Consider the following 228,008-nt stretch of genomic DNA (forward strand, 5'->3'; position numbering starts at 1 on the left):
CACCAGCTGCCGCAGACCGGCGGAGATCGTCCGACGGGAGTCGATCCGGCCCGCGCCGATGGTGGCCGCGTCCGCCAGGTGCTCCAGCGCCTCGCTCCACCGGCGCTGCTCCAGCCGGAGCACCCCCAGGTCGTGCCGCGCCTCGGCCAGCTGCGGGTCGAGCCGCAACGCCTCCCGGTACGCCCGCTCGGCCAGGTCGAACAGGTCCAGCCGGGCGGCCACCAGGCCGAGCACCAGGTGCGCCTGCGGCTCCTCCGGCGCCAACTCCACCCCGCGCCAGGCCGCGTTCAGCGCCGGCTGGCCGTTGCGCGCGCCGGCCAGGATCGCCGCGGCGCTGCGCTGGGCGTACGCGTCGGTCGGGCCGAGCGCCAGGATCTCGTCGGCGCAGCCCGCGGCGGCCCGGTACTGCTCCAGGTCGGTCAGGGCGAGGCCGCGGGCCACCAGCGGCGGCACGACACCCGGGGCGGCGGCCACGGCCGCGTCGGCGGCGGTGAGCGCCTCGGCGGGCCGGCCGGCGGCCAGGTGCACCCGGGCCAGCACGGTCAGCACCTCGGCGTTCGCCGGCTCCAGCGCCACGGCGTAGCCCAGCTCGGCGGCGGCCTCGTCGTACCGGCCCAGCTCGGCGAGGAGCTGGGCGCGCTGGAGGTAGCCGTCCGCGGCGGAGCGGTCGGGGGTGGTGTCGCTGGACATCGGGCGAGCCTAGGCGGCCGGCGCCTCGTACACCAGGGCCACCGCGACCCCGGTCAGGCCCTCCCCGCGCCCGGTGAAGCCGAGGCCGTCGGTGGTGGCGGCGGAGAGCGTCACCGGCGCCCCCACCGCCTCGGAGAGCACCCGCTCGGCCTCGGTACGCCGTGGGCCGATCTTGGGCCGGTTGCCGACGACCTGCACCGAGACGTTGCCGATCCGGAAGCCGGCCGCCCGGACCCGCCGCGCGCTCTCGGTGAGCAGCGCCACCCCGGGCGCCCCGGCCCACTCCGGCTGGTCGACGCCGAAGTTGGCGCCCAGGTCACCCAGGCCGGCGGCGGAGAGCAGGGCGTTGCAGGCGGCGTGGGCGGCCACGTCCGCGTCCGAGTGCCCGGCCAGCCCGTCCTGTCCCGGCCAGTGCAGCCCGGCCACCCAGCACGGCCGGCCGGGTTCGAAGGCGTGCACGTCGGTGCCGATGGCCACCCGAGGAACGATCATCAGCCGAGGGTAGCGGTCAGGCGCCGGTGGTCAGCAGGTACTCGGCGAGCGCCAGGTCGAACGGTCGAGTGATCTTGAGGGCGTGTTCCGAGCCCGGCACGCAGACGACCGGGACGCCCTGCTTCTCGACCAGACCCGCATCGTCGGTCAACGGGTCGCCGGCGGCGGCGTGCGCCGCGGCCAGCACCGCCCGGCGGAAGCCCTGCGGGGTCTGCACGGCCCGCAGCGCCGACCGGTCGACCGTGCCGAGCACCCGCTCGCCGGCGTCGACCTCCTTGATCGTGTCGACGACCGGGAGGACGGGGATCACCGCGTCGTGGCCGGAGCGGACGGCGGCGGCCACCGACTCCACCAGGCCGGGCGGGGTCAACGCCCGGGCCGCGTCGTGCACCAGGACGATCTCCGGACCGGCCGGGACGGCGGCCAGCGCGGCGGCCACCGAGGCCTGCCGCTCCGCGCCGCCGGGCACCACGGTCACCGGGGCGACCGGCGCCAACAGGGCGCGCACCGCGTCGACGTCGGCCGCCGGGGCGGCCACCACGACGGTGTGCACCGACGGGGCCGCCGCGATCCGGCGGACCGCGTGCACCAGGAGCGGCTCACCGCCGAGCAGTCGCAACGCCTTGGGAGCGCCCGGTCCGAGGCGTACCCCGGCACCGGCGGCAGGAACAAGGACCGCGACGTCACCGCGCGGATTGAGCTGCGCGGTCACGTCGCGGTCCTCGGATTTCTTTGCTGCGGGGTGGGTACGACGATGCCGTGGGAATCAGGCTTCGGTCAGCACCTTGTCGAGCAGCGTCTCCGCCTCGTCCTTGGTGCTCTTCTCGGCCAGCGCGACCTCGCCGACCAGAATGTCGCGGGCCTTGGCGAGCATGCGCTTCTCACCCGCGGACAGGCCCCGCTCCCGCTCCCGGCGCCACAGGTCGCGGACGACCTCGGCGACCTTCAGCGGGTTGCCGGAGGCCAGCTTCTCCAGATTCGCCTTGTAACGCCGCGACCAGTTGGTCGGCTCCTCGGTGTGCGGTGCACGGAGCACGTCGAAGACCTTGCCGAGGCCCTCTTCGCCGACCACCTCACGCACGCCCACGATCTCGGCGTTCTCAGCGGGCACCCGGACCGTCAGGTCACCCTGCGCGACCCTCAGGACGAGGTACTGCTTAGGCTCGCCCTTGATGACCCGAGTCTCGATTGCCTCGATGAGTGCGGCCCCGTGGTGGGGGTAAACAACGGTCTCGCCGACACTGAAAACCATAGGTTCGAAACCCCTTTCGCTGTGTCTAGGGTAACACGCTCAGGCACCGATGTCCCACCGCTGTCCTGACCGTTGGCGCAGCTCAGGGGCCCTGTGAGAGGTACTTCTTCGGCTTGACAGGCGGTCAAACCAATGGTTCGAACACGCTCCGTGACCGAGGCATGACAACCCGGTACGGGTGAGCGGAGCGTGGATTTCTCGGGCGATGCGCTCCCACCATGGTATCCCGCCGCCGCCCGTCCCGTCCGGGTGTAGCGGTACGCGGGCTCGTGCGGGACGCTTGAGGTCCGCTCACCGAGACGGTTTCAGGGGGTCCGATGGGCATGCGTGACGCCGAGGGACACGGCCCACCCGACGGGCTGCCCGACCTGCCACCCGAGTGGGGCCGGGTGGTGGTGCCGGACGACGCCTCCGCGCTGGCCGCCGAGGCCGCCCAGCTCCGCCGCGAGCTGCGCCGACGGGCAACAACCCGGCGTCGGCGCCGGCTGCTCGGCCTCGGGCCCGGCCCCGACGGCCGGCTGCCGCTGCGGCTGCCCCTGCTGGCCCTGCTGGTGGCGGTGCTCACCACCGTGGCCGGCCTGGTCGCGGTCACCTGGCCCCGCTCACCGCGCGGCGGCGCCCGCCCGACCGTGCTCCCCCAGGCCACCGCCGCCGACCTGGTCGGCCGGCCACTTCCCGCGCTCGACCTCGTCGGCCCCGATCAACGGCCGGTGCCGCTGCGCGGGCTGCTGCCCGCCGTGATCCTCCTCGTCGACGGCTGCGCCTGCCCCGAGCGGGCCACCGAGGCGGCCCTGGCCGCGCCAGCCGGAGTGACCGTCGTCACCGTCACCGGCAGGCACGCGGCCAGCACCACCCCCACGGCCACCGGCCCACCCGTCCTCGCGCTGGCCGATCCGGCCGGCGGCCTGCGCGCCTTCCTGCGCCTGCCCGTGCCCACCGGCAGGGCCACCGCACTGCTGGTGGACCGCTACGGCACCCTCACCGAGGTGGTTCCGCAGGTCGGCACCGTCGAGGACTACCGGGCCGAGCTGGAACGGCTCGCCGGCTGAGCCGGCGACCGGAGCAGCGCAGCCACCGGGCGGAGCAGCGCGGCCACCGGAGCGGCGCAGCCACGCCCCGCGGTCAGCCGCCCGCCGGCGGACCGAGCCGACGCTCCGGACCGACCGTCAGGACGCCACCATCAGCTGGGCGTCCACCTCGACCGGCGCCATGTCCACCGTCGACAACATGATCCGGGCGGGCACGCCCGCCCCGATCAGCTCCGCCGACCGGATCCGGCCGTCGCAGGCGGTCGGCGGCTGCTGCTCCCCCAACAACGCGCCGGAGACCGCCACGACCAGCTTCCCCGGACCCGTGCACCGCCACCGCAACTGGTAGCGGACGCCCTCGGTCGGCTGGACCTCCGCGTCCAGTCCGGCCTCCGGGCCGATCCCCTCGCTCGCCACCGCCCAGAGCGCCCCGGGCGACGGGAAGTCGGCGGGCCGGTCCACTGTCGGGCCGACCTCGACCGAGCCGACCGCCCTCTCGCCTTCGAGGGTCACCCGCAGGCTGCTCCGGTAGGCCGCCGAATCCGACCCGGACGGCGAGGTCGGCTCCACCCCCACCATCAGCCCGGCCGGGTCCGGCCCGGCGACCGGACCGGTCTGCGGGGCGGCGGCCCGCCACCACAGTCCCCCCGCGACCAGCGCCGCCACGGTCAACCCGGCCAGCACCCCGGCCCGCAGCCGGTCCTCCCCGTCGGCGTCCACGCGCCGAGCGTATCGGGCCGGCGCATCCGGCACCGCCCGCCGCGTCGCGGGCCGGTTCTCCCGGCGCAGCCGTCAGTCGGTCCGCTCCAGCAGGGCCGCGTACAGGGTCAGGCCCGGCCCGAAGGCCAGCATCACGATCCGCCGGGGCGGGTCGGCGGCCCGGCGCAGCCGGTCCACGATCAGCAGCACCGTCGGCGACGAACAGTTGCCGTGCTCGGCCAGCACCGCCCGGGACGCCGCCATCCCCTCCGGCGGCAGCGCGAGCTCCCGCTCCACCACGTTCAGGATCCGCGGGCCGCCCGGGTGCACCGCCCAGCCGTCCACCTCGGACGACGAACTCCCGTGCCGGGCCAGCAGGTCGTCGACCAGGCCCCGTACGTGCGCGGAGAGCACCTGCGGCACCTTCGGCGACAGGCCCATCCGGAAGCCGGTGTCGGTCACGTCCCAGGTCATGTGGTCCGCGGTCGAGGTGTCGGTGACCGAGGTGACCTCGCGGACCGCGTACCCGCCCGGCCGGTCACCGGGCACGATCACCGCGGCCACCGCCGCGTCGGAGAAGAGCGCGTGCGAGACGATCTGCTGGGTGTCCACCCGGGCCGACGAGGGCTGGATGTGCAGGCTGGTCAGCTCTGCGCAGAGCAGCAGCGCCGGACGACCCCGGGCGGTCACGAAGTCGCTCGCCGCCCCCAGCCCCGGCAGGGCCGCGTAGCAGCCCATGTGCCCGACGAACATCCGCTGCGTCTGCGGGGCCATGCCCAGGTCGCGGGCCAGCAGGATGTCCAGCCCCGGCGTGGCGTACCCGGTGCACGAGCAGACCACGAAGAGGCCGACGTCCCCGGCGTCCAGGCCGGCGGCGGTCAGCGCCCGGCTCACCGCCTCCTTGCCCAGGGGCAGCGCCTCCACCTGGTAGCGCCGCATCCGACGCTCGGTCGGCCAGTCCGACACGTCCTCCAGCAGCGGGTTCACCGCCGCCTGCCGCCGGGACACCCCGGAGTTGGCGAAGATCCGCTGGGCCAGCGCCCGCGTGGTGCCCGAGAAGTGCTTCGAGAAGAACCCGTCCCAGAGCTCGTCCTGGTCGGCGCCCGGCGGCTGCGCCGTACCGAGCCCCGCGATCACCGGCACCGCCATGTCCCCAACCTCCCGATCGGCACTGCACCCTCGACCGCCCACCCGGGCCGGCCGGCCCGGCCCGTCCCGGAACCGGACGGACCCGTACTCACCAACGCGGTGCCGAACCGTCGCGGTCCGGGTCACCGCCGACAGCGGCGATGCCCGACCGGTCGGCGCAGACGTCCGAGGTGGCCGGATGCGGCGAGCCGCACCGGGTGTCCCGGTGAAGCCGCTCCAGCGCGTGCACCGTCATCCTGCCCCCTTGTCGGCGTCTCTCTACCCTGCCAACCGACCGCTACCCCTGCCGGCGACCACGACCCTGGTAGAGCACGGCGGTGGACCAGGTCGGCACGATCCGCGGAGCGGCACCGGTGGCCGGGCCCGCGTCGCGCCGGGCCCGCCGCGCCAGCCAGGCCAGCGTCCCGCGCACCTGCGGTCGTACGCCCCGCACGCGCAGGTCGACGTCGTGCCGGGCGCACTCGGCGACCAGTTCGCCGGCGTCCACGAAGAGCCGTGGGTCGTGGATGCCCCGGGGCACCGTCGGCAGCCGCTCACCGATGTGGACCGCCACCACCCGGCTGATCAGCGTGTCGTTGAGGGTGTCCAGCACCAGCAGGCCGCCCGGGCGCAGCAACCGGGCCGCCTCGGCGACCACCAGTCGCCAGTCCGGCACGTGTTCCAGCAGCTCACCGGCGGCCACCACGTCGGCGCAGCCGTCGGCCAGCGGGACCGCCGTGGCGTCGCCGTTGACCACCCGTACGCCGTGCGCGGCGGCCTGGGCCAGCGCCGACCGGGTCAGGTCCACCCCGACGTGCCGGTAGCCCCTGCCGGCCAGGTGCGGGGCGAGCAGGCCGGCGCCGCAGCCCAGGTCGACCAGGAGGGCGCCGGGGCGGGTCGCCGGCGGGACCAGGTCGGCGCGGGCCCGCGCCAGCCAGTGCAGCATGGCGAACGCGCCGTCCGGCCGCCACCACTCGTCGGCGAGGTCGTCGTACTGCCGGGGGTCGTTGGGGGGCAGCACCCGGGGCGGGGTGGACACCGGGGCCGCGTCTCGCATGGACCGAGCGTGGCACGACTCCTCGGTAACGACCAGACTTCCCTTATGTCGTCTTCGGTGTTAGGGCTGGTCAGGGCGAGCCATCCGGAACCGACGGCCGCGGTCACCGCGGTCGCCGGGCTGCTCGCCTGGGGGGTCGGGCACCGGCCGGGCGGCGTGGCCGCCGTCGCGCTCACCGTGCTGGCCAGCCAGCTCGCGGTGGGTTGGAGCAACGACGCGCTCGACGCCGACCGGGACGCCGCGGTGGGGCGTACCGACAAGCCGGTCGCCGCCGGTGCGGTCCGGCGGCGGACCGTGGCCCTGGGCGCGGTCGCGGCCGCCCTGGCCACCCCGGTGCTGGCGCTGGCGACGAACCCGGTGGCGGCGCTCTGGGCCACCGTGGGACTGGTCGCCGCGCTGCTCTACGACTGGCCGCTGAAGTCGACCCCGCTGTCGGTGCTGCCGTACGCGGTCTCGTTCGGCTCGTTGCCGGCCTTCGTGGTGCTCGCGTTGCCCGGCACGCCGGCGCCCCCCGGCTGGCTGGTCGCGGCGGCGGCGCTCCTGGGCGCCGGCGCGCACTTCGCGAACGTGCTGCCCGACCTGGCCGACGACGCCCGGACCGGAGTGCGCGGACTGCCGCACCGGATCGGGGCGGCGGGCAGCCGGCTGGCCGCCGCCGGGCTGCTGCTGGCGGCGACCGCCACCCTGGTCCTGGGGCCGGCCGGGCCGCCGTCGTGGGCCGGCCTGTCGGCCGTCGCGGCGGCCGTCGTCGTCCCGCTCCTCGGTTGGTACGCCGGCCGCGCGGCGGCCCGCACCGGCGGGCGGCAGGTTGCGGCGTTCCGGGCCGTGATGCTGGTGGCCCTGATCGACGTGGCTCTGCTGCTGGCGGCCGGTCGGCTGGTCTGAGCGGCACCCGGGCAGGTGGCATTGCCGGGTCGCCGTGCGGGGCTCGATCAGCGGCAACTACCCTGGAGCGCGGTCTGCGCGGGTATGGCCACCGCGCCCGGCGAGGCACCGGGTGGGGATCGTGACGAGGAGGACCGACGTGACGCGCTCGATCTGGGGTTCCGGGCGGGCGGCCCTGCTGCTGGCCGGTACGGCGGCGGCGGCGAGCCTGCTGCTGTCCGGGTGCGGGGCCGGCCAGGTGGCCGAGACCGCCAACAAGATCCCCTCGGTGCAGGGCATCAACGTCCAGACCTCCGACAACCTGTACAAGGTGCGCGGCCTCTTCATCCCGTACCCGGGCACCGAGGGCTACAAGTCCGGCGGGAACGCCCCGCTGAACGTCATCCTCTACAACGACAGCGAGCAGCCGTTGACGGTCACCGTCACCACGGACGGCGCACGGCAGGTGGTGCTCACGGGTTCCGCGCCGAGCGGCGCGCAGGCCAGCCCGAGCGAGTCGCCGACCGAGCCGATGTCGGCCTCGCCCAGCCCGAGCGACCCGAGCGCCTCGCCGAGCCAGTCGGTCGGCCCGACGGAGTCCGCGTCGGCCAGCCCGTCCGCCTCCGCCTCCGCTTCGGCCTCGGCGTCCGCGAGCCCGTCGGCCTCGGCGAGCGCCGCGGCCCCGGCCGGCGAGCCGGCCCGGATCGAGATCCCGGCCCTCGGGTACGCGCAGTTCGTCCCGTCCAGCGGCGGCCGCCAGCTGGAGCTGGTCGGGCTGAACGAGGACCTGCTCTCCGGCCAGGCGATCAACCTGACCTTCGACTTCGGCAACGGCAGGACCGTCTCCACCGGCGCCCCGGTCGGCGTCCCGCTCACCCCGAACCCCAAGGTCTCCCCGATCATCAGCCGCGAGGGTGGGGCCGAGGCCGGCGGCGAGGGTGGCGAGGGCCACGGCGGCTGAGCACCGCCCGAATCGTTCTCCGGCACCGCCGGCGTGGTGAGAACCACGTCGGCGGTGTCGCCGTTTCGGGGTGGGAACCTGTCGTACCGGCCGGATAGCGTCCTGGGGTGACCACGTCCCGATCCACGCCCGCCCGCGCCGGCTCCGGCCGGGGCCGGGCCACCGCCCGCGAGCCAAGGCCGGCCTACGAGTGCGACGCCTGCGGCCACCAGCCGCCCAAGTGGGTCGGGCGCTGCCCGGAGTGCGGCGAGTGGGGCTCCGTCGTCGAGTGCACCGTCACCGGCCCGCTGGTCTCCGGCAAGGTGGTCAGCTCCCGGATGCCGGCCGAGCCGGCGAGACCGATCGCCACCATCAGCGCGGCCCCGGCCCGGGCCCGACCCACCGGGGTCAGCGAGCTCGACCGGGTGCTCGGCGGCGGCCTGGTGCCGGGCGCGGTGGTGCTGCTCGCCGGTGAGCCCGGGGTCGGCAAGTCGACGCTCCTGCTCGACGTGGCCCAGCAGTGGGCGGCGGGCGCCGGCAGCCCGTCGCTGGTGGTCAGCGGCGAGGAGTCGGTCAGCCAGGTGCGGCTGCGCGCCGAGCGGATGGGCGCCCTGCACGACCAGCTCTACCTCGCCGCCGAGAGCGACCTGAGCGCCGTCCTCGGCCATCTCGACGCGGTCAAGCCGGGGCTGCTGGTGCTCGACTCGGTGCAGACCATCTCGACCACCGGGACCGAGGGGGTGCCGGGCGGGGTGACCCAGGTCCGTGCGGTCACCGCCGCCCTGGTCTCGGTGGCCAAGGAGCGCGGCATCGCCACGGTCCTGGTCGGTCACGTCACTAAGGACGGCCAGGTCGCCGGTCCCCGGGTGTTGGAGCACCTGGTCGACGTGGTGCTGCACTTCGAGGGTGACAAGCACTCGTCGCTGCGGATGGTCCGAGGGGTCAAGAACCGGTTCGGCGCCGCCGACGAGGTCGGCTGCTTCGAGATGCACGAGGGCGGCATCAGCAGCCTGGCCGACCCGTCCGGCCTCTTCCTCACCCGCTACTCGGAGCCGGTGCCGGGCACCTGCGTCACGGTGGCGATGGAGGGGCGCCGGGCGCTGGTGACCGAGGTTCAGGCGCTGATCGGGGCGACCGTCGCCGGTTCGCCCCGGCGGACGGTGTCCGGCCTCGACGGGGCGCGGCTGGCCATGGTGCTGGCCGTGCTCCAGCGGCGCACCGAGCGGCTGACCCTGCACGACCGCGAGGTCTTCGCCGCGACCGTGGGCGGTATCCGGGTGGTCGAGCCGGCCGCCGATCTCGCGGTCGCCCTGGCGGTCGCCTCGGGCGGGCTCAACCTGGCCATCGCCCCGCAGCTGGTGGCGATCGGCGAGGTCGGCCTGACCGGCGAGGTCCGCCGGGTCGGCGCGGTGCCCCGGCGGCTGGCCGAGGCGGCGCGGCTCGGTTTCCGGCTGGCGCTGGTGCCGACGGGCTGCGCCCCGGAGACCACCGGGATCGCCCCGGCCAACATGCGGGTGATCGAGGTCACGGACGTCCGGTCGGCGCTCCAGGCTGCCGCCCGCGCATCGGCGGAGTGACCCACGGTGACGATTCGGCCGGATCGGCCGGGCGATAACGGACAGCGGCGCCCCGCGTCCGGGCCGGCTGGAGAGGACATCGTGACACATCACAGTAACCACGACAGCACCCACCGCAGGGCAGTCCGTAGACTGTGCCAGTGCCGATCGACCGCGATGCCACCAAGCCTGCCGGCGCGACGCCGCACGCCCGCACCGCTGCCGTGGGTTCGCCCGCCCGTCCGATCAGCGTCAGCGTGACCGGCAGCGTCGGCGGCTCCGGCGGCGATCCCCTGCGGGCCAACCTGGCGCTGATGGCGCCGGGCACCGCCCTCCGTGACGGTCTCGAGCGGATCCTGCGCGGACGCACCGGCGCGCTGATCGTCCTCGGCTACGACAAGGTGGTCGAGCAGATCTGCACCGGCGGCTTCCCGCTCGACGTGGAGTTCTCCGCCACCCGGGTCCGTGAGCTGTGCAAGATGGACGGCGCGGTCGTCCTCTCCAGCGACGGAACCCGGATCGTGCGGGCGGCGGTGCACCTGATGCCCGACCCGTCCATCCCCACCGAGGAGTCCGGCACCCGGCACCGCACCGCCGAGCGGGTGGCCCGGCAGACCGGCTACCCGGTGATCTCGGTGAGCCAGTCGATGCGGATCATCAGCCTCTACGTCAACGGGCAGCGACACGTGCTCGACGACTCCGCGGCGATCCTCTCCCGGGCCAACCAGGCGCTGGCCACCCTGGAGCGTTACAAGCTCCGGCTGGACGAGGTCTCCGGCACTCTCTCCGCGCTGGAGATCGAGGACCTGGTCACCGTTCGGGACGCGGTGGCCGTGGTGCAGCGGCTGGAGATGGTCCGCCGGATCGCCGACGAGATCGCCGGTTACGTCGTCGAGCTGGGCACCGACGGCCGGCTGCTCGCCCTGCAACTCGACGAGCTGATGGCCGGCGTGGACGCCGACCGTACCCTGGTCATCCGGGACTACCTCCCCGCCGGCCGCAAGCCCCGCACGCTGGACGAGGCGCTCGTCGAGCTGGACCTGCTCGGCGCCACCGAGCTGATCGACCTGGTCGCCGTCGCCAAGGCGATCGGCTACCCGTCGGCCTCCGACGCGCTGGACGCCGCGGTCAGCCCGCGCGGCTTCCGCCTGCTGGCCAAGGTGCCCCGGCTGCCCGCGGCGGTGGTCGACCGGCTGGTCGTGCACTTCGGCAGCCTGCAGCGGTTGCTCGGGGCGACCGTCGAGGACCTCCAGGCCGTCGAGGGCGTCGGCGACGCCCGGGCCCGGGGCGTCCGCGAGGGGCTGTCCCGGCTGGCCGAGGCGTCCATCCTGGAGCGGTACGTCTGAGCTGCGGGCCGCCGGTGCCGCGCCACGTTGGCGCGTACCGGTCGGTCAGCTGGCCGTGACCGTCAGCTTCGCCGGGTCGCTGAGCTTCGTGCCGACCCGGGCGAAGACCTGGTACGTCCCGGCCGGCGCGGACGGGCCGGCCGCCACGCCGTTCGCGCAGCGCGTGGTGTCCCGTCCGTTCCAGCCGATCGTGTAGGACCGCTCGAAGTTCGGGATGAACGACTGCACGTCCGAACCCTTGCCGGTGCCGCAGGTGTCGGAGGACCAGATCTTCTCCGCACCGGACTTCACGAAGAGTTCCTGCAGGTCGGCGCCGACGTCCCGGCTGCACGTACGCTGGGAGACATTCTTGATCTTGAGGGTGAGGTCCGACCGGCCGCCCTGCGCCATCTCCGTCGGCACCGCCACCGCGGTCACCAGGATCTCGGCGTCCGTGCAGGTCCCGTCGTCGACGACCGGGGCGGCGCCGGAGCCCGGACCGACCTGCCCGCCGTTCGTCCCCGACCCGTTCGTCCCCGAGCCGTTCGTCCCCGAGCCGTTCGTTCCCGACCCGTTCGTTCCCGACCCGGAGGTGCCGGTGCCGTCGCCCGTGCCGCCGTTGTTGCCGTTGGCCCCGGAGTTGCCACCGCCCGGGCCCGCCGGATTGCCGGAGTCACCCGAGCCACCGGAGTTGCCCGAGCCACCCGGCGCGCCACTCTGCGGCGTCAACACCGAACCACTCGGATCGGGAACCGGCGAGGCCGTGCCGGCGGGCCCCGCGGTCGGTGTCGACCGGCCCTCCGGCGTCCCGCCACGGTCGGAACCCTGGCAGGAGTTCAGCAGGACAATCAGGAACAGAATCCCCGCTCCGAATACGACGGCTCGACGCCGCCAGTAAACGGCGGGTGGCAGGGGGCCGACCGTCATCCGCATGATGCCCCCACCGTAGCGGCGTACCGGCCACAGACCGGGCGCGACGCGCCGGACCGTCCCCGGGTCACCGGCGCGACTCTCCAATCACGACAGCCGACCCCCACCGACCGTGACGCTGGGTGAGCGTCGCTCGGCTCACAGGTAGACCTTGCGTTGGTAGACCGCGTGCGCGCCCGCCACCCGGTCCAGGAAGAGCAGACCCGCGCAGTGGTCGATCTCGTGCTGCAACGCCCGGGCCTCGAAGCCGTCCGTCACCAGTCGTACCGGCCGGCCGCTGCCCGGCAGCGCACCCTCCACCACCAGGCGACCGGCCCGCTTCACGTCACCGGTCAGGTCCGGCACCGACATGCAGCCCTCCCGGCCGGCCTTCCACCGGCTCGCCTCCACCACCCGGGCGTTGCAGAGCACGAAGACACCGTGCACCGTCAACGCCTTCGGATGGCCGGTGACGTCGACCGCGAAGACCTGCGCGGAGACCCCCACCTGGGGCGCGGCCAGGCCCACACAGCCCGGCGACACCCGCATCGTGGCGACCAGGTCGGCGGCGAGGCGTACCACCTCGTCCGAGGTGGGGTCGACCTCCGGCCCGGGCCGGCTCAGCACCCCGTCCGGGGCGGTCACCACCGGCCGCACCTCGCCGGGAACGGCAAGCTCCGCCGGGGTCCAGCCGCCGAGGCCTACGTACTCCGGGTCGCTCACAGCAGATCCGAGTCGGCCGGGCGCAGCGAGACCCCGACGCCCAGCTCCGCGGCGGCCCGGGTCAGCCGGCCGGCCAACTCGTCCGCGCTGCCCGGCGGCAGTTCCACCTCGGCGACCACCACGTACAGCGAGCCGGTCAGCCGGGTGCTCAGGTCGGTGACGTTGCCACCCGCGTCGGCCAGCACCCGGGTCATCGCCGCGACGATCCCCATCCGGTCCGCGCCGTGCACCGACACGACGTACGGCTCGCCGCTCGGCGCCGCCGCACCGTCCGGCGTGACGGCGCGTACGGTCGCCAGGAGCTGGCCGTCGGCGGCGAGCGGGGCCAGCGCGGCCTCGACATCGGCGGCGGCCGGGCCGACGCAGATCAGCGTCATGGCGAAGTGTCCCCGCAGCCGGGTCATCGTCGAGTCGGTGAGGTTCGCCCCGAGCCGGGCGAGCACCTCCGCGACGTCGGCCACGATGCCCGGCCGGTCCCGGCCGATGACGGTGATCGCGAGCTCGTTCATCCGGACATTCTGCCCCGCGCCCGCGGACGGACGACGCCGGGCCGCCCGGCCCGCCCATCCTGCGGGACGGCCGCCCGTGACATCATCGTCGGCGCGATGACTGAGCCCACTTTCGCCACCCAGGTCAGCCGGTGGTACGAGCAGAACGCCCGCGACCTGCCCTGGCGGGAGCCGGGCGTCGGCGCCTGGGCGATCCTGGTCAGCGAGGTCATGCTCCAGCAGACCCCCGTCGTCCGGGTGCTGCCCGCCTGGCACGCCTGGCTGACCCGCTGGCCCACCCCCGCCGCGCTGGCCGCCGACACCCCCGCCGAGGCGATCCGGATGTGGGGCCGGCTCGGCTACCCCCGTCGGGCGGTACGCCTGCGCGACTGCGCGGTGGCGATCGTCGAACGGCACGGCGGTGAGGTGCCCGACCGCCTCGACCACCTGCTCGCCCTGCCCGGCGTCGGGACGTACACCGCGCGGGCGGTGGCGGCGTTCGCGTACGGGCAACGGCACCCGGTGGTCGACACGAACGTCCGCCGGGTGGTCTGCCGCGCCATCGCCGGGGAGCCGGACGCCGGCCCGACCACCCGCCCCGCCGACCTGGTCGCCTGCGAGGAGCTGCTCCCCGCGGAACCCGCCGCCGCCGCGCTGGCCAGCGCCGCCTTCATGGAACTCGGCGCGATCGTCTGCACCGCCCGCTCCCCCCGCTGTCCGGAGTGCCCGGTCGAGTCGACCTGCGCGTGGCGGGCCTCCGGCAAGGAGGCGCCCGCCGGCCCGACCCGCCGGCCCCAGCGGTACGCCGGCACCGACCGCCAGGTACGCGGACTGCTGCTGGCGGTGCTCCGGGAGGCCACCGGCCCGGTGCCGCACCAACGCCTCGACCAGGTGTGGTCGGACGACGTGCAACGGGCCCGGGCACTGGCCGGGCTGGTCACCGACGGGCTCGTCGAGCCGGTCGGCGAGGACGCGTTCCGCCTCCTCGGCGACGGCCCACCGGCCCCGCTTCCCGCCCGCTGATCCCGCTCCCGCCCGCTGATCCCGTCCCCGGTCCGCGCCCGGCCGGGACCCTGATCCGCGCCCGGCCGGGGCCGAGACAGGAAAAGGCGACGGCCCCGGTGGCTTTCGCCTACCGGGGCCGTCGCCCTGTCACATCAGTCCGGCGTTACGCCGCCGCGTCGTCCGCACCCGTGGCGGCGGTGCCGCCCAGGTCGGCCGGGACGGCGTCCGGCACGTCGACCGGCTTCTCCGCGCCCCGGAAGACGAGCTTGGACTTGTCGATGTCCTCCGGGTCGCCCTCGCAGTCCACCACCACGATCTGACCCGGGGTCAGCTCGTTGAAGAGGATCCGCTCCGAGAGGTTGTCCTCGATGTCGCGCTGGATCGTGCGACGCAGCGGACGGGCGCCCAGCACCGGGTCGAAGCCCTTCTTCGCCAGGTACTTCTTGGCGTTGTCGGTCAGCTCCAGGCCCATGTCCTTGTTGCGCAGCTGGGTCTCGATCCGCTGGATCATGATGTCCACGATCGAGAGGATCTCGCTCTGCCGCAGCTGGTGGAAGACGATGGTGTCGTCGATCCGGTTCAGGAACTCGGGCCGGAAGTGCTGCTTCAGCTCGTCGTTGACCTTCTGCTTCATCCGGTCGTAGTTGGACTCGGAGTCCTCCGACGCCTGGAAGCCCAGCGACACGGCCTTGGCCACGTCACGGGTACCGAGGTTGGTGGTCAGGATGATGACCGTGTTCTTGAAGTCCACGATCCGGCCCTGGCCGTCGGTGAGCCGCCCGTCCTCCAGGATCTGGAGGAGCGTGTTGAACACGTCCGGGTGGGCCTTCTCGATCTCGTCGAACAGGACCACCGAGAACGGCCGACGCCGCACCTTCTCGGTCAGCTGCCCACCCTCGTCGTAGCCGACGTAGCCGGGAGGGGCACCGACGAGCCGGGACACCGTGTACCGGTCGTGGAACTCGGACATGTCCAGCTGGATGAGGGCGTCCTCGCTGCCGAAGAGGAACTCGGCGAGCGCCTTGGAGAGCTCGGTCTTACCGACACCGGACGGGCCGGCGAAGATGAACGAGCCGGACGGGCGCTTCGGGTCCTTCAGGCCGGCCCGGGTACGCCGGATCGCCTTCGAGACCGCCTTGACCGCGTCCTCCTGGCCGATGACGCGCTTGTGCAGCTCGTCCTCCATGCGCAGCAGGCGCGAGGTCTCCTCCTCGGTCAGCTTGTAGACCGGGATGCCGGTCCAGTTGCCGAGCACCTCGGCGATCTGCTCGTCGTCGACCTCGCTGACGACGTCCAGGTCACCGGCCTTCCACTCCTTCTCCCGCTGGGCCTTCTGGCCGAGCAGCTGCTTCTCCTTGTCGCGGAGCTGGGCAGCGCGCTCGAAGTCCTGCGCGTCGATCGCGGACTCCTTGTCCTTGCGCACCTGGGCGATGCGCTCGTCGAAGTCACGCAGGTCTGGCGGCGCGGTCATCCGGCGGATGCGCATCCGCGCGCCGGCCTCGTCGATCAGGTCGATCGCCTTGTCCGGCAGGAACCGGTCGGAGATGTACCTGTCGGCCAGGGTCGCCGCGGCGACGAGGGCGGCGTCGGTGATGCTGACGCGGTGGTGCGCCTCGTAGCGGTCGCGCAGGCCCTTGAGGATCTCGATGGTGTGGGCCAGCGACGGCTCACCCACCTGGATCGGCTGGAAGCGGCGCTCGAGAGCGGCGTCCTTCTCCAGGTGCTTGCGGTATTCGTCCAGGGTGGTGGCGCCGATGGTCTGCAGCTCACCGCGGGCCAGCATCGGCTTGAGGATGCTGGCGGCGTCGATCGCGCCCTCGGCGGCACCCGCACCCACCAGGGTGTGGATCTCGTCGATGAACAGGATGATGTCGCCGCGGGTGCGGATCTCCTTGAGCACCTTCTTGAGGCGCTCCTCGAAGTCACCGCGGTAGCGGGAACCGGCGACCAGCGCACCGAGGTCGAGCGTGTAGAGCTGCTTGTCCTTGAGGGTCTCGGGCACCTCGCCCTTGATGATCTTCTGGGACAGCCCCTCCACCACGGCGGTCTTGCCGACGCCGGGCTCACCGATCAGGACCGGGTTGTTCTTGGTACGGCGGGAGAGCACCTGCATGACCCGCTCGATTTCCTTCTCGCGCCCGATGACCGGGTCGAGCTTGCCCTCGCGGGCGGCCTGGGTCAGGTTCCGGCCGAACTGGTCCAGCACGAGGCTGGTCGACGGCGCGGCCTCACCCGGGGCGGCGCCGGCGGCGGCCGGCTCCTTGCCCTGGTAGCCGGAGAGCAGCTGGATCACCTGCTGGCGGACCCGGTTGAGGTCGGCGCCGAGCTTGACCAGCACCTGGGCGGCGACGCCCTCGCCCTCGCGGATCAGGCCGAGCAGGATGTGCTCGGTGCCGATGTAGTTGTGGCCGAGCTGAAGCGCCTCACGCAGCGACAGCTCCAGCACCTTCTTGGCCCGCGGCGTGAACGGGATGTGCCCGCTCGGCGCCTGCTGGCCCTGGCCGATGATCTCCTCGACCTGCTGGCGGACGCCCTCGAGGGAGATGCCGAGGCTCTCCAGGGCCTTTGCCGCGACGCCTTCACCCTCGTGGATGAGGCCCAGCAGGATGTGCTCCGTACCGATGTAGTTGTGGTTGAGCATCCGGGCCTCTTCTTGGGCCAGGACGACAACCCGTCGCGCTCGGTCGGTGAACCGCTCGAACATGCCCTCGTGCTCCTCACGTGCCGTGCGCCTTGATGGTCAAGATCTTGGCGGGGCCGGTGCGCGGACGTCCGGGACGGGCGTCCGTGCCTCATTACTCTATCGCCGCGGACCGACTCCGCTGAGGTCGTGTGTCCCCGCCAAAAGCCGTGTACGCGTCGTTTTGACCAACCATCCGCGCTCAGGAGGTGTTCCTGGACCCCACCTGTACGCGCAGAGCGAAATTCGAACCACCGGTGAAGAGGGCCGCAGGGCGGCGTACGGCCGGCTCCGGCGCCGGTTCGTCGGTCATCCACAGGGTGTGGACGGACTCTCCACCGCCTGTGGACAACGCCCGGCCGGACCGGATTCTTCCCGCCGAGCGGGCCGATACCGACAGACGGGACAGGCCACCCGTAAGGGACTAGACCGGATACGGCGACGCCGGCCCGGAGAGGTGCTCCGGCCCGGCGTCGATGTCGCCCCGTGCGGGGATCCGCTCAGTGACCCGCCTTGGAGTGGTACTCGTCGACGATCTCCTGCGGGATGCGACCCCGGTCGGAGATGTCCCGGCCGGACTTCTTGGCCCACTCCCGGATCGCCCTGTTCTGCTCGCGGTCGGCGGTGGCGCCGCCACGGCCCCGCGCCGCACGACCGCCGACCACCACGCCGCCCCGCCCGACCTTGGTGCCGTGCGCGATGTACTGGGCGAATACCTCACGCAATTTCTCGGCGTTCTTGGCCGACAGGTCGATCTCGTACTGAACGCCGTCGAGCGCGAACTTGACGGTCTCGTCCGCGTCCCCGCCGTCCAGGTCATCGACCAGCTTGTGAATGATCTGCTTGGCCACGTCCCACATTCCTTTCGAGCAGGGAGTCCTGCAATAGGAGCACGATAGCGTGCCCGATGCTTGCTCCGTCAATAGGATGCGGTGACGAGCCGGAGACGACTGACGCCGGGCTACTCCGGGCGGACCATGGGGAAGAGGATCGTTTCCCGAATTCCGAGGCCGGTCAGCGCCATCAGCAAGCGGTCGATTCCCATTCCCATACCGCCGGCCGGCGGCATTCCGTACTCCATGGCGCGGAGAAAGTCCTCGTCCAGCGGCATGGCCTCGTCGTCACCGCGGGCGGCCAGCTGCGCCTGCTTCACCAACCGCTCCCGCTGCACCACCGGGTCGACCAGCTCGGAGTACGCGGTGCCCAGCTCGAAGCCGCGGACGTACAGGTCCCACTTCTCGGTCAACCCCGGCTCGCTGCGGTGCGCGCGGGTCAAGGGGCTGGTCTCCTCGGGGTAGTCCCGCACGAAGGTGGGCGCCTGCAGGGACGGCACCACCAGCTCCTCGAAGAGCTCCTCGGCCAGCTTGCCGGGCCCCCACTTCGGGTCGACGGAGAGCCCGACCTTGTCGGCGTACTCGACGAGCCGGGTGCGTTCGGTGCGGACCGTGACCTCCTCGCCGAGCGCCTCGGAAAGGACGCCGAACAGGGTCACCGAACGCCACTCGCCACCCAGATCGAACTCGGTGCCGTCGGCGTGCGTCACCACCGTCGAGCCACCGACCGCGATCGCCGCCTGCTGCACCAGATTGCGGGTCAGCTCGGCCATCGTGTCGTAGTCGCCGTACGCCTGGTACGCCTCCAGCATCGCGAACTCCGCAGAGTGCGTCGAGTCGATGCCCTCATTACGGAAGTTGCGGTTGATCTCGAAGACCCGCTCGACGCCGCCGACCACGGTGCGCTTCAGGAAAAGCTCCGGCGCGATTCGCAGATACAGATCAGTGTCGAGCGCATTGCTGTGGGTCACGAATGGGCGGGCCGCCGCGCCACCGTGCAGCAACTGCAACATCGGGGTCTCGACCTCGATGAATCCCGCGCCGTGCAACGAGTCCCGCAGGCTGCGTACCGCGGCGGCCCGGGTCCGGACCATCTGCCGGGCCTGCGGGCGCACGATCAGGTCGACGTACCGCTGCCGGACCCGGGCCTCCTCGCTCAGCGGCTTGTGCGCCACCGGCAGCGGACGCAGCGCCTTCGCGGTGACCGCCCACTCCCGCGCCAGCACGGAGAGCTCGCCCCGGCGGCTGGTGATCACCTCGCCGGTGACGCCGACCAGGTCACCCAGGTCGACCAGGCGCTTCCAGTCGTCGAGCCGTTCGGCGCCCACCCGGTCCAGGGAGAGCATGGCCTGCAACTCGGTGCCGTCGCCGTCGCGCAGGGTGGCGAAGCAGAGCTTGCCGGTGTTCCGTACGAAGATCACCCGCCCGGTGACCGAGACCTCGTCGCCGGTCGCGGTGTCCGTGGGCAGCTCGGCGTAGCGCTCGCGGATCTCGGCCAGGGCGCTGGTCCGGGCGAAGCCGACCGGGTACGGCTCGACGCCGTCGGCGAGCATCCGGTCCCGCTTCTCCCGGCGGACCTTCATCTGCTCGGGAAGGTCGTCGGCGGGGTCCACTGGCACGGCGTTCTGCTCGGTCACGGCAGCTTCCTCAGGCTTGGCAACATCGGGAGGGTCAGCCCATGAGCGTACTCAAGCGCCCAGCCGGGCGTTACGGGATAACCTCCCCGCCATGACGGACCCCACTCACGCGCTGTCCTTCGGCGCCGCCGCCGCCGAGTACGACCGGTTCCGCCCCCGCTATCCCGAGGCCGCGCTGCGCTGGGCACTGGACGGCCTGGCCGCTCCCGCCCGGGTGGTGGACCTGGGTGCGGGCACCGGCATCCTCAGCCGGGGCGTGCGGGAACTGGGCCATGAGGTCGTACCCGTGGAACCGGATCCGGGGATGCGGGCGCAACTGGGGGCCGCCACGCCCGGTACGACGGCGCTGGCCGGCAGCGCCGAGGACGTGCCCGTGCCGGACGGATCGGCGGACGCCGTGCTGGCCGGTCAGGCCTACCACTGGTTCGACCGCGAGAAGGCCCACCCCGAGATCGCCCGCGTCCTGCGCCCCGGCGGCACCTTCGCCCCGATCTGGAACCTCCGTGACGAGCGGATCCCCTGGGTCGCCGAACTCACCCGCATCGCCCACATCGGCGACAACGCGGCCAGCGTGCTGGGGAAGTACACCGACTTCGGCCCCGCCTTCACCCCGCTGGAGGTGGGCGGATTTGAGCACACGACCACCCTCACCCCCGCCGAGTTGATCGCGATGATCCACACCCGCTCCTACTGGCTCACCGCCACCCCCGAGGAGCAGCAACGAATCGACCAGGAGCTGGCGAACCTCTTCCAGACCCACCCCGACCTGGCCGGAAAGCAGACGGTGGAGCTCCCCTACCGGACGATCGTCCTCAAAGCCTCCCGGCGGACCTGAACCACCGAAGGTTTCCGGGCAGCCCAGCCGGCGGAAGGATCAAGCCTGACCGCCTGGAGCCGGCTGGGCTGCCCGGAAACCCCCACCAAGATCAATTATTCCGCTCGTAGACCATCCGAAGACCGATGAGAGTGATCATCGGCTCGTGATGCGTGATCGTCCGGCACTCGTTGACCACCAACGCCGCCAGCCCACCCGTCGCGATCACCGCCTTCACCTCGCCCAGCTCCTCGGCCATCCGCTCGACGATCCGGTCCACCTGCCCGGCGAACCCGAAGTAGAGCCCCGACTGGAGGCACTCCACGGTGTTCTTGCCGATCACCGACCGCGGCTTCGTCGCCTCCACCTTGCGCAGCTGGGCGGCCCGGGCGGCGAGCGCGTCGAAGGAGATCTCGATGCCCGGCGCGAACGCGCCGCCGAGGAACTCCCCCCGACCGCTGATCACGTCGAAGTTGGTGGTGGTGCCGAAGTCGACCACGATCGACGGCCCGCCGTAGAGGGTGTACGCAGCCAGGGTGTTCACCACCCGGTCCGAGCCCACCTCCTTCGGGTTGTCGATGGCGAGCTGCACGCCGGTGCGTACCCCCGGCTCGACGATCACGCTCGGCAGGTCCGCGTAGTAGCGGGAGAGCATCGTGCGCAGCGAGCGCAGCGCGGCCGGCACCGTCGAGCAGGCGGCCACCCCGGTGATCTCCACGGCGTCACCGGCCAGCAGCCCGCGGAACATCAGACCCAGCTCGTCCGCGGTGGAACGGGCGTCGGTCTTGATCCGCCACGAGTGCACCAGCTTGTCGCCGTCGAAGGTCGCCAGCACGGTGTTGGTGTTTCCGATGTCGATGCAGAGCAGCACAGCCGCAGCCTATTCGGAGCGCAGGTCGAGGGCGATGTCCAGGATCGGCGAGGAGTGGGTCAGCGCACCGACCGAGATGAAGTCCACCCCGGTCGCGCCGTACTCGGCGGCCACCGGCAGGGTCAGCCCGCCGGTCGCCTCCAGCTCGGCCCGGTCACCCACCGCCGCGACCACCTCGCGCAGCTGCGCCGGGGTCATGTTGTCCAGCAGCAGGAAGTCGGCGCCCGCCTCGACCGCCTCCACCGCCTCGGCCAGCGTGTCCACCTCCACCTGCACCGGCACGTCCGGGAACGCCTCCCGGACCCGGCGGTAGGCGGCGGCGATACCGCCGGCGGCCAGCTTGTGGTTGTCCTTGACCATCGCGACGTCGTGCAGGCCCATCCGCTTGTTGGTGCCCCCGCCGGCGCGGACCGCGTACTTCTCCAGCATCCGCAGGCCCGGCGTGGTCTTGCGGGTGTCCAGCACCATCGCCTTCGTGCCGGCCAGGGCGTCCGCCCAGGCCCGGGTGTGGGTGGCCACCCCGGACATCCGGCAGAGCAGGTTCAGCGCCGTCCGCTCGGCGGTGAGCAGCAGCCGGGTCGGGCCGGTCACCGTGGCCAGCACGTCGCCGCGCGCCACCCGCTGCCCGTCGTGGGCGATCACCGACACCTCGACCGTACGCTCCGCGCCGGTCACCTCGCCGACCAGCTCGAACACGGCCGCCGCCACGGCCAGCCCGGCCACCACACCGTCGGCGCGGGCGACCAGGTCAGCGGTGTCGGTCTGCTCGGCGGGGATGGTGGCGACGCTGGTGACGTCGAGGAACTCCGGCCCGAGGTCCTCGACCAGCGCGTCGACGATCACCCGCCGTACCCGCGCCGGGTCCAGGCCGCCCGCCGCCAGTGCCCGCTCCGTCGACTCGATCACTGTGTCTCCTTCGTTCGTGACTGCGGGGCTCGCAAAACCGGCTCACTCCTCGCACTCACCGGGGTCCCTCCCAATGCTGCGTCATCCGGCCCTGCGCCCCGACCCCCTCGACGAGGTGGCCCAGCCACCGCTCGTCGGCCGCCGGGAAGTCCTCCCGCCAGTGGCAACCCCGGGTCTCCCGGCGCGCGTACGCGGCCGCTACCAGGGCCGAAGCCACGGTGATCAGGTTCGTGGCCTCCCAGTCGGCGGTCCGCGAAGTGCCCCGCGCCGCACCGACCCCGGTCAGCGTGGCGGCCGTCGCGGCCAGCGTCTCCGCCGACCGGAGCACCCCCGCGCCCCGGGTCATCGCCCGTTGCAGGGCCGCAGTGCCGGCGGCCGGCACCACCCAGCCGGCGCCGCCGACCCAGGCCCCGGTCTCCGCCGGCTTCGCCTGCTCGGGAAGCCCGGCGGCGATGTCGTCGGCGATCCGGCGGGAGAAGACCAGCCCTTCCAGCAGCGAGTTGCTGGCCAGCCGGTTCGCGCCGTGCACGCCGGTGCAGGCGACCTCGCCGCAGGCGTACAGGCCGGGGATGGAGGTCCGGCCGTGCAGGTCGGTGCGGACCCCGCCGGAGGCGTAGTGCGCGGCCGGCGCGACCGGGATCAGATCGGTGGCCGGATCGACCCCGATGGCCAGGCAGGACGCCACGATGGTGGGGAACCGCCCGGCCAGGAAGTCGCCGCCGAGGTGCCGAGCGTCCAGGAAGACGTGGTCCGCGCCGGTGGCCAGCAGCACCCGGTGGATGCCCTTGGCCACCACGTCCCGGGGGGCTAACTCGGCCAGCTCGTGCTGGCCCACCATGAACCGCTTGCCGTCGCCGTCGACCAGGTGGGCGCCCTCACCGCGCAGCGCCTCGGAGACCAGCGGCTGCTGGGCCAGGCCCGCGCCCGGCACCCGGGACGCCTCCGGCACGATCAGCGCCGTCGGGTGGAACTGGACGAACTCCACATCGGTCACCACCGCGCCGGCCCGCATCGCCAACGCCACCCCGTCGCCTGTGGAGACCGCCGGATTGGTGGTCGCCGCGAAGACCTGCCCCATCCCGCCGGTGGCGAGCACCACCGCCCGGGCCAGCAGCGCGCCGACGCCGTCCTCGCTGCCCTCGCCGAGCACGTGCAGGGTGATCCCGCAGGCCGGGCCGAGCCCGTCCGGGCCGTCACCCGGGGCCCGCAGCAGGTCCAGCACCAGGGCGTGCTCCACCAGCCGGATCCACGGGTCCCGGCGGACGGCCGCGTGCAGCGCCCGCTGCACCTCCGCCCCGGTGGCGTCGCCGCCGGCGTGCACGATCCGGTCGGCCCGGTGGCCGCCCTCCCGGGTCAGCATCAGCGAGCCGTCCGGGTTGCGGTCGAACTCGGCGCCGACCCGCATCAACTCGCGCAGCCGGCTCGGGCCCTCCTCCACCAGCGCCCGCACCGCCGCCGGGTCGCAGAGCCCGACCCCGGCCACCTCCGTGTCGTACGCGTGCGCGGCCGGGCTGTCCGCCGGGTCGAGCACCGCGGCGATGCCGCCCTGCGCCCAGCGGGTCGACCCGTCATCGATGTTGACCTTGGTGACCACGGTGACGTGCAGCCCGGCCTCGCGCAGGTGCAGCGCGGCGGTGAGCCCGGCGACGCCGGAACCGACCACGATCACGTCGGTGGTCTCCACCCAGCCCGGCGCGGGCGCGGCCAGCAGCCTCGGCAGTTCGGGCAGCTCGACGCTCGACAGGTCCATGCCCACAGTCAACCCGAACGCCCCTCACCACGGGCGGCGGGGGCGGGACGAGTGGTTTCGGCTACCTCGTCCGCAACGGCAGGCCGGCCGGCCCGGCGCCCTTGAGCGAGGTGATGACCGTACGGTCGCTGAGCCAGAGATAGCAGCGGACCCCTCGGTCGCCCACCGCCCAGCGGCCCGGCCCCGGCGGCCGGACCACCACCGCGCTGCGGATCCGCAGCTGCACGTCGTCCGGCACTCCGGCGTAGCGCGCCAGGGCGGTGTTGCAGCCGGCGTAGAACGGCAGCCAGTCCCCCTGCCGGACCGGGTACGGACGGTCCGGCGCCCGCCACACCCCGACGAACTCGGCGTCGTGCCGGGTGCCGCACGGCACCGGCGACAGCCGCTCCACCCGGCCACCGGTGGCCCGGGCCTGCTGGCAGCCCAACCGCAGCGGCGAGGCCCCCTTCAGGGCGCCACGCAGGCTGCCGGTGCGGACCAGCACGGTCGCCGACGCCTCCACCGTGCTCAGCTCGGTCAGGTCACAGCGGTACCAGCGGGAACCCGCCGTCCAGCCGGGCCGGGAGGGCAGCGCCACCGCGAGGCGGAGCCGGCCGGCCCGCCAGTCGTCGCCCACGTATCCGGAGGCCCTGGTGTCGCACTCGGCGAACGCGCCACGCAGCTCCGCGGAGCCGTTGGCGGGTGGGGCCGGCCGGGCGGCGGGGAACGTCCCGACGTGCACGGTCTCCACCCGGTGCGGCACGGCACAGTCCACCGGCCGGTAGCCGGCCAGGGTGACGGTGTCGGTGAAGTCGGCCACCTGGCAGACCCCGGCGGCCGGGGTGAACGGCGCCGCCGCCGGCAGGGCAGCCCAGTCGTCGGTCAGGTCGCCGTCGAGGCCGCTGGCGGCGGCGCAGCCGGCCAGCAGGACCGAGGCGATCACCGTGGCCAGTGATCCGATCGCACGGCGCATCGCGGCCTCCCCCAGCCAGCGACCGTCACCCGACGGCGACTCCAGGGTAACCGGAAATGACCTTCCGGTGACAGACCGGATTCGGGGCGCGAGGCACCACGGCGCCCCTCCTGCAAGCTCAGCCGACGGCGGCGAAGGGGTTGACGATCGGGTCGCCTGCGGTGTCCGGGGCGGCGGTGGCCGGGTCGGCGTTCAACTCGACGATCCGGTTGTCGGCGTCGACGTGCACCACCCGAGGCTGGTACGAGCGGGCCTCGGCGTCGTCCATCTGCCCGTACGAGATGAGGATGACCAGGTCACCGGGGTGCACCAGGTGCGCCGCAGCACCGTTGATGCCGATCACGCCGCTGCCGCGTACGCCCGGGATCACGTACGTCTCCAGCCGCGCCCCGTTGGTGACGTCCACGATCGCCACCTGCTCGCCGGGGAGCAGGTCGGCCGCGTCGAGCAGGTCCTGGTCCACGGTCACCGAGCCGACGTAGTGCAGGTCGGCCTGGGTCACCGTGGCCCGGTGGATCTTCGACTTGAGCATGGTGCGGAACATCGGGATGCCTCTCAGCGGGGAAGTGGTGGTGGGTGGTCAGGCGTGCGGGGCGAGTTCGAGCCCGATGTTGTCGATCAGCCGGGTGTCGCCGACCCAGGCGGCGACCAGCAGCCGCGCCGGCCCGGCGACCGGACCCGGTTCCAGGTCGGCGTCGGTGAGCACCAGGTAGTCCAGGCGGGCGCCGGGCGTACCCGAGTCGAAGGCCCGGTGGGCGGCGGCCAGCACCGCGCCGGCGTCGTCCCCCCGCGCGGCAGCCGACGCACCGGCCCGCAGGGCGGCGGAGAGGGTCAGCGCGACCTGCCGCTCGGCCGCCGACAGGTAGCGGTTGCGGCTGGAGAGCGCCAGCCCGTCCGGCTCGCGCACCGTCGGCACCCCCACGATCCGGGTCGGCACGTCCAGGTCGCGGACCATCCGCCGGACCAGGGTCAGCTGCTGGTAGTCCTTCTCCCCGAAGAACGCCAGGTCGGGCCGGGTGAGCTGGAGCAGCTTCATGACCACGGTGAGCACCCCGTGGAAGAAGCCGGGTCGGCTCAACCCCTCCAGGTCCTCGCCCAGCGGGCCCGGGTGCAGCCGGACGGTCGGCTGCCCGTTCGGGTACATGTCGGCCACCGACGGAGCGAAGACCAGGTCCGCGCCGGCCCGGCGGCAGATCTCCAGGTCCGACTCCAGGGTGCGCGGATACCGGTCGAAGTCCTCGTTCGGGCCGAACTGGAGCGGGTTGACGAAGATCGTCACGACGACGTGGTCGGCCTGCTCCCGGGCGGCCCGCAGCAGCGTCTCGTGCCCGGCGTGCAGCGCGCCCATGGTCATCACCACGCCGACGGTGCCGGTCAGCCCGGCCCGCGCCTTCGCCAGATCCTCCCGGCTGTGCACCAGATCCGTCATGCGGAGTCACCTTCCGTTCGCGACTGCGGGGCTCGCAGGACCGGCTCACTCCTCGCGCTCACGCTGCCCCCTTCCGTTCGCGACTGCGGGGCTCGCAGGACCGGCTCACTCCTCGCGCTCACGCTGCAACCTCCATGCCTGCGAGCGCGTCCAGCAGCGACTCCGCGTCCACCGGCCGCAGCCGGCCCGCGGCGATCGCCCGGTCCGCCGTCCGTCGGGCCAACGCCAGGTAGGGGGCCACGGATTCCGGCGCGGTCTCCGACAGCCGCTCCAGGTGCCGGCGTACGGTGCCGGCGTCGCCCCGGGACACCGGGCCGGTCAGCGCGTCGTCGCCGAGGGACAGCGCGTTCTCCAGCGCCGCCCGCAGCAGCGGGGCGAGCACCTTCTCCGGCCGGTCCACCCCGGCGTCGCGCAGCCGGTCGGCCGCCTCGTTGACCAGGGTGACCAGGTGGTTCGCCCCGTGCGCCAGGGCCGCGTGATAGAGCGGCCGGTCCGCGTCCCCCACCCACTCGGGCACCCCACCCAGGTCGGCCACCAGCCGGGCGGCGAACGCGCGCAGCTCCGCCGGGGCGGTCACCCCGTACGAGATGCCGGGCAGGCGGGACAGGTCGTCCGGCGTACCGGTGAAGGTCATCGCGGGGTGCAGGGCCAGCGGGCGGGCACCCACCGCGGCGGCCGGGGCGAGCACGGCCAGCCCGTGCGCGCCGGAGGTGTGCGCGACCACCTGGCCGGGGCGCAGCGCTCCGGTCTCGGCCAGTCCGGCCACCACGGTGGCCAGCGCGTCGTCCGGAACGGCGATGATCAGCAGATCGGTGGCGGCGCGGGCCACGGAGGTGGCGGAGCGGTTGCGGGTGCCGGGGAGCAGCAGGGCGATCCGGGCCTTCGCGGCGCCCGAGACGCCCGACGCGGCCACCACCCGGTGACCGGCGGCGACGAGCGCCGAACCCAGCACGGCACCGACCCGGCCGCCGCCGATCACGCCGACGGTGAGGGTGCGGGGGAAGACGAGCGGGGCGCCGGAGGGGGCGCCGCCCGAGGCCGCGACGACCCCGTGCGGGGTGGTCGGACGCGGGCGCAGCGGTGCGCTCATGGCAACGATCCAGTCCTTGAGGGGGTACCGGTCGATCGCAAGTATGCGCTGCGGTTACGGAGCCGAAACAAGGGTGTGTGAAAACCTTCACCGGTCGGCCGGACCGGCCCGTGCGGCGGCGGGAACAGCGCTTCCCGGTTACAGTGCCGCCTGTGACGGAACGGGGCGCAGCGGACGATAACGGCACCCCCGGCCCGCTGCCCTGGCGGGTCGCCATGGACCGGGCGCTCTACGGGCCGGACGGCTTCTTCGTCGCCGGCGCCGGGCCGGCCGCCCACTTCCGCACCACCGCCCACGCCACTGGAGTCCTCACCGCGTGCGTCCTGCGGCTGCTCGCCGAGCTCGACTCGGCGCTCGGTCATCCCCCGGTGCTCTCGGTGGTCGACGTGGGGGCGGGGCGGGGGGAACTGCTGCGGGGCATCCTCGGCGCCGTCGGGCCCTCGTGCTCCTCCGAGCCCGCAGCGGCCGTCGGGGTTCCGCTGGCCGATCGGGTACGCCTCGTCGCCGTCGAGAGGGCCCCCCGCCCCGACGACCTCCCACCCGAGATCGACTGGCTGCCCGACCTCCCCGACCGGATCACCGGTCTCCTGATCACCACCGAATGGCTGGACAACGTCCCCCTGGACCTGGCCGCCCACACCGACGACGGATGGCGCTACCTCCTGGTCGACCCGACGACCGGCACCGAGTCCCTGGGCCCACCCGTGAACCCCCTCGACCAGGCCTGGCTGGACCACTGGTGGCCCGCCCCACCACCCAACTCGTCGATCAGGGAGTTCGGGTCTGCGGAGGCGGCTGAATCGGACGCGAACTCCTTGATCAACGCGATTGGGGGGCGAGCCGAGATCGGCAGGAGGCGGGACGAGGAGTGGGCTCGGGCGGTCGGGAGGGTGGAGCGCGGGCTTGCAGTGGCCGTGGACTACGGGCACCTGCGGGATTCCCGGCCGCTGGGCGGGACGTTGACCGGGTATCGGGGCGGGCGGCAGGTGGCGGCGGTGCCGGACGGGTCGTGCGACGTGACCGCGCACGTCGCCATGGACTCGGTCGCCTCCGCCGGTGAGCGGGTCGCCCGGTGTGCGTACTCCCTGGTCTTCCAGCGGGAGGCGCTGCGGGCGCTCGGGGCCGACGGGCGGCGACCACCGATCACCATGGCCGGCCGCGACCCGGCCGGGTACGTGCGGGCGCTGGCCGCCGCGTCGACGGTCGGCGAGCTGACCGACCCGGCCGGGCTCGGCGGGCACCGGTGGCTGCTGCAACCGGTCGGCATCGGCGCGCTGCCCGTCATGGCACGATGGCGGGCATGACCACGGACGCCGGGGACCTCCGCGAGCTGACCGTCGGCACCGGGGCCGGGCTGGTCGCCGGCACCCCCGACGAGCGGGTCGGCGCCGACATGGTGCTCAACATCGGCCCCCAGCACCCCTCCACGCACGGCGTGCTCCGGCTCAAGCTGGTCCTCGACGGGGAGCGGGTGGTCTCCGCCGAGCCGATCGTCGGCTACATGCACCGGGGCGCGGAGAAGCTCTTCGAGGTGCGCGACTACCGGCAGATCATCGTGCTCGCCAACCGGCACGACTGGCTGTCCGCGTTCTCCAACGAGCTGGGCGTCGTGCTCGCCGTGGAACGGCTGATGGGCATGGAGGTGCCCGAGCGGGCCACCTGGCTGCGGATGGCCCTCGCCGAACTGAACCGGGTGCTCAACCACCTGATGTTCCTCGGCTCCTACCCGCTGGAGATCGGCGCGATCACCCCGGTCTTCTACGCCTTCCGCGAGCGGGAGACCCTCCAGGCGGTGATGGAGGAGGTCTCCGGCGGCCGGATCCACTACATGTTCAACCGGGTCGGCGGCCTCAAGGAGGAGGTGCCGGCCGGCTGGACCGGCCGGGCCCGCGCCGCCATCGGCGAGGTCCGCCGGCGGATGCCCGACCTGGACAACCTGATCCGCCGCAACGAGATCTTCCTGGCCCGCACCGTCGGGGTCGGCGTGCTGTCGGCCGCCGACGCCGCCGCGTTCGGCGCCTCCGGGCCGGTCGCCCGCGCCTCCGGCCTCGACCTGGACCTGCGCCGCGACGAGCCCTACCTGGCGTACGGGGAGCTGGACGTCCCCGTGGTCACCAAGACCGCCGGGGACTGCCACGCCCGCTTCGAGGTGCTGCTCGACCAGGTGTACGCCTCACTGGACCTCGCCGAGCAGTGCCTGCATCGGGTCGACCAGCTCACCGGTCCGGTCAACACCCGACTGCCCAAGGTGCTCAAGGCGCCCGAGGGGCACACCTACGCCTGGACCGAGAACCCGCTCGGCATCAACGGCTACTACCTGGTGTCCCGGGGCGAGAAGACCCCGTGGCGGCTCAAGCTGCGCACCGCCTCGTACGCGAACGTGCAGGCCCTGGCCACCCTGCTCCCCGGCTGCCTGGTGCCGGACCTGATCGCCATCCTCGGCTCGATGTTCTTCGTGGTCGGCGACATCGACAAGTAGCGGCGTCCGGCCGGCGCCTCCGCCCGCGGTCAGCGCCAGCGGTCGGCGGCCCGGGCGCCCCCGGCCCGGGGGACGTCGTCGCGCGGCGGGTAGCCGTAGCGTTCCTCGTCGGCCCGCTGACGCCGGCCGTGCGTCTCCGGCTCCGGCTCGGCCGCGCCCCACTGCCCGGGCCGCTCCGGGCCGGTCGCGCCCCACTGCCCGGGCCGCTCCGGGCCGGTCGTGTCCCACTGTCGCTCCGGGCCGGTCCACTGCGCGGGGGTACGCCATTCCTGCGGCACGGGCACCCCGCCGACCGGCAGCGCCGGGCGGTCGTCGGACTCCGGCCGGTCGTACCCGCGCGCCGACTCGTCGTGCTCGCGGCGGACCGACGCCCAGCGGTCCCGTACCCGGTAGCCGCCGCCGTCGGCGTGCACCTCGGCCCGGCGCTCGCCCACCCGCAGCTCGCGGCCCCGCTCGTCCTCGCGCACCTCGGCCCAGATGTCCCCACTGCTCATCGCCGACCAGTACGCGCCGTCGGCCGGGTCACCCGCCCGGTCGTCCTCGGGCGCCGAGGGCGTCCAGGCCCGCTCCGGCGGTCGACCGGCCGAACCCCGGGCCGCCGCGTCTACGCCCGCGGTGTCCCGGCCACCCTCCGGGTACCGGCCACGGGGGTCGCGCCGCGCCTCCCAGGTGGGATCCGGCACCGCCCAACCCGAGTTCTGGGCCGGCTCCGCCCAGGCTCGGCTCGAAGCGGCGGGCGCCTCCCGACCGCGAAGCTCGTCCGGCGCCTCCCGGCCCCGGTCGGTGTCGGGCCGGGCCGCGTGCCCCCGGTCCCCGGCGTAGCCCCGCCAGCCGTCGTCGTCGCCCCGCCCCCGGTCGTCCCGGCCAGCCTCCGGAGCCACCCAGCCACGGTCGTCCCGGGACCGGTCCGCCGGCTGCGCCGGCCCGTACCCCGCCCAGGGACGGTCGCCGTTGGCCGGCACGGACCAGCCCTCGCCGTACCGACCGCTGCCCGGATCGCCGCCGTCCACCACGGTGTGCCGGGTGACGTGCACCGTCTCGGTGTGTCGGTAGACGCTCGGCCGGCCGGGCTGCTCCGGCTCCGGTACCCGCGCGCTCGCGGTGGTCGCCCCCGGCCGGCCGCCGTACGTGCCGCCGGACTGTTCCGAGCCGTAGCCGCCGGCGACGTACGCCGCGCCGTACCCGACGGCGGAATGATCGGATTCGGGCGCGGCGGCCGTGGCTCGACCGGACCCCTCCGGCTCGTCGTCCCGCGCCACGGCGGCCCGCCCCCAGCCGGCCCGGCCGTCCGTACGCGCGGACTGCTGTCCTCGCCCGCCGTCGGCGTCGTCCTGGGCCCGGCGGCCGTGGCCGGCGGCGTCGTGGTTGGAGGCGTCGTGGGAGGCGCGGCGGGCGGCCCCGTCCTGGGTGCGGTGACCGGCGCTGCCCTGGGTGGTGCCGTCCTGGGTCCAGTGATCGGCGCTGCCCTGGGTGCTGCGGTGCTCGGCGCCGTCCGGGCTGGTGCGGTGATTGCGGCCGACGGTCTCGTCGGCATCGGGTGCCGAGACACGGGCCCGGCCCGTGCCCGGCGCTTCCGGGGTCACCGGTCCGACGGCACCGGCCACGGCCACCGCGACCGCGTCCATCCGGGCGCGCAGCGCCGCGGTTCCGTCCTGCGCCCGCTGCGCCTGGTCGAGTGCCTGGTTGCCGCGCTGGGCGGCGGCCACGATCTCGGCGCGCAACTCCCGGCGAAGCTGCTCCAGCTCGTCGCGCAACTCCTCGGCGGCGGCCCCACCGCCACCGTCGCCGCGCAGCGCGATGGACAGTCCGATCAGCACCGCGGCCAGCACGGCGAGAACCGCGCCGAAGCGCAGCAGGCCGTTCCCGTCGGCGAAGAGCAGTATCAGGGCCGCGACCGGCGCGAACGCCACACCGATCCAGAAGAGCACGGTCAGCAGCGAGGAACTGCGCCTGTCGGCGGGGGCAACCGGGGCTGGCATGGGTGTGCAGCCTACCGAGACTCGCTCCGGCAGGGAACGGGTCGGTCGGGCCTGACAGCGGTCGTGGCCGTGCTTGATCAGCGACTTTCCCTGGTCGCTGTTGGGGGCTCGGGGGCGATCGTCCCCGGCTCCGGGCGGTCAGGCTTGATCCCTGCGCCGGGGACGCTCGCCCCCGAGCCCGCCACGGTCGGCCGCCGTCCGTCGGTTGCGCTTCTTTTCGGGTACACCCCGCGCGGGCGTTTCGGATCTTGGACGGTTTCTGTTCGTGGCGAACGGTAAGTGTCCAAGATCTGCGCTGGACATGCGCCATCAGGTCGACAGGCACCGGAAAGGGGACCAGCCCCCGCAGGATGGCACCCGACGGCGACATGCCTCACCGCGACAATGCACCCCGATCGGCAGGCCGTGACCCTCTGAGCGCAGACAGGCCGCCCTGCCGTAAGCCGGACCATCGGGGGTGAAAGGGCGGGACGCAGCAGGCGGGCATCACCGGCTCGGGAAAGGGCGGGATGCCGCAGGTCGGGCGTGGCCGCGCCAGCCTGGAACGACGCACGCCGTCCCCGCCGTCTCGGGTTACGGACGGCGGGGGCGGCGAAAGGGTGCGGCCTCCCGCCGTTGGCCCGGGGACCGACGGCGGGAGGCCGGAACGGATCAGCTGCCGGCGAGCGCGGCGTCGGAGGAGAACACCAGGCCGACGCTGGCCCTCCCCTGCTTCAGGGCGTTCTTGGTCTGCGGGCCACCGGCGTCCAGCGAGCTGAACGAGCCGGACTTGAAGTCGTAGACCTCGACCAGGCCGGCCTGGCACTTCGGCCGCTGCGGGCACTCCGGCGGTCCGGCGAGCACCGTCGCACTGCCGGAGCACTTGCTGGCCAGCTCGGAGAGGGTCTTGACGCCGTACTTGTCGGCGAAGGCCTTGGTGACCGCGAAGGCGTTCTGGTCCTGCGCGGCGGCCGGGGCGCCGAAGGTGATGCCGACCTTGTCGCCCTGCGCCTTGAGGGCGGCGACGGTCTTGTCCAGCTCCGGCGACGAGACGGGCTGGGCGTCCTTGCCGTTGGCCTTGGTGTTGAGGAACTCGGCCATGGTGGCGGCGTACTCGGGGACGACCTGGACCTCGCCCTTCTCCAGGGCCGGCTCGTAGAGCTCCCGGTTACCGATCGTCTGCACCTTGACCTGGTAACCGGCGGCGGTGAGGGCGATCTTGTAGAGCTCGGCCAGGGTCTGGCTCTCACTGAAGTTGCCCGCCCCGACCACGATCTGGCCGCCCGGGCCCTTCGCGATGCCCTCGGTCACCTTGTTGGCCGAGGCGAAGTCGGACGCGGCCACCTGCGGGCTCTTGCGGTCGACGTCGACGGTCTTGTTGAGCTCGATCAGCTTCGGAGTGTCGAGCGCCGCGGAGACCTTGTCCAGCGCCGCGATCAGCTCCGGCTTGGCCGCGTCCGCGTTGATCGCCGGGATGATGTTGTCGGTGTTCTGCAGCTTCTTGTCGTCGGCCAGGACGACCAGCTGGTCACCCTTCTCCGGCGCGCAGCCCGCACCGGAGGCACCCTTGTCAGGGGCGTCGGTGCCGGACGAGCCGGCTCCGCCACAACCGGTCAGCAGACCGGCCGCGGTGAGGACGCCGGCGGCGCCGACGGCCAGTCGAGTACGTGCGCGCATCAAGCCCGCCTTCCGTGTCCCGGCGCGGCCCGTTCGGGCCGGCCGCGTGTCCGACGGGCGCGCCCTGCTGCGACGCCCGCGTCTCCACCCAACATCTTCCGCACGGCACCGACAACCTGAGGCGTTCTTTGTCACCGGATCGTCACCGCCACGCCAGCGGATGACCGATCCGGGTCAGCCGCCGGCGGTCGCGTCCGCCGCCCGACGGTTGGCCCGACGCCGGGCCGGGCGCAGCGGGCCGGGGGTCACCTGCCGCTCGACCACCGCCAGCAGCAGCTCGGCAAGGACCGCCAGCCCGGCCACCAGCACCCCGCCGGCGATGATCTGGCCACCACCGGCCGCGATGTCCAGCCCGAACCCGGCGCGGATGATCTGCCCGAGGCCACCGCCGTCGACGAACGACGCCAGCGCGGCCGTGGCGATCACCTGCACGGTGGCGGTACGGAAGCCCGCGGCGAGGTACGGCACCGCGAGCGGCAACTCGACCCGGCGCAGCACCTGACCGCCGGAGAGCCCCATGCCCCGCGCCGCGTCCCGGGCCTCCAGGTCCACCTGCCGCACCCCCGTGTACGCGTTGGCCAGCAGCGGCGGCACCGCGAACACCGCCAACGCCACCACCACCGCGGGCTGGCCGAACCCGAGGAAGGTCAGCGGCAGGATCGTCAACAGGGCCAGCGTCGGGATGGCGAGGGTGACGTTCGAAATCAGCAACACCAGCCCGCCGCCACGCCCGGTGTGCCCGAGCCAGAGCCCCAGCGGCCAGGCCACCAGGCACCCCAGCAGCACCGCCGCCACCGACAAGCTCAGGTGCTCGCCCAGCCGGTCCAGGATCCCGCCCGGGTTGGTCCAGTTCAGCGGATCGTTGAGCCAGACCACCGCCTGCTCGATGGGGTTCACCGTGCCGGCCCTCCGTTCTCGACCGCGGGGCTCCGCCGGGGCCCGGTCACCGGGACCGCAGCCAGGGGGTGAGCAGCCGGCCCACGCCGGCGAGCAGCAGGTCCAGCACCAGGGCCAGCAGGACGCAGAGCACCGTGCCGGTCATGATCTGCGCCCGGTAGAAGTTGTTCTGGAAGCCGGCGAAGATCAGCTGACCCAGGCCGCCCCGGCCGACCACCACCCCGACGGTGACCAGGGCGACGGTGGAGACGGTCGCCAGTCGTACGCCGGTGAGGATGCCGGGCAGCGCGAGCGGCAGTTCCACCCGGAACAGCCGGCCCCAACGGCCGTAACCCATGCCCTCGGCGGCCTCACGGATCTCCGGCGGCACCTGGCCCAGCCCGGCCAGCGCGTTGCGGACGATCACCAGCAGCGCGTAGAGGACCACCACGCTGAGCACCGTGATCGCACCGATGCCGAGATAGGGCGCCAGGAACGCGAACAGGGCCAGCGACGGGATCGTGTAGAGCACGCCGGTGACGGCCAGGATCGGCCCGGACAGCGACCGGAACCAGTACGCGGCCACCGCGAGCGGCAGCGCCACCACGGCGGCGATCAGCACGGCGCGGGCGGTCAGCGAGGCGTGTTCGCGCAGGGCGGCGAGGATCGTGTCAGAGTTGTCCCGCACGTACTGCCAGGAGAACCACGGGTTGCCCGGCTCGGCCCGGTAACTCAGGTGGAAGGACACACGTGGACGTTACCCCGGGGACCCCCGACGACGCCGGGCACAGCGCGGCCTCGATCACCCTCGACGGCATCCGCAAGCGCTACCCGGACGGCACCGAGGCGGTGCGCGAGCTGAGCCTGGAGGTCAAGCCCGGCGAGCTGGTGGTGCTGATCGGCCCGTCGGGTTGCGGCAAGTCGACCGTGCTGCGGATGATCAACAGGTTGATCGAGCCGACCGGCGGCCGGATCCTGCTCGGCGACGACGACGTCACCCAGGTCGACCCGGTCCGGCTGCGCCGCCGGATCGGGTACGTCATCCAGAACGTCGGCCTCTTTCCACACCAGACGGTCAGCGCGAACGTCGCCACCGTACCCGGGCTGCTCGGCTGGTCGAAGGAGCGCACCCGCCAGCGGGTCGGCGAGCTGCTGGAGCTGGTGGGTCTGGACCCGGCGCAGTTCGGTCGCCGCTACCCGCACGAGCTCTCCGGTGGCCAGCGCCAGCGGGTCGGGGTGGCCCGGGCGCTCGCCGCCGACCCGGTGGTGCTGCTGATGGACGAGCCGTTCTCGGCCGTCGACCCGATCGTGCGGACCCGCTTGCAGGAGGAGTTCCTGCGACTCCAGGCCGAGGTCCGCAAGACGATCGTGCTGGTCACCCACGACCTGGACGAGGCGGTCCGGCTGGGTGACCGGATCGCGGTGCTCTCCGAGGGCGGCCGGCTCGAGCAGTACGACACCCCGGCGGCCCTGCTCGGGTCGCCCGCCTCGCCGTTCGTCCGCGAGTTCGTCGGCGCCGACCGGGGCATCCGGCGGCTGGCGGTCACCCCCGTGACCCGGGACGGGCTGGAGCCGGTGCCGGCGGACGCCGCCGACCTGCCGACGGTCGCACTGGGCAGCTCCGCGTACGACGCGCTGGCGGTGATGCTCACCTCGGCCACCGACCACGCCCTGGTCACCGAGGACGACCGACCGGTCGGGGTGCTCAGCCGACAGCGGGTGCTCGCCCTCGGCCGGCCCGAGGTCTGAGCGGCGGTACGACGAGAGCGGCCGGGCTCAGGCCCGGCCGCCCAGGCTGGCCAGACCGACGATCCAGCCGGCGAAGAAGCCGTACGTGGCGCCGGTGCCGGCCGACTGGAAGCTGACCAGCAGGGACGCGTCAGTGCCGAGCAGGGTGGCGAGGAGCGCGGCCAGGGCGGCGGCCAGCACGTACGCCGACCAGCCGGTGAGGAACTGGCTCAGCGAGCCGGGCACCCGGGCCGCCTGGGAGGCGGGCAGCAGGTAGAGCAGCGCGGCGGCCAGCGCCACCAGCAGCACCGCCCGCAGGTCGGTGCCGGAGATCCCGTCGGCGGAGTCCCCCACCCCGAACCGCCAGGCCGGCCAGGCGAGCAGGCGCAGGAACCAGCCGCCGGCGCCGTTCGGGTCGGTGTGCACCGCCGCCCAGCCGACGTACCAGGGGCTGCCGCAGACGGCGACCAGGATGAGCACGGCGGCGGTGCCGGTGCCGGCCGCGGTGCCGTACCCGCTGACGGTCCGGGGACGGTTGGTGAGGGCCATGCGGCGCTGAGTTCCCGGGCCGCCGCCCCGGGCAAACCTGGACCGCGACCCGCCCGTGCCGCGGCGCGCCGCACCGGACGCGCCGGACCGGCTCCGGCCGGAACGGCGGGCGGCGGAGCCCGCGCCGGAACGCGGCGTCCGGCGGGTGCCCGACCCGGTCACCGGGGTACGCGCCCGCTCAGTGCTTCATCAGGTAGTCGATGAAGGCGGCCCGCAGCAGCGGCGCCGACTCCTCGTACCCGTGCCCGGTCAGCTCGCGCCACAGCGCCGACGCCTCGTCGATGGTCGGGCCGACCGAGTTCGGGGCGCCGTCCAGGGCGGCGGCCTCGTCCGCGTTCGGCAGGTGCCGCAGCACCGACCAGAAGAAGCCGACGTCGCGGCGCTCCCGGGCCAGGGCGAACGCCCGCTCCCGCAGCTCCTCCGTGGGAAGCGCGTCGAGCTCCTCGAAGGAACGCCCGTGGGTGCCGGTGGCAGGTGTGTCGGTCATGCCGCCGAGCCTAACCGGCGAGATCACCTCCGGCGCGCCGGACGCGGCGGGCCGGGCCTTCAGCGGTCACCGGTGTCCCAGCGGCTCGGCCCGGGTTCCCAGCGCGGGCCCTCCCACTGGGCGGGCGGCTCGGTGGGTTGGGTGGGCATCACCGGCGGCCAACTCTCGACCGGGGTCGGCCGGGGAAGCGTCCAGCCGGAGCTGATGGTGCCGTCGCCGGTGGGGGTCGGCTCGGTGCTCTCCTCGCGGTTTGACCGCGGCCGCCCGAACGCCTCCACCAGCCGGGTCACCACCAGGCCACCGGCGAGGGCGACCCCGCCGGTCGCCCACCGGCTGATCGTCCAGTCCTGGGCCGACGACCAGGACAGGAAGACCGCGACCAGGCAGACGGCGAGCAGGGTGCCGAAGATGCCGCCCCGCCGGCCGTACGCGCTGGTGCCGGCGAGCATCGCCACGCCGACGGCCAGCACCGTCCAGTCCAGTCCGGAGGTCGGCGTCACCGGGCCGGAGCCGTTCGCCGCGATCAGGATGCCGGCCAGCACGGCCAGCACGGTGGAGCCGACCAGCGCGCCCCCGGCCACGAAGGCGGCCAGAACGCCGCGCCGACGGGCCGGGTCGGCGACCGGACGGAACCGTCCGACCAGCCGGCGGACCGCCCTGATCGCCCCGAACAGGCCACCGAGGACGGCGGCGGCGGCGAAGCCGGCGAAGAGGTACCAGGCGGTGCGGCGAGGCTCGTACTCCCCCTGCACCAGGACCGGCGCGGCACGCCGCTCGATGTACACGATCACGCCGGCCGCGCCGGCCAGGCTCGCCGCCCAGCCGGGCACGTGCAGCACCACCACGGCGAGCGCCAGCACGAGGCCGCCCAGCGCGGCGACCAGCAGGGCCGGGACGGCGGCGACGGCCACCCCCCGGTCGCCCTGCTCGGCGAAGTGCAGCGCCGCGGCGACCGCGACCGGACCGACCGCCAGGTTCACCGCGGCGGTCCGCAGGCTCAGCCCGGCGGCGAGGGTGAGCAGGCCGAGCGCGACCATGTCGACCAGCAGGGTGCGCAGCCCCGTGCCGCGCAGCGCGGCGGGGTCCCGCTGCCAGAGCAGCATGGCGAGGACGACCAGCCCGATCAGGAGGAGCAGCTCCCAGACCACGTGCACGCCGACCCGGTCCCGGCCTGGCTCGCCGTGGGTGGGGTCGTCGAAGACGTTCTCCAGCACGGCTGCGGGCACCCCGGAGGACGGCTCCGCCGTGGTGCTCCGGCCCGGTTCGTCGTACCCCATGACGCGCGCCTCCCGCGGTGGCCGGCCGCCCACCCCGGGTGGACCGGGGGCGGCCGTTGCTCTCGGTCGCCAGGCACGGTACCTGCGCCGACGCCCCCGCGTAACCCCTTGATCAGCGGTAGCCTGGGCGGTTCTCCCGGTCGCCGGGGGTCCGGTCCTCGTCGTCCTCCTGCTCCGGCACCCGGCAGGAGCGTTCCAGCCACAGGGCGGCGGCGACCAGCGCCAGCGAGGCGAGCAGTCCGGCGCCGGCGGCCGGCCGGTCCCCGATGGCGGCGTTGGTGTCCTCCAGGAAGAGCCACCCGGTGACCCCGGCGTAGAAGCCGAGGAAGATCGCCCCGGCCAGCGCCGACGCCTTCGCCAGCACGACGAACCGGGCCACCAGCAGCGGGTTCACCGGGTCGCGGCCGGGCTTGCGCTCGATCCGCCCCCGGGTATTGATCGCCGCGTACGCCTCGAGCAGCGCCAGGGCGGCCAGGGTGACCACCGGCAGCCAGGGCAGGCTCGGCACGGCCTCGTAGTAGAAGCCGCTGACCAGCAGCCAGGCCAGGGCCGCGGCGGCGAGCGCCGCGACCACCAGGGTCGAGATGCGGGTGGGGCCCATCCGGAAACGGTCGGGGTCGCCCCCGCGCGGGGACTGCGCCTGGGTCATGCCGGCCGGCTCCAGTGGGTCATGCGTCCGACTCTAACGCCAGATCGGGCCGGGGACGCAGTTCCAGGGCGTCGGAGGCGAGTGGCTCGGCGTTGAGCAGGTCGGTGAGCCAGCCGTGCCCGGCGAGCCGGCCGTGCGGCTCGATGTCGATCCACGGCCGCAGCACGAAGGCCCGCAGGTGGGCGCGGGGGTGCGGCAGGGTCAGCTCGGGGTCGTCGCTGCGCACCGGCTCACCCGCGTCGTCCCAGACGGCGATGACGTCAACGTCGAGGGTGCGGGGCCCGAACCGGCGTCCGGGTTCGCGGGTCCGCCCGGCCGCCGCCTCGGCGGCCCGGGCCCGCTCCAGCCAGTCCCGCGGGGCCGCCGCCGGGTCCGCGACCATCACCGCGGCGTTGAGGTACGCGGGCTGGTCGGCGTCCCCCCACGGTGGAGTCTCGTAGACGCCCGAGACCAGCAGCACGGCGTCGCCCAGGCCGGCCACCGCCGAGCGGAGGTGGGCCAGCCGGTCGCCCAGGTTGCTGCCGATCGACAGCACGGCCCGGGTCACCGGGTACGCCGCATCGTGACGGCCACGTCGGCGAAGGTGTGCGGGATCGGGGCCTCCGGCTTGTGCACGGTCACCGTCGCCGCGCTGACCAGGGGCTCGGCCAGGCAGACCGCGAGCAGCCGGTCGGCGAGGGTCTCGATCAGGTCGACCGGCTCGCCGGTGACCACCGCGACCAGCCGCTCGGCCAGCTCGCCGTAGTGCACGGTGTCGGTCACCCGGTCGGAGCGGGCCGCCGGGGCCAGGTCGAGTTCGAGCACCGTGTCGACGACGAACTCCTGCCCGTTGGCGCGTTCGAAGTCGTAGACGCCGTGCCGGCCACGGGCGCGCAGGCCGGTCAGTTCGATCCGGTCGGTCATCGGGTTCCTTCTCCTTCTTCTCGCCGGCCGGACCGTTGCGGGTCGGCGACCAGCCGGGGGCGGCCGGTGGCGGCCCAGACGGCGAGCGCGTCGACGGTGCCGCGTACGTCGTGCACGCGTACCCCCCAGGCGCCGGCGGCGACGGCGAGCAGGCTGGTGGCGGCGGTGGCCGTCTCCCGGCCGGCGGTGGGGCGGGGTTCGCCGTCCGGGCCGGCCAGCAGCCGGCCCAGGTAGGACTTGCGGCTGGCGCCGAAGAGCAGCGGGAAGCCGAGGGTCAGCAGCTCCGGCAGGCGGGCGCTGAGTTCCCAGTTGTGCGCGGCGGTCTTGGCGAAGCCCAGCCCGGGGTCGACGATGATCCGGTCGGCGGACACGCCGGCCCGCAGCGCCTCGTCGACCCGCTGCGCCAGCTCGTCGCGGACGTCGGCGACCACGTCGGTGTAGCTGGCCAGCTCGCGCATGCCACGGGAGTGTCCCCGCCAGTGCATCAGCACCCAGGGGCAGCCGGCGTCCCGGACCACCCGGGCCATGTCGGGGTCGGCGAGGCCGCCGGAGACGTCGTTGACCACGTCCGCGCCGGCGGCGAGGGCCGCCTCGGCCACCCGGGCCCGGCTGGTGTCGATGCTGACCGGCACCCCGGCGGCGCGCAGCTCGCGGATCACCGGCAGCACCCGGGCGGCCTCGGTCTCCGCGTCGACCCGGTCTGCGCCGGGCCGGGTGGACTCGCCCCCGACGTCGACCAGCCCGGCTCCCTCGGCGCGCAGTCGCACCCCGTGTGCGACGGCGGCGTCGAGGTCGGCGTACCGGCCGCCGTCGGAGAAGGAGTCGGGCGTGACGTTGAGGACGCCCATCACCACCGGGGTCGTCGCCCGTACCAGATCGGTCACGACTGCACGGTACCGGGCGTGAGCTGGGCGCTCGCCGTCCCGGGTGGCCGCCGGCCGGCACGCCCCTGACGTGGGCATTAGAACAGGTGTACGATCGGTCGTCCGGGGTGGATCGGGTCGACTCTTCGCGGGTTGTCGCAAAGGAGGGCGGCCCGTACGCTTTGGAATGGCCCAGCAACGGGAGGGCGATGGCTGGAGGGAGGGCCCAAGCGGGACGAATCCCCCCGAATCTCGCCACCGTCCGTGGCGGGGTGACAGACGCAGCGTCAGCGGCGCTGTGCACAGAGAGACGGTCCCGCCAGGTTCGCCCAACTGCACCACCGCGGCTCCCTCGGGCCGCGACATGGGGAGGTTTCCAGTGATCGCCATCGACTTCGTGGAGACGGCGTCGTCCGGTGTCACCCAACTGCTGCACACCCTGGCGTCGACCCCGCTCGCCGAACCGGCGCCGAAGGGCATCGACACCAACGGTGTCGTCTCCTTCTTCGCCAGCAAGATCGCACCGATCCTGCTCGCGGTGCTCGGCGTCATCTTCATCGGCCGGGCCAGCCGCGGCGAGATCTCCAAGGTGCTCACCAGCTCGGCGATCGCCATCGTGGGCCTCGCCTTCATCGCCGGCGCGGCAACCCTGTTCTTCGTCGGCGACTACCTGATCGACCTGATCTTCGAGTAGGCGCGGGCAACAGATGCGGCTACGCACCGACGACGACATCTACCGGGCCCGCCTGGTCTACCTCGGGCCGCCCGGCTACACCCTGCCCGTCCACCTGCCGTACGCCCAGTACGGCCTGTTCATGCTGCTCGTACCCCTCTACGTGTTCATCCACTGGCTGTTCACGATGACCGTCGAGCTCTTCCCCGCCTGGGAGATCGCCCTCGCCATCGTGACCACCTCGTTCATCTTCCGGTACGTCGACCCGGACCGGCCGGCGCGCATGGTGATCCGCACCGCGCTGACCGACTGGCGCCGTACCCGGGAGCCGGCCGCCGAACTGCGCGACCCGCGCCTGGTGGCGAGCCGGATCAGGATCCGGGAGGAACTGGCATGACCGGGCGTACTGCGACGGTGCTGTCCCACGACACGGGCGAGGCGGTGGCATGAACCGCTCCTCCACGCCGGGTTCCCCGGCCGGACGGCACGCCGGCCCGCACGGTAACCGTGCGCGTTCACTCGACTACGCCGAGGAAGGCGGGCCGGACGAGGCCGCTCTCGACCCCGCCCTGGTGCCGAGCCCCGGGCACGGCCGGGTCGGCGTCTTCCAGGCCCCCCGCCCCAGCAACCAGCGGGCGGTCGAGCCGGCCGCCCCGCCGCCGCTGGTCGGCGACGGTACGGACATCGACTCGCCCTTCCTCGACCTGTTCGGCGGCACCCGCCCCGGCCCGGCCCGCGCCGCGCTGCCCGCCCCTCCCACGTCCCACCGGTCACCGGCGGTCGCACCGCACCACGGGGGCGAACGCGAGCAGCCGGCCATCCCGCACCAGCCCCCGGCGCCCGTGGTGGAGCCCGCCCCGGGCGTGCGACACCGCACCCCGCCCCGGCCGGCCGGCCGGCAACCGGCCGCCGAGGCCCCGTCGCCGGCCGCCCGGCCACCACTGTCGGAGCCGGTGGCACTGACCGGCCGGTCGCCGGCCGTCGAGCTTCCGCCGGCCCCGGAGCCCGCACCGGCCCTGGAGCCTCCGCCGGCCCGTCAGCTGCCGCCGGCCCGGAGCCGGGTGCCGCACCAGCCCGGGGACCGGCTTCCCGTGCTCCGCCCGACCGCCGACGCCGGGTCGGGGACGCTCCCCGCGGAGACGGCCGAGGTCCACGACGTCCGGCCGACCGAGCCGGAGCTGCCCGCGTACGGCCGGCGGGCGTTCCGCCGGGAGGCGGAGGCCCGCCCGGTCGGCCGCGAGATGACGGCGCCGCCCGGTCACGAGGTGGCGACGCCCCCCGGGCAGGACATGGCCCCGCCGGCGGGGCGGGACGTGGCGTCCCCGGCCGGGCGGGCGTTGGCGCCACCGCGCCAGCGGGCCGCGGCGAAGCGCGACGACAAGCCGGTCCGGCCGGTCCGGATCAAGCCCCCGAAGATCAAGTTCGGGGACCGCGACCCCTCCGTCGAGCTGGCCGTCACCGAGATCGCCGGGCACCTGACCTTCACCCCGAACACGGTCACCGCCTGGTACTGGCTCCCCGAGGTCCGCTGGGCGTTCCGCCCGGACGCCGAGCGGGAGGCGCTGCTCGCCGCGATCTCCGAGCAGTACGCCGGCCTCGCCGGCTTCCGGCTGCACCTGCGCCGCACCACCCGGCCGTTCCCGGCCGACGAGTGGGCCCGCACCGTCGACGCACACACCGCCGCACCCCTGCCCGACGTGCCGGGTACCACCGGCTGGGCCGACCACCTGGTCGCCGCGCAGCGACACCTGATGTCGGTCAACCACGCCGAGGGGCAGACCTACCTGGGCGTCACCTTCGCCCGCCGGTCCCTCGGCGACTCGCTCACCGAACGGCTGCTGCGCGCCTTCGGGCGGGGCACCGCCGAGGGCGAGCGCCGCAAGCTGGGCCGCACCGTCGAGCAGTTCGACGAGGTGCTCGGCGCGTTCGGCATGCGTGGCCGGCGGGTCACCGCCCAGGAGCTCGAGTGGCTGCTCTACCGCTCGGTGGCACTCTGCATGGCGCCACCCGGCACCCTCTCCCCGGTGACCGACGGTCGGTGGGAACGCGGCGACCTGCTCGCCCTCACCGAGCAGATCGAGCGCTACCGCACCCCGTACGGCTCCACCGTCAAGCTGGTCAACCGGATGACCGGCGAGGAACGGCACGTGGCGGTGCTGGCGGTCGGCCGGATGGAGCCGCTGGAGATCCCCGAGCGGCACGAGCCGTGGCTGCACTTCCACGAACGGCTGCCGTGGCCGATGGAGATCTCCACCCGGGTCGACATCCTCGGCTCCGGGGACTCCTTCCGGAACCTCGAACACCGGCTGCGGATGATCCGCTCCCAGCAGCTCGACTACGCCGAACACGGCATCGACGCGCCGCCGGAGCTGGAACGGCTCGCCAAACGGGCGCTGGTGATCGGCGACGAGATGACCACCGGCCTGCCGGTCGACTCGGCCCGGGCGCACGGCTGGCACCGGATCGCCGTCGGCGGCCGGACCCGGGAGGAGTGCCTGGAACGGGCCCGCCGGCTGGTCCAGCTCTACTCCCGGGAGCTGCGGATCTCCCTCCAGCACCCGAAGAACCAGGACTGGCTGGCCCGGGAGTTCATCCCCGGCGAGCCGATCGCCAACACCGGCTACGTCCGGCGGATGCCGGTGCCGCTGCTCGCCGCGGCGCTGCCCCAGGCCGCCTCCACCGTCGGTGACCGGCGCGGCGACCTGATCGGCCGCACGGCGGGCACCTGCCGCCGCCCGGTCTTCCTCGACCTGCACTTCCCGATGGAGGTGCGGGAACGCTCCGGGCTCGCGGTCTTCGTCGCCGAACCGGGTGGTGGCAAGTCGACCCTGCTCGGCGCGCTCGGCTACCTGGCCGCTCGACGCGGCGCGCAGGTGACCCTGCTCGACCCGTCCGGCCCGCTGGCCCGGCTCTGCGCGATGCCCGAGCTGCGGCCGTATTCGCGCGTGCTCAACCTGACCGGGTCGGAGCACGGCACCCTCGCTCCCTACTCGCTCATCCCGACGCCGCTGCGCAGCGAGTTCGGCTCGGGGGCCGCGGGCGACCGGGAGTTCGAGATCGCCGTCTCCAACGCCCGGGCCGAGCGCCGGATGCTGGTGCAGGACATCTGCATGATGCTGGTGCCGCCGCAGGTGGCCCGGGAGGCGTCCACCGCCACCCTGTTCCGGCACGCCGTACGCCAGGTGCCCGCCGAGGAGACGTCCACCCTGGACGACGTGGTCACCTGCCTTCAGGGGCTCGACGACGACGCCGGGCGGGAGCTGGCCAACCTGCTGCTCGACACCGCCGAGATGCCCCTGGCCATGCTCTTCTTCGGCCGGCCACCAGAGGGCCTGCTCGGTGCCGACGCGGCGCTGACCGTGATCACCATGGCCGGGCTACGCCTGCCCGACCTCAAGATCGAACGCGAGTACTGGTCGGCCGAGGAGGCGCTCGCCCTGCCGATGCTGCACACCGCCCACCGGCTCGCGGTGCGGCGCTGCTACGGCGGGTCGATGTCCTCCCGGAAGCTGGTCGGCCTGGACGAGGCGCACTTCATGGAGGGCTGGCGCTCCGGCCGGTCCTTCCTCGTCCGCCTCGCCCGCGACTCCCGAAAGTGGAACCTCGCCGCACTGGTCGCCTCGCAGAACCCGAAGGACATCCTCGGCCTCGACGTGCAGAACCTCGTCTCCACCGTCTTCGTCGGTCGGATCGCGGAGGACAGCGAGATCGCCTCCGAGGCGCTGCGCCTGCTCCGGGTGCCGGTCAACGACGGCTACGAGGCCACCCTCGCCTCACTCTCCGCCGCCGACGCCGGCTCCTCCGCCCGCCTCGGGTTCCGCGAGTTCGTCATGCGGGACGTCGACGGACGGGTGCAGAAGGTACGCGTCGACGTCTCGTACGTCGACGGACTGCTCGAACACCTGGACACCACTCCGGCGGCGGTCGCCCAGGCCGCCGGCCAACTGCCGACTCTCCTGCCTGACCTGGAGGCGTGACATGGCGAGGGCCCGGGCACGGATCGCGGCGCTCCTCCTCGCGCTCGGCGTACTCGCCGGGGCCACCATCGGGTGGCCGGTGGTCGGTGGCACACCGGCGTCCGCCGCACCGGCCGCGCCCGTCACCCGGGCCGCCGCCGCTGCCGAACTGTGCAGCACCCAGGAGTGGCAGACCGACTTCCGGGCCTGCGTCGCCAAGCTCAAGGCGGTCAGCGACGACCAGGTCCAGTGCCGCAACGCGCCGACACCGGGCGCGCCGGACTCCGGCCTGGCCGGCTGGTTCGCCTCCCGGCCGGACTCGTCGAAGCTGCCGGGCCCCAAGGGCCTCTACAGCGACTACGGGTACGCCGGGTACAGCTACACCACGTACGACGTCGAGGGCGGGTGCGCCTCCTCCGTCCTGCACCCCGACTACCGCTTCACCACCATGGTGGCCAACGGGGAGTTCATGTTCGCCAACGCCGTGATCGGCGCGTCGAACGCGCTCCGGGAGCGGGCCTGGGATCCCCGCTCGATGTGGGGTTGGGCCGACCCGCTGGTCGAGCAGGCCACCAAGGCCGTGTACCGGAAGGTGTTCAGCGTCTTCGGCATCGTCACGCTCTGCGTGGTGGGTCTCTACCTGCTCTGGCGCTCCCGGCAGTCGGACATGAGCAACGCGATGACCACTGCCGGATGGGCGCTGCTGGTGATGGTGGCGGTGACCGCGCTGGCCGCGTGGCCGGTCAAGTCCGCCAACATCGCCGACGGCACCCTGGTCACGACGCTCGCGGTGGTCCACGACGCGGTCGGCCCCGCGACCCGCGACACACCACCCGGGCAGTGCGACGACCCGAACCCGGAGGCGTGCAAGGATCACCGGCCGCCGGCCGTCCGGGCCAGCGACACCTCCACCGAGACCATGCTCTACCGCAACTGGCTGCGGGGGATCCTCGGCTCGGCGGACAGCGAGACGGCCAAGAAGTACGGCCCCGCGCTGTACGACGCGAAGTCCCTCACCTGGGACGAGGCGGAGTCGATGCGCGCGAATCCCGCCACCCGCAACGTCGTCATCAAGGCTAAGCAGCAGCAGTGGGCCAAGGTCGCCGAGCAGATCAAGTCGGAGGACCCGGAGGCGTACGAGTATCTCCAGGGCGTGCGGGACATGGACCGGGTCGGGGCCGGCTTCATCGCGGTGCTCGCCTCGCTGCTCTTCGCGATGTTCGACCTCACCGCCTCCCTGCTGGTCCTGCTGGGCTTCCTGATCTTCCGGTGGGCGGTGATCGCGGCGCCGATCCTCGGCACGATCGGCCTGATGCGGCCGGCGAGCGCCGGGCTGCGCCGGCTGGGCAACGCCGTCGTCGCCGCCGTCTTCAACATCGCCATCTTCGGCACCGGCGCGGCCATCTACCTCTTCGCGGTCGACCTGATCATGAGTACGCCGACCCTGCCCGGCTGGCTCCAGGTGGTGCTGGTCTGGCTCTGCGGCGTGGTCGGCTGGCTCCTGCTGCGCCCCTACCGGCGCATCACCCAACTCGGCGGCAAGGACAGCAGCGAGGCGGTCAGCTCGGCCGGCTCGTGGCACCGCCGCTTCTTCCGTGACGTGCGGGTGGCCGCGCGGCTGGATGTGGTGGAGCCGGGTGGCACGACCGAACCGGCGATGGGTCGCCGCCGCGGCGTGGTGCCGGAACAGACCAGCCTGCGCCCCGAGGCCCGCCGGGAGGACCCGGTGCACTCGTCGACGCGGCCGGAGCCGACCGGGTCCGCCGAGCGGCAGCGGTCGGACGGGCGGGAGGGCGTCGGCGAGGCACCCGAGGTCGAGCAGCGGCGCCCGGAGCGGCCAATTCCCCCGCAACCCCGCCGCCGGGCCCCGGCCACCTGGACGGAGCCGGACGTGCCGGAGGAGAACACCTCCTTCGCCATCTACCGGCCCGGGTCGGCCGACCGTGAGCCCGCGCAGCCCACCCCCCGGGTGCGGTCCGAGGCACGGTGACGGTCATGCGACGGGCGCTGGAGTTCCTCTTCACCCGGGCACTGCGGTCGAGGATCGGCGTCGCGCTCGGCATCGCGGTGGTGGTCTTCGGGATCATCGGCGCGGCGCGTCTGGTCTCCGGGCCGGACCAGTCGGCGACCGGACTGACCACCCGACCGCGCGAGCCGATCACCACGGTGGACCCGCGCACCGGTGACGACGGCGCGAACCTCACCCCGGAGCCGCCGTCGCCGCGGACCCGGTCCGGGGCGTTGACCCCGGAGCGCACCGCCGAGCGGTTCGCGACGGCCTGGCTGGGCGGTGGCCCCGACGCGAAGCGCTGGCAGGACGCGATGCGTCCCTTCTCGACCCCGACCCTGATCGAGCATCTGCGCGGCGCGGACCCGGCGGGGGTGCCGGCGACGCAGGTCACCGGGAAGCCCACCCTGCAGCCGCGGACCGCGACCATCACCGAGGTCACCCTGCCGCTCGACTTCGGCCGGCTCCGGCTGACCCTCGTCTCGCCCGACGGGCGATGGCTGGTGGACACCGTCGACTGGGAGCGGGAATGACCGACGACGCCGCATCTTCGACGCCCCGCCGTACCCTGCGGCGCGGCGCCGTCGCCACCGCGCTGACCGCACTCCTCGCGCTGCTCTGCTGCGTCGGCGGTGCGGGCGCGTTCCTGCTCACCGAGCTCGGGGACGAGCAGAAGGACGACCCCCGCATCGCCGGGCTCACCTGCGGCACGTCGCACACGGTCAAGGTCGCCGGCATCATGCCCCGCTTCACGAAGTACGGCGACGACCAGATCCGCAACGCCGCGGTCATCATCAAGGTCGGCCAGGACATGAAGGTGCCGGCCCGGGGCTGGGTGATTGCCGTCGCCACCGCCATGCAGGAGTCGGCCCTGCGCAACCTCGGGCACCTCGGGCGGCGCAACGACCACGACTCGGTGGGCCTGTTCCAGCAGCGCCCCAGCCAGGGCTGGGGCACCCCGGCCCAGTTGCAGGACCCGGCGTACGCGGCGGGCAAGTTCTACCAGAAGCTGCTCACCATCCCCGGCTGGGAACGGCTCAGCCTCTGGGAGGCCGCCCAGAAGGTGCAGGTCAGCGCATTCCCCTACGCGTACGCCAAGCACGAGGACCTGGCCGGCCAGATCGTCGACGCGCTGGCCGGCGGGGCCGCCCGCACCGTGCAGTTGGGCGCCAAGGCGGTCTGTGACGTGGCCGCCGGCGCCCGGATCGCCGCCTCCGGCTGGACCGCGCCCCTCCCCGGCGGGGTGGTCTCCGGCTTCCGGACCGCCGAGCGACCGGCGCACAACGGGGTGGACCTCGATGCCGGCAAGGACACCCCGATCCACGCCGCCGCCAGCGGCCGGGTCCTAGTCGCCCGCTGCGACCCCGACCACAGCGGGCGACGCGACTGCGGACGGGACGGCTACCCCGGCAAGGGCGGCTGCGGGTGGTTCGTCGATATCCTGCACGCCGGGGGCTACATCACCCGCTACTGCCACATGATCCGGCAGCCGTTGGTGAAGCCGGGCCAGCTGGTGACCGTCGGCCAGGAGATCGGCCGCAGCGGCAGCAGCGGCAACTCCTCCGGCCCGCACCTGCACTTCGAGGTCCACGTCGACGGCGACCGGTCGAAGGCCGGGGCGATCAACCCGGTGCCGTTCATGCGCGAGCGGGGCGCCCCGGTGGACCGGAAGGCATGAGGTCGCCCAGCAGATGACCGGGCCCCTCCCCGACCCCTTCGCCGGCCAGCCCGACTGGGCGCCGCTGCCACCCCGGCCCGTCGAGATCGTGCCGGCGACCGGCCGGGTCGAGCTGCGCGGCCGGCGGGTCCTGGTCGGCCTGCCTGGGCTCGGCTGGCGCGGCGACCTGCGCGCCGACGACCGGGTGGTGCAGAACAGCCGCACCTACGTGCCGGTCATCCCGGAGCACGAGTGGTACCGGGCCGAGGCCGAGCAGGTGGAGGTCTTCGCCCCGCTCGTGCCGGTCGAACGGGTGTGGGTGGAGACGATCGGCGAACGGTCGCCCGTCACCGGCACGGCACCCGCCGCAGGTTCACGGTTGGTCTCCCTGGACCAGCCCTCGCACCGCGCACCCACGCCGGTCTTCGAGGCCGACGCGGTGAGCGGACGCCGGGTCGTGCACGTCGTCGACGCGGTCGAGCATCGCGACCTGCGAGCCGTCACCGAGACCTACTCCGGGGCGGAGGGCGATATCTGCGTCCGCGTCACATCGGAGCTCGACTGGTACCGCTGGGCCTGGCGCGGCCAGCCGCCCACCACCCTGGAGGTCCCGGTGCATCTACTCTGGATCGAATAGTGCCTATACCTGCGGGTGCGCCCCACACAGCCGCCATTCGTCCTCTTCTTTGACCACGTCAAAGGTCCAGTCCTCGCGCCGGCTGCTGCGTGGCTGCCCGTCAGCGAAACCTGCGATGGTCAGTGTTGTGGCCACGCTCTCGCCGTCCTCGGTCTTGGTACTGACGAGTGGACCCCAGTTGATGCGGACCACGACCTTGAACTTGGCCTCCCGCTGCTCGACCTCATGGCGAAGGTCCTCGACGGCAGCGAGATCGGCTTTGGCGTCGCAAACGAACTGCGCGGCCTTGGTGTCGTTTTTGTCGATGAGAAACGCCTGGATGTAGCTAGCCACGACGACATCCGGGGCGCTGCGATCCGGTGCCGTAGCCCGGTCGTACAGGACGAAGGCGGTCACCGCGCCACCGACCAGCAGCAACGCCAGCACCCCCGCGACCACCACCAGGACGGTACGCAGCCGGCGGGGCGGCCGGCCGGGCGCCGGCGCGGGGGCCGGCGGCGCGAACTGGTCCGGCGAGGTCCGTTGCGCCGGTACTCGGGACACCTGGGAACCGGCGGGGGGCTGCACTGATTCCACCCCCTGAGGCTATCGGCCGGAAGCCGCGTACCCAATGCCCCGGATCGGCCGATCGTGGCGACCCGCCGGGGCGACACCCCGGGCGGACGGTGAGTCGGGCCACTGCGGTGGGTAAAGACCGGCGCAGCGCCGACCGACATCCGTCGGGACCTGCCCCGGCTGGGATACGGTCACTGCTCGGGGAGCAGATGTCGGCCTCGGGAAGAGAGGTGGACGCGGTGGCCAGTCCGAAGGCGCGAGCCGGCCGGTCCGCCGCCCTGCACCGGCGGGCCGCGGCGACCGCGGCGGCCGCCGCCGGCATCCTCGACGAGATCCGCCCCGCTCCCGCAGACCATCATCGACAGTACGAGCTGGCGGAGCGGCTGCGGACGGCGGCGGCGCTGGCCGCTCCCGGCTGGTCCGGCGAACCGCTGGAGAGCCTGACCGCGACCACCCCACCGGCGGACACCCCGCCGCAGTTCGTCCGGGTGGGCACCGCCGCGCCGCTCGACGACGCCCGGTTCCCGGCGCTGGTGCCGCTGGTGGGCACCGGCCACCTCAGTGTCGACGGGGACGCCACCGAGCCGCGGGTGGCCGGGTTGCTCCGCGCGGTGCTGCTGCGGCTGCTGGCCGGCACGCCGGCCGGCGGGCTGCTGGTGCGGGCGGTGGACGCCGCCGGCGACACCTTCGCCGGGTTCGCGCCGCTGGCCGACGCGGGTCTGCTGCCGCCGCCGGCGGTCGACGTGGCCGGGCTGCGGGCGGTGCTCGACGAGGCCGAGCAGTGGGTCGGCGCGGGCGCCACCCGGCAGCGCCGGCACGACCGTACGCTGCTGCTGGTGGTGGCCGAACTGCCGGCCGGAACGGGGTCGAGCGACCTGGACCGGCTGGCGGAACTGGCCGCCCAGGGCCACCGGGCGGGCTTGCACCTGGTGCTGGCCGGCTGGCCGACCCGACGGGATCCGCTGCCCCGGGCCACCCCGCTGGCGGTACGCAACGCGTACGCGCTGGTCGGGGATCCACCGGAGGCGGCGTTGAGCTCGCCCGGGTCGGCGTCCCCCGGCGGCCTGAACTCGCCGGTCTTCGTGGACGCGGATCCTCCGGCCGAGCTGGTGACGGCGGTGTGCCGCCGGCTGGCCCGGCAGATCGAGGACGGTTCCCGGCTCGCCCTGGCCGACCTGCTGCCGGCCGGGGAGCTGTGGGAGTCGACCTCCGCCGACGGTCTGAGCACGATGGTGGGTGACGCCGCCGGCCGGCCGGTGAGCGTCGGGTTCACCGAGCTGACGCCGCACTGGCTGGTCAGCGGGCGGTCCGGGGCGGGGCGGTCGGCGTTCCTGACCAACGTGCTGTTCGGCCTGAGCGCCCGGTACGGCCCCGACGAGCTGGCCCTCTACCTGGCGGACCTGGGCGAGGGTGAGTCGTTCGCCGAGTTCCTGCAGACCGAGCGGGACCGGTCGTGGGTGCCGCAGGTGCGGGCCGCGGGAATGGCCGCCGACCGGGAGTACGTGGCAGACCTCCTCGGTGAGCTGGAGGCGGAGCTGCACCACCGGGAGGAGGCGGGTCGCCGGGCCGGCGGGCAGCGCTATCCGGAGCTGCGGCAGCACCAGGCTCTGCCCCGGATCGTCTGCGTGATCGACAACTTCCCCCTGCTGCTGCGCGAGCGGGACCGGCTGGCTGCGGAGACGCTGGCCCGGTTGGACGCGCTGGCGCGCGGCGGGCGGGCGTACGGCATCCACCTGGTCCTGGCCGGCGAGGGTGACCTGGGCATCGGTGGCCCGCGCCACCCGCTGCTCGGCCAGTTCCCGGTGCGGGTGGCGCTGCCCGGCGGGTCGGCGGTGCTGGAGCCGGCGAACGACGCGGCGGCCGGGCTGCCGGTGGGCAGCGCGGTGGTGAACACCGCCGGCGGGCTGGGCGGCCCGCGGGGCGCGACCCGGGGACACGAGCGGATGATCCGCTTCCCGGATCCGCACGAGGATCCGGACAAGCTGGCCGCGTTGCGGCAGCGGCTCTGGTCGGCCCGCCCCGAGGACGCCACCCCGCCGCTGGTCTTCGCCGGGTACGCCCGGCCTCTGCTGGCGAACGACCCCCGCTTCCGGGCGGCGACGGCGGGTCGGGCGCACGGGCCGGCCGCGTTGCTCGGCCGGGCGGTGGACGTCCGCCGCAGCACGGTGACGGTGCCGCTCGGGCCGGCGGCGGGACGGAACCTGGCGGTCCTCGGTCGCGACGACGAGGCGCGACGGCTGCTGGTCACCGCCGCCCGGAGCGTGGCCGCGCACCATCCGGAAGCCCGGTTCGTGTTGGCTCCGCTGGTCGAGGGTTCGGTGGACGCGGCGGACGAGTTGGCCGGCGCGCTGGCCGGGCACCCCGTGGAGACGGTGGACGCGGCCGGCCTGCGGGCGGCGATGGCGGCGGGCGAGCCCGGCTACCTGGTGGTGTTCGGGCTGGACGCGGTGGCCGAGGCGGACCTGCCCGGCGAGCAGTTGCGGTCGGTGCTGCTCGACGGCCCGGCCGCGGGGCTGCACCTGTTGGGCTGGTGGCGGTCCGCGGCCCCGCTGACCACGCTGCTCGGCCCGGCCGGTGAGGTGGACAAGCTGACCGCCGTGGTGGTGACGGACCTGCCGGGTGCCCGGTTGGAGCAGCTCTTCGACCGGCCGGTGCTGTGGCGTCCCCGGCCCGGCCGGGCGATTCTCTGGGACGGTCCCGGCGAGCGGGGGGCCGTGCTGGCGCCCTTCGGGGAGGCGGACCAGTGAGCGCGAGGAGTGAGCCGGGTCTGCGAGCCCCGCAGTCGCGAACAGAGGTGGACCAGTGACCGGCGTCGACACCGGGACCGCCGTGCCGGCCCCCCGCCCGGCCGCCGACGGCGATCCGGCGGGGGCGGCCTGGGCGGACTACGTGGCGGCGGCCCGCCAGCTGGACGGGGTACGGCGGACTGCGGCGACCGCCGCCGGTGAGCAGGCGCGCGCGGTGCAGGCCGCCCGCGAGGAGCTGTCCGAGGTACACGCGCGGCTGGCGCCGCAGCAGGCGCGGCTGCGGGAGCTGGGCGTACCCGCGATCTCGCTGGTGCCGTCGCCGCCGGAGCTGACCGAGGCGGCCCGGTCGATGGCGGGTGGGCCGACGGCGGTGCTGGCGGCCCTGCGCGCGGCCCGGGGCTGGGCGGACGCCGCGGACGGGGTGCTGGAGGCGCGGAGCCGGCTGCGACCGACGTCGTGGCCGGTCGGGCCGCGCAACCTGCTGGTGTACGGGCCGCTGGCGCTGCTCGTCCCGGTGCTCCAGGTGATCCTGTTCGTGGCCACCGGCACCGGTGCGGCGAGCATCGCCGCGCTGGCCTGCGGACTGCCGATGCCGGCGGTGGCGTTCATGCTGGGCTGGTTGGGCATCGGGCGGCTCTTCCCGGCCGGACCGGACGGCGGGGTCGAGCGGACGCCCCGCTTCGGAGCGCTGGTCTGCCTGGTGCCGGCGGTGCTGGCCACCGCCGGGATCGTGCTGGCCATGCTGGCCGGCTGAGGCCGGTCACCGGCCGACGCGTCAGCCGGCCGGATCTGCCCCGCTCAGCGGTGCAGGATCAGCGACATCGCCTCGGCGCGGGACTTGGCGTCCTCCTGGTGGATGCCGCGTACGGCGGAGGTGATGGTCTTCGCGCCGGACTTCTGGATGCCGCGCATCGCCATGCACATGTGCTCGCACTCCAGTACCACGATGACGCCGGCCGGGGCCAGCCTGGTCATCAGCAGGTCGGCGATCTGGGAGGTGAGCCGCTCCTGGACCTGGGGCCGGCGGGCGAAGACCTCGACCAGCCGGGCCAGCTTGGACAGGCCGGTGATCCGACCGTCCGGGCCCGGGATGTAGCCGATGTGCGCGCTGCCCCGGAACGGGAGGAGGTGGTGCTCGCAGAGGCTCATCACGTCGATGTCGCGGACGAGGACGAGCTCCTGGTGATTGGCCTCGAAGGTGGTGCTGAGCACCTGCGCGGGGTCGACCCGCAGGCCGGCGAAGAGTTCCGCGTACGCGCGGGCGACCCGGGCCGGGGTCTGCTGGAGGCCGTCCCGGTCGGGGTCCTCGCCGACGGCGACGAGGATCTCCCGGACCGCCTTCTCGATCCGGGCGAGGTCCATGGTGTCCTCGACCGGCCGGCCGGTGAGCTTGCCGCTGATCAGTCGGGCGGCGACGTAGTCGAGCGCCTCGTCCCCGGGCTCGGTGGACGAGGCGGCCAGCCCCGATCGCTCGGGGCTGGCCGCGTTGTCGCTGTTCAGTGGAGACCGTCCGAGTTGTTCGAGGCGCCTCCGACGGAGATGCCGTCGGCCGTGGCCTGCGCCCTGAGCTTCTCCTGCTCGGCCGGGGTGAGCACGGGCGGCTCGGTGGAGGGCATCCGCTTGCCGAAGCCGTTGTACGGGGCCATCGGCGGGCGCTTGACCACCCGAGCGGCGATCCGAGCCATGTCGGCGGTGGAGAGCGTCTCCTTCTCCATCAGCTCCAGGACCATGTTGTCCAGGACGTCCCGGTATTCCACCAGGATCTCCCAGGCCTCGTCGTGGGCCAGCTCGATCAGGGCCCGCATCTCGCCGTCGATCTCGGCGGCCACCGCGTCGGAGTAGTCCCGCTCGTGGCCCATGTTGCGGCCGAGGAACGGTTCGTCTCCGCTGGTGCCGTACTTGATCGCGCCGAGCTTGGAGCTCATGCCGTACTGCGTGATCATCGCGCGGGCCAGCTGGGTGGCCTTCTCGATGTCGTTGCCGGCTCCCGTGGTGGGCTCGTGGAAGACCAGTTCCTCGGCGGCCCGGCCGCCCAGCGCGTACGCCAGGGTGTCGATCATCTCGGCGCGGGTCTGGGTGTACTTGTCCTCCGTGGGGAGCACCAGGGTGTGCCCCAGCGACCGGCCACGGGACAGGATCGTCACCTTGTGCACCGGCGCCGCGTGCGGCAGCGCCCAGGCGACCAGCGCGTGCCCACCCTCGTGGTACGCGGTGATCTTCTTCTCCTGGTCGCTCATCACCCGGGTCCGGCGCTGCGGGCCGGCGATCACCCGGTCGATCGACTCCTCGAGCGAGTCGTTGGTGATCGCCCGCTGGTCCTTGCGGGCGGTGAGCAGAGCCGACTCGTTGATCACGTTGGCCAGGTCGGCGCCGCTGAAGCCGGGGGTCCGCCGGGCCACCGAGTCGAGGTCGACGTCGGGGGTGAACGGCTTGCCCTTGGCGTGCACCCGCAGGATCGCCTTGCGGCCCTCCATGTCGGGGGCGTCGACCGGGATCTGCCGGTCGAAGCGGCCCGGGCGCAGCAGCGCCGGGTCGAGGATGTCCGGCCGGTTGGTGGCGGCGATCAGGATGACGCCGCCCTTGGTGTCGAAGCCGTCCATCTCGACGAGCAGCTGGTTGAGGGTCTGCTCGCGCTCGTCGTGACCGCCGCCCATGCCGGCGCCGCGGTGGCGGCCGACGGCGTCGATCTCGTCGACGAAGACGATCGCCGGGGCGTTCGCCTTGGCCTGCTCGAAGAGGTCGCGGACCCGGCTGGCGCCGACACCGACGAACATCTCGACGAAGTCGGAGCCGGAGATGGAGTAGAACGGCACCCCGGCCTCGCCGGCGACGGCCCGGGCGAGCAGCGTCTTACCCGTTCCGGGCGGGCCGAAGAGCAGCACGCCCTTCGGGATCTTGGCGCCCAGGGCCTGGTACTTCGCCGGGTTCTGGAGGAAGTCCTTGATCTCGTGGAGTTCCTCGACGGCCTCCTCGGCCCCGGCCACGTCCGCGAAGGTGGTCTTCGGCGTGTCCTTGGTGATCATCTTCGCCTTGGACTTGCCGAAGTTGAGCACCCGGGAGCCGCCGCCCTGCATCTGCGACATGAAGAACAGCAGCAGGAGCACCAGCAGCGCGATGGGCAGCAGGTTGACCAGCAGGCTCACCCAGATGCTGTCCGAGGAGACCTTGGTGTCGGCCGGACCCGTGATCCGGTTGGCCGACTTGGCCTCCAGGACCTCGTTCCAGACCTGGCCGCCCACCTCGTACGGGAACTGGGCCTCGATCCGGTCGGTGTTGGTGTCACCGAACTTGGCCTTGTCCTTCAGGTCGATCTGGAGCGTCTGCTCCTTGTCCTGGAAGACGACCTTTTCGATGCCACCCTTGTTGAGCTGGTCCAGCGCGACGGACGTGTCCACCCGGTGGTAGCTGGGTCCAGCGGTGAACAGCTGACTGAGCACAACGGCGCCGAGGATGACCAGGATGATCCAGACCACCGGTCGGCGGAAGAAACGCGTACGTTCCATGCTGTCGTCGAGCGCCGAGACGCCCGCATCCTCCTGATCGACGTCCTGACCGACTGAATGGTGTCGCCGCCGTGGGCGGCGGCCGCAGCCGCCGTGCGGGCCGGCTCGACCCCCGAGGCGCGAAACTGCCGCGCCGCGGTCATTCGACGGTACACCGTCAGTGCCGGATGTGAGCTTGCGAGCCCGGCACTTACGCGTACGGCGAACCCGGGTTTGGGCCGGCGTGACGCGAAGTCCGCGCCCGTCCTCAGGACCGCCCGGTCACGCGGCTCGAGGGGTCGGGCGTGGAGAGTGCCTCCACGTCACCGACCCATACCGTAGTCCGTTCAGCTGAGAGCCCGCTGAACGTCCGCTTGACGAGACCGGCACCGACGGCGGATCCGGCGGCCCGGCCCGCTCGGGCGCGGGCGTGGATCTCGCGGGCCGCGCCTCAGAGAGTGTTGGGTAACCCAGTGACTACTTCGGGTTGAGTTCGTCGTCGAGGCGTCGAGCTGCTTCGGTCTCGATCGGGCCTTGCGGTTCGATGTCCTCGCCGGCGAGGCGGGCGGCCATCAGGCGGATCATGGCGACTTTGATCATCGCTTCGGCGTGCGCGGGCTTGCGTTCGTAGTCGCGGGCCAACCGTCTGCACCGTCCCAACCAGGCAAAGGTCCGTTCCACCACCCACCTGCGGGGTAGCACCTGGAAGCCTTTCACGTCGGCGTTGCGGGCCACGATCTGCAGGTCGAGTCCGGCGTGGGTGCGGGCCCACGCCAGCAGGCCTTTGTCGACCTGGTTGACGTAGCCGGCGTCGGCCCAGACCAGACCCAGCAGCGGGAACGTCTCGGTGATCCTCGCCAGGACCAGCTTGGCGCCGGCACGCTCCTGGATCGACGCGGAATGCACCACGGCCTTGAGCAGCAGCCCGCACGTGTCGACCAGGACATGCCGCTTACGGCCCCGCGTGCGTTTGCCGGCGTCGTAGCCGATCGCCTCACCGCCCTGATGACTGTGCGCGGTCTGCGAATCGAGGACCGCCGCCGACGGCTGCGGATCACGTCCCTCGGCCACTCGCACCGCGTCGCGCAGCAGGTCGTGAACCCGATCCCACGTGCCGTCGGCGCTCCAGCACCGGAACCACCGGTAGGCCACGTCCCACGGCACGAGGTCATGGGGCACATGCCGCCACGCCGTACCAGTGCGCAACACGTACAGGATCGTGTCAATGACCAGCCGACGTGGATACCGCAACGGCCGACCACCCCGCCGCGGATCCCGCACCGGCAGCAACGGCTTGATGACCGCCCACTGCCCATCCGTCAACGACGACTCGTAGGCCGGTTTACAGACACAGCGACACAGAAGTGATCTTCCCCGACACGGTCAACGAAGATCACGTCCAGGTATCACAACACTCTCTCAGGCGCGGGCGTAGACCTCGGGCTTCAGGACGCCCACGAAGGGCACCTCGCGGTAGCGCTCGCCGAAGTCGAGGCCGTAGCCGACGACGAACTCGGTGGGGATGTCGAAGCCGACGTACTTGACCGGGACCGGCACCTTGACCGCGTCCGGCTTGCGGAACAGGGCCACCACCTCGACGCTGGCCGCCGAGCGGGACTCCAGGTAGCGCAGCAGCCAGGAGAGGGTGAGACCGGAGTCGACGATGTCCTCGACGACCACGACGTGCCGGCCGGCGATGTCCCGGTCCAGGTCCTTGAGGATCCGGACCACGCCCGAGGAGGTGGTGCCCTGGCCGTACGAGGAGACGGCCATGAACTCCAGCTCGGCGGGGGGACCCTGCCGGCCCAGCGCCCGGGCGAAGTCGGCCATGAACATGACCGCGCCCTTGAGGACGCAGACGAGCAGCAGCCCGTCCTCGACGTGCGCGTAGTCCGCGGAGACCTGCTTGGCGAGCTCCGCTGTCTTCTCGCGGATCTGCGCCTCGGAGATGATCACGTGGTCGATGTCGGCGTCGTACCAGGAGCCGTCAGCCATGACTCCTAGCCTGCCGTACGCCCGGCGGCCTCCGTCGGCGGGGCCGCCGGTTTCGCCACGACCCCGCCGGGATTTTTCACCGCGTACGGCGCAAATCACCTCAGCAGGGGCGGGACTGCCAACGGCGGCCGTCGGCCGTCGGCTTCCAGTCGGCCGAGTCGCGGCTGTCCGTGGTGAGGCCGGCGGCCGATGCGACGGCCAGCGCGAGGAGCAGGAGGAGGAGCAGAAGGAAGGTCATGGCGGCGCTCGCTTTCGCGTGGTTATAGGTGGTTTTCGCCGCCGGTGCGCACCGGACTGCACCCAGTCTGCGCCCCACCCACCACGACGGACAGCGGCAGAAAAGACACTGACCATCGATATCCTGCCACCGCTTCGGTTACCCTCGTCACATGCTCCGATCGGTGGCCGTCCTCGCGCTCGACCGGGTCGCCGCGTTCGAGCTGGGCGTGCTCGCCGAGGTCTTCGGCACCGACCGCACCGCCGACGGCTTCCCCGGCTACCGCTTCGCGGTGTGCACCCCCGACGGCGGCCCGGTCCGCACCGCCTCCGGCTTCCAGCTCGTCCCGCACGCCGACCTCGCCCCGATCGAGGAGGCCGACCTGGTGGCCGTCCCCGCCCACGGCGACGGCTGTGCCCTCCCCGAGCCGGCGCTCGCCGCCCTCCGGCGGGCCGCCGAGCGGGGCGCCTGGCTGCTCAGCGTCTGCGCCGGCGCGTTCGTGCTCGGCGCGGCCGGGGTGCTCGACGACCGGGACTGCACCACCCACTGGCGGTACGTCGACGAGCTGCAACGACGCCATCCACGCGCCCGGGTCAGCTGCAACTCGCTCTACGTCCAGGACGGCCGGCTGCTCACCAGCGCCGGCACCGCCGCCGGCATCGACGCCTGCCTGCACCTGGTCCGCCAGGAACACGGCTCGGCGGTCGCCACCCGGCTGGCCCGCCGGATGGTCGTCCCGCCGCACCGCGACGGCGGCCAGGCCCAGTACGTCGAGGCGCCCATCCCGCGCGCACCCGAGGCGCCCACCCTGGAACCGGTGCTGGAGTGGCTGATGGGTCACCTGGACCGACCGGTCACCGTGGAAGACCTGGCCGGCCGGGCCGGCATGGCCCCGCGTACCTTCGCCCGCCGGTTCCGCGCCGAGACCGGCACCACCCCGCACGACTGGGTGACCAGCCAGCGGGTGCTGCTGGCCCGGCGGCTGCTGGAGGAGACCGCGCTGAGCGTGGAGGAGGTCGCCGGCCGGGCCGGTTTCGGCGACGCCGCCGGGCTGCGGCACCACTTCACCCGACGGGTCGGCACCACCCCGCACAGCTACCGGGCCACCTTCCGGGCCCGGATCGCGGCTCACCAGCCGTAGCCACCGCCGTCGACCCGGGGCTCCGAGCCCACCGCGTACCCGCCGCCGGGCAGCCGCAGGATCGCCTGGCCGTACCCGAAGACCGTCGGCTCGACCGCGACGGTCACCTCGTGCCCGCGGGACCGCAGCCCGGCGACCAGGTCGCCGTCCAGCTCCGGCTCGACCAGCAGCGACCGACCGGCGTGCCAGTACCAGCGCGGCGCGTCCAGCGCCGCCTGCGGATCGCGACCGGCGTCCAGCAGCGCGGAGACGAACTGCACGTGCCCCTGCGGCTGCATGTGGCCGCCCATCACCCCGAACGGCCCCACCGGCGCACCGTCCCGGGTCAGGAAACCCGGGATGATGGTGTGGAACGGGCGCTTCGCCGGTCCCACCGCGTTCGGGTGGGTCGGGTCGAGCCGGAAGCCCAGACCCCGGTTCTGCAGGGCGAAGCCGTGCCCGGGAAGCACCACCCGGGACCCGAAGGCCAGGTAGGTGGACTGGATCAGGCTGACCATCATGCCCGCCGAGTCGGCCGTGCAGAGGTAGACGGTGCCGCCGCGCTCCGGGTCACCGGCTGCCGGCGTACCCGCCCGGTCGGTCACCAGGGCTCGCCGCGCCGCCGCGTACCCGGGGTCGAGCAGGGCAGCCGTCGGGACCGCCACCCGCTCCGGGTCGGCGACGTACGCGTGCGCGTCGGCGAAGCCGAGCTTCACCGCCTCGACCTGCCAGTGCAGCCGCGACACCGGATCGAGCGCCGCGAGGTCCACCCCGTCGAGCACGTTCAGGGCGAGCAGCGCGGCCAGCCCCTGGCCGTTCGGCGGCAGCTCCCACACCTGGTGGTCCCGGTAGGTGGCGGCCACCGGGTCCACCCAGGTCGAGGCGTGCGCCGCGAGGTCGTCGCCGGTGAGCAGCCCGCCGGTCCGGGCGGCGTGGGCGTCCAGCGCCGCCGCGATCCGCCCCCGGTAGAAGTCCGCCGCGCCGGTGACGGCGATCCGGCGCAGGGTCTCCGCCGCATCCGGGTTGCGCCACCGCTCGCCGGGCCGGGGCGCCCGACCGTCGACGGTGAACACCCGGCGGAACTCGGCGAACTCCTCCCCCGCCGGGTCGGCGGGCCCGGCCAGGGCCCGCGCCCAGGTGGCCGCCACCCCGGGGGAGACCGGGTGCCCGTGCTCGGCGTACCCGATCGCGTCGGCGAAGAGGTCCGCGAAGGGCAACGAGCCGAACCGGTCGTGCAGGTCCCGCCAGCCGGCCGGCGCGCCCGGCACGGTCACCGGCAGCCAGCCCCGGGCCGGCATCGCCGGCCCGTGCGACTGGGCGCCACCGAGCGCCTCGGCCGGCGCGGTCTCCCGCCGCTCCGACGCGGCGAGCACCAGCTCCCGGGTCAGCCCGGCCGGCGACCGCCCGGAGGCGTTCAGGCCGTGCAGCCGGTCACCGTCCCAGACGATCGCGAACAGGTCGCCGCCGATGTCGTTCGACGGCGGTTGCAGCACGGTCAACGCGATCGCGGTGGCCAGCGCCGCGTCGACGGCGTTGCCGCCGCGCCGCAGCACGGCCAGGCCGGTGGCCGCGGCGAGCGGATGGCTGGTCGCCACCGCGCCGTGGGGGGCGAAGAGCGGCATCCGGGGGTACGCCATCCGCCATGTCTACCGCGTCCCGCGGCTCCCGGTCGATCCCCGCCCGGCCACGCGCCGCCCGAGCACGCGCCGTCCGCCCGAGCACGTCGCCCGTCGCCCGTCGGAATCAAGATGCGGATCGAGCGTGATGACTCAGAGGTATGAACATGCCTCTCAGTCATCACGCTCATGCGGAGATATGCCGCCTGGTCCCTCTCGGTGCGCCGGCCGGCGATGAGGGATGCACTGGCCGGTCAGCCCCGTCCGCCCCCTCGGCCCCGGCGGACCACGACGAGGAGAGGCGCCGCCCGGTCCGCCCCGGCGGACCACGACGAGGAGGCGCCGCCAGGTCAGGCTCGATCCGTCCCGGTGCCCGGTCCGAGGGCGACGAGCCGGTTCGCGCGGCGCGCAACGAGCAGGCCGCCGGGCAGGTGCGCCGGTCCCTGTCCGTGCCACGCCGTCACCAGCGCGTCCAACGCCAGCACGTGCCCGTGCGCCAGGGCGGCCGGCGGCGCGCCCAGCTCCCGCGCCCAGGCGTGCAGCACGCGGCTGCGTACCGCCGGTGGCAGGTCGGTCAGGGCCGGCACCGCGAGCCCGTCCGCGACCCGGGCGGCGGCCAGCGCCGCGACCGCCAGGTCGTCGAGCGCGGCGGCGTCCTCGGCGACCAGCCGGGCCGTCCGGGCCAGGTTGGCCACCACTCCGGGGCCGAGCACCCGGACCAGCTCCGGCAGCAGGTCGTGCCGGACCCGGGCGCGGGCGTACGCCGGGTCGGTGTTGTGCGGGTCGTCCCAGGGCGTCAGGCCCAGCGCGACGCAGGCCGCGCGGGTCTGCTCCCGGCCGACGTCCAGCAGCGGGCGCAGCAGCGGCACCCCGGCCAGCTCCCGCCGCTCGGGCATCCCGGCCAGCCCGCGTGGGCCGGCACCTCGGGCCAATGCCAGCAGCACCGTCTCGGCCTGGTCGTCGCGGGTATGACCGGTGAGCAGCGCGACCGCCCGGTGCTCCCGGGCGCAGTCCACCAGCGCCTGGTAACGGGCCTCGCGGGCGGCCGCCTCCGGGCCACCCGGCCGGCCGGCGACGGTCACCCCCACCGCCTGCGCCGGATGCAGCCCGGCGTCGGCCGCCCACTTCGCCACCTCGGCGGCGCGGTCAGCCGAACCGGGCTGCAACCCGTGGTCGACGCTCACCAGCCCGGGACGCAGCCCCAGCCGGGGCGCCACGAAGGCGGTCGCGGCGGCCAGCGCCATCGAGTCCGCCCCTCCGGAGCAGGCGACCAGCACGGTGCCGCCGGATGGCAGCCCGGTCAGCGCACGGCGGACTGCGGCCCGGACCTCGGCAACCGACGGGGCGAGGGCGGCCACGGTGGACGGCTCAGTCGGCGACCGGGACGCCGCCGGCCGGCCCGTGCACGCGGGCCACCCAGGCGTCCGGGTCGCCCAGCTCCTCGATCCGCGGCAGGGTCAGCGGCGAGCTGAAGATCTTGTTGAAGCCGGCCATCCCGACCCGCTCGACCACCCCGTGGACGAACTTGCGGCCCTCGGCGTACTGGCGCATCTTGACCTCGACACCGAGCAGCCGGCGGATCGCCTTCTCCAGCGGGTTGCCGGACTCGCGGCGCCGGTTGAACGCGGCACGGATCGACTCGACGCTGGGAATCACCTGCGGGCCGACGCCGTCCATCACGAACTCGGCGTGCCCCTCCAGCAGGGTCATCAGGGCGGTGAGCCGGTCCAGCACGGCCCGCTGGGCAGGCGTCTGGACGATGTCCAGGACGCTGCTGCGACTCTCCGGGTCCTTCACCGCGTCGGAGAGCGTCGCCACTCCCCGGCGCAGTCGTTCCAGCAGGTGCTCGCTGTTCTGCGAGGCGTCGACGAAGGCCTGCACCTCGCCGAGGAAGTACGCCCGCATCCACGGCACCGAGGTGAACTGGGTCCGGTGGGTCACCTCGTGCAGGCAGACCCAGAGCCGGAAGTCCCTCGGGTCGGCGCCGAGCTTCCGCTCCACCTCGACGATGTTCGGGGCGACCAGCAGCAGCTGGCCGGGGTCGCCGGAGAAGACCTCGTACTGGCCGAGGACCCGGCCGGAGAGGTACGCCAGGACGGTGCCGGCCTGGACCCCGGTGAGCCGGGAGCCGATCGCCTCGGTCAACGGGCCGGGCTGCTTGTCCTTGGAGAGCCGGCTGACCAGCGGGGTGACCACCTCGCGCAGGCCGGCGATGTTCACCGCCGCCCAGTCCCTCCGGTCCACCACCTTCACCGGCGGATGGGCCACCTGCGAACGCAGCCCGGTGTAGTCGGCCACGTGCCCGGCCGCCTCCTCGGTCAGCCGACGCAGGTCGGCGACCACGTCGGTGGCCTCGGCGTACGACACGCGGGGGCCCGACTTGCTCAACGCCCCCGCCGTAGCGGCTGCCAGATCCCAGTCCACGAACTGCGCCATCACCCCACCGTACCCGGGCCGGAACACCCCGAACCGTCGTCGACCGGGCACCGCCGGGGGCGCGGCGGTCAGCGGCAGCCGCAGACGGCCAGGGCGGAGGTGATCCGGTCGAGGGCCCGGCGGGTGCCGTCCATCGAGTCCGCCGGCGCCTGGTCGGTGAGCACGGCGAAGGTGAGCAGCCGCCCGTCGGCGGTGGTGACCAGGCCGGCGATCGCGTGCACCCCGGTCAGCGTGCCGGTCTTGGCCCGGACCACGCCCGCGCCGGCCTTCGTGCCCGCCGCCTGGTACCGCTCGTCCAGCGTGCCGGACCAGGCCGCCACCGGCAGGCCGCCGAAGATCGCGCCCAGCTCCGGGTGCTCGCCGTTGCCGGCAATGGTGAGCAGGTCGGTCAGCAGGGACGGGCTGATCCGGTTGTTCCGGGACAGGCCGCTGCCGTCGGCGAGGTCCAGCTCGTCGGCGGGCAGGCCCAGCTCGCCCGCCACGACGTCCATCGCCTTCCCGGCCCCGACGAACGAGGCCGGCTGCTTGCGGGCCAGCGCCACCTGCCGGGCCAGCGCCTCGGCGATCACGTTGTCGCTGTAACTGATCATGATGTCGACCAGCCGGATGACCGGCAGCGACTGGACCTTGCCCAGCTCGGTGCCGGGTGCCGGGGCTCCGGCGGCCGGACTGGCCGGGCTGGCCGGGGCGGCGGGTGCCTTGCCGGTGCGTACCGCCGACTCGGGCAGCCCGAGCAGCCGGGCGAAGGCGCGCCCGGCGAAGAGGTCCGGCTCGGCGGTCCGCTCGGCGGCGTGGTTGGTCTCCTCGAAGGTCCGCCGGGCCTTCTCCGGCTCGCTGCGGGCGCCGTCGGTCATCAGCGCGGAGATCCGCGCCCCGAACCCACCGACCGGGATGTCGTCGTCCCAGCCCGCCGCCACCCGCGGGCCCGGGAAGAGCGTCGCGTCGACCGTCACCTTCGTCGGGGCGGCGCCACCGAGCGCCACCTTGACCTGCCGGGCCAGGTCGTCCAGGCGGGCCGCGCCCGGATAGAACCCCTTGCCGTCCACGGCCAGCGTCGGATCGCCGCCGCCGACGATCACCACCTCGCCGGGGGCCGCGCCGGCCACCGCCCGGGTGGGGATCCGGTAGCCGGGCCCCCGGGCCTCCAGCACGGTCACCGCGGTCACCAGCTTGGTCACCGAGGCGGGCACGGTCGGCGCGTCGGCGCCCTTGGCGTACAGCGACGTGCCGGTCGCCACGTCGGCCACCGAGACGTTCACCCGGCTGCCGAGCTCCGGCTGGCCGACCAGCGGGGCCAGGGCGGCGCGTACCCCGTCGGGGGTGGGTTCGGGCGCGTTCGGGTCCAGGGCGGCGAGGACCGCCTGCGGGTCCGGTTCGGGGGGCAGGGCGCTGGCCGTGGGCTTCGGCTCGTCCTCGCCCAGCCAGCCTGCGACCGGCCCCGGGCGGGCCACGAAGACACCGACCCCGGCGAGCACCAGCAGCAGGACCGTGGCGAGCACGGCGAAGGGCAGGACGCGACGCCGTCGGGCCGGCGGAGGGACCGGTGGGCCCGGGCGTGGGCCGAGCGCCGTGCCGCTCGCGGCGGGCCGGCCGGCCGTCGGGCGGGTCGGCGGGTCGAGCCGCGGTGACCGCTCGGCACGGGTGCCGTAGACCCCGCCGGCGGCGGCACGATCGGTGTACGGCTGGTCGACACCCGGGCCCGGCACCGCGCTGTACGGGTGGTTCGGGCCCGGCACCGCGCTGTACGGATGGTTCGGGCCCGGATCGGGGTGCCCCTCGGGCGGGACGGCACGCGCGCTGCCGTACACCCCGCCGGATCCGGATCCACCGAACCGCCGCCCGTCAACCCCGTCCGGGCGGTAGTGTGAATCTTCCCTCCCCACGACCCCCTCCTCCCCCGCCGAAAAGCGCCCTGGGTGACACTACTTCCGTCCGAACACTATGCGGCGGCCGGATCCGGTGGGTGACCATTCACCCGTCCGGGACGGCGCCACTGGTTTCCGTTAGCCAGCGTGGGCAAACGAGGGAGCGTGGAAGATGGATTTCGACGTCACGGTTGAGATCCCCAAGGGTCACCGGAACAAGTACGAGGTGGACCACGCGACCGGCCGGATCCGGCTGGACCGCACCCTCTTCACCTCCACGCAGTACCCCGCCGACTACGGCTTCATCGAGGGCACCCTGGGCGAGGACGGCGACCCGCTGGACGCCCTGGTGCTGGTCCCCGAGCCGACCTTCCCGGGCTGCCTGATCCGCTGCCGCACCATCGGCATGTTCCGGATGACGGACGAGAAGGGCGGCGACGACAAGGTCCTCTGCGTTCCCTACGAGGACCCGCGGCAGGAGCACCTGCGCGACATCCACCACCTCGGCGAGTTCGACCGGCTGGAGATCCAGCACTTCTTCGAGGTCTACAAGGACCTGGAGCCGGGCAAGTCGGTCGAGGGCGCCACCTGGGTGGGCCGGGTCGAGGCCGAGGCCGAGATCGTCGCCTCGTACCAGCGGGCCAAGGACGCCGAGGCGCGCGGCGAGACCGCGCACTGAGCTGACGTCGACGGGCCCGGGGCCGCTCCACACGAGCGACCCCGGGCCCTTTCGTCGGTTCAACCGAGCAGCCCGCGGGCCCGGTCGTAGAGGTCCAGCACCGCGCAGGCCACCGGCACGACGGAGACCACCAGCGCGGTGTCCGCCAGGTCGGCCAGCCGCCCGACGTACGGCGACACCGGCCGCCGGGCGTACGTGGTGCCGGCCGCCACGGTGGCCAGGGCCGCCAGCAGCCCACCGGCGGCGAGGACGAGCCGCCCGGCCGGGTCCGAGCCGGTGGCGAGCACCGCCCCGAGCACGGCGAACCCGGCCAGCCCGGCGGTCACCGGTGGCACCCGGTGCCGCAGCGCCACGAAGAGCCGGGAGCGCAGCAGCAGCACCGCCGAGCCGACGGCGACCAGCAGCCGACCGGCGACGCCCCCCGCGACACTCAGCACCGCCGCCGCGGCGACCGCGAGCACGGCGTGCCCGAGCAGCATCCCGGTCAGCATCTCCTCGGTCCGGGCGACGGCGGCGTGCACCCGCCCCCGGTCGGGCAGGTCGGCGGCCGGCCCGCCGTCCGGCAGGGTCACCGGGGGCAGCGGCACCTTCCCCAGCCGGATGGCCAGCAGCGGCATCGCCCCGAGCGCGAAGACCAGGACGCAGAGCAGCACCGCCGCCACCCCCGCCGGATCGCCGACCAGCCCGCCGGCCGCGGTGAGCGCCCCGGCCAGGCCGGCCGTCGCGCCGGCCACGAAGATCCGTACCCGGCTGGCCACCCCGACCAGCCCGAGCACCGCGACCAGCAGCAGCGCCACCGAGCCGGTGAGCAGCTCGGGCGCGCCCAGCCAGGGCAGCGCGCCGAGCGGGCCGACCCGGTCCCCGGAGCCGACCGCGAGGGCGCCGGCCGCCGCGGCCCACGGCAGGGCGTACCCGCCCAGGGTGGCGCCGGCCGGGCCGTCGCCGTACGCCCGGGAGGCGGCCGTGCCGGCGAGGGTGAGCAGCACCGCCACCACGCCCGCGACGGGCGCCGCGGCGGCCTGCCGGGGCCCGGCGGCGAGCACGGCGGCCAGCCCGACGGCCAGCGGCACGGCCGCGCCGGCCAGGGTGGCCGCCCGGGTGGCCGCCGCCGACCAGGCGCTGCCCCGGCGGCGGGCGCCGTCGGCGATCGCCTCGACCACGTCGTCGTACTCCAGCTCCGGCCACTGCGCGCGGGCCGGCACCAGGTGCAGCACCTCGCCGTCGCGGACCCCCTGCGGGAGGAGCGCCTGGGCGGCGGCCAGCACCTCGCCGTCGGCCCGGCGCAGCACCCACCCGCCGTGCCGTTCGCCGTCGTCGGCGAGGCCCTCCCCGGCGTGCCGCAGCACCTCCGGCAGCAGCTCGGCCAGAGGTGTCTGCTCCGGCAGGGCCACGTCCACCCGCCGCTGGGGCGCGCTGATCGTGACCCGGGCCAGCCCGGTCGTCATCAACCTGCCTGCCTCTCGAATGTGGACGGTGGGTGCACGGACGACAGGACTTTACCTACCATGAGCCAGGCTCGGGTTACCGAGCGCTACCCGGGAGGTCTCGTGTCCACCGTCGTCATCAAGCGCCCGCCGCGCCGGCCGGCGCCGGAGATCCCGGTCGGCGAGCTGCCCGTGGAGGCGCCACCGGAGATCCCGGTGGTCGCCGGCGGCCGGTGGCAGCAGGCGCTGATGGTGCTGCCCATGCTGGGTGGCACGGTCGCCATGGCGATGATGTTCGGCCGGGGCGGGGGCGCCTACTCGTACCTGGTGGGCGGCATGTTCGGCCTCTCCTCGGTGGCGATGCTGGTGACCTCGTGGGGCAGCGCCTCGGGCACGCCGCGCAAGTCGGAGATGATGGCGGCCCGCCGGGAGTACCTGCGCCACCTCACCGCGCTGCGCCGCCGGGTCCGGCAGACCGCCGGGCAGCAGCGGGCCGGGCTCTACTACCGGCACCCCGACCCGGGGCGGCTCTGGTCCACGGTCGCCAGCCACCGGGTGTGGGAACGCCGGCCCGACGACCCCGACTTCGCGGTGGTCCGGGTGGGCGTCGGCCCGCAGACCCTGGCCACCCCGCTGATCCCCCCGGTCACCCGGCCGTTGGAGGAGCTGGAGCCGATGACCGCGGGGGCGCTGCGCCGCTTCCTCGACGCGTACTCGGTGGTGCCGGAGCTGCCGGTCGCGCTGTCGCTGCGCAGCTTCGCCCGGGTCTTCGTCTCCGGTGGCCGGCCGGCGGCCGGCGGCTCCGAGCCCGCCCAGGCGCTGGCCCGGGCGATGCTCACCCAGCTGGCCGTCTTCCACGCCCCCGACGAGCTGCTGGTCGCGGTCTGCGCCGGGCCGGAACGGCGGTCGGTCTGGGAGTGGGTGAAGTGGCTGCCGCACGCCCACCACCCCACCCGCACCGACGCCCTCGGCCCGGTCCGGCTGGTCACCAGCTCGGGCGTGGAGCTGGAACGCCTCCTCGACGACGTGCTCGCCACCCGGTCCCGGTTCAGCCCGGCCGGCCCGGCCACCGACGGGCCGCACGTGGTGGTGGTGCTCGACGGTGGCGACCTGACCGGCGCGACCGACCTCACCGGCGACGGCGGCATCGACGCGGTCACCGTGATCGACCTGGACACCCCGCCGCCCCGGCTGCTCGACCGGTACGCCCTGCTGCTGGAGCTGCGCGGCGACCGGCTGCACTCGACCTCCGCCGACGGGCACGCCGAGGTGGGCACCGCCGACCGGCTCGACCCGGTCGAGGCGGAGGCGGTGGCCCGCCGGCTCGCGCCGCTGCGGCTGGCGAACGCCGTACGCGCCGGTGACGCCCCGCCCGGCGCCGAGCTGGGCCTGCCCGAACTGCTCGGCACCGGCGACCCGGAGAGCTTCACCGCCGAGCAGGGCTGGCGACCCCGCTCGGCCCGGGACCGGCTGCGGGTGCCGATCGGGGTGGGCGCCGACGGCGGCGCCATCGAGCTGGACCTCAAGGAGTCCGCGCAGGACGGCATGGGCCCGCACGGCCTGCTGATCGGCGCGACCGGCTCCGGCAAGTCCGAGCTGCTGCGCACCCTGGTCCTCGGCCTGGCCGCCACGCACAGCTCCGAGCAGCTCAACTTCGTCCTGGTCGACTTCAAGGGCGGGGCGACCTTCGCCAGCTTCGACCGGCTGCCGCACACCGCCGCGGTGATCACCAACCTGGCCGACGCGCTGCCGCTGGTGGACCGGATGGTCGACGCGATCAACGGCGAGCTGGTCCGCCGCCAGGAGCTGCTGCGCCGGGCCGGGAACTTCGCCAGCCTGCGGGACTACGAGCGGGCCCGGGCCGCCGGCAGCCCGCTCGCCCCGCTGCCGTCGCTGCTGTTGGTCTGCGACGAGTTCTCCGAGCTGCTGACCGCCAAGCCGGACTTCATCGAGCTCTTCGTCCAGATCGGCCGGCTCGGGCGGTCCCTGGGCGTGCACCTGCTGCTGGCCAGCCAGCGCCTGGAAGAGGGGCGGCTCCGGGGACTCGACACCCACCTGTCGTACCGGATCGGGTTGCGGACCTTCTCCGCGCTGGAGTCGCGCACCGTGCTCGGCGTGCCCGACGCGTACGAGCTGCCCCGCTCGCCCGGGCACGGCTACCTGCGCTTCGGCACCGAGCCGCTGGTCCGGTTCAAGGCCGCGTACGTCTCCGGGCCGGTCCGCCGGCCGGGGGGCGCCGGCACCGGCCCGGCCGGTACGCCCCGACTGCTCGCCTTCTCCACCCACTTCGTCCCGCCGCCGGAGCCGGCCGGGCCGGCCGAGCTGACCGTGGCCGCCACCGACGCGGAGAGCCTGCTGGACATGCTCGTCGACCGGCTGGCCGGGCAGGGGCCGCCCGCGCACCAGGTCTGGCTGCCGCCGCTCGGCCCGGCGCCGGCCCTGGACGAGCTGCTCGGCCCGGTGTCCGCCGACCCGATCCGGGGGCTGACGGTGGGCAACCCGGAGCTGCACGGCGCCCTCCAGCTGCCGGTGGCCCTGGTCGACAAGCCGTACGAGCAGCGCCGGGACCTGCTCTGGCTGGCCCTGGACGGCGCGGCGGGGCACGTCGCCGTGGTGGGGGCGCCGCAACGTGGCAAGTCCACCCTGCTGCGCACCCTGATCTGCGCGCTGGCGCTGACCCACACCCCCGTCGAGGCGCAGGTGTACTGCCTGGACTTCGGCGGCGGCGGGCTGGGTGCGCTGCGCGACCTGCCGCACGTGGGCGGGGTGACCGGGCGGGCCGATCCGACCTCGGTACGCCGTACCGTCGGGGAGGTGGCGACGGTGCTCGCCGAGCGGGAGCGCCGCTTCGCGGAGCTGGGCGTGGAGTCGATGGCGGCCTGGCGGCAGCGGCGGGCGGCGCTGGCCGCGGCGGGGCAGCCGACCGTCGACGCGTACGGGGACGTCTTCCTGGTGGTGGACGGCTGGCCCACCCTGCGCAACGAGTACGACGACCTGGAACCGCTGATCACCGACCTGGCCACCCGCGGCCTGTCGTACGGGGTGCACGTGGTGGCCAGCGCGGTGCGTTGGACGGACTTCCGTCCGGGCATCCGGGACCTGTTCGGGTCCCGGGTCGAGCTGCGGCTCGGCGACCCCTCGGACTCGATGGTCAACCGGCAGGTGGCGGTGAACGTCCCGGACGCGCCGGGCCGCGGCGTGACCGCCGAGAAGCTGCACTTCCTGACCGCGCTGCCGCAGGCGGTCGGGCTGGGTGGGGAGACGGCCGGGCTGGTCAAGGCGGTGACGGCGGCCTGGTCCGGTCCGGTCGCGCCGCCGGTGCGGCTGCTGCCGCCGGTGCTGCCCTACGCCGAGCTGGACCTGTCGGCGGCGACCGGGCTGCGGCTGCCGGTCGGGGTCGCCGAGGCGGACCTGCGCCCGGTGCTGCTGGACTTCGCGACCGAGCCGCACTTCGTGGTCTTCGGCGACGCGGAGTGCGGCAAGTCGTCCTTCCTGCGGGCGCTGGCCACCTCGATCGCCACCCGGTTCGCCCCGGAACAGGCCCGGATGATCGTGGTGGACTACCGGCGCAGCATGATGGAGCTGCAGGACCTGCCGCACGTGATCGGCTACGGCAGCGCGGCGGCGCACACCACCGACGTGGTCGAGTCGGCGGCCGGCTACCTCCAGCGCCGGATCGCCGGGCCGGAGGTCACCCCGGCCCAGCTGCGCGAGCGGTCCTGGTGGTCCGGTCCGGAGCTGTTCGTGCTGGTCGACGACTACGACCTGGTCGCCAGCGGCCCGGCGAACCCGCTGCGCGCGTTGGAGGAGTTCCTGCCCCAGGCCCGGGACGTGGGCCTGCACCTGGTGCTGGCCCGCCGGGCCGGCGGCGCGGGCCGCGCCCAGTACGAGCCGATCGTGCAGCGGCTGCGGGAGCTGGCCACCGCCGGGCTGGTGATGGACGGCAGCCCGGACGAGGGGCAACTGGTCGGCTCGGTCCGCCCCGGTCCGCTGCCGCCGGGCCGCGGCCGGCTGGTCACCCGGCGGGAGGGGGTACGCCTCGTCCAGCTGGCCCATCTGCCACCGCCGTGACGGTCTTCCGGGATTCGCCCGTACGGGCCCGGAAACCCGGTAATCTCCCTCAGGCATGTTTCTGTCGCGATGAATGGCTGAGAATGTGACCAGTCTTCGGCACGGCCGCCCGACGGCGCCCCGGCGGTTCGTCGCGCGGGCACTGCTCGGTGCGGTGGCCGCCGTGTCGGTCGCCGGTGTGCCCGCCCCGGCGCAGGCCGCGCCGCACCGGTCCACCCCCGAGCCCGCCGCCGCCACCGCCGGGCACTCCCGCTTCGACGCCGTCCGCCTCGCCCCGGTGGACACCCCGAGCCGGCTGGACCAGGTACGCGACGAGCAGTGGCAGCTCGAGGAGTTGCGGGCGGAGACGGCCTGGCGGACGGCCACCGGCCGGGGGGTCACCGTGGCGGTGATCGACTCCGGGGTGGACGGTTCGCATCCGGACCTCGCCGGCCAGGTGCTGCCCGGCATCGACCTGGTCACCCCCGGCGGCGGCGTCGAGCCGGATCCGGTGGGGCACGGCACCACGGTCGCCGGGCTGATCGCCGGACGCCGGGACGACCAGCGGGGCGTGGTCGGCCTGGCGCCGGACGCCAAGATCCTGCCGGTCCGGGTGCTGGACGAGGAGAACCGCTACGACGACGCGATGGTGGTGGCCCGGGGGGTCCGCTGGGCGGTGGACAACGGCGCCCGGGTGATCAACCTGTCGCTGGGCGGCAGCGGTGACAGCCCGGCCCTCGCCGCGGCGATCGACTACGCGTTCGCCCGGGACGTCGTGGTGGTCGCCTGCACCGGCAACGTGGCCACCTCCACCAGCAGCAAGGTGTGGTACCCGGCCCGGGAGCCGGGCGTGCTGGCGGTCGCCGGCCTGGAACGCAACAGCGAGAACCTCTGGTCCGGCTCGATCACCGGGCACGAGACGGTGCTGACCGCGCCGGCGACGTCGCTGCTCGGCGCCCGCCCCGACGGCTACTGGCGGGTGCAGGGCACCAGCTTCGCCGCGCCACTGGTGGCCGCCACCGCCGCGCTGGTCCGCTCCCGCTATCCGCAGATGTCCGCCGGCGACGTGGTCAACCGGCTGTTGAGCACCGCCCGTGACCTGGGGCCGGTGGGCCGGGACGACCGGTTCGGGTACGGCCTGGTCGACCCGGTGGCGGCGCTGACGGCCGACGTGCCGCCGGTCGGGCGCAACCCGCTGGACGACAACGAGACCCCGGGGGTGGTCGGCTTCGGCGCGGCGCCCGGTCCGGTGCAGGACGCGCAGGCGGCCGGCTCCGGGTCGGACCCGATCGGGTTCACCGCGTCCCGCCAGCAGGCCGGCTGGTCAACGCAGGGTGGTGGCGGCCGCGACGCCTCCGCCCCGGAACGGCTCTGGACCGGCCTGGCGCTGCTCGTCGCCCTGGTCACCGGAGGGGCGCTGATCATCCGCCGGTTCCGCCAGGCCGGCCGCTGACCGGCGTACCGGCGGCAACCGACCCGATCCGGGTGGGCTGAGCCGGCTCTCGGCTGGGTAGGACTGCGACATGCCAGCGTCCGGATTCCGTAGTCCCGCCCCCGCGCCGTCCTGGCGGCGGCGTCGGCTGGACCAGCAGCACTCGCTCGGCCTGCGGCTCACCCTGGCGGCGGTGGCCGCGTTCCTGGTGCTGGTGCCGTTCGCCCTGCTGCTCCTGCTGATCCTCGCCGCGTGGCCGCCGCTGCACGACCTGGACCAGTCGGTCACCGACACGCTGCACGGCTACGCCCTGGAGCACCCGGCCTGGGTGCGGGCGATGAGCTGGTGGACGGACGTCTTCGCGCCGATGCCGCTCCGTTTCGCGGCGCTGGTCGTGGTGCTCTGGCTGCTGTGGCGGCACGCCCGCCGGCTGGCGCTGTGGGTGGTGACCACGATGACCGTGGGCGGGCTGCTCGGCGGGCTGCTGAAGCTGCTGGTCGGCCGGAACCGCCCGGAGCTGCTCGACCCGGTGGCCCGGGCCACCGGCTACTCGTTCCCCTCCGGGCACGCGCTGAACGCCGCCCTGGCCGCCGGGGTGCTGCTGCTGGTGTTCCTGCCGTACGCCCGGCGCCGGCCGGTGCTGCGGGTGGTGCTGTGGACGGTGGCGCTGCTGATCGCGGTGGTCACCGGGGTCAGCCGGGTGGCGCTCGACGTGCACTGGACCAGTGACGTGGTCGGCGGCTGGCTGCTCGGGGCGGCGGTGGTGGCGGCGACCGCGGCGGCGTTCACCACCTGGCGGCGGCAGGTCGACCGTCGGCCGGTGCGGCCGACCCGGGAGGGCGTGGTGCCGGAGCTGGCGGACGAGCCCACCCGTACGGGCGAGCGGGACGTGGCGTAGTTCCACACCCCGCGGGGTAAAGGGCGGCTCATGTCCGATGTCGCGATCCAGGTCGCCCGCCGCGTACTGCTGCCGGTGGCCCTGCTGCTGTCCGTCATGGTGGGCCTGGGTCTGCTGGTGACCAGGGTCCTCGCCAAGAGCTGGCCGTTCACCGTGGAGGACACGGTGAACCGGGAGCTGGCCGCCGACCGTACCGGCGGCTGGAACGACGTGTCGCTGGTCTTCAGCACGCTGGCCAGCACCCAGCTGATCGTCGTGGTGACCGTGCTGGTGGCGCTGGTGCTGCGGCTGGTGCTGCACCGCTGGCGGGAGCCGCTCTTCCTCTGCGCCGCGGTCAGCGCCCAGGCGCTGGTCTTCCTGCTGACCACGATCGTCATCGACCGGAACCGGCCGGCGGTCGAGCACATGGACGTCTCCCCACCGACCTCCAGCTTCCCGTCCGGGCACACCTCGGCGGCGACGGCGCTCTACGTGGGCATCGCGGTGCTGCTGGCCCTGCGGGCGAAGAGCACCCCGGCCAAGGTGGCCTGGTGGTCGCTGCTGATCCTGGTGCCGGTCGGGGTGGCGGTCACCCGGATGTACCGCGGCATGCACCACCCCAGCGACGTGGTCGCCTCGTTCATCAACGGCGGCACCTGCGTGGCGATCATGGCGCGGGCGGTGCTGGACCGCAGCCTCCGCTGGGGCCGGGCGAAGCTCCCGTCGATCGGCCGCCCCGGCAGCGACGTCGCCGAGGCCCCCGCCCCGGCGGGCGGCTGACCTCGCGTCACCCCGCGGCGGTCAGGTGCACTCGCCGGTGGCCACCCCACGGGTACGCTCCGCGCCGGCCAGCGCCACCGACCGTGCCTCGGCGGCGGTGACGGCGAAGCCGGTGTTCGGGTCGTCAGCCGCCGCCGCGAAGATCACCCCGAGCACCAGTCCGTTGGAGGAGACCAGCGGGCCGCCGGAGTTGCCGCTGCGGACCAGCGCCCGGATCGTGTAGATCTCCCGGGTGACGTCCCCGGAGGAGTAGATGTCCGGCCCGGTGATCCGGTCCACGTCCCGGATCCGGGCCGGCCGGGCGTCGTACGGGCCGTCGAGGGGGAAGCCGAGCACGATGGCGTCCGCCCCGGTGCCGGCCTGGCCGGCGGCGAACCGCAGGGACGGGCCGGGCAGCCCCGGCACGTGCAGCACGGCCAGATCCCGGTCGGGGTCGTAGACGACCACCTCGCCGTCGTACCGCTGGCCGCGCAGCTCCACCGAGACCGAGCGGGTGCCGGCGACGACGTGCGCGTTGGTCATCACCCGGTCGTCGGCGTAGACGAAGCCGGAGCCCTCGATGCGGCGTGAGCAGCTCGGCGCGGAGCCGAGCACCTTCACCACCGCGCGCTGGCTGTTCGCCACCACCCGGGAGCCGGCGAGCGCCGGGTCCGGCGGGGAGACCTGTCGCGCCTGGGTACGCCCCAGACCGTTGAAGACCTCCGGGAAGCCGTTGGTGTCGACGGTGTCCCGCAGCGCGGTGGAGAGCTCCTGCACCTGGTCGGGCAGGACCCGGTCGACCACGTGGAGCAGGGCGCTGTTCTTGACCGAGGCGGCCAGCCAGGGCACCGAGGAGGAGCCCAGCGGCACGGCGACCAGCCAGGCCACCAGCATGACGGCGAAGAGCGAGACGAACGCGCCACCGATGTCGTCGATCCGCCGCCCGGCCTGCCCGGTGATGGCGGCGCGCAGGTTCGAGCCGAGCCAGCCGGCGAGCGCCTGGCCCAGCACCGCCAGCCCGAAGACCGCGACCAGGGCGACCAGCACCCGGGTGCCGCTGTCGGCGAACTGCCGCGCGAGCAGCGGCCCGACCTGGAGGCCGAGCAGCGCACCGAGGAAGAACCCGGAGAACGACAGCGCCCCGATGACGAAGCCCTGGCGGTATCCGCTGATCGCGAACACGAGCATGAGCAGGAGCAGAACGAGATCCACGGCGGACACGGGTCAAGGGTACGGGCAGCGCGCCCGGGCGGTCCGCACCGCTTGCGGAACGTGACCGTCAGGTCAGCGGGCCGGCCATCTCGTCGACGTCGTCGGTGCCGGCGGAGGGGGCCGGGGTGGAGCCGGTCGGCGGCAGGTCGACCACCCGGCCGCGTGGCCAGGGACGGGCCCAGCCACCCATCTCCAGGAGGGTGGAGATGACCCCGGCGGTGAAGCCCCAGACCAGCATGCCGCGGGCCGAGAAGGCCGGCCCGATCCAGCCACTGGGGTGGCGTACCCGCATCCGGTTCTCCGGGTCCACCAGCTCGGTGATCGGCAGCCGGGCGACGTGCGCGACCTCGGCCGGCTCCCGGGGGTGCACCGGGTGCGGGGCGTGCCACCAGGCCAGCACCGGGGTCACCACGAAGTCGCTGACCGGGATCCAGAGCTTCGGCAGCTCGGCCAGGACGGTGACGGTGGACGGGTCGAGGCCGACCTCCTCGTTCGCCTCGCGCAGCGCGGTGGCCGAGGCGTCGGCGTCCTCCGGGTCGGCCGCGCCGCCGGGGAAGGCCGGCTGGCCGGCGTGGTTGCGCAGGGTGGCGGCCCGCTGGAGGACCAGCAGGTCCGGGCCGGTCCCGGGTTCCTCACCGAGCAGCACCAGCACGGCGCTCTCCCGGCCGCCCTGCTCGGGGGTGGTCAGCCGGGTGAAGTCCTCGACCCGGGCGGTGCCCAGCCGGCCCAGCAGCGGCTCGATCCAGGTCGGGAGGGTGCGGCTCACGCGTCCACCGCGATCCCGAGGTACGTACGGACCAGTTCGGCGAGGCGGGCGTCGTCGAGCGCGCCGGAGGCGTCGACGTGCCGGATCCGGCCGTCGGCGCCGACGAGCACGGTCAGCGGGATGGCGTTGCGCCCCAGCTCCCGCTGGAGGGCGTCGCCGGAGTCGGCGAGCATCGGGAACCGTACGCCGAAGTCCTCGCCGATGGACTGCGCGCCGCCGCGGCTGTCCCGGCTGTTGACGCCGAGCACCCGCAGCCGGCCCTCGGTGCGTTCGCTGAGCCGCTGGAAGGCTGGCAGCTCCTTGCGGCACGGCGGGCACCAGGACGCCCAGACGTTGATCACGGCGGGGCCGGCCACCTCCCGCAGGGCGACCGGGGCGCCGCCGGTGAAGCAGGGGAAGCTGAGGTCGGGCAGCGGCTGCCCGACCGGCGCGGGTCCCCGGGGCTCGGGGGCGGCGGTGGGCGTCGGGAGCGGGCCGGTCAGCGCGGCACAGTCGGCGAACGGCGAGGGCCGCTCCGCCCGTGCGGTCCGGGAGTCGGTCGGCGCCTTCTCGGTCGCGGTGCAGCCGGCGACCAGCAGCAGCGGGACGGCCAGGGCGGCGAGCAGGCGCTTCACGGCACCTCCGCCACGACCGCCTGCTGCGGCACCAGCGCCGGGTCGACGCCGGCCGCCACGGCCAGGTCCCGGGCGCGGGGTCCCTTGAGCAGCTTGGCCGAGGCGGCCGCCTCGGTCGGCCCGGTGCCGTACGACGGGCAGAGCTTGGCCAGCGTGCACGCGCCGCAGGCGGGCTTGCGGGCGTGGCAGACCCGGCGACCGTGGAAGATGATCCGGTGCGACAGCATGGTCCACTCGCGCTTCGGGAAGAGCGCGCCGATCTCGTGCTCGATCTTGACCGGATCGGTCTGCGTGGTCAGCCCCCAGCGCTGGACCAGCCGCTGGAAGTGGGTGTCGACGGTGATGCCGGGGACGTCGAAGGCGTTGCCGAGGATCACGTTGGCGGTCTTGCGCCCGATGCCGGGCAGGGTGACCAGGTCGGCCAGCTTGCCGGGGACCTGGCCGTCGTACCGCTCGACCAGGGCCTGACCGAGCTTGATCAGGGAGTCGGTCTTGTTGCGGTAGAAGCCGGTCGGCCGGATCAGCTCCTCCAGCTCGGTCCGGTCCGCGCCGGCGTAGTCGGCGGCGGTCGGGTAGCGGACGAAGAGCTTCGGGGTGACCTCGTTGACCTTCTTGTCGGTGCACTGGGCGGAGAGGATGGTCGCCACGGCCAGCTCCAGGGCGTTGGAGTGGTCGAGTTCACAGTGCGCGTCGGGGTGCGCCTCGGTCAGCGCCCGACCGATCCGCCGGGCACGACGGGTACGACCGAGGTCCGTCTCGGGGGAGCTCGTGGTCACGCCGGCCAGCCTACGTCGCGGGACCGACGACCGGACGGGCCCACGCCCGCGCTCAGCCGGCCGCCGGCGGGCTGATCTTCCCGTCCGCGCCGAACCGGGGGCCGGTGGACGGGAAGTCCTTGCCGCTGACCTCGCGGATCAGCCCGAGCCCCTGGTCGTCCGGGTCCATCCCGGGCCGGCCGACGGAACTCATCTGCGTGGAGGTGAACGAGCCACCGGCCCAGCTGCCGTCGGGGCGCAGCGACACCTTGAGCACGCCGCCCCAGCCGAGCCGGCCGGTCGGGTTCAGCGACCGGGCACCACCGGCGAAGTTGCCGAGGCTGTACGCGATCAGCCGGCCGCGGTAGAACTCCATCCCGCGCAGCACGTGCGGCCCGTGCCCGACCACCAGGTCGGCCCCGGCGTCGATCATCGCGTGCGAGAACTTCATCGGGTCGCCGCGATTCTCGCCGAGGAACATCTCGGTGCCGGGGCGTACGCGGGTCTTGTCCGACCCCTCGGCGCCCATGTGCACCTGGACCACGACCAGGTCGGCCATGGTGGCCGCCTTCTTGATCACCTTCGTGGCGGCGTCGATGTCGACCAGGCTGTTGGACCAGACGTACGAGGAGAAGCCGGCCACCGCGACCTTGACGCCCTCGACGTCGACCACGGTGATCTGGTCGGGGGCGCCGGTGTGCTTCAGGTCGTGCTCGTCCAGCGCCCGCTGGGTGTTCTTGTAGCCCTGCGGGCCGTAGTCGTAGCCGTGGTTGTTGGCCTGGTTGAGCAGCTCGAAGCCGGCCTCGCGCAGGTGCGCGGCGTACTCCGGGGGCGCCCGGAACTGGAAGCAGCTGGTGGTGTTGGCGCCGCACTTGCCGGCGCCGGTGTCCTCGGTGAGTGGCTCCTCCAGGTTGCCCATCACCAGGTCGGCCTTGAGGGCGCCGGCGACCTGGTCGAAGAAGCCCTTGCCGCCGTTGGCGGGCAGCCGGGACGGCGCGTTGCCCATGATGATGTCGCCCGTCGCGGCCAGCGAGATCGCCTTGCCTGCGGCCGGGGCGGAAGGCCGGGCGCTCGCTTTGCCGGGCTTGGCGGGTGTGGCCGATCCGGTGGCCCCGGGCCCGGTCTGCCAGACGGCGTCCGGCGCGTCGTCGCCGCAGCCGGCGGCGAGCAGCACCACGAGAAGGAGGCCGAGGGCAGCGGTGAGCCGGCGGCGCGGGCGGGAACGGAGGCGGGCGGAAGCGGGCATCGTCCGCGACCCTACCCGGTAGGTGCCAGGCCCGACGACGCCCGAACGGCCGGAAGTTCAGCCGGCCTGCCGGTCCGACCAGGGCACCACGGTCCCCGCGCCGCCTGCGCGAACGGCCGCGTGCACGGCCCGGGCGAGCCGGGCGCCCCAGGTCGAGCGGGGACCGCCGTACGGTTCGGCCGGGCCGTCGGCGGGACAGAGCAGGGTGACCGCGTCGGTGGGGGTGCCCGTGCCGGGCAGGCCCAGCTCGGCGATCGCCTGGGCCTTCGCCTCGGTGGCGGTGGCCACCGCGTTGACCAGGGCGGCGTGGCCGAGCCGCACCGGGACGTACCCGACGATGTTGACCGTGCCGACCCGCTGGGCCGGCGCCGCCGGCGCGGGGGCGGCGGCCGGGATCGGGGTGCCCAGGCCGACCGTCGCCCAGACCCGGACCCCGGCGTCGGAGCGGGTGACCACCTCGGCGACGTCGACCCCGGTGAGCAGGCCGATCCCGGGCCCGACCAGGCCGAGCCGGTCGGCCAGCCCGGCCAGGTGGTCGGCCGGATCGTCCCGGTCGTACGACATCGGTACGGTCGCGTTGACCACCCAGCGCCGGGTGCCGATCCCGCCGCCGAGCGGGGCGCTGCTCACCGCGAGCAGCGGCCGGTCGATGCGCCAGACCAGCAGGGGGACGTCCCGGCCGTCCTCGGCGCGGGTGGTGAGCTGGGGGTCGTCGAGCACGGACAGACCCTACGGCCGGGGGCCGGAAACGCCCGACACCACCCGATCGGGTGGGTGATACTACTGCTAGATCAAGTCCCGGAGGTTACGCCCAACGATCAAGTTTCCAGGGGTGCGGCGCTGATTGCCACTCACGTGCGCCTAGACTTGGCGACGCGCGAGGGATCAGCGGACGGCGGACCCGGGCCGACGGACGGCACGCGCAGGCGGAGGTGCGCGATGGACGAGGTACTGGCCCGCAGCGGGATCTTCCAGGGAGTCGACCCGGAGGCTGCCGAGGCGCTCGCCAAGGAGATGGAGACGATCGAGGTCCGCAAGGGCGAGATCGTGTTCAACGAGGGCGAGCCCGGCGACAGTCTCTACATCCTCCTGTCCGGCAAGATCAAGGTCGGTCGCCGGGCGGCGGACGGCCGGCAGAACCTGATCGCCGTGATGGGACCGTCGGACATGGTCGGTGAGCTGTCGCTCTTCGACCCCGGCCCGCGGACGGCCACCGCCACCGCGGTGACCGACACCCGGCTGGTGCGCCTGCGCAAGCAGGCGCTGCGGCCGTGGCTGAACAACCGGCCCGAGATCGCCGAGCAGCTCCTGCGGGTGCTGGCCCGCCGGCTGCGCCGGACCAACGACTCGCTGGCCGACCTGATCTTCACCGACGTGCCCGGCCGCGTCGCCAAGAACCTGCTCCAGATGGCCGGCCGGTTCGGCACCCGCGACGGCGGCGTGCTGCGGGTGACCCACGACCTCACCCAGGAGGAGATCGCCCAGCTCGTCGGCGCCTCCCGGGAGACCGTCAACAAGGCCCTGGCCGACTTCGCGTCGCGCGGCTGGCTGCGGCTGGACGGCAAGAGCATCATCATCCTCGACCCGGAGCGCCTGGCCCGCCGCGCACGGGTCTGACGACCTCCGCACGAGCCTCCCGGCCCGGACCGCCGCTGTGCGGTCCGGGCCGGTCCCGTTTCCCGCCCGGCCCGCGCTCCCGCCGGTTCCGGGCTTCCCGGGCCGGGGCGTGGCCGGCTCGTCTGCCCGAGGCAGAATCGCTGGACCTGCCGGCCGACCGCGGCGCAGGCTGGGCCGATGGTCGAACGGGTAGCGGTCCTCTCCGACATCCACGGCGCGCTGCCGGCGCTGGAGGCCGTCCTGGCCGAGCCGGACGTCGCCGCCGCCGACCTGGTCGTCCTCACCGGCGACATCGCCGACGGCCCGCAGCCGGTCGAGGTGCTGGACCTGCTCACCGCCCTCGGTGACCGGGCCCGCTGGGTCGGTGGCAACGGCGAACGGGAACTGGTCCAGGCCCGGTCCGGCCGGCCCGCGTCGTACGACGTCTCCAACTGGGCGGCCGCCCAGCTCCGGGACGACCAGGTGGCCCTGCTGGCCGGGCTGCCACCGACCCTCACACTGCCGGTGGCCGGCCTCGGCGAGGTGCTCTTCTGCCACGCCACCCCCCGCGACGACGAGGAGATGGTCGTCGTGGACTCCCGTCCGGCCCGCTGGGCGGAGGTGTTCGCGGGGCTCCGGCCCGAGGTCGGCACGGTCGTCTGCGGCCACACCCACATGCCGTACGCCCGGCTCGTCGACCGCCGGCTGGTGGTCAACCCGGGCAGCGTCGGCATGCCGTACGGCGGGGTCGGGGCGTGGTGGGCGCTGCTCGGGCCGGGCGTGCAGTTGCGACGGACCGCGTACGACGTGGACGCCGCCTGCGCCCGGGTGGCCGCGGAGTCGGGATTCCCCGACGCCGCCGCCTGGGCCGACGAGTACCTCCGCTCCCGGCACAGCGACCTCGACGCGCTGGCCGCCTTCGGCCCGGGCGACGGGCGCCCGGCCGAGTCCGCGGGATGAGATGCCCCACCCCTTGCCGCCGGTAACGCTGCTGTTGGTGGGGATCGGCTGTTAGCCTTCGCCGGTGTTTCAGACCGAGCAGCCGGTCCGTCGGGCCCCCGCCGACGCCGCCACGCAGGAGATCCCGGCCGAGCCGGCCCGGTCCGACCGGGCGCCGCGGGCCGGGTTCCGCCCGGACATCGAGGGGCTGCGCTCGATCGCCGTGCTGCTGGTGGTGCTCTCGCACGCGGGGCTGAGCACGTTCGCCGGCGGGTACGTCGGCGTGGACGTCTTCTTCGTGATCTCCGGCTTCCTGATCACCTCGCTGTTGATGCGCGAGCTGGCCCGGACCGGCCGGATCTCCATCGCCGGTTTCTACGCCCGCCGGGCGGTACGCCTGCTGCCGGCCTCGTCGGTGGTGCTGCTGGCCACCCTCGCCGGGTCCTGGCTGTGGTTGTCGCCGCCGCGTTCGGCGCAGTACGTCTGGGACGCGGTGGCCAGCGCGACCTACTGGGTGAACATCCGGCTGGCGGTGACCGGGACCGACTACCTGGCCGCCGAGCAGACGCCGTCGCCGTTCCAGCACTTCTGGTCGCTGGCCGTGGAGGAGCAGTTCTACCTGGTCTGGCCGCTGCTGATCCTGGCGGCGGTGGGGCTCGCGCGGCTGCTGCGGGTGCGCCCCGGCTGGACCGTCGCGCCGGCCCTGGTCCTGCTCAGCGGCGCCTCCTTCTGGCTCAGCACGACCGAGACGACCCGGAGCGCGCCGTGGGCGTACTTCGGGATGCACACCCGGGCCTGGGAGCTTGGTCTGGGCGCGCTCGTCGCCCTCGGCGCGGCCCGGCTGGCCCGGTTGCCGCGGCCGCTGGCCGCGCTGCTCACCTGGGCCGGCCTGGCCGCCGTGCTGGTCGCCGCGCTGCGCTACGACGAGTCGACCTCCTTCCCCGGCACCGCCGCCGCGCTGCCCGTGCTGGGCACCGTGGCGATCATCGGCGGCGGCTGCGCGGCGCCGCGGTTCGGCGTCGAGGCGCTGCTGCGGTACCAGCCGTGGCAGCTGGTCGGCAAGCTCTCCTACGGCTGGTACCTGTGGCACTGGCCGGTGCTGATGATCGCCCCGGTGGCGCTGCTGCTGGAGCCGAGCGTGTGGGTCAACCTGGCGCTGTCGGCGGGCGCACTGGTGCTCGCCGGGCTCTCCCTGCTGCTGGTCGAGAACCCGGTGCGGCACCGCCGCTCGCTGACCCGCCGGCCGGGTCGGGGCATCTCGCTGGGCCTGGGTCTCGGCTCGACGGTGGTCGCGGCCGCTCTCCTGGTGACCGCGTTCCCGCCGCAGCTGCCGCTGGGCCGCCCGGCCGCCGATCCGGCGACCGCCATGGCCGGCGCCGAGAACCCCGGCACCGTCCTCGCCGACCTGATGCGGGAGGCGCAGCGGACCCGCCTGATCCCGGGGAACCTCACCCCGTCGGTCACCGACGCCGACGACGACCTGCCGGTCACCTACACCGACGGCTGCCACCTGAGCTGGTCCGGCACCCGGCCGCCCGACCGGTGCTTCTACGGGGACCCGGACGCGAAGCGGACGATGGTGCTCTTCGGTGACTCGCACGCCGCCCACTGGTTCCCGGGTCTGGACGCCGCCGCGAAGCAGACCGGATGGCGGCTGCTGTCGATGACCAAGAGCGGCTGCCCGGCGACCTCCACCTCGATCTGGGTGAGCAAGCTCAAGCGCACGTACTCCGGTTGCGACAGCTGGCGTTCGGCGGCGCTCACCCGGATCGAGAAGCTCAGGCCGGAACTGGTGGTGGTGGCCTCCAGCGTCACGTACGGCCCGGCGCCGGACCAGAGCGAAGAGGAATGGACCCGGGGCTGGGACGAGGGTTGGGGGACCACCTTCTCCCGGATCTCGCAGGCGGCCGACCGGGTCGCCCTGATCGGCGAGACCCCGGTCCTGCCGATCGGGGTCCAGGACTGCCTCGCCGAGAACCCGACCCAGGTGGCCAGGTGCGCCCGGCCGAAGGCCGACGTGCTGAGCTCCCCCGAGCTGCGCGCCACCGAGCGGCGGCAGGCCGATCGCCTCGGCGTGCAGGTGGTCGACCCGGTGCCGTGGCTCTGCCCGGCGCGGTGCGCGCCGCTGGTGGGCAACGTCCTCGTCTACCACGACACGAACCACCTCACCGCGACCTTCTCCCGGCTGCTGGCGCCGTTGCTCACCCGGGAACTGCGGCTGGCCGGGACGGCCGACACCACCACCGACGGCTGACGGTCCCCCGCCGGGCACCTCGACGGGCTGCGGCGACAACCGCCTCGGCGGGGCACCGACGGGAAGCTGCTCGCCGGGTCACCGCGATCGGGAAAAAGTCAGTCTTGACTGTTTGTTTCGGGGGCGGCACGCTGTCCCCGTGCCCGCCGCATCGACCCGCGTCCCTCAGCAGCAACGCAGCCGAGCCACCCAGGCCCGGCTGCTGGAGGCGACCGTCGAGTGCCTGATCGAGCACGGCTGGTCCGGCACCACCACCACGGTCGTGGCCGCCCGCGCCGGGGTCTCCCGGGGTGCCCAGCTGCACCACTACCCGACCAAGGCCGCCCTGGTCACCGCCGCCGTCGACCACCTGGCCGAACGGCGGGCGGTGGAGCTGCGCACCGAGGCCGACGCGCTGCCCGCCGGCCCGCGCCGGCTCGACCGGGTGGTCGACCTGCTCGCCGCCGCCTTCACCGGGCCGCTCTTCGTCGCCGCCCTGGAGCTGTGGGTGGCCGCGCGCACCGACGCCGAACTGCGCGACGCGCTGGTCCCCCTGGAGGCGCGGGTCGGCCGGGAGATGCACCGCCTCACCGTCGAGCTGCTCGGTGTGGACGAACGCCGCCCGGGCGTACGCGAGGCCGTGCAGGCCACCCTGGACCTGCTACGCGGGCTCGGCGTGGCCAACCTGCTCAGCGACGACTCGGCCCGCCGCACGGCCCTGCTCGGCACCTGGAAACGCCAGCTCGTCACCCTGCTCACCCCCGACGACGACCCGCAGGACCCGCACGACCTGCACGGCCGGGCCCGCACGAGCGACCCGCACGGCTCGACCGGCCCGCGGACCACGATGGACGGCGAGCGGCACTGATCCCCTGACCGGCCCACCACCCGGAGGCACCATGGTCGACCTGACCGCACTGCTCGCGGACCTCGCCGCCGAGTCCGACCAGCTCGACGCCCTCGTCGCCCCGCTGCCTCCGCAGGGGTGGGCCCGCCCCACCCCGGCTCCCGGTTGGACGGTGGCCCACCAGATCGCGCATCTGGCCTGGACCGACCACGTGGCGCACCTCGCCGCCACCGACGCCGACGCCTTCTACGCCTCGGTCACCGCGGCGCCCGACCCGGCCCGGCTGGTCGACGACGGCGCGGAGTCCTTCCTCGCCCCGCCCGCCGAGCTGCTGGACCGCTGGCGGAACGGGCGGGCAGCGCTCGCCGCCGACCTGGCCGCCGCGCCGCCCGGCGAGAAGCTGCCCTGGTACGGCACCCGGATGTCGCCCACCTCGATGGCCACCGCCCGGCTGATGGAGACCTGGGCGCACGGTGAGGACGTCGCCGAGGCGCTCGGCCTGAGGCGTACCCCGACCGAGCGGCTGCGGCACGTCGCGCACCTCGGCTTCCGTACCCTCGGGCACGGCTTCGTCGCCCACGGCCGGGACGTGCCGGCGGCCCCGGTCCGGGTCGAACTGGCCGCGCCGGTCCCGGGCGGGGAGGTCTGGGCCTTCGGTCCGGCGGACGCCGCCGACCGGGTGACCGGGCCGGCGCTGGACTTCTGCCTGCTGGTCACCCAGCGCCGGCACCGCGCCGACCTGGCCCTGGTCGCCACCGGGCCGGTGGCCGACGAGTGGCTGGACGTGGCGCAGGCGTTCGCCGGACCACCCGGCGCGAAGCGGGCGGCCACCGCGGTGAACGAGCGCGCCGGGGTGACCCGGTGAGCGGGGTGCTGCGGGTCGGCAACGCCTCCGGCTTCTACGGCGACCGGTCCGCCGCCTGGCGGGAGATGCTCGACGGCGGCGAGCTGGACGTGCTCACCGGCGACTACCTGGCCGAGCTGACCATGCTGATCCTCGGCCGGGACCGGCTGCGCGACCCGTCGCTGGGCTACGCGAAGACCTTCCTCCGCCAGCTCGAAGGCACCCTCGGCACCGCGCTGGACCGGGGGGTGAAGATCGTGACCAACGCCGGCGGCCTGAACCCCGCCGGGTTGGCCGCCGCGATCGGCGCGCTCGCCGACCGGCTCGGCCTCCCCACCCGGATCGGGTACGTCGAGGGCGACGCCCTCCAGCGTCCCGACGCGTTGACCGCCAACGCCTACCTGGGCGCGTTCGGCATCGCGGCCTGCCTCGACGCCGGGGCGGACGTGGTGGTCACCGGCCGGGTCACCGACGCCTCCCTCGCCGTCGGGCCGGCGATCGCCCGGTTCAGCTGGGGGCGCGACGACCTGGACGCGCTGGCCGGGGCGACCGTCGCCGGGCACCTCATCGAGTGCGGGGCGCAGGTGACCGGCGGCAACTTCAGCTTCTTCACCGAGCTGCCCGACGGCGGCCACCGCCCCGGCTTCCCGATCGCCGAGCTGCACCCGGACGGCTCCTGCGTGCTCACCAAGCACCCCGGCACCGGTGGCGCGGTCACCGTGGAGACGGTCACCGCGCAGCTGCTGTACGAGGTGGGCGGCCCCGACTACCTCGGCCCGGACGTGGTGACCCGACTGGACACGGTGGAGTTGGCCGCCGACGGCCCGGACCGGGTCCGGGTCGGCGGGGTCCGCGGCACCCCACCGCCGGACACCCTCAAGGTGGGCGTGAACAACCTGGGCGGCTTCCGCAACTCGATGACGTTCGTCCTGTGCGGGCTGGACATCCCCGCCAAGGCGGCCCTGGTCCGGGGGCAGATCGAGGAGGCGGTCGGCAAGGAGGGGCTGGAGTTCACCCTGGCCCGTACCGATCACGCGGACGCGGCCGACACCGAGGCGGCGAGCGCGCTGCTGCACGTACACCTGCGCGACGGTGACAGGGCGCGGGCCGGGCGGGCCTTCTCGGCCGCCGCGGTGGAGCTGGCCCTGGCCTCCTACCCGGGCTGCACGCTGACCACCCTGCCCGGCGACGCCACCCCGTACGGGGTCTTCACCGCCGACACGGTCCCGCAGGACGCGGTCGAGCACGTCGCCGTGCTGCCCTCCGGCGAGCGGATGACGATCGCCCCGCCGCCGGTGACCTCGTCGGCGGCGCCCCGCGGACCGCAGGACCCGCCGGGCACGCCGTCGCCGGCCTCGACAAGGCGGGGGGCGTTGGGTGAGCTGGTGGGGGCGCGGTCGGGAGACAAGGGCGGCGACGCCAACCTCGGCGTCTGGGCCCGCACCGACGACACCTGGGCCTGGCTGCGCGGCTGGCTCACCGTGCAACGCCTCGCCGAACTGCTGCCGGAGACCGCCCCGCTGACCGTCGAGCGGTACGAGCTGCCGAACCTGCGCGCGGTCAACTTCGTGATCCGGGGCCTGCTCGGGCAGGGGGTGGCCGCCTCCACCCGGTTCGACCCGCAGGCCAAGGCGCTCGGTGAGCTGCTCCGCTCCCGGGTGGTCGACCTGCCCGTCGACCTGCCGGGCGGGGAGGGCGGACGGTGAGCATCGTGGACACCCCCGAGCGGCGGCAGCTGCGCGAGCTGACCCGGGCCTTCGTCACCCGGGAGGTGCTGCCGCACCTGGACGACTGGGAGCGGGCCGGTGAGGTGCCCCGGTCGCTGCACGAGACCGCCGCGAAGACCGGGCTGCTCGGCGTCGGTTTCCCCGAGTCGGTCGGCGGCAGCGGCGGCGACCTGCTCGACTCGATCGTGGTCACCGAGGAGATCATCCGTTCGGGCGGCTCGTCCGGCCTGGTGGCGGCCCTCTTCACGCACGGCATCGCGCTGCCGCACATGGTCGCCGCGGCCGGCGCCCGGCTCGGCGGCTCGCTGGGTGGCCGGCTCGGCGGCGGGCCGGCCCTCGACCAGAACCTGATCGACAGGTACGTCCGCCCGACGCTCGCCGGCACGATGATCGGCGCGCTGGCGATCACCGAGCCGGACGGCGGCTCCGACGTCGCCTCGATCCGGACCACCGCCCGCCGCCACGGCGACCACTACGTGGTGAACGGCGCGAAGACGTACATCACCAGCGGGCACCGGGCGGACTTCGTGACCACGGCGGTCTGCACCGACTTCCCGGGCAGTGGCGAGCTGACCCTGCTGGTGATCGAGAAGGGTACGCCCGGCTTCACCGTCGGACGCCGGCTGGAGAAGCTGGGCTGGCACTGCTCGGACACCGCCGAGCTCTCCTTCGTCGACTCACCCGTGCCGGTGACGAACCGGATCGGCGCGGAGAACACCGGTTTCCTGGCGATCATGCAGCACTTCGCCACCGAGCGGCTCTCCCTGGCCACGCAGGCGTACGCGACGGCGCAGCGCTGCGTGGAGCTGGCCACCCGCTGGTGCCGGGACCGGTCCACGTTCGGCCGGCCGCTGGCCAGCCGGCAGCTGATCCGGCACCGGCTGGCCGAGATGCACACCCGCGCCGAGGCGGCCCGGGCGTGCGTGCACGACGTGGCCGAATGGGTGGCCGCGGGCGAGCCGGTGGTGACCGAGGTGGCGATGGCGAAGAACGTGGCGGTGTCCGCCTGCGACTTCGTGGTCGACGCGGCCCTGCAACTGCACGGCGGCTTCGGCTACCTGCGGGACGCCGAGGTGGAGCGGCACTACCGGGACGCCCGGATCCTCGGGATCGGCGGCGGCACCACCGAGATCATGAACGAGATCATCGCGAAGGGCATGGGCCTGTGAGCACACTCGACAGCGCGATCGACCCGTCCGCGCCGGCCTTCACCGCCAACCGGGAGGCGCTGCTGGAGCGCCTCGCCGAGCTGGAGGCGGAGCTGGACCGGGCCCGGGCGGGCGGCGGCGAGAAGTACGTGACCCGGCACCACAAGCGCGGCAAGCTGCTCCCCCGGGAGCGGATCGAACTGCTGCTCGACCAGGACAGCCCGTTCCTGGAGCTGTCGTCGGTGGCCGGCTACGGCACCGACTTCCCGGTCGGCGCCAGCGTGGTCACCGGGATCGGTGTGGTCGAGGGCGTGGAGTGCCTGGTGGTCGCCAACGACCCGACGGTACGCGGCGGGGCGGTCAACCCGTGGTCGCTGGCGAAGACCCGGCGGGCCGGCGAGATCGCCCTGGCGAACCGGCTGCCGATGGTCAACCTGGTCGAGTCGGCCGGCGCGGACCTGCCCACCCAGGCGGAGATCTTCATCCCGGGCGGCCGGGTGTTCCGCGACCTGACCCGGCTCTCGGCCGAGAGGATCCCCACGGTCAGCGTGGTCTTCGGCAACGCCACCGCCGGTGGCGCGTACGTGCCGGGGATGTCGGACTTCACCATCATGATCCGGGACCGGTCGCAGGTGTACCTGGCCGGGCCACCGCTGGTGAAGATGGCCACCGGCGAGGTCACCGACGACGAGTCGCTCGGCGGGGCGGCCATGCACGCGTCGAGGTCCGGCCTGGCCGACTTCCTCGCCGAGGACGAGCGGGACGGGATCCGGCTGGCCCGGCAGTGCGTACGCCGGCTGAACCGGCGCAAGCAGGGCCCGCCGCCGCGTACCGCCTTCCCCGCGCCGCCGAAGTACGACCCGGAGGAGCTGCTCGGCATCGCCAGCGCCGACCTCAAGGTGCCGTTCGACCCGCGCGAGGTGCTGGCCCGGGTGCTGGACGGCAGCGAGTTCGACGAGTTCAAGCCGAACTACGGGACCGCGCTGGTCACCGGCTGGGGCGAGCTGCACGGCTATCCGGTCGGCGTGCTGGCCAACGCCCGGGGCGTGCTGTTCAGCGAGGAGGCGCAGAAGGCGGCCCAGTTCATCCAGCTCGCCAACGCCGCCGACACCCCGCTGGTCTTCCTCCAGAACACCACCGGCTACATGGTCGGCACCGAGTACGAGCAGCGCGGCATCATCAAGCACGGCGCCCTGATGATCAACGCGGTGTCGAACTCGAAGGTGCCGCACCTGACGGTCAACCTGGGCGCCTCCTACGGCGCCGGCAACTACGGCATGTGCGGCCGGGCGTACGAGCCGAGGTTCCTGTTCACCTGGCCGAACGCCAAGTCGGCGGTGATGGGTCCGGCGCAGCTGGCCGGGGTGCTGTCGATCGTGGCCCGGCAGGCCGCCGCGGCCCGGGGACGCGAGTACGACGAGGACTCCGACGCCGCGATGCGGATGATGGTCGAGCAGCAGATCGAGTCCCAGTCCGGGGCGCTGTTCCTGTCCGGCCGGCTCTACGACGACGGGGTGATCGACCCCCGGGACACCCGTACCGTCCTCGGGCTCTGCCTGTCGGCGATCCACAACGGACCGGTGAGGGGCGCCGACGGCTTCGGCGTCTTTCGAATGTGAGCGCGAGGAACGCAGCGAAGCGGAGTCCCGCAGTCGCGAACGAAAGGCAGGCTCAGTGATCACGAGACTATTGGTCGCCAACCGGGGGGAGATCGCCCGCCGGGTCTTCGCCACCTGCCGGGCGCTCGGCGTGCAGACCGTCGCCGTGTACTCCGACGCGGACGCCGGGGCGCCCTTCGTCGCCGACGCCGACCAGGCCGTCCGGCTGCCGGGGAACACGCCAGCCGAGACGTACCTGAGGATCGGGCTGATCCTGGACGCGGCCCGCAAGACCGGCGCGGACGCCGTGCACCCCGGCTACGGCTTCCTCGCCGAGAACGCCGAGTTCGCCCAGGCCGTGACCGATGCCGGGCTGACCTGGGTGGGCCCGTCGGCCAAGGCGATCGCCGCGATGGGCGACAAGGTGGCGGCGAAGGCGCTGCTCGCCGACGCGGGGGTGCCGATGCTCCCCACCTGGACCGACGCCGACCAGGTCACCGACTACCCGGTGCTGGTCAAGGCGTCCGCCGGTGGCGGTGGCCGCGGCATGCGGGTGGTCCGCGACGCCGCCGGGCTGGCCGAGGCCGTGGCCTCCGCGCGCCGCGAGGCGGCCGCGGCGTTCGGTGACGGCACGGTCTTCATCGAGCGGTACGTCGAGCGCGGCCGGCACGTCGAGGTGCAGATCTTCGGCGACGGCCACGGCACGGTGCTGGCCCTCGGCGAGCGGGACTGCTCGATCCAGCGCCGGCACCAGAAGATCGTCGAGGAGGCCCCGGCGGTCCTCGACCCGGGACTGCGGGAGCGGCTGCACGCCGCGGCGGTGGCCGCCGGCCGGGCCGTCGAGTACGTCGGCGCGGGCACGGTCGAGTTCCTGCTCGCCCCGGAGGGCGAGTTCTTCTTCCTGGAGATGAACACCCGCCTCCAGGTGGAGCACCCGGTCACCGAGGCGGTCACCGGGCTGGACCTGGTCCGGCTGCAACTCCTGGTCGCCGAGGGTGAGCCGCTGCCGCTGGCGGCGACCCCACCGGCCGACGGGCACGCCATCGAGGTACGCCTCTGCGCCGAGGACCCGGCCCGGGGGTTCCGCCCGGCCACCGGCACCCTGCACCGGTTCTCGATCCCCGGGGTGGCCGGCGGGTTCACCCCGCTGCGCGGGCTCCGGCTCGACTCGGGCGTCACCGACGGCTCGACGGTCAGCGTGCACTACGACTCGATGCTGGCGAAGCTGGTCGCCTGGGCGCCCACCCGGGCCGAGGCGGCCCGGGCCCTGGCCGGCGCGCTGGCCCGGGCCGAGCTGCACGGGGTGGCCACCAACCGGGACCTGCTGGTCCGGGTGCTGCGCAGCCGGGAGTTCGGCGCGGCGGAGGTGGACACCGGCTTCCTGGACCGGCACGAGGAGGTCTTCGCCCCGCTGCTCCCCGCCGGACAGCTGCCCCTGGCCGCGCTGGCGGCGGCGCTGGCCTCGGCGGCCGGCCGCCGGTCGACCGCCCCGGTGCTCGCCGGCCTCCCCTCGGGCTGGCGCAACGTGCCGGCGTTCCCGCAGGTGACCCGCTTCGCCGGGACCGGCGGGGGCGAGGTCGAGGTGCGCTACCGGCTGGACCGGGCCGGCGCGCTCGCCGAGTGGTCCGTGGAGCCGGCTGCGGGTGCCGCGGCACCGGTCGACCGGGTCAACGCCGGTGGGCCGGGCGGGTCGACGACGGGCAACGAGGCCCGGCCCGACGACGCCCCGACCGTCGTCCTGGCCGAGGCGGCCCCGGACCGGGTGGTGCTCGACGTCGACGGGGTGCGGCGGCTGTTCCGCGTACACCGGGCGGGGTCGGAGGTCTTCGTGGACGGTCCGGACGGGGCGGCGAGCCTCACCGAGCTGCAGCGTTTCCCGCTGCCCACCGCGGAGCTGGCGGCCGGGTCGCTGCTCGCGCCGCTGCCCGGGGCGGTGACCCGGGTGCACGTCGAGGTCGGCCAACGGGTCGCCGCCGGTGACCTGCTGCTGACCCTGGAAGCGATGAAGCTCGAACACCCCGTGCTCGCCCCGACCGACGGGGTGGTCGCCGAGCTGCCCGTGCCGGCCGGCGGCCAGGTCGAGACGGGCGCCGTGCTGGCCGTGGTCAACCCCCTTGAGGAGGCATCGTCATGAACTTCGACCTCAGCCCGGAGCAGGACCAGCTCCGCGACGCCGTCCGGGCGCTCGGCCGGAAGTACGGCCACTCCTACTTCGTGCAGAAGGCGAAGTCCGGCGGGCACACCGACGAGCTGTGGCACGAGGCCGGCCGGCTCGGCTACCTCGGGGTCAACATCCCCACCGAGTACGGCGGCGGGGGCGGCGGCATCACCGAGCTGGCCATCGTCTGCGAGGAGCTGGCCGCGGCGGGCTGCCCGCTGCTGCTGCTGGTGGTCTCCCCCGCCATCGCCGCCACGGTGATCCACAAGCACGGCACCGAGGAGCAGCGCAAACGGCACCTGCCCGGCCTCGCCGACGGCTCCCAGAAGATCGTCTTCGCGATCACCGAACCGGAGGCCGGCTCGAACTTCCACCGGCTCGGCACGGTGGCCCGCCGGGACGGCGACGACTGGCTGCTCTCCGGCCGCAAGGTCTACATCTCCGGCGTCGACGAGGCCGGGCACGTGCTGGTCGTCGCGCGCACCGAGGACGCCGCCTCCGGCAAACTCAAGCCGGCCCTGTTCATCGTGCCGACCGACGCGCCCGGCCTGGACAAGTCCAGGCTGGACATGGAGATCCTCTCCCCGGAGAACCAGTTCCTGCTCTTCCTGGACGACGTGCGGCTGCCCGCCGACGCGCTGGTCGGCGAGTCCCTGGACGCCGGCCTGCCGGCCCTGTTCGCCGGCCTCAACCCGGAGCGGATCACGGTCGCCGCGATGGGCGCGGGCACCGGCCGGTACGCCATCGAGCGGGCCTCCGAGTACACGGCGACGCGCACGGTCTGGGGCGGCCGGTCGATCGGCTCCCACCAGGGCGTGGCGCACCCGCTCGCGCACGCGGCGGTCCAGGTGGAACTCGCCCGCCTGATGATCCACAAGGCGGCGGCCCTCTACGACGCCGGTCGCGACCTGGAGGCCGGGGTCGCCGGCAACATGGCCAAGTACGCCTCCGGCGAGGCCGCCGCGCTGGCCGTGGACACCGCCGTGCAGGCGCTCGGCGGGGCCGGCATGACCACCGAGTACGGGGTGGCCACCCTGCTCGGCGCGGTCCGGGCCGGCCGGATCGCCCCGGTCAGCCGGGAGATGATCCTGAACTTCGTCGCCCAGCACATCCTCGGCCAGGAGAAGTCGTACTGACCGTCGGTCCTCGCCCGGCTGAGGCGCCGCGGTCAGCGGACCGCGCGGCAGGCCGCGTCGATCCGGTGCACCGGGCGCACCCGCCGGCCCAGCCCCTCCAGCAGCGAGTCCTCCACGTGGAAGTCGCGGATCCGCAGCCGGTGCCGGGGCAGCTCCTCCTCGCTCGGGCAGAGCACCTGGGCGCGCACCTGACCGGTCGGCACGTACCGCACGCCACCGCGTTCCTGGAGCAGCACCATGCTCACGTCGTCGGTGGTCACCACGTGGCCGCGGATGTCCTCCGTGACCCCCGGGGCCGACTCGACGGTGGTCACGGTCAGCGGGAGCACCGGGGTGCCGATCACCGGCAGCGCCGCCCAGACCAGGGTGGCCAGCACCGCCGCCTCCGTGACGGAGGCCAGCGGCCGGACCACCGCCCCCGGCAGCGGGCCGGTGATCGCCAGGGCCAGCAGCGGCGGGGCGGAGAGCAGCAGCAGCGCCAGCCACTCCCGCTGGTCCACGGCGTCGGCCAGGGTGGGCGCGAGCAGCCACGCGTACCCGCCGAGGAGGCCGACCAGCAGCAGCGCCCGGGGCACCCGCTGCTCGTGCAGCCGCGCCGGGGTGAGCTGGAAGGCGGCCACGAACGCCGGGACCAGCAGCGGCAGGTAGAGCAGCTGCCAGGTGACCAGCGCGAGCAGGAAGCTGGCCACCGCGAACCAGGCCGGGGTGACGTCCACCCAGCGGGCGAAGAGCGGCCGGCGGACGGTCGGCGGCATCCGGTCCACGCTGACCCGCAGCACCGCGCCCAGCGCGAACGTCGCCACCAGCCCGGTGGAGAGCAGCCGGGCCGCCGTGGTGAGGAAGCCGGCGAGCAGGTTCACCGTGCCGACGTTCGCCACCAGCAGCAGCGTCGTCTGGAGCTCCCCGCCCGCCTCCACGCCGAGCCGCAGCACCGAGAAGATGGCCGGCACACCGACCACCGCCGTCCAGAACGACTGGCTCGCCCGGGCCTTGCGCTCCGCCGGGTCCCGGACCGCCGGCACCGGGCCGGCCGGGCGGCCCTCCTCGGTGACGGCGGCGCTCATCTCGTCGGCGCCTTGTCGTCGAAGTCCACCAGCTTCGGTACGCCCAAGGGCTGCGGCTGCGACTTGTCGGCCTTCAACCACGGCCCGAGGGTCCGGTTGTACGCGGTCAGCCAGGGACTGCTGATCCCGTTACGCCCCTGGAGGTAGCTCTTCTGAAGGGCGAAGGCGACCAGGTCGCGCAGGGCCGGATCGCCGATCGGCACCCCGATGCCGAGCAGCTCGCTGGTGCCGAAGGGCATGTCGACGATCTCGAAGTCCTTCGGGTACTGGGAGAGGAAGCCGGCGAGGATCGTCTCGTCCGAGCTGACCGCGTCGTACCGGCCGGCGCGGATGCCGTTGACGCAGTCCCCGACCTCCTTCACCACGTACGCCTTGACGTCGTGCTTCTCCAGCTCGGCCTCGGTGGTGGAGCCCCCGCTGGTGCAGATCCGGTACTCCGGCCGGCGCAGGTCCTCGATGGTGCGGATCCGGTCCTTGAGCCGGACCGGCACCATCACCTCCTGGGTGGTGACGAAGTACGGCCCGGCGAAGCTGACCAGCTTCTCCCGGTCCTCGGTCATCGAGAAGCTGGAGACCACCAGGTCGACGACGCCGCCCTGGAGGGCGGGGATCCGGTCCTCGGTGGCCAGCGACACCCACTCGATCCGCTGGTCCCCGGCGAAGCCCAGGTAGGAGGCGATGTAGCGGGCGATCTCCACGTCGAACCCGACGTGCACGCCGTTGCGCAGCTCACCCATCAACGGCTCGGTGGTCGCCACCCCGATCCTGATCTTCGCCTGGCCGTCGACGTGCGACTCGCGGAGCTTGTCCAGCACCGACGGCAGCGGCGGATCCCGCCGGTTGTCGCAGCCGGCCGCCGCGGCCAGGGTCAGGGTCAGGGCCACCGCGAGGGTGGTGGCGACCGACCGGAGCCGGTGCCGGGAGGTGACGTCGTTCATCGGGTTACCTCGCTGACGATCACGGCCTGCGGGACACCGAGGGTAGCCGGTCCGGGCCATCTCCGTGGCCACCCGCCGGGCCGCCGGTCACTCCACCGTGGAGACGGGCGTACGGCTGATCGTTGTCGGACATCCACCGCGGCGTGCTGACGTTCCGGCGGACGCCTCGCACCGATGCGCGGGTTGACACGTTGCGCTGTCGGGCAATGCTGGACCGGTGAGGCGATTCCCGATGAAGGCACGTACGCGAGCGGTCGTCGCGGCCCTGTGCGCGGTGGGCCTGCTGGTGGTTCTCGTCGCCGGCCGCCCGCGCGGCATCCTGGCGGTGGGGCTGGCGCTGCTCTGCGTCCTGCTGGGCATGGTCGCGGCCATGGCGGTGACGGCGGCGCGGCACGGTGACGACCGCGGACCGGTCGAGCCGACCCCGGCCGGTCAGCCGAGGACCGGGCTGTACGGGGTGGACGCCGACACGTTGGAGACCCTCGACAACGAGGAGGCCGTCCGCGCCCTGCGGGAACGGTACCGCCGGCTGGACGGGCTCAACGACCGGTGAGCGTCGGCGACTGCAGCGCGTCGACGCCCCGCCCGGCCAGGCACCGGTAGGTGCGGTCGGTGTCCGCCCCGCTGGGCGGCAGCACCTCCAGACGCCATCCGGTCGGATAGCCGATCCCGCTGGTCAGCCGGAAGGTGACCGGGCTGCACACCCGGCGTACCCCCGGGTCGGCGCTGATCGTGGCGTGCGCCGCCCCGATCAGCGCGGTCGGCAGCTCGCCCTCGGCGTAGGTCTCCCAGGTGTGCCGGCCGTCGCACGGCAGCCGGACCGCCTCGGCCCGGGTGCCGCGCACCCGGACCGGTCCGAAGCATTCCAGCCCCGGCGCGCAGCTGGCACCGGCGGGCAGCTTCACCGCGGTCGGCCCGCAACCGGGTAGCCCGGCGGCCCCGGCCGACGGGGTGACCGACCCGCCGGCGGTCGGGGTGGGGGCGGTGACCGACGGCGCCGGGCTGGCCACCCAGGCTCCGGCGCTGGCGGAGGCGGCCAGCGCGAGCACGCCGACGGTGCCGAGGAACCAGCGCCGCCGCCACCGGCGATGCCGCTCCTCGCCCCGGGGGCGGCCCCGGTCGCCGGCGCCGGACGTCGGCACGGTGGGGTGGCCGTCCTCGGCCGGCGGCCGGGGCCCGGTCCAGCCGGTGGTCGGCCCGCCGGACGTCCGGGTGCCGTGGGTGGCGATCGACGTCGGGGTGCCGTAGGTCCGGCCCCCGAGGGTGGGGCCGCCGGACGTCGGTGGGCGGAACGTGGGACCGCCGGAGGTGGGGGCGCCGCTGATCGGTGCGCCGCTGATCGGGTGGGCCGGGCCGGCGAGCGGCAGGGCGGCCAGCAGGTCACGCAGCTCGACCGCGGAGGGGCGGTCCTCCGGATCGTTCGCCATGCCGGCCCGGAGCACGTCGACCAGCTCCTCCGGCACCCCGGGCAGGCCCGGGATCGGCTGGTGGAACATCTCCAGCACGGTCACCAGGCTGGGGTTGCGCTCGGACTGCCAGCGCGGCGGCCGGCCGTGCATCACCGCGTAGAGCGTCGCGCAGAGCGCGTAGACGTCGACGGCCGGCGACGGTGGGCTGTGGCTGAACATCTCCGGCGGCGCGTACGCCGGGGTCAGCACCTCCAGGGTCACCGAGGCGTCGCGCACCTCGGCGAGCACGGCCAGCCCGAAGTCGGCCAGCACCGCCGGGTTGAAGTGCGAGTGGAGGATGTTGGCCGGCTTGACGTCGCGGTGCAGCACCCCGGCCGCGTGCGAGTGGGCGAGCGCGTCGGCGATCTTGATCCCGAGGTCGCGGGCCTCCGCGGCGTCCAACGGCGAGGTCCGCATCCGCTCGGCGTACGACCCGTCGCACAACTCCATGATCAGGTAGGGGTGCTGGTCCACGGTGACCCCGACGTCGAAGAGGTCCACCACGTGCGGGTGCGACGACATCCGGCCGGCGGCCCGCGCCTCGCGCAGGAAGCGGGCCTGGTCCCGCTCGCTGTCCAGGGTGCGGTTCTCGACCTTGACCGCCACTTCACGCCCGACGGAGATCTGCGTGGCCCGGTAGACCGTGGCGTAACCGCCCCGGGCAAATACCTCCAGATCGGTCAGACCGGGCACGATGGGCAACCGGAGGGCGCCGGGCGGGGTGTCGGTCACAGCTTCGAAAATACCCAATGGACCGGGCGGGTCATCCGACCGCGTCGGCCGACGGGGTCGACCCCGCGCCGCCCGCGGGCCGGCCCGGTGCGCCGACGGCCTCGCCCGGCGGCGCGCTCGTGGTCGGGTCGGACAGGTCGCCGGTGGGCGGGCGGCGGGCGTCCCACCACAGGCCCACCGCGGTCGCCACGGCGCCCAGCCCCTCCCAGAGCGCCACCCCGAAGAACCGGCCCGGCGCCACGTCGGCCAGCACCGCGATGCTGAACACGGTGAACGTCACCAGGCGGAAGAAGACGGTGAACCGGAAGAAGGACCGCCACTCGGTGGCCGTGGCCAGGAGGTAGTAGACCCCCATGTTGAACGACGCCATCGAGGACGCCATCAGGAACGTGCCGGTGTAGTCGCCCGGCCCGCGCTCGGCCGGCACCTGGAAGCCGAGCAGGCGCAGCTGCGCCTCCGGCCAGACCAGTCCGAACGCGCCGAGCAGCACCGCCAGCACGCCGAAGACCGCGATCGTCCAGCCCGCGCCGGACCGCGGCAGCCTCATCCGTTCCTCCCCCGCCCGTCGGCCCGCACTGTGGATGGCCGCTCCCGAGGGGACACGCTAGCCGCCACCCCCGACGCCCACATCCCCGAAACCGTCAGTCCTGTCCCCCGCCTCCGGTCCCGGACCCCACCTCCGGTCTCCGGTCGCCCCACTTCCGCTCCGGCGCGACATCCCGCAACCCGGGCCACGCGACCGGAATGCACCGGCGGGCGGGGGCGGTCAGACGGGGGCGGGGGCGAGCCGGGCACGCAGCGCGTCGGCGGCGGCCCGCTCACTGGCCTGCTCGGTCGCGTACGCCAGCCGGACGGCCTCCTCGGCGCAGGACAGCGCCTCAGCGGACCGGCCGGCGGCGGCGAGCGTCTCGGCCAGCACGCTCGCCGCGACCACCTGACTGCGGACGTCCTCGGCCGGCGCCTCGACCGCCCGACGCGCCCAGTCCAGCGCCTGTTCGGGCTGGCCGTGGGCGAGCAGCGCGGACGCGTACCGGGCCATCGTCTGGCGGCGGGAGAAGAGCAGCGACGGGGTGTTCGCGGCGGCGGTGGCCACCGGGGCAAGCAGACCGACGGCGGTCGCCGGATCGCCCGCGGCCAGTCGGGCGGTGGCGAGCAGCACCCGGGGGCCGACCTGGGCGGGGGCCTGCGGGTTGTGCGGCTCGACGGCGGTCAGCACGGCCCGGGCGGCCTGCTCGGCGGTCTCGCAGTCACCCATGTCCAGCGCCACGAAACCGCGCAGCGTGCCGGCCATCCCGGTGAGCAGCGGGTGCGAGGTGCGCGACGCGTACGACAGGGCATCGGTGAGCAGGTCAGCGGCGTGTTCCGGCTCGCCGAGCCCGCGCGCGACCACCCCGCGGACGACCAGGGCGAAGCCGCGCCCCCAGTCGTCGGAGACCTCGGCGAAGTCCCGGTACGCCCGACGGGCCGCCCGGTCGGCGTCGCCCAGCTCGCCCAGCTCGGCGGTGGCGAACGCCTTCACGGCGCGCAGCGTGCCCACCGCCCAGGCCTCGCCGACCCGCTCGCCGAAGGGCAGGAACACCTCGGCCATCCGGCACGCCTCGCGGAGCCGGCCGGCGAGCAGCCGGGCGAAGGCGGTGGTGCCGCGCAGCCAGGCCCGCCCGTACGGGTCCTTCAGCTCGGCGAAGAGCCGGGCGGCCCGGCCGAGCACCGCGTCGGTGCCGGCGAAGTCGCCGCGGGTGGTGGTCACCCAGGCCAGGTTCTGCAACGACCAGGCCTGCCCGCGCGGGTCCTGCGCGGCGAGGCTGACCTGGTAGGAGGCGGCGAGCCGGCTGCTGGCCTGGCCGAGCCGGCCGGCGACGAAGTCGGCCATGCCGAGCCGGCGCATCGCGGAGGCCCGCAGGGTGGGCAGCTCACCCTCGGTGGCCACCTGCAACGCCTCCTGCCAGCAGGTCACCGCGCGGGTCTGGTCGCCGAGCGCCTGGTGAGCCTGGCCGGCGAGGAGCAGGGCGCTGACCCGGGTGGCCGCCTCGTCGCCGGCGTTGGCGGCGATCTTCTCGGCGTAGGCGAGCGCGTCGGTGGGGCGGCCGACCTGGAGCAGGGCGCGGGCGTGCACCACCCGGTCGGCCGGGGGCACCCCGTCGCGGGCCAGCTCGGCGGCGCGTTCGGCGTACTCGATGGCCAGGGCGGGCTCGCCGGCCTGGAGCGACCGGCGGGCGGCCCGGCCGAGCGCGGCCACGCCCAGCGGGGCGACGGTACGCGCGGACGCGTCCGGTCGCAGCTTGACCGCGTCGGCGAGCACGGCGGCCCGCTCCACGTGCTCCGCGACGAAGTCGTCCCGGGCGGCGTCGGTGAAGCCGCCCGGGCCGGCGGCGCCGGGAACCGGGGTGCCGCCGGAAGCCTCGCCGGGGCCGACCGCCCAGCGGGCCAGGGCGGCGTGCCGCTCGGCCGTCTCGGCCTTGCTGACCCCGGCGTACGCGGCCTCCCGCATCAGCGGGGTGGCGAACGCGTACCCGGTGCGGGTGCGGTGCAGCATCCGGCGTTGCAGCAGCTCCTCGACGGCACGTTCCAGCTCGACGGCGGCCACCGCCGCGGGCCGGCCGTCCCGCCCGGTCCGCTGCTCGCGCAGCGCCTCCAGCGCGCCGTTGGGCACGGCGTCGCCGACCACGGCGGCGTCGCGGAGCACCGAGCGGGCGTCGACCGGCAGCGCGTCGATCCGGGCGGCGAGCACGGCGGCCAGGTCACGGGAGAGCAGCCGGCTGCCCAGTGAGCCGGGGGCGAGCCGCCATCCGCCGGTGGTGCCCCGGCCCGGCCCGACGGTCAGCGCGCCGCGCTCCATCAGCAGGGTGACCAGTTCGGCGAGATAGAAGGGGTTGCCCTGGGCGGTGGCGAGCAGCCGGTCCGCGTCGCCCTGGGGCAGCTTCCCGCCGGCCAGGTAGGTGGTGAGCAGCCGGGCGGCGTCCGCGCCGCGCAGCGGCGGCAGGGCGTGCACCTCGGCGTCCGCGACCCGGGTGAGCGCCCCGGCGGTACGCACCAGCTCCGGGCGGCCCAGCAGCATCACCAGCACCGGCCCGCTGAGCCGGGACAGGGTGACGCCCAGCGCCCTGATGGTCTCGGCGGTGGCGTCGTGCAGGTCGTCCACGACGATCACCAGGGGCGCCTCGGTGGCCAGGTCGCTGAGCAGCTCGGCGACGGCGTTCGGCACGGCCTCGGCGTCGGCCGGCGGGGTGGCCGTGGCGCTCCACTCGCCGTTGTCGGTGGCGGTGCCGTGCGCGGCGGGCAGTTCGGCGTACCCGAGCAGGGCGAGCAGCTGCTCGGTGGCGAGCGCGACGGGCTGGCCGCGCAGCCGGCCCAGCCGTTGGCTCAACCGGCGGAGCCGTTCCTCGACGGCGGGCCGGGTGAGCGCGGTGGCCGGGTCGTTGGGCAGGCCGGTGGCGGCGCGGACCAGGTCGGCGAGGGGGGCCAGGCGGCGTCGCTCACCGAAGGCGGCGCAGCGGACCGAGAGCACCCGGGCGCCGGTGTGCGCGGCGTACCGGCCGGCCCCGACGTCGTAGCCGGCGGCGAGGCGTTCCACCTCGGCGGCGAAGCGGGACTTGCCGATCCCGGCCTCGGCGGTCATCAGCAGCACCCGGGGCTCGCCCCGGTCGATCACCTCGGCGAGCCGGCCGGCGACCCGGCCGATCTCGGTCTCCCGGCCGACGAAGGGCGCCTCGTCGCCGAGCCCGGACCGGGTGCCCGGCGCGTCCAGGAGGCCGAGCAGCTCGTACGCCTCGACCGGCTCGCGCTTGCCCTTGAGCCGCAGCGGGCGCAGCGCCCGCCAGGAGGCGACGTGCCGGGTGGCGGCGGAGGTGCGTGCGCCGCCGTAGACGGCGCCGACGGCGGCGGCGTCGGCGAGCCGGGCGGCGGTGTTGACCGTGTCGCCGATGACCGTGTACTCGATCGCGGCCTGGATGCCGGCGATCACGTCGCCGGTGTTCAGCCCGACCCGCAGGCCGAGCGGCGCGCCGCCGCCGCGTTCGTCGTCGAGGACCCGGCGGACGGCCCGCTGCATGGACAGCGCGGCCCGCACGGCGCGTTCGGCGTCGTCCTCGTGGGCGACGGGCGCGCCGAAGACGGCCATGATCCCGTCGCCGGTGAGCTTGTCGACGTGCCCGCCGAAGGTCTTGACCGCGCCCGCCAGGGCGGCCAGCACCCGGTCGGTGACGGCGCCGACCCGTTCCGGGTCGAGATCCTCGGACCAGGAGGTGAAGTCGGAGAGGTCGCCGAAGAGCACGGTGACCACCCGCCGTTCGGCGGCGGGCAGGGTGGCGGCGGCCGGCAGCGCGGCCCCGCAGTTGTGGCAGAACCGGGCGCCGGGCACGGCGACGGTCCCGCAGACCGGGCAGGTCACGGCTGCTCCACCCCGAGGTACGCGAGCTGGGCCCGGACGGACCACTCGGCGGCCCACCACAGCGACCGGTCGACGTCGGCGTAGACCCGGGCGACCACCTCGGGCGCGGTGGTCGCACCCTCGGCCACCGCCGCCCGGACCTGGTCGAGCCGGGCCCGCCGGTGGGCCAGGTAGAACTCCGCCGCCACGCCGCAGTCGGCCAGCGCCGGGCCGTGTCCCGGGAGCGCCGGGATCCCGGTGTACGTCGAGAGCAGCTCCAGGCTCGACAGGTAGTCCCCGAGGTGCCCGTCCGGGTGGGCGACCACGGTGGTGCCCCGGCCCAGGATGGTGTCGCCGGTCAGGACGACCCGCTCGTCGCCGCACCGGACCAGGAAGCAGACCGAGTCGGCGGTGTGCCCCGGGGTGCTGATCAGGTCGATCTCCAGCCCGTCGAGGCCGAAGTGCTCGCCCGGCTCGGTCAGCGGGTCACCGCCGATGGTGTGCGCCGGGTCGGCGGCGAGGACGTGCCGGCCGCCCAGCAGCTCGCTGAGCCGGGGCGCGCCCTCGGTGTGGTCCGGGTGCCCGTGGGTGATCAGCACGAAGCCGACCGGCTCGTACGCCGCGATCGCGGCCAGGTGCGCCTCGTCGGCCGGGCCGGGATCGACCACGACCGCGTGCTCCGCGCCGGGGGCGCGCAGCAGCCAGGTGTTGGTGCCGTCGAGGGTCATCGGACCCGGGTTCGGTGCCCGCAGCAGCGTCACCCAGTCCGGCAGCTCGTCGGCGAGTGCCGCCGCCGGCGCCGTCACATGCCCGCCCATGGCTGCGATCGTACGACCCTGCCGGCAACTCCCCGCGATCTTGCGCGGCCGGCCCGGCTTTCGTGCCCGTTCAGGGCTTTCGTCGGGCCGCCCGGGGCAAGATCGCGGGGACGGAGGGTGACGGCGGGGTCAGGCGACCTCGACGATGACCTCGACCTCGACCGGCGAGTCCAGCGGCAGCTCGGAGACGCCGACGGCGCTGCGGGCATGCCGGCCGGCCTCACCGAAGACGGCTCCGAACAGGTCGGACGCGCCGTTGATCACGCCGGGCTGGCCGGTGAAGCCGGGCGCGCTGGCCACGAATCCGGTCAACTTGACGATCTTGATGACGTTCTCCAGGCCGACCAGCGAGTCGACCGCAGCCATGGCGTTCAGCGCGCACCGCTGCGCCAGGTCCTTGGCCTGGTCGGCGGAGACGCCCGCGCCCACCTTGCCGGTGGCGAGCAGCTTGCCCTCGGCCATCGGCAGCTGACCGGAGACGTACACGTGCTGCCCGGACTGCACCGCCGGCACGTAGCTGGCGACCGGCGGCACCACGTCGGGCAGGGTCAGGCCGAGCTCGGCCAGCTTCGCGTGAGGTCCGTTGCTCATGCCGCCCCCTCGCTGCGCTCGGTGGCGCCATGAGGCACCGACGCGCTGAGCCCGATGATTCGCTCGCTGCGCTCGCTCATGGTGCTCAGCCCTTCGGCCGCTTGAGGTAGGCCACCAGCTGCTCCGGGTTCGGACCGGGCACCACGGAGACCAGCTCCCAGCCGTCCTCGCCCCAATTGTCGAGGATCTGCTTGGTCGCGTGGACCAGCAGCGGGACCGTGGCGTATTCCCACTTCTGCATCGGTGGAAGGCTCCCTTGCCTGACGTGGACTGTTCCGACGACAGCCTACGGTCCGGTGGCCGGGCGGGGTGCGGGACGCTGCTCGGGCGGCACCGGCAGCTCCCCGCAGCTGCCCTTGTGGTCGTACGGCTGGGGGCAGCGGGAGCGGTCGGGCAGCGGCAGGTCGCAGAAGACCCGGTGCCGGTTGTTCTGGTCGTCGGCGGTGGAGACGGTGGTCTCGCCGGCGTCGAGTTCGGGCAGGAAGCCCAGCGACACCGCCACCGTGCCGGCCAACGCGGTCGCCGCGGCCAGGTCGGCCACCCGGATCTGGAGGTGGATGACGTAGCCGGGCTCCTCGTCCTCCCGGCCGCGGCCGGCGGGCCAGGGCAGCCCGCGCAGCACCTCGGCGGCCGGCTCGGCGCACCGCCGGTACGACCGCTCGTTGTAGGGCCCCTCCGTGGCGGCCGCACCTCGCCGGGAGCGGTCCCCGGACGGGAAGTGGGCTCGAGGGATGTTGTCCGCGTCGCGCATGCGCTGCCTCCGGCGTCGTACCTGTCGAACTGGCCGTCCGGAGCGGCGTCGCCGCCGGACCGGTCCCCCCACCGGCCCAGAATGTAGGTCTGATTCCCGACAAGACGGCACAGGACGCGCACGGACGATCACTTCGAGTCACATATGCGACAGATAACCGGCCAGCGCCGGGGAGCGCGGAGGATCGCCGACCCCCCGCACCCGGTCCATCGACGGATACCCTTCCCGGGTGAGCCACGCACCGATCGGCGCCGCCGGGCCGGCGCAGCACGCTGCCGCCCCGCCGCCGGTCGGCCGGCGACCCCGCGGCCGGCTGATCGCCTCCCTCGCGCTCGTCGCCGCCCTGCTGCTCTGCGGGGGCGGTGGCACCGCCGCGTTCCTGACCCTGCGGAACACCGAGGACGGCACCGGGGCGACCGAGCCGGCGGTCGCCGTCGACGACTTCCTCACCGCCGTCTACCAGCAGCGCAGCGTGTCCCGGGCAACCGCGCTGGTCTGCTCGTCGAGCCGCGACGAGAAGCGGATCGCCGCCAAGGTCGCCGAGGTCCAGCGGTACGTCGACACCTACCGTGAGCCGCGGTTCCGGTGGACCACCCCGAAGGTGGACAACGAGACCGGCGACCGGGCGACCGTCACCACCAAGGTCACCGTGACCACCGCGGACGAGCGGGTCGCCGACCAGGACCTGCGGTTCACCGTGGTCCGGAAGACCGGTTGGTGGGTCTGCGAGGTCGGCTGACCCGCCGGGGTGGATAGGCTCGACGGGTGCGAGCAGCTGAGCGGCCGGCCGACCCGGCCGGTACGGGATGGCCGGCGCGCCTCCACGTGGTGACCGGCAAGGGTGGCACCGGCAAGACCAGCGTGGCGGCGGCGCTGGCCCTGGCGCTGGCCGCCGGTGGGCGGCGCACGCTGCTGGTCGAGGTGGAGGGGCGGCAGGGCATCGCCCAGCTCTTCGGCGTCGACCCGCTGCCCTACGAGGAGCGGCACCTCACCGACGCCCCGGGCGGCGGGGAGGTACGGGCCCTGGCGGTGGACGCCGAGGAGGCCCTCCTGGAATACCTCGACATGTTCTACAAGCTCGGCGCGGCCGGCCGGGCGCTGCGCAAGTTCGGCGCCATCGACTTCGCCACCACGATCGCCCCCGGCCTGCGGGACGTGCTGCTCACCGGCAAGGTCAAGGAGGCCACCACCCGTACGACCGGCCAGCGTCGGGCGTACGACGCGGTGGTGCTCGACGCGCCGCCGACCGGGCGGATCGGCCGCTTCCTCAACGTCACCGCCGAGACGGCCCGGCTGGCCAAGGTGGGTCCGATCAAGAGCCAGAGCGAGGGCGTCTCGGCGCTGCTGCGCTCCCCGATCACCGCCGTGCACGTGGTGACGCTGCTGGAGGAGATGCCGGTCCAGGAGACCGTCGACGCCATCGCCGAGCTGACCACGCTGGGGTTCCCGGTCGGCCGGGTGATCGTCAACGCGACCCGGGAGCCGCTGCCGGCGGGTCGGGCGGTCACCCGGGACGAGCTGGAGCGGGGCCTGCTCGCCGCCGGCCTGCCGGCGGACCGGGCCACCGTGCGGGGCCTGCACGCCGAGGCGCGGGACCAGGCGGTCCGCCGGGAGCTGGAGGAGACGCTCCGGGCCGACCTGACCGAGTTGGGGCGGCCGGTGACCGAGCTGCCGCTGCTGCCGGACGGGGTCGACCGGGCCGGGCTGGCGACGCTCGCGGAGGCCCTCGTCCGGGCGGATTGACTCACACCTGCGGTCGGCACGGCGCGCGACGCCGGACGGCCCGATACGCTCGATTGGTGCCTTCCGAAGACGCGGCGCCGCAGCTGGACGTCGACCAGATCCTCGCCGACCCCGGCGTGCGCATCGTGGTGTGCTGCGGCGCGGGTGGGGTGGGCAAGACGACCACCGCCGCGGCGCTCGCGCTGCGCGCCGCCGAGCAGCACGGCCGGCGTACGGTCGTGCTCACCATCGACCCGGCCCGGCGGCTGGCCCAGTCGCTGGGGCTGAGCGAGCTGGACAACACCCCGCGCCAGGTCAAGGGGATCGACGTCGAGGCCACCGGCGGCGAGCTGCACGCCATGATGCTGGACATGAAGCGCACCTTCGACGACGTGGTGCTCCAGCACACCGATCCGGCGAAGGCGGCGGAGATCTTCGCCAACCCCTTCTACCAGGCCATGAGCTCCACCTTCGCCGGCACGCAGGAATACATGGCGATGGAGAAGCTGGGCCAGCTGCACGCCCGGGGCGAGTGGGACCTGATCGTGGTGGACACCCCGCCGTCGCGCTCCGCGCTGGACTTCCTGGACGCGCCGGCCCGGCTCTCCCGCTTCCTGGACGGGCGGATGCTGCGGCTGCTGCTCGCGCCGGCCCGTACCGGCGGGCGGAGCATGTTCAGCTTCGTCACCGCCTCGTTCGGGATGTTCTCCAAGGTGGTGCAGAAGGTGATCGGCGCGCAACTGCTCACCGACCTGTCCGGGTTCGTCGCCGCGCTGGACTCGATGTTCGGCGGGTTCCGGCAGCGGGCCGAGCAGACGTACCGCATCCTCCAGGCCCGGGAGACGGCCTTCCTGCTGGTCGCGGCCCCGGAGCCGGACGCGGTCCGGGAGGCGGCGTACTTCGCCGGCCGGCTGCGCGAGGAGAGCATGCCGCTGGCCGGTCTGGTGCTCAACCGGGTGCACCGGCCGGCGGCCACGCTGGACGCGGCGAAGAGCCTGGCCGCCGCGGAGCGCCTGGACGGGCTGGGCGACCACGAGGGCGTCGCGGAGGTGCTGCGGGCGCACGCCGAGCTGATGCAGCTGGCGGCCCGGGAGCAGCGGGTGGCCGCCCGGTTCACCGAGGCGTTCCCGGCGGTGCCGGCGGTGTCGGTGACGGCGCAGCCCGCCGACGTGCACGACGTCGACGGGCTGCGGACGATCGGCGCGGCGATCAGCCGGCCGTGAACCGGGTCAGCCGGTGGGCACCAGGACCTTGTCCTTGCCGCCGGACTTCTCCTTGCCGTTCTTCCTCATGGCCGCCTCGAACATCTTGCGCCAGCTGGTGACCTGCGGGTGCCGGCGCAGCAGAGCGCGGCGCTCGCGTTCGGTCATGCCACCCCACACGCCGAACTCGATACGGTTGTCGAGCGCGTCGGCCAGGCACTCGTACCGAACTGGGCAGCTCCGGCAGATCCTCTTCGCCACGTTCTGTTCGGCGCCCTGTACGAACAACGCGTCCGGGTCCCCGTTCTGACATGCCGCCAGCGACGGCCAGTCAGTGATCATGCCCATCTGTACACGTCCCCCCTTGCAGTACCTACCGACCTCGTGCGACCAGCCGTCGATCTCCCCCCGGTCGTCCGGCCGGCCTCCCCAGGGCGGCACGGACGACGTCTGGCTCTGTCGCGCCATCATCATGCTCTGTAGTCGCCTGATTACGCAACGTTGTCGGCGAAATCCATCATTCCGGACACTCCCGGCTTCCCGGGCCTTCGCCGGCCGCGTACCCCTTCGGAGTCCGTGAAAACGCCGCGCGGCTCCCCCGTCCGGAGGAAACTTGCCGGCAGGTCACACGCAACCACGCACCAGGGGTCGTGCGTTTAGCACAACGAGGCCGGCGCGCGCAGGAAATGGGGAAAGAACGCCCCAGCGCCCCTCGTTCCCTACTCGCGTACCCTGTCGAGGTGACCTGGATGCGGAAACGTGACCACAACATCTTTGCCAACGCCGCATCGCTACTCATCTGTGGCCTGTTGGCCGGTGTGGTGGTCGCTGCGGCCGCCTTCCCCGCGGTGGCGATGTCCGGACTGGCGGCCAAGGCGGGCGCGGAGACGTTCGCCGCGCTGCCCCGAGAGCTGACCGTCGCTCAGGCGCCGCAGATCAGCTACCTGCTCGCCAAGGACGGCAAGACCCCCCTGGCGACCATGTACGACGAGAACCGGCGCAACGTGAAGTTCGAGCAGATCTCGCCGTACATGCGCGCCGCGATCGTCGCCGCCGAGGACCACGACTTCTACAAGCACAACGGCGTCGACCTCAACGGCGTCGCCCGGGCGTTCGTCAACAACCAGTCCGGCACCGCCGGCCGGCAGGGCGCCTCCACCCTGACCATGCAGTACGTCCGGCTGGCCATCGCCTACTCCGCGACCCACCCGGCCGACGTGGTCGCCGCCACCGAGGACACCAGCGCCCGCAAGCTGCGCGAGATGCGCTACGCCCTGCAGATCGACAAGGAGCTCTCCAAGGACGAGATCCTGGAGCGCTACCTGAACATCGCCTCCTTCGGCAACGGCGCGTACGGCATCTACGCCGCCAGCCAGGTCTACTTCGGCAAGCCGCCGGGCAAGCTGAAGATCGAGGAAGCGGCGATGCTGGCCGGCATGGTCAAGGCGCCGACCACCAACGACCCGACCACCAAGGCCGGCTACCCGCTCGCCCTCGACCGGCGCAACTACGTCATCCGGAACATGGTGATCACCAAGGCGATCACCCAGGCCGAGGCGGACAAGGCGCTCGCCGCCAAGATGGTGGTCAAGGACAAGCGCACCCCCAACGGCTGCGTCTCCACCAACAAGAAGGGCTGGGGCTTCTTCTGCGACTACTTCTACCGCTGGTGGATGGCGCAGGAGACGTTCGGCTCCACCACCTACGACCGTGAGCGGCGACTGAAGAGCGGTGGCTACACCATCGTCACCACGCTCGACCCGCAGGCGCAGGACGGCGCCGACGCCGCGGTCCGGCGGAACCTGGGCGTGAACAGCAAGGCGGCCCGGATGGTCGCCGTGGTCGAGCCGGGCACCGGCCGGGTCCGGGCGCTCTCCGTCAACCGGAACTTCAAGCTGGACAACCCGAGCCGCCCGCAGAACAAGATCTCCAGCGACCCGGCTAAGGCCAAGAAGAAGATCCGGGGCAACTACCCGAACACGGTCGTTCCGCTGCTCACCGGCGGCGGCGACATCAAGGGCTACCAGGCCGGCTCGACGTTCAAGATGTTCACCATGGTCGCCGCGCTGGAGAAGGGCATCCCGCTCAGCCGGACCTTCGACGCCCCCGAGCAGTTCCAGTCGAACTACATCATCCAGAAGGGCAGCCCGGCGGCCTGCAAGGGCACGCACTTCTACTGCCCCACCAACTCGGTGAAGAGCATGGCCGGCGTGCACACCATGTGGAGCGCCTTCGGCAAGTCGGTGAACACCTTCTTCGTCGCCCTCGAGCAGGAGGTCGGTGCCGAGAACGTGATCAAGGTGGCGCAGAAGCTCGGCATCACCTTCCGGGACAGCGGCGACGCCCGACGGGCCACCAGGGAGGGCGGCGCCAACCAGTGGGGCGCGTTCACCCTGGGCGTGTCCCAGACCACCCCGCTGGAGCTGGCCAACGCGTACGCCACGCTCGCCGCGGACGGCAAGTACTGCAATCCGATCCCGGTGCAGGAGATCAAGGGCCCGGACGGCAAGAAGCTCGACATCGCCAACCCGAGCTGTGAGCAGCGGATCAGCACCGAGGTGGCCCGGGCCGCCGTCGACGCGGCGCGCTGCCCGGTGGGCGACCACTCCTCCACCTCGAAGTGTGGCGGCAACGGCACCGCCCGGGAGACCAAGGGCATCGTCAAGGCCCCGGTGGCCGGCAAGTCGGGCACCACGGACTCGGACAAGACGTCGGCCCTGGTCGCGATGACCCGGCAGTACGCGGTGGCCGGCATCATGGCCGACCCGGACTGGCCGCAGACCAACCAGAAGATGGGCCACAAGGAGCCCACCGGCATCAACCCGCCGGTCATGGAGACCCTGCGGGACGCCATGAAGGGCAAGCCCCGCCAGGAATGGACGCCGCCGACCGGCAAGATCATCGTCGGTGATCTGAAGTCCGTCCCGGGGGTGACCTGCCTGCCGATCGACGCCGCGAAGTCCAAGCTGCGCGACGCCGGCTTCCAGCCGGTGGTGGCCGGGGTGCCGGTGCCGTCCAGCTGCGGCAAGAACACCGCCGCCGGCACGAGCCCGGACGGCAGGTCCACCAAGGGCGGGGTGGTCACCATCCTGGTGAGCGCCGGCACGCCGACGCCCACGCCGCCGCTGCCGGGCACCACGGTGGTCCCGCCGCCACCGCCGTCGAAGCCCACCAAGCCGGGCCGGCCGCGCGGCTGACCGGTCCACCGCCGAGAAACGGGCGGGCACCCCGCGAGGGGAGCCCGCCCGTTTCGCGTACCCGGAAAGTTACAGGCCGAGCTGCCGGCGTACCTCGGCGGCGACCCGACCCCCCTCGGCCCGGCCGGCCACCGCGGTCTGGGCCGCCTTCATGGCCGGGCCCATCTGCGCCTTGCCGGTGAAGCCGCCCGCGGCGAGCGCCCCCGCGACCAGCTCGGCCAGCTCGTCGTCGGAGAGCTGCTTCGGCAGGTAGCGCTCCAGCACCTCGCCCTCGGCGGTCTCCTTGCTGGCCTGCTCGGTCCGGCCGGCGTCGGCGAAGGCGGTGGCGGCCTCCCGCCGCTTCTTCGCCTCCTTGGTCAGCACCGCGAGCACCTCGTCGTCGGTGAGCTCGCGCTTGGCCTTGCCGGCGACCTCGGCGGTGCCCACGGCGGCCAGCGCCATCCGCAGCGTGGAGGTGGTCAGTTCGTCGCGCGCCTTGAGGGCTGCGCGCATGTCGGCGGTGAGACGGTCCTTCAGCGTGCTCATGGTCGGTCAAACTACCCTGAACGCCATGCGAAAGCGCACACTATTCCGACTCGCGACCGCCACCGCCGTCACCGGCGCGGCCACCCTCGCCTACGCCTCGCTCGTCGAACGCAACAGGTTCACCCTGCGCCGGTACGACGTGCCGGTGCTCACGGCGGACGCGGAACCGCTGCGCATCCTGCACGTGTCCGACCTGCACATGATGCCCGACCAGCGGCGCAAGCAGGACTGGGTGGCCTCGCTCGCCGCCCTCGACCCGGACCTGGTGGTGGTCACCGGGGACAACATGGCGCACCCCGCCGCCGTGCCCGGCGTGCTGCGCGCCCTCCAGCCACTGCTCGACTTCCCCGGCGCCTTCGTCTTCGGCTCCAACGACTACACCGGGCCGGTCTGGAAGAACCCGTTCACCTACTTCCTGCCGGACCGGGAGTACACCGAGGGCGTCGAGCTGCCCTACGAGGAGCTGCGCGGAATCTTCACCGGCGCCGGCTGGGTCGACCTGAACAACGCCCGTACCACCGTCAAGGCCGGCGGCCGGGCAGTCGAACTGCTCGGCGTCGACGACCCGCACATCGAACGGGACGACTACGCCGCCGTCGCCGGCCCCGCCTCCCCCGCCGCCGACGTCACCATCGCGCTCAGCCACTCCCCCGAGCCGGCCGTGCTCGACCGGATGGCCGCCGACGGCTTCGGCCTGCTGCTGGCCGGGCACACCCACGGCGGCCAGGTCTGCGTGCCCGGGTACGGCGCCCTGGTCACCAACTGCGGCCTGCCCCGCTCGATGGCCCGGGGGCTGCACCGCTGGCCGGGATCCGACTCCTGGCTGCACGTCTCCGCCGGTCTCGGCACCCACCCGACCGCGCCGATCCGGTTCGCCTGTCCGCCGGAGGCGAGCGTGCTCACCCTCATCCCACGCTGAACCCGGTGCCGGGGGGTACCGAGTTTGACCTTCGGAGCGGGTGGGCTACTATTTGTCGGCACGCCTCGGGGTGTGGCGCAGCTTGGTAGCGCGCTTCGTTCGGGACGAAGAGGTCGTCGGTTCGAATCCGGCCACCCCGACCAGGTGAGAGGGCACATCCGATCGTTGGATGTGCCCTCTAGTGCATCCTGGGTGACCAACTGAGTGACTACGCCTCAGCAGCCGGCGCGAAGATCCGATCCATGACCGCCGCGCCCTGGAGCATCACCGGCCGGAGCTGGTGCCGGTAGACCTTCTCCGTGACGGTGGTGCCGGAGTGGCCGCACAGGTCGGCGATGGCCTCCAGGCTGACCCCGCTGTCGGAGAGCAGCGACACGAAGCTGTGCCGCAGCTCACGAGGAGTCCAGGCGGCCGGGTCCATGCCGGCCAGGGTGACCACGCGGCGGAAGGCCCGACGGACGTTGGCCGCATCGAGGGCAGTGCCGACAGTGGTGGCGAAGACCAGTCCGAGCGCGTGCCAGTCCTTGCCGGCAGTCTTGCGCTCCCGGTCCTGACGCTGGCGGTGCAGAGCCAGCGCGGAGACGCACCGGGCAGGTAGAGCCAGGGTGCGTCGTGACTTCTTGGTCTTGGTGTCGCCGCCGGCCCGGACGGAGTGCCACACCTGCACGGAGGGCGGCAGCGGCGGATCGCTGTCGGGTCGGCCGTCCAGGTCGACGCGATCCCACGTCAGGGCGCGCAGTTCCTCGGTACGCGCGCCGGTCAGCAGCGAGAGCACGACGTAGGCGTGCAGCCGGGTGCCCTCCGCAGCATCGAGGACCGCCTTGGCTTGGTCGAGAGTGAGTGACTTGGAGGGCCGGCCCTCCTGGCCGCGCGGGACGGAACAAAGCGCGACGACATTGCGCTTCACCTTGTCCCGGGCCATGGCTCGATTGATCGAGCGGTTAAGGCACCCGTGCAGGTCGCGGAGGGTGCGAGTGCTGAGGGTGGTGGCCTTGTCGGTCAGCCACCGGTCGACGTCCTGGGCGCGAAGCTCGCGTAGCTTCCGGGCGCCCAGCGCCGGGATGATGTGGGTGCGGCACAGGATCTCGCACTTGGTCTTCGTGCGATCAGATCGGCCGTTGAGTCCGTAGGTGAGCCAGTCGGTGACGGCTTCGGTGACGGTGTAGTGGTGCTCGGCTATGGCGAGCCCGTCTTCGTAGTCGCGGATCTTCTCCCGCAGTTTGGTGCGGGCTTCGGTCTTGGTCTTGCCGCTGCCTTTGCGCACGATGCGCTTGCCGGCCGGGGTGTAGCCGACGGTGACGGTGGCGATCCAGCGTTGCCGGGACTCGTCCCAGTGCAGGCCGCCTTCTCCTCGGGCGCGGCGGGTGGTCATCGGGTGCCTCCTTCCATGGCTTCGTGTTGGAGCAGGTCGACGTAGGCGGTGATCGCGGTCGCGGGGACGAGCCGGGTGCGACCTTGCCGGACGGTGCGCAGCCGGCCGGCGCGGATCTGTTCGTAGATCACGGTCCGGGACAGGCTGAGCAGTCGCATGGCCTCGGTGATCCGGTAGAGCGCCCGGTCCGGGGCGTCGATGGCGGGTGCGGTCAAACGGGGTGGTCCTTCCTGCTAGGGGTCGTGGGCTTTGACACGTAGGTGTCAAGGAGGCGTTGACACGTACGTGTCAACCGTGGAGGTGTTCGCGCGTGGCCTCGCGGCCAGCTTCTGCTCGCTCGCGGGCCATCGCGGCGGCGGTGTTGGCCAGGAGCGCGTCGCCGGTGGTGAGCCACCCGGAGCCGGTGTAGGCCAGGGTGTTGATGACCACCGTCGTTTCGGCGTCGTGCTCCTGGTCCTGGTCGTGGTCGACGGTGCGGCGCCACACGACGCGGGCGTCGCGCAGGATGCGGAAGGTGACCGAGTAGCGGCGGCTTTTGGTGAGGAAGTGGCCGCCGAACCCGAGCATGTGCGCCCACCGCCGCAGGCCCGACCAGCCGGGAGCGCAGCCGAGGGTCCACGCGGCGTCGATGAGCCGTTCGGCGTGGGTGCCGTCGGGGTTGGCGTACAGGTCGACGGTGTCGGTGGTGAGCCGCCGGGAAACGTGCCCGGTCGCCTCGGTGGACTTAGTGGCGTACTTCGCCAGGTAGGCGGCGACCATCGTGTCGGTGATGTCGCCGTCGCCAGCCAGCCGGACCGGGCGGATGTCGGCGTAGCGGCCCTTGCCTTCGTCGCCCCACGCGATGTGCCAGCCGGCCGGGTGGTGCGGGTGCCCGTCGGTGCCGAAGCGGGTGGAGGCGGCGGCGTGTTCGACGGCGGCCACGAGGTCGAGCAGGCCGAGCGGAGCCGGTGGGGGGACGACCGCGCCGGGGCAGTCGGGTTCGACGCCGTCGAGGCGGATGATGACGTGGTAGTGGACCACGCCGCGTCGCTGCATCTCGGCGACCTTGCCGTAGGACAGGCGGAAGGAAGCCGCGGGGAGTCCGAACGCGCGGGCGGTCTTGGCCAGCTCGCGGCGGATGCCGATGGTGGTGCGCCGCCACAGCTCGCCGGCCTGGTTGTTGAAGACGACCTGGGCGTGGTGGTCGTAGCAGTCCAGGCACAGCGGTGTCCCGAGCGCCTTCTCGTCGGCGGCGTGGAGCCGGTCGCAGCGCAGGTCGACACCGTGCGGGCACAGCGTCTCCGTGCGGCGGGGGCGGCAGGGGATGGCCTGCCCGGTCTTGCTGGTCCGGCGGGTGTGCACCGCGCCGAAGCTCGGGGCGGTCAGCGTGACGAAGACGGCCGGGTGCCCGCAGACGTTGGCGGGGATGCCTTTGCCGCCGACGAGGCCGGCGCGGATGAGGTGGAAGGCGTCGCGGCGGTAGACCTCGGCGCAGGAGGGGCAGACGGAGGCGCGGCGGTTGCCGCACGGCTTGTAGATCTGCCCGTCGGGCATGTCGTCGGTCGACGCCAGCGATAGCAGTTCCCCGGTGGCCGGGCTGACGGTGGCGCACTCGCCGGTCAGCCGCACGGGGCGGGTGCAGCCGGCGGCGGGCCACACGTGGTCCAGCCACGCGAAGTAGGTGCCGGTGGCGGCTCGTTGGAAGCCCGACTCGGCGGCGGTGACCGCACGACGGCCGATGTGGGCGTGGGGGTGTGGTCCCGGGCGGTGGGTGCCGCCCGGGATCACGGGTGTAGCGGTCAGGGTCACGCGGCGATCCGCGTGCCGGGGATGGGCAGCTCACCGTAGATGCGGGTGAGCAGACCGGCGTAGTAGCCGGGCACCTGGGCGCGGTGGTTCTCCCACAGGAAGAGCAGCCGCACGAGCAGGTACACCTGAGGCAGGGTGATGCCGTCCCGGTCAGCCAGGATCTTCATCCGGCCGATCAGTTGAGTCGGTTCCCAGCCCCGCGACAACCGGGCCAGCCGAAGCGGACTCATGCCGCCACCACCGAACCGGCGGTGGCCTGCCGCCAAGCGGTCAGCGAGTTCGGGCGGGTCACCCGACGGTGCATGCGACGGAACTTCGCCGCGATTGACATCGCGTCGCCACGACTGTCGACACCGGGAAGCAGCCCTTCCCACTCCTGCCACTGGCAGCGGTCCAGGGCGGCCTTGATGCGGGCACCGATGTCCCGCACCGTCTCCCACCCGAGGGCCTCGATCTGGTCCCGCACCAGGCGGGCCATGTCCTCATACGGCAGGTTGCCGTGGGTGGCCCAACGGGCACCAGCGGCGAAGAACACCGCCTGCAACTCCCACTCGGTCAGGGAGCCCAGATCGGCAGGTGCCGACGCCTCGCGGCCGGTCGGCAGGTGGAACAGCTTGGCCGACGTCTCCGACGTCTGACCGACAGGAACGGCGCACGGAACAGGGACAGGGATCGGAGCGGGGACAGGGTTGGTGACGGGTCGCGGTCCGGGGGCCTCAACAGGGGTCGAAGCAACGAGCGAGCCAGGAAACCCTGAGACGGGCATGGAGGCCGCGCGTGCCGAGGTGTGACCCGAGGCAGCAGGTACAGGGACGCGGGTACGCTGAACAGGCATCGTGTGGTCCTTTCGCAGGGGAACCGATGCGCCCGGCCTCAGCGAGGTGCAACTCGCTGGGGCCACCTATTTGGATCAAATACAGCATCGGTGCTGTATCGCGGCCGACTTTACAGCACAGGTGCTGTAGACGGAAGGATCGACGCTACTTGCTGTGGCGAGGGCGCGACGCGGCCCAGCTCTTGACCGTGCGAGGGCGCCAGACCGGCGACCGACCGAACATCCGCTCTGGGGCGGGAGCCTGCTCCCGGGCCACGTACGCCGTCCAGGTGCCGCGCGTGATCCCGAGGTAGGCGGCGCATTCCGCCGCTGTCCACCAGTCGTCGGGCAGCTCGGACGGATCGGTCGCGGGAATCATCACCGCTCAGGATACGGGACGGGGCAGCACCCACGCTGTAGCGAATGCTGCCCCTTGCTCCGCTGCCGCTGTGCTTCCGAATCGCCCGTCGCCGGGTCCGGGTGGCGCCGTGGTTGATCCGGATCATGATGTAGATCTGCAAGCTCAGCAGAGCCGTCCCAGCGATCATGGCGATCGCCGGCATCAGCAGAGAACTGGCCATGGCGCTGCCCTCCCCATCGCTACCCGCTCGTCACGGTGTGCCTCTTTGGCTCACACTGAGAGTGGCGTAATCGATCAGGACCTATCGAGGTCCCGATCGGGACCTCTGACGGACCACTGAGGGACAACCGAAGGACATCCGTTGAGCGACGCTGTGCAATGCGCGACCGTCGACGTAGGAGCCCAGAGCGAGGAGGGGAACAGGTGGTAAGCACACGCCGCACACCCCGAACCATGCTGGAGTACCTCATCCAGCAACGCGAACGCACCTACGAGGAGATGGCCGACGCCTTCCTCCGCCTGGAGGAACCCGCCGCGATCAGCGCCCGCCACCTTGGCCGACTGGCCAGAGGCGAGCGAGGTACGGCCGGCGCAACGCCCGCTACGAGGCGAGCGCTACAGGCGATGTTCGGCATGCCGCTTGAAGAACTCCTCCGGCCCTGGACTCCGGAACTTGTCATAGCCCAGCCGGCTACCGACGACGGCTCATTGGTGCTGCCGTCACCCGGCAACGAAAGGAGTCTGATCAGAATGGCAGCCGAACGAGCCCGTCGCTTCACCCTCCTCGCCGCCGAGAGCACAACGCCGGAGGCGGTCGAGCAGCTCCGCGACGACGTCCAGCGCCTGGCGCTGGCCTACCCCCAGCGCCCACTCACCGAACTGCTCGGCGACATGGTCGAGACCCAGGACACCCTATTCGCCCTGCTGGAGCGGAGGCAGACGCCGCAGCAGGCCAGGCAACTGCACTTCCTCACCGCCGTCACGAGCGGCCTTCTGGCCAAGGCGTCCCACGACCTCGCTGACCCGCACGCCGCGATGCTGCAAGCGCGCACCGCCGTGCTCTGCGCCGACCAGGCCGACCACAACGGGCTGCGCGCCTGGCTTCGCGGCCTGCAATCCATGGTCGCCTATTGGGCAGGCCGTTATGCCGAAGCCGTTCGGTACGCGGAGGCTGGCACCAACATTGCCGCCAGCGCCGCCGGCACGACCTCCGTCTGGTTGCCCGTCAGTGCCGCCCGCGGCTACGCGGCACTCGGCAACAGCGCCAAGGCCCTCAGCGCGATCCGAGCGGCAGAGGAAGCGTGGAACCGCGTCGAGCCGGACGAGGTCGACGAGCTGGGCGGCATCTGCACGTTCAATCAGCCCCGGACGCTCTACTACGCCGCCGACGCGCTGGCCTGGCTCCCCAACGAGGCGGGCCAGGCGGTCGACTTCTCCACCCGCGCCGTCAACGCCTACGCCAACCCGAACGACCCGGCGTGGGCCTTCGGTGACCAGGCCGGATCGCACTCGGACCTGGCGATCGCACGGATCGCCGCCCGGGACCTGGAGGGCGCCGTCGAGGCCGTCACGCCGGTGCTCGAACTGCCGCCGAGCCAGCGCATCAACGGGATCATCCACTCCGTGCAGCGCGTGCACCAGGCCGTCACCCGGGCCGGGCTGGGAGCCGAGGGACGCGACCTGCTCCAGCAGATCGAGGACTTCACCAGCACGCCGCTGAAGGCCCTTCCCAGGTAGGGCAAGATCGGGGCATGTACCCCGTGACGTTGAAGGGCCGCGCCGTCATCCTGCGAGAGTTCCGCAGCGACGACGCGGCCCCTTCTCTTGCCCTCGTAGGCGACGAGCGCGTTACCCAATGGCTCTCGTTCGACAACCGGGACCTAGAGGCCGCGACGGCGATGATCGAGGGAGCGGTGGCCCGCGCCAAGACGGAGCCCCGCAACGAGTACTACCTAGCGGTGACCATGCCGAGTGACGAGCTGATCGGGTTCGCTCGGCTCGGCCTCGACGGTGTGAAGGCCGCGAAGCTCGGCTACGCCATTCGTGCCGACCAGTGGGGGCACGGGTATGCGACCGACGCGGCAAGGACCCTGACCGACTTCGGCTTTCGCGAGTTGGGCCTACACCGCATCTCCGCAGCGATCGGACCTGACAACGCCGCTTCCGTCGCTGTGGCAGAACGCCTCGGCATGCAGTACGAAGGCCGTATCCGGCACCACGTGTTCACCAATGGGACGTGGCGCGACTCACTCCTCTATGCGGTTCTTGAAGACGAGTGGAGACAGCCTCCGGCGCGGCATTAGTCGCGTCGCCCCCCCCCCAGTTCGATCCCGCCGCCCGACTAACGAGAAGCCTCAATGAACTGTCGAGAGGTGATCGTCTCCACGAACCAGTACATCCCGTCGTCGCCAGCCTCCGGTGCACCCCCCATGATCCGGCTCGGATCTTCTCCGGGCTTAGGGAGCGGTAATCGAAGCCCCTCAGGCGTGGGATGAGTTACCTGGGACCGCTTGTAGGAGGTGGCAGTTAGCCACATGCCGGCGTCGTTGCGCAGCGGGCCGAGACGAGCGTTGTCGCGCAACGAGTTGCGGTCATCTGGCCAGAAGGGCTCGTTGTAGGACACCACCAGGTCAAGGTCGGCGGCCGAGTTGGGCTCCATGATTCTGGAGAGTCTGGCTCCGAAGTGATCGTCCGTGATTTCAGGTAAAGGGTCGGGCAGGGCTGCAGCTTGGCGAAACTTGGGTCGCTGGAGATCCCACATCCAGCGGATGCGTGCAATGCGAAACACTCCCGGCCCGAGTTGTTGACCCGGGAAAGGACGGCCCTTTCGCGGGATCGTGTGGCTGATGAAGTCACCCCGAGCCGAGATGGCATTAGCGGCCCTTCGGTCAACCCTGACATGGAAACGATGACCGGCAGGGTGGTCTTCGTTCGGGCCGTGGACGGAAAGATGGAATGCTTCCAGCTCAGAATGAGGGTCGAGATAAAAGTCTGTCTTCTTCGCGGTGATGCGCCAGATGTTGCCGAGCACTGGGGAGTCGCCGGCAGTTAGGGCGACATAGATCTGCTTCTTGCTCACTTGGCCAGCGTAGGTGCAGGCTGGCTCATGTTCCACTCGGATATCCATGGCGCGAGTCCGACTAAGACCGTCGAGGGCCGAACGCCAGGAGGGCGTGGCAGCTATGGCGATTCGGTGAGAACTTTCTATACGTCTTCAAGGCGGCCCGCTTCGCAGGCCGCGCGCGCCGCCGACCAGGGGCCGGCCCCAACGGGGCCGCCGCTCGGGGACCCCGCCGCCTTGGCGCAAGCGCCCGGCGGCACCCCGGCGGTAGCAGCCCCGCCGGCGGCGCGAAGAGGATGCGAAGAAGCCCCGGCCCGCCATGATCGTTGGTAGGGCCGGGGCTGTGATGGTGATCGGAGCACGGGCAGTGCCTCCGGCGGGGTCCTCGGGCACTCCGGGATGGTGGCGCCATCCCGACAACCTCCGTCCGGGCAAAAGCCGAGCAGGTGGGGCCCACCCGGTCAAGGTCGTTCAGACAGTGGGGTGCTCCACCTTGACCGGGTAGGCCCCACCCACTCCACGGTGTGCGGACGAAGGCCGACGGGATGGCAAGGCTGGCAGCAACGGCGGAACCCAAGAAGCTCACCAACGGTGGATCTCAGTAGACGAAGCAACGAGGCACTGGGCATCAGGCCAACCGTGTCACCAGTAAGAACCCGCGTAACCTCATGCGTGTTATCTCGCGTGTTATCTTGGTAGAAGTTAGAACTCGAAGTTCAAAGCGAAGGGCGAGGGACCAGGCCAAGTTGGCCGCAGTCCCCCGCCCCGGGAGTTGGCTAACTAGTTCTCGTCGCCAGGTTTGCGGCCATCGTTGACGAGAACAAGCACCAGCAAGACCAGCAGGACGAGCTCGGTGAGTCCGGGCTCGTCCCTGCCGGTCGCCGCGTGCAAGTTGGCGACCACTTCGCAGGCCAAAGCCAGGTTCACGAGTGAGCCGGACCGCTGGTCCTTCCCCTCTGGGGTGATCATCGAGTTCCCTCTCTTCCGGGTACCCCCTCCAGGGGGGCTGCAGCACCTCCTGGAATCGGAGCCAGCCCGGAAAAGCGGTCGGTAGATCACACCGCACCCAATCGTAACTGAGAGGCACCCGCCGGTTGAAACCGGACGACTGCGGGGCGCGTCGGGGGCACCTTGGGTGACTATCTGGGTGACGACGGACCCGAACATGGACGGACGACGGCGGACACCGGCGGACCGCCGCAGCAGCTCGTCCGCCCACGCCAACCAGCTACGAGACCATCGGTCGTTCCTTCGGGACGAAGAGGTCGTCGGTTCGAATCCGGCCACCCCGACCGAGATGGGCAAGGCCAGGTGAGAGAAAATCTCACCTGGCCTTTTCCGTGTCCGCGGGCAGGCCGCCGGGGCGCTACGAGGTGGACGCGGGCGGCGGGGCGAGCACCTCGGCGATCAACTGGGTGTCGGTGTACTCGGTGACCTCGGCCACCTTGCCGTCGCGCAGCACGAAGATCCAGCAGTACCGGTTCGGGTAGGGACGACCCGCCGTCGTGACGCTGTGGTTGCGGGCCTCGACGACGACCACGTCTCCGTCGGCCACGAAGCGCTCGGCGCTGACGATGTTACGGCCGCCGAACTGCTCCGCGAGCGGACCGAGCAGCTCGGCCAGCACGGCACGCTTCCCCTGGTAGGTGCGCGACCACGCGGTCCGCCCGATGATCGTCCAGCGGACGTCGTCGGCCAGCGCGTCGACGAACGGCCGCCCGTTGCCCTTCGCGGTCTCGGCGAAGACCCCTTGGAGGAACGCCTTGCTGCTGAGCACCTGGCATCCCTCCTGATCGGACGGTACACGGTTCTCCCATTGTGCGCCCTGGCCCTCGGCCCGGGGGTCCCGAGCCGAGGGCACCGGCCGACGAACTAGCGGAGCGGCACCGGCCGGGCATCGGGCGTCCCGGCCAGCAGTGCCGCCGACAGCGCCGCACAGCCCGCCGCCGCCACGAAGATCAACCCTGGCGACGCGTACGCCAGCAGCCACCCGAACGCCGCGCCGGCCGTGACCGGCACCACGGTCTCCGCCAGGGCGCCGATCCCGGTCAGCGCCCCCTGCACGGCGCCCTGCTCGTCTGCCCGGACGATGCGCGAGATCCACGACTGTGCCGCCGCCCCGGCGACCGAGCCGAGCACGCCGACCGCCACCAGGACGTAGAGGAGCCAGGGCACGGTGACGAACGCCGTACCCAGCAGCGACACCGCACCGACCAGGCTGCCCGTCACGGCGGCCCGCTTCTCGCCGAGCAGCCGGACGACCGGCCCGACGGCCCGGGCCTGGAAGACCGCGCCCGCGAGCGCGCCGGCGGCCAGCACCACACCGACCCGGGTGGTGCCCCAGGCGAACTGGTACGTGAGGAAGAACGCCCACGTCGACTGGTGGACCATCCGGGCGACGTCGGCGCAGAGGCGCGCGTACGCGAGCCGCCCGAGCACCGGCCGGCGCAGGACGGCACCGATCGCGCCGACCGGGTTCGCCGCGCGCAGGGTCAGCCGGGTGGTCCGGTCGCCCGGGCGGGACTCGGGCAGCACGAACCAGCCGTAGGCGACGTTGGCGAGGGAGAGCGCCGCCGCGGCGAGGAACGGCAGGCGTACGTCGACCGCGCCGAGCAGACCGCCGATGACGGGTCCGGCGACGAAGCCCAGCCCGAAGGCGGCCCCGATCGACCCGTACGCGCCGGCCCGCCGGTCGGGCTCCGTGATGTCCGCGATGTAGGCGTTGACCACCGTGTACGTCCCCGCGCAGGCCCCGGCGAGGGCGTGGAACGCCAGCAGCGGCCAGGGGCCGGAGGCCGTGGCGTGGGCGAGCCAGTCGACGCCGAGGCAGGTCAGCGAGGCGAGCAGGACGGGCCGCCGGCCGTACCGGTCGGATAGGCGGCCGAGCAGCGGTGAGACGACGAACTGGAGCAGGCCGAAGGTCGAGCCCATCAGGCCGGACCAGAGGACGGCCGACCTGGCGTCCGCGGTGACGGCCGTCAGCAGGGCCGGCAGGATCGGCACGATCAGGCCGAGCCCGAGCATGTCCAGGAAGACGGTGACGAGGAGGAAGGAGAGGGCGGGCGCCCGGCGCATTGCGGCTCCTGAGTCGGGAGAAGGGCAGGGCCCCTCCCGACCCACGGCGTGCCGAAGGTACGGAGGATCAGAATATCGATGCCGTCAACTGACTTTTGGAGTCGCCATGCGAAACCCGGACACGAGTACGGCCGCCACGTCGCGGGTCTACGTCGACATGGTCGGCGACCTGTTCCACGCGGGTCACGTCTCGCTCCTGCGGGAGGCCCGCCGCCACGGTGACCGGCTGGTCGTCGGCGTGCTGTCCGACGACACCGCCGCCTCGTACAAGCGTCGTCCCATCATGACGCTCGCCGAGCGGGTCGCCGTGATCGAGTCGTGCCGGTACGTCGACGAGGTGATCGCGGACGCCCCGTTCCGGGTGACCGCGGAGTTCCTCGCCGCGCATGGGATCAGCACCGTGGTGCACGGTGACGACCTGTCGCCCGAGGGGGCCGAGTTCGTGTACGGGCCCGCTGCGGCGTCCGGACGACTCGCCTACGTCCGCCGGACGGGAGGGATCTCCACCACCCAGTTGATCCAGCGAGTGCTCGACGCGGCGGCCTCCGGAGAGGAATGACCGCCTCCGTCCCACCCTCTTGGTCGGGGCGTCCCGTAACGGACGGAACGACGAACGTCACGAGCGGTCGGCGGATCTTTCTGGCAGAGTTGTCCGATGAGCGCGCTGACCCGATCCCGCCTGACCGACTGGACCGTCGTCGTACCCGTGCTCGCGGTCCTCGTTCTGGCCGTCACCTGGAATCGCGAACTCCCCGGCTACGTGATCGCCGTGGTGGCCGCCCTGCTGGCCGGCGCGGTGCTCGCCGCCGTGCACCACGCGGAGGTGGTGGCGCACAAGGTGGGTGAGCCGTACGGCTCCCTGGTGCTCGCCGTCGCCGTGACGGTCATCGAGGTCGCCCTGATCGTGACGCTGATGGTCAGCGGTGGGGACAAGGCCCAGGCACTGGCCCGGGACACCGTCTTCGCCGCCGTGATGATCACCTGTAACGGCATCCTCGGCCTGTCCCTGCTGCTCGGGGCGCTGCGCAGGGGCGTGGCCGTGTTCAACCCGGAGGGGACCGGCGGTGCGCTCGCCACCGTGGCCACCCTCGCCACGCTGAGCCTGGTGGTGCCGAGCTTCACCACCAGCCGGCCCGGTCCGGAGTTCTCCCCGGACCAGTTGGCCTTCGCCGCGGTGGCGTCGCTCGCGCTCTACGGGCTCTTCGTGGTGGTGCAGACCGGCCGGCACCGCGACTACTTCCTGCCGGTCGAGACGGTGGGCCGGCCCGCCGGCGCCACCAGCCGGGCCGTCGCCCCGGCTCGGACCGTCGCCCCCGTCAGGCGGGCCGGTGATCCCGCAGCCGAGCCCGAAGGCGGCACCGCCGGACGGGCGGGCGACGCGACCAGCCGGGCCGCCGGCGACCCCGAGGGGCCGGTCGACGCCGACGGTGACGGGCACGCCGACCCGCCGAGCACGAGGGCCGCCCTGCTCAGCCTCGGACTGCTGCTGGTCGCCCTGGTGGCCGTGGTCGGCGACGCCAAGACGGTGTCGCCGACGATCGAGGCGGGGGTCTCGGCGGCGAACCTGCCGCAGTCCTTCGTCGGCGTCGTCATCGCCCTGCTGGTGCTGCTGCCGGAGACGCTGGCCGCCGCCCGCGCCGCCCGCCGGGGCCGGGTGCAGATCAGCCTCAACCTGGCGTTGGGCTCGGCCATGGCCAGCATCGGCCTCACCATCCCGGCGATCGCGATCGCCTCGATCTGGCTGGACGGCCCGCTGCTGCTCGGCCTCGGCGGCACCCAGCTGACGCTGCTGGCGTTGACGGTGGTGGCCGGTGTGCTGACCGTGGTGCCGGGACGGGCGACGCTGCTCCAGGGCGGGGTGCATCTGGTGCTGATGGCCGCGTTCGTCTTCCTCGCCGCCAGCCCGTGAGCGGCCGCCAGCCGGTGACCGGCCGGCCCGGCGCCGGCCGGGCTCAGTCGTGCAGCTCGGTGCGGGCGACCTCAGCGAAGGCCGCCTCCAGATAGCCGGCGAGCGGCCGGCGGGTCAGGGCGAGCAGGTCGGCCACGAGCAGTGGTCCGTGCCCGGCGACGGCGGCCGGCCCGGGCGCCGCCTCGTCGTCGGCTGGCTCGTAGACGCCCAGGGCGGAGGCGAGCAGCACCAGCAGCACGTGCGGGTCGACCTCGGGCCACCACTGCCCGGCGGAGCGGACGCAGCCTGCCAGCACCCGCCGGACGTCGTCGCCGTCCAGGCCGTCCGGGTTGGTCTCCTCCAGCAGCAGCCGCACCACGGCGCCGAGGACCAGCCCGGACCGGTCGGCCGCGGCCAGCCGGGCCACCGCCGGCTCGTAGGCCTCGGCGTCCCGGGCCTGCGCCGCCGCCACCGCTTCCTGCGCCGTGGACGCGATCTCGCGGGCAGGTGCGGGCAGGTGTCGCCAGGTCACGCTCACCGGTCGAGCATTACAGAACCCTCCGACAGCCTCGGCGGCCACCCGGTCCGGCGGTAATCCGGTCGCGGGTTGTCGCACCTTACGAAGAGAATCCCTGCCATGCTGCGCCGCTCCCTCCCTCGCCGCCCGGAAGCCCGCCGGATGCTGGTGGGCACCCTCCTGTCGGCGATCGGTCGGGGGCTGACCCTGCCGTTCCTGTTCATCTACCTGACCGACGTGCGCGGGCTCTCCGACCCGCGCGCCGGCCTGGTGATCGGCTGGTACGGAGCGGTGACCCTGCTGCTGTCCCCGCTGGGCGGCACGCTGATCGACCGGTTCGGCGCTCGCCGGGTGGTGCTGCCCTGTCTGCTGATCGAGGCGGCGGGCACCGGCGGGCTGGCGTTGGTCGACTCGACGGCGTCGGCGTTCGTGGTGGCCACGGTGATCGCGGTGGGCAGCTCGGCGATCTGGGCGGGCCAGAACACCATCCTGGCGTCGCTCACCGACGCCGACGAGCGGCAACGGGTGTACGGCTTGAACTTCGCCCTGCTCAACCTCGGCATCGGCGTGGGCGGGTTGACCTCCGGGGCGATCGTGGACACCGCCCGGCCGGCCACCTTCCAGCTGATCTACCTGCTCGACGCGGCGAGCTACCTGGTGCCGGCGCTGATCCTGCTCAGCCTGCCCGCGGTGGGGCACCGGCTGGCCGCCGCCACCATCGCCGACCCGACCGGGCCGCGGGGCGGCTACCTCACCGTGCTGCGGGACCGACCGTTCCGCCGGCTGGTCGTCTTCGGCCTGGTCCTCACCACCTGCGGGTACGCGCAGGTCGAGGTGGGCTTCACCGCGTACGCCGTCCGGGTCGCCGAGGTGAGCCCGCGGGTGGTGGCCTGGGCGCTGGCCGGCAACACGGTGATCATCGTGCTGGCCCAACTGCTGGTCCTCCGGCACATCGAGGGGCGCAGCCGGACCCGGGCGCTGGCCGTGGTGGGGGCGTTCTTCGCGCTCGCCTGGCTGGCCCTCGGCGCCGCCGGCCTGGTCGGTCCGGGCAACGCGCTGCTGGCGGCGGGCGGGGTGGTGGCCTGTGCGGCGATCTTCGGCTTCGGCGAGACCCTGCTGTCACCGGTGATGCCGGCGCTGACCAACGCGCTCGCCACCGACGAGCTGCGCGGCCGGTACAACGCGATGAGCTCGATGATCTTCGGAGTGAGCGGGGTGATCGGTCCGGTGACCGCCGGGCCGCTGATCGGCGCGGCGGACGGGCGGATCTGGGTGGCCGTGGTGGTCACCGGCTGCCTGCTCGCCTCGCTGTTGGCGCTGTCGCTGCGACCGATGCTCTCCCCGGAGCAGGACGGCCGGCCCGTGGCCCGCGCCGAGGAGCCGGTCCCCGCCTGACCGGGCCGCTCCGGCCGACCTGCCGCATTCTGCGCCTACCCGGCCCCGTGAAGGCCCGGTATGCCCCACCCGGCGAACGGATGAGAACGAGTACGGGCCCCGGAGCGGCTGCTCCGGGGCCCGTACGCGTGGTGCGGTGGATCAGGCGGCCGGGACCTCGGCCGTGGTCCGGATCCGGTTGTCGGTCGGAGCCGAGACCGGCGACTTCTCGCCCAGGTAGGCGATGAAGGCGTCCAGGTCGACCGGGCCGGTGACCAGGTTCGTGCCGCCCTTGAGGACGCTGAACCCGTCACCGCCGCCGGCGAGGAAGTTGTTCACGGTGATCCGGTAGGTGGCGCCGGTGTCGACCGGGGTGCCGCCGATGGTGAGGCTGCCCCGGACGACGCGGGTGCCGGCGCACGGGTTGTCGGTCGGCGCGCTGGTGCCGGCCGGGTCGAAGACGTAGTTGACCGTCGAGGACGGCTGCAGCGTCTTGCCCTTGGTGCCGAACTGCTGCTCCAGCATGCAGTAGAGCTGCGCACCGGTCAGGTCCAGCGTCACCAGGTTGTTGGTGAACGGCTGGACGGTGAACGCCTCCTCGTAGGTGACCGGGCCGGCGTCCAGGTCGGCGCGGACACCACCGGGGTTCATGAACGCGGCGACCGCGCCCTGCTCGTTGTCGGTGGCGGCGAGCTGCGCGTCGGCGATCAGGTTGCCCAGCGGGGACTCACCGAGGATGCAGGCGGGTGCGTCGGCCGGGCAGGTGCCGGTGAGCACCTCCTGGGCCCGCGGGATCGCGGCGCTGGTCGAGCCGACCACCTTGGTGGCGACCGGACCGAGGGCCGTCTTGTAGCGGTTGATCAGGTCGGTCTGCGCCGGGTCCTTGGCCTGGTCCCGGGTGACGACGACGTTGTTCGCCGTGGCGGTGAGCACGTCGCCGGTCTTCCGGTCGATCTTCAGGTCGATGTCGGTGACCAGGCGACCGAAGGAGCTGGCGCTGGTGACCAACTTGCCGTTGATCTCGCAGTTGTACGCCTGGTGGGTGTGCCCGCTGACGACGGCGTCGATCGACGGATCCATCCGGTTGACGATGTCGACGATCGGGCCGGTGAAGTTGGCGCAGCCGTTGATGTCCGAGCCGGTGCCCTGGACGCCGCCCTCGTGCAGCAGCACGACGATGCTCTGCACGCCCTTGGCGCGCAGGATGCGGGCGTACTTGTTGGCGGTCTCGGCCTCGTCGGCGAAGCTCAGGCCGGCGACGCCGTCCTGGCTGACGATGTCCGGGGTGCCCTCCAGGGTCATCCCGATGAAGCCGACCTTGACCCCGTCGACCTTCTTGATCGAGTACGGCGGCAGCAGCGGCTGGCCGGTCGCGGTCTTGAACGCGTTCGCGGAGAGGTACTGGAAGTTCGCGCCCAGGTACGGGGTGCCGTCGGCGCAGCCGTCGACCGGGTGGCAGCCGCCGTTCTGGATGCGGAGCAGTTCGTTGGCGCCCTCGTCGAACTCGTGGTTGCCGACGCTGGCGACGTCGAGGCCGGCCAGGTTGAGCGCCTCGATGGTGGGCTCGTCGTGGAAGGCGGCGGAGAGCAGCGGGGAGGCGCCGATCAGGTCACCGGCGGCGACCGTGATGGTGTGCTTCTGCTCCTTCTTGGACTCACCGCGCAGCTTCTTGAGCTCGGTGGCCAGGTACTCGACACCACCGGCGGGAACGCCGTTGATGGAGCCGCTGGAGCCGGACGGCGGCTCGAGGTTGCCGTGGAAGTCGTTGATGGCGAGCAGCTTGACGTCGACCGGCTTGGGCCGGGCGTCCGCCTGGTCGGGGGCGACGGCGACCGAGCCGAGCGCGGTCACGGCGAGCGCGGTCAGGCCGTACGCGGCCCGACGCATCCCGGGGATGGACATGGAACTCCTCGTGAGATTCGGCGCACCGCCCGGGGCGCTCTGTGTGTCGCGCCGGGCGAATGGCGACGCCGGTGACGGGGGTCGATCACGGGCTGGCAGCGGTGAGGTCACGACGCTGCCCGAGACAGCGTCTCATCCGTTCCGCGATCGGTCGACCGGGGGAAGCACACCAGCGTCGGGGAACGGGTACCGATCCTCCCGACGTTTCCGACATGACGGGCAGGTGAATTCCGGGTCGGACCGGGCGCAGCCCGGATAGAACTGGACGGATGAGGCGACGTTGGCCGGACGGCCGACGATGTCGCGGGGCCGGGAAGGGGCCCGACCGGCGGCTCGACTTCCCTGGTCGGGCCCATGGTCGCGGCACTCGCTCCAATGTGAACGGATTTTCTGGGTTTGTGGCGACGGGCAGGGGTATCGAAAGCAGGCACGGTCAACCGAGAGAAGGAGAAATTCATGCGAGCAACTCGCTTCGGCACCACTCTCGTCGCCCTGAGCACCGGCGCGGCCCTGTTCCTCGGCAGCACCGGAGCGGCCCAGGCCGCTCCGGTCAGCCAGAGCAAGGCCGCAGCTCCCGCTGCGGCACCGTCCGCGTCCGCGGTCAGCACGCCGGTCACCGGTAGCTTCACCGACACCCTCGGCGGCGTCGGCACCTTCGCCGGCACCTTCACGCCGACCCGGTTCGTCAGCCAGAACGGTCAGCTGGCCGCCGTCGGCACGCTTACCGGCACCCTGACCAACTCGGCCGGGACCTCGCTCGGCACGGTGACGGAGCTGATCACCGTGCCCGTGGCGAACATCGCCGGCACCTGCGACATCCTCAACCTGGACCTCGGGCCGCTGGACCTGAACCTGCTCGGCCTGCGGGTGCAGCTCAACGAGATCAACCTGGACATCACCGCGGTGCAGGGTGCCGGCAACCTGCTCGGCAACCTGCTGTGCGCGGTCGCCGGCCTGCTCGACGGCCCTGGCGGCCTGAGCGGCGTCCTCAACGGCGTCGTCGCCCTGCTCAACCGGATCCTCGGCGCCCTGTAAGCGCCTGAGCGGGAAAGCGTGGGGGCGGTCCGGAAGGGCCGCCCCCCTTTCCGCGCGTCAGCACGTCGCCACCAGATCGGCGACCGCCGTCCGCTCCCACCGGCCGGCCACCCCGCGCAGCCCGGACAGGTGGTCGACGATGCGCTCCACCGGCCAGCCGTGCGCCTCGCGCAGCCCGGCGGCGAGCATCCCGAGGTAGGCCGGCGCGGGCGCGTTCCACTCGACGTCGCCGGCGTGGTGCGGCGCGGTGAAGGTGAGCATCGGCAGGCCGTCGCGGGTGCCGACCCGCAGCAGCGTCTCGTACCGGCCGGGGCCGAGGGTGGCCCGCCCGGTGGCGACCGCCGTGGCGACGCCCGCCAGGTCAGCCCCGGGCGAGCGGTACATCTCCTGCGCCGCGAGGTCGGCGAACTGCTCCGAGGTGAGCAGCCAGGCCCGGGCCGCCGCGGTGCCGGGCAGCTCCGGGTCGTAGAAGGCCATCCCGCCGGTCCAGGCCCGTGACTCCCCGGCGAAGTAGACCCCGCCGGGGACCAGCACCGCCGCCGAGCGGCGCGGTGGCCGGCCGTCCCGGCAACCGGGGTACGACCGCAGCCCGCCCATCGGCCGTCCACCGGTCAGGTAGCAGCCCAGCCGGGCGGCGGACATGTTGGAGCCGTACGCGACGTACCAGAGCGGCGGCATGCCGGCGCTCACCAGCCGACGGTGAGCCCGGCGGCGTGACTGACCTGCACCAGGTGGGTGACGCAGCCGCCGTCGGCGATCCGGTGCAGCAGGAACCCGCTCGGCTCGGCGACCCAGCCGGCCTGCTCGTCGGCGCCGAACGCCAGCGCCCCCTGCTTCCAGGTGCTCGGCGCGACGGTCAGCACGGTGCCGGCGAAGCCGGCCGTGACCGTCCGGTGCAGGTGGCCGGCGGCGATCCGGACCACGTGCGGGTGGCGGGCGACCACCTCGGCCAGCGCGTCGCCGTCGGCGAGCCCGATCGCGTCGGCGGCCGGGATGCCGACGGGGACCGGCGGGTGGTGCAGGCAGACCAGCGCGGGGACGTCGGGGCGACCGGCCAGCACCCCGTCCAGCCAGCCCAGCTGCTCGTCGCCGAGCCGCCCGCCGCCGTCCCCGCCGGGGGCCAGCGAGTCCAGCACCACGACGGTCGCCTCGGGATGGTCGACGTGGTAGTAGGCGGAGAAGCCGCCGCCGAGCCACGGGGTGCCGCCGAACGCGTCGAGCAGCGACTCGCGGTCGTCGTGGTTGCCGGGGACCAGGTGCACCGGCAGCGGGAACCTTCGGATGATCTCGCGCAGGGCCGCGTACTCGTCGGGTCGGCCGCTGCCGACCAGGTCGCCGGTGACGACGACGCAGTCCGGTCGCGGACGTTGGGCCAGCACCCGGCCCAGCGCGCGGTGCAGCCCGGCGGCCGGCTCGGCGGCCAGCGGGCCGGTGGTCACGTGCGGGTCGCTGAGCTGGGCGATGAGCACCGGGACCTCCCGCGGTCGGGTCACCCACACGCTACCGCCCGGCATCGGCCTGCGGGACCCCACAGGCCGTGTCCACAGCCTGTGGATGGAACATGTGTACGAAGGCGCCGTGACGATCTTGACGGTGGGCGGAGGTGCCCCTCGCTGAGTACGCTTGATCTCGCCACCCGGCACCGGCCCGGGCCCTCCCACCAGGAACGACGTGGATCACGAGCGAGTCATCCGAGACGTCACGGTCCGCCTGCCGATGGCGTCGACCGCCGTCGAGGCGTGCCAGTGGACCGTCACCGCGCTGGCCCGCTACACCCCGGCCACCGTCTCCGTCCTGCTGCGCGTCCACGGTCGGCTGCGCTGCGTCGCCGCGACCGGCTCCTGGCAGGTCTTCTCCACCGTGGCACCGGGTGACGGCATCGTCGGGCGGGTCTACCGCTCCAACCAGGGGGCCACCGTCGCCGACGTCACCGCCGACCCCGACTACCTCCCGGTACGCCCCGACGTCACCGCCGAGCTGTGCGTACCGGTGCGGGACCCGGCGGGCCGGGCGATCGGCGTGCTCGACCTGCAGTGGAGCGGCGGGGCGGAGCTGGACCGCTGGCGGGAGACCGCCGAGCGGCTGGCCGACCGGCTGGGCGCCCGGATCGTGGCGCTCGGCGGCACACCGCCGGAGAGCCGCAGCGAGAAGCTGCTCCGGCACGCCGCCGCCCTGACCGCCGCCCCCGACCAGTGGCAACTGCTGACCGAGGCGATCGGCGCGGCCCGGGACGTCTCCGGCCTCTCCGCCGCCGTGCTGGTCCTCGCCGGCCGGAACGGGCCCCGGGTGAGCGGGCCGACCGACGCGCCGGGCGAGCTGGAGAGCCGGGTCCGGGCCGAGCTGACCGAGGCCGGGCCGGACGCGCTGGGCGGGATGATCGCCCGAGCCCACCGGCACGGCTCCGGCTACACCCTCGGCGAGTCCGGCCACCGCCCCACCGGGGAGTACGAGCCGCTCAGCCGGGCCGGCGTACGCACCCTGATGGCGGTGCCGGTCGGCACGCCCGACGCCGGTGGGGTGCTGCTGGTCGCCGACGAGCGGCTGCTGCGCCCCGACCCGACCACGGTCAACCTGATGGAGCTGCTCGCCGGGCAGGCGTGGACCTGCCTGGACCGGCTGCGTACGCTTGCCCGGCTCCGCGAGCAGGCCAGCTCCGACCCGCTGACCGGGCTGCGGCACACCGGCCCGTTCGGCCAGCGGATCGCGGCGGCCACGCCGGGGCGTACCGCCCTGCTCGCCATCGACGTGGACGGCTTCAAGGACGTCAACGACACGTACGGCCACCAGGCCGGTGACCGGCTGCTGGTCGGGCTGGCCCGGGCTCTGGAGGGGGCGCTGCGCCAGGGCGACGAGCTGTACCGGATCGGCGGCGACGAGTTCGTCGCGGTGATCGAGGTGAGCCGCCCCGACGAGGCGGTCCGGATCGCCGAGCGCCTCACCGAGGCCGCCCGCGGCATCGGCCGGACGATCAGTGTCGGCGTGGCCCTGGCCCAGCCCGGTGAGGCCCCGGATCGTGCCCTCACCCGCGCCGACCAGGCCCTCTACGCGGTGAAGCGGCAGGGCCGCGACGGCGTGCGCCTGGCCGCCGCCTGACCCCCTACAGCAGCTTGCGCATCTGGACCCGGGTCACCTCGAAGCCCATCTCCTCGTAGAGCGCCCGCGCGCCGAGGTTGTTGCCGAAGACGCTCAGCCCGATCGATCTGACCCCGCGTTCGCGGCAGATCCGCTCGACCGCCTGCATGATCATCCGGCCGTATCCCTTCCGCCGCAGGTCGGGGCGCACCTCGAAGTCGTAGCCGAAGGCGTGCGTGCCGTCCGACTTCTCGTCGAGGTGCAGCCAGACCATGCCGACCTCGTCGTCGGCGTCGTACGCCGTCCAGAGGTGGTGACCGGCGCTGGCCAGCCCGTCCGGGAGCAGCTGCCGGTAGTCCTCACGGGCCTTCTCCCGCGCCTCGGGCAGCGGCATCACGCCGGCAGCGGCGATGTTCTGCGCGTAGTCGGCCTCCGCGCTCTCGCGGTAGCGCGCGTACTGCTGGTCCGTCATCGGTACGAGTCTCAGCGTCGGCACCCGGCCACCATATGTCCGGCGGGGGTCGTGCCGCTGCCCGCGATCCCAGCGGCGGGGCCGGTCAGGAGCGGGTGAGTTCCCTGGCGAGGAGTTCGGCGATCTGGGCGGTGTTCAGGGCGGCCCCCTTGCGCAGGTTGTCACCCGTCACGAAGAGGTCCAGGGCGCGCGGATCGTCGACGGCGCGGCGGATCCGGCCGACCCAGGAGGGGTCGGTGCCGACCGCGTCGATCGGCATCGGGAACTCGCCGGACGCCGGGTCGTCGACCAGGATCACGCCGGGGGCGTTGCGCAGCGCCTCGCGGGCCCCCTCAGCGTCGACCTCGGTGCCGAAGACGGCGTGCACGGCCACCGAGTGGCCGGTCACCACCGGCACCCGTACGCAGGTGGCGGAGACCTTGAGGTCGGGCAGGCCGAGGATCTTGCGCGACTCGTTGCGCATCTTCAGCTCCTCGGAGGACCACCCGCCGTCGGCCAGCGACCCGGCCCAGGGCACCACGTTGAGCGCCAGCGGGGCCGGGAACGGGCCGAGCTCGTCGCCGACCGCCTGCCGCACGTCACCCGGGCGGGAGCCGAGCGCCCGATCCCCGGCGATCTTGCCGAGCTGGGCGTGCAGGGTGTCCACGCCGGCCTGACCCGCCCCCGAGACCGCCTGGTACGAGGCGAGGACCAGCTCGCGCAGGCCGTACTCGCGGTGCAGGGGCGCGATCGCGACGATCATCGCCAGGGTGGTGCAGTTGGCGTTGGCGACGATCCCCCGGGGCCGGTTGCGCACCTGCTCCGGGTTGATCTCGGGAACCACCAGCGGCACGTCGCGGTCCATCCGGAACGCCCCGGAGTTGTCCACCGCCACCGCGCCCCGGCTCACCGCGATCGGCGCCCACTCGGCGGAGACCGCGTCGGGCACGTCGAACATCGCGACGTCGACGCCGTCGAACGCCTCGGCGGTGAGCGCCTGGACGGTCAGCTCCTCGCCCCGGCAGAGCACCTTGCGCCCGACCGAGCGTTCCGAGGCGAGCAGCCGGATCTCGCCCCAGACGTTGCGCCGGGCGGAGAGGATCTGGCACATCACCGTGCCGACGGCACCGGTCGCCCCGACCACGGCGAGGGTGGGCAGCCGTGCCATCCCCGCTACCGCCCGGTGCCCGCGTAGACCACGGCTTCGCTGTCGCCGCCCAGCTCGAACTGGTCGTGGATGGCGCGGACCGCCTTGTCCAGGTCGGTGTCGCGGCAGACCACGGAGACCCGGATCTCCGAAGTGGAGATCATCTCGATGTTGACGCCGGCGGCGCCGAGGGCGGCGAAGAAGCCGGCCGCCACACCGGGGTGCGACCGCATGCCGGCGCCGATCAGCGAGACCTTGCCGACGTGGTCGTCGTAGAGCAGGCCCTTGAACTTGACCGACTCCTGGATCTTGCTGAGCGCGGCCATGCCGGTGGCGCCGTCGGTCTTGGGCAGCGTGAACGAGATGTCGGTGCGGCCGGTCCCCTCGGTGGAGACGTTCTGCACGATCATGTCGATGTTGATCTCGGCGCCGGCGACGGTGTCGAAGATCTTCGCGGCGGCGCCCGGCTCGTCCGGCACCCCGACGATGGTGATCTTCGCTTCGCTGCGGTCGTGGGCGACGCCGGTGATCAGTGCCTGTTCCACGGGGAGGTCCTCCATCGATCCGGTGACCATCGTGCCGGTGTTGGTCGAGTATGACGAACGGACGTGGATCGGCAACCCCGCGCGGCGCGCGTACTCCACGCTGCGCAGATGCAGCACCTTGGCCCCGCAGGCGGCCAGCTCCAGCATCTCCTCGTAGGTGATCTGCTTGATGTGCCGGGCGTTGGGCACGATCCGCGGGTCGGCGCTGAAGATGCCGTCCACGTCGGTGTAGATCTCGCAGACGTCGGCGTCCAACGCGGCGGCGAGCGCCACGGCGGTGGTGTCCGAGCCGCCCCGGCCGAGGGTGGTGACGTCCTTGGTGTCCTGCGAGACGCCCTGGAAGCCGGCCACGATGACCACCGAGCCCTCGTCGAGCGCGCCCTTGAGCCGCCCCGGGGTGACGTCGATGATCCGGGCCTTGCCGTGCACCGAGGTGGTGAGCACGCCGGCCTGCGAGCCGGTGAACGAGCGGGCTTCGTACCCCAGGTTGTGGATGGCCATGGCGAGCAGCGCCATGGAGATCCGCTCCCCGGCGGTGAGCAGCATGTCCAGCTCGCGGCCCGGCGGCAGCGGGCTCACCTGGTTGGCCAGGTCGAGCAGCTCGTCGGTGGTGTCGCCCATCGCGGAGACCACCACCACGACGTCGTCGCCGGCCTTGCGGGCGGCGACGATGCGCTCCGCCACCCGCTTGATCCGCTCGGCGTTGGCGACGGAGGACCCGCCGTACTTCTGCACCACGAGTGCCACGACGGTGCACTCCCTCCCGGCGTCCCTGAGCGTGCCGACGCCGCCGGGATCCGGTCCGGCGGCGCGTGTCAGACCCTGCCAGGGTATCGGGCCCGCTCCGGCGCCGGGTCGGGTGATCCCACCATCCGGCCTGCCCAGGGCCGCCCAGGGTCGGCGGCCAGGCCGTCCCACCAGGGCCGCGAGGGGGTACGCCGGCCGCGCGCGACGGCCGCGACACGCCGGTCGGAACGGGCACCCCCGCGCGCGCCGACGGCACCGCAGAATGACCCCGTGCATGCCCAACTCCGCGCGGCCCGCCGGCTGACCGCCCCGCTCGCGCTTCTGCTCCCGGCGCTGCTCGCCGCCTGTTCCGCAGACCCTCCCGCCGAACCACCGGCGAGCGAGGAGCCGGCCCCCGCGTCGATCGACACGGCCCGGGACCGGCTGGTCGCGCTCGCCGCGGCGGCCCGGGACCGGCACCTCACCGCGACGTACACGCTGAGCGGGGCCGACGGCGGGGACCGGACGATCGCGGTGACCACCGCGAACGACGGGACCTGGCGGGTGGACGTCCCGGGCGGGGCGGGCGGCGGCACGATCGACGTCTCGGTCGCGGCCACCGCCGACGGGCTGTTCCAGTGCGCGCTGCCCTCCGCCGGCCATCCCGAGGGGGCGGGCTGCGTCCGGATCGGGGACCCGGGCGACCGGGTTCCGGCACCGGTCGACCCGCGCGTCCAGCACCCGTTCACCGACTGGCCGAAGGTGCTCACCGACCGGCAGGCCCCGCTGGCCGTGTCGACGGCGAAGGCGCCGGCCGGAGTGAGCGGGACCTGCTTCTCCGTCGACACGACGTCGGCCTCGCTCGACGCGCCGCTGGACGTGGGCATCTACTGCTACGAGCCGGACGGGACGCTGACCCTGCTGCGCAGTGCGCTGGGCACCCTCCGGCTGGCCGGGCCACCGGCGCCCGGGCCGGCCACCGTCGCCCTGGCCGGGCCGGTGGTGCCGAGCGGCCCGTGGGAGACCGGGGCACCGCCGGCCGCGGGGCCGACGACAACGCCCTGACCAGGGCCGGGTTACGGGTGCCGTTGCCCACATTCCCCAACCCCGACCGAGGTGGCGAAACGCCCATACGGGACGCTTCTCCTATGTCGGACCTCCACCCACTGCTCGCCTTCCGCTGGAGCCCACGGGCCTTCGACCCCCAGGACCGGCTGGCCGACCAGGAGGTGGACTCGCTGCTGGAGGCCGCCCGCTGGGCCCCCTCGGCGGGCAACGCCCAGCCGTGGCGGTTCGCCCTCGGGCACCGGCAGGACGAGGCCTGGAAGCGGATCCTGGTCGCCCTCCCCGACGACGACCAGCGCTGGGCCCGGCACGCCTCCGCCCTGCTGCTCGGGGCACACCGCGGCGACGACCCGGAACGGGCCGCGTACGACCTGGGCCAGGCGGTGGCCCACCTGACCGTCCAGGCCACCGCCCTCGGCCTGCACGTCCGCCAGGTCAGCCGGTTCGACCGCGACGGGATCGCCGTCGAGCTGGACCTGCCCGCCGACGTACGGCCGGCGGTGGTGGCCGCCGTCGGCCGGCTCGGCGACCCGTACGCCCTCCCGCCCGACCTGCTGACCCTGGAGACCGGCCTGCGTCGCCGCCGCCCCCTGCCGGAGCTGCTGCTCTCCTGAGGAACCACCGGTCCGGCGGGGTGGCGCCGACTCACTCGCCCCGGGCGGCCCGCAGGAGGACCGTCGCGGCCTCCGTGTTGCGGTAGAAGACGTAGCGACCACGCCGGGTGCGGACGACCAGCCCGGCGGCGTGCAGGGCCGCCAGGTGCTGGGAGACGCTCCCGCCGGACAGGCCGGTACGCCGGGCCAGGTCGGTGGTGGTGGCCGGCGAGTCGAGCAGGTGCAGCAGCGCCGCCCGGCCGGACCCGACCACCCGGGCCAACGGGTCCCCGGGCGGCGCGGGTGACCGCTCCCAGAGCGTGCCGACCGCCCGGACCGGGTACGTCCCGGCGGGCATCGACTCCTCCAGCAGGTTCCACAGCACCCGCCCGCCGTGGAAGACCCCGGGGTTGAGCGTCAGTCCGCGCCCACCCAGGTCGAAGTCCCGCTCGAACGGGTCGTCGCTGACCACCCGGTCACCGAGCCAGCGCAGGCTCGGGTGGAGCTGGTCGAGGACCCGGCCGGCACCACCCTCGGCGAGCTGCACGGCCCGGTGCGCGACGTCGGCCTCGAGCAGCGCCCGCAGGCGCGGCCAGTCAGGCATGATCGCCTCGTCGTGCCACGCGCGGAGCGCGTCGACGAGGCTCGGCAGCAGCTCACGCGGCTCGGCCAGCAGGGCCTGCCCGAACCCCGACAGCGGAGCCCTCGGGGTGGTGGACAACAGATCCCGCACCACGACCTCGGGCGGGGTGGCGCCGATCTGGTCGAGCTGCTCCTCCAGGGTCACGTCCGGGTGGACCGCCGCCGGGGTGAGGAAGTCGGGCAGCCAACGGCGGGGCCGGGCCAACTCCCGCAGCGGCCGGATCCGGGCGGCGACCTCGGGGCGGCGGGCGATCACCCGGGCCCGGTCGGTCCAGGACAGGTGCACGGCGTGCCGGACCGGGTTGTCGAGCACCCAGAGACTGGAGACGGTCTCCCACACCGGCGAGACGGCGAACCGCAGGCCCGCCACGTCGGCGGACTCGAACCGCAACTCGGACACCCGCACCCCCGTGGATTCGGCTCAGCCTAAATTGCTCGACCCGTTGGTGGGGGGCACGGTTGGCTGACCGGTCATGGGGGCCAGAGACACCATCCGCACCGCCGTCCGGGACGTCGTACCGCCCGCCGGCCTGATCCGCGCCCTGGCCGTGCAGGCCATGGTGTACGCCGTCGGCAGCGGTCTGTTCCACGCCGGGAGCGCGGTCTTCTTCACCCGGGCGTTGGGGCTCAGCGCGGCCCAGGTCGGCCTGGGCCTGTCGGTCTCGGCGGGCGTCTCGCTGCTCGGCACGGTGCCGCTGGGCGCGCTCACCGACCGGTACGGCCCGCAGCGGGTCTGGCTGGTCGGGCTGGTGCTGGAGGCGGCGCTCTTCGCCACCTACCCCGCGGTGGGGGGCTTCGTCGGATTCCTCGCCGTGGTCGTCGCGCTGGCCTTGGTGGACGCGGCGGGCGGGGTGGCCCGGCAGGTCTACTCGATCAACGCGTTGGCCCCGGCCGACCGGGTCACCGCGATGGCCTACCAGCGGTCCCTGCTGAACGTCGGGTTCGGGCTGGGCGCGGTGATCAGCGGCCTGGTGCTGGCGGTGGACACGATGGCGGCGTACCGGGGGATGGTCTGGTTCATCGCCACGGTGTTCCTGGTGACCGCGATCTTCGTACGGCGGCTGCCCCGGCTCCACGAGGTGCAGCGGCCAGCGGAACCGATGAGCCGGTTCACTGTGCTGCGGGACCGTCCGTTCATGACCGTTTCCCTGCTCAGCGGGCTGCTCACGGCCCACCAGACGCTCTACCTGACGGTGATGCCGCTGTGGATCCTGACCCACACCGACGCCCCGAAGGCTCTCATCGCCGGTCTGGTGCTGCTCAACACGGTCCTGATCGTGCTGCTCCAGGTACGCGCCAGCCGGGGTGCGGACAGTGCGCCGGGGGCCGCCCGGGCGTCCCGCCGGGGTGCCCTGCTGATCGCCCTGTTCTGCCTGGTCCTGCCGATCTCCGGGGTGACTCGAGGCGGGCTCACGGTGGTGGTGCTGGTGGCCGCCGCGACGCTGCTCATCCTGGCCGAGCTGATCGAGTCGGCGGGTGCCTGGGGGCTGACGGCCACTCTGCCGCCGGCCGCCCAGCGAGGCGCGTACGTGGGGGCGCTCCGGCTCGGCTCGCAGGTGCAGTTCCTGATCGCCCCGGCAGGCCTGACCGCGCTCGGTGTGACCACGGGCGGCTGGGGCTGGTACCCGATGGCGGCGATCTTCGCGCTGGTCGGGCTGGCGATCGCGCCGGCGGTGGCGTGGACCGGGCGGACCCGGCGCCTGGGTACGCCGAGCCCGGAACCCGAGACGGTGACTCCGGTCCCATAGTCCGGACGCGCCTTACCAACCCTGATCCCAGCACGTAGGGTGACCCTGACATGTGGCGGGCGTACCTTCTCCTTGGTCGCCGCGACGAGGCCTGACGGCCGGCACCTCGTCGCGGAGTCGAACCGCGCCGTCCAGCAGATCCGAACAATCCATCGGCACCGCCCGGCATCGTCGCCCGGCCCCGCCGACACCTTCCGATTGCTGACGCCACCTGTTCCAGGGAGCACTCCGCCATGGCTCAACCCGCCGTCGACGCCGAGAACGATCCGATCGCCCGGCAGCGCCCCAGCCGGATGCCGTTCCGGCGCTACCAGCCCTACCAGCAGCAGTTCCGGGTCGACCTGCCCGACCGCGCCTGGCCCACCCGCCACGTCGACGCCGCGCCCCGCTGGTGCGCGGTCGACCTGCGCGACGGCAACCAGGCGCTGATCGACCCGATGTCCCCGGAGCGCAAGCGCCGGATGTTCCAGCTGCTGGTCCAGATGGGCTACAAGGAGATCGAGGTCGGCTTCCCGTCGGCCAGCCAGACCGACTTCGACTTCGTCCGGCAGCTGATCGAGCAGGACCTGATCCCGGAGGACGTCACCGTCCAGGTGCTCACCCAGTGCCGGGAGCACCTGATCGAGCGGACCTTCGAGTCGCTGCGCGGCGCGAAGCAAGCCATCGTGCACTTCTACAACTCCACCTCGACGCTGCAGCGGCGGGTGGTCTTCGGCCTGGACCGCGACGGCATCACCGACATCGCCACCCAGGGCGCGCGGCTCTGCCAGAAGTACGCCGAGATCCACACCCCGGACACCGAGATCCACTACGAGTACTCCCCGGAGTCGTACACCGGCACCGAGCTGGAGTACGCGCTGGAGGTCTGCTCCCGGGTGATCGACGTGATCGACCCGACCCCGGACCGCAAGCTGATCGTGAACCTGCCGGCCACCGTCGAGATGGCCATGCCGAACGTGTACGCCGACTCGATCGAGTGGATGCACCGAGACCTGCCCCGGCGGGACAGCCTGGTGCTGAGCCTGCATCCGCACAACGACCGGGGCACCGGCGTGGCCGCCGCCGAGCTGGGCCTGCTGGCCGGCGCCGACCGGATCGAGGGCTGCCTGTTCGGCAACGGCGAGCGGACCGGCAACGTCGACCTGGTGACGCTGGGCCTCAACCTGTTCTCCCAGGGCATCGACCCGATGATCGACTTCTCGAACATCGACGAGGTCAAGCGGGCCGTCGAGTACTGCAACCAGCTGCCCGTGCACGAGCGCCACCCGTACGCGGGCGACCTGGTCTACACCGCCTTCTCCGGCTCGCACCAGGACGCCATCAAGAAGGGCTTCGACGCCCTGCACGCCGACGCCGCGGCGGCCGGGGTGCCGGTGGACGAGTTCACCTGGGCGGTGCCCTACCTGCCGATCGACCCGAAGGACCTGGGCCGCACCTACGAGGCGGTCATCCGGGTCAACTCGCAGTCCGGCAAGGGCGGCGTCGCGTACATCATGAAGTCCGAGCACCAGCTGGACCTGCCGCGCCGGCTCCAGATCGAGTTCTCCGGGGTGGTGCAGCAGGTCACCGACCACGACGGCGGCGAGGTCGAGCCGGCCGCCATGTGGGAGATCTTCGCCAGCAACTACCTGCTCGACCACCAGGTCGACCCGGCGGTCACGCTGGCCGGGTACGACCTCGGCACGGTCGACGGCAAGGTCGAGATCGAGGCCAACGTGCGCCACGCCGGGCGGGCCCGGACGCTCGCCGCGATCGGCAACGGCCCGATCGACGCGTACGTCAACGCGATGCAGTACCTCGGCGTGGCGGTACGCGTCCTCGACTACCACGAGCACGCGCTCTCCTCCGGCGGAGACGCGCAGGCGGCCGCGTACGTGGAGTGCGAGGTGGACGGCCGTACCGTCTGGGGTGTCGGGATGGACGCGAACATCGTCACCGCCTCGATCAAGGCGGTCACCAGCGCCGTCAACCGCGCCCACCGCTGAGGACGCAAGGAGGGGCCCTGTTCGGGGCCCCTCCTCACCTCCTCCGGTCGGGTGGGGTGGAGGCGGGCAGCGACGGGCAGGGCTGACCGCCGGGGGCCTGCCGGTGCGGCCGGTGCACCAGCACGGCGGCCAGCACCGCCCCGGCCAGCAGCGCCCCCGCGCACCAGGCCAGCGCCCCCCGGTACGCGTGGGTCAGGTCGGCCTTCTGCTCGTACCCGGTGCCGGAGAGGCCGACCAGCAGCGGCAGCGCGGCCACCGCGAGCAGGCCACCGGCCCGGGACGCGGCGTTGTTGAAGCCGCTCGCCACCCCGGCGAACCGGTCCGCCACGGCGGCCAGCACGGAGGCGGTCAGCGGCGCCACCACCAGGGTCAGTCCGGCGCCGAAGAGCACCACCCCGGGCAGCACGTCGGTCCAGTAGGAGGCGCCCGGCCCGACCGCGCGGAGCAGGAGCAGCCCGGCCGCGGCGACCACCGGGCCGACGGTGAGCGGCAGCCGGGGACCGATCCGGGCGGAGAGCGCGCCGGCCCGGGCCGACCCGAGCAGCAACAGCACCGTCATCGGGACGGTGGCCAGGCCGGTGCGCAACGCCGACCAGCCCAGCACGTTCTGGAGGTAGACGGCGAGGAAGAAGGTGAAGCCGCCGAGCGCGGCGTACACCACCACGGTGAAGACGTTCAACACCGAGAAGAGCCGGCTGGAGAAGATGGTGGTGGGCAGCATCGCGGCCTCGCCGCGCCGCCGCTCCAGCCACACGAAGGCCGCCGCGGCGGCCACGCCGACCAGCACCGCCGCCAGCACCGCCGGCGAGCGCGGGCCGCGGGCCGGGGCGTCGATCAGCGCGTACGTGATGCCGCCGAGGCCCAGCGCGCCGAGCAGCGCACCGGCGACGTCGAACTTGCGCCGCCCGGCCCGGGAGGCGTCCTCGTCCCGGCTCTCCGGGACCCAGCGCAGGGCCGCGAGCACCACCGCCACGGCCAGCGGCAGGTTGATGAAGAAGATCCACCGCCAGGAGAGGGTGTCGATCAGCCAGCCGCCGAGCAGCGGGCCGAGCGCGGTGGACACCCCGGACAGTCCGGACCAGGTGCCGATGGCCCTGGCCCGGTCGTCGGGGTGGAAGCTGGCCTGGAGCACCGAGAGCGAGCCGGGGGTGAGCAGCGCGCCGCCGGCGCCCTGGAGGACCCGGGCGGCGATCAGCTGGCCGGTGTCCTGGGCCAGCCCGCACAGCAGTGACGCGGCCGCGAACCAGACCACCCCGAGCAGGAAGATCCGGCGCCGGCCAAACCGGTCCCCCAGCGCCCCGCCGAGCAGCACGAACGCCGCCAACATCAGCAGGTAGCCGTTGACGGTCCATTGCAGACCGGCCACGGTGGCGCCCAGCTCGGCGCCGAGCCGGGGCAGGGCCACGTTGACGACGGTGCTGTCCAGAAAGACCATGCCGGAGGCGAGGATCGCGGCGAGCAGGGTGCCCCGCCCGGCGGCGGATCCGGTGCGCAGCGCGGGAGCGGGTGCCGTCATTCGTCCAATCTCCCCCGTACCGCGTCCTTCCCGCCAGGAATCGCCGAAAGCACCGCTGGGTACTGTGCGGACTCGCGGCAACCGAGCAAGCTGGAGAGGTGTCGACTGTGCGTAGCAGATCAGGAGCCGGAGCGGCCGCGTTGGCCGTGACGCTCGCGTTCGGCGTGGCGGGGTGCGTCCCGGTCGAGGTCGACCAGCCGGAGGCGACCCCGACGGTGAACGGCAACGTCCGGACCCAGCTCGACCAGCTGACCGTGGCCAAGGAAACGACGATGCGCGGCTACAGCCGGGACCGCTTCCCGCACTGGCGGGACACCGGCACCAACTGCGACGTCCGGGACAGCGTCCTCAAGCGCGACGGAAAGAACATCAAGCTCTCCGGCTGCAACGTGGTGGGTGGCCGCTGGGAGAGCGTGTACGACGGCAAGGTGCTCACCGACCCGATCGAGGTGGACATCGACCACACGGTCCCGCTGGCCGAGGCGTGGCGTACCGGCGCCGCCGAGTGGGACGACGCGAAGCGCGGCAACTTCGCCAACGACCTGACCCGGCCGCAGCTCATCGCGGTTTCCCGGACGTCCAACCGGGCAAAGGGTGACCAGGATCCCGCCCAGTGGAAGCCGCCGAGCCGCTCGTACTGGTGCACGTACGCGGAGCGCTGGGTGACCGTCAAGCACTACTGGCGGCTGACGGTGACCAGCACCGAGAAGTCCGCCCTGGCCGACATGTTGGAGGAATGCTGATGGGCGAGCAGGCCGTGACCGGCGCCGAGGACGTACCCGCCCCGGAGCGGACACCGGACGCCACCGGGGACGACGCCGCGGCGGCCACCGGCAGCGGGGACGCCGCCGCCGCGCGGGCGGCCACCGAGGCGCCACCCGCCCCGCCCGCCGGTGAGCCGGTGGCGAAGGAGGCCGGGGGCACCCCGCAGAACCGCACCACCGACGTGACCGCCGGCCCGGGCGGGGTGATGACCGACGAGGTGGGCGTGGTCACCGGTGAGCTGACCCTGCGCACCGAGTACGTTGACGGCAAGGTGACCCTGCGGGTGCAGTACAAGGACGCCGACGAGTGGTACGCGGTCACCGGCGGCACGGCGCCGCTGGCCGACCCGGCCGGGTTGGACGCGGTCCACGCCATCGCCGTGGCCCTGCTGAACCGCCCGGAGGGCTGAGGCGGAACGGACGCGGCCCCGCCCGGGATCGGGTGGGGCCGCGTCCGGCTGTTCCGGGCTGTCAGACGTACGAGCCGGGCTCGCTCGGGGCGGAGACCACGCCCGGGTCCTCGCCCTCGCCCGCCGGGCGGCTGAGCTGGACGGCGACCTTGTGCGGGCGCAGCTCGCCGCTGGCGATCTGTTCGGCGAAGTGGCAGGCCACCCGGCTGGCGCCGATCTCGCGCAGCACAGGCCGCTCGTCGGCGCAGCGGGTCGGCTGCGCCCACGGGCAGCGGGTGTGGAACCGGCAGCCCGACGGCGGGTTGGCCGGCGAGGGCAGGTCACCGGCGAGCAGGATCCGCTCCCGGCGGTCCTCCACGTCCGGGTCCGGCACCGGCACCGCCGACATCAGCGCCCGGGTGTACGGGTGCAGCGGTTCGGTGTAGAGCCGGTCACTGGGCGCCTCCTCGACCAGCGCGCCGAGGTACATCACCCCGACGGTGTCGGAGATGTGCCGGACCACGGCCAGGTCGTGGGCGATCACCAGGTAGGTCAGGCCGAGGTTGTCCTGGAGTTCGTCCAGCAGGTTGACCACCTGGGCCTGGATGGAGACGTCCAGGGCGGAGACCGGCTCGTCGGCGACGATCAGCTCCGGTCCGAGCACCAGGGCCCGGGCGATGCCGATCCGCTGCCGCTGGCCGCCGGAGAACTCGTGCGGGTAGCGGGAGAGCGCCCAGCGGGGCAGCCCGACCTTGTCCAGCGTCTCGCCGATGAGCTTCCGCCGCTCGTCCCGGCTGCCACCGATGCCGTGGGTCTGGAGCCCCTCGGTGAGGATCGACTCGACGTTCTGCCGGGGGTCCAGGCTGGACATCGGGTCCTGGAAGATCATCTGCATCCGGCGGCGCATCGACCGCAGCTTGCCGGCGGGCAGCTTGCCCAGCTCCACCCCGTCGAAGACGACCTCGCCGCCGGTGGGCGGGTTGAGCTGGAGCAGCGCCCGGCCCAGCGTGGACTTGCCGCAGCCGGACTCGCCGACCAGCCCGTACGTCTTCCCGCGCGGGATCCGCAGGTCGACCCCGTCGACGGCCTTGACGTGCCCGATCGTCCGGTCGAAGATCACCCCCCGCTTGATCGGGAAGTGCACCTTCAGGTCGCGTACCTCGACGAGGATGTCGTCGTCGGTCATGATTCCTCCTCGCGCGGGGCGCCGGCGAAGCCCGGCACGGTCGGCGGGTCGTTCGGGACGGCCTGCGCCGGCACGGCACCGGGCTGGGCCGCCGTCGGCACCGCGTCCCCGCCGGTCGCCGGGGCGTCCCGGTAGAGCGCCTGCGCCTCGTCCGGGGTCACCCCGGGCACCGGCGCCGGGTTGACGCACCGGTAGCTGCGGCCGTCGTGGGCGAGCACCAGCTCCGGCGGCCCGTCCACGCACTCGTCCACCCGGCGGTCGCAGCGCGGCGCGAAGGCGCAGCCCTCCGCCCAGGGCAGCACGTCGCGTACCGAGCCGGGGATCGGGTTGAGCCGCTCGCCGCGCCCGGCGTCCAGGCGCGGCACCGACCCGAGCAACCCCACCGTGTACGGGTGGCGCGGCTCGCGGAACAGCGGGCGGCGGCGGGCGGTCTCCACCACCTTGCCGGCGTAGAGCACGTTGATGGTCTCGCACATGCCGGCCACCACACCGAGATCGTGGGTGATCATCACCAGCGCGGTGCCGGAGTCGCGGACCAGCTCCTTGAGCAGCTCCAGGATCTGGGCCTGGATGGTGACGTCCAGCGCGGTGGTCGGCTCGTCGGCGATCAGCAGGCGGGGCTGGCAGGCCACCGCCATGGCGATCAGGGCCCGCTGTCGCATCCCGCCGGAGAGCTGGTGCGGGTATTCCTTCAACCGGCGGCGCGGGTCGGGGATGCCGACCCGGTCGAGCAGGGCCGCCGCCTCCTTCTCCGCCGCCGCGCCCTTCATCCCCCGGTGCCGGGTGAGCACCTCGGTCACCTGCAACCCGATCGGGATCACCGGGTTCAGCGAGGAGAGCGGGTCCTGGAAGATCATCGCGACGTCCCGGCCCCGGATGTCGCGCCGGGACCGGTCGTCGAGCTGGAGCAGGTCGGTGCCGTCGAAGACCGCCTTGCCGCCGACCTTGAGGCCGGGCTGCTTGGGCAGCAGACCCATGATGGCCAGCGAGGTGACGCTCTTGCCGCAGCCGGACTCGCCGACCAGGCCGACCACCTCGCCGGCGTCGACCGAGAAGGAGACCCCGTCGACGGCGTTGACCGTACGCTGACCGCGCCGGGCGAACGTGACGGAGAGGTCGTCCACTTCGAGCAGTGCCATTACCGGTCCTCCGTTCGCGACTGCGGGGCTCGCAAGCTCACTCCTCGCGCTTCACACATGAGAGACCTACTTCCGCAGCTTCGGGTCGAGGGCCTCGCGCATCGCCTCACCGAGGAGGGTGAAGCCGAGCGCGGTGACGATGATCGCGAGGGCGGGCAGGACCGCCAGCCGGGGCGCCGAGTCGAGGTACGACTGTGCGTCCGCGAGCATCACGCCCCACTCCGGGATGGAGGCGTCGTTGTTGCCGAGGCCGAGGAAGGAGAGCGCCGCCGCCTCGATGATCGCGGTGGCCAGGGTGAGCGTCGCCTGGACGATGACCGGGGCGAGCGAGTTCGGCACCACGTGGGTCAGCGCGATCTTCGGCTTCTTCACGCCGAGCGAGGTGGCCGCCAGGACGTAGTCGCTGTTCGACTGGGCGATCATCGAGCCGCGCAGCAGCCGGGCGAAGACCGGCACGGAGACCACACCGACGGCGATCATGACGGTGGTCAGGCCGGCGCCGAGCAGCGCCGCGATGCTGATGGCGAGCAGCAGGCTCGGCATGGCCAGCAGCATGTCGATGAAGCGCATGAGCACGTTGTCGACCGCCCGGCCCCACCGGCCGCCCAGGCCGGCGGCTGCGCCGGCGATGCCGCCGATCAGCGAGCCGACGGCGAGGCCGATCAGGGTGGACACCACGCCGACCAGCAGGGTCTGCCGGGCGCCCACGACCATCCGGCTGAACTCGTCCCGGCCGAGCTGGTCGGTGCCGAACCAGTTCTCCGCCCGCGGTCCGGGGAAGTCGCCGAGGCGGACCTCGCCCTTCCAGAGCTGCGCCTCCGGCGGGTGCGGGACGAGGAACGGCCCGATCACCGCCACCAGGACGAACAGGGTGAGGATGACCGCCCCCACGATGGCGGCCGGGTTGCGGCGCAGCCGGCGGAACGCCTCCTTCCAGAGGCTCACCCCCTGCTCGTCTTCCCGGGCGGCCAGCTCGGCGAGCCGGTCCAGCTTCTCGCGCTTCTTGCCAGCGGTGACGGTCATCGCACCCTCACCCTCGGGTCGATCACGCTGTAGGAGAGGTCCACGATGAGGTTCACCAGCACGTACACCACCGCGATGATCAGGATGAAGCCCATCAGCACCGGATAGTCGCGCTGGCTGATCGCTTCGTAGATGAAGGCGCCGATGCCGCCGTACGCGAAGACGGTCTCGGTCAGCACGGCGCCGGAGAGCAGGCCGCCGGTGAGCAGGCCGATCGAGGTGACCACCGGCAGCATCGAGTTGCGCAGCACGTGCCGGCCCCGGACCGTACGCTCGGTCAGGCCCTTGGCCTCGGCGGTGCGGACGAAGTCCTCGTTGAGCACCTCCAGCACGCTCGCCCGGGTGATCCGGACGATGATCGCCAGCGGGATGCTGGCCAGCGCGACGGCCGGCAGCACCAGGTGCCAGAGGGCGTCCGCGGCGGCGTCCCACTCGCGGGTCATCACGCCGTCGAGGACGAAGAAGTTGGTGACCCGGGTCGCCCCGATGGTCGGGTCCTGCCGGCCGCTGGACGGGAACCAGCCGAGGTTCTCGGCGAAGATCGCCTTGAGCACGTACGCCAGGAAGAAGACCGGGATGCAGATGCCGATCAGCGAGCCGCCGACCGAGGCGTGGTCGAGGAACCGGCCGCGGCGGCGGGCGGCCAGGTAGCCCAGCGGGATGCCGATGCCGATGGCGATGACCATCGCCATGATGGTCAGCTCGACGGTGCCGGGGAACCGCTCCAGGAACTCGGTGGTGACGGCCCGCTTGGTGGAGGTCGAGGTGCCGAGGTCCAGCTTGATCATGCGGCGCAGGAAGCGCGCGTACTGGACCAGGATCGGCTCGTCGAGGCCGAGGCTGCGCCGGATCGCGGCGCGCATCTGCGGGGTGCCGCGCTCACCGAGGATCGCGGTCTCGGGCCCGCCGGGCAGGCGGTGCAGCCAGATGAACAGCAGGACGGAGAGCCCGAACAGCGTGGGTATCAGCTGTAGCAGGCGTCTGACGATGAAGCGGAACACGGCGGCCTCGAAGGGGGTGCGGAGGGGTGCGGGCGGACGCTGTGGATCCAGCGCCCGCCCGCATTTCGGTGCCTCAGGTCAGGTCAGGACTACTTGAACTCGGCGGTGGCGAACCGCTCGTCGGTGAGCGGGCTCGCCTTGATCCCGGTCACGTCCTTACCGAACACGATCGCCGGCGGGGAGTGCGAGATCGGCACACCCGGCAGGAAGTCCATGATCGCCTTGTTGAGCTCCTTGTACTTCGCCACCCGCTCCGCCGCGTCGGCGGTGGTGTCGGCGTCCTTGAACTGGGCGAAGAGCTGCGGGTTGTTGAAGCCCCACTCGTCCTTCGGCCGGTCGAAGAAGGTGCCGATGAAGTTGTAGGCGTCGCCGTAGTCACCGGTCCAGCCCAGGAAGTGCAGGTCGTGCTTGCTGCCCGAGGTGGTGGCGTTGAGGTAGTCCGGGCTCCACTTCAGCGGGATGGCCTCGACCTTGATGCCGACCGCCTGGAGGTCCGCCGAGAGCAGCTCGAAGATGTCCTTCGGGTTCGGCATGTACGGCCGGGTGACCTCGGTCGGGTAGTGGAACTTCAGCGTCAGGTTCTGCGCGCCGGCCTCGGCCAGCAGCTGCTTGGCCTTCTCCGGGTTGTAGTCGTACTTGGTGACGTCGCCGTTCCAGCCCTCGACGGTGTCGGGCATGAAGTTCAGCGCGACCTTGGCGCCCGGGGGCAGCTTCGAGTCGACCAGCGCCTGACGGTTCAGCGCGTACGCGATCGCCTGCCGGACCTTGATGTCGGCGAGCTTCGGGTTCCCCTTCTGGTTGATGGCCAGGTAGAGGACGTTGAACGCCGGGCGGGTGAGGACGTTGAAGCCCTCCTTCTTCAGCGGGTCGACGTCGGCCGGGCCGACCAGGTCGTACCCCTGGATGTCACCCGAGCGGAGCGCCTGCTTGCGGGCGTTCTCGTCCGAGATCGTCTTGTAGATGATGGTCTTCAGCTTGGCCTTGTCGCCGTAGTAGTCGTCGTTGCGCTCGATGGTGAGCGTCTTGTTCGCGACGTCCCAGGACTTGAACTTGAACGGGCCGGTGCCGGTGGGGTGCTCCATCGCGTACGCGGGGTACTTGATGTCCTCGGCGGTGCCGGTGACGTTGCTCGCGTCGAACTCCTCCAGCGCCTTCGGGCTGTGGATCGAGAACGACGGCAGCATCAGGGCGGCCGGGATCTTGCTGGAGACCCGGGTGAAGGCCAGGTCGACCGTGGTGGCGTCCTTGGCGGTGCAGGACTTGAAGAGGCTCGGCGGCAGGTCGGCGTTCTCGTTCTTGGCGAAGCCGCCCATGACGTCCTGCCAGTACGCCGTCACGTCGGGGCTCTGCATGAGGCCCTTGGCGTTGTACCAGCGGTCGAAGTTCTTGCAGACCGCCTCGGCGTTGAAGTCGGTGCCGTCGTGGAACTTCACGCCCGAGCGGAGCTTGAAGGTCCAGGTGGTGCCGGCGGCGTCCGGCGTCCAGGACTCGGCCAGACCCGGGGTGACCTTGGTGCCACCCTCCTCGGGGCGGACCAGGGTCTCGAAGACCTGGCGGGCCACGCGCAGCGACTCACCGTCGCTGGCGAAGCTGGGGTCGAGCACCTTCGGGTCTCCGGCGACGCCGAAGACGAGGGTGTCCTTCTTGCTACCTCCGGAACCACTATCGCGGTCGCTCTCGGCGCAGCCTGCTACCGCGAGGGCCGCGACCGCGACGGCCGCGATGGCGGCCTTCGGCCTGGGTGCACGCATGGTGCTTCACCTCGTCCTTGGGGGTACGGACAACGTGGTGACAGGGGTCACCGATGGCGGTGACCTTAGCCCCCGTTCGGACCGCCGGGAAACTGCCGACGAAGCGGTTGGTACCGGATCGTGTCTTAACCGGTGCGCGGAGCACAGATCGGTGTCACACCCGGCGGCAAATCGAGCGGAATGCCCAGTTTTCAGGTTGACCGATTTGTTACATCGACAGTCGGCAGCAAGTTCCACATGTCAGACCACCACAGTGGACGCGGTCGGGCCGGGAGCCACCCGGGGCGGCGGGCCGGCCGATCCCACGCCCGGAAGACGAACGGCCGGCGCCGGGGATCCGGCACCGGCCGCACGGCCTCGATCGGGTACGCCTCAGACGGCGCGCCGGCCCTCGAAGGCCCGGCCGAGGGTGATCTCGTCGGCGTACTCCAGGTCGCCGCCGACCGGGAGCCCGCTGGCCAGCCGGGTGACCGCGATCCCCATCGGCTTGACCATCAGGGCGAGGTACGTCGCCGTCGCCTCGCCCTCGGTGTTCGGGTCGGTCGCGAGGATCAGCTCGCGTACCGCGCCGGTGCCGAGCCGGAGCAGCAGCTCCCGGATGCGCAGGTTGTCCGGCCCGATGCCCTCGAGCGGATTGATCGCCCCGCCCAGCACGTGGTAGCGGCCCCGGAACTCGCCGGTCCGCTCGATCGCCACGACGTCCTTCGGCTCCTCCACCACGCAGAGCACCTCGTCGGTGCGGCGGGGGTCGCGGCAGACCCGGCACTGCTCGGACTCGGACACGTTGTAGCAGGTGGTGCAGAACCGGACCAGGTCCTTGACCTTACGCAGCGCGCCGGCCAGCCGGTTGACGTCGGCCGGGTCCGCGGACAGGACGTGGAAGGCGATCCGCTGGGCGCTCTTCGGGCCCACGCCCGGCAGCCGCCCCAGCTCGTCGATCAGGTCCTGGATGGCGCCTTCGTACACTGCCGGCTCAGAACCCGGGCAGGCCGAGGCCGCCCATGCCGCCGGAGACCGGGCCCATCTTCTTCTCGGTCAGCTCGCGGGCCGCCTCGGCGGCGTTGTGCACGGCCGCGACGACCAGATCCTCCAGCGTCTCGACGTCCTCCGGGTCGACCGCCTTCGGGTCGATCTTGATCGCCTTCAGCTCGCCGGTGCCCGCGACGGTCGCGGTGACCAGGCCACCGCCGGCGGTGCCGGTCAGCTCGGCCTCGGCGAGCTCGGCCTGCGCCTTTGCGATCTGCTGCTGCATCTTCTGCGCCTGCTTCAGCATCTGCTGCATGTTCGGCTGTCCACCTGGGCGCACGGATGGCTCCTTCTCGCACTCGTCTCGCTCGGCCGTCGCCCAGCCTAGCCGTTGTGAGCAGGCTCGCCGCCGCACGGTCTTCCGGATCGCCGGACACCGGGACGAGGATCGCGGAAGACGACGCGGGGAGGTTGCGGATGACCGGGGAGCGAGCGGCCGAGGGGATGGAACGGCAGGCCCGGGCCTGCGCGGCCATGGGCGCCGAGGGCTACGCCGACCTGCTGGTCCGCGCCGCGGCGGACGTCCGGGCCGGCGGCCCGTGCGCCGAGGCGATCGACGGGTACGCCGACGCGCCGCCGGACGCCGCCGTACCGCTGCGGCTGCTCGGGGGCGTGCACGCGCTGGTGCTCACCGGGCGGGCACCCGAACTGGCCCGGTTCTATCCGAGCGCCGGTGGGGCGTACCGGGCCGCGGACGCGGCGGACTGCTGGGCCGCGTTCCGGGCGGTCGTCGCCGCCCAACGGGACGCCCTGCGACCCTGGTTGCGCCGCCCGCCGCAGACCAACGAGGTCGGCCGGGCCAACCTGCTCATGACCGGCCTGCTCCACGCCCTCGCCGAGCTGGGCGACCACCCGGTCCGCCTGGTCGAGATCGGGGCGAGCGCCGGGCTGAACCTGCGCGCCGACCGGTTCCGGGTGTCCGCGCCGGGCTTCACCTGGGGGCCGGCCGACTCCCCGGTGCTGCTGCCCGACGCGTGGCGGGACGGGGTGCCCGGCTGGCTGCGGGACGCCGCCCGGGCGTACCCCGAGGTCACCGTGGTCGAGCGGCTCGGCTGCGACGTGACGCCGCTCGACCCGACCGGCGCCGAGGGCGCGCTCGCGCTGCGGGCGTACGTCTGGCCGGAGAACACCGCCCGGGCCGCCCGGCTGGCCGGGGCGCTGGAGCTGGCCCGGGCGCTGCCCGCCCGGGTGGTGGCGACGGGCGCCGCCGACCTGCTCGCCGGACTGGACACCCGGCCCGGCACGCTCACCGTGCTGTGGCACTCGGTGATGCGGCAGTACGTGCCCGCGCCGGAGTGGCGCCGGGTCGACGCGGAGATCGACCGGCTGGCCGGCGGCGACGCGCCGTTCGCCTACCTGTCGTTCGAGCCCGACCCGGACGGCCGGCACTTCGAGCTGCGGGCAAGGCTCGGCGCCGGCCCGGACCGGCTGCTCGCCCAGGCGCACCCGCACGGCCTGCCCGCCTGGACGGTCTGACCGAACCGGGTCAGCGGGCGTCCACCTCGTCGATCTTCTCGGCGCCGAACGCCTCCCGGAGCAGCTGCACGGCCTGCTCCTCGCTGGACTGCCGGGCGGTCCGCTCGTCGATCACCACGTCGAGCGGCTCGTCTCCCGGGTCGAAGCCCTCATAGGCCGGGGTGGCCGGCTGCCCGCCCGCCCGACCGCCGCGCAGCGGCCCGTCGAAGTCCGGGTCGTACGGCGGCTCCCCCGCCCAGTCCGCGTCGGCGGTCTTGCGCGCCTCCGGGCCGGTCCGCGTGCCCTTGCCGGCGCCGGACGCGGCAGCGGCGGCGGCTGCCCGCGCGGCCGCGATCGCGCTGCTCACCGGCGCGCCGTTGCCGGCTCGCCGGGGCGCCGCCGGGGCCGAGCCCGATCCGGTGTTCACGCCCGGGCCACTCACGGCAGGGGTTGCCGCGGCCGAGGCACCGGCGGTCGGGGTGCCGACGGTCGAGGTGCTGGCGGTCGAGGTGCTGGCGGTCGAGGTGCTGGCGGTCGGGGCGCTCGCGGGCACTCCGCCCGGGCGGGCCGCCTCCGGCCAGTCCCCGCCGGAGTCGTCCGCGCCCGCGGATCGGGCCGAGCCGGGTCGTTCGCCGTTGCCGCCGGGACGGGCCGGCTCGGGCCAGTCCTCGTCGTCGGATCCGCTGGCCGTCGCGCCTGCCGGGCCGGCACCGGGGGCACGGCCACCGTTGCGGGCGCCGCCCTCGGGACCGCCCGACCGGGCCGGGCCGGACGCCGGCCCGCCCGAACTCCCGACGGCACCGTACGCGCCGCCACCCGGACCGCCGACGGGACCGGACGCAGCGCCGTTCGGGCCACCGGCGGAGCCGGACGTGGCACCGCTCGCGCCGCCCGTGAAACCGGACGCGGCACCGTTCGGGCCACCGGCGTAACCGGACCCACCGCCGCTCGACCCACCGGACGCAGCGCCGGCCGGGCCACCCTGACCACCGGCGCCGTCGCGGCCGGAGTCCGCCCGGCCCGGGGAAGCCGGCTGGGCCGGAGCGGCCGGCGGCCGGTCGGCCGGTCGGGCCGGCGCGGACGACCGCGCCGGGGCGCCGAGCGCACTGCCACCCCGCTCGCCGGCCACCTCGCAGCGGATCTGCCAGCGGACACCGAACTCCTCGTACAGCGCCTCGGCCAGCACGGAGGTCTGATTGCCCATCATCTGCGCCAGCACCGGCGACTTGACGGTCAGCACCAGCGTGTCGCCGTCGACGTCGCGGACCACCGCGTCCCGCATCAGCGCCGCCGCCGGCTTCTTGATCCGGTTGACCTTGGCCACGATGTCCGGCCAGGCCCGGCGGACCGCCACCGCGTCCAGCGCGCCCGGAGCGGACGCGCCGGGGCGGGGCGGGGCGGGAGTCGCCGGATCGGGCAGCACCGCCGACGGCGGCACCGGACGGCGGGCCGGGGCGCCGGCATCCGGAGCTGCCGAGCCGTGGGACTGGGGGTCCGAGCCGTGGGACTGGGCGGCCGGGGGTACGGCCTGCGGGGGTGCGGCAGCCGCCGGCTCGCCGGCGGTCTGCGGGGGTGGCGCGGCGGCAGCCGCGGTCGGGGCGGGAGGCTGCTGGCGTACCTCCGGGGCCGGCGCGACCGGCGCGGGGCCGGCGGCGGCCGACGGCAGTTCGCCGCCACCCAGGGTGAGTCGGCGTTCCATGCGTTCCAGGCGCTGGAGCAGGCCACCGGTCGAGTCGTCGGCGCCGGGCAGCAGCATCCGGGCGCAGATCAGCTCCATCAGCAGCCGGGGCGCGGTGGCGCCGCGCATCTCGACCAGCCCGTTGTGCACGATGTCGGCGCACCGGGACAGGGTGGCCGGACCGAGCTGCTGGGCCTGGGCGGCCATCCGCTCCATCTGGTCGGCCGGGCCGTCGATCAGGCCCTTGGCGGCGGCGTCCGGCACCTGCTGAAGGACGATCAGGTCGCGCAGCCGTTCCAGCAGGTCGGAGGCGAACCGGCGCAGGTCGTGCCCGGCCTCGGCCACCCGGTCGACGGTCGCGTACGCGGCGGCGCCGTCCCCGGCGGCCAGCGCGTCGCACATCTCGTCGATCAGCGCCGAGTCGGTCACGCCGAGCAGCGCGACGGCCCGGGCGTAGCTGACCCCCTCCGGGCCGGCGCCCGCGATGAGCTGGTCGAGCACGGAGAGGCTGTCCCGCATGCTGCCCGCACCGGCGCGCACCACGAGCGGGAAGACGGCCGGGTCGACCCTGACGCCTTCCGCCTCGGTCAACTGCTCCAGGTATGGCCGGACCACCTTCGGCGGGAACAGCCGGAACGGGTAGTGGTGGGTCCGCGACCTGATCGTGCCGAGGACCTTCTCCGGCTCGGTGGTGGCGAAGATGAACTTGACGTACTCCGGCGGCTCCTCGACCAGCTTGAGCAGGGCGTTGAAGCCGGCCGACGAGACCATGTGCGCCTCGTCGATGATGTAGATCTTGAAGCGGCTGCGGGCCGGCGCGAAGAATGCCTTCTCGCGTAGATCGCGGGCGTCGTCGACGCCGCCGTGGCTGGCCGCGTCGATCTCGATGACGTCGATCGACCCGTTGCCGTCCGGGGCCAGCCCGCGGCACGACTCGCACTGGCCGCAGGGCTCGGGGGTGGGGCCCTGCTCACAGTTGAGCGAGCGGGCCAGGATCCGGGCGCTGGAGGTCTTGCCGCAGCCCCGCGGGCCGGAGAAGAGGTAGGCGTGGTTGAGCCGGCCGCTGCGCAGCGCCTGGGACAGCGGCTCGGTGACCTGCTCCTGGCCGATCATCTCGGCGAAGGTGCGCGGCCGGTACTTGCGGTAGAGCGCCAGCGTCACGCGTCCCGCCTCCTCTCGACCGAGCCATTCTGCGCCGGTCGGGCGCGGGTGACCACCCACCACCCCGTGACCTGACCCGCAGGTACGGTACCGGCGCCCGGAGACAAAAAGGCCTCCCGTGCACCCGGCAGAGCTCGCTTATCCTTGCTGCCTTCCGGCCCTGGGGAGGTTCACGAGATACCGCCGCACGGGAGGTGCCGCCAAGACTACCCGACCCGGCGTGGATCTTCAGGGGGTGGTGGGGTGGCCCGGTCGCCGGGGACCTGTATTCTGGCTCGCGGAGGATTCGCCTAGAGGCCTAGGGCGCACGCTTGGAAAGCGTGTTGGGTTTACACCCTCACGAGTTCGAATCTCGTATCCTCCGCTCGCTTGAGCAGGAAAAACGACAGGGCCGGCCCCCACGGGGACCGGCCCTGAGTCGTCTCCAGGTCGGGCTACTCGCCCGCGGTCACCAGCCCCGATTCGTACGCGAACACCACCGCCTGGGCGCGGTCGCGCAGGTCGAGCTTGGCGAAGATGCGGCTCACGTGCGTCTTCACCGTCTGCTCGGCCACCACCAGCGTCTCGGCGATCTCGGCGTTGGACCGGCCGCGGGCCACCAGGGTGAGCACCTCCGTCTCGCGTTCGGTCAGCGCCCTGAGCCGCAGCGCGGGCCTGCCCGCCACGGGACGTTGCCGGACGAAGTCCGCGATGAGGCGGCGGGTCACCGAGGGGGCGAGCAGCGCGTCCCCCGAGGCCACGACACGTACGGCCGCGATGAGGTCGGCCGGTGGGGCGTCCTTCAGCAGGAAGCCGCTCGCGCCCGCCCGCAGCGCCTCGTAGACGTAGTCGTCGATGTCGAACGTGGTGAGCATCAGGACGCGCGGTCGGTGTGCCACCCCAGGCGGGGGCGAGAGCAGGCGGCGCGCCGCCTCGAGGCCGTCCATCTCGGGCATGCGGACGTCCATGAGTACGACGTCGGGGCGGGTCCGCCGGCTCAGCTCGACCCCCTGGGCCCCGTCGGGGGCCTCGCCCACCACCTCCATGTCGCTCTGGGCGGCCAGCAGCGCGGCGAAGCCGGCTCGCACCATCGCCTGGTCGTCGACGATGATGACGCGCGTCGTCACGTGGCGCTCCTTTCGGTCAGGGGCAGTTGGGCGGCCACCCGGAACCCCCCGTCCGGCAGCGGCCCCACGTCCAGGGTGCCGCCGAGGAGGCGCGCGCGCTCCCGCATGCCGACGAGGCCGTGCCCGGTGTCGTTCACCTCCAGCGGCGCGGCGGGCGGCACGGGCGGCGGTGCGTTGACGACGACGACGGTGAGCCACCGCCCGTCCTCGGACACCGACACCCGTGTCGGGGCGCCCGGCGCGTGCCGCACGACGTTCGCGAGGGCCTCCTGAACGATGCGGTACGCGGCCAGCGCCTCCGCCTCGGGCACGTCGGCCGCGCAGGGGGTGAACTCCACCGGCACGCCCGCCCGCGCCGTCGCCTCCACCAGCTGCCCGATCCGGTCCAGGCCGGGCTGGGGGGCGAGCTCGCCCCCGGACTCCTCGTTCCGCAGCACGCCGAGGAGCCGCCGCATCTCCGCCAGGGACCGGCGCGCGGTCGCCGCGATCGAGGCGAACTCCTCCTGCGCGTCCGCCGGCAGGCCGGGCAGGCGGTAGGCCGCGCTGTCCGCCTGAACCGTGATGACCGACATGTGGTGTGCCACCACGTCGTGCAGCTCACGGGCGATACGGGCGCGTTCCTCCAGCAGGGTGCGCCGTCCCCGCTCGACCTCGCTGATCGTCTCCTGCTCGACCAGCTTGCGCCGGGCCTCGTACCGCTCGCGGAGCGCGTCGGCGAGCACGAGTGCGACACCGCCGAGAATGATGATCAGGATGCTGCTGGCACCCGCGCCGGGCGGCTTGACGAACTCCAGGCCGACGCCCGCGGCCACCGTGGCCAGCCACACCGACAGCAGTGTGCGGCGCGGCTCGCGCAGGCCGAGAGCGAGGCAGAGGCCGACGTAGCCGATGATCTGCATGGGCGGGAACGGCCACTCCAGCCCCTCGACGTCGACGGTGAGCAGAACGATCGCCCCGACCACGTCCGTAGCGAAGATCACGTACCAGGCGCGTAGCGGATGGAGAACGGCGAGCAGCAGCGGTGCCGTCTGGCCGATGGCCAGCCCGGTCGCGACACCCCCGTTCAGGCCGTAGCCGCCCACCAGAACCGCGATGGTGACGGGCAGCAGGACGACGAAGAGCACGAATGCCACGCCCCACGGCAACAGCCGCACCCACCACCGGGAAGCCTCCGCGAGCAGCGCACGCGGGCGTTCCTCCTCTCGCGGGCGTCCCCCCGCGACGAAGGTCATGACCACCAGCCTACGTGCGGCGGGACGGCCTCAGGACGTGCGCCGTCGAACCGCCCCGGTCGAAACACCACCGCGCGTCGCCTAGCCACGTGCGTCTCCCGCCCTCAGCGGCTCACCCACCTCGTGCAGGTGGCGCAGCGCCTGCCGGTAGGAGTCGACGAGGCCGGTCTCGGTGTAGGGGATGCCGAGGGCCCGACAGTGCGACCTGACGATGGGCCGGGCGAGCCTCAGGTGCGGGCGGGGCATGTTGGGGAACAGGTGGTGCTCGATCTGGTAGTTGAGGCCGCCAAGGAGCCAGTCGGTGAGCGGGCCGCCCCTGATGTTGCGGGAGGTGAGGACCTGGCGGCGCAGGTGTCCCCACTGCTCGCCCGCCGGGTCGGGCATCTTCATCCCCTTGTGGTTCGGCGCGAAGGCCATGCCCAGGTGCAGGCCGAAGAGGGCCTGGTGAAGCGCGGCGAAGGCGAGTGCGTGCGCGATCGGCATGGTGGTCAGGAGCAGGGTGACGTAGCCGGCGAGGTGGGCGACGAGGAGCGTCCCCTCGACCAGCCGCTCCCGGCCGCTCTGCCGGCGCAGGTCCCGCAGCCCGTGCAGCTTCAGGGCGACGCCTTCGAGGAGTGTGAGCGGAAAGAAGAGCCATGCCTGGTGACGGGTCAGCCACGCGCGGAAGCCGGCACGGGTGGCCGCCTGGTGGCCGGTGAAGACCAGCACGTCCGCGGCCACGTCCGGGTCCTTGTCGATGTGGTTGGGATTGGCATGGTGGCGGTTGTGCTTCTCGTTCCACCAGGCGTAACTCATCCCCAGCAACAGGTTGCCGTGGATGAGCCCGAGGCGACGGTTGGTGGCGCGGTCGGCGCTGATCTGGGCGTGGCCCGCGTCGTGTCCGATGAACGCCGTCCGGGCGGACAGGACGGCGAGCACGGGGGCGAGGACGAGCACCCACCACGAATCGCCGATCAGCGCCATGCCGGCGACGACGGCGACCAGGCCGAGCGCGTTGGCCGCGATGGCGCGCGCGTACCAGCTGGTGCGCCGGCGGAGCAGGTCCTGCTCCTTGACCTCGCGCAGCAGGGAGGTGAACTCGCTGCTGGTGCGCGGCGGGGACTGCGTCACGGTCGTACTCCTGTCTCGGTCGGATGTCGGGTCCATCGCTCACGCCACCAGGGCGAAGTAGCCGAAGCCGGCCGCCAGCACGCCCGCCGCCGCACGACGCGCCATCCCGACGTGGTCCCACGGGGCCTCGAGGGGCCGGGCGAACCGCACGATCAGCACCAGCAGCCCGGCGAAGAGCGGCATCCAGGCCATCCGGGCCAGCAGCCAGCCGACCTCGTCCGGCGGGGTGGTCAGGCCGCCGACCCCGCCGAGACACGCGGCGGGGATCACGGCGGCAAGCAGCGCCGTCTGGTGCCAGCAGAGGATCGTCATCGCCGACCGGTTGACGATCGCCACCGGCAGCCAACCGGCCGGGCGCCGCAGCAGCCGGGCCAACCGGTCGCGCAGCAGGATCGCCGCGCCCGACTGGACGGCCGCGAGCGCCAGCACCAGCAGGGACGGCGGGTGCGAGTTGGTACGGGACGCGCCCGGCACGCCCACCATCGACGCCGGATAGTGGAAGGCGAGCAGCAGGGTGGCGAACAGGGCCGCGCCGCCGGCCAGCAGGAACAGCGACTCCCGGCGGCCCAGCCGGTCGTCCGCCCAGGCCACGCCCAACTGGTAGGCGAACATCCAGCCCGGCAGCAGGTTGAGCAGGCACAGCCACGACGGCATCGCCTCGGCGTACGGGCCGTAACGCAGGAGGTCGACCACCGCGACGGAGCCGAGCAGCGGGGCGGCGGACCAGGAGCCTAGGCGCCGCGAGGCACGGACACAGTAGGGCGTGAGGATCGTGACCACGGCGTAGACGCCGACGAACCACAGCGGTTGGACGGCGAGTGTCGACGCGGTGTGCAGCGTCGACACCGGAACGCCGAGACCGTGGTGGAGCACGGGGAGCAGCACCGCCCAGACCGCGGCGACGCCGAGGACGGGGCGCCCCAGGCGGGCGAGTCGACGGCGGATCCACTCGGGTGTCGAGCCGGTCCGGCGCTGGTGGGAGTGGTACGAGGAGTAACCGCCGACCAGGAAGAAGATGGCGAGCAGCTGAAGGAACCAACTGGCCGGGCCCAGCGCGGCGAACGTGGCCAGCGGACTGGCGCTGCGCAGGGCGCCGTCGGTGTCGAGGGTGAAGCCGCCGACCAGCCAGTGGCCGGTTGGTACGGCGAGGAGCGCCACCGCGCGCAGGCCGTCCATGCCGCGGTCACGGTAGGCGGGGGTTCGCTCGTCGATCACGGCGGCGACCGCCGCGAGCCTCCAGGGCATCTTCATCGCGGGTCCCCCGCGGCGATCGCGGCGAACGCGGCCATCGTGGAGGTGCCAGGGTCGAAGTACGCGTCGTGGGCCGGGACGTCGGCGGCGGGCAGGACGGTTGCGCCGAAGGTGGGCGAGGTGGGGTCGGCGCCGTGACCCAGGCCCAGGAACCGGACGTGGGGGACGTGCCGGATCCAGTCGTCCGGTGACCTCACCGCCCAGACGTGGGCCTCGGTGTGCAGCCCGGTGACGCCGTCGGCGCGCATGCCGGGCGACCCGATCACCACGATGTCGCGTGCGTCGGTGCGCGCGGCGGCGAGACCGCAGACCACCGAGCCGTAGCTGTGGCAGAAGAGGGTGGGGTCGGGAAGGCCGGCGGCGTCCAGACCGGCGGTGAGACGGCTCAGCCGCTCGGCGCCGGCTGCGGCGAGCCGGCCCGTCGCCTGGTCGAGGCCGATGCCGGAGGGGGTCAGGTAGCCGGCCCAGGCGATGACGGCGGTGCCGTCGCCCGCCTGCGCCTGGAGATCGGCGGCCCGCCGTGCGGTGCGGTCGAAGGTGGAGAGGTCGATGTCCGAACCGGGGACGATCACCGCAATCTGTTCGGCACTCTCGAGATCACCCATCACCTGCGCGATCAGCCCCCGCCCCCGCGGGTCGTACGCGAGGACCCGGGCGCCGGCGGGGGCGTTGGCCGCGTATCGGAGTTCGACGGGAGCGCCGTCCAGGTTGCCCACCACCGCGGGGTGATCCCTGACGAGCCGCTGCCGCTGGGCATCGGTGAGGCCCTGGAAGAACGTCGCCACCTCGGACGGCGTGGCGGTGGCCGGGTCCGGCAGTGGCCTGCCCAGTGAGTCGTCCGCCAGCCAGGCGGCGGTGCCCGGCAGCGACCCGACCGGCGTGGGTCCGCCACTCGCCGCCGCCCCGCTCGTCGAGCCGCCGACCAGCAGTGTCGCCAGTACGGCGGCGCTGACGATCTTCCTGAAGCGCCGCATCCACGTGTCCCCGTCCGTCTCGCCGGTGTCGACCGGGACAAAGGTAGGAAGGCGGTTGGATGCGGGGCGTCACGCTGTGGAGCCAAGTCGGAGCTGGTCCCCCGGTAGGGGGTGGGTGAGCGGGCAGCCGGGGTAACAAACCCTGACCGGCCTCCTTGACCGGTTAATGAATTCCGCCTCTGAGGTGGAATCGCCTTCTGACATTGACAAGTTAACCGGTTAAGACGCACCATCGTGGACATCTTCGTTGGGTCGTCCGCCGGAGGCAACCGGCGACCCGACCCGTCCGGGCGGCGAGGACTCCCCGCATCCACTACCCGTACGGGAGTTCCTCATGATCCAGCGCACCCGCGCGCGGGCCTGCCTGGCCGGGGCGGCGGCAGCCGTCACCGTGCTCGGCACCGCCCTGGTCACCATCCCCGCCGCGCAGGCCGCCGCCAGCACCTGTCAGGTGCAGTACCAGGTCACCAACTCCTGGGGCGGCGGCGCGAGCACCAACGTGATCGTCACGAACACCACCGCGACCGCCGTGAACGGCTGGACCGTGGGCTGGGCCTTCCCCGGCAACCAGGTCATCGGCGACATGTGGAACGCCACGAAGACCCAGTCCGGGGCGAACGCCACCGCCACCAACGTCAGCTACAACGCGAGCATCCCGGCCGGCGGCTCGGTCAACTTCGGCTTCAACGTCACCTTCAGCGGCGCCAACCCGGCGCCGACCGCGTTCACGCTCAACGGCGCGGCCTGCGGCGACACCGGCACCAACCCGAGCCCCACCCCGACCACCAGCCCGACCGGCACCCCCAGCCCGAGCCCGACGGTCGACCCGAACCCGACCACCACGCCGACCGGGAACCTGGCGTTGAACCGGCCGGTCACCGCGTCGTCGACGGAGAGCCCGAACGCCGTGGGCTTCGCCGTCGACGGCAACGGCGGGACCCGCTGGTCCAGCCTCTACAGCGACCCGCAGTGGATCCAGGTGGACCTGGGTGCGACGTACCCGGTCGCGCAGGTGAACCTGCGCTGGGAGGCGGCGTACGGGAAGGCGTACCAGATCCAGACCTCGACCGACGGGACCAGCTGGACCTCGGTCTACAGCACCACCACCGGTGACGGCGGTCTGGACGCCGTTCCGGTGACCGGGAGCGGCCGGTACGTCCGGATGTCGGGCACCACCCGCGGCACCGCCTGGGGTTACTCGCTCTACGAGTTCGAGGTGTACGCGGTCAAGCCGCCCACCCCGCCGGGCCCGAGCTGTGGGCAGGAGCCCGCCGACCCGCAGGCGAACTCCAAGGTGCGCAACCTGATCTGCTACCTGAAGACCCACCAGTTCGTCAGCGGCCAGACCGACCTGCCGGACGCCGACAAGGTGCAGCAGCTGACCGGCCGCTACCCGGCGATGGTGGCGTTCGACTTCATGGAGTACACCAAGGGCAGCATCCAGACCCAGCAGGTCATCGACTGGGCGAAGAGCCGCAAGGGCATCGTCGCGTTCCAGTGGCACTGGTACTGCCCACGCGGCGGCAACTACTCCGCCCCGTGCGACTTCCAGCCGGACCTGACCAACCCGTCGTCCCAGCTCTACAAGGACATCGACCTGGTGGTCTCCGAGCTGAAGAAGATGGGTGACGCCGGGGTGCCGGTGCTGTTCCGGCCGCTGCACGAGGCGAACAACAACTACATGTGGTGGACGAAGAAGGGCCAGGACGCGTACAAGCAGCTCTGGCGACTGATCTACGACCGGGCGCAGCGGGCCGGGGCGCACAACATCGTCTGGGTGTTCAACGGCATGGCCAGCGGCCAGGGCAGCTCGCTCGCGTCCTGGTACCCGGGTGACGGCTACGTCGACCTGGTCACCTCGGACTACTTCCAGAGCTGGGGCGACTTCGACACCACGAAGGCGGTCAGCGGCTCGAAGACCACCGGCGTGGCGGAGACGTTCAGCCCGCTCAACCCGGCCTCGGACGCGCCGTGGCCGTACTTCGTGGTGTGGGCGTCGCGCGACTGGGCCGGCAGCGGCAAGGACGTCGCCGGGCTGTGGAAGACGGCGATGGCCAACCCGAAGACCATCTCCATCGACCAGCTTCCGGACATGTCCGCCTGGTGACGATCTGATCGGAAAAGGGGCCGGCTCCGCACGGAGCCGGCCCCTTTTTCCGGGTACGCCCGGCGCTGCCCGCCCCCGATCCGCCAGGGCGAGTCGGGGCTTGGCGGCTCGAGACAGGGCCGGCCGACGGCGAAAACGCGCCCCGGGGAGGGAGCGCGGGTTAGCGTCCGAGGGCGGGGTCACCAACGGCCGGCCGCCTGTCGCGGGAGGTGCGGCGTGCCCGAGCGGGAGCGGTGCGACGCGACGGTTGGCACCTGCACGCCGCGCGGACCGGGCCGGCACCCGTTCCTGCTGGCCGGGTTCGCCTTCGCCATCATGGCCGACCCGGTGTCCTCGGTCGCGTACGCCATCGAGGCGGCCCTGCGTGCCCTGCACGGCGACCTGCGGCTGCTGCTGCCCACCTCCGTGCTGGTGATCGCCGTCATCGCGCTGGTGGTCGTCAATTACCACCAGATCGTCGGCCGCTACCCCAACGGCGGCGGCGCCGCCGCCGCGGCCGGTGAGGCGTTCGGGGAGGGATGGGCTTTCCTGCCGATCGGCGCGCTGATCGTCGACTACGTGCTCACCATCGGGATCAGCTGCGCGGCCGCAGCCGCGGCGGTGATCGCCTACCTGCCGTCGCTGGCACCGCTGCGGGTGCCGATCGGGCTCGGTCTCGTCGTCGTGGTCGGCGCTCTGAGCTGGTTCGGCGCCGTGGGGCGGGCGTTGTTCGCGGCGATGACCGTCGGTTTCGTGGCGTTGGCGCTGCTGGTGCTCGGTCTGGGGATGTTCGCCGCGCCACGCCCGGAGGGCGCGGCGAGCACGGTCGCCCCGCACACCCCGGTGCTGGCGGTGGTCCTCGCCTTCCCCGCCGCGATGGCACTCGCCACCGGGGTGGAGGCGCCGTCGTCGGCGATCGCCCAGCTGGGCCAACTCGACGACACGGGGCGGCGGCGGTTCGGCCGGGCCACCCTCTGGACCACCATCGGCATCGTCGGCGTGCTCACGATCGGTTTCGCCGCCGAGGCGCACCGGCTGCAGATCGGGGTGCCGCCGCCACACAGTACGCAGCTCGCGGAACTCGCCCGGGTGGCGGCGCCGACACCGGTCTTCGCGGCCTTCCAGGCGACGACCGCGCTGCTGCTGCTCGCCGCCGCGGGCTCCTCGTACCAGGCCGGTCCCGGCCTGCTCAAGGCGCTGTCGCGCACCCGGCTGCCCGGCGGGCGGGGAGTGGGAATCCTGCCTGCCGCCCTAGGTCGGACGAACCGCTGGTACACCCCGTTCCACGCGGTGCTGCTGTTCATGATCCTCGCGCTGGTCGTCGTCGCCGCCGGTCAGGCACAGGACCAGCGGCTGGTCCTCTTCTACGCCGTCTCGGTCTTCGTCAGCTTCCTGGCCGGCCTCTCGGCGATGGCGCTGTTCTCCCACCGGGAGCGCCGCCGGGGGGCGTTCCTGGTCAACACCGTCGCCGCCGGGGCGGTCGCCTTCACGCTGGTGGTGAACGTCGCACGGGGCGCGCCGGTGGTATCGCTACTGGCCACGATGCTGATCGCCGCGTTGCTGCACCGGCGGTGGGTACGGGCAGGCCGACCGCGGGGCGTACGGCACGCCACCGCCGACTAGGGCAGCTGGCCGTCGGGCTGCCCCGGTACGGTCCGGGTGGGCGCGACGGTCCCGGCCTTCGAGATGACCGAACCGTCCCCGCCGGTCGAGGACCGGGCGGCAGTCGTACACATGTTCCATCCACAGCCTGTGGATGGCGGAGGGCGAGGATGAGTTACCAGCTCAGCGCGGTGGTGGCCGACGTGGAACTGCTCCGCGAGCAGACCGCGGACCTGGACCACGGGGTGCTGGCCGCGCTGCGGCAGGACTTCGCGCTGCTGCCGGTGACGCCGCAACTGGTCGAGGAGCTGACCGGCGACCTGCCCGACTTCGCGCCCGGCGAGCCCGGCCCGGAGCGGCCGTTCCACCTGGTCCTGCGGCCGGCACTGGCGGAGCTGCTGGCCCGCTGGTCGCGGCGGGGGCCGGTGGCGTACCTGGAGGCGGGCTTCGCTGGTGGCCTCGGGCACCAGGCCGCGGTGGTGTGGCTGGGCGGTGAGGTCAGCTGGGGGCCGTGCTTCGACGGCGCGCTGGACCGGCCGCGCGCCGAGTGGCCGATCAACTCGGCGCTGGCCCGGCTGGGTGTCGAGCCGGGGCCGTGGATCGACCTCTTCGCCGAGCTGGGGTTGCACCTGGAGCGGGACACCGCCGGCTGGCTGGCGCACGGGCGGCGCGGGCTCACCGCCGACTACTGGGACGAGTTGGCCGAGGAGTGGGAATCGGAGCAATCCGCCGCCGACCAGCAACCTGCGCGGCCCGGTCCCGTTGGGGACTGGGGGATTCCATGAAATTGCGACAATTTGCCTTCATCGCCACACTGCTCGTCGCCGCCTCGGCCGCCGGCAGCGGCGTCCAGGGGCCACCGGCGACCACGCCCGCCGGCAACACCGAGGTGATCGACCTCAACGGGGTGGGCGGCGTCGAGTTCGGCGACAGCGAAGAGGAGCTGACCAGACGCGGCATCCTGCGCTCCGACGTGGAGGCGTGCGGGCCGATGCTCGCCGGCCACGAGGCGGTCAGCCCGATCTTCATCGACGACCGCCTGGTGCTGCTCTGGGCCGACGACCCGATGAGCACACCGGAGGGGATCAGCGCCGGCACGCCGATCGCCGAGGTCTGGGCGCGCTACCCGTCGGCGGTCCGGCTCCGGGCGCCCGCCGGGACGTACCGGCTCGACGGGGTGCTGGCGCGCAGCGGCGACCGGGCGTACCTCTTCTTGCACGACGGGCGGGTGGTCCGGCAGACCATCGCCGGGTACGCGGACTGGGCCCGCCGCCTCTTCGACGAGGGCTACGGCCCCTGCTGAGGCGCCACGCTCACCGCGGCTGGTCGGTGGCGGCCGTGACGATCCCGGCCACCAGCAGGTACGCCCCCGCCGCGAGCGCCGCGACCAGGACCATCTGCGCTGCCCGCGCCGCCACCGACGACGGCTTCCGGGCGATGCCGTGGTTCACGGCGGCGGCGAGACCGCCCAGCAGTCCACCGAGCAGTCCACCGACGAACACCAGCGCGAAGGGAAACACGGCCAGCACCAGGAGCGCAGCAGGCACCTTGGGCCCCGTCCGGTGCTTCGCGCCGAGGACCTCGACCGTCGGCCAGGGGTCGAGGATCGAGGCACGCAGCTTGGCCCGCACCCTGCCGCCGCCCTTGGCGGGGAGGTGGAACCAGCCGTCCTCCCGGTGCTCCGGCACGCCGGCCACGAAGATCGTGCCCCGGCCGGTGAACGTGTTCATCTCGACGACCACGGGGCCGGCGACCTCGTCGATGAGGATGGGTTCGGACTGCATGACGGGCCACAGTAGAGGCTGTGCCGACCGCTCGCTGCCCCGTCGACGCCGAAGGGGCTGGTAGGCGGTGGGAAGCGCGCGAGGAGCCCGGGACGGCGCAGACGCCGCGAACCGGCGGGAACGGGACGCGGACAGCGAGAACGCCCGGTGCGATCCTCGCGGATCGACCGGGCGTCCTCGCTTGTCACGAGCGGTGGCGGCGGGATTTGAACCCGCGGAGGGCGTAAACCCTCACACGCTTTCGAGGCGTGCTCCTTAGGCCACTCGGACACGCCACCGCCGACGAGGGTACAGGACCACCGAGGGGGACGCCGAACCGGTATCCCGCCCGCCGGCCTGGCAGGATCTTTGCCATGAGTACGCACATCGGCGCTAAGCCGGGAGAGATCGCCGAGCGGGTCCTGATGCCGGGCGACCCGCTGCGGGCCAAGTGGATCGCGGAGACCTACCTCGAGGACGCCAAGTGCTACTCGACGGTGCGCGGCATGCTGGGCTTCACCGGGCGCTGGAACGGCGTCGAGGTGTCCGTCCAGGGCTCGGGCATGGGCATGCCCTCGGCCTCCATCTACGCCCACGAGCTGGTCAACGACTACGGCGTGAAGACCCTGATCCGGGTCGGTTCCTGCGGTGCCCTCTCCGAGGAGCTGCAGCTGCGCGACGTGGTCGCGGCGATCGGCTCGTCCACCGACTCGAACATGAACCGGATGCGCTTCGACGGCCTGATCGACTACGCCCCGGTGGCCGACTTCGGGCTGCTGCGTACCTCGGTCGACGTGGCCGAGCGGCGCGGCATCCAGATGCGGGTGGGCCCGATCCTGGCGGCGGACGCCTTCTACACCGACCGCCCGGACCTCTACGACACCCTGGCCGACTACGGCGTCCTCGCGGTCGAGATGGAGTCGGCGGCGCTCTACACGATCGCCGCCCGGTTCAAGGCCCGGGCGCTGACCATCCTGACGGTCAGCGACCACATCAAGACCGGTGAGAAGACCACGGCCGAGGAGCGGGAGCAGACCTTCTCCCAGATGGTCGAGATCGGCCTCGACACCGTCATCTCCTGACATCCGGGGCGGTCCGGGGCGCCCGCCCCGGACCGCCACCGGCGAGCCGCTCACCGCGTGGTGGTCGGACCGCCGCCGCTGCCCCGGTCGTCGAGCAGGAGCGGGGCGCGGCCCTCGACGCGGTAGCGGATGTGGGTGGCCTCGGGGGTGGGGACGACGCGGACGGGCGTCAGCTCGATCGCCTCCTTCACGTCGAGGTCGAGGTCCGCGTCGAGCAGGCGCAGGCCCTCGCCGAGCACCACGGGTACGACGTGCAGCTCCAGTTCGTCGAGGAGCCCGGCCCGGAGCACCTGGCGGACCAGGCTGCCGCCGCCGGCGATGGCGACGTTCTTCCCGCCGGCCACGGCACGCGCCCGCTCGACGGCCTCGGCGACCCCGTCGGTGACGTACGTGAAGCTGGTGCCGCCCTGCCGGACCAGGGTCTCCCGGGGCCGGTGGGTGACCACGAAGACGGGCGCGCGGAACGGCGGTTCGTCGCCCCACGGCACCTCGCCGCCGTCGGCCATCCGGCGGCCCATCACGTACGCCCCGGCCGCCTCGAACGTCTCGGCGATGATCTCGGAGTTGGTGTCCCGTACGCCGCCGGTGAAGCCCTGCCGTTCCCGCCACGCCATCGCGTCGGTGACCCAGCGGGTGACCCGGAAGAACGCGGCGGCCTCCGCCGACTCCATCCAGTCGCCGTCGCCGTTGTGCCGCGGCCCCGCGTAGAAGCCGTCGAGCGACACGGACAGTTGCGCGGTCACCTTGGTCATCGGATTTCCCCTCACCTCGTACGCGGCGCCTTCGCGGCGCCCTTCGCCAGGTGGTCGGAGCCGGGCCGGGGAACCCTACCGACGCCAGAGGTGACGGCGGTCACATCCGAGCCTCACCGGAAGAAGGCGCGCAGGACGGTGGCGTTCTCGGCGGCGAGGACGCCGGGGTAGACCTCGGGACGGTGGTTGAGGCGGCGGTCGCGGAGCACGTCCCACAGCGAGCCGGCGGCCCCGGTCTTGGGTTCCCAGGCGCCGAAGACGACCGTCGAGATCCGGGCCAGCACGATCGCGCCGGCGCACATGGTGCAGGGTTCCAGGGTCACCACGAGGGTGCAGTCGTCCAGCCGCCAGCGGCCCAGCCGTTCGGCGGCCCGGCGCAGCGCCAGCACCTCGGCGTGGGCGGTGGGGTCGCCGGTCAGCTCGCGTTCGTTGCGCCCGACGGCCAGTTCGGCGCCGTCCGGGCCGTAGACGACCGCGCCCACGGGCACGTCGTCGACCGCCGCGCCGGTGGCCGGCGGGTCGGCGCCCGCGCGCTCGGCGGGCAGCTCCGGGCCGGTGACGGCGATGTCCAGGGCCCGACGCATCCACAGCTCGTGCCGCTGCCGCCGGCCGAGGCCGTCGGGCTCGGCCAGCCCCTCGTCGGCACCCGGACCGATCCGCCCGGCCGCGCCGGGGGTCGGCTGACCCGGGCGTACGCCGCCCAGGGCGGGGTCGGTGGCGTCGGCCGGCTCGGCGGCGCCGGCCAGCGGGGAGCCGCCCCCGGACAGTTCGGGTCCGCCCGGCGGGTCAGACCTCACGCAGCTCCTCGACCTCGTCGGCGCAGCCGAGCACCTGGCACACCTCGGCGGTGACGTCGGCGGGCATCATGCCCTCCCGGGCACAGAGGTTGAGCAGGCGCTGGGCGGAGATGCCCAGGTCGGCGAGGAGGTCGGCGTCGCCCACCGGGTCGGCCTCCGGGTCGACGGCCGGCTGGTCGCTCTCCTCGTCGCCGCCGGACGCGGCGGCCGGGCGCGGCTCGTCGGTGTCGTCCAGCCCGGTCACCGAGGCCTTCAGGTCGCCGACCAGCAGGGCGCCGAGCCGGGACTCCTCGGCGAACGCCGAGTCGGAGCCGAAGACCCGCAGGTCCTCGCCGTCGTCCAGCCGCATGACCACCAGGTACGCGTCGTCGGCCTCGACGAAGAGCAGGGACAGGTCGGCGTCGGGTTCGACGTCGCGCAGGCGCTCGGCCACCTCGTCCAGGTCGGTGGCGCCCCGCAGGCTCACCTCGGCGGCGGTCCAGCCGCCCTCGACGCGCACCACCGCGGCAGCGAAGTACGACACGGTCCCCCCAAAATCGCCTCGGCGCAGCACGCCGACCCGTTACGCGTGCACGTTAGCCGGTCGGGTCGGCAGGCGACCGGTCAACGCCCCGAAGGGCCGGTCAATCCGAGGAAAGTTGGCCGGGTCGGTCAGCCGGCGATCCGGCGGCGGGTGGCGATGAGCTGCCGCAACTGCTCGCTGCGTACCCGTCGGGGCCGATCCCGTTGGCGTACCTTGCGAGCACCCGCCAGCTCGGCGAGGAGCTGTTGGCGACGACGGCTTCGATCCGGGTCGAGCCGCTGGGTGGTCAGGGCCATACCGCGAGCGTGCCCAGTGACAGCGGGTACGTCAAGATGCCGTTCGGAACGCAGCGGACCACCTACGGAGAGTGGCGTAGATCACCAGAGCGGCCAGTCCCCGGTGGTCGCCCAGCGCACCGCCAGCACGGCCGCGGCGATGCTCCAGCCGCCCGCGGTGACGATGGCGACCCCCGTGGCCACCCCCCGGTCGCCGAACCGGACCAGGGCCAGCGCGGCCAGCCAGGCGATCACCCCGGCGAACACCGTCCACCAGCCGTAGCCGGGCACGTCCCGGCCGAGCAGGCCGAAGAGGAGCAGCCAGGCGGCGGCGAGCGCCCCGCCCATGGCGACGCCGCTGCCGGTCACCGGATTCGGCTCGCGCCAGGTGGGGCGGGACGGTGGCCCGGCGGGGAAGAGGCCGGAGGGCGTACGCGGCACGGCACGGGCGACGGTCGGGTCGACCGGATGACCGGGCTGGCCGTGCATCGGCGTACTCCCTTCACCCACCGTGACCGTCGAGGAGGGATCACCGTCACTACGCAAAGCGACCGGTGCGGGACCCCTCTCCACCGTACCGGTCTGCCAGGATGACGGGATGTCCTCGCGATCCGTCCGACGTCGCCGCGCCGTCGCGTACCCGGTCCTGCTGTTGCTCGGGCCGGTGCTGGCCGGCGGCTGCGCCGTGACGGACCGGCCCGCCGCGGCCCCGACGACCGGCGGCTGGGTGGCGCCGACCGACATGGCCACCGCGGAGCAGCCGGCGCCGACGACGAGCCGGGCGAAGCCGTCGGCCCGGCCGACGCCCTCGGCGTCGCCGAGCCCGCGCCGGACCGACGTGCGCCGGGTCTTCCCGGTACGCGCGGACGACGTCGACTACCACCCGACCCACTCGGGTTACCCGGGCACCGACATCTTCGCCGACTGCGGTGAGCCGTTCCTGGCGGTGACCGACGGGCAGGTGCTGGAGGTGTCCCGGGTCGACCGGTACAGCCGCTCCGGCCCGCAGGGGCCGTACAACGGCGGGCTGTCGGTGTCGCTGCTCGGCGACGACGGGGTGCGCTACTACGGCTCCCACCTGAGCCGGGTCGTCGACGGCGTCGAGGCGGGAACCCGGGTCCGCGCCGGCCAGCAGCTGGGCCGGGTGGGTCGGACGGGCAACGCGAACAACGTCTGCCACGTGCACTTCGGCCTGTCGCCGAAGTGCTCGGGGCACGACGACTGGTGGATCCGGCGGGGCGTGGTGTGGCCGGCGCGCTACCTCGACTCCTGGCGCCGGGGCGGCAACCGCTCGCCGGTGGCGGAGGTGACCTCCTGGCAGCGAGAGCGGGGCTGCCCGAGGACCGCGCCGTCCAACGGCGGAGCCGGCTGACCTTTCGCCGGTCCTGGATGGACATGGGAGCGATCCAAAGGCGACATCACGCCTTAACCGGTCGGATACATTGACGCGAGTCTTGCCGGGGGTTAACGTCCCGTCCTGAGAGAGCGCTCTCTCAGGCAATGAACCTCACAATTCCGACGAGCACCGTGCCGGCCCCGACCGGCACGGCGCATGGAGGCACCCGTGAAACCTCCTGCACCACACCGCTCCTGGGCCCTTGCCGCCACCACCGCACTGGCCCTCGTCCTCGGCGGCCTGACCGTCGTAAACGCCTCGACCGCCGAAGCCGCCACCGTGGGGGCCGGCAGCTACACCACCGACCGGGTGGGGCCACTCCCCTCCGGCTGCGGTGATCTCACCACCAACCCCCGTCAGTACGCCACGGCCAACGCGCCGGCCGGCCCGATCCCCACCAACGACTGGTGGTCGTCGCTGCTGTGGAAGAAGACCAACTGCTCGTACAGCGAGCCGCTGCACGCGCATCCGGTCTCCTACCAGGCGTTCAGCGACGGCCTCGGCTTCTCGGCCCCGTCCACCGCCGCCATCACCGGCACGTCCACCGGCGTCGGCGAGTACAAGTTCGCGTACTCCGAGGACTTCCGGGTCGGCGTCGCCGCGATGGGCGTCCCGGTGGTGAAGGTCGACGACTGGTCCGACTGGACGGTCACCCCGTACTGGAGTGACGGGGTCCGGACCATGCGGGCCACCATCGGCCACGGCCTGCCGTTCTCCTACTTCCAGACCAGCGGCGGCGACGCCGTGATCAACCCGACCGGCGGCAGCGCGACGGTCTGGTCCAACAGCGGAGCCACCATCGGCTTCACCGTCAAGGGCCACGACTACGTCGCGTACGCCCCGACCGGCGCGACCTGGAGCGTCGCGAACGGCCGGATCTCGTCGAGCCTGGCCGGCAAGGGCTACTTCTCCATCGCGCTGCTGCCCACCACGCCGACCACCGACGCCGCCTCCCGCACCGAGCTGGCCACCACCTACGGCCGGTACGCCCACGCGCACGTCACCGGCACCCGCGTCGGGTACACCTACGACCAGGCCAGCAGCACGGTGAACACCACCTACGCCTTCACCACGAAGGCCATGGAGGGCACCGACACGGCGACCGTGGTGAGCCTCTACCCGCACCAGTGGAAGGCGCTCACCGGCTCCACCCCGCTCACCCTCACCTACCCGTCCGCACGGGGCCGGATGAAGGTGCTGGCCGGGATCTCACAGTTCCGTACCTCGATGAAGTTCCACGGGGTGCTCCCCGAGCTGCCCGCCGTGGGCACCGGCAGCGGCGCCGACCTGGCCCAGCTGAAGGACCAGCTCGCCGCGCTGCGCGGCAACCCGATGGACCAGCGCGGTGGCGACACCTACTGGACCGGCAAGGGCCTCGGCCGGGCCGCCCGGATCGCCGAGATCGCCGACCTGGTCGGTGACACGGAGACCCGTACCGCCGCGCTCAACGCCATCAAGAGCACGCTGACCGACTGGTTCACCGCGTCGCAGGGCAAGACCGCCAAGGTCTTCTACTACGACAAGAACTGGGGCACCATGATCGGCTACCCGGCGTCGTACGGGTCCGACCAGGAGCTCAACGACCACCACTTCCACTACGGCTACTACATCGCGGCCGCCGCCACCCTGGCCAAGTTCGACCCGGCCTGGGCCAGCACCGCCCAGTACGGCGGCATGGTGGACCTGCTGATCCGCGACGCCAACAACTACAGCCGCGAGGACACCCGCTTCCCGTACCTGCGCGACTTCGACATCTACGCCGGGCACGACTGGGCCTCCGGGCACGGCTCGTTCAACGCCGGCAACAACCAGGAGTCGTCGTCGGAGGGGATGAACTTCGCCAACGCCCTGATCCAGTGGGGGCAGGCGACCGGCAACACGGCGGTCCGTGACGCCGGCATCTTCATCTACACCACGCAGGCGGCGGCGATCCAGGAGTACTGGTTCGACGCCGACGACGAGAACTTCCCGGCCAACTTCGGCCACTCCACGGTCGGCATGGTCTGGGGAGACGGCGGGGCGTACGCCACCTGGTTCAGCGCCGACCCGGAGATGATCCAGGGCATCAACATGCTCCCGGTCACCGGCGGTCACCTGTACCTGGGCTACAACCCGGCGTACAACAAGACCAACTACGCCGAGCTGGTCCGCAACAACGGCGGCGAACCGACGGTGTGGCAGGACATCGCATGGCAGTTCCTCGCCCTCGGGGATCCGGACGCGGCGCTGAGCAAGCTGCGCGCCAACCCCGGTTACACCCCGGAGGAGGGGGAGAGCCGGGCGCACACCTTCCACTGGATCCGCAACCTCGCGGCGCTGGGCCAGGTCGACACGTCGATCACCGCCAACCACCCGCTGGCCGCGGTCTTCAACCGCAACGGTGCCCGCACCTACGTGGCCAGCAACATCACCGCCAACCCGCTGACGGTCACCTTCTCCGACGGCACCAGCCTCACGGTCGCCGCCGGAAAGACGGCCACCACCGGGGCGTCCACCTGGAGTGGCGGCAACGCGACCGGCGGGGTGGACACCACCACGCCGCCGACCACGGTCCCGCCGAGCACCACGCCGCCAGCGACGACCCCGCCGGCGACCACGCCGCCGGCGACCACGCCGCCGGCGACGACCCCGCCGGCCACCACCCCGCCGGCCACCAGCTCGCCGACGCAGTACCTGCTCGGCGGCGGGGCGATGGGCGCGGCCGCGGCCTCGGGCACCACCTCGGTGTCCAGTGCCGGGGGCGCCAACTGGGACGGCACCCCGCACAACCCGGTGGTCTTCACCTCGACCGGGCTGAACCTCACCTACACCGGTGGGCAGACCAACCTGGACCTGTTCCTCGACGCCAACCAGGCGGTCGGCAACGGCGTCCAGGCCCGGGTCTCGTACGACCTCACCGGTGACGGCACCTTCGACCGGGTGGAGACCTACCGGTACTTCCCGACCGACCCGGTGCCCGGGTGGGAGCACTACACGCAGAACCAGGGGCTGCTCTCCAGCACCGGCACGCTGGGCAACCTCGCCAACGGCACGGTGAAGGTGGAGGTCTGGTCCGCCATCGGCGTCAACCCGACCACCCTCGGCACCGGCGACCAGTCGGTCGTGAAGCTGCCGTTCTCCTGATCCGCTGACGCACCACCACCAACCCGCGCCGCCGGTCGTACCCCGACCGGCGGCGCGGGCGCGTAGGTTCTGGGGTCATGAGCCGGGATCCCATCGCCGACCTGCGCCGGATCGCGTTCCTGCTGGAACGGGCCAACGAGGCCACCTACCGGGTCCGGGCGTTCCGCTCGGCAGCCAAGGCGCTGGCCGCGCTGCCCGCCGGAGAGGTGGCCCAGCGGGCGCGCGGCGGCACGCTCACCGAGCTGCCCGGCGTCGGCGACGTCACGGCCCGCTGCGTGGCCGAGTCGCTGGCCGGCGAGGAGCCGGTCTACCTACGCCGGCTGGTCGCCACCGAGGGCACCGACCTGGACGCCGCGGCGACCGCGCTGCGGGAGGCGCTGCGCGGTGACTGCCACACCCACTCCGACTGGTCCGACGGCGGGTCACCGATCGAGGAGATGGCGCTCGCCGCGGTCGAACTGGGTCACGAGTACGTGGTGCTCACCGACCACTCCCCCCGACTGAAGGTGGCCCGGGGCCTGACCGCGGAGCGGCTGCGCCGCCAGCTCGACCAGGTCGCGGCGATCAACGACGCGCTGCCGAAGGGCTTCCGCATCCTCACCGGCATCGAGGTGGACATCCTCGCAGACGGCTCGCTGGACCAAAACGAGGAGCTGCTGGCCCGCCTCGACGTGGTGGTCGGCTCGGTGCACAGCGGGCTGAACGACGAGCGGGCGAAGATGACCCGGCGGATGCTGACCGCCGTCGCCAATCCGCACCTGGACATCCTCGGGCACTGCACCGGGCGGATGGTGGCCTCCCGGCCGGCCGGGGTGAAGGGGCCGGGCGACCGGGCGCACCGGGCGCGTACCCGGGCGGAGAGCGACTTCGACGCGGACGCCGTGTTCGCCGCGTGCACCGAGCACGACGTCGCCGTGGAGATCAACTCCCGGCCGGAGCGGCAGGACCCGCCGAAGCGGCTGATCCGCCGGGCGCTGGAGGCGGGCTGCCGGTTCGCGATCGACACCGACGCGCACGCCCCCGGGCAGCTCGACTGGCAGCGGTTCGGCTGCGAACGCGCGGCGCTGTGCGGGGTGCCGGCGGACCGGGTGGTCAACACGTGGACCGCTGCCCGCCTGGTGAAGTGGACCAGCTCGCGCGGCTGACCGCCTCGGTCGGGTTGGGCCGGGTCAGCGCCGGCCGGCCGGCTCCGCCGCGGGGACGGCCGGGGTGCCGGCGGGAACGGGCCGGCGGCGACGCCGACCGACCAGGCCCTGGGTGACCGCGACCCCGGCCAGCACGACCAGCGCGCCGACCGGCTGGTGCCAGTTCAGCCGCTCGCCGAGGGCCAGCGCGCCGATCAGCACCGCGAAGACCGGGATCAGGTAGGTCACTGTGGAGGCGGTGCTCGCCCCGGCCACCCGGATGTTCCGCATGTTGATCACGAAGGCCAGCCCGGTGCCGAGCGCGCCGAGCGCCAGCACGCTGGCCAGCACCTCGCCGGACAGGTCGGTGGGCACCGGCGGCGCCCCGGCCACCAGCGGCGCCACCACGGCGAGCTGGAGGGTGGCCAGCAGCAACTGCACCGCCGACAGCGACAGGCCGGAGTGGCTGCTCCCGGCGACGAACCGCTTCTGGTACGGAATGGCGACGCCGTAGCAGGCCGCCGCGCCGAAGCACATCAGCTGGCCGGTGAAGTGGGCTCCGCCGACGCCCTCCCAGATGCCCAGCACCACCAGCACGCCCAGGAAGCCCAGCCCCAGGCCGGCGGCACTGCGCAGGGTCAGCCGCTCGGTGCGGAACACCAGCACCGCCATCGGCAGCACGATCAGCGGCGTGGTGGCGTTCCAGATCCCGGCCAGCATCGACTCGACCCGCTGTTCGCCGAAGCCGAAGAGGGTGAACGGGAGCGCCACGCCGAGGGCCGCCACCACGAACAGGTGCGCCCAGATCCGCGGCTCGCGGGGCAGCCGGTCGCGCAGCAGCGCCAGCACCACGAGCAGGGTGATCGCACCGGCGGCGACCCGGTAGAGGGTGAGCTGGAGCGGGTGCAGCTCACGGATGCCGACCTTGATGAACAGGAAGCTCGAGCCCCAGATCGCGGCGAGCGCGAGGAAGCCCGGCAGCCAGCTGCGCAGCGGCGCCTTGTCAGGGGTGGTGGCGGCGTTCACCCCTGACACTCTGCCGCAGGGGTACGACGAAGTCCCGCGATATTCGGACGCGGTGTCGAGCACCACAGGAACCACTTACAGTGGTGGTGCGTCGACCAGCCGAGGAGGTGCCCCCGATGGCCATGCCCATGCGTTTCGACCCGCTCGTAGACCTCGACGGGATGTGGACCACCCAGCTCGCGGAGCGCTACCTCCCGCTACCGGAACTGCCCGATGCACGGTACGAGTGCATCGACGCAAGGCTGGTCATGACACCCGCTGAGGTTGGCACGAACAGTTTCGGTGAGGGCAGGCTGATTCGCCTTCTCGGGCCAACCGCCGAGGCCGCCGGCTGCTACGTGTACGGGCAGGTGAACCTGACCTTCGCGCCGCAGCGCTGGATCCAGCCGGACGTCACGATCCTGCACGACCTTCCGAAGACCGACGAGGAGGACCGCTGGATCCCGGCCCACCTGTGCACGATGGCCGTCGAGTTCGTTTCGCCGAGCAGCCGCCGACAGGACTTCATCGACAAGCCGCGTCGCTGCGCCGAGGGTGGGGTGCCGTACTTCATGCGGGTCGAGATCTCCCGCCGGTTGAGGCACGTGGCGGTCGAACTCTCCACCATTGGCGAATTTGGTGGCTACGACCCTGTCGCGCAGGCAGTCAGCGGACAACGGCTCCGCGCGGACCTGCCGTTCCCGATCGACTTCGATCCGGCCGATCTGCTGCCCTGAACACGGCGAATCAGGGTCGACAGCGGCCCGCCCGGTTCGCGTAGGGTTCGCACCGTGGGACGAATCGATGACCTCGCGAACCGGTACGTGACCGACTGGGCGCCGCTGAGCCCGAGCGGCGCGACCTATGTCGGCATCTCCGGCTACGACGACCAGCTCGACGACCTGTCGCCGGAGGGGTACGCGGCCCGCGCCGACCTGACCCGGCGCACGCTGGCCGACCTGGACGTCACCGAGCCGGAGTCGGAGCGGGAGCGGACCGCCAAGGAGGCGATGCAGGAGCGCCTCGGCCTGGAGCTGGCCCGCTACGACGCCGGGGAGGTGACCAGCGAGGTCAGCGTGATCGTCAGCGGCCTGCACGAGATCCGGATGGTCTTCGACCTGATGCCGACCGGCACCGACGACGCGAAGGCCAACATCGCCGCCCGGCTCAACAAGCTGGCCGGCGCGCTGGAGGGCTACAAGACCACGCTGCGCGAGGCGGCCGACGCCGGGCAGATCAGTTCCAAGGTCCAGCTGGTCGAGGTGGCCAAGCAGTGCGACACCTGGGTCGACCCGGACGGCGACAACTTCTACCACGGGCTGGTCGAGCGGCTGGGCGCCGACGGGGCGCTCGGCGCCGAGCTGCGCCGCGGCGCGGCGGCGGCGACCGCGGCGACCGCCGAGTTCGGGCAGTTCCTGCGCACCGAGTTGGCGCCGCGCGGCCGGGACAAGCAGGCCGCCGGGCGGGAACGCTACGAGCTGGCCTCGCAGTACTTCCTCGGTGCCAAGGTCGACCTCGACGAGACGTACGCCTGGGGGTTCGCGGAGCTGGCCCGCCTGGAGGCCGACATGCGGACGGTGGCCGCGCGGATCGTCGGCCCGGGCGCGACCGTCGACGAGGCGGTCGCCGCGCTGGACGCGGACCCGGCCCGGACCATCCAGGGCAAGGAGGCGTTCCGGGACTGGATGCAGGCGCTCGCCGACAAGGCGATCAGCGAGCTGCACGGCACCCACTTCGACATCCCGGAGCAGGTCCGGCGGATCGAGTGCTGCCTCGCCCCGACCAGCGACGGCGCGATCTACTACACCGGCCCGAGCGAGGACTTCTCCCGTCCGGGGCGGATGTGGTGGGCGGTGCCGCAGGGCATCACCGACTTCTCCACCTGGCGCGAGGTGACGACGGTCTACCACGAGGGCGTGCCGGGCCACCACCTCCAGGTGGCGCAGACGGCCGTCCGGGCCGAGCTGCTCAACCGCTGGCAGCGGCTGCTGTGCTGGGTCTCCGGGCACGGCGAGGGCTGGGCGCTCTACTCCGAGCGGCTGATGGACGAGCTGGGCTACCTGGACGACCCGGGCGACAAGCTCGGCATGCTCGACGGACAGGCGTTCCGGGCCGCCCGGGTGATCGTCGACATCGGCATGCACCTGGAGCTGGAGATCCCGAAGGACAACCCGTTCGGCTTCCACCCGGGTGAGCGGTGGACGCCGGAGCTGGGCTGGGAGTTCATGCGGGCGCACTGCCGGGTGCCGGACGAGAACCTGCGCTTCGAGCTCAACCGCTACCTGGGCTGGCCGGGACAGGCGCCGTCGTACAAGGTGGGCGAGCGGATCTGGTTGCAGGCCCGCGACGAGGCGAAGGCCCGCAAGGGCGCCGACTTCGACCTCAAGGAGTTCCACCGGCAGGCCCTCGACCTGGGCTCGCTCGGTCTGGACCCGCTGCGCCGGGCGCTCGGCCGGCTCTGACCCGCACGTTCCCCGGGGCGGCCGGTCCGGCCGGCCCCGGGGATCCGGTCAGGTGAGGGCGAGGCGCAGCGCCGGCCGCGCGGTCAGCGTGTTGCTGCTGACGTACGCCAGGTCGATCACCGGGTCGGTGAAGGTGATCGGGATCGGCGAGGTGATCGGGATGCCGTCCGGGAACGGCAGGTCCGGGGTCAGTGTGATCTTGATGCCGAGCAGCCGGCCGACGAAGCGGGTGGCGTAGAAGTCCACGTCACCCTGCACGGTGAGCCGGTCGGTGGCGTACCCGGCGGTGGTGCCGGCCGGACCGCCCGCCCGCAGCAGGAAGTCGTCGGTGACCGCGCGGCGCATGCTGAACTTCAACGCCCGCAGCTTCCCGCTCGCGGTGGGCAGCTCCACGATCCCGTCGAACCGCAGGCCGGTCATGGTGACCTTCGTGCCGGTGAGCTTCGACGGCTGCTCGGCCACCCGCGGCTGACCGGGGTCGGCCGCGATCCGGGGCAGTGGCGCCCCCGGCGCCACCCGGGCCGACCGGGGCGGCGCCGGCGTCGGGTCGGTGGTCGGACGCGGCGGCGCCGGGCAGGCCGACGGCCGACCCGCCGTGGTGGACGGTGCCGGGTCACCGACCGTGGCGGAGCCGCCCTCCGGGTCACCAGGCTTCGGGGAGCCGGTCGGCGTGCGGCTGGTCGCGCCGGGGCCGGGCGACGTCCGGGCGGTGGGGCTGCCGCTCGGCGCGGGGGTGGGTTCGGCGGGGGTGCGCCGGCCGCCGGTCAGCAGGTCGCCGATCCCGTCGAGGATGTCCCCAATCAGGTTGCCGGAGCCCCGGGTCCGGCCCGTCGAGGCCGGGGTCGGGTCGGCGGGCGACGGGGAGACCGGCGCCGGAGTCGGGCCGGCCGATGCCGGGCCGGTCGAGGTGGGCGATGGTGCGGCCGGCCGACCGGAGAGGGTCGCGGACGCCGTCGGCGGGCAGGTCGGGGCGGCGCGTACCGGGGTGGGGCCCTGAACGGTGAGCAGCCCGGCCAGGGTGAGCCCGATCGCGGTGAACCCGAGGGCGCGGTGGCGGACCCCCGGCGGCCCAGGCGGCGGACCCTCGTCCCGGGCGGGCAGCAACTCGTCGACCAGCGTCCGGTCGTCCGCTGCCGGGCGGGGAGCGGGCACCGCCTCCGGCCCGGCGAACTCGTCACGCCCGGCGGGGGCCGGCTGGGCGGCCGGGGTCCAGGCGAAGGCGAGCGCGCTGCCGACCATGCCGAGCAGCATGCCGAGGAAGAACCCACCCAGATTGAGGCCCTTGAGCGAGTAGACGGCGGTGACCGCCGCGATGATCGCGTAGAACAGCCGCTGGGACGGGCTGAACCAGATCAGCAGGCCGCAGGTCACCAGCCCGACCGGAATGATCCAGGAGAGGAAGCCGGTCGGCCCGACGGCGAGGCTGAGCCCGGCCAGGGTGAGCTTGCCGCTCACGAAGAGCTCGACGCCGGCCAGCACGGTGAGCAGACCGCCCCAGAACGGCCGGCTGCGTCGCCAGCGCCGGAAGCGGCCCCACGCCCCGGTGGTACGCCCCGGGCGGGCGTGCTGCGGATCCACGGGTGTCACGGCGTGACCTCCTGGCGGTGCGGTTCGCGGGTGGGCAGGGGGACCGACGGCTCGCGGCTGGCCGGTCGCCAGGGTGGGGTGGTCCCCGGCGACCGGCGCAGGCCGCGAGCCGGCCGGTCAGCTCAGAAGCACTCCTTGCCCTTGGCGTCGTCGAACGCGTGCACGGCCAGCTTCAGCCCCTTGAGGTTGAAGGTGCCGGCGGTGGTGTAGCGGGCGACCTGGCGCAGCTTGGTGATGTTCACCTTCTGGGCGTCCTGGCCGAAGGAACCGGCGAGGGCGTTCGGGTTGAGGTCGCTGGCGTCGCGACCGATGTTGATCCGGGTGAAGGTGGCGTCGCCCTCGAGCGAGTCCATCGCGATCAGCAGCCCGTCGGCGCTGGCCGGCTCGTTGCCGCCGCCGGCCTCGATCCGGAGCACCACCGGCAGGCCGGGCAGGCTGGCGTCGACCGACTGGCACATCTTGGTCAGGTCGGCGTGGCCGATCTCGGAGAGGGCGACGGGGTGGATCTTGCCGTCCTTCTCCTTCACCACGCCGCCGTACTGCTTGAAGCCCTGCCCGTCGAGCTCCTGGGCGGAGATCTTGAACTGCTTGCCGGAGACGGTGATGTCGGCGGCGATCGCTCCGTTGGCGATCCCGAAGAGGATGGCCCCGGCGACGGCGGTCGCGGGCACCATCATGGCGGCGAAGCGCCACCAGCGGGTACGTCCGAAGTTCTCGATCCGGTTCTGCACGGGATTCCTCCTCGGTGCGTTCGGGGTGGTGGTGGCCCGTGTCCGCCGGTGCGGGGGTGGCCCCGTGCCGGGCCGGCTCTTCTGTTACCGACGGGTAACGAACTGCGGATGATGGTGCACCCGGTGCGGCGCGGGTCACAAGAGGCCGGCCACCGCGATCCGTGGCGGCCGGACGCGGGACCCGTCGGGCGCTCACTCTGCGTCCACCGTGGCCGGCGGGCGGATCGCCGTCAACCGACTCCAAACCGGACCAAAGGACCGCGTCTCGTTGACTGCGGGTTCCAAACCATCGATATATTACGATCACGTAACGACTACCGGGCGTTCCCGAAAAGACACCGAGGGGCGGGCCGGAGTCCGGCCCGCCCCTCGGCGGATGGTGCGGATGGATCAGTGCTTCTCGGACTCGTCCGCCCCCGCGCGCTGCACCGGCACCGTGGCCTCGTCGTCGGACTTCCAGTTCGTCGACGCCGGCGGGATCTCGTCGGAGAGCGGGCCGCCCGCACGCTCGGTCGGCCGCTCCTCGGTCACCGGCTCGTCGCGCACCGGTTCCTGGTCCACCCGGGTCGAAGCCGGGTCGGCTGCGGCCGGCCCGGTGACCGGTGCGTCAGCACGGTGCCGGGCGGCCCCACCGTTCGGCCGCGTCACCAGCCACACACCAGCGACGAGGGCGATGAGGCCCAGCACGCCGGCGACGATCGGGCCCCAGAGGCTGATCAGGCCGATCTTGAAGCGGTTGTCCTTGACCGTCTCGGCGCTCCGGCTGACCGTCTCGTCGGTGTAGTTGAAGTCTGCGTCCAACAGAACGGTGGGAGTGCCGGTGTCCGGACGCAACTCCTTGCGCTGCTGCTCCCGCACGTTCACGTAGGAGCCGGTCACCGGGTCGACCCAGAGCGTCCGGGTGTTGCTGTAGAAGACCTGGCCGCTGGTGGCGCCCGGAGCAAACCTGCCAAGCAACGCCTGGAGGCTGTTCTCCGAGGTGGCCAGCACCTCGTCCTCGATCCGCTGCTCGAAGCGATACGTCTCGACGCCCTTGATGGTCTCGGTGCCGACGAACTTCGCCGGGAGAGCCTTCTTCAGGTCACGGTCGAACACCTGGTAGTCGCGCTTCCCGGTGCCGAACGGGAACTTGTAGATCTGGCCGGAGTAGGTCACGTTGCCGACCGGGGTCTCCTTCGCCCCCGTCTCGTTGAGCCACTGCTCCTTCCACGGGGCGGCAGCGCCGGAGATCCGGTAGAGGGCCAGCTCGGTGCTGTACTGGCTGATCACCTCCTCGTTGTCGGCACGCTCGACCGTCTGGAAGACGTCCCAGATCACCGCATCGCCCTTGAGTTCCTTCGGCAGCCGGTCCTTCGTGTCGTCCGGCTTCGGAATCACCTCGACGTTGGACAGCAGGGTGGCCTGCGGGACCTCGATGCTCACCGACTCCCCGACCCTGGTGATCTTCAGGAACCGGGCGTCCTTCGCCTCCGCGACGGACTTCGTCGGTTCAAGGTCATAGGGCAGCTTGGTCACGGCCGGGGCCACGTAGAACGGCAGCCCAGCCGCGAAGACCAGCAACAAGACGCCCAGCCCGAACAACGCGGCGCCCACGCGAAGCTTCACTCATCCTCCTGTAACCTGCCGCCCTACGACCTGTTGTCCGGGGCACCCGATCCTTAACATGGCGGGAGGTTACTCTCCGGTTACCCGCAAAAGCGACCCCCTGGATGTCCAGATGTCCACAGCCGCGACGCCAATAGCGTCGGAGCCTTCGGCCACCGTCCGGCTTCCCGCCCTCGACGCCCTGCGTGCGATCGGTGCCGTGGCGGTCGTCGGCCACCACGTCGGATTCCACACCGGCGTCACCATGAACACGCCGTGGGGCGGCTGGCTGGCGCGGCTGGACGTCGGCGTCGCCATCTTCTTCGTGCTCTCGGGCTTCCTGTTGTTTCGCCCTTGGGCGCTCAACGCCGCGACCGGCCGGCCCCGGCCACGGGCCGGTCGGTACCTCTGGCGGCGCGCTCTGCGGATCTTGCCGGCCTACTGGCTGGCGGTGGTGGTCTGTCTGACCGTCCTGCCGCAGAACCGGCCGGCGTCCGGCGGCGACTGGATCCGGCACCTCACCTTCACCCAGATCTACGGGGCCTCCCAACTGCGCCACGGGCTGAGCCAGACCTGGAGTCTCGCCACCGAGGTCGCCTTCTACCTGGTCCTGCCGCTGGTCGCCGTGCTCGCCACAGGCCGCACCTGGCGTCCCGTCCGCACCGTGGTGATCGCCGGCGCGGGCGTTCTGCTGACGGCAGGGTGGCTCACCCTTATGTCGTTCGGTTGGCTCGACGCCAGCCTGCACACCATGTGGCTTCCGTCGTACGCGGGCTGGTTCGGCGCGGGCATGGCCCTGGCGGCGGCCCACGTCGCGCTACGGACCGGAACCGCGCCACCCGCCTTCCGCGTGCTGGACGATCTCGCCTCGGCGCCGCTCGCCTGCGGCGCCGCGGCCGTCGGCCTGCTGGCGATCGCCACCACGCCCGTCGCCGGCCCCCGCGACCTCGCCGAACCGACCGCCGTCGAGTTCGCGGTCAAGCTCACCCTCTACCTCGGAATCGGAGCGCTGATCCTGATTCCGGTGGCGTTCGGGGCCCAGAACCGCGTGAAGGAAGCCCTCGGCAGCACCTCGGCGCGGTGGCTCGGTGCGGTCTCCTACGGCTTGTTCCTGTGGCACCCGCTGGTCCTGGAACTCATCTACCTGGTCGACGACCGGCCACTGTTCACCGGGGGCTTCGTCAGCACCTTCACCCTCACCCTGGTCTTCGCACTGATCTACGCCGCAGTCAGTTACTACTGCGTCGAGCGGCCCGTCCAGTTGCTCGGCTCACGGCGGGTCAGGGCCACCCAGGCGTCCGGGGCACCCGTCCTCGACGCGGCGGCGGCCTCGCCCGGCGCACCTCCGCCCACCATCGGCACCGGCAGTGCGGCACCGACGGTCGGTACGTGACGCTGGACAGCGCTGGCCCATCGGGGCATTGCCGGCCCCACTCCCAACCCCTAATGTGACGCCCGTCGCTAAATTACCTGGGAGTAGGTTTCGCGTGGAGCGTTGCGTCGGCATGCCGGGACACGTGCTGTTCCTCAACTGGCGGGACACCCGCAACCCGGAGGGTGGCGGATCCGAGGTGTACGTGGAACGGATCGCCGCCGAGTTGGTGGCGCGCGGTTTCCACGCCACCCTGTTCTGTGCCGCCCACAGCCAGGCTCCCGCCGACGAGGTCAACGAGGCGGGCGTGCGGCTGGTGCGACGCGGCGGCCGACACACCGTCTACCTCTGGGCGGCGCTCTGCTACCTGGCCGGTGCACTGGGCGTGGGCCCGCTGGCGGCCCGGCGCGGTGGTCGACCGGACATCCTGGTCGACGTCTGCAACGGGTTGCCGTTCCTCGCCCCGCTGTGGGCTCGGCGGCCCGTGGTCAAGCTGATCCACCACGTGCACCGCGAACAGTGGCCGGTGGTCCTTCCCCAGTGGGCCGCCAGGTTCGGCTGGTGGGTCGAGTCGTCGTTCGCCGTACGCGTCTACCGCCGGTGCCGCTACGTCACCGTCTCCGAGGCGACGCGACGGGAACTCGCCACCCTCGGCGTACCGCCGGAGCAGGTCGCGGTCGTGCACAACGGCACCCCGGAGCTGCCGCGCACCGACGCCGAGCGGGCCCCGTTCCCGCTGCTCGTCACGCTTGGCCGGCTCGTGCCGCACAAGCGGGTGGAGGTGGCGCTGCGGGCCGTCGCGGCCCTCGCCGACGATCTCCCCCAGCTTCGGCTGGTCGTGGCCGGCCAAGGCTGGTGGGAGTCGGAACTGCGCGAGATGGCCGCGGACCTGGACATCACCGAGCGGGTGGACTTCCGGGGCTTCGTGACGGAGGAGGAGAAGGCCGCCCTGCTCGCCTCGGCCTGGGTAGCGCTGACCCCGTCGCTCAAGGAGGGATGGGGCCTGACGATCGTGGAGGCAGGATCAGCGGGTACGCCCACGGTGGCGTTCCGGGAAGCGGGCGGCGTCGCCGAAGCGGTCGTCGACGGGCGTACCGGCCTGCTGGCCGATGACATCGACGACTACCTGGCGAAGGTGCGCACGCTGTTGCACGAGGACGAGGTGCGGCGGAGGATGGGCGCGGAGGCCCGGGAACACGCCGAGAGCTTCACGTGGCAGGCCGCGGGTGGACGTTTCGCGGCCCTGCTGGAGGGTGCGGAATCGCCCCGCCCGGTGCAGCGGCGGGGCGAGCCGTCCTACCTGGTGCCGTAGTCCACGGGAGCCCAGGGGTCCGGCTTTCCGGCCTGCTTGGCCGCTTCCGACGCCATCCTGGCCTCGCGGGCGGCCTCGGCATCGGTGGCGGTGGCCGCCGCCGAGATCCCGCCGAGGGCCAGGATCCCCAGTACCGCCGCCACCAGGCCCGACGCGACCAGGGTCAGACTTCTACGCATGCCAATCCTCCAATGGTGGGACGTGCGAGCGGACGTTACCACGCGGTAGGCCGTCGGCGTAGCGCCGAAAAGACGGCAGTTATGACCACCAGAAGTGCGGTACCGAGCGCCGCCACCACCACCCACCGGGCGGGCCACGCCGCGGCAGGTCGAGTTGCTGTCGCCGGGTTGCGGTAGAGGGACAGCGATGGTCCCTGGTGGACGAGCTGAAGACCGGCGAGAGCCGCCGGATCGACGACGCCGGGGACGTTGTGCTGCACCACCACCCAGCGCACGCCGGTGGCCGCGACCGGCCGTCCGCCGGCCAGCACCCGGCGTACCTCGCGGAGCCGTGGGTTCTCCCCGGCCACCACGACGTCGCCGACGCGGAGCGTGTCGTCGGTCAGCACCGTCCCCGGCAGGTAGCGGGGTGCCGGATCCAGGACGACCCGTCCCGGGTTCCACGGGTATGCCCGGTAGCCACTCAGCGGCAGCGCGAGGGTCTCGCCCGGTTCGTCAGCCACCCGATCGGCGACCAACCGCCAGTCTGCCGGATAGTGCACCGGGCGGAGGCGGCCGGCACCTCCGAACGCGAGGTCCGGCATGACGGCCACCGGCAGGAGCAGCAGGCCGACCAGAACCACGCCCGCCACCTCTCGGTCGATCCGGGCCACGAGCCGCTCGACACCCAACGCCAGGCACACCACCAGCAGCAGAGCGTACGGGGCCAGGAACTTCTGGCCGTCCCGGAGCAGCCCAGCCCCCGGCAGGTGCACCACCGCCCAGCGCAACGCGGCGCCGCCGCCGGGGAGTACCCCGAAGGCGGCGAGAAGATAGGCGGCCCCGGCGAGCACCGCCAGCCGCACCGCCGTACCCGGGGGCAGCCGGCGCCGCAGCAGGCCGGCGCCGACACCGGCCAGGATCAGCAGCACCAGGGTCGCGAGTGGCACCAGCGGAGCGGCTCGACTGGCGGGCGTGGCCTGCGCGCTCCAGATGCCGCCGGTGCCCGCGAGCGCCACCAGCGGTCCGGCCCAGTTCTCCGCACGCGCCGCGAACGCCGCCACCCCGGCCGGGTCGGAGGAACCGGCCGCGCCGGTGACCAGAGCGGCAGCCACCCAGGGAGCGTTGAGCAGCGCGACACCCACCGTGGCCGCCGTCCGACGCGGCCGCGTCCGGTCGGGTGCCAGCAGGACCACCGTCCCCAGGGCGATCAGCCCTCCGGTCGGGGTGATGGCGGCGGGCGCGGCGGCGAGGACCACCCGGGCGAGCGACCCGTCGCGCCCTGCCCGCAGGTCCAGGGCAGCCCGCACCAACCAGGGCAGCGCGGCGTACGCGAGGAGGAGCCCCCACTGCCCGATCAGCAACCGTTCGGCGAGATAGGGCGTCCAAGCGTACGCGACCGCGGCGAGCAGCCGGACAGCACGCCTATCGGTGGGCACCAGCCGGCCGGCGCCGACCGCAGCCAGGAGGATCGCGCCACCGAGCACCAGCCGCTGCACCAACCAGCCCGGGACGAGCTGGGTGACGACGGAGACCACGGCGTCCATCGGCACCGCTCGCGGCAGGCTCTGAGCCGGGGCGACAAGGTCCCAACTCAGCGGTTGCCGGGGTACGAACACCATGTCGTACAGCAGCGCGTAGCCCGGTGCCGTGAGCGGGGCGAGCACCAGCACCGTGACGGCCGCGGCGACGGCGTACAGCGGCAGCCGGTCCCGTGCCGACCAGTCCCGTGGGGCGTCGCCGGCGGACCGCTCAACCATTCACGGCGCCGGCACGATCCGGCCGACGGTGATCAGATTCGTGCACACCCCCACCCCGGGGGTGCCGACGGTGACCTCGACGGCGTCTCCGGCCCCCTCCAGCAGGAAGAACACCTCGTTCAGCCCGCGACGCAGGGTGATCTCCCGGGTGGCGTCGCCGAGCCGCATGACCGCGGTGGAGTCGCCCGAGCTGAGATAGCCGAACTGCACCACGTACGGCCACTCCTCCAGGTGCCCGTCCAGCGGGATCCTCGTGGTCTGACCGCCCTTCGCCAGGTGCCCGCAGCCCTCGGTCGGCCCGGGCAGGATCTTCCGCCCCTGGACCGCGACCGGACGGATCCGGCCGTTCTCGTCGAACGTCGACGGCCGCTCGGCCTCCGTGACGAACGTGGGCCGGCGGTCCGCAGGGCGGAAGAAGTGCGACTGTAGGTTGTCCGGCCAGAAGTAGCCGGCGACGACGCGGTCCGGGACGACGTTGTCCAGGAAGACCGTGCCCGGCGGAGCCGCCGCCAACTCGGCCTGGGCCGTCGCGAGGTACTCGCGCCCGTGCTTGGTGCTCCAGTTGTCCCCGAACCGGGCGGTGCTCCAGAGGGTGCCGACCCCGATGGCGGCAAGGACGACGATCATGGAGATCAGGCCCACCGCGAAGGCACCCGGCTCCCGCAGAACCGTCGGCACCGGCCACGCTGACATGTCGTCCTCGTCGGCGTCCTTCGTCCCGAGCAGGGCCGCACCGACACAGATCGCGGCGACCAGTACCACGTCGGCGACGTACCGGGGGACGACGCCGACCAGTGGGCCGAGCGGCCCGCCGAGTCGGGTGACGGCGAAGAGCGCGGCGACCAGCCCGAGGTAGCAGGCGAGCAGCAGCCAGGCCCGACCGGCCGACGGGCGCCGTCGGACAGTGACCACGACGAGCGTCACCAGCACCGCCCACGAGAGCCACTTGGCGACGTCGTACGGGTCCACGAGCGGCGGCCCGTCACCGGCGTACGTCCAGCGCCACGGCCCACCGACCAGACCGGGCACGACCGTGTCACCCACCAGGTCACCCAGGAAGCTGAGGACCTGACCGACCGACGTCGGCTCGTCCAGCTCGCGGGCCGGGCGGGTGAGGTAGAAGGCCAGGTACGCCCCCGAGAGCACCCCGAGCACCAGCCACGCCGGCCAGTACCGGCGGACCGCCGTGACCAGGCTGCGCCAGGCACGACCCGACGTGAACAGGAAGACGGTCAGCAGGAACAGCAGCGGCACGATCAGCAAGGACTTGGTGTCGAACAGCAGGCCGAACACCACCCACAGGGCGACCGTCACGAGGTGCCGCGAGCGGCCGGTGCGCACGTAGCGGACCTGCGCGGCCACCGCCAGGACCAGGGCCAGCTGCATGGGCAACACGAGCAAGCCGACCAGCCACAGCGAGGACACCTCGAGCGTCAGCGGATTGAACAGGAACAGGCACAGCGGGACGAGCAGCCCCCAGCCCGGCCGGAGCAGGTCGCGCAGCAGCCGGTAGACGGCGACGCCGACCGCTGCCTGCCCGGCAGCCAGCAGCAGCACCCACGGCCAGCCCTCGAAGCCGGCCGCCCGCACCATCACCCAGGCCACCAGCAGTCCAGCCGGCATGAGGTGGTTGTTGAAGGTACGCAGGAAGAAATCCGGGTCCAGCCGTGAGTCGAGAACCTGAGCGGAGATGACGAACTCGTCCTGAGAGAACCAGCCTCGGCTGGCGAGACCGGCGCGCCAGGCGACGGACACGACGATGAGGGCAATCGCGACCGCACGGACGCGGTCGGCCCGGAGCCACCGGCCGAACGGACCCGGCCCGTCGCCGTCGGAGGCGAGGGCTTCCGGATGCGTCTCGGCCTCAGCTGCTGGCATTGACATGGTCGGCAGCCTGCCACACGCTTACACGCCGTGGGGACGGCCGTTCTCCCGATAACGCCGCCCCGCGCCCAGGTCGCCCGTCCGTGCCCGGTCCGGATAACGTCGCGCGACACTCGTCGGCGCCGGTGCGCGTCCGGCCGGCGGAGACAGGAGCCAAAATGCGTGCAGAGGTGACCAATGGTGCCGATCCGGGGTCCAGCCGTACCCGGCGTACGGCCCGGCGGTTCCGGCACCTGACCATCTGCATCGCGCTCACCGCTCTCGCCTTCCAGCAGGCCCCGGGGCTGGTCGTCCCGGATACCAAGGTCGACCTGAACGTCAACCCCGCCGGGTGGCTACTCCGCTCGCTACACCTGTGGGATCCCACCGGCACCTTCGGTCAGCTCCAGAACCAGGCGTACGGATATCTCTGGCCGATGGGCCCGTTCTTCCTGCTCGGGTCGGAGCTCGGCCTCGCGCCGTGGGTGGTGCAGCGACTCTGGTGGGCACTGCTCTTCTGCGTCGCGTATCTGGGTGCGGCGCGGCTGGCCGGCCGGCTCGGCATCGGCACGCCCGCCGGACGCATGATCGCCGGTGTCGCCTTCGCGCTGTCGCCGCGGATCCTCACCCAGCTCGGCTGGTCCTCGGTGGAGGCCTGGCCGAGCGCGGTCGCCCCATGGGTGCTCATCCCGCTGGTGGGCCTCGCCCGCGGCACATCGTTACGGCGCGCCGTCGCCGGGTCGGCCGTCGCCGTCGCCTGCGCCGGCGGGGTCAACGCCACGGCCGTGCTCGCGGTGGTGCCACTCGCCATGCTCTGGCTCGCGACCCTCCACCCCGTACGCCGCCGCGTCACCGCCGTCGCAGCCTGGTGTGGCGCAGTCGCCCTCGCCACCACCTGGTGGCTGGTCCCGCTGCTGATCCTGGGCCGGTACAGCCCGCCCTTCCTGGACTACATCGAGACCGCCCGGAACACCACCAGCGTCACCGACGCGGTCACCACGCTTCGTGGTGCCTCCTACTGGGTCGCCTACCTCGGCACGCCGTTCGGACCGACCATTCCAGCCGGTGCGCGACTCGCCAATGAGCCGCTGCTGGTCGCCGCCACCCTGGCGGTCGCCGCCCTCGGCGTCCTCGGACTGTCCCGGCGCGGAATGCCGCACCGCCGGTTTCTGATCACCGGTCTGGTGCTCGGTGCCGCGCTCGTCGGTCTCGGTCACGTGGGCGACCTGCCGAACATCCTCGCCGGGCCACAGCAGGAGTTCCTCGACGGTGCCGGCGCCCCACTGCGCAACGTGCACAAGTTCGACGTCCTGCTACGCCTGCCGCTGGCGCTCGGCGTGGCTCACCTGGTCGGCCTGGTCGTCCGGGCGGCGCGTGTCGCGCCCGACCGGCGCCGCCCGCGAGCCGTCGCCCGCGCCTGGCTCACGGCCGGAGCGGCCATGGCGGCGGTCGCCGCGATCGCCACACCGGCGCTCGCCGGCGGCCTCGCCACACCGGGCAGCGTCAAGGAGGTGCCAGGCTACTGGCACGAGGCCGCCAGCTGGCTGGACGCGAACACCGGGCGGGGGCGCGTGCTCGTCGTCCCCGGGGCCCGCTTCCCGTCGTACGACTGGGGCAGCACCACCGACGAGATCACCCAGCCGCTGCTGGACAGCCGGTGGGCGGTGCGCAACGCCATCCCCTTCACCCCGCCCGCCACGATCCGGCTGTTGGACGCGATCGAGTCGACGCTCGCCACCGGCTCCGGCTCGACCGGCCTGGCCGACCTACTCGCCCGATCCGGGATCAGCCACGTCCTGTTCCGCGCCGACCTCGACCACGGCCGCTCCGACACAGCCCGCCCGGCGGTGGTCCGCCAAGCGTTGGAGCGCTCACCCGGGCTGACCCGTGTCGCCGGCTTCGGCCCCCGACGCGGCGGGCCGTCGACCCCCGACGAATTCCGCGACCAGGGTCTCGACGTGCCCTTACGCGCGCTGGAGGTCTACCGCGTCGACCGGCGCGTCGAGCCGGTGGTCGCTTACGACCGGGCCGACGTGACCACCGTCGTCGGCGGTCCCGAGTCCCTTCTCGACGTCGCCGCGGCGGGTCAACTCGGCACGGCACCCACGGTCCTGGCTGGCGACGCACCGCCCGGTGGCGTGGCCGGGCCGGTCACGCTGACCGACGGACTCCGCAGGCGGGATGTGTCGTTCGGCCGGTTGCGCGACAACGTCTCCCAGACCCTCACCGCCGATGACACCTTCGAGGTGTCAGCGCCCGCGCACGACTATCTGCCCGAGTGGGGAGCGGGGCGGTCCACCGTCGCCCGCTACGAGGGCATCAGCACGATCCGCGCGTCGACCGCCGGCTCCCAGGTGGACGCCCCGGGCGGTGCCCGCCCGGAGCACCAGCCGTACGCGGCGATGGACGGCGACCCCGCGACATCCTGGCAGTCCGCGCCGCACTCGCCCAGCGACCGGCAGTGGATCGAGGTGCGTCTCGCCAACCCCACGCGGGTCACCCGGGTGGACGTCCGGTTCGACCTGAAGGCCGACTCCCTGCCGACGACGGTGACCGTCACCGCCGGATTCGAGAGCCGGACAGTGGAGCAGTTCAGCGACCACATGGTCTTCGAGCTGCCCGGCGTCCACGCCACACGCGAGGTCCGAATCTCCGTCGACGCAGCGTTCGCTCTACGCCCGCTCGGCACCGGGACGGTGGGCATCGCCGAGATCGGCATCCCCGGCATCCGGACCAGCCGGACCCTTCAACTTCCCGCAGTACCGGCCACCGACCGGCCGTCGGTCGTCGTCGTGTCCGCGGCCCCGACCACACCGGCCTGCTTCACCGTCGACGGACGCCCTCGTTGCTCCACCGACGCCATCCGTGGCTCGGAGGACGGCCGCACGATCGACCGGACCCTGACCCTGCCGACCGACGCTGTGTACACCGCCAAGCTGTGGGCGCGGCCCACACCCGGCCCGGCCCTGGACGCCGTGCTGGACAAACTGGTGGCCGACGCGCAGACGCTCCGCCTCGCACCGGAGATCAGCGCCTCATCGCGGGCCGTACCCGACCCGACCGGCCGGGCCGGGGCGGTGCGCGACGGGGACCCGACCACCAGTTGGTCACCGGCGGTCAACGACGAGGCACCGATCCTGCGGCTGAAGTGGCTCAGGCCGCAGGTCATCCGCGGGATCCGCTTCTCCGTCGACCCGGCCGCCGCCGCCACCCGACTCGGCAGCGTCCGGGTGGTCGGCGACGACGGTTTCCGGAGCAGCCTGCTGGGCGACGACGGCCTGCTCACCCTGAACCCGCCGATGAGGACCGACGAGGTCACCATCCAGTTCCTCGACAAGCCGTCCGCCCCCAGCGTCGACCCGTACGGTCTGCGGCTACCGGAGTCATTGCCGGTCGCGATCGGGGAGGTGACGGTGGTGCCGGGCGCGCCCACGGTCCGGCCGCGCCCCGACGCGCCACTGAAGCTGGCCTGCGGATCGGGTCCGACGCTCAAGGTCGGCGGGGCACGGGTGAAGACCACGCTCCGCGGCACGCTGCGCGACCTGCTGGAACTGCGGGAAATGCGGGCCACACCCTGTGGCCGGGACACGGCCCGGCGGCTCAAGTTGGGCCGGGGCGAGCACCGCCTCCGCACCACACCGAGCTCCCTGGTGTCGCCCACCCGCGTCGCGCTGGTGCCGCAGAGGACCACACCGGCCCCGAAACCAACTCCCAGCACCGTCAAGATCGAATCCTGGGCGGCCACCGAACGACGGGTACGGGTGGTCGAGCGCCCCGTCGACCGGGTGCTCGCCGTACGGGAGAACACCAACACCGGCTGGCAGGCGGTTGTCGGGGGACGAACGCTGCAGCCGGTGGTGGTGGACGGCTGGCAGCAGGGCTGGATCCTGCCCGCAGGCACCTCCGGCGAGGTGGTGCTTCGCTTCGCCCCGGACACGGCGTACCGGGCCGGTCTACTGCTCGGCGGCGTCCTGCTGGTGACGGTGGTCCTCCTCGCGGTGCTGCCCGCCCGACGGCCCGCGGGGCCCGCTTCGTCGACCGCCGTACCGCACGGCCGGCGCCGGGCCACCCGTTCGCTACCGCTCCTGGCGGTCGGCGCCGCCGCGCTCGTGCTGTCGAGCGGCCTCATCGGCAGCCTGCTGGTGGCGGCGGGGTTCCTGTTGGCCGTACCCGGGCCACGCCGCCTGCCCTGGCTGGCGAACCCGGGACGGGCCAGGAGGATCAGCCGGGCAGCCGAGACTTGGCTTCCCGGTGCGCTCGTCCTTCTCGCCGGATGGAGCTACGGAGGTTCGGAGCAGCGGCACACCGATCTCCTCCCGCAACTCGCGATCACCGTCGCCCTCGGTGCCCTCTGGCTGTCCGCTGCCGCGCGGCGACGACCTGTTTCCCGGGCCGCGCGGGCTTCAGGCGCCCCGCCGGCACCCCCTACCCACCCGGTGGAGCCGGTGGCTTCCGTTCCGCCCAGGCAGCGGGAGCCGGAAACGGCGACAGCGGGTCAGGTCGGCATGCACGATCCCAGCCCGTCCCAGGTCACGTGAGACCTCGACGACCGGCCCGCCTGCGGCGGACGGGCGGACGAAGCAACGGTCTGGGCGTGGCGGGGGCCGCCGTCACCCTGGCTGGTGTCCTCGTCAACGGCCTGGCCTACCTGGTGCCGGTGCTGGCCGCCCGGCGGCTCGACCCGGCCGGCCTCAGCGCGCTCGCCGCCGCGCTCGGCCTGGTGGCCATCGCCAGCGTGCCCGGGCTCGGTCTGCAACTGGCCGTCGCCGTGCACCACGCCCGGCACGGGTCGTCCGACAGCCGACGGCTCACAAGGGTGACCGCAATCATGTGCGCCGGCATGCTGATCGCGGCGACTCCGCTGCTGGTTGCCACCCTGGATCTCCCGGTCGAGGTGCCCACGCTGCTGGCAGTCAGCACGGCGGCGGTCGTGCTCTCCTCCCGCTCCCTCGGCGAGTTGCAGGGCAGCCAGCGCTTCCTGCGGCTCGCCGCCGGGATGGCCCTGCTCGCCGCGGGCCGCTACGGTGGGGTGGCCGCCGGGCTGCTGTTCGACGCGGGGCTGACCGGCTCACTCGTGGCCGGTGCGCTGACAGCCGCGCTGACCCCTCCAGCACTGGCCCGCCTCGCCCGCGCCGCCGGACACCCGTCTCCCGCACGCGCCGTGTCCCGGCTGACCACCGCCCAGGTGATCTCGGGATGCGGAGCCACCCTGGCGATGCTGGTCGTCTCCTATGCCGACCTGTTCCTCGCCCGTCAACTGCTGCCGCCATCGACGTCCGGGGCGTACGCGGTGGGCACGGTGTTGAGCAAGGGCGCGCTCTGGGCGCCGCAGGTCGCCGCCGTCCTCGCCCTGCCGCGACTGGCGCGAGGCGACCGCCGCAGCCGTACCGTCGCGCTCGCGGTGACCGGTGGCTGCGGCCTGTTGCTGGTGGTCGCCTCGTCGCTCGCGGGTGGGCTGGCCTTCCGACTCGCGGGCGGCACCGACTACGCCCGCCTCGGCCGGTACGCGCCTCTGTTCGCCGCGGTCGGCGCGCTCTACGCCGTGGCGTTCGTGCTGCTCAACGACCGCGTCGCGGCCGGCGTGCGGTGGGCGGCCGCACCGCTCTGGGTGGGCGCAGCCGGCCTGGTCACCGTTGCGGCGATCGTCAGACCCCGCACCGTTCCCGATCTCCTCCTCGCGGCCCTGGGAACGGCCACGGTCACCACACTGGGCATGGCGCTGGCCACCCGGCGGCCGCGCCCGGTACCGCTGTCCGAGAACCCGGCGCAGGCGCCCCAGCCGGGCTGATCGCGGTCAGCCCTCGGCGAGCCAGCTGGTGAGCAGGTGATGGTCGATCGAGTCGACCCGGCCCAGCGGCCGCCCGGCGGCCACCCGCTCGCGCAGCTCCGCCCGGGTGAACCAGCGCGCCTCCAGCAGCTCCTCGCCGTCCACCTCGATCCGGTCGGACTCGGCGGTGGCCCGGAAGCCCACCATCAGCCCGGCCGGGAAGGGCCACGCCTGCGAACCCTGGTACGCCACGTCGCCGACGACCACGCCGGCCTCCTCGGCGACCTCCCGGCGGACCGCGTCCTCCAGACTCTCGCCGACCTCGACGAACCCGGCCAACGTCGAGTACGACCCCTCGGGCGCACCGTTGTGCCGGGCCAGCAGGCACCGGTCGGGGGAGCCGGGCGCCTCCACCAGCACGATGATCGCCGGCTCGATCCGGGGGAAGAGCAGCCGGTCGCAGGCCGCACAGGTGCGGGCGTGCCCGCCGAAGGTGGTGACGGTGGCGGCCCCGCAGCCTCCGCAGTGCCGCTGCTGGCGGTGCCAGTGCAGCAGCCCGCGGGCGTACCCCTGGATGGCGGCGTCGGCCGGTCCGAGCCGACCGACCAGGGTGCGTACGTCCACCGCCGAGGCGGCGCCGACCAGCGCGGCGGCCTCCCGCTCGGTACGGGCGGAGAGGTCCACGGCGAAGACGGCGGCCGTCCCGTCCAGGCCCAGGAAGACGGTCTGGTCGGCCCGGGGCAGGACGGCGCCGGAGTCGGCGGCGGTCAACCTGACCGGGCTGCCGTCGGCGTCGACCAGGCAACGGTCCCGCCAGAGCGCCAGCACGGTGCTGTCGGCGTCGGCGAGCCGCTCGGAGATCCAGCCCGGGTCGGCCCGCCGGCCGCCCGCCCGGTCCAGCCATCCGCCGCCGTACGTCAACGCCTGTCCATCCGTTCGCACCCGGTTACCGTGCCACGGCCGGTCGGGTCCCCGCGCACCGGCCCGGCCCGGGCCGGCGACACCCAGCGTGGCTGCTCAGGGGCTTGGTGTGAGCGGCGACACGCGGTGGACCAGCAGGCCCGGTCGGACAGTGCCAAGGGGGCCGGACGTTGGTTACCGTAGTTGTCTTCCGGGTGGGGACCGCACCCCCACGTGGTTCCTTCCGATCGAGGTAGCTGTGACGCTGTACGGCGACAAGACTCCGCCCGCCGACGACCGGCCCACCGTCCGGGTGATGCCGGTGAGCTGGCCCGGTGACGAGCCGGAGCCGGCGCCGCCGGTTGCTCCGCCCACCGGCCGCTCCCGGTGGTCCCGGGGTCGGCTGCTGCTGGCCGGCGGGGTCACCGCCGCCGTGCTGGCCGCCGTCGCCGGGGCGGGCGCTTACGCGTACGCCGGTGACGTGCCGCGCGGGACGACGGTGCTGGGCGCCGAGGTCGGCGGCCGGAGCCGGGCCGACGCCGCGCGTGAGCTGCGGGCGGAGCTGGACCGCCGGGCGGCCGAGCTGAACGCCCCGGTGCAGATCCGGCTCGGCGCCCGGACCACCACCGTCAAGCCCGCCGACGTGGGCCTGACCGTGGACGTGGACGCGTCGGTGGCCGCGGCCGAGCGGGCCCAGGCGCACGCCGTGGACCGGCTGGTGGGGTCCCGCACGGTGCCGCCGGTGGTGACGGTGGACGCGGCCCGGCTCGACGCCGCGCTCCGCAAGGGCCTGGGCAGCCAGGGGCGGAAGATGACCATGCCGGCGATCACCTTCGCCGGCACCACCCCGAAGGTGGTCCACCCGAAGCCCAGCCTCTCGCTGGAGCCGGAGCGTTCGGCGCAGGCGGTGCGCGAGGGTTGGCTCACCGGGAAGCCGGTGGAGGTCCCGCTGATCGAGATCAGCCCGGCGACCGACGCCGCGGCGGTGGACAAGCTGGTGGCGGAGCTGGCCCGGCCGGCCGTCGCCGCGCCGGTCACCCTGCGCACCGACAAGGGCTCGTTGAGCATCCCACCGGCCGCGATCGCCAAGAGCCTGCGGTTCACCGCCGACAAGACCGGCAAGCTGACCCCGAAGGTGGACGTCAAGCGGCTGCGCGACGCCCTCGGCGACCGGCTGGAGACCATCGAGACCGAGCCGGTGGACGCCCGGATGACCCTGACCGGCGGCAAGCCGACCGTGGTGCCGGGCAGGGACGGCCTGCAGGTCGACTCGGCCGCGCTGGCGAAGGACCTGCTCGCGGTGCTGCCGAAGGCCGACGGCCGGGAGGTCGCCGCCAAGGTCAAGCCGGTGCAGCCGGAGCTCTCCACCGCGAAGCTGACCGGTCTGGGCATCAAGGAGCGGGTCTCCACCTTCACCACCCGCTTCCCGGGCGGCCTGTCCTCGCCGCGCTCGCAGAACATCGTCAACGTGGCGAAGCACGTCGACGGCACCGTCGTGCTGCCCGGCGAGACGTTCTCACTGAACGAGCACACCGGTGAGCGGGGCACGGACAGCGGCTACCAGGAGGCCCCGGTCATCGTCGACGGCAAGCTGGTCAAGGGGGTCGGCGGCGGTGTCTCGCAGTTCACCACCACGCTCTTCAACGCCAGCTACTACGCCGGTCTCCAGGACGTGCAGCACAAGCCGCACTCGTTCTACTTCGAGCGCTACCCGGCGGTGATCGAGTCGACCATCTTCTGGCCGAACCTGGACTTCAAGTTCCGGAACAACACGAAGTACGGCCTGATGATCGACACCGCGTACACCGACAGCACGGTGACCGTGTCGATCTGGAGCACCAAGATCTACGACAGCGTGAAGACCGAGTACGGGCCGCGGCGGGACATCACCGATCCGAAGACCGTCTACCTGGAGCCGGGCCCCGGCTGCATCGCCACGGCCGGCAGCAGGGGCTTCGCCCAGGACGCCTTCCGGGTCATCACCAAGGACGGCAAGGTCGTGAAGCGGGAGAAGTTCAGCTGGCGCTACGCCCCGGAGCCCCGCTTCATCTGCGCCCCGGAGCCCAAGCCCGCCACCTGAGGTCCGCGACGCTCACCGCAGCGAAAACGCCCCGCCGGCCATCGGGCCCGCGGGGCGTTCTCGTCGGTACGGGTCAGGGCCGCGCCTCGGCCAGCCCCTGGCGTACGCCGTCCGCGTCCCGGTCGGTGCCGTAGACCGGGGTGTCGGGCTGCTGCCGCCAGCTCTCGTCCAGCGTGCCGGCGTCCACCGGGTCGAAGCCCAGCGCGTCGACGATCCCCATCACCAGCTGCTTCGCCTCGGCGTCGTCGCCGGCGACCGGCAGCGCGATCCGGCCCGCCTCGCCGGACGGCTTGCCGTGGTCCATCAGGTGCTGGGCCTGGATGTTGTTGAAGGCCTTCACCACCCGGGCGCCCTTGAGGTGCTCGGCGGTCCACCGGCTGGAGCTCAGGCTCCGGTCCTGGAGTTCGGCGATATCGCCGTCCCGCTGGGGGTAGTAGTTGTCGGCGTCGACCACGACCTTGCCGTCGAAGAGTTCCGCCGGCAGGCTCGGTACGGCCAGCAGCGGGATCGCCACCACCACCAGCTCCGCATCCTGGACGGCCTGCTCCAGCGTGCCGGCGGTGGCGCCGGTCTCCTGCGCCAGCTCGGTGAGGCTCTGCGGCCCCCGCGAGTTGGTCACCGTGACGTCATGGTCGAGCGCCCGCAGCCGGCGGGTGAGCGTCCCACCGATGTGCCCCGAGCCGATGATTCCGATCTTCATGACCACTCCTGCCTCCGCCAGCCCTGGCGGTCGAGATCCGGCGAACCATGAGCAGGTACCCGGTGCGGCCGGTCGGATAGCTTCGCCGGGGCGTGCGCAACGTCCCGTTTGTGGCCGGCACCGGGGGGAACGCCGCCGGCAGGCGGGTTCCGCACCGACCGTACCGAGGCTGGCCGGGCGTCCGTGCCGATTCGCGGGATGCGGTGGGCGGGAAGGTCGGAAACGCATTCAGGGCCACCCCGGATGGGGTGGCCCTGAATGGAATGTTTGTCCGGCGGCGTCCTACTCTCCCACACCCTCCCGAGTGCAGTACCATCGGCGCTGGAGGGCTTAGCTTCCGGGTTCGGAATGTGACCGGGCGTTTCCCCTCCGCCATGACCGCCGTAACTCTATGAACATGTCAAACACACTCTCGTGGGGTGTTCGATTGTTCAGAGTTGCACAGTGGACGCGTAGCAGCTTCGTAGTCAAGTCCTCGGCCTATTAGTACCGGTCACCTGAACCCGTTACCGGGCTTACAGTTCCGGCCTATCAACCCAGTCGTCTAGCTGGGGGCCTTACCCACTCAAAGAGTGGTGGGATACCTCATCTTGAAGCGAGCTTCCCGCTTAGATGCTTTCAGCGGTTATCCCTTCCGAACGTAGCTAACCAGCCGTGCCCCTGGCGGGACAACTGGCACACCAGAGGTTCGTCCGTCCCGGTCCTCTCGTACTAGGGACAGCCCTTCTCAAGTATCCTACGCGCACGGCGGATAGGGACCGAACTGTCTCACGACGTTCTAAACCCAGCTCGCGTACCGCTTTAATGGGCGAACAGCCCAACCCTTGGGACCTGCTACAGCCCCAGGATGCGACGAGCCGACATCGAGGTGCCAAACCATCCCGTCGATATGGACTCTTGGGGAAGATCAGCCTGTTATCCCCGGGGTACCTTTTATCCGTTGAGCGACACCGCTTCCACATGCCAGTGCCGGATCACTAGTCCCGACTTTCGTCCCTGCTCGACCTGTCAGTCTCACAGTCAAGCTCCCTTGTGCACTTGCACTCAACACCTGATTGCCAACCAGGCTGAGGGAACCTTTGGGCGCCTCCGTTACCCTTTAGGAGGCAACCGCCCCAGTTAAACTACCCACCAGACACTGTCCCTGAACCGGATAACGGTCCGAAGTTAGATACCCAAATCAACCAGAGTGGTATTTCAAGATTGCCTCCACCCATACTGGCGTATGGACTTCACCGGCTCCCACCTATCCTACACAAGCTCATTCAGATACCAATGTCAAGCTATAGTAAAGGTCCCGGGGTCTTTCCGTCCTGCCGCGCGTAACGAGCATCTTTACTCGTAATGCAATTTCGCCGGGCCTGTGGTTGAGACAGTGGGGAAGTCGTTACGCCATTCGTGCAGGTCGGAACTTACCCGACAAGGAATTTCGCTACCTTAGGATGGTTATAGTTACCACCGCCGTTTACTGGCGCTTAAGTTCTCCGCTTCGCCCCGAAGAGCTAACAGGTCCCCTTAACGTTCCAGCACCGGGCAGGCGTCAGTCCATATACATCGAATTACTTCTTCGCATGGACCTGTGTTTTTAGTAAACAGTCGCTTCCCCCTGCTCTCTGCGGCCATACAACGCTCCACCCGCGCGGGGCTTCACGTCTCCGGCCCCCCTTCTCCCTAAGTTACGGGGGCAATTTGCCGAGTTCCTTAACCACAGTTCGCCCGATCGCCTCGGTATTCTCTACCTGACCACCTGTGTCGGTTTGGGGTACGGGCCGCTAAGAACTCGCTAGAGGCTTTTCTCGGCAGCATAGGATCACTGACTTCACCTGAATCGGCTCGGCATCACGTCTCAGCCTATGTGCACCGCGGATTTGCCTACGGTACGGCCTACACGCTTACCCCGGCACAACCACCGGCCGGGCTCAGCTACCTTCCTGCGTCACCCCATCGCTTGACTACTACCCGCCAGGTTCCCACGCTCCCCACCCTCAACCCGAAGGTCTTGGATGGTTTGGGTGGTTAGCACAACGAGGTTCGTCAGGGTCGCTCTTTCGCGGGTACGGGAATATCAACCCGTTGTCCATCGACTACGCCTCTCGGCCTCGCCTTAGGTCCCGACTCACCCAGGGCGGATTAGCCTGGCCCTGGAACCCTTGGTCATCCGGCGGAAGGGTTTCTCACCCTTCTTTCGCTACTCATGCCTGCATTCTCACTCGTGCCGCGTCCACAACTAGGTCACCCCGTTGCTTCACCCCCGGCACGACGCTCCCCTACCCATCCACACACCTGCACCGGATATCAAGACCCGACGAGGTTAAAATGTGAATGCCACAGCTTCGGCGGTGTGCTTGAGCCCCGCTACATTGTCGGCGCGGAACCACTTGACCAGTGAGCTATTACGCACTCTTTAAAGGGTGGCTGCTTCTAAGCCAACCTCCTGGTTGTCTATGCGACCCCACATCCTTTTCCACTTAGCACACGCTTAGGGGCCTTAGCTGGTGATCTGGGCTGTTTCCCTCTCGACTACGAAGCTTATCCCCCGCAGTCTCACTGCCGCGCTCTCACTTACCGGCATTCGGAGTTTGGCTGATTTCGGTAAGCTTGTGGGCCCCCTAGACCATCCAGTGCTCTACCTCCGGCAAGAAACACGCGACGCTGCACCTAAATGCATTTCGGGGAGAACCAGCTATCACGGAGTTTGATTGGCCTTTCACCCCTAACCACAGGTCATCCCCCAACTTTTCAACGTTGGTGGGTTCGGCCCTCCACGCGGTCTTACCCGCGCTTCAGCCTGCCCATGGCTAGATCACTCCGCTTCGGGTCTAGAGCATGCGACTCAAGAGCGCCCTATTCAGACTCGCTTTCGCTACGGCTCCCCCACACGGGTTAACCTCGCCACATGCCACTAACTCGCAGGCTCATTCTTCAAAAGGCACGCCGTCACCCCGCAAGGCTCCGACGGATTGTAGGCGAACGGTTTCAGGTACTATTTCACTCCCCTCCCGGGGTACTTTTCACCATTCCCTCACGGTACTCGTCCGCTATCGGTCACCAGGAAGTATTTAGGCTTACCAGGTGGTCCTGGCAGATTCACGGCAGATTTCAGGGGTCCGCCGCTACTCGGGAACACCCACAGAAGGTCAGCAACTTTCACGTACCGGACTGTCACCGTCTACGGTTGGCTTTTCCACACCATTCGGCTAGCCACTGACTTTGTAACTCCTCAGACAAGTGTCAGCTTGTCTAGCGGGGTCCCACAACCCCGACCACGCAACCCCTGACAGGTATCACACGCAGCCGGTTTAGCCTCGATCCGCTTTCGCTCGCCACTACTCACGGAATCACTAAATTGTTTTCTCTTCCTACGGGTACTGAGATGTTTCACTTCCCCGCGTTCCCCCCATACACCCTATGTGTTCAGGTGCAGGTGACACCACATGACTGGTGCCAGGTTTCCCCATTCGGACACCCTGGGATCACAGCTTGGTTGACAGCTCCCCCAGGCCTATCGCGGCCTCCCACGTCCTTCATCGGCTCCTGGTGCCAAGGCATCCACCGTTCGCCCTTGACAACTTGACCACAAAGATGCTCGCGTCCACTGTGCAATTCTCAACAAACGACCAACCCACAACCCGAACAGTCCCCCACCAGCCCGACGTCACCGCCGGCGGTATGAGAAACCAGGCCGTGCCTGGCGCCTCGACAAGCTTCCGCTCATCAACAAGGCTCTGAAAGACAACCAGCGGTTGTTCTTTCAGGACCCAACAGGGTGTTTTGCGCTCCTCCTCAGCCGCACCGAAGGCAAACCGTTCCCACCACCCCGAAGAGCAGCTGTACTAGGCGCCCCCGACCGTTGCCGAGGAAAAACTGGCCAGTGTCTCCGCCATCGAGCACCCCACCGCCACATTCGGACGGCGCGGGCTCCATACCAGCTTTCGCTGGATGGTGCTCCTTAGAAAGGAGGTGATCCAGCCGCACCTTCCGGTACGGCTACCTTGTTACGACTTCGTCCCAATCGCCAGCCCCACCTTCGACGGCTCCCTCCACAAGGGTTGGGCCACCGGCTTCGGGTGTTGCCGACTTTCGTGACGTGACGGGCGGTGTGTACAAGGCCCGGGAACGTATTCACCGCAGCGTTGCTGATCTGCGATTACTAGCGACTCCGACTTCACGGGGTCGAGTTGCAGACCCCGATCCGAACTGAGACCGGCTTTTTGGGATTCGCTCCACCTCACGGTATCGCAGCCCATTGTACCGGCCATTGTAGCATGCGTGAAGCCCTGGACATAAGGGGCATGATGACTTGACGTCATCCCCACCTTCCTCCGAGTTGACCCCGGCAGTCTTCGATGAGTCCCCGCCATAACGCGCTGGCAACATCGAACGAGGGTTGCGCTCGTTGCGGGACTTAACCCAACATCTCACGACACGAGCTGACGACAGCCATGCACCACCTGTGACCGCCCCCGAAGGACCCCCCATCTCTGGAGGTTTTGCGGCCATGTCAAACCCAGGTAAGGTTCTTCGCGTTGCATCGAATTAATCCGCATGCTCCGCCGCTTGTGCGGGCCCCCGTCAATTCCTTTGAGTTTTAGCCTTGCGGCCGTACTCCCCAGGCGGGGCGCTTAATGCGTTAGCTGCGGCACAGGGAACCGGAGAGGCCCCCCACACCTAGCGCCCAACGTTTACAGCGTGGACTACCAGGGTATCTAATCCTGTTCGCTCCCCACGCTTTCGCTCCTCAGCGTCAGTATCGGCCCAGAGACCCGCCTTCGCCACCGGTGTTCCTCCTGATATCTGCGCATTTCACCGCTACACCAGGAATTCCAGTCTCCCCTACCGAACTCTAGCCTGCCCGTATCGACCGCAGGCTTGGAGTTGAGCCCCAAGTTTTCACGGTCGACGCGACAAGCCGCCTACGAGCTCTTTACGCCCAATAAATCCGGACAACGCTCGCACCCTACGTCTTACCGCGGCTGCTGGCACGTAGTTGGCCGGTGCTTCTTCTGCAGGTACCGTCACTTACGCTTCGTCCCTGCTGAAAGAGGTTTACAACCCGAAGGCCGTCATCCCTCACGCGGCGTCGCTGCATCAGGCTTCCGCCCATTGTGCAATATTCCCCACTGCTGCCTCCCGTAGGAGTCTGGGCCGTGTCTCAGTCCCAGTGTGGCCGGTCGCCCTCTCAGGCCGGCTACCCGTCGTCGCCTTGGTAGGCCATCACCCCACCAACAAGCTGATAGGCCGCGAGCCCATCCCAGGCCGAAAAACTTTCCACCACCAGACATGCGTCCAGAAGTCATATTCGGTATTAGCCCCGGTTTCCCGGGGTTATCCCAAAGCCTAGGGCAGGTTGCTCACGTGTTACTCACCCGTTCGCCGCTCGAGTACCCCGAAGGGCCTTTCCGCTCGACTTGCATGTGTTAAGCACGCCGCCAGCGTTCGTCCTGAGCCAGGATCAAACTCTCCAACAAAAACTTGTTGAACAATCCATCCCGGCAACAAAAGTGTTGCCAAAGGAATCCCAACCAACAACCCACTCCAAAGAGCAGATCACCAGTCCGGGGTATAAATCATAATTGGCACTGGCTTATCAAACACCCTGTTGAGTTCTCAAAGAACAACCACACACCATCCGACAGCCCCGCTAACCGCAGGACCCCGTCCGGGGCATTTCGTCCGCGTCCCCGCCGCTCCCGCGCCGGGCACTTTTACTACGTTACCTCACCGTCTTCCCCGTGTCAACCGGTGTGTCCCGGTCTGTCACGCTTCGTACGGGTCGGCCTCCGGTGAGCGCACGCAGCGGCGTACCACTGCGTTTGATCATCGGATTTGGCAGGCCGGCCGCCCTGCGGTCACCCGCGAGCTCGTCCGTTTCCCTGCCGGTCGACAACCTTACCCGGTCGGTTCCGCTCCGCCAAATCCGCCTCGCGGCGTTCCTGTCGGGCACCACCCGGACCGTGTCGGTCAGGAGCTGGGCTCCCGGCTGACCCGGTACCAGTCCGGTTCGGCGCTCCGGTCGTTTCCTCCCGTTTGCCCCGTTCCGCGCTGGCAGAGAGAAAGTTACGTGTCTGCGGGTTTGATCGTCAAATCCGGGGGTAGCGTCCCGCGTCACATCATCCTCGTACGCGAATCTTCCCAGCTCAGAGGGGTCAGGATCGGCGCCGGGCGGCAAGCCAGCCCCGGACACCGAGCACTCCGACCGCCGTACCGAGCAGCAGGGAGGCGGCGATCAGCAGCGCGTGCACCCAGAGGAACCCGGTCGGCGAGCCCTCGCCCACCGTCCCGGTCGACCAGGCGCGCGGGTCGTTCCAGATGGCCAGGGCGAACCTCGGCCAGATCACCCAGGTCCACACCCCGACCCCGACCAGGAACAGCGACCAACCGCGCGACAGCACCATGGCTGGCCAGTATGCCAGCGCCGGTGCCCGGCCCGGCCGCGTCGAAGCCGGTCCCGGTCCTGCCTGAGCAGCGGTTTCCAGATCCTGGAGCCCGGGCACTGTCCACGGTTCAGGACCGAAGACCGGAGGTGGCCATGCAGCCCTTCAATCCCTGGACCTGGCGGGATCCGTCCGCGCTCGCCGGCGGGTACGACCAGACGACCGCCGCGGACGTACCGGAGCAGCGGTCGGCGGCGGACGACGGTCCGGACGCACCCGGCCCGGGCACCCCGGTCGACCTGGTCGGCTACCGGGTGGAGGCGACCGACGGCCGGATCGGCGAGATCGACCGGGCCAGCGACGAGGCGGACGCGCGCTACCTGGTGGTGGACACCGGGCCGTGGATCTTCGGGAGGAAGGTGCTGCTGCCGGCCGGCACGGTCGCCCGGGTGGACCACCTGGAGCGCACCGTGCACGTCGACCGGACCCGGGACCAGGTGAAGGACTCGCCGGCGTTCGACCCGGACGACTTCGCCCGGCCGGAGTACCGGGACCGGGTGGGGAACTACTACGCCGAGAGCTACCGGCAGGGCTGAGCGGTGTCGCAGGGGCGGTGGCCGGCGGGTCGCCGCCCCTGCGCGTACCCGGGAAAGGGGGCGGCGGGCCGGCGAGCCCGGAGTTACCGTGTCAGGCATGGTCCGGGTCCTCGTTCCCGCCCCGGAGACCGGCGACGGTCTCCCGGCGGCTGCCGCACCGGCCCTGCCCGGCCGCCTCGACGGCGGCCGCGACCAGCTCCTCGACGTACTCCGTGCCGGTGGACTGCGGTTCCGCGCCGGCGGGCGATGGCGTCCCGCGCTCTGACGAGCCGACTCCACTGAACCAGGGGCCGACCCGCCCCGGTTCCCGCGCGCCCGCGCGTCCTCCACACCCACGGCACGAAAGGCGTACCACCATGTCCGCAGCACGGATGCTCACCGGAGACCGCCCGACCGGGCGGCTGCACCTGGGCCACTACGTCGGCAGCATCGCCAACCGGGTGAAGCTGCACCAGCGCTACGACAGCTTCTTCATCATCGCCGACCTGCACATGCTGACCACGAGGAACACCCGCGAGGACATCGAGCGGGCCACCGACAACGCCCGGGAGATGGTCACCGACGTACTGGCCGCCGGGGTGGAGCCCGACCGGGCGACGTTCTACCTCCAGTCGGCGATCCCCGAGGTCGGCGACCTGAACACCCTGTTCCAGAACCTGGTCACCGTGCCCCGGCTGGAACGCGTCCCGTCGATCAGGGAGATGGCCCGGGACGCCGGCAAGGACGAGGTGCCGTACGGCCTGCTCGGCTACCCGGTCCTGCAGGCCGCGGACATCCTCTGCGTCCGGGCACAGGTGGTGCCGGTGGGTAAGGACAACGCGGCGCACGTCGAGGTGACCCGGGAGATCGCCCGGCGCTTCAACCATCTCTACGGGGAGGTCTTCCCGGTGCCCGAGCTGGTGCCGGCGGAGACGCCCACCCTGGTCGGCACGGACGGTCGGGCCAAGATGAGCAAGAGCCGGGGCAACGCCATCGGGCTGGCCGACGACGCCGCGACCGTGCGGCGCAAGGTGCGGGGCATGTACACCGACCCGAACCGGGTGCGCGCCGACGTGCCCGGGACCGTCGAGGGAAACCCGGTCTTCGCGTACCACGACGTGTTCAATCCGGACCGGGCCCGGGTGGCGGAGCTGAAGGAGCGCTACCGGGCCGGCCGGGTCGGTGACGTGGAGGTCAAGGAGGAGCTGGCCGTCGCGCTCAACCGGTTCCTCGACCCGATCCGGGAACGCCGGGCGCGGATCGAGGCGGACCCCGGCCTGGTCGACCGGCTGATCGTCGAGGGCACCGAGCGGACCCGGGCCGAGGTGCGCCGCACCCTGGTCGAGGTGCGCCGGGCGATGGGCCTCACCGCCGTCTACCAGCGGGTCCGGCGCCGGGCCGAGCGCACCCGCCGGGCCGCGCCCACCCCGTCCTGACGGAGGGGGTACGCCGAGAAAGAGGCGCGCGGGCGGACCGCCGCTGCCGGTAGTCTGCCCGCGTGACCAGTGCCGCGCCGCAGCCCGCCCCGACGTCGTACGACGTGTCGGTCGGCGCGCTGCGACGCCGGCGATCCACGGTGCGCCGCACCGTCGACCGCCTGCGCTGACACCTTTCCTGCGACCGGCGGATCGAGCCGCCGGTCCCGCCGATCGTCCTCGGTCCGTCCGTCCTCCCGTCCGGTGATCCGCCTCCGCCGCGGATCCGCACGAGATCGGCGTACCCATGGATCTTGAAATGTCCCTCTCCGACCGGCTGGCGCCGGCGTTCGCGGCCGTGGCCGGCGGTCCCGTCGACCCCGTCGTGCGGCGCTCGCAGCACGCGGACTTCCAGTCCGACGCGGCGCTGGCGCTGGCCCGGCGGCTCGGCCGGCCACCGCGGGAGATCGCGGCGGCGGTACGCGACCGGGCCGACCTGGCCGACCTGTGCTCGTCGGTGCAGGTGTCCGGGCCCGGTTTCCTCAACCTGACCCTCTCCGACGCGGCCCTGGCCGGGATGGTCGGCGCGCTCGCCGGCGACCCGCGCCTCGGGGTGCCGGTGGTCGCCCGGCCGGAGACGGTGGTGGTCGACTACTCGGCGCCGAACGTGGCCAAGGAGATGCACGTCGGGCACCTGCGTTCGACCGTGATCGGCGACGCGGTGGCCCGGCTGCTGGCGTGGCGGGGGCACCGGGTGGTGCGGGCCAACCACCTGGGCGACTGGGGCACCCCGTTCGGGATGCTCATCGAGCACCTGGTGGACCTGGGCGAGGCCGGGGCGGCGCACGAACTGTCGATCGGTGACCTGGACTCGTTCTACACGGCGGCCCGGGCGAAGTTCGACGCCGACGCGGGGTTCCGGGACCGGGCCCGGCTGCGGGTGGTGGCGTTGCAGGGCGGCGACCCGGACACCCGGCGGCTGTGGCGGCTGCTGGTCGAGCAGTCGGAACGCCATTTCCTGACCGTGTACGACCTGCTCGACGTCACCCTGACCGGCGCGGACTTCCGGGGCGAGAGCAGCTACAACGACCTCCTGCCGGCGGTGCTGGCCGACCTGGACCGGCTCGGGCTGCTGCGGGACAGCGCCGGGGCGGCCTGCGTCTTCCCGCCCGGCTCGGTGGGCCGGGACGGGGAACCGCTGCCGCTGATCGTCCGCAAGTCCGACGGCGGGTACGGCTACCCGGCGACCGATCTGGCGGCGATCCGGCAGCGGGCCGGGCAACTCGGCGCGACCCGGCTGCTCTACGTGGTGGGGCTGCCGCAACGGCGGCACTTCGAGATGGTCTTCGCCGCTGCCCGGCAGGCCGGCTGGCTCACCCCGCCGGCCCGGGCCGAGCACGTCGGCTTCGGCTCCATCCTCGGCGCCGACGGGCGGATGCTGCGGAGTCGGGCCGGTGGGACGGTGAAGCTCCAGGCGTTGCTGGAGGAGGCGGTGGCCCGGGCGACCGAGCTGGCCCGGACCCGGAACCCGGAACTCGGCGCGGCGGAGGCGGCCGAGGTGGGCCGGGCGGTGGGCGTCGGCGCGATCAAGTACGCCGACCTGGCCAACGACCGGCACCGTGACCACGTGCTGGACTGGGAGCGGATGCTCTCCCTGGACGGCAACACCGCCCCCTACCTCCAGTACGCGTACTCCCGGATCCGGTCGATCTTCCGGCGGGCCGGGGTGGCGGCCCGGCCGGACGCGCCGGTGCCGCTGGCCGAGCCGGCCGAGCGGGCGCTGGCGTTGGAGCTGGCCGGCTTTGCCCCGGTGGTGGCCGAGGTGGAACGCGGGCTGGAGTTCCACCAGCTGGCCGGCTACCTGTTCCGGCTGGCCACCGCCTTCAACGCGTTCTACGAGCGGTGCCCCGTGCTCCGGGCCGACCAGCCGGTGCGCGACGGCCGGCTGCTGCTGGCCGAGCTGACCGCGCGGGTGTTGCGGCAGGGGTTGGAGCTGCTCGGCATCCGGACGCCGGAGCGGATGTGACCCGGTCGGGTCAGCGCGCCGGCCAGCTCTGCACCTCGACCAGGTTGCCCTCGGGGTCGCGGAGATAGGCCGAGCGGAGGCCCCAGCCGGGGCGGTCGGCGGGTGGCGCCACGACCGTCCCGGCGGGCAGCGCGGCGACGGTGGCGTCGACGTCCGGCACCGGGACCACCACCAGGACGCCGCCGTCGCCCCGGCCGACCGGCAGCGCCGCCTCGGCGGCCCGACGGCCCAGGACGGCGAGCACCGTCTCGCCGCCCCGGTCGAAGCTGGCGTACTCGAACTCGGGCACCACCTTCTCGGGCTCGCCGAGCAGGTCGGTCCAGAAACGCAGGGTGGCCGGGAAGTCGTCGGCCACCACCCGGGCGTGCACCGTCATGCCGGTGAGCGTAGCGAGCGCCCACCGGGCCCGCGGCCCCGTCCGGCCTGACGAAACCTCGTGGCGCCGGGCGACCGTGCTCCGGCAGGCTGCGGCCCATGATCGAGCTGAGGGAACTGACACCGGAGGACTGGGCGCTCTGGCGGGAGCTGCGGCTGGCGGCGCTCGCGGAGGCGCCGCACGCGTTCGGGTCGCGGCTGGCGGACTGGCGGGACGCGGGCGAGGACCAATGGCGGGGCCGGTTGGCACTGGTCGGCTCGGTGAACCTGGTCGCCCTGCTCGACGGCGTGCCGGTCGGCATGGCCAGCGGCGTGCCGGGGGACGGGGGGCGGACCGCGGACCTGATCTCGATGTGGGTGGCCCCCGCCGGACGCGGGCGTGGCGTGGGCGACGCGCTAGTCGACGCCGTGGAGAGTTGGGCCCGCCGGACCTCGGCCAGCACGCTGGAACTCTCGGTACGGGTGGAGAACGCGCCGGCCGTCGCCCTCTACGCCCGGCACGGCTTCACCGACACCGGTCGCGCCCCGGCGGGCGAGGCAACCGAGAAGATCCTGGCGAAATCGCTGCGATGACCCCTCGCCTGCATTTCTTAAATGCATGGAAACAGTCGAAACAATGAATGTCGAGTGAGCTTCTCCACAAGGGTCGATCGCCCGTGGAAATCACCTCTACTCCGGTGTTAGAAAAGGCGCACCGGACGTCGGCGGGCTCTTTCGACAACAATCGCCGAGCACCCCGGGCCGGTCGGTGACCCACCGACCGCGCCTCGCCGACGCTCCGGGCGTTCCCACGAGGAGAGGGGCTCAGTCATGTCCGCAACGCCGAACGCCTTCCGCTGCCTGACGGCGACGTTCGCCCTGCTCATCACGGTCGCCGCAGGGCTGTTCGCGGTGGCTTCGCCGGCCCAGGCCGCCCGGAGCACCGCGTACCAGGTGACCGTCGTCCGCACCGGCGGATTCGCCGGGGTCGACGAGAGTTACACCGTCACGTCGCAGCCCGGCTCACCTTTTGCCGCCACGCTGATGGAATCGGTCAGCAGCCGTGAGTTCCGGTCCCTCGCGCCGTCGTACCTGCCGACGCCCAATGGTGCGGACCGGTTCCGTTACACCGTCACGGTGGCGTATTCGAACGGGCGCACGAAGACGGTCGTCGCGGTCGACGGCGCCGACGCTCCGGCCGTGCTGTGGCAGGTCGTCGACACGACGATGCGGATCGCCGCCGGCCCGACCGTCGCGGCGACCAACTGACCCCTCGCACGACAACGGCCGGTCCACCGCTCGGTGGGCCGGCCCGGTCAGCACTGGGTGACCAGGGGCTGGTTCTCGTCGACGAAGTACGTCGACAGCATCAGGGTGGTGACGTCTGCCGTGACGTTCCGGGCGTTGTGGACGACCCCCGGCGGGATCAGGAACGGCTGCCCCGCGTGGATGGTCAGGGTCGGCCGGTCGTCGAACTCCATGTCGACCGTGCCCCGGATGAGGAAGCCGACCTCCTCACCCGGATGGTGGTGCCGACCGGAGGCCATCCCCACCGGGATCTCGAACAGCGTCTGCACGATCAGCCGACCCGGCGCCGAGGCCGGATGCCGCTGCAACTCGGTACGCCGTACCGACGGTGGCTCCGCCACGGTGGGATGGTGCGACATCGGGGCGTCCTTCCCTTGGGCCTCGGTGCCGGGGACGGCCCGGACAGAGCCGACGCTAGTCCGACCTGGGCGGCCGGGGAGGGCGAATGCGCCGGTCGTGCGGGTCAGGCGGTGCGCAGCTCGGCGAGGAGCCGCTCGACCCGGGTACGGATCTCGTCGCGGATCGGCCTGACCGCCTCGACGCCCTTGCCGGCCGGGTCCTCGAGCTTCCAGTCCTCGTACCGCTTGCCGGGGAAGACCGGGCAGGCGTCGCCGCAGCCCATGGTGACGATGACGTCGGAGGACTCGGCGGTGGCGTACTCGAGAAGCCGGGGGGTCTGGTCGGTGATGTCGATGCCGACCTCGCGCATGGCCTGCACCGCGGCCGGGTTGACGGTCTCGGCCGGGGCGGAGCCGGCCGAGCGGACCTCGACGGTGTCGCCGGCCAGGTGGCGCAGCCAGCCGGCGGCCATCTGGGAGCGGCCGGCGTTGTGCACGCAGACGAACAGGACGCTGGGCTTGTCGGACATCACGAGCCTTTCGGGCGGGACCGGCCGGGGCCGGTGGTCATGAGCGGTGGTCGGGGGCCCGATCGTGGCCCTCGGTGGGTACGACCACCCGGTCGGCGGCCAGCCCGGCGTCCGGGTGGAGCGCGAGCAGCAGACCGGTGCCCACGGCGAGGCCGACGAGCTGCGCGACGACGAAGCCGGGGACCGAGGCCGGGGCGATGCCGGCGAAGGTGTCGGTGAACGCCCGGCCGACGGTCACGGCCGGGTTGGCGAAGGACGTGGACGAGGTGAACCAGTAGGCGGCCCCGATGTAGGCGCCGACGGCCGCCGGGGCGGCGGTGGCGCGGCCGGAGCGGGCCAGGGCGAAGACCAGCAGGACCAGCCCGGCGGTGGCGACCACCTCACCGAGCCACAGGTGACCGCCGGTCCGTTCCTTGCCGGAGAGGTCGACCGCCGCCAGGTCGAACATCAGGTTCGCCAGCACCGAGCCGGCGATCGCTCCGAGGATCTGGGCCGGCAGGTATCCGGCCAGGTGGCGGACGGTGAGGCCGGTGCCGGCGCGCCGGCCGAGGAACCAGTCGGCGGCCGACACGACCGGGTTGAAGTGCGCGCCGGAGACCGGCCCGAAGATCAGGATCAGCGCGCCGAGCGCCAGCGCGGTGGCGATCGAGTTCTCCAGCAGTTGCAGGCCCACGTCGGTCGGAGACAGCGTGCTGGCCATGATCCCGGAGCCGACCACGGCGGTGACCAGCAGGGCGGTGCCGGTGAACTCGGCCAGCAGGCGCCGCCACAGGGTGATGGTCATGGGTACGTTCTCTCCTGGTCGGTGAGGGTGCGCGAGCCCGGCCCGCTACGGCTGGGCCGGGTCGACGGCGAGCAGCGACGCCAACTGGCGGAGCGCCCCCGACCGGGGGCGGTAGTAGACCCAGGTGCCACGCCGTTCGGCGTCCACCAGGCCCGCCTCGCGCAGCACCCTGAGGTGGTGGGAGATGGTCGGGCCGGTCAGGTCGAACGCCGGGGTGAGGTCGCAGACGCAGATCTCGCCGCCCTCGGCGGAGGCGATCATCGACATCAGTTGCAGCCGGACCGGGTCGCCGAGCGCCTTGAACGCCGGCGCGAGCGCGACGGCCGTCTCGGCGGGCACCCGCCCCTGCGCCAGGGGAGCGCAGCAGGTGGCAGCCGCGGTCGGGTCGACGGCTGCCACCCCCGGTTGATTCGACATGCCTCTAGGTTGACAGTTCTCTAATCAGCGTGCAAGTCTCTGCTTCGACGGACGTCGAGACAGCATCGGACGGGGGACCGCGATGGGCGCCACTCCTACCGGGGGAGACCGGACGGCGGCGGGCCTCGGCGTACGGCCGATGGTCGCTCCGGACGCCGACGCCGTGCTGGCCATCTACCAGGCCGGCCTCGACGCCGGCAACGCCAGCTTCGAGACCACCGCCCCCACCTGGCCCGTCTTCGACGCCGCCCGGCTGCCCAGGCACCGTTTCGTGGCCGTCGACGCCACCGGCACCGTCGTCGGCTGGGTCGCGGCGTCCCCCACCTCCACCCGGGCGGTCTACGCCGGGGTGGTCGAGCACTCCGTCTACGTACATCCGGCCGCGCAGGGGCTCGGCGTCGGCCGGTTGCTGCTCGACGCCCTGATCTCCTCCACCGAGACCGCCGGGATCTGGACCGTCCAGTCCGGCGTCTTCCCGGAGAACTCCGCCAGCCTCGCCCTGCACCGGCGCGCCGGCTTCCGGATCGTCGGTACCCGCGAGCGGGTCGGCCGCCACCACGGGACGTGGCGCGACGTGGTCCTCATCGAACGTCGCAGCCCCACCGTCACCTGACTCCCGCACCGAAGGAGCTCCCCGATGAACGCCCTCGACCAGCTGCCCGTCGCCGTGATCGGTGCCGGCCCGGTCGGCCTGGCCGCCGCCGCCCACCTGCACGAGCGCGGCCTGCCCTGCACCGTCCTCGAAGCGGGTGACGACGCCGCCGCGGCCGTACGACAGTGGGGGCACGTACGGCTCTTCTCCCCGTGGCGCTACAACGTCGACCCGGCCGCCCGCCGACTCCTCGACGAGGCGGGCTGGACCGCCCCCGACCCCGACGCCCTGCCCACCGGCGCGGAGCTGGTCGCCGACTACCTGCGACCGCTGGCCGAGCTGCCGCAGCTCGCCCCCCACATCCGCTACGGCGCCCGGGTCCGGGCGATCACCCGCCTCGGCCTGGACCGGCTGCGCACCGCCGGCCGGGACCACACCCCGTTCCTGATCCGGCTCGCCGACGGCGAGGACCTGCTGGCCCGCGCGGTGATCGACGCCTCCGGCACCTGGGGCACCCCGAACGTCCTCGGCGCCGCCGGCCTTCCCGCCCACGGCGAGAGCGAGGTCGGCGCGTACCTCGAACACGCCCTGCCCGACGTGCTCGGCACCGACCGCGACCGGTTCGCCGGCCGGCACACCCTGGTCGTCGGCGCCGGCCACTCGGCCGCGAACACCCTGCTCTCCCTCGCCGAACTCGCCGCCGAGACGCGCGGCACCGAGGTGACCTGGGCCATCCGGACCGCCTCACCCACGCGGACGTACGGCGGTGGCGACGCCGACGCCCTGCCGGCCCGCGGAGCGCTCGGCTCTCGGCTGCGCGCGCACGTCGACGCCGGCCGGATCCGGCTGCTCACCGGCTTCTCCGTGCACGCCCTCGCCCCCGCCGACGGCCGGGTCACCGTCGTCGTGCGGCACGCCGGCGGCGAGCAGGAGTCCGTGACCGTCGACCGGGTCGTCGCGGCGACCGGCTTCCGGCCCGACCACTCCATCGCCGCCGAGCTGCGCCTCGACCTCGACCCGGTGCTGGACGCCACCCGCGCCCTGGCCCCGCTGATCGACCCGAACGAGCACTCCTGCGGCACCGTGCCGCCACACGGCGTGGACGAGCTGACCCACCCCGAAGTCGGCTACCACGCCGTCGGCATGAAGAGCTACGGCCGGGCGCCCACCTTCCTGATGGCTACCGGGTACGAGCAGGTCCGCTCCGTGGTGGCCGCCCTCGCCGGCGACTGGCGGGCCGCCCGGGACGTCCAGCTCGACCTGCCGGAGACCGGCGTGTGCAACAGCAACCCCGACGACTCGGTCGACGGGACGGACTGCTGCGGGCCGGCGCCGGCCGCCGAGCCCGTCGCGCGCGGCCTGGCCACCGGCGTCTCGGGTGGCCTGCTGGCCGCACCGCTGACGCTCGTCACCCTCGACGCCGCGCCCGCTGGCGGCTGCTGCGGCAGCTGACGCGACGGGCGCCCGGTTGCGCCGGGCCGTCGCTCCGAGCCCGGGACCTGGCTAGTCGACCGCGATACGCAGGCCGCGCACCGGTGAGGCGATGACCAGCGCAAGGCTGAGCACGACGGACACCGTAAGCATCAGGTAGGCGGCCCGGACCCCGTAGGCGTCCGCGGCCAGCCCGCCGATCAGGGCGCCGAACGGCGTACCACCCCAGGCCAGCATGCGCCCGGTGGTGTTGACGCGGCCCTGCAGCGCATCAGGGGTGAGCAGTTGGCGCACGGTGATGCCGTTCGCGTTCACGGTCAGGCGCGCCACGGCCCAGACCGCCCACCCCACCAACGCCACGGCGAACACCGACGTGCCGGCCAGGCCGACGAGGGCCGCGATGAAGATGACGAGTCCCGCGATGGACACCATTCCCTGGCCGGCCCGACGGCTGGCTCTGGGCAGGAGGACGGCGGCGACCAGCGAGCCGACGGCGGCGGCGGCGTAGAGCAGACCGAGGCGCTGGTCCTCCGGGCTCAGGCCGAGCGCCTGGTCGGCGTGGACGACGAGCAGACCCAGCACGCCGCCGACGGCGACGTTGAGACCGAATCCCGCAGCGGTCAGCGTACGCAGCACCGGCGTTCGCCAGAGGTAACGCACTCCTTCCGCGATCTCGGCCCGCAACCGGCGGGCCACCGCCGGCGCCGGATCCAATCCGGTCCGGACCTGGGCGAGCAGCGCGGCGGACACCAGATAGGTGGCCGCGTCGACGGCCAGCACCAGGGTGGGGTCGGCGATCGCGGCCAGCAGTCCGGCGGCGGCCGGCGCGGCGATCTCCAGCACGATCTCGGTGGACCAGATGAGACTGTTCGCCCGGGTGACCCCTGGCTTGCCGACAATGCGTACGAAGGCGCCCCAGGCCGCGGCGTCGAACCAGCAGAACCCGCAACCCACGCCGAACGCCACGACGAGCAGGTACCAGGGGGCCAGCACATCGAACAGCGCGGCGACCGGCACGGTGGCGAGCAGGAGAGCGCAGCACACGTCGGCCGCGATCATCATGCGCCTGCGGTGCAGGCGGTCCGCCGCGACGCCGGCGAAGAGCCCGAACAACAGGTACGGCAGGGCTTCGAGGCCGACCACCGCCGCGGTCAGCGTCGGCGAGGCGCTCGTCCGGTAGACCAGCAGCGGCAGGGCGACGGCGGTGGCGGCGGTCCCGGCGACCGAGACCGATCGGGCGAGGTACCAGAGCGAGAAGTCACGGTGGAACAGCCGGCATCCTTCGACGCCGGCTGTCGCGACGAGCCGCGTCACAGCCTGTTTCAGACCAGCAGGGCGAGGTGCCGGTCGTCGATGCTGGTCAGCGCGAGGTGCAGGTCCGCCGCCAGATCGTCGCCGGGGTGGAAGCAGGCGGTGCCGCCGCCGCCACCGCCGGGCCCGACGTGCCACGCCGTCGACTCGTCGCCCTCGTCGCCGGGGTGGAAGCACAGGGTGCCGCCGCCGCCGGGCTCGGCGTGACGAGCCACCGGCTCACCGTCCCGGTCACCCGGGTGGAAGCAGGCGTAACCGCCGCCGCCGCCGGGCACGAGGTGATGGGCCAGCAGCTCTTCGCCGTCGTCACCGGGACGGAAGCACAGGTTGCCACCGGGGCCGCCGGGCCCACCGTGCCAAACCATCAGCTCATCGCCCTTGGCACCGGCGCGGAAGCTGTAGTCGCCAGCAGACATGTTTCCCTCATCTCGTTCGAACTGGACGTGGTCGGGTGCTCGTCGCCCGGTCCGGCGACGGCCACAGGGGCCACCCCCGCCCGGTCGGAACGACGGGCACCCCGTGCCGCACCAGGCTGAAGCGCTCCAGCCCGGGGGCGATCGTGGTGGCCACCGCGATCGGTGAGCCGACTGGCGCGACCTCGCACACGTGGTGGTCGATGCCGTGCCGGGCCAGAGCCCGCCCGACCTGCTCCAGCCCCCAACCCGGGCTGCCGTCGCCGGCTACGTCGGCGCGGAGCGGCACCGCCCGCACCGGCCCGGAGAGCAGCTCGTCGAGGGGCATCAGTGCACACCGTTGCAGTGCCGGCCAGGACGCCAGACGGTGGACCGCAGGCTGGCCGGTGGCGGATGAGGAGAGCGCACAGACCTGGATCAGCTCCCCGAGGGCACGCGACGCGGCGTCGGTGGCCCAGAGCGACGCGCCGGCCCCGAGCCGGGTCGGCTCGCCGTCGGCGGCGGAGCTGACCGCCAGGTACACCGGCACGTCCAGGTCGGTGGTGACGTCGAGCAGGTGCACAGGCGCGCCGGCCGCCCGTACGGCCTCCGCGTGCAGTGAACGCAACCCGTCCGGCAGATCCCCGACCGACACGAGGTCGAGGCCCGGAATCCCGGCGACGTACCAGCGTAGAAGCGCCTGCCCGAGCCCGTCGTGCTCGATCAGCTCGCAGAGGCCGTGATAGACGGCCTCTGCCAGGTCGACGCCGGCCGCAGTGCCCAGGCTGGACGAGTACCGCAGCAGACTGCGGTACGGCCGGACGTCGTCCCCCGCCACCGGCCAACGGTAGTAGCGCGGATCGGTGAGGAACGTGGGATAACGGACCTCCCCGTAGGAGGCGCACGCCGCGACGGAGTCCGGAAACTCCGTCGCCCACCGCTGCACGACCAGGTCGGGGTCAAGGGTGGACTGTCCGGCCACGACGCTCGCCGGCAGCAGTCCGGTGGCGTCCGCGGTCCATCGACGGTTGTCCCGGGCTGACATGAGATAGCGCTCCAGGGCCTCGAAGTGCGCGCTCGCCGCGCCCTGCGCCCCCGCTCCCTTCCCCGCACCCACGGCGACCCGTGCTCCGTCCCGGAACAGCGTGACGCGCATCGTCGGCAATGCGGACGGGCCGAGGACCGCCGCCCGCGCCGTGAGGCCGAGCCGGTCGATCTCGGCCGTGGCCGTCGCGAGGGCGCACTCCGCGGGTACGGATCGGAACGGCACCGCAGCCTCCCCCGGACGATTCACCGGCCCGGACTGTGTCAGTGAACTGTCTCGATGTCAACGGTTGCCGGTCGGCTCGTCACCCTCGACGCCGCGCCCGCCGGGGGATGCCGCGGCTGACGTCCGGCCCGAGCGCCGCAGAGCCCGACCCGCCCTGTCGCGCGGGTCGGGCTCTGCGAGTTCGGCGTGGGCCGGGAATCAGCCGTTGACCCAGGTGCACTTCCAGGTGCTGGCCAGGATCGGGTACACGAATGTGGGGAAAGCCGCCTTCTGGCGGACCAACCGGCGCTCATAGCGTGAGGTCGATGAAGGGCAGCCGCAGGGGCGATCAGGCTTCGGCGACGGTCACGACGACCTTGCCGCTGGACAACGTGCCCGCGGCCGCGTCGGCGTGCAGTGCGGGCAGGTCGGCCAGCGCCACCCGTTCGGCGACGTTGACGCGCAACTCACCGGTGCCGACCCGGGCGGCCAGGTCGGCGAGTTGGTCGGCGTCGCTGCGGACGAAGAGGTCGATGCCGCGTACGCCGCGCTCCTCCTCGGAAGGGGCGGGCATCCAGACGGTGGTGTTGACGAGGGTCCCGCCGTCCCGGATCAGCCCGACCAGCGCGGCGAGCTGCTCCGGGGTGACCGGAGCGAGGTTGAGTGCCAGGTCGACCGGCTCGGTCACCGCCGCCGTCACGTCGGTGGTGGTGTGGTCGACCACCTCGTCGGCGCCGGCGACTCTCACCCGGTCGGCGCTGCGCGGGCTGGCCGTGGCGATCACGTGGGCACCGGCCTCCTTCGCGAGTTGCACCGCGTAGCCGCCGACCGCTCCGCCCGCTCCGTTGATCAGCACCCGCTGGCCGGCGGTCAGCTTGCCGTGGTCGAACAGCGCCTGCCACGCGGTCAGGCCCACGAGCGGGAGCGCCGCCGCGTCGGCCAACGGGATGTTCCCGGGCGCACCGGTCAGGATCTCCGCCGGCGCGATCACGTACTCCGCGGCCGATCCGGTCCCCGTCATCGGCAGGAAGCCGATGACCGGGTCACCGACCGTGAGGTCGTCCACGCCCTCGCCGAGCGCGTCGACCGTGCCGGCGACGTCGAGGCCGGGAGTGTGGGGCAGCTCGACCGGGATCGGGCCCTGCATGTTGCCGGCGCGGATGTTCCCGTCGACGCCGTTGAACGACGTGGCGGCCACCCGGATCCGGACCTGACCGGTGCCGGGGGTGGGCTGCTCGACGTCCTCGTATCGCAGGACCTCGGGACCGCCGAACTCGTGGAAACGCACTGCCTTCATCGCTGAACCTGCTTTCGTGAGTGCCGTGGGTCACCAGGGCCGCCCGGAGGCGACCGCTGGATTCGCGGTCGCTGGAGACGTCACTCAACTTCGCAGGATCCGGCGTGGTTAGCCTGGGCCGAGTTGGCCCACCCTGATGATGGCCGGTTCTTCGGTGACGCTGACGATCTCGGCCAGCCGCGCCGCATCGGTCGAACCCGGTGCCGCGGTGAGCATCAGGGCCGCCAGGTCGTCGCCCGGGATGGCGAGCATGCTGCCGACGAGCGTGACGGCGCCGCCCTCCGGATGGAGGAAGGCGGCGCTGCTCTCATGGGCCGCCACCGGTCGCGGCGTGCGCCACAAGGTGTCGAACGGGCGGCTCCGGCTCCGCAACTCGTCCACCAGCGCGGCCAGCGACGCGTCGGCGGGATAGCGCAACAGCGCGCTCCTCAGGCGGGCGACGAGGACCGCCTCGTGGTCGTTCGCGTCGGCCGAGGACTGCCGGAAACCATCGAACGGGTCGCAGAACGTACGCCAGGCGACGTTCCACTCCCACGGGTCCCCCGTCAGGCCCCAGTGCCCCAGGGCCACGAACGCACTGTTCACGGCGAGCAGGTTCATCGCGGCGTCGGAGACGAACATCGGAGTGTCCGCGAACCGCTCCAGCAGCCGCGTCGCACCCGGACCGACCTCGTTCGGCACCTGACCGTCCGCGGCGGCGTACCCGGCCAGCGCGCAGAGCCGCTCGTACTCGGCCCGGCCGATCCGCATTCCACGGGCGATGGCGTTCACCACCCCGGCGGACGGATGGCTGCGCCCCTGCTCCAGTCGGCGTACGTAGTCCGCGGACATCCCCGCGAGTTCGCCGAGTTCCTCCCGCCGCAGCCCCTGCACCCGCCGACGGCCGACCGGTAGCCCGACAGCCGCAGGTGAGGTGCGCTCCCGCAACTGGCGCACCGCGTCGCCGAACTCGTGACGATCCACGGGCCAAGTGTGCCCCGGACGACGTCGTCCGTTCAGCCGGCGGTACGCAGCAGCACGGCGTCGGCCTTCAGCAGGTGGTGGCCGGCCGGGCTGTCCTCGTACGACATCGTCACCCCTCGGGTGCCCCACGGGGTGCGGGTGTCGGCGAGGAACACGTAGTCGATGCGGCGGTTCTTGTCGGTCGTGGGCCGCGTCAGCCGACGTCCGAGTTCAAGCTGTGCCGCGTCGTGGAACGCGCCGGTGCCCCCGACAGCAGGGCCCATGATCAGGTTCATGTCGGCGGCGTGGCCGACGTTGCTCGCCTCGGAGGTCAGGTTGAAGTCGCCACCGACGATGACGGCCCAGTTGGCGGCACGGTACGGCGCCGTGTGAGCCATGATCGCCGCGACCTGCGGACCGCGTTCGGGCTGGGTGCCCTGACCGCCGGACGTGGGGTACGCCGACAGATGCGTCGAGCAGCCGAGCGTCGGGATCCCGCGGTGGAGGAACTCGACGCACGCCAGCCCGAATTTCTCGACGCCGCCGACATTGTTGTTGGGGTAGTCGATCACCGTGGTCGGTCGGCCGGGAGCACGGGTGTAGATCACCGCTTCGCCGATGTCGTCGCCGTGGCAGCCGGGATTGTTGGCACCGCCGTTGTGCTTCTTGCGCGGATGGTAGGCCATCGTCCACTGCGGCTTCGCCGCCTGGAGTGCGTCGAACCACGGCCGGCACACCTCCTGAAGGGTCGCCAGCTCGGGCTGGAGATCCTCGATCTGCTGCACGGCGAACTCCCACGCCGCGGGCACGTGGTCGGTGTTGTGCTGGATCACGCGGACCGGCGCGGCCGAAGCCTCGAGGCCCCGACCGTGGTCGCGGTCGGGGTCGGCGGCTGCCGGCCCGGCCGTCGTCGTGAGGGTGAGCAGGGTGGTGGCCAGGCAGGCGACCACGGACAGCGGAAGTCGACGCATGCGCAGGGACGTTAGGTGGGCGGTTCGTCCCACCGACGGCGGCGATGTGACGTCGACACGGCCGTCGGGTGACAACCGGCCGGCGTACGGCATGGAAAAGGGGCCGTTCCGGTTTCCCGAAACGGCCCCTCACCTGCTGTGCGCCCGAAGGGACTCGAACCCCTAACCTTCTGATCCGTAGTCAGATGCTCTATCCATTGAGCTACGGGCGCTCGTGCTCAGCCAGCCTACACGACCGACTTTCGCGCGGAGACTCCGGGATTCGAACCCGGGAGGGGCTTTAAGACCCCAACCGCATTAGCAGTGCGGCGCCATAGACCAGACTAGGCGAAGTCTCCCTGGTGGCCCGGAGACCACCGCGGCCGAGAATACAGGTCCGCCCCCACCCGGAGCAAAGCGACTTCCGTCCCCGCCCGGCGGCCCGGCCCGAGGCAGCCCGCGGCCCTGCGTTTCCACCCGGTGCCCGGCCGCGATCGGGACTAGGCTCCGTCGATATGCAGGAGCAGCCGCCCAGTGATCCGCCCCGCCGCGAGTCGGCGGAGAAGCCCCGGCGGAGCCGCTCGCCCCAGGCGACCTTCACGCCGCCGACCACCCCGCCACGGCCGGATACGGGCCCGGTGAAGCAGCAACCGGACGACGACAGCGCCGCGTCGGGTCGCCCGCCCCGGACCAGGCCAGCGCCCGGTGTCCTCTTCCAGCCGCCCGACCGGCCGGTCCCGGGTGGCGGCGCCTCGTCCGTAGCCGACGCGACGGCGGACACGAGCGCGTCGACCCCTGCCGGGAACGACCCCGCCCCGGGGACGGCCCGGCGGGCGGCGGCGCGGCCGGCGACTGCGCAGCCCCGACCCGCCCGCCGGTCCGCGCCGGCTGCCCGGAGGGCGTCCTCGGCCGGGCCGGGCGACGCCGAGCCCGCGGCCGGGGCGAGTGATCCGGCCCACAGGGTGCCCGATCCGGTCACCGGAACGGCGGCCGGGTCCGGCTCCGCCGAGTCCGCCCCGCCACCGGCCGAGACCCCGTCCGGCGCGGGAGCGGAGGTCAGCGAGCTCGTCGAGGACCCGCGGCCAGCGGCCCCTGCGCCGACGCCGCGGGTGCGCAAGGCGGCGACGAAGAAGGCCGGGTCGCCTGCGGCACCGGCGAAGAGGACCGCACCGACGGCCCGAGGAGAGTCGCCGACGAAGAGGGCTGCGCGAACGGCCGGCGGCGAAACGCCGACGAAGGGCGGGCCAGCGGCCGGGACAGAGACACCGGCGAAAAAGGCCACGCCGGCCGTCGGAGAAGACATGCCCGGTAGGAAGGCCACGCCTGCGGCCGGAAAGATCACGCCGGCCAGGAAGGCCGGCACCGCGAGCAGGGGCGTCGCGCCGACGAAGACCCCGGCGCAGCGGAAGACCGCTCCGGCGGCGCCACCGGAGAAGCTGCCGACAGCGCCGCGGCCCGAGCGGTCAGCGGCCGCGCTCACCAGTCGCCACCGGCCCGGGACGGAGGTGCCGGTGGCGGACGGCTCGGTGGCGTCGGGGCGTACCCGGGAATGGGAGCTGGCGACGCTCACCGGGCGGCTGCGCGACCACCCCGGTTTCGCGCCGGAACTGCTGGCCCTGGCCGCCGTGGAGGCGCTCGGGCCGCGGGCCCGGGACTGGACGCAACGGCTGCGGGACGCGTACCCGCAGGCGGATCCGGACGCCCTGGCCCGGTTGGCCAGCCGGCGGTTCGTCCGGGCCGCCGGGCTGGGTGGCGCGGGCGCCGCGGTGGCCGGGCTGTTCGCGCCGGTGGCCGAGCTGGCGGCGGTGCTCTGGGCCCAGGCCAACCTGGTGCTGCACCTGGCCGCGACGTACGGTCGGGACCCGCTCGACCCGGAGCGCGCGGTCGAACTGCTGGTGCTCACCCAGGTGCACCCGGACGCGGCGAGCGCCCGTGCGGCGCTGGACGCCGCCCGGGCCGCCGACGGGCCCGGGGAACGGTCGTGGCCGTGGGTGGCCGAGGCGGCGTGGCGGCTGGCCCTCCCGCTGGCCGCGCAGGCCGGCGGCTGGCTGGGGCTGCGGCTCGCCTCACGGCTGCTGCCCGGGGCGGCGGTGCTCGCCGCCGCCACCGGCGACGCGGCCGCGGCCGAACGGTTGGCCGCCCGGGCGATCGGCGCCTACCGACCCCGTTGACCGTCCGGTCCTGCGCCGCTCCGGGAGCGGCGGGTCAGAGCCAGCTGAACCATTCGCGGGGCAGCAGGGCGTAGCCGACGAAGGCGACCACGTCGAGCAGGGTGTGCGCGACGATCAGTGGCGCCACCCGCCGGGTGCGCAGGTAGAACAGGCTGAACACCACACCCATCACGGCGTTGCCGACGAAGGCGCCGAAGCCCTGGTAGAGGTGGTAGGAGCCGCGCAGCAGGGCGCTGGTGGCGACCACCGCGCCGAGCCGCCAGGAGAGCTGGCGCAGCCGGGTGACCAGGTAGCCGACCACGATCACCTCTTCCAGCACGGCGTTCTGCACGGCGGCGATGATCAGCACCGGGACCGCCCACCACAGGTGGGGCAGGCCGGCCGGCACGAGGGTGGCGTTGATCCCGAGGTGCGCCGCCACCCAGAACAGGGCGAGGCCGGGCAGGCCGATCAGCGCGGCCAGGCCGGCGCCCCGGGCGAGGTCGGAGCCGGGCCGCCGCAGGTCGACGCCGAGCGTCCGGGCCGGGTCGCCGGGGCTGCGGGCGAGCAGGTGTACGGCGAGCAGCACCGGCAGCAGCGCGAAGACGATCCCGAGCAGTTGGTACGTCAGGTCCAGCCAGGGCCGGGCCGACTGGGAGGTGTTCAGCGAGGCGGTCTGCTTGGAGAGCGGCCCGTCGGCGGTCAGCTTCGCGATGATCGACACCAGGGCGTAGACCGCGGACTGCCCGAGGGATAGCCCGAGTACCAGCAGGGTCTCGGTGCGGAGGGTGCGGCGGGACACCGCCGGCCGGGTGAGCTCGTCGACCGTCACGCCGACCACTCTGCCCCACCTGATGGCCCGCCGACACGGGCCGATCCGACGATGTGCGGCGGTCGCACAGTCTGTGCGACCGGTGTGCACGCTCCGTGGACATTCTATGGGGGCCCCGAACCGCAGTCCCCGAAGGAGCGCACCCCCGTGGAGAACTTCGCACGGCTGCTGAAGGAGAGCTGGGCCCTGGTGGAGGAGGACCGGGAACGGCTCAGTGGTCACTTCTATGCCCGGCTGTTCCTGCTGGACCCCGCCCTGCGGCAGCTCTTCCCGGTGCAGATGTCCGGCCAGGGCGACCGCATCCTGGAGGCGATCGTCACCGCCACCCAGACGGTGGACGACCCGGAGAGCTTCGACGAGTACCTGCGGGCGCTGGGCCGGGACCACCGGAAGTACCACGTCGACACGACGCACTACGAGACGATGGGCGTCGCCCTGCTGGATGCGCTGCGCAGCACCGCGGGCGACGGCTGGAACCTGGAGTACGACCAGGCGTGGCGGGAGGCGTACCAGGCGATCACGGCGAAGATGCTGGCCGGCGCGGACGCCGACGAGAACCCGCCGTTCTGGCACGCGGAGGTGCTCACCCACGAGCGGCACGGCGCGGACACGGCGGTGCTGACCGTCCGGGCCCTGCAACATGAGCTGCCCTGGCGGGCCGGCCAGTACGTCAGCCTGGAGGTGCCCCGGCACCACCCGCGGGTGTGGCGCACCTACTCGGTGGCGAACGCCCCGAACGACGACAACGTGCTGGAGTTCCACGTCCGTACGCCGGAGGGCGCGGGTTGGGTCTCCGGGGCGCTGGTCCGCCGGACCCGACCCGGTGACCTGCTGCGGCTGGCCGCGCCGATGGGCTCGATGACGTTGGACACCGAGTCGACGCGGGACATCCTCTGCGTGGCCGGTGGGGTGGGGCTGGCCCCGGTGAAGGCGCTGGTGGAGGAGCTGACCAAGGTCAACCGGACCCGCTGGGTGCACGTCTTCTACGGCGCCCGCCGCCCGGAGGACCTGTACGCCCTGCCTGCGCTGCAGGAGCTGGTGGAGACGTACCCGTGGTTGTCGGTGACGCCGGCGTGCAGCGAAGACCCGGACTTCGACGGGGAGCTGGGGGACATCTCCGAGGTGGTGACCCGCTACGGCCCGTGGACGTCGCACGACTGCTACGTCTCCGGCTCGGCGCGGATGGTCCGGGCGACCCTGCGGGCGCTCGCCGAGGACGAGGTCCCGCCGCAGCACATCCGGTACGACACGTTCGGCAACGTGTAGCGACTTTCCTCCCCCCAACCGGGCCGCGTGCCCCCGCCCCCTGGGGCACGCGGCCCGGTCCCCCGCTCCGGTGTGCGGTCCGGGCCGGCAACCGGCCCGCGCGCCGGAGCGGGGCCCGTCCGGGTCGGCCGCCGGTCAGTACCGCCAGGGGCTGCCGGTCTGCCGGTACTCCTCGACCGGCACCAGGGGCACGCCGGGGGCCATCCGGTCGACGTAGAGCCGCCCCTCCAGGTGGTCGATCTCGTGGGCGACGAGCCGGGCCATTGCGTACTCGAACGAGGTGATCACCCGGCTGCCGTCCCACTGGGTGTGTTCCACGTCGATCCGCAGCGGCCGGGGCACCAGGCCGCGGTGGTCGAAGAAGGAGAGGCAGCCCTCGTACTGCTCGTCGGTTTCCCCGGCCGCGTCGACCACCCGCGGGTTGAGCAGGACGACCGGTTCGGCGCCGCGGTCGGCGGGGCGGACCAGGGCGGCGGCCCAGCCGATGCCGAGCTGCGGCGCGGCGATGCCGACGCCCTTGCTGAACGGGTGCAGTTCGTCGAGGCGGGCCAGCATGCCGCCCAGCCGGGCGACCACCTCACGGGCGGTCCGCTCCTCGCGGGGCAGGTCGAACTGGCGGGCCGGCTGGCGGAGCAGGTCGGCGCCGCGTTGGACGATGCCGATGGCGCGCATCCGGTCGCTGGCCCGGACATCCCCCGGGCGGTCGGCGGGGTCGTCGGGCGGGCCGCCGCGGAACCGCCACTGGAGGCGGTACCGGGCGTTGAGCGGGGGCTCGTCGGTGCCCCAGTCGAAGATCGCCCGGTCGCCGTCGTCGTGCCGGGCCACCGGCGTACGCAGTGGTCCCTCCTCGGCGGAGAGGGAGGTCTCCACCCCCCACACCTGTGGTTCGAGGGTGGCGGGCAGGTCGAGGCGGACCTCCAGCCGGCGGGTGGGCACCCGGACGGCCCGCTGGAACCAGGGGCCCCACTTCTCCCGCCCGACCTGGTACGCGTACTCGATGGTGGCCCGGTCGCCGGGATAGAGCGGGAACCGGCCGTCGCCGTTCTCGAAGAGCAGCCAGATCTCCTTGAAGGCGTCCCGGTCGTGCTTGGCCCGCCAGTGCAGCGGTTCCTGTTCGCCGTCGTCCTCCCGGTAGGCCCGTAGGCGCAGCTCGGCGAAGCTGAGCGGGTGTTCCCGGTGGTGCCGGTTGGAGCGGCCGGGGTCGTTGGGGTAGCGGTCGACGGCGACCCGGACGAGGTAGCGGGTGACCGGTTCGGTGCCGGCGTTGTAGAGCTCCCGGCGGATGACGCAGTGGTAGGCGTCGTCGGCGTAGCGGAGCCGGGCCTGTTCCCGTTCGACGATGAGCCCGGTGCCGGGGGGCATCCACTGGCCGGGGGGCGGGGGCTCGCGGTGCGGTGCGGCGGATCGGGCGTGCCGGATTTCGTCGTACTCCCGGAAGCGCTGCCAGATCGCGCCGCTGGCCTCCAGGACGGCCTCGGCCCGGCGGGCGAAGTCCTCGGTGGGGCGGTGCCGGCGCCCTTCGACGTGGCTGACGTAGGAGGGGTCGAAGCCCATCAGGGTGGCGAGCTGCTTCTTGGACAGGCCACGGCCGGTGCGGTGCCGGGCGAGTTCCGCCGCGAACGAGTCGGCTGCCCGTTCGATGGGGGAGGTCGTCATAGCTTCCTCGTGGCCGGGAAGTACCAGGTTTCACGTTCCGTGGCCGGACGGGTACCGGACTGGCATCATGTCGACAGGAGCCTTGACAATTTAGGTAGATCTTTCGATGCTTTCGCCGCGATCGATCGCGCCGCAGGTCGGCACCGTTTTCACCCGTCGCCGCCGGGTAGTACGAGCCTTGGGGGAGTGACCCGGACCTCCCCGGATCGACCCCGCCGCATCTTCCCCCGCACCCCCGAGTGTGGTTAGGCTAGCCTTATCTGTACGAGCGGGAACTGGGACAAGGGGACGGTCAGGTGACAGCGGTGATGCCCGGGTGCGACACGCTCGCCCCGCTCGCCCCGGTGACCGCCACCCTGCGCGCCATGTTCGGCACCGACGACCTGCCCGGGCTGGCTCCCGGCCTGGTGGTCGCCGACGAGTTCGGCTGGTCCCCGGCGAGCACCCTGGTCGACGGCAGCCGGCTGCCGGAGCTGCTGCACGCGGCCACCCTGCGCTGGGGCGGCACCCCGCACGCCTGCGCCGCACTGGCCTGGAAGGCCTACAGCTACTGGGCGGCACTGCCGGCCGTGCTGGGTTGGGCCGCCGCCCGCCGGGTGCCGCTGCTCGACCCGGCCGACGTGCTTATCCACTTCGAGGACCACCGGCCGCTGGTCACCCTGGGCCTGCGCCGGTCCACCCCGGTCGCGGTGCTGCCCACCGACCCGCTGGCGCTGTCCGGCCGACCCAAGGTGCGGGTGGTGGCCGACGAGGCCGCCCTGCTCGCGGTGCTCCGCGCCTCGCTGCTCGACGCGCACCTCGCCCCGCTGATCACGGCGATCCAGGCGGAGGTCCGGATCGGCACGCGCACCCTCCTCGGCTCGGTGGCCTCCGGCGTCGCGCAGGCCGTGCTGCGGGCCACCGACGCGCTGCCGGGCTCGGCGACCGCGAGCGTCGACACCCTGCTCGGCGCCCTCGACCTGGCCGACCTGGTCGAGCTGGTCCCCGGCCCCGGTGGCCGGCCCACCGTCCAGCGCCGCACCTGCTGCCTGGCCTTCACCCTGCCCCGGCCGAAGATCTGCCAGGGCTGCTGCGTCCGTCCGGCCTGACCCCCGGCGTCCGCCGCGAGCGGCGCCTCAGCCAACCAGCGGCCGCACGTCCCACACCCACACCCCACCGGTGTACGTCGGCGTCACGCCGGTCAGCGCGGTCATCCCCCGCCGAAGCGCGTCGGCGTGCGGGTGCGGCCCGAGGATCACCACCCCGGCGCGC

200 protein-coding genes, 5 tRNA genes, 3 rRNA genes, 1 other RNA gene and 2 pseudogenes (2 of these 211 cut by a window edge) are annotated in these 228,008 nt (G+C 72.9%); 83 read left to right on the forward strand and 128 right to left on the reverse strand.

Features of this window, described 5'->3' with window-relative positions:
* The 4 genes in view from GA0074704_RS01025 to GA0074704_RS01040 are tightly spaced (at most 54 nt apart) and all read right to left on the reverse strand, a layout consistent with a single transcriptional unit that may run on beyond the window.
* A protein-coding gene (locus tag GA0074704_RS01025; protein WP_088968748.1) for a tetratricopeptide repeat protein crosses the window boundary here: on the reverse strand, window positions 1-690 show its 5' portion. It extends 336 nt beyond the left edge of the window; the window shows 690 of its 1,026 coding nt (coding positions 1-690); its start codon is at window positions 688-690; its stop codon lies beyond the left edge, outside the window.
* A gap of 9 nt (window positions 691-699) precedes the next feature.
* Window positions 700-1,185: a 2-C-methyl-D-erythritol 2,4-cyclodiphosphate synthase gene (ispF, locus tag GA0074704_RS01030; protein ID WP_088968749.1), complete on the reverse strand. Its 486-nt coding sequence runs from the start codon at window positions 1,183-1,185 to the stop codon at window positions 700-702.
* Window positions 1,186-1,198: 13 nt separating this feature from the next.
* Complete coding sequence (ispD, locus tag GA0074704_RS01035; protein WP_088968750.1) at window positions 1,199-1,894, reverse strand: 2-C-methyl-D-erythritol 4-phosphate cytidylyltransferase; 696 nt, start codon at window positions 1,892-1,894, stop codon at window positions 1,199-1,201.
* A 54-nt stretch (window positions 1,895-1,948) separates the two neighbouring features.
* Entirely contained in the window at window positions 1,949-2,434 is a 486-nt protein-coding gene (locus GA0074704_RS01040; protein ID WP_007073334.1) for a CarD family transcriptional regulator, read from the reverse strand.
* Between the two features lie 317 nt (window positions 2,435-2,751).
* Between GA0074704_RS01040 and GA0074704_RS01045 the strand changes: the two genes are divergently transcribed.
* Complete coding sequence (locus tag GA0074704_RS01045) at window positions 2,752-3,483, forward strand: hypothetical protein (protein ID WP_088968751.1); 732 nt, start codon at window positions 2,752-2,754, stop codon at window positions 3,481-3,483.
* A 117-nt stretch (window positions 3,484-3,600) separates the two neighbouring features.
* Here the strand turns inward: GA0074704_RS01045 and GA0074704_RS01050 are convergent, their stop codons facing one another.
* The 4 genes and pseudogenes from GA0074704_RS01050 to GA0074704_RS01060 all read right to left on the reverse strand — a co-directional run bounded on the left by GA0074704_RS01050 (window position 3,601) and on the right by GA0074704_RS01060 (window position 6,346).
* Window positions 3,601-4,182, reverse strand: coding sequence for a hypothetical protein (locus GA0074704_RS01050; protein WP_088968752.1), 582 nt, complete (start codon window positions 4,180-4,182; stop codon window positions 3,601-3,603).
* A gap of 72 nt (window positions 4,183-4,254) precedes the next feature.
* Window positions 4,255-5,310: a type III polyketide synthase gene (locus GA0074704_RS01055; RefSeq protein ID WP_088968753.1), complete on the reverse strand. Its 1,056-nt coding sequence runs from the start codon at window positions 5,308-5,310 to the stop codon at window positions 4,255-4,257.
* A gap of 88 nt (window positions 5,311-5,398) precedes the next feature.
* Window positions 5,399-5,536 (reverse strand): annotated as a pseudogene (locus GA0074704_RS28650) (acyl-CoA dehydrogenase family protein); the annotation flags it as partial.
* A gap of 51 nt (window positions 5,537-5,587) precedes the next feature.
* A complete protein-coding gene (locus GA0074704_RS01060; protein ID WP_088968754.1) occupies window positions 5,588-6,346 on the reverse strand; it encodes a methyltransferase domain-containing protein in 759 nt (252 codons plus the stop codon).
* Between the two features lie 45 nt (window positions 6,347-6,391).
* Between GA0074704_RS01060 and GA0074704_RS01065 the strand changes: the two genes are divergently transcribed.
* The 4 genes from GA0074704_RS01065 to disA all read left to right on the forward strand — a co-directional run bounded on the left by GA0074704_RS01065 (window position 6,392) and on the right by disA (window position 11,052).
* The gene (locus GA0074704_RS01065; protein ID WP_088968755.1) at window positions 6,392-7,231 is read left to right on the forward strand and encodes a UbiA family prenyltransferase; all 840 of its coding nucleotides are present in this window, start codon (window positions 6,392-6,394) and stop codon (window positions 7,229-7,231) included.
* A gap of 139 nt (window positions 7,232-7,370) precedes the next feature.
* On the forward strand, window positions 7,371-8,171 hold the full coding sequence (locus GA0074704_RS01070; protein WP_088968756.1) for a hypothetical protein: 801 nt from the start codon (window positions 7,371-7,373) through the stop codon (window positions 8,169-8,171).
* A 107-nt stretch (window positions 8,172-8,278) separates the two neighbouring features.
* Window positions 8,279-9,727 (forward strand): DNA repair protein RadA, encoded by a 1,449-nt coding sequence (gene radA / locus GA0074704_RS01075; protein ID WP_088968757.1) that lies wholly within the window; start codon window positions 8,279-8,281, stop codon window positions 9,725-9,727.
* 140 nt (window positions 9,728-9,867) lie between these two features.
* Window positions 9,868-11,052, forward strand: a complete 1,185-nt coding sequence (disA, locus tag GA0074704_RS01080) for a DNA integrity scanning diadenylate cyclase DisA (RefSeq protein ID WP_088968758.1) — start codon at window positions 9,868-9,870, stop codon at window positions 11,050-11,052.
* A 45-nt stretch (window positions 11,053-11,097) separates the two neighbouring features.
* Here disA and GA0074704_RS01085 read toward each other — a convergent pair whose 3' ends face one another.
* From GA0074704_RS01085 to GA0074704_RS01095, 3 genes are all read right to left on the reverse strand, one after another.
* Window positions 11,098-11,964 carry a hypothetical protein gene (locus tag GA0074704_RS01085; protein WP_088968759.1) on the reverse strand — a complete coding sequence of 289 codons (867 nt, stop codon included), beginning with the start codon at window positions 11,962-11,964 and terminating at the stop codon, window positions 11,098-11,100.
* Window positions 11,965-12,099: 135 nt separating this feature from the next.
* A complete protein-coding gene (locus tag GA0074704_RS01090; protein WP_088968760.1) occupies window positions 12,100-12,663 on the reverse strand; it encodes a peptide deformylase in 564 nt (187 codons plus the stop codon).
* The gene (locus GA0074704_RS01095; RefSeq protein WP_088968761.1) at window positions 12,660-13,172 is read right to left on the reverse strand and encodes a glycine cleavage system protein R; all 513 of its coding nucleotides are present in this window, start codon (window positions 13,170-13,172) and stop codon (window positions 12,660-12,662) included. The genes GA0074704_RS01090 and GA0074704_RS01095 overlap by 4 nt, the downstream gene beginning before the upstream one ends.
* 96 nt (window positions 13,173-13,268) lie before the next feature.
* Here GA0074704_RS01095 and GA0074704_RS01100 point away from each other — a divergent pair, with 96 nt between their 5' ends.
* Entirely contained in the window at window positions 13,269-14,174 is a 906-nt protein-coding gene (locus GA0074704_RS01100; protein ID WP_088968762.1) for an HhH-GPD family protein, read from the forward strand.
* 145 nt (window positions 14,175-14,319) lie between these two features.
* On the opposite strand, the gene GA0074704_RS01105 is transcribed toward GA0074704_RS01100, so the two are convergent.
* The 3 genes from GA0074704_RS01105 to lysS form a co-directional block, all read right to left on the reverse strand.
* Window positions 14,320-16,860 (reverse strand): ATP-dependent Clp protease ATP-binding subunit, encoded by a 2,541-nt coding sequence (locus GA0074704_RS01105; protein ID WP_088968763.1) that lies wholly within the window; start codon window positions 16,858-16,860, stop codon window positions 14,320-14,322.
* A gap of 476 nt (window positions 16,861-17,336) precedes the next feature.
* Entirely contained in the window at window positions 17,337-17,687 is a 351-nt protein-coding gene (locus tag GA0074704_RS01110; RefSeq protein WP_088973367.1) for a histone-like nucleoid-structuring protein Lsr2, read from the reverse strand.
* 110 nt (window positions 17,688-17,797) lie between these two features.
* Window positions 17,798-19,306, reverse strand: a complete 1,509-nt coding sequence (lysS, locus tag GA0074704_RS01115; RefSeq protein ID WP_088968764.1) for a lysine--tRNA ligase — start codon at window positions 19,304-19,306, stop codon at window positions 17,798-17,800.
* A gap of 91 nt (window positions 19,307-19,397) precedes the next feature.
* Between lysS and GA0074704_RS01120 the strand changes: the two genes are divergently transcribed.
* Entirely contained in the window at window positions 19,398-20,141 is a 744-nt protein-coding gene (locus GA0074704_RS01120) for a class I SAM-dependent methyltransferase (RefSeq protein ID WP_088968765.1), read from the forward strand.
* Between the two features lie 91 nt (window positions 20,142-20,232).
* Here GA0074704_RS01120 and GA0074704_RS01125 read toward each other — a convergent pair whose 3' ends face one another.
* The 7 genes from GA0074704_RS01125 to GA0074704_RS01155 all read right to left on the reverse strand — a co-directional run bounded on the left by GA0074704_RS01125 (window position 20,233) and on the right by GA0074704_RS01155 (window position 27,118).
* Window positions 20,233-20,991: a type III pantothenate kinase gene (locus tag GA0074704_RS01125; RefSeq protein ID WP_088968766.1), complete on the reverse strand. Its 759-nt coding sequence runs from the start codon at window positions 20,989-20,991 to the stop codon at window positions 20,233-20,235.
* A gap of 9 nt (window positions 20,992-21,000) precedes the next feature.
* The gene (nadC, locus tag GA0074704_RS01130; protein WP_088968767.1) at window positions 21,001-21,897 is read right to left on the reverse strand and encodes a carboxylating nicotinate-nucleotide diphosphorylase; all 897 of its coding nucleotides are present in this window, start codon (window positions 21,895-21,897) and stop codon (window positions 21,001-21,003) included.
* A 55-nt stretch (window positions 21,898-21,952) separates the two neighbouring features.
* On the reverse strand, window positions 21,953-23,647 hold the full coding sequence (locus GA0074704_RS01135; RefSeq protein WP_088968768.1) for an L-aspartate oxidase: 1,695 nt from the start codon (window positions 23,645-23,647) through the stop codon (window positions 21,953-21,955).
* 61 nt (window positions 23,648-23,708) lie between these two features.
* Window positions 23,709-24,599: a septum formation family protein gene (locus GA0074704_RS01140; protein ID WP_088968769.1), complete on the reverse strand. Its 891-nt coding sequence runs from the start codon at window positions 24,597-24,599 to the stop codon at window positions 23,709-23,711.
* Between the two features lie 118 nt (window positions 24,600-24,717).
* Window positions 24,718-25,143, reverse strand: a complete 426-nt coding sequence (gene panD, locus GA0074704_RS01145) for an aspartate 1-decarboxylase (RefSeq protein WP_088968770.1) — start codon at window positions 25,141-25,143, stop codon at window positions 24,718-24,720.
* A 36-nt stretch (window positions 25,144-25,179) separates the two neighbouring features.
* Window positions 25,180-26,028, reverse strand: coding sequence for a pantoate--beta-alanine ligase (gene panC / locus GA0074704_RS01150; protein ID WP_088968771.1), 849 nt, complete (start codon window positions 26,026-26,028; stop codon window positions 25,180-25,182).
* Window positions 26,029-26,146: 118 nt separating this feature from the next.
* Entirely contained in the window at window positions 26,147-27,118 is a 972-nt protein-coding gene (locus GA0074704_RS01155) for a Rossmann-like and DUF2520 domain-containing protein (protein ID WP_088968772.1), read from the reverse strand.
* 215 nt (window positions 27,119-27,333) lie between these two features.
* On the opposite strand from GA0074704_RS01155, the gene GA0074704_RS01160 reads away from it, so the two are divergent.
* Together GA0074704_RS01160 and GA0074704_RS01165 are read left to right on the forward strand one after the other, a co-directional pair.
* Window positions 27,334-28,422 (forward strand): SAM-dependent methyltransferase, encoded by a 1,089-nt coding sequence (locus tag GA0074704_RS01160; protein ID WP_088968773.1) that lies wholly within the window; start codon window positions 27,334-27,336, stop codon window positions 28,420-28,422.
* Entirely contained in the window at window positions 28,410-29,597 is a 1,188-nt protein-coding gene (locus GA0074704_RS01165) for an NADH-quinone oxidoreductase subunit D (protein ID WP_172880322.1), read from the forward strand. The genes GA0074704_RS01160 and GA0074704_RS01165 overlap by 13 nt, the downstream gene beginning before the upstream one ends.
* 29 nt (window positions 29,598-29,626) lie before the next feature.
* Here the strand turns inward: GA0074704_RS01165 and GA0074704_RS01170 are convergent, their stop codons facing one another.
* The 4 genes from GA0074704_RS01170 to GA0074704_RS01185 form a co-directional block, all read right to left on the reverse strand.
* A complete protein-coding gene (locus GA0074704_RS01170; RefSeq protein WP_157743568.1) occupies window positions 29,627-31,576 on the reverse strand; it encodes a hypothetical protein in 1,950 nt (649 codons plus the stop codon).
* Between the two features lie 651 nt (window positions 31,577-32,227).
* Window positions 32,228-33,232 carry a glycine betaine ABC transporter substrate-binding protein gene (locus GA0074704_RS01175; protein ID WP_088968775.1) on the reverse strand — a complete coding sequence of 335 codons (1,005 nt, stop codon included), beginning with the start codon at window positions 33,230-33,232 and terminating at the stop codon, window positions 32,228-32,230.
* 174 nt (window positions 33,233-33,406) lie between these two features.
* A complete protein-coding gene (locus GA0074704_RS01180) occupies window positions 33,407-34,129 on the reverse strand; it encodes an ABC transporter permease (RefSeq protein WP_088968776.1) in 723 nt (240 codons plus the stop codon).
* A 46-nt stretch (window positions 34,130-34,175) separates the two neighbouring features.
* Entirely contained in the window at window positions 34,176-34,856 is a 681-nt protein-coding gene (locus GA0074704_RS01185; protein WP_088968777.1) for an ABC transporter permease, read from the reverse strand.
* 2 nt (window positions 34,857-34,858) lie between these two features.
* Between GA0074704_RS01185 and GA0074704_RS01190 the strand changes: the two genes are divergently transcribed.
* Complete coding sequence (locus GA0074704_RS01190; RefSeq protein WP_088968778.1) at window positions 34,859-35,857, forward strand: ABC transporter ATP-binding protein; 999 nt, start codon at window positions 34,859-34,861, stop codon at window positions 35,855-35,857.
* A gap of 27 nt (window positions 35,858-35,884) precedes the next feature.
* On the opposite strand, the gene GA0074704_RS01195 is transcribed toward GA0074704_RS01190, so the two are convergent.
* From GA0074704_RS01195 to folP, 7 genes are all read right to left on the reverse strand, one after another.
* Window positions 35,885-36,385 (reverse strand): hypothetical protein, encoded by a 501-nt coding sequence (locus GA0074704_RS01195; RefSeq protein WP_088968779.1) that lies wholly within the window; start codon window positions 36,383-36,385, stop codon window positions 35,885-35,887.
* 178 nt (window positions 36,386-36,563) lie between these two features.
* Window positions 36,564-36,872 (reverse strand): hypothetical protein, encoded by a 309-nt coding sequence (locus GA0074704_RS01200; protein WP_088968780.1) that lies wholly within the window; start codon window positions 36,870-36,872, stop codon window positions 36,564-36,566.
* Between the two features lie 59 nt (window positions 36,873-36,931).
* Window positions 36,932-38,149: an ABC transporter permease gene (locus GA0074704_RS01205; RefSeq protein WP_088968781.1), complete on the reverse strand. Its 1,218-nt coding sequence runs from the start codon at window positions 38,147-38,149 to the stop codon at window positions 36,932-36,934.
* Window positions 38,150-38,261: 112 nt separating this feature from the next.
* A complete protein-coding gene (locus tag GA0074704_RS01210) occupies window positions 38,262-38,750 on the reverse strand; it encodes a DUF3180 domain-containing protein (protein WP_172880325.1) in 489 nt (162 codons plus the stop codon).
* A gap of 67 nt (window positions 38,751-38,817) precedes the next feature.
* Window positions 38,818-39,345 carry a 2-amino-4-hydroxy-6-hydroxymethyldihydropteridine diphosphokinase gene (gene folK, locus GA0074704_RS01215; protein WP_088968783.1) on the reverse strand — a complete coding sequence of 176 codons (528 nt, stop codon included), beginning with the start codon at window positions 39,343-39,345 and terminating at the stop codon, window positions 38,818-38,820.
* The gene (folB, locus tag GA0074704_RS01220) at window positions 39,342-39,701 is read right to left on the reverse strand and encodes a dihydroneopterin aldolase (RefSeq protein WP_088968784.1); all 360 of its coding nucleotides are present in this window, start codon (window positions 39,699-39,701) and stop codon (window positions 39,342-39,344) included. Before folB ends, folK begins: the two co-directional genes overlap by 4 nt.
* The gene (gene folP, locus GA0074704_RS01225; protein WP_172880328.1) at window positions 39,698-40,585 is read right to left on the reverse strand and encodes a dihydropteroate synthase; all 888 of its coding nucleotides are present in this window, start codon (window positions 40,583-40,585) and stop codon (window positions 39,698-39,700) included. Before folP ends, folB begins: the two co-directional genes overlap by 4 nt.
* A gap of 358 nt (window positions 40,586-40,943) precedes the next feature.
* Here folP and GA0074704_RS01230 point away from each other — a divergent pair, with 358 nt between their 5' ends.
* From GA0074704_RS01230 to GA0074704_RS01260, 7 genes are read left to right on the forward strand one after another with little or no spacing between them, the layout of a single operon-like run.
* The gene (locus GA0074704_RS01230) at window positions 40,944-41,258 is read left to right on the forward strand and encodes a hypothetical protein (protein WP_088968786.1); all 315 of its coding nucleotides are present in this window, start codon (window positions 40,944-40,946) and stop codon (window positions 41,256-41,258) included.
* A 13-nt stretch (window positions 41,259-41,271) separates the two neighbouring features.
* A complete protein-coding gene (locus GA0074704_RS01235; RefSeq protein WP_088968787.1) occupies window positions 41,272-41,634 on the forward strand; it encodes a hypothetical protein in 363 nt (120 codons plus the stop codon).
* 49 nt (window positions 41,635-41,683) lie between these two features.
* Window positions 41,684-45,214: an ATP-binding protein gene (locus GA0074704_RS01240; protein ID WP_088968788.1), complete on the forward strand. Its 3,531-nt coding sequence runs from the start codon at window positions 41,684-41,686 to the stop codon at window positions 45,212-45,214.
* Between the two features lies 1 nt (window position 45,215).
* Window positions 45,216-47,183: an MraY family glycosyltransferase gene (locus GA0074704_RS01245; RefSeq protein WP_088968789.1), complete on the forward strand. Its 1,968-nt coding sequence runs from the start codon at window positions 45,216-45,218 to the stop codon at window positions 47,181-47,183.
* A complete protein-coding gene (locus tag GA0074704_RS01250) occupies window positions 47,180-47,734 on the forward strand; it encodes a hypothetical protein (protein ID WP_088968790.1) in 555 nt (184 codons plus the stop codon). Before GA0074704_RS01245 ends, GA0074704_RS01250 begins: the two co-directional genes overlap by 4 nt.
* A complete protein-coding gene (locus GA0074704_RS01255) occupies window positions 47,731-48,879 on the forward strand; it encodes a M23 family metallopeptidase (RefSeq protein ID WP_088968791.1) in 1,149 nt (382 codons plus the stop codon). The genes GA0074704_RS01250 and GA0074704_RS01255 overlap by 4 nt, the downstream gene beginning before the upstream one ends.
* Before the next feature lie 13 nt (window positions 48,880-48,892).
* Window positions 48,893-49,495, forward strand: coding sequence for a hypothetical protein (locus GA0074704_RS01260; RefSeq protein WP_088968792.1), 603 nt, complete (start codon window positions 48,893-48,895; stop codon window positions 49,493-49,495).
* A 3-nt stretch (window positions 49,496-49,498) separates the two neighbouring features.
* Here GA0074704_RS01260 and GA0074704_RS01265 read toward each other — a convergent pair whose 3' ends face one another.
* Entirely contained in the window at window positions 49,499-50,062 is a 564-nt protein-coding gene (locus GA0074704_RS01265) for a hypothetical protein (RefSeq protein ID WP_088968793.1), read from the reverse strand.
* Between the two features lie 218 nt (window positions 50,063-50,280).
* Here GA0074704_RS01265 and GA0074704_RS01270 point away from each other — a divergent pair, with 218 nt between their 5' ends.
* Window positions 50,281-52,797 (forward strand): FtsK/SpoIIIE domain-containing protein, encoded by a 2,517-nt coding sequence (locus tag GA0074704_RS01270; RefSeq protein WP_172880843.1) that lies wholly within the window; start codon window positions 50,281-50,283, stop codon window positions 52,795-52,797.
* 55 nt (window positions 52,798-52,852) lie between these two features.
* The gene (locus GA0074704_RS01275) at window positions 52,853-53,551 is read left to right on the forward strand and encodes a hypothetical protein (RefSeq protein ID WP_088968795.1); all 699 of its coding nucleotides are present in this window, start codon (window positions 52,853-52,855) and stop codon (window positions 53,549-53,551) included.
* 44 nt (window positions 53,552-53,595) lie between these two features.
* On the opposite strand, the gene folE is transcribed toward GA0074704_RS01275, so the two are convergent.
* From folE to GA0074704_RS28980, 5 genes are all read right to left on the reverse strand, one after another.
* Entirely contained in the window at window positions 53,596-54,258 is a 663-nt protein-coding gene (gene folE / locus GA0074704_RS01280; RefSeq protein WP_088968796.1) for a GTP cyclohydrolase I FolE, read from the reverse strand.
* Window positions 54,259-54,293: 35 nt separating this feature from the next.
* Window positions 54,294-56,300, reverse strand: coding sequence for an ATP-dependent zinc metalloprotease FtsH (gene ftsH / locus GA0074704_RS01285; protein WP_088968797.1), 2,007 nt, complete (start codon window positions 56,298-56,300; stop codon window positions 54,294-54,296).
* A gap of 456 nt (window positions 56,301-56,756) precedes the next feature.
* Window positions 56,757-57,641: an IS5 family transposase gene (locus GA0074704_RS01290; RefSeq protein WP_157743812.1), complete on the reverse strand. Its 885-nt coding sequence runs from the start codon at window positions 57,639-57,641 to the stop codon at window positions 56,757-56,759.
* A gap of 57 nt (window positions 57,642-57,698) precedes the next feature.
* Entirely contained in the window at window positions 57,699-58,274 is a 576-nt protein-coding gene (gene hpt / locus GA0074704_RS01295) for a hypoxanthine phosphoribosyltransferase (RefSeq protein ID WP_088968799.1), read from the reverse strand.
* A 100-nt stretch (window positions 58,275-58,374) separates the two neighbouring features.
* Entirely contained in the window at window positions 58,375-58,512 is a 138-nt protein-coding gene (locus GA0074704_RS28980) for a hypothetical protein (RefSeq protein WP_172880333.1), read from the reverse strand.
* A 151-nt stretch (window positions 58,513-58,663) separates the two neighbouring features.
* Here GA0074704_RS28980 and GA0074704_RS01300 point away from each other — a divergent pair, with 151 nt between their 5' ends.
* On the forward strand, window positions 58,664-59,632 hold the full coding sequence (locus GA0074704_RS01300) for a GlxA family transcriptional regulator (protein WP_088968800.1): 969 nt from the start codon (window positions 58,664-58,666) through the stop codon (window positions 59,630-59,632).
* Here the strand turns inward: GA0074704_RS01300 and GA0074704_RS01305 are convergent.
* The 4 genes from GA0074704_RS01305 to dacB all read right to left on the reverse strand — a co-directional run bounded on the left by GA0074704_RS01305 (window position 59,620) and on the right by dacB (window position 65,174).
* A complete protein-coding gene (locus GA0074704_RS01305) occupies window positions 59,620-61,248 on the reverse strand; it encodes a gamma-glutamyltransferase family protein (RefSeq protein ID WP_088968801.1) in 1,629 nt (542 codons plus the stop codon). The genes GA0074704_RS01300 and GA0074704_RS01305 overlap by 13 nt on opposite strands.
* A 329-nt stretch (window positions 61,249-61,577) precedes the next feature.
* Window positions 61,578-62,585, reverse strand: a complete 1,008-nt coding sequence (gene tilS / locus GA0074704_RS01310; RefSeq protein WP_088968802.1) for a tRNA lysidine(34) synthetase TilS — start codon at window positions 62,583-62,585, stop codon at window positions 61,578-61,580.
* Between the two features lie 10 nt (window positions 62,586-62,595).
* Window positions 62,596-63,663, reverse strand: a complete 1,068-nt coding sequence (locus GA0074704_RS01315; protein WP_088973369.1) for a zinc-dependent metalloprotease — start codon at window positions 63,661-63,663, stop codon at window positions 62,596-62,598.
* Between the two features lie 68 nt (window positions 63,664-63,731).
* Window positions 63,732-65,174 (reverse strand): D-alanyl-D-alanine carboxypeptidase/D-alanyl-D-alanine endopeptidase, encoded by a 1,443-nt coding sequence (dacB, locus tag GA0074704_RS01320; RefSeq protein ID WP_231926859.1) that lies wholly within the window; start codon window positions 65,172-65,174, stop codon window positions 63,732-63,734.
* Between the two features lie 526 nt (window positions 65,175-65,700).
* Here dacB and GA0074704_RS01325 point away from each other — a divergent pair.
* Window positions 65,701-66,207: an inorganic diphosphatase gene (locus GA0074704_RS01325; RefSeq protein WP_088968804.1), complete on the forward strand. Its 507-nt coding sequence runs from the start codon at window positions 65,701-65,703 to the stop codon at window positions 66,205-66,207.
* Between the two features lie 59 nt (window positions 66,208-66,266).
* Here the strand turns inward: GA0074704_RS01325 and eccD are convergent, their stop codons facing one another.
* Window positions 66,267-67,652, reverse strand: a complete 1,386-nt coding sequence (gene eccD / locus GA0074704_RS01330; protein ID WP_088968805.1) for a type VII secretion integral membrane protein EccD — start codon at window positions 67,650-67,652, stop codon at window positions 66,267-66,269.
* Between the two features lie 102 nt (window positions 67,653-67,754).
* On the opposite strand from eccD, the gene eccCa reads away from it, so the two are divergent.
* From eccCa to GA0074704_RS01350, 4 genes are all read left to right on the forward strand, one after another.
* On the forward strand, window positions 67,755-71,702 hold the full coding sequence (eccCa, locus tag GA0074704_RS01335) for a type VII secretion protein EccCa (protein WP_088968806.1): 3,948 nt from the start codon (window positions 67,755-67,757) through the stop codon (window positions 71,700-71,702).
* A 73-nt stretch (window positions 71,703-71,775) separates the two neighbouring features.
* Window positions 71,776-73,134: a type VII secretion-associated serine protease mycosin gene (gene mycP / locus GA0074704_RS01340; protein ID WP_088968807.1), complete on the forward strand. Its 1,359-nt coding sequence runs from the start codon at window positions 71,776-71,778 to the stop codon at window positions 73,132-73,134.
* Between the two features lie 70 nt (window positions 73,135-73,204).
* Window positions 73,205-74,011: a phosphatase PAP2 family protein gene (locus GA0074704_RS01345; protein ID WP_088968808.1), complete on the forward strand. Its 807-nt coding sequence runs from the start codon at window positions 73,205-73,207 to the stop codon at window positions 74,009-74,011.
* 30 nt (window positions 74,012-74,041) lie between these two features.
* Entirely contained in the window at window positions 74,042-74,770 is a 729-nt protein-coding gene (locus tag GA0074704_RS01350) for a phosphatase PAP2 family protein (RefSeq protein ID WP_088968809.1), read from the forward strand.
* Window positions 74,771-74,791: 21 nt separating this feature from the next.
* Here the strand turns inward: GA0074704_RS01350 and GA0074704_RS01355 are convergent, their stop codons facing one another.
* The 6 genes from GA0074704_RS01355 to GA0074704_RS01380 are packed head-to-tail and all read right to left on the reverse strand — an operon-like array spanning window position 74,792 to window position 80,062.
* The gene (locus tag GA0074704_RS01355) at window positions 74,792-75,970 is read right to left on the reverse strand and encodes a MarP family serine protease (RefSeq protein ID WP_088968810.1); all 1,179 of its coding nucleotides are present in this window, start codon (window positions 75,968-75,970) and stop codon (window positions 74,792-74,794) included.
* Window positions 75,971-76,028: 58 nt separating this feature from the next.
* Window positions 76,029-76,727, reverse strand: a complete 699-nt coding sequence (locus tag GA0074704_RS01360; protein ID WP_088968811.1) for an NUDIX hydrolase — start codon at window positions 76,725-76,727, stop codon at window positions 76,029-76,031.
* On the reverse strand, window positions 76,724-77,341 hold the full coding sequence (locus tag GA0074704_RS01365; protein WP_088968812.1) for a TlpA family protein disulfide reductase: 618 nt from the start codon (window positions 77,339-77,341) through the stop codon (window positions 76,724-76,726). Before GA0074704_RS01365 ends, GA0074704_RS01360 begins: the two co-directional genes overlap by 4 nt.
* Window positions 77,338-78,117: an endonuclease III gene (gene nth, locus GA0074704_RS01370; protein ID WP_088968813.1), complete on the reverse strand. Its 780-nt coding sequence runs from the start codon at window positions 78,115-78,117 to the stop codon at window positions 77,338-77,340. The genes GA0074704_RS01365 and nth overlap by 4 nt, the downstream gene beginning before the upstream one ends.
* 52 nt (window positions 78,118-78,169) lie before the next feature.
* Window positions 78,170-79,342 (reverse strand): CapA family protein, encoded by a 1,173-nt coding sequence (locus GA0074704_RS01375; RefSeq protein ID WP_088968814.1) that lies wholly within the window; start codon window positions 79,340-79,342, stop codon window positions 78,170-78,172.
* 57 nt (window positions 79,343-79,399) lie between these two features.
* Entirely contained in the window at window positions 79,400-80,062 is a 663-nt protein-coding gene (locus tag GA0074704_RS01380; RefSeq protein ID WP_088968815.1) for an adenosylcobinamide amidohydrolase, read from the reverse strand.
* Window positions 80,063-80,281: 219 nt separating this feature from the next.
* Between GA0074704_RS01380 and GA0074704_RS01385 the strand changes: the two genes are divergently transcribed.
* The 10 genes and pseudogenes from GA0074704_RS01385 (at window position 80,282) to GA0074704_RS01430 (ending at window position 93,568) form a co-directional block, all read left to right on the forward strand.
* A complete protein-coding gene (locus GA0074704_RS01385) occupies window positions 80,282-80,959 on the forward strand; it encodes a Crp/Fnr family transcriptional regulator (RefSeq protein WP_007466162.1) in 678 nt (225 codons plus the stop codon).
* Window positions 80,960-81,136: 177 nt separating this feature from the next.
* Window positions 81,137-81,898 (forward strand): metallophosphoesterase family protein, encoded by a 762-nt coding sequence (locus GA0074704_RS01390; protein WP_088968816.1) that lies wholly within the window; start codon window positions 81,137-81,139, stop codon window positions 81,896-81,898.
* A gap of 64 nt (window positions 81,899-81,962) precedes the next feature.
* A complete protein-coding gene (locus GA0074704_RS01395) occupies window positions 81,963-84,131 on the forward strand; it encodes an acyltransferase family protein (protein ID WP_231926721.1) in 2,169 nt (722 codons plus the stop codon).
* 139 nt (window positions 84,132-84,270) lie between these two features.
* Window positions 84,271-84,873, forward strand: a pseudogene (locus GA0074704_RS01400) (TetR/AcrR family transcriptional regulator); the annotation flags it as partial.
* 136 nt (window positions 84,874-85,009) lie between these two features.
* Complete coding sequence (locus GA0074704_RS01405) at window positions 85,010-85,822, forward strand: TIGR03084 family metal-binding protein (protein ID WP_088968817.1); 813 nt, start codon at window positions 85,010-85,012, stop codon at window positions 85,820-85,822.
* Complete coding sequence (locus GA0074704_RS01410; protein ID WP_088968818.1) at window positions 85,819-87,507, forward strand: acyclic terpene utilization AtuA family protein; 1,689 nt, start codon at window positions 85,819-85,821, stop codon at window positions 87,505-87,507. The genes GA0074704_RS01405 and GA0074704_RS01410 overlap by 4 nt, the downstream gene beginning before the upstream one ends.
* The gene (locus GA0074704_RS01415) at window positions 87,504-88,697 is read left to right on the forward strand and encodes an acyl-CoA dehydrogenase family protein (RefSeq protein ID WP_088968819.1); all 1,194 of its coding nucleotides are present in this window, start codon (window positions 87,504-87,506) and stop codon (window positions 88,695-88,697) included. The genes GA0074704_RS01410 and GA0074704_RS01415 overlap by 4 nt, the downstream gene beginning before the upstream one ends.
* Complete coding sequence (locus GA0074704_RS01420; protein ID WP_088968820.1) at window positions 88,694-90,295, forward strand: acyl-CoA carboxylase subunit beta; 1,602 nt, start codon at window positions 88,694-88,696, stop codon at window positions 90,293-90,295. The genes GA0074704_RS01415 and GA0074704_RS01420 overlap by 4 nt, the downstream gene beginning before the upstream one ends.
* Before the next feature lie 55 nt (window positions 90,296-90,350).
* Window positions 90,351-92,408, forward strand: a complete 2,058-nt coding sequence (locus GA0074704_RS01425; protein WP_088968821.1) for an ATP-binding protein — start codon at window positions 90,351-90,353, stop codon at window positions 92,406-92,408.
* The gene (locus GA0074704_RS01430) at window positions 92,405-93,568 is read left to right on the forward strand and encodes an acyl-CoA dehydrogenase family protein (protein ID WP_088968822.1); all 1,164 of its coding nucleotides are present in this window, start codon (window positions 92,405-92,407) and stop codon (window positions 93,566-93,568) included. The genes GA0074704_RS01425 and GA0074704_RS01430 overlap by 4 nt, the downstream gene beginning before the upstream one ends.
* 32 nt (window positions 93,569-93,600) lie before the next feature.
* On the opposite strand, the gene GA0074704_RS01435 is transcribed toward GA0074704_RS01430, so the two are convergent.
* Both GA0074704_RS01435 and GA0074704_RS01440 read right to left on the reverse strand, forming a co-directional pair.
* The gene (locus GA0074704_RS01435; RefSeq protein WP_088968823.1) at window positions 93,601-94,632 is read right to left on the reverse strand and encodes a hypothetical protein; all 1,032 of its coding nucleotides are present in this window, start codon (window positions 94,630-94,632) and stop codon (window positions 93,601-93,603) included.
* Entirely contained in the window at window positions 94,629-95,570 is a 942-nt protein-coding gene (locus tag GA0074704_RS01440; RefSeq protein WP_088968824.1) for a transporter substrate-binding domain-containing protein, read from the reverse strand. Before GA0074704_RS01440 ends, GA0074704_RS01435 begins: the two co-directional genes overlap by 4 nt.
* A gap of 232 nt (window positions 95,571-95,802) precedes the next feature.
* Between GA0074704_RS01440 and GA0074704_RS01445 the strand changes: the two genes are divergently transcribed.
* On the forward strand, window positions 95,803-96,123 hold the full coding sequence (locus GA0074704_RS01445) for a hypothetical protein (RefSeq protein ID WP_157743569.1): 321 nt from the start codon (window positions 95,803-95,805) through the stop codon (window positions 96,121-96,123).
* Here the strand turns inward: GA0074704_RS01445 and GA0074704_RS01450 are convergent.
* The 7 genes from GA0074704_RS01450 to GA0074704_RS01480 all read right to left on the reverse strand — a co-directional run bounded on the left by GA0074704_RS01450 (window position 96,110) and on the right by GA0074704_RS01480 (window position 104,276).
* Window positions 96,110-97,750 (reverse strand): serine/threonine-protein kinase, encoded by a 1,641-nt coding sequence (locus tag GA0074704_RS01450; RefSeq protein WP_088968826.1) that lies wholly within the window; start codon window positions 97,748-97,750, stop codon window positions 96,110-96,112. The genes GA0074704_RS01445 and GA0074704_RS01450 overlap by 14 nt on opposite strands.
* Before the next feature lie 31 nt (window positions 97,751-97,781).
* The gene (locus GA0074704_RS01455; protein ID WP_088968827.1) at window positions 97,782-98,297 is read right to left on the reverse strand and encodes a hypothetical protein; all 516 of its coding nucleotides are present in this window, start codon (window positions 98,295-98,297) and stop codon (window positions 97,782-97,784) included.
* Between the two features lie 219 nt (window positions 98,298-98,516).
* The gene (locus GA0074704_RS01460) at window positions 98,517-102,137 is read right to left on the reverse strand and encodes an adenylate/guanylate cyclase domain-containing protein (RefSeq protein WP_088968828.1); all 3,621 of its coding nucleotides are present in this window, start codon (window positions 102,135-102,137) and stop codon (window positions 98,517-98,519) included.
* A complete protein-coding gene (locus GA0074704_RS01465; protein ID WP_088968829.1) occupies window positions 102,134-102,934 on the reverse strand; it encodes an MBL fold metallo-hydrolase in 801 nt (266 codons plus the stop codon). The genes GA0074704_RS01460 and GA0074704_RS01465 overlap by 4 nt, the downstream gene beginning before the upstream one ends.
* A gap of 129 nt (window positions 102,935-103,063) precedes the next feature.
* The gene (locus GA0074704_RS01470; protein ID WP_088968830.1) at window positions 103,064-103,525 is read right to left on the reverse strand and encodes a RidA family protein; all 462 of its coding nucleotides are present in this window, start codon (window positions 103,523-103,525) and stop codon (window positions 103,064-103,066) included.
* An 85-nt stretch (window positions 103,526-103,610) separates the two neighbouring features.
* Window positions 103,611-103,766, reverse strand: a complete 156-nt coding sequence (locus GA0074704_RS01475) for a DUF4177 domain-containing protein (RefSeq protein WP_013289021.1) — start codon at window positions 103,764-103,766, stop codon at window positions 103,611-103,613.
* A gap of 45 nt (window positions 103,767-103,811) precedes the next feature.
* A complete protein-coding gene (locus GA0074704_RS01480) occupies window positions 103,812-104,276 on the reverse strand; it encodes a hypothetical protein (protein WP_088968831.1) in 465 nt (154 codons plus the stop codon).
* A gap of 229 nt (window positions 104,277-104,505) precedes the next feature.
* On the opposite strand from GA0074704_RS01480, the gene GA0074704_RS01485 reads away from it, so the two are divergent.
* From GA0074704_RS01485 to GA0074704_RS01495, 3 genes are read left to right on the forward strand one after another with little or no spacing between them, the layout of a single operon-like run.
* Window positions 104,506-105,015, forward strand: a complete 510-nt coding sequence (locus tag GA0074704_RS01485) for an Rv0361 family membrane protein (RefSeq protein WP_377470402.1) — start codon at window positions 104,506-104,508, stop codon at window positions 105,013-105,015.
* A gap of 26 nt (window positions 105,016-105,041) precedes the next feature.
* Window positions 105,042-106,019: an ArsA-related P-loop ATPase gene (locus tag GA0074704_RS01490; protein WP_088968832.1), complete on the forward strand. Its 978-nt coding sequence runs from the start codon at window positions 105,042-105,044 to the stop codon at window positions 106,017-106,019.
* 53 nt (window positions 106,020-106,072) lie between these two features.
* Window positions 106,073-107,221 (forward strand): ArsA family ATPase, encoded by a 1,149-nt coding sequence (locus GA0074704_RS01495; protein WP_172880336.1) that lies wholly within the window; start codon window positions 106,073-106,075, stop codon window positions 107,219-107,221.
* A gap of 6 nt (window positions 107,222-107,227) precedes the next feature.
* Here the strand turns inward: GA0074704_RS01495 and GA0074704_RS01500 are convergent, their stop codons facing one another.
* Entirely contained in the window at window positions 107,228-107,548 is a 321-nt protein-coding gene (locus GA0074704_RS01500; protein ID WP_088973371.1) for a WhiB family transcriptional regulator, read from the reverse strand.
* Between the two features lie 401 nt (window positions 107,549-107,949).
* Between GA0074704_RS01500 and GA0074704_RS01505 the strand changes: the two genes are divergently transcribed.
* Window positions 107,950-110,397, forward strand: a complete 2,448-nt coding sequence (locus tag GA0074704_RS01505; RefSeq protein ID WP_088973372.1) for a penicillin-binding protein — start codon at window positions 107,950-107,952, stop codon at window positions 110,395-110,397.
* A 69-nt stretch (window positions 110,398-110,466) separates the two neighbouring features.
* On the opposite strand, the gene GA0074704_RS01510 is transcribed toward GA0074704_RS01505, so the two are convergent.
* Window positions 110,467-110,922 carry a GatB/YqeY domain-containing protein gene (locus GA0074704_RS01510; protein WP_088968834.1) on the reverse strand — a complete coding sequence of 152 codons (456 nt, stop codon included), beginning with the start codon at window positions 110,920-110,922 and terminating at the stop codon, window positions 110,467-110,469.
* A gap of 25 nt (window positions 110,923-110,947) precedes the next feature.
* Here GA0074704_RS01510 and GA0074704_RS01515 point away from each other — a divergent pair, with 25 nt between their 5' ends.
* On the forward strand, window positions 110,948-111,841 hold the full coding sequence (locus tag GA0074704_RS01515; RefSeq protein ID WP_088968835.1) for a metallophosphoesterase: 894 nt from the start codon (window positions 110,948-110,950) through the stop codon (window positions 111,839-111,841).
* Window positions 111,842-111,907: 66 nt separating this feature from the next.
* A tRNA-Pro gene (locus GA0074704_RS01520) sits at window positions 111,908-111,984 on the forward strand.
* Window positions 111,985-112,049: 65 nt separating this feature from the next.
* Here GA0074704_RS01520 and GA0074704_RS01525 read toward each other — a convergent pair.
* The 5 genes from GA0074704_RS01525 to GA0074704_RS01545 form a co-directional block, all read right to left on the reverse strand.
* Window positions 112,050-113,213 carry a site-specific integrase gene (locus GA0074704_RS01525; RefSeq protein ID WP_088968836.1) on the reverse strand — a complete coding sequence of 388 codons (1,164 nt, stop codon included), beginning with the start codon at window positions 113,211-113,213 and terminating at the stop codon, window positions 112,050-112,052.
* Complete coding sequence (locus tag GA0074704_RS01530) at window positions 113,210-113,428, reverse strand: helix-turn-helix domain-containing protein (protein WP_088968837.1); 219 nt, start codon at window positions 113,426-113,428, stop codon at window positions 113,210-113,212. The genes GA0074704_RS01525 and GA0074704_RS01530 overlap by 4 nt, the downstream gene beginning before the upstream one ends.
* A gap of 73 nt (window positions 113,429-113,501) precedes the next feature.
* On the reverse strand, window positions 113,502-115,001 hold the full coding sequence (locus GA0074704_RS01535) for a replication initiator (protein ID WP_231926722.1): 1,500 nt from the start codon (window positions 114,999-115,001) through the stop codon (window positions 113,502-113,504).
* Window positions 114,998-115,231 (reverse strand): hypothetical protein, encoded by a 234-nt coding sequence (locus GA0074704_RS01540; RefSeq protein ID WP_088968838.1) that lies wholly within the window; start codon window positions 115,229-115,231, stop codon window positions 114,998-115,000. Before GA0074704_RS01540 ends, GA0074704_RS01535 begins: the two co-directional genes overlap by 4 nt.
* Entirely contained in the window at window positions 115,228-115,536 is a 309-nt protein-coding gene (locus tag GA0074704_RS01545; RefSeq protein WP_088968839.1) for a hypothetical protein, read from the reverse strand. The genes GA0074704_RS01540 and GA0074704_RS01545 overlap by 4 nt, the downstream gene beginning before the upstream one ends.
* A gap of 1,093 nt (window positions 115,537-116,629) precedes the next feature.
* On the opposite strand from GA0074704_RS01545, the gene GA0074704_RS01555 reads away from it, so the two are divergent.
* Both GA0074704_RS01555 and GA0074704_RS01560 read left to right on the forward strand, forming a co-directional pair.
* Window positions 116,630-117,913: an XRE family transcriptional regulator gene (locus GA0074704_RS01555; RefSeq protein ID WP_231926723.1), complete on the forward strand. Its 1,284-nt coding sequence runs from the start codon at window positions 116,630-116,632 to the stop codon at window positions 117,911-117,913.
* A 14-nt stretch (window positions 117,914-117,927) separates the two neighbouring features.
* On the forward strand, window positions 117,928-118,479 hold the full coding sequence (locus tag GA0074704_RS01560; RefSeq protein WP_088968840.1) for a GNAT family N-acetyltransferase: 552 nt from the start codon (window positions 117,928-117,930) through the stop codon (window positions 118,477-118,479).
* 38 nt (window positions 118,480-118,517) lie between these two features.
* Here the strand turns inward: GA0074704_RS01560 and GA0074704_RS28655 are convergent, their stop codons facing one another.
* The 4 genes from GA0074704_RS28655 to GA0074704_RS01580 all read right to left on the reverse strand — a co-directional run bounded on the left by GA0074704_RS28655 (window position 118,518) and on the right by GA0074704_RS01580 (window position 122,312).
* Complete coding sequence (locus tag GA0074704_RS28655; RefSeq protein WP_157743570.1) at window positions 118,518-119,255, reverse strand: hypothetical protein; 738 nt, start codon at window positions 119,253-119,255, stop codon at window positions 118,518-118,520.
* 762 nt (window positions 119,256-120,017) lie between these two features.
* Entirely contained in the window at window positions 120,018-120,206 is a 189-nt protein-coding gene (locus tag GA0074704_RS01570; protein WP_088968842.1) for a hypothetical protein, read from the reverse strand.
* A gap of 397 nt (window positions 120,207-120,603) precedes the next feature.
* Window positions 120,604-121,014 carry a nuclear transport factor 2 family protein gene (locus tag GA0074704_RS01575; protein WP_088968843.1) on the reverse strand — a complete coding sequence of 137 codons (411 nt, stop codon included), beginning with the start codon at window positions 121,012-121,014 and terminating at the stop codon, window positions 120,604-120,606.
* Between the two features lie 95 nt (window positions 121,015-121,109).
* Window positions 121,110-122,312: an MFS transporter gene (locus tag GA0074704_RS01580; protein ID WP_088968844.1), complete on the reverse strand. Its 1,203-nt coding sequence runs from the start codon at window positions 122,310-122,312 to the stop codon at window positions 121,110-121,112.
* Between the two features lie 106 nt (window positions 122,313-122,418).
* Here GA0074704_RS01580 and GA0074704_RS01585 point away from each other — a divergent pair, with 106 nt between their 5' ends.
* Both GA0074704_RS01585 and GA0074704_RS01590 read left to right on the forward strand, forming a co-directional pair.
* Window positions 122,419-122,871: an adenylyltransferase/cytidyltransferase family protein gene (locus tag GA0074704_RS01585; RefSeq protein WP_157743571.1), complete on the forward strand. Its 453-nt coding sequence runs from the start codon at window positions 122,419-122,421 to the stop codon at window positions 122,869-122,871.
* A 96-nt stretch (window positions 122,872-122,967) separates the two neighbouring features.
* Entirely contained in the window at window positions 122,968-124,221 is a 1,254-nt protein-coding gene (locus GA0074704_RS01590) for a calcium:proton antiporter (RefSeq protein WP_172880339.1), read from the forward strand.
* Between the two features lie 43 nt (window positions 124,222-124,264).
* Here GA0074704_RS01590 and GA0074704_RS01595 read toward each other — a convergent pair whose 3' ends face one another.
* Complete coding sequence (locus tag GA0074704_RS01595; protein ID WP_172880341.1) at window positions 124,265-124,738, reverse strand: hypothetical protein; 474 nt, start codon at window positions 124,736-124,738, stop codon at window positions 124,265-124,267.
* A 99-nt stretch (window positions 124,739-124,837) separates the two neighbouring features.
* On the opposite strand from GA0074704_RS01595, the gene GA0074704_RS01600 reads away from it, so the two are divergent.
* The gene (locus GA0074704_RS01600; RefSeq protein WP_088968847.1) at window positions 124,838-126,112 is read left to right on the forward strand and encodes an MFS transporter; all 1,275 of its coding nucleotides are present in this window, start codon (window positions 124,838-124,840) and stop codon (window positions 126,110-126,112) included.
* A 141-nt stretch (window positions 126,113-126,253) separates the two neighbouring features.
* On the opposite strand, the gene GA0074704_RS01605 is transcribed toward GA0074704_RS01600, so the two are convergent.
* Complete coding sequence (locus GA0074704_RS01605) at window positions 126,254-127,993, reverse strand: bifunctional metallophosphatase/5'-nucleotidase (RefSeq protein WP_088968848.1); 1,740 nt, start codon at window positions 127,991-127,993, stop codon at window positions 126,254-126,256.
* A gap of 456 nt (window positions 127,994-128,449) precedes the next feature.
* On the opposite strand from GA0074704_RS01605, the gene GA0074704_RS01610 reads away from it, so the two are divergent.
* On the forward strand, window positions 128,450-129,028 hold the full coding sequence (locus GA0074704_RS01610; RefSeq protein ID WP_088968849.1) for a hypothetical protein: 579 nt from the start codon (window positions 128,450-128,452) through the stop codon (window positions 129,026-129,028).
* Window positions 129,029-129,085: 57 nt separating this feature from the next.
* Here GA0074704_RS01610 and GA0074704_RS01615 read toward each other — a convergent pair whose 3' ends face one another.
* Both GA0074704_RS01615 and GA0074704_RS01620 read right to left on the reverse strand, forming a co-directional pair.
* Window positions 129,086-129,718: a histone deacetylase gene (locus tag GA0074704_RS01615; protein WP_231926724.1), complete on the reverse strand. Its 633-nt coding sequence runs from the start codon at window positions 129,716-129,718 to the stop codon at window positions 129,086-129,088.
* Window positions 129,715-130,497 (reverse strand): phosphodiesterase, encoded by a 783-nt coding sequence (locus tag GA0074704_RS01620; RefSeq protein ID WP_088973378.1) that lies wholly within the window; start codon window positions 130,495-130,497, stop codon window positions 129,715-129,717. Before GA0074704_RS01620 ends, GA0074704_RS01615 begins: the two co-directional genes overlap by 4 nt.
* A gap of 202 nt (window positions 130,498-130,699) precedes the next feature.
* Between GA0074704_RS01620 and GA0074704_RS01625 the strand changes: the two genes are divergently transcribed.
* Window positions 130,700-132,121 carry a GGDEF domain-containing protein gene (locus GA0074704_RS01625; RefSeq protein WP_088968850.1) on the forward strand — a complete coding sequence of 474 codons (1,422 nt, stop codon included), beginning with the start codon at window positions 130,700-130,702 and terminating at the stop codon, window positions 132,119-132,121.
* A gap of 4 nt (window positions 132,122-132,125) precedes the next feature.
* Here the strand turns inward: GA0074704_RS01625 and GA0074704_RS01630 are convergent, their stop codons facing one another.
* The 3 genes from GA0074704_RS01630 to GA0074704_RS01640 form a co-directional block, all read right to left on the reverse strand.
* Window positions 132,126-132,596 (reverse strand): GNAT family N-acetyltransferase, encoded by a 471-nt coding sequence (locus GA0074704_RS01630; RefSeq protein WP_269458911.1) that lies wholly within the window; start codon window positions 132,594-132,596, stop codon window positions 132,126-132,128.
* A gap of 61 nt (window positions 132,597-132,657) precedes the next feature.
* Complete coding sequence (locus tag GA0074704_RS01635; RefSeq protein ID WP_088968852.1) at window positions 132,658-133,719, reverse strand: aspartate-semialdehyde dehydrogenase; 1,062 nt, start codon at window positions 133,717-133,719, stop codon at window positions 132,658-132,660.
* Window positions 133,720-133,724: 5 nt separating this feature from the next.
* The gene (locus tag GA0074704_RS01640; RefSeq protein WP_088968853.1) at window positions 133,725-134,990 is read right to left on the reverse strand and encodes an aspartate kinase; all 1,266 of its coding nucleotides are present in this window, start codon (window positions 134,988-134,990) and stop codon (window positions 133,725-133,727) included.
* Window positions 134,991-135,260: 270 nt separating this feature from the next.
* Between GA0074704_RS01640 and GA0074704_RS01645 the strand changes: the two genes are divergently transcribed.
* Window positions 135,261-136,034, forward strand: a complete 774-nt coding sequence (locus tag GA0074704_RS01645; protein ID WP_231926726.1) for a hypothetical protein — start codon at window positions 135,261-135,263, stop codon at window positions 136,032-136,034.
* A gap of 83 nt (window positions 136,035-136,117) precedes the next feature.
* Window positions 136,118-136,648, forward strand: a complete 531-nt coding sequence (locus GA0074704_RS01650) for a nitroreductase family protein (RefSeq protein WP_088968854.1) — start codon at window positions 136,118-136,120, stop codon at window positions 136,646-136,648.
* A 31-nt stretch (window positions 136,649-136,679) separates the two neighbouring features.
* Here GA0074704_RS01650 and GA0074704_RS01655 read toward each other — a convergent pair whose 3' ends face one another.
* On the reverse strand, window positions 136,680-137,669 hold the full coding sequence (locus GA0074704_RS01655) for an ArsR/SmtB family transcription factor (protein WP_157743572.1): 990 nt from the start codon (window positions 137,667-137,669) through the stop codon (window positions 136,680-136,682).
* A 73-nt stretch (window positions 137,670-137,742) separates the two neighbouring features.
* On the opposite strand from GA0074704_RS01655, the gene GA0074704_RS01660 reads away from it, so the two are divergent.
* Both GA0074704_RS01660 and leuA read left to right on the forward strand, forming a co-directional pair.
* Window positions 137,743-139,017, forward strand: coding sequence for an MFS transporter (locus tag GA0074704_RS01660; RefSeq protein WP_088968856.1), 1,275 nt, complete (start codon window positions 137,743-137,745; stop codon window positions 139,015-139,017).
* 233 nt (window positions 139,018-139,250) lie between these two features.
* Complete coding sequence (gene leuA, locus GA0074704_RS01665) at window positions 139,251-141,002, forward strand: 2-isopropylmalate synthase (RefSeq protein WP_088968857.1); 1,752 nt, start codon at window positions 139,251-139,253, stop codon at window positions 141,000-141,002.
* A 34-nt stretch (window positions 141,003-141,036) separates the two neighbouring features.
* Here the strand turns inward: leuA and GA0074704_RS01670 are convergent, their stop codons facing one another.
* Entirely contained in the window at window positions 141,037-142,518 is a 1,482-nt protein-coding gene (locus GA0074704_RS01670) for an MFS transporter (RefSeq protein ID WP_088968858.1), read from the reverse strand.
* 107 nt (window positions 142,519-142,625) lie between these two features.
* Between GA0074704_RS01670 and GA0074704_RS01675 the strand changes: the two genes are divergently transcribed.
* On the forward strand, window positions 142,626-143,261 hold the full coding sequence (locus GA0074704_RS01675) for an HNH endonuclease family protein (protein WP_088968859.1): 636 nt from the start codon (window positions 142,626-142,628) through the stop codon (window positions 143,259-143,261).
* Window positions 143,261-143,692, forward strand: a complete 432-nt coding sequence (locus tag GA0074704_RS01680; RefSeq protein WP_088973379.1) for a hypothetical protein — start codon at window positions 143,261-143,263, stop codon at window positions 143,690-143,692. Before GA0074704_RS01675 ends, GA0074704_RS01680 begins: the two co-directional genes overlap by 1 nt.
* Before the next feature lie 61 nt (window positions 143,693-143,753).
* Here GA0074704_RS01680 and GA0074704_RS01685 read toward each other — a convergent pair whose 3' ends face one another.
* The 7 genes from GA0074704_RS01685 to GA0074704_RS01715 form a co-directional block, all read right to left on the reverse strand.
* Window positions 143,754-144,857, reverse strand: a complete 1,104-nt coding sequence (locus tag GA0074704_RS01685; protein WP_088968860.1) for an ABC transporter ATP-binding protein — start codon at window positions 144,855-144,857, stop codon at window positions 143,754-143,756.
* Complete coding sequence (locus GA0074704_RS01690) at window positions 144,854-145,996, reverse strand: ABC transporter ATP-binding protein (protein ID WP_088968861.1); 1,143 nt, start codon at window positions 145,994-145,996, stop codon at window positions 144,854-144,856. The genes GA0074704_RS01685 and GA0074704_RS01690 overlap by 4 nt, the downstream gene beginning before the upstream one ends.
* Window positions 145,997-146,062: 66 nt before the next feature.
* Entirely contained in the window at window positions 146,063-147,019 is a 957-nt protein-coding gene (locus GA0074704_RS01695; RefSeq protein WP_088968862.1) for an ABC transporter permease, read from the reverse strand.
* Entirely contained in the window at window positions 147,016-148,020 is a 1,005-nt protein-coding gene (locus GA0074704_RS01700) for an ABC transporter permease (RefSeq protein WP_088968863.1), read from the reverse strand. Before GA0074704_RS01700 ends, GA0074704_RS01695 begins: the two co-directional genes overlap by 4 nt.
* An 89-nt stretch (window positions 148,021-148,109) precedes the next feature.
* The gene (locus GA0074704_RS01705; protein WP_088968864.1) at window positions 148,110-149,771 is read right to left on the reverse strand and encodes an ABC transporter substrate-binding protein; all 1,662 of its coding nucleotides are present in this window, start codon (window positions 149,769-149,771) and stop codon (window positions 148,110-148,112) included.
* A gap of 372 nt (window positions 149,772-150,143) precedes the next feature.
* Window positions 150,144-150,737, reverse strand: a complete 594-nt coding sequence (recR, locus tag GA0074704_RS01710) for a recombination mediator RecR (RefSeq protein ID WP_088968865.1) — start codon at window positions 150,735-150,737, stop codon at window positions 150,144-150,146.
* Between the two features lie 7 nt (window positions 150,738-150,744).
* The gene (locus GA0074704_RS01715) at window positions 150,745-151,053 is read right to left on the reverse strand and encodes a YbaB/EbfC family nucleoid-associated protein (protein WP_218104976.1); all 309 of its coding nucleotides are present in this window, start codon (window positions 151,051-151,053) and stop codon (window positions 150,745-150,747) included.
* A 161-nt stretch (window positions 151,054-151,214) separates the two neighbouring features.
* Here GA0074704_RS01715 and GA0074704_RS01720 point away from each other — a divergent pair, with 161 nt between their 5' ends.
* On the forward strand, window positions 151,215-152,273 hold the full coding sequence (locus GA0074704_RS01720) for a DUF2332 domain-containing protein (protein ID WP_088968867.1): 1,059 nt from the start codon (window positions 151,215-151,217) through the stop codon (window positions 152,271-152,273).
* Window positions 152,274-152,283: 10 nt separating this feature from the next.
* Here the strand turns inward: GA0074704_RS01720 and GA0074704_RS01725 are convergent, their stop codons facing one another.
* Both GA0074704_RS01725 and ffs read right to left on the reverse strand, forming a co-directional pair.
* Window positions 152,284-155,091, reverse strand: coding sequence for a DNA polymerase III subunit gamma and tau (locus tag GA0074704_RS01725; protein ID WP_088968868.1), 2,808 nt, complete (start codon window positions 155,089-155,091; stop codon window positions 152,284-152,286).
* Between the two features lie 107 nt (window positions 155,092-155,198).
* Window positions 155,199-155,288, reverse strand: an RNA gene (ffs, locus tag GA0074704_RS01730) — signal recognition particle sRNA small type.
* 82 nt (window positions 155,289-155,370) lie between these two features.
* Here ffs and GA0074704_RS01735 point away from each other — a divergent pair.
* Window positions 155,371-155,455: transfer RNA gene (locus tag GA0074704_RS01735), tRNA-Ser, on the forward strand.
* 70 nt (window positions 155,456-155,525) lie between these two features.
* Here GA0074704_RS01735 and GA0074704_RS01740 read toward each other — a convergent pair.
* The 5 genes from GA0074704_RS01740 to GA0074704_RS01760 form a co-directional block, all read right to left on the reverse strand.
* The gene (locus GA0074704_RS01740) at window positions 155,526-156,197 is read right to left on the reverse strand and encodes a response regulator (protein WP_088968869.1); all 672 of its coding nucleotides are present in this window, start codon (window positions 156,195-156,197) and stop codon (window positions 155,526-155,528) included.
* Window positions 156,194-157,429, reverse strand: a complete 1,236-nt coding sequence (locus GA0074704_RS01745) for a sensor histidine kinase (RefSeq protein WP_088968870.1) — start codon at window positions 157,427-157,429, stop codon at window positions 156,194-156,196. Before GA0074704_RS01745 ends, GA0074704_RS01740 begins: the two co-directional genes overlap by 4 nt.
* An 81-nt stretch (window positions 157,430-157,510) precedes the next feature.
* Window positions 157,511-158,539 (reverse strand): fatty acid desaturase family protein, encoded by a 1,029-nt coding sequence (locus tag GA0074704_RS01750; RefSeq protein WP_231926727.1) that lies wholly within the window; start codon window positions 158,537-158,539, stop codon window positions 157,511-157,513.
* Window positions 158,540-158,578: 39 nt separating this feature from the next.
* Window positions 158,579-159,790 carry an acyltransferase family protein gene (locus GA0074704_RS01755; protein WP_088968872.1) on the reverse strand — a complete coding sequence of 404 codons (1,212 nt, stop codon included), beginning with the start codon at window positions 159,788-159,790 and terminating at the stop codon, window positions 158,579-158,581.
* Window positions 159,787-160,764, reverse strand: a complete 978-nt coding sequence (locus GA0074704_RS01760) for an alpha/beta hydrolase (protein ID WP_088968873.1) — start codon at window positions 160,762-160,764, stop codon at window positions 159,787-159,789. The genes GA0074704_RS01755 and GA0074704_RS01760 overlap by 4 nt, the downstream gene beginning before the upstream one ends.
* 334 nt (window positions 160,765-161,098) lie before the next feature.
* Here GA0074704_RS01760 and GA0074704_RS01765 point away from each other — a divergent pair, with 334 nt between their 5' ends.
* From GA0074704_RS01765 to GA0074704_RS01780, 4 genes are all read left to right on the forward strand, one after another.
* On the forward strand, window positions 161,099-162,871 hold the full coding sequence (locus tag GA0074704_RS01765; protein ID WP_088968874.1) for a glycosyl hydrolase: 1,773 nt from the start codon (window positions 161,099-161,101) through the stop codon (window positions 162,869-162,871).
* A gap of 216 nt (window positions 162,872-163,087) precedes the next feature.
* Entirely contained in the window at window positions 163,088-164,473 is a 1,386-nt protein-coding gene (locus GA0074704_RS01770) for an APC family permease (protein WP_197697583.1), read from the forward strand.
* A gap of 149 nt (window positions 164,474-164,622) precedes the next feature.
* Window positions 164,623-165,237, forward strand: a complete 615-nt coding sequence (locus GA0074704_RS01775; protein WP_088968875.1) for a hypothetical protein — start codon at window positions 164,623-164,625, stop codon at window positions 165,235-165,237.
* Window positions 165,234-165,755, forward strand: coding sequence for a hypothetical protein (locus GA0074704_RS01780; RefSeq protein WP_088968876.1), 522 nt, complete (start codon window positions 165,234-165,236; stop codon window positions 165,753-165,755). The genes GA0074704_RS01775 and GA0074704_RS01780 overlap by 4 nt, the downstream gene beginning before the upstream one ends.
* A 10-nt stretch (window positions 165,756-165,765) precedes the next feature.
* Here the strand turns inward: GA0074704_RS01780 and GA0074704_RS01785 are convergent, their stop codons facing one another.
* Both GA0074704_RS01785 and GA0074704_RS01790 read right to left on the reverse strand, forming a co-directional pair.
* Window positions 165,766-166,236 (reverse strand): hypothetical protein, encoded by a 471-nt coding sequence (locus GA0074704_RS01785; RefSeq protein ID WP_088968877.1) that lies wholly within the window; start codon window positions 166,234-166,236, stop codon window positions 165,766-165,768.
* A 191-nt stretch (window positions 166,237-166,427) separates the two neighbouring features.
* Window positions 166,428-166,514, reverse strand: a tRNA-Ser gene (locus tag GA0074704_RS01790).
* Between the two features lie 75 nt (window positions 166,515-166,589).
* Here GA0074704_RS01790 and deoD point away from each other — a divergent pair.
* Window positions 166,590-167,297 (forward strand): purine-nucleoside phosphorylase, encoded by a 708-nt coding sequence (deoD, locus tag GA0074704_RS01795; RefSeq protein WP_088968878.1) that lies wholly within the window; start codon window positions 166,590-166,592, stop codon window positions 167,295-167,297.
* A 50-nt stretch (window positions 167,298-167,347) separates the two neighbouring features.
* On the opposite strand, the gene GA0074704_RS01800 is transcribed toward deoD, so the two are convergent.
* The 5 genes from GA0074704_RS01800 to GA0074704_RS01815 form a co-directional block, all read right to left on the reverse strand.
* Window positions 167,348-168,049: a dihydrofolate reductase family protein gene (locus GA0074704_RS01800; protein WP_088968879.1), complete on the reverse strand. Its 702-nt coding sequence runs from the start codon at window positions 168,047-168,049 to the stop codon at window positions 167,348-167,350.
* Window positions 168,050-168,162: 113 nt separating this feature from the next.
* On the reverse strand, window positions 168,163-168,633 hold the full coding sequence (locus GA0074704_RS01805; RefSeq protein ID WP_088973381.1) for a nucleoside deaminase: 471 nt from the start codon (window positions 168,631-168,633) through the stop codon (window positions 168,163-168,165).
* A gap of 202 nt (window positions 168,634-168,835) precedes the next feature.
* Window positions 168,836-169,369, reverse strand: a complete 534-nt coding sequence (locus tag GA0074704_RS01810; RefSeq protein WP_088968880.1) for a tRNA adenosine deaminase-associated protein — start codon at window positions 169,367-169,369, stop codon at window positions 168,836-168,838.
* Window positions 169,370-169,497: 128 nt separating this feature from the next.
* On the reverse strand, window positions 169,498-169,665 hold the full coding sequence (locus GA0074704_RS28985) for a hypothetical protein (protein ID WP_172880344.1): 168 nt from the start codon (window positions 169,663-169,665) through the stop codon (window positions 169,498-169,500).
* 81 nt (window positions 169,666-169,746) lie between these two features.
* On the reverse strand, window positions 169,747-170,133 hold the full coding sequence (locus tag GA0074704_RS01815) for a hypothetical protein (RefSeq protein WP_088968881.1): 387 nt from the start codon (window positions 170,131-170,133) through the stop codon (window positions 169,747-169,749).
* Window positions 170,134-170,386: 253 nt separating this feature from the next.
* Here GA0074704_RS01815 and GA0074704_RS01820 point away from each other — a divergent pair, with 253 nt between their 5' ends.
* The 3 genes from GA0074704_RS01820 (at window position 170,387) to GA0074704_RS01830 (ending at window position 175,308) form a co-directional block, all read left to right on the forward strand.
* Window positions 170,387-171,016: a M23 family metallopeptidase gene (locus GA0074704_RS01820; protein ID WP_408632008.1), complete on the forward strand. Its 630-nt coding sequence runs from the start codon at window positions 170,387-170,389 to the stop codon at window positions 171,014-171,016.
* 192 nt (window positions 171,017-171,208) lie between these two features.
* Entirely contained in the window at window positions 171,209-174,163 is a 2,955-nt protein-coding gene (locus tag GA0074704_RS01825; protein WP_231926728.1) for a glycosyl hydrolase, read from the forward strand.
* A gap of 77 nt (window positions 174,164-174,240) precedes the next feature.
* The gene (locus GA0074704_RS01830; RefSeq protein ID WP_088968884.1) at window positions 174,241-175,308 is read left to right on the forward strand and encodes a PHP domain-containing protein; all 1,068 of its coding nucleotides are present in this window, start codon (window positions 174,241-174,243) and stop codon (window positions 175,306-175,308) included.
* A gap of 24 nt (window positions 175,309-175,332) precedes the next feature.
* On the opposite strand, the gene GA0074704_RS01835 is transcribed toward GA0074704_RS01830, so the two are convergent.
* Window positions 175,333-176,313 (reverse strand): DMT family transporter, encoded by a 981-nt coding sequence (locus tag GA0074704_RS01835; protein WP_231926729.1) that lies wholly within the window; start codon window positions 176,311-176,313, stop codon window positions 175,333-175,335.
* Between the two features lie 116 nt (window positions 176,314-176,429).
* Between GA0074704_RS01835 and GA0074704_RS01840 the strand changes: the two genes are divergently transcribed.
* Complete coding sequence (locus GA0074704_RS01840; protein WP_088968886.1) at window positions 176,430-177,029, forward strand: Uma2 family endonuclease; 600 nt, start codon at window positions 176,430-176,432, stop codon at window positions 177,027-177,029.
* Window positions 177,030-177,083: 54 nt separating this feature from the next.
* Window positions 177,084-178,754, forward strand: a complete 1,671-nt coding sequence (locus GA0074704_RS01845; RefSeq protein WP_088968887.1) for a DUF885 domain-containing protein — start codon at window positions 177,084-177,086, stop codon at window positions 178,752-178,754.
* Between the two features lie 48 nt (window positions 178,755-178,802).
* Here GA0074704_RS01845 and GA0074704_RS01850 read toward each other — a convergent pair whose 3' ends face one another.
* The 3 genes from GA0074704_RS01850 to GA0074704_RS01860 form a co-directional block, all read right to left on the reverse strand.
* The gene (locus tag GA0074704_RS01850; RefSeq protein WP_088968888.1) at window positions 178,803-180,341 is read right to left on the reverse strand and encodes a DUF6114 domain-containing protein; all 1,539 of its coding nucleotides are present in this window, start codon (window positions 180,339-180,341) and stop codon (window positions 178,803-178,805) included.
* A 122-nt stretch (window positions 180,342-180,463) separates the two neighbouring features.
* Window positions 180,464-181,072: a DUF6230 family protein gene (locus tag GA0074704_RS01855; RefSeq protein WP_088968889.1), complete on the reverse strand. Its 609-nt coding sequence runs from the start codon at window positions 181,070-181,072 to the stop codon at window positions 180,464-180,466.
* Window positions 181,073-181,462: 390 nt separating this feature from the next.
* Window positions 181,463-182,677, reverse strand: coding sequence for a DUF3068 domain-containing protein (locus GA0074704_RS01860; protein ID WP_088968890.1), 1,215 nt, complete (start codon window positions 182,675-182,677; stop codon window positions 181,463-181,465).
* A 112-nt stretch (window positions 182,678-182,789) separates the two neighbouring features.
* Here GA0074704_RS01860 and GA0074704_RS01865 point away from each other — a divergent pair, with 112 nt between their 5' ends.
* Window positions 182,790-184,049, forward strand: a complete 1,260-nt coding sequence (locus GA0074704_RS01865; RefSeq protein ID WP_088968891.1) for an acyltransferase family protein — start codon at window positions 182,790-182,792, stop codon at window positions 184,047-184,049.
* A gap of 112 nt (window positions 184,050-184,161) precedes the next feature.
* Window positions 184,162-185,340, forward strand: coding sequence for a glycosyltransferase family 4 protein (locus GA0074704_RS01870; protein WP_088968892.1), 1,179 nt, complete (start codon window positions 184,162-184,164; stop codon window positions 185,338-185,340).
* Here the strand turns inward: GA0074704_RS01870 and GA0074704_RS01875 are convergent.
* From GA0074704_RS01875 to GA0074704_RS01885, 3 genes are read right to left on the reverse strand one after another with little or no spacing between them, the layout of a single operon-like run.
* Window positions 185,325-185,519, reverse strand: coding sequence for a hypothetical protein (locus tag GA0074704_RS01875; RefSeq protein WP_088968893.1), 195 nt, complete (start codon window positions 185,517-185,519; stop codon window positions 185,325-185,327). The two genes, GA0074704_RS01870 and GA0074704_RS01875, sit on opposite strands and share 16 nt — an antisense overlap.
* 35 nt (window positions 185,520-185,554) lie before the next feature.
* The gene (locus GA0074704_RS01880) at window positions 185,555-187,258 is read right to left on the reverse strand and encodes a hypothetical protein (protein ID WP_088968894.1); all 1,704 of its coding nucleotides are present in this window, start codon (window positions 187,256-187,258) and stop codon (window positions 185,555-185,557) included.
* Entirely contained in the window at window positions 187,259-189,136 is a 1,878-nt protein-coding gene (locus GA0074704_RS01885) for a hypothetical protein (protein ID WP_377470372.1), read from the reverse strand.
* A gap of 164 nt (window positions 189,137-189,300) precedes the next feature.
* Between GA0074704_RS01885 and GA0074704_RS01890 the strand changes: the two genes are divergently transcribed.
* Together GA0074704_RS01890 and GA0074704_RS01895 are read left to right on the forward strand one after the other, a co-directional pair.
* Entirely contained in the window at window positions 189,301-193,659 is a 4,359-nt protein-coding gene (locus tag GA0074704_RS01890; protein WP_088968896.1) for an alpha-(1->3)-arabinofuranosyltransferase, read from the forward strand.
* Window positions 193,656-194,909 (forward strand): polysaccharide biosynthesis protein, encoded by a 1,254-nt coding sequence (locus GA0074704_RS01895; RefSeq protein ID WP_231926730.1) that lies wholly within the window; start codon window positions 193,656-193,658, stop codon window positions 194,907-194,909. The genes GA0074704_RS01890 and GA0074704_RS01895 overlap by 4 nt, the downstream gene beginning before the upstream one ends.
* Window positions 194,910-194,915: 6 nt before the next feature.
* On the opposite strand, the gene nudC is transcribed toward GA0074704_RS01895, so the two are convergent.
* On the reverse strand, window positions 194,916-195,830 hold the full coding sequence (nudC, locus tag GA0074704_RS01900; protein WP_088968897.1) for an NAD(+) diphosphatase: 915 nt from the start codon (window positions 195,828-195,830) through the stop codon (window positions 194,916-194,918).
* Between the two features lie 217 nt (window positions 195,831-196,047).
* Here nudC and GA0074704_RS01905 point away from each other — a divergent pair, with 217 nt between their 5' ends.
* Window positions 196,048-197,868 (forward strand): VanW family protein, encoded by a 1,821-nt coding sequence (locus GA0074704_RS01905; RefSeq protein ID WP_231926731.1) that lies wholly within the window; start codon window positions 196,048-196,050, stop codon window positions 197,866-197,868.
* Between the two features lie 73 nt (window positions 197,869-197,941).
* On the opposite strand, the gene GA0074704_RS01910 is transcribed toward GA0074704_RS01905, so the two are convergent.
* From GA0074704_RS01910 to GA0074704_RS01930, 5 genes are all read right to left on the reverse strand, one after another.
* On the reverse strand, window positions 197,942-198,568 hold the full coding sequence (locus tag GA0074704_RS01910; protein WP_088973384.1) for an NADPH-dependent F420 reductase: 627 nt from the start codon (window positions 198,566-198,568) through the stop codon (window positions 197,942-197,944).
* Window positions 198,569-198,837: 269 nt separating this feature from the next.
* Window positions 198,838-198,954, reverse strand: a 5S ribosomal RNA gene (gene rrf, locus GA0074704_RS01915).
* A 77-nt stretch (window positions 198,955-199,031) separates the two neighbouring features.
* Window positions 199,032-202,144: ribosomal RNA gene (locus GA0074704_RS01920) — 23S ribosomal RNA — on the reverse strand.
* 377 nt (window positions 202,145-202,521) lie between these two features.
* Window positions 202,522-204,036 (reverse strand): 16S ribosomal RNA (locus tag GA0074704_RS01925).
* The 16S, 23S and 5S rRNA genes sit together here, the layout of an rRNA operon.
* A gap of 678 nt (window positions 204,037-204,714) precedes the next feature.
* On the reverse strand, window positions 204,715-204,963 hold the full coding sequence (locus GA0074704_RS01930; RefSeq protein ID WP_088968898.1) for an SCO4848 family membrane protein: 249 nt from the start codon (window positions 204,961-204,963) through the stop codon (window positions 204,715-204,717).
* 134 nt (window positions 204,964-205,097) lie between these two features.
* Between GA0074704_RS01930 and GA0074704_RS01935 the strand changes: the two genes are divergently transcribed.
* The 4 genes from GA0074704_RS01935 (at window position 205,098) to argS (ending at window position 208,958) form a co-directional block, all read left to right on the forward strand.
* Window positions 205,098-205,538, forward strand: coding sequence for a PRC-barrel domain-containing protein (locus GA0074704_RS01935; RefSeq protein ID WP_088968899.1), 441 nt, complete (start codon window positions 205,098-205,100; stop codon window positions 205,536-205,538).
* A 97-nt stretch (window positions 205,539-205,635) separates the two neighbouring features.
* Window positions 205,636-205,803, forward strand: coding sequence for a hypothetical protein (locus tag GA0074704_RS28990; protein WP_172880347.1), 168 nt, complete (start codon window positions 205,636-205,638; stop codon window positions 205,801-205,803).
* Between the two features lie 91 nt (window positions 205,804-205,894).
* The gene (gene trpS / locus GA0074704_RS01940; RefSeq protein WP_088968900.1) at window positions 205,895-206,953 is read left to right on the forward strand and encodes a tryptophan--tRNA ligase; all 1,059 of its coding nucleotides are present in this window, start codon (window positions 205,895-205,897) and stop codon (window positions 206,951-206,953) included.
* 286 nt (window positions 206,954-207,239) lie between these two features.
* Window positions 207,240-208,958, forward strand: coding sequence for an arginine--tRNA ligase (argS, locus tag GA0074704_RS01945; RefSeq protein ID WP_088968901.1), 1,719 nt, complete (start codon window positions 207,240-207,242; stop codon window positions 208,956-208,958).
* A 10-nt stretch (window positions 208,959-208,968) separates the two neighbouring features.
* Here argS and GA0074704_RS01950 read toward each other — a convergent pair whose 3' ends face one another.
* Window positions 208,969-209,334 carry a VOC family protein gene (locus tag GA0074704_RS01950; protein ID WP_088968902.1) on the reverse strand — a complete coding sequence of 122 codons (366 nt, stop codon included), beginning with the start codon at window positions 209,332-209,334 and terminating at the stop codon, window positions 208,969-208,971.
* 98 nt (window positions 209,335-209,432) lie between these two features.
* On the opposite strand from GA0074704_RS01950, the gene GA0074704_RS01955 reads away from it, so the two are divergent.
* Both GA0074704_RS01955 and GA0074704_RS01960 read left to right on the forward strand, forming a co-directional pair.
* Window positions 209,433-209,906 (forward strand): GNAT family N-acetyltransferase, encoded by a 474-nt coding sequence (locus GA0074704_RS01955; RefSeq protein WP_088968903.1) that lies wholly within the window; start codon window positions 209,433-209,435, stop codon window positions 209,904-209,906.
* A gap of 237 nt (window positions 209,907-210,143) precedes the next feature.
* Entirely contained in the window at window positions 210,144-210,581 is a 438-nt protein-coding gene (locus GA0074704_RS01960; RefSeq protein ID WP_088968904.1) for a protealysin inhibitor emfourin, read from the forward strand.
* 47 nt (window positions 210,582-210,628) lie between these two features.
* Here the strand turns inward: GA0074704_RS01960 and GA0074704_RS01965 are convergent, their stop codons facing one another.
* The 4 genes from GA0074704_RS01965 to GA0074704_RS01980 form a co-directional block, all read right to left on the reverse strand.
* A complete protein-coding gene (locus GA0074704_RS01965; RefSeq protein WP_231926732.1) occupies window positions 210,629-210,961 on the reverse strand; it encodes a cupin domain-containing protein in 333 nt (110 codons plus the stop codon).
* Between the two features lie 122 nt (window positions 210,962-211,083).
* On the reverse strand, window positions 211,084-211,488 hold the full coding sequence (locus tag GA0074704_RS01970; protein ID WP_088968906.1) for an arsenate reductase ArsC: 405 nt from the start codon (window positions 211,486-211,488) through the stop codon (window positions 211,084-211,086).
* Between the two features lie 37 nt (window positions 211,489-211,525).
* Window positions 211,526-212,272 carry an aquaporin gene (locus GA0074704_RS01975; RefSeq protein WP_088968907.1) on the reverse strand — a complete coding sequence of 249 codons (747 nt, stop codon included), beginning with the start codon at window positions 212,270-212,272 and terminating at the stop codon, window positions 211,526-211,528.
* 45 nt (window positions 212,273-212,317) lie between these two features.
* The gene (locus GA0074704_RS01980; protein ID WP_088968908.1) at window positions 212,318-212,689 is read right to left on the reverse strand and encodes an ArsR/SmtB family transcription factor; all 372 of its coding nucleotides are present in this window, start codon (window positions 212,687-212,689) and stop codon (window positions 212,318-212,320) included.
* Window positions 212,690-212,771: 82 nt separating this feature from the next.
* On the opposite strand from GA0074704_RS01980, the gene GA0074704_RS01985 reads away from it, so the two are divergent.
* Window positions 212,772-213,302, forward strand: coding sequence for a GNAT family N-acetyltransferase (locus GA0074704_RS01985; RefSeq protein ID WP_088968909.1), 531 nt, complete (start codon window positions 212,772-212,774; stop codon window positions 213,300-213,302).
* Between the two features lie 24 nt (window positions 213,303-213,326).
* A complete protein-coding gene (locus GA0074704_RS01990; protein ID WP_088968910.1) occupies window positions 213,327-214,733 on the forward strand; it encodes an FAD-dependent oxidoreductase in 1,407 nt (468 codons plus the stop codon).
* 51 nt (window positions 214,734-214,784) lie between these two features.
* Here GA0074704_RS01990 and GA0074704_RS01995 read toward each other — a convergent pair whose 3' ends face one another.
* From GA0074704_RS01995 to GA0074704_RS02025, 8 genes are all read right to left on the reverse strand, one after another.
* A complete protein-coding gene (locus GA0074704_RS01995; RefSeq protein WP_157743573.1) occupies window positions 214,785-216,026 on the reverse strand; it encodes an MFS transporter in 1,242 nt (413 codons plus the stop codon).
* Window positions 216,027-216,034: 8 nt separating this feature from the next.
* On the reverse strand, window positions 216,035-216,439 hold the full coding sequence (locus GA0074704_RS28660) for a hypothetical protein (protein WP_157743574.1): 405 nt from the start codon (window positions 216,437-216,439) through the stop codon (window positions 216,035-216,037).
* A gap of 7 nt (window positions 216,440-216,446) precedes the next feature.
* Window positions 216,447-217,685 (reverse strand): YcaO-like family protein, encoded by a 1,239-nt coding sequence (locus GA0074704_RS02000; protein ID WP_088968912.1) that lies wholly within the window; start codon window positions 217,683-217,685, stop codon window positions 216,447-216,449.
* Window positions 217,686-218,013: 328 nt separating this feature from the next.
* On the reverse strand, window positions 218,014-218,961 hold the full coding sequence (locus GA0074704_RS02005) for an NADP-dependent oxidoreductase (protein WP_088968913.1): 948 nt from the start codon (window positions 218,959-218,961) through the stop codon (window positions 218,014-218,016).
* A gap of 108 nt (window positions 218,962-219,069) precedes the next feature.
* Window positions 219,070-219,924 (reverse strand): helix-turn-helix domain-containing protein, encoded by an 855-nt coding sequence (locus GA0074704_RS02010; RefSeq protein WP_088968914.1) that lies wholly within the window; start codon window positions 219,922-219,924, stop codon window positions 219,070-219,072.
* 32 nt (window positions 219,925-219,956) lie between these two features.
* Complete coding sequence (locus tag GA0074704_RS02015; RefSeq protein ID WP_157743575.1) at window positions 219,957-220,874, reverse strand: endonuclease/exonuclease/phosphatase family protein; 918 nt, start codon at window positions 220,872-220,874, stop codon at window positions 219,957-219,959.
* 139 nt (window positions 220,875-221,013) lie between these two features.
* Window positions 221,014-221,086: transfer RNA gene (locus GA0074704_RS02020), tRNA-Arg, on the reverse strand.
* Between the two features lie 35 nt (window positions 221,087-221,121).
* Window positions 221,122-221,212, reverse strand: a tRNA-Ser gene (locus GA0074704_RS02025).
* 942 nt (window positions 221,213-222,154) lie between these two features.
* On the opposite strand from GA0074704_RS02025, the gene GA0074704_RS02030 reads away from it, so the two are divergent.
* Window positions 222,155-223,024, forward strand: coding sequence for a hypothetical protein (locus GA0074704_RS02030; RefSeq protein ID WP_088968916.1), 870 nt, complete (start codon window positions 222,155-222,157; stop codon window positions 223,022-223,024).
* A 34-nt stretch (window positions 223,025-223,058) separates the two neighbouring features.
* On the opposite strand, the gene GA0074704_RS02035 is transcribed toward GA0074704_RS02030, so the two are convergent.
* Window positions 223,059-223,835, reverse strand: a complete 777-nt coding sequence (locus tag GA0074704_RS02035; protein WP_088973385.1) for a CPBP family intramembrane glutamic endopeptidase — start codon at window positions 223,833-223,835, stop codon at window positions 223,059-223,061.
* A 147-nt stretch (window positions 223,836-223,982) separates the two neighbouring features.
* Here GA0074704_RS02035 and GA0074704_RS02040 point away from each other — a divergent pair, with 147 nt between their 5' ends.
* Window positions 223,983-225,101, forward strand: coding sequence for a globin domain-containing protein (locus tag GA0074704_RS02040; RefSeq protein ID WP_088968917.1), 1,119 nt, complete (start codon window positions 223,983-223,985; stop codon window positions 225,099-225,101).
* Window positions 225,102-225,236: 135 nt separating this feature from the next.
* Here GA0074704_RS02040 and GA0074704_RS02045 read toward each other — a convergent pair whose 3' ends face one another.
* Window positions 225,237-226,757, reverse strand: a complete 1,521-nt coding sequence (locus tag GA0074704_RS02045; protein WP_088968918.1) for a peptide deformylase — start codon at window positions 226,755-226,757, stop codon at window positions 225,237-225,239.
* A gap of 308 nt (window positions 226,758-227,065) precedes the next feature.
* Here GA0074704_RS02045 and GA0074704_RS02050 point away from each other — a divergent pair, with 308 nt between their 5' ends.
* Complete coding sequence (locus GA0074704_RS02050) at window positions 227,066-227,845, forward strand: ferric iron reductase (protein WP_088968919.1); 780 nt, start codon at window positions 227,066-227,068, stop codon at window positions 227,843-227,845.
* Between the two features lie 27 nt (window positions 227,846-227,872).
* On the opposite strand, the gene GA0074704_RS02055 is transcribed toward GA0074704_RS02050, so the two are convergent.
* Window positions 227,873-228,008: the final stretch of a hypothetical protein gene (locus GA0074704_RS02055; protein WP_088968920.1), read on the reverse strand. Its footprint extends 1,682 nt past the window's final position; 136 of the gene's 1,818 nt are visible here — the last part of the coding sequence; its start codon lies beyond the right edge, outside the window — the gene reads right to left on this strand; its stop codon occupies window positions 227,873-227,875.

Origin of the sequence: Micromonospora siamensis, assembly GCF_900090305.1 — a bacterium.
Classification (GTDB): Bacteria; Actinomycetota; Actinomycetes; order Mycobacteriales; family Micromonosporaceae; genus Micromonospora; species Micromonospora siamensis.

Excerpts from the sequence above, each read along its gene's own strand:
- GA0074704_RS01680 (WP_088973379.1), top strand. The coding sequence starts at position 143,261 with ATGGGCGAGCAGGCCGTGACCGGCGCCGAGGACGTACCCGCCCCGGAG.
- GA0074704_RS01200 (WP_088968780.1), bottom strand. The coding sequence starts at position 36,872 with ATGACCGACACACCTGCCACCGGCACCCACGGGCGTTCCTTCGAGGAG.
- GA0074704_RS01165 (WP_172880322.1), top strand. The coding sequence starts at position 28,410 with ATGGCGGGCATGACCACGGACGCCGGGGACCTCCGCGAGCTGACCGTC.
- GA0074704_RS01235 (WP_088968787.1), top strand. The coding sequence starts at position 41,272 with ATGCGGCTACGCACCGACGACGACATCTACCGGGCCCGCCTGGTCTAC.
- GA0074704_RS01570 (WP_088968842.1), bottom strand. The coding sequence starts at position 120,206 with ATGATCACCCCAGAGGGGAAGGACCAGCGGTCCGGCTCACTCGTGAAC.
- GA0074704_RS01585 (WP_157743571.1), top strand. The coding sequence starts at position 122,419 with ATGCGAAACCCGGACACGAGTACGGCCGCCACGTCGCGGGTCTACGTC.
- GA0074704_RS01065 (WP_088968755.1), top strand. The coding sequence starts at position 6,392 with ATGTCGTCTTCGGTGTTAGGGCTGGTCAGGGCGAGCCATCCGGAACCG.
- GA0074704_RS01155 (WP_088968772.1), bottom strand. The coding sequence starts at position 27,118 with ATGAGCGCACCGCTGCGCCCGCGTCCGACCACCCCGCACGGGGTCGTC.
- GA0074704_RS01805 (WP_088973381.1), bottom strand. The coding sequence starts at position 168,633 with ATGCGTCGGGCCCTGGACATCGCCGTCACCGGCCCGGAGCTGCCCGCC.
- GA0074704_RS01255 (WP_088968791.1), top strand. The coding sequence starts at position 47,731 with ATGACCGACGACGCCGCATCTTCGACGCCCCGCCGTACCCTGCGGCGC.
- eccD (WP_088968805.1), bottom strand. The coding sequence starts at position 67,652 with ATGACGACCGGGCTGGCCCGGGTCACGATCAGCGCGCCCCAGCGGCGG.
- GA0074704_RS01580 (WP_088968844.1), bottom strand. The coding sequence starts at position 122,312 with ATGCGCCGGGCGCCCGCCCTCTCCTTCCTCCTCGTCACCGTCTTCCTG.
- GA0074704_RS01205 (WP_088968781.1), bottom strand. The coding sequence starts at position 38,149 with ATGGGGTACGACGAACCGGGCCGGAGCACCACGGCGGAGCCGTCCTCC.
- GA0074704_RS01390 (WP_088968816.1), top strand. The coding sequence starts at position 81,137 with ATGGTCGAACGGGTAGCGGTCCTCTCCGACATCCACGGCGCGCTGCCG.
- GA0074704_RS01670 (WP_088968858.1), bottom strand. The coding sequence starts at position 142,518 with ATGACGGCACCCGCTCCCGCGCTGCGCACCGGATCCGCCGCCGGGCGG.
- GA0074704_RS01510 (WP_088968834.1), bottom strand. The coding sequence starts at position 110,922 with ATGAGCACGCTGAAGGACCGTCTCACCGCCGACATGCGCGCAGCCCTC.
- GA0074704_RS01980 (WP_088968908.1), bottom strand. The coding sequence starts at position 212,689 with ATGTCGAATCAACCGGGGGTGGCAGCCGTCGACCCGACCGCGGCTGCC.
- GA0074704_RS01705 (WP_088968864.1), bottom strand. The coding sequence starts at position 149,771 with ATGCGTGCACCCAGGCCGAAGGCCGCCATCGCGGCCGTCGCGGTCGCG.
- GA0074704_RS01685 (WP_088968860.1), bottom strand. The coding sequence starts at position 144,857 with ATGACCGACGACGACATCCTCGTCGAGGTACGCGACCTGAAGGTGCAC.
- GA0074704_RS01060 (WP_088968754.1), bottom strand. The coding sequence starts at position 6,346 with ATGCGAGACGCGGCCCCGGTGTCCACCCCGCCCCGGGTGCTGCCCCCC.
- GA0074704_RS01755 (WP_088968872.1), bottom strand. The coding sequence starts at position 159,790 with ATGAAGATGCCCTGGAGGCTCGCGGCGGTCGCCGCCGTGATCGACGAG.
- GA0074704_RS01385 (WP_007466162.1), top strand. The coding sequence starts at position 80,282 with ATGGACGAGGTACTGGCCCGCAGCGGGATCTTCCAGGGAGTCGACCCG.
- GA0074704_RS01690 (WP_088968861.1), bottom strand. The coding sequence starts at position 145,996 with ATGGCACTGCTCGAAGTGGACGACCTCTCCGTCACGTTCGCCCGGCGC.
- GA0074704_RS01985 (WP_088968909.1), top strand. The coding sequence starts at position 212,772 with ATGGGCGCCACTCCTACCGGGGGAGACCGGACGGCGGCGGGCCTCGGC.
- GA0074704_RS01650 (WP_088968854.1), top strand. The coding sequence starts at position 136,118 with ATGTCGGACCTCCACCCACTGCTCGCCTTCCGCTGGAGCCCACGGGCC.
- GA0074704_RS01990 (WP_088968910.1), top strand. The coding sequence starts at position 213,327 with ATGAACGCCCTCGACCAGCTGCCCGTCGCCGTGATCGGTGCCGGCCCG.
- GA0074704_RS01975 (WP_088968907.1), bottom strand. The coding sequence starts at position 212,272 with ATGACCATCACCCTGTGGCGGCGCCTGCTGGCCGAGTTCACCGGCACC.
- GA0074704_RS01525 (WP_088968836.1), bottom strand. The coding sequence starts at position 113,213 with ATGACCACCCGCCGCGCCCGAGGAGAAGGCGGCCTGCACTGGGACGAG.
- GA0074704_RS02015 (WP_157743575.1), bottom strand. The coding sequence starts at position 220,874 with ATGCGTCGACTTCCGCTGTCCGTGGTCGCCTGCCTGGCCACCACCCTG.
- GA0074704_RS01445 (WP_157743569.1), top strand. The coding sequence starts at position 95,803 with ATGAAGGCACGTACGCGAGCGGTCGTCGCGGCCCTGTGCGCGGTGGGC.
- GA0074704_RS01970 (WP_088968906.1), bottom strand. The coding sequence starts at position 211,488 with ATGTCCGACAAGCCCAGCGTCCTGTTCGTCTGCGTGCACAACGCCGGC.
- GA0074704_RS01435 (WP_088968823.1), bottom strand. The coding sequence starts at position 94,632 with ATGAGCGCCGCCGTCACCGAGGAGGGCCGCCCGGCCGGCCCGGTGCCG.
- deoD (WP_088968878.1), top strand. The coding sequence starts at position 166,590 with ATGAGTACGCACATCGGCGCTAAGCCGGGAGAGATCGCCGAGCGGGTC.
- GA0074704_RS28980 (WP_172880333.1), bottom strand. The coding sequence starts at position 58,512 with ATGACCTTCCTTCTGCTCCTCCTCCTGCTCCTCGCGCTGGCCGTCGCA.
- GA0074704_RS01820 (WP_408632008.1), top strand. The coding sequence starts at position 170,387 with ATGGCCACCGCGGAGCAGCCGGCGCCGACGACGAGCCGGGCGAAGCCG.
- mycP (WP_088968807.1), top strand. The coding sequence starts at position 71,776 with ATGGCTGAGAATGTGACCAGTCTTCGGCACGGCCGCCCGACGGCGCCC.
- GA0074704_RS01100 (WP_088968762.1), top strand. The coding sequence starts at position 13,269 with ATGACTGAGCCCACTTTCGCCACCCAGGTCAGCCGGTGGTACGAGCAG.
- GA0074704_RS01560 (WP_088968840.1), top strand. The coding sequence starts at position 117,928 with ATGTACCCCGTGACGTTGAAGGGCCGCGCCGTCATCCTGCGAGAGTTC.
- GA0074704_RS01045 (WP_088968751.1), top strand. The coding sequence starts at position 2,752 with ATGGGCATGCGTGACGCCGAGGGACACGGCCCACCCGACGGGCTGCCC.
- GA0074704_RS01140 (WP_088968769.1), bottom strand. The coding sequence starts at position 24,599 with ATGCGCCGTGCGATCGGATCACTGGCCACGGTGATCGCCTCGGTCCTG.
- GA0074704_RS01660 (WP_088968856.1), top strand. The coding sequence starts at position 137,743 with ATGGGGGCCAGAGACACCATCCGCACCGCCGTCCGGGACGTCGTACCG.
- GA0074704_RS01505 (WP_088973372.1), top strand. The coding sequence starts at position 107,950 with ATGCGGAAACGTGACCACAACATCTTTGCCAACGCCGCATCGCTACTC.
- GA0074704_RS28660 (WP_157743574.1), bottom strand. The coding sequence starts at position 216,439 with ATGTCTGCTGGCGACTACAGCTTCCGCGCCGGTGCCAAGGGCGATGAG.
- GA0074704_RS01955 (WP_088968903.1), top strand. The coding sequence starts at position 209,433 with ATGATCGAGCTGAGGGAACTGACACCGGAGGACTGGGCGCTCTGGCGG.
- GA0074704_RS01930 (WP_088968898.1), bottom strand. The coding sequence starts at position 204,963 with ATGGTGCTGTCGCGCGGTTGGTCGCTGTTCCTGGTCGGGGTCGGGGTG.
- GA0074704_RS01345 (WP_088968808.1), top strand. The coding sequence starts at position 73,205 with ATGCCAGCGTCCGGATTCCGTAGTCCCGCCCCCGCGCCGTCCTGGCGG.
- hpt (WP_088968799.1), bottom strand. The coding sequence starts at position 58,274 with ATGGCTGACGGCTCCTGGTACGACGCCGACATCGACCACGTGATCATC.
- GA0074704_RS28985 (WP_172880344.1), bottom strand. The coding sequence starts at position 169,665 with ATGGCCCTGACCACCCAGCGGCTCGACCCGGATCGAAGCCGTCGTCGC.
- GA0074704_RS01870 (WP_088968892.1), top strand. The coding sequence starts at position 184,162 with ATGCCGGGACACGTGCTGTTCCTCAACTGGCGGGACACCCGCAACCCG.
- GA0074704_RS01480 (WP_088968831.1), bottom strand. The coding sequence starts at position 104,276 with ATGCGCGACGCGGACAACATCCCTCGAGCCCACTTCCCGTCCGGGGAC.
- GA0074704_RS01455 (WP_088968827.1), bottom strand. The coding sequence starts at position 98,297 with ATGAGGCTGCCGCGGTCCGGCGCGGGCTGGACGATCGCGGTCTTCGGC.
- GA0074704_RS01935 (WP_088968899.1), top strand. The coding sequence starts at position 205,098 with ATGCAGCCCTTCAATCCCTGGACCTGGCGGGATCCGTCCGCGCTCGCC.
- GA0074704_RS01515 (WP_088968835.1), top strand. The coding sequence starts at position 110,948 with ATGCGAAAGCGCACACTATTCCGACTCGCGACCGCCACCGCCGTCACC.
- panD (WP_088968770.1), bottom strand. The coding sequence starts at position 25,143 with ATGTTCCGCACCATGCTCAAGTCGAAGATCCACCGGGCCACGGTGACC.
- GA0074704_RS01405 (WP_088968817.1), top strand. The coding sequence starts at position 85,010 with ATGGTCGACCTGACCGCACTGCTCGCGGACCTCGCCGCCGAGTCCGAC.
- GA0074704_RS01760 (WP_088968873.1), bottom strand. The coding sequence starts at position 160,764 with ATGCGGCGCTTCAGGAAGATCGTCAGCGCCGCCGTACTGGCGACACTG.
- GA0074704_RS01055 (WP_088968753.1), bottom strand. The coding sequence starts at position 5,310 with ATGGCGGTGCCGGTGATCGCGGGGCTCGGTACGGCGCAGCCGCCGGGC.
- GA0074704_RS01210 (WP_172880325.1), bottom strand. The coding sequence starts at position 38,750 with ATGGGCCCCACCCGCATCTCGACCCTGGTGGTCGCGGCGCTCGCCGCC.
- GA0074704_RS01865 (WP_088968891.1), top strand. The coding sequence starts at position 182,790 with ATGTCCACAGCCGCGACGCCAATAGCGTCGGAGCCTTCGGCCACCGTC.
- GA0074704_RS01465 (WP_088968829.1), bottom strand. The coding sequence starts at position 102,934 with ATGGGCGGGCATGTGACGGCGCCGGCGGCGGCACTCGCCGACGAGCTG.
- GA0074704_RS01605 (WP_088968848.1), bottom strand. The coding sequence starts at position 127,993 with ATGTCCATCCCCGGGATGCGTCGGGCCGCGTACGGCCTGACCGCGCTC.
- GA0074704_RS01245 (WP_088968789.1), top strand. The coding sequence starts at position 45,216 with ATGGCGAGGGCCCGGGCACGGATCGCGGCGCTCCTCCTCGCGCTCGGC.
- GA0074704_RS01840 (WP_088968886.1), top strand. The coding sequence starts at position 176,430 with ATGGCCATGCCCATGCGTTTCGACCCGCTCGTAGACCTCGACGGGATG.
- ftsH (WP_088968797.1), bottom strand. The coding sequence starts at position 56,300 with ATGGAACGTACGCGTTTCTTCCGCCGACCGGTGGTCTGGATCATCCTG.
- GA0074704_RS01500 (WP_088973371.1), bottom strand. The coding sequence starts at position 107,548 with ATGGGCATGATCACTGACTGGCCGTCGCTGGCGGCATGTCAGAACGGG.
- GA0074704_RS01325 (WP_088968804.1), top strand. The coding sequence starts at position 65,701 with ATGGATTTCGACGTCACGGTTGAGATCCCCAAGGGTCACCGGAACAAG.
- GA0074704_RS01715 (WP_218104976.1), bottom strand. The coding sequence starts at position 151,053 with ATGCAGCAGATGCTGAAGCAGGCGCAGAAGATGCAGCAGCAGATCGCA.
- GA0074704_RS01375 (WP_088968814.1), bottom strand. The coding sequence starts at position 79,342 with ATGCCCGCTTCCGCCCGCCTCCGTTCCCGCCCGCGCCGCCGGCTCACC.
- GA0074704_RS01890 (WP_088968896.1), top strand. The coding sequence starts at position 189,301 with ATGCGTGCAGAGGTGACCAATGGTGCCGATCCGGGGTCCAGCCGTACC.
- GA0074704_RS01300 (WP_088968800.1), top strand. The coding sequence starts at position 58,664 with ATGCTCCGATCGGTGGCCGTCCTCGCGCTCGACCGGGTCGCCGCGTTC.
- GA0074704_RS01240 (WP_088968788.1), top strand. The coding sequence starts at position 41,684 with ATGAACCGCTCCTCCACGCCGGGTTCCCCGGCCGGACGGCACGCCGGC.
- GA0074704_RS01885 (WP_377470372.1), bottom strand. The coding sequence starts at position 189,136 with ATGCCAGCAGCTGAGGCCGAGACGCATCCGGAAGCCCTCGCCTCCGAC.
- GA0074704_RS01085 (WP_088968759.1), bottom strand. The coding sequence starts at position 11,964 with ATGCGGATGACGGTCGGCCCCCTGCCACCCGCCGTTTACTGGCGGCGT.
- GA0074704_RS01105 (WP_088968763.1), bottom strand. The coding sequence starts at position 16,860 with ATGTTCGAGCGGTTCACCGACCGAGCGCGACGGGTTGTCGTCCTGGCC.
- GA0074704_RS01260 (WP_088968792.1), top strand. The coding sequence starts at position 48,893 with ATGACCGGGCCCCTCCCCGACCCCTTCGCCGGCCAGCCCGACTGGGCG.
- GA0074704_RS01590 (WP_172880339.1), top strand. The coding sequence starts at position 122,968 with ATGAGCGCGCTGACCCGATCCCGCCTGACCGACTGGACCGTCGTCGTA.
- GA0074704_RS01600 (WP_088968847.1), top strand. The coding sequence starts at position 124,838 with ATGCTGCGCCGCTCCCTCCCTCGCCGCCCGGAAGCCCGCCGGATGCTG.
- GA0074704_RS01720 (WP_088968867.1), top strand. The coding sequence starts at position 151,215 with ATGACCGGGGAGCGAGCGGCCGAGGGGATGGAACGGCAGGCCCGGGCC.
- folB (WP_088968784.1), bottom strand. The coding sequence starts at position 39,701 with ATGACCGACCGGATCGAACTGACCGGCCTGCGCGCCCGTGGCCGGCAC.
- trpS (WP_088968900.1), top strand. The coding sequence starts at position 205,895 with ATGTCCGCAGCACGGATGCTCACCGGAGACCGCCCGACCGGGCGGCTG.
- GA0074704_RS01555 (WP_231926723.1), top strand. The coding sequence starts at position 116,630 with ATGCTGGAGTACCTCATCCAGCAACGCGAACGCACCTACGAGGAGATG.
- GA0074704_RS01540 (WP_088968838.1), bottom strand. The coding sequence starts at position 115,231 with ATGAGTCCGCTTCGGCTGGCCCGGTTGTCGCGGGGCTGGGAACCGACT.
- GA0074704_RS01800 (WP_088968879.1), bottom strand. The coding sequence starts at position 168,049 with ATGACCAAGGTGACCGCGCAACTGTCCGTGTCGCTCGACGGCTTCTAC.
- GA0074704_RS01910 (WP_088973384.1), bottom strand. The coding sequence starts at position 198,568 with ATGAAGATCGGAATCATCGGCTCGGGGCACATCGGTGGGACGCTCACC.
- GA0074704_RS02030 (WP_088968916.1), top strand. The coding sequence starts at position 222,155 with ATGCCCGGTAGGAAGGCCACGCCTGCGGCCGGAAAGATCACGCCGGCC.
- GA0074704_RS01305 (WP_088968801.1), bottom strand. The coding sequence starts at position 61,248 with ATGGCGTACCCCCGGATGCCGCTCTTCGCCCCCCACGGCGCGGTGGCG.
- GA0074704_RS01880 (WP_088968894.1), bottom strand. The coding sequence starts at position 187,258 with ATGGTTGAGCGGTCCGCCGGCGACGCCCCACGGGACTGGTCGGCACGG.
- GA0074704_RS01430 (WP_088968822.1), top strand. The coding sequence starts at position 92,405 with ATGAACTTCGACCTCAGCCCGGAGCAGGACCAGCTCCGCGACGCCGTC.
- GA0074704_RS01120 (WP_088968765.1), top strand. The coding sequence starts at position 19,398 with ATGACGGACCCCACTCACGCGCTGTCCTTCGGCGCCGCCGCCGCCGAG.
- GA0074704_RS01875 (WP_088968893.1), bottom strand. The coding sequence starts at position 185,519 with ATGCGTAGAAGTCTGACCCTGGTCGCGTCGGGCCTGGTGGCGGCGGTA.
- GA0074704_RS01315 (WP_088973369.1), bottom strand. The coding sequence starts at position 63,663 with ATGGCGCAGTTCGTGGACTGGGATCTGGCAGCCGCTACGGCGGGGGCG.
- GA0074704_RS01475 (WP_013289021.1), bottom strand. The coding sequence starts at position 103,766 with ATGCAGAAGTGGGAATACGCCACGGTCCCGCTGCTGGTCCACGCGACC.
- GA0074704_RS01775 (WP_088968875.1), top strand. The coding sequence starts at position 164,623 with ATGAGTTACCAGCTCAGCGCGGTGGTGGCCGACGTGGAACTGCTCCGC.
- GA0074704_RS01470 (WP_088968830.1), bottom strand. The coding sequence starts at position 103,525 with ATGAGCAACGGACCTCACGCGAAGCTGGCCGAGCTCGGCCTGACCCTG.
- GA0074704_RS01170 (WP_157743568.1), bottom strand. The coding sequence starts at position 31,576 with ATGCCAGCCCCGGTTGCCCCCGCCGACAGGCGCAGTTCCTCGCTGCTG.
- GA0074704_RS01095 (WP_088968761.1), bottom strand. The coding sequence starts at position 13,172 with ATGAACGAGCTCGCGATCACCGTCATCGGCCGGGACCGGCCGGGCATC.
- GA0074704_RS01765 (WP_088968874.1), top strand. The coding sequence starts at position 161,099 with ATGATCCAGCGCACCCGCGCGCGGGCCTGCCTGGCCGGGGCGGCGGCA.
- leuA (WP_088968857.1), top strand. The coding sequence starts at position 139,251 with ATGGCTCAACCCGCCGTCGACGCCGAGAACGATCCGATCGCCCGGCAG.
- GA0074704_RS28990 (WP_172880347.1), top strand. The coding sequence starts at position 205,636 with ATGGTCCGGGTCCTCGTTCCCGCCCCGGAGACCGGCGACGGTCTCCCG.
- GA0074704_RS01350 (WP_088968809.1), top strand. The coding sequence starts at position 74,042 with ATGTCCGATGTCGCGATCCAGGTCGCCCGCCGCGTACTGCTGCCGGTG.
- GA0074704_RS01960 (WP_088968904.1), top strand. The coding sequence starts at position 210,144 with ATGTCCGCAACGCCGAACGCCTTCCGCTGCCTGACGGCGACGTTCGCC.
- GA0074704_RS01745 (WP_088968870.1), bottom strand. The coding sequence starts at position 157,429 with ATGACCTTCGTCGCGGGGGGACGCCCGCGAGAGGAGGAACGCCCGCGT.
- GA0074704_RS01785 (WP_088968877.1), bottom strand. The coding sequence starts at position 166,236 with ATGCAGTCCGAACCCATCCTCATCGACGAGGTCGCCGGCCCCGTGGTC.
- panC (WP_088968771.1), bottom strand. The coding sequence starts at position 26,028 with ATGACGGATCTGGTGCACAGCCGGGAGGATCTGGCGAAGGCGCGGGCC.
- argS (WP_088968901.1), top strand. The coding sequence starts at position 207,240 with ATGGATCTTGAAATGTCCCTCTCCGACCGGCTGGCGCCGGCGTTCGCG.
- GA0074704_RS02005 (WP_088968913.1), bottom strand. The coding sequence starts at position 218,961 with ATGAAGGCAGTGCGTTTCCACGAGTTCGGCGGTCCCGAGGTCCTGCGA.
- GA0074704_RS01175 (WP_088968775.1), bottom strand. The coding sequence starts at position 33,232 with ATGCGCGCACGTACTCGACTGGCCGTCGGCGCCGCCGGCGTCCTCACC.
- GA0074704_RS01610 (WP_088968849.1), top strand. The coding sequence starts at position 128,450 with ATGCGAGCAACTCGCTTCGGCACCACTCTCGTCGCCCTGAGCACCGGC.
- GA0074704_RS01635 (WP_088968852.1), bottom strand. The coding sequence starts at position 133,719 with ATGGCACGGCTGCCCACCCTCGCCGTGGTCGGGGCGACCGGTGCCGTC.
- GA0074704_RS01160 (WP_088968773.1), top strand. The coding sequence starts at position 27,334 with ATGGACCGGGCGCTCTACGGGCCGGACGGCTTCTTCGTCGCCGGCGCC.
- GA0074704_RS01780 (WP_088968876.1), top strand. The coding sequence starts at position 165,234 with ATGAAATTGCGACAATTTGCCTTCATCGCCACACTGCTCGTCGCCGCC.
- GA0074704_RS02045 (WP_088968918.1), bottom strand. The coding sequence starts at position 226,757 with ATGACGACCTCCCCCATCGAACGGGCAGCCGACTCGTTCGCGGCGGAA.
- GA0074704_RS01135 (WP_088968768.1), bottom strand. The coding sequence starts at position 23,647 with ATGGACCTGTCGAGCGTCGAGCTGCCCGAACTGCCGAGGCTGCTGGCC.
- GA0074704_RS01195 (WP_088968779.1), bottom strand. The coding sequence starts at position 36,385 with ATGGCCCTCACCAACCGTCCCCGGACCGTCAGCGGGTACGGCACCGCG.
- GA0074704_RS01440 (WP_088968824.1), bottom strand. The coding sequence starts at position 95,570 with ATGAACGACGTCACCTCCCGGCACCGGCTCCGGTCGGTCGCCACCACC.
- GA0074704_RS01040 (WP_007073334.1), bottom strand. The coding sequence starts at position 2,434 with ATGGTTTTCAGTGTCGGCGAGACCGTTGTTTACCCCCACCACGGGGCC.
- GA0074704_RS01695 (WP_088968862.1), bottom strand. The coding sequence starts at position 147,019 with ATGACCGTCACCGCTGGCAAGAAGCGCGAGAAGCTGGACCGGCTCGCC.
- GA0074704_RS01830 (WP_088968884.1), top strand. The coding sequence starts at position 174,241 with ATGAGCCGGGATCCCATCGCCGACCTGCGCCGGATCGCGTTCCTGCTG.
- GA0074704_RS01950 (WP_088968902.1), bottom strand. The coding sequence starts at position 209,334 with ATGACGGTGCACGCCCGGGTGGTGGCCGACGACTTCCCGGCCACCCTG.
- GA0074704_RS02050 (WP_088968919.1), top strand. The coding sequence starts at position 227,066 with ATGCCCGGGTGCGACACGCTCGCCCCGCTCGCCCCGGTGACCGCCACC.
- GA0074704_RS01815 (WP_088968881.1), bottom strand. The coding sequence starts at position 170,133 with ATGCACGGCCAGCCCGGTCATCCGGTCGACCCGACCGTCGCCCGTGCC.